This window comes from Streptomyces sp. NPDC041191, from assembly GCF_055591945.1.
Window position 1 is genome coordinate 56,759 of the sequence record NZ_JBVIZC010000007.1, and the last position, 229,741, is coordinate 286,499.

At 72.8% G+C, this 229,741-nt stretch carries 198 protein-coding genes, 5 tRNA genes and 1 riboswitch (1 of these 204 only partly in view); of the genes, 146 read left to right on the plus strand and 57 right to left on the minus strand.

The features are described from left to right. The first annotated feature begins 15 nt into the window (after positions 1-15). The 5 genes from ACZ6AQ_RS15505 to ACZ6AQ_RS15525 all read left to right on the plus strand — a co-directional run bounded on the left by ACZ6AQ_RS15505 (position 16) and on the right by ACZ6AQ_RS15525 (position 3,471). On the plus strand, positions 16-360 hold the full coding sequence (locus ACZ6AQ_RS15505) for a DUF3817 domain-containing protein (RefSeq protein WP_467385518.1): 345 nt from the start codon (positions 16-18) through the stop codon (positions 358-360). Beyond that, on the plus strand, positions 357-650 hold the full coding sequence (locus ACZ6AQ_RS15510; RefSeq protein WP_388689031.1) for an MTH1187 family thiamine-binding protein: 294 nt from the start codon (positions 357-359) through the stop codon (positions 648-650). Before ACZ6AQ_RS15505 ends, ACZ6AQ_RS15510 begins: the two co-directional genes overlap by 4 nt. Before the next feature lie 135 nt (positions 651-785). Then, positions 786-1,295 carry a MarR family winged helix-turn-helix transcriptional regulator gene (locus ACZ6AQ_RS15515; protein ID WP_468760269.1) on the plus strand — a complete coding sequence of 170 codons (510 nt, stop codon included), beginning with the start codon at positions 786-788 and terminating at the stop codon, positions 1,293-1,295. A 71-nt stretch (positions 1,296-1,366) separates the two neighbouring features. Next, a complete protein-coding gene (locus ACZ6AQ_RS15520) occupies positions 1,367-1,699 on the plus strand; it encodes a DUF3817 domain-containing protein (RefSeq protein ID WP_468760270.1) in 333 nt (110 codons plus the stop codon). Between the two features lie 71 nt (positions 1,700-1,770). Then, the gene (locus ACZ6AQ_RS15525; protein ID WP_468760271.1) at positions 1,771-3,471 is read left to right on the plus strand and encodes an acyl-CoA mutase large subunit family protein; all 1,701 of its coding nucleotides are present in this window, start codon (positions 1,771-1,773) and stop codon (positions 3,469-3,471) included. Between the two features lie 104 nt (positions 3,472-3,575). On the opposite strand, the gene ACZ6AQ_RS15530 is transcribed toward ACZ6AQ_RS15525, so the two are convergent. Further along, a complete protein-coding gene (locus tag ACZ6AQ_RS15530) occupies positions 3,576-4,208 on the minus strand; it encodes a TetR/AcrR family transcriptional regulator (RefSeq protein ID WP_468760272.1) in 633 nt (210 codons plus the stop codon). A gap of 341 nt (positions 4,209-4,549) precedes the next feature. Between ACZ6AQ_RS15530 and ACZ6AQ_RS15535 the strand changes: the two genes are divergently transcribed. The 4 genes from ACZ6AQ_RS15535 to ACZ6AQ_RS15550 all read left to right on the plus strand — a co-directional run bounded on the left by ACZ6AQ_RS15535 (position 4,550) and on the right by ACZ6AQ_RS15550 (position 8,770). Then, positions 4,550-5,518: a tetratricopeptide repeat protein gene (locus ACZ6AQ_RS15535; protein ID WP_468760273.1), complete on the plus strand. Its 969-nt coding sequence runs from the start codon at positions 4,550-4,552 to the stop codon at positions 5,516-5,518. A 600-nt stretch (positions 5,519-6,118) separates the two neighbouring features. After that, on the plus strand, positions 6,119-6,775 hold the full coding sequence (locus ACZ6AQ_RS15540) for a DUF6230 family protein (protein WP_468760274.1): 657 nt from the start codon (positions 6,119-6,121) through the stop codon (positions 6,773-6,775). A gap of 107 nt (positions 6,776-6,882) precedes the next feature. Next, positions 6,883-7,446: a DUF6114 domain-containing protein gene (locus ACZ6AQ_RS15545; protein WP_468760275.1), complete on the plus strand. Its 564-nt coding sequence runs from the start codon at positions 6,883-6,885 to the stop codon at positions 7,444-7,446. Then, on the plus strand, positions 7,436-8,770 hold the full coding sequence (locus ACZ6AQ_RS15550; protein WP_468760276.1) for a hypothetical protein: 1,335 nt from the start codon (positions 7,436-7,438) through the stop codon (positions 8,768-8,770). Before ACZ6AQ_RS15545 ends, ACZ6AQ_RS15550 begins: the two co-directional genes overlap by 11 nt. An 81-nt stretch (positions 8,771-8,851) precedes the next feature. Here ACZ6AQ_RS15550 and pyk read toward each other — a convergent pair whose 3' ends face one another. From pyk to pta, 3 genes are all read right to left on the minus strand, one after another. Further along, a complete protein-coding gene (gene pyk / locus ACZ6AQ_RS15555; RefSeq protein WP_468760277.1) occupies positions 8,852-10,282 on the minus strand; it encodes a pyruvate kinase in 1,431 nt (476 codons plus the stop codon). Positions 10,283-10,364: 82 nt separating this feature from the next. Beyond that, a complete protein-coding gene (locus ACZ6AQ_RS15560; protein WP_468760278.1) occupies positions 10,365-11,624 on the minus strand; it encodes an acetate kinase in 1,260 nt (419 codons plus the stop codon). Further along, the gene (pta, locus tag ACZ6AQ_RS15565) at positions 11,621-13,702 is read right to left on the minus strand and encodes a phosphate acetyltransferase (RefSeq protein WP_468760279.1); all 2,082 of its coding nucleotides are present in this window, start codon (positions 13,700-13,702) and stop codon (positions 11,621-11,623) included. The genes ACZ6AQ_RS15560 and pta overlap by 4 nt, the downstream gene beginning before the upstream one ends. 420 nt (positions 13,703-14,122) lie before the next feature. Here pta and ACZ6AQ_RS15570 point away from each other — a divergent pair, with 420 nt between their 5' ends. Both ACZ6AQ_RS15570 and ACZ6AQ_RS15575 read left to right on the plus strand, forming a co-directional pair. Continuing rightward, entirely contained in the window at positions 14,123-15,148 is a 1,026-nt protein-coding gene (locus ACZ6AQ_RS15570) for an ATP-dependent 6-phosphofructokinase (protein WP_388689056.1), read from the plus strand. 320 nt (positions 15,149-15,468) lie between these two features. After that, on the plus strand, positions 15,469-16,605 hold the full coding sequence (locus ACZ6AQ_RS15575; protein ID WP_468760280.1) for a helix-turn-helix domain-containing protein: 1,137 nt from the start codon (positions 15,469-15,471) through the stop codon (positions 16,603-16,605). An 84-nt stretch (positions 16,606-16,689) separates the two neighbouring features. Here ACZ6AQ_RS15575 and ACZ6AQ_RS15580 read toward each other — a convergent pair whose 3' ends face one another. Continuing rightward, positions 16,690-17,562, minus strand: a complete 873-nt coding sequence (locus ACZ6AQ_RS15580; RefSeq protein WP_468760281.1) for a helix-turn-helix domain-containing protein — start codon at positions 17,560-17,562, stop codon at positions 16,690-16,692. 147 nt (positions 17,563-17,709) lie between these two features. Between ACZ6AQ_RS15580 and ACZ6AQ_RS15585 the strand changes: the two genes are divergently transcribed. Next, a complete protein-coding gene (locus ACZ6AQ_RS15585) occupies positions 17,710-18,597 on the plus strand; it encodes an alpha/beta hydrolase (RefSeq protein WP_468760282.1) in 888 nt (295 codons plus the stop codon). A 128-nt stretch (positions 18,598-18,725) separates the two neighbouring features. On the opposite strand, the gene ACZ6AQ_RS15590 is transcribed toward ACZ6AQ_RS15585, so the two are convergent. From ACZ6AQ_RS15590 to ACZ6AQ_RS15600, 3 genes are all read right to left on the minus strand, one after another. Then, positions 18,726-19,643, minus strand: coding sequence for a phosphatase PAP2 family protein (locus ACZ6AQ_RS15590; RefSeq protein ID WP_468760283.1), 918 nt, complete (start codon positions 19,641-19,643; stop codon positions 18,726-18,728). A 62-nt stretch (positions 19,644-19,705) separates the two neighbouring features. Then, positions 19,706-20,665 carry a hypothetical protein gene (locus ACZ6AQ_RS15595; protein ID WP_468760284.1) on the minus strand — a complete coding sequence of 320 codons (960 nt, stop codon included), beginning with the start codon at positions 20,663-20,665 and terminating at the stop codon, positions 19,706-19,708. Beyond that, complete coding sequence (locus ACZ6AQ_RS15600) at positions 20,662-21,003, minus strand: PadR family transcriptional regulator (RefSeq protein ID WP_468760285.1); 342 nt, start codon at positions 21,001-21,003, stop codon at positions 20,662-20,664. Before ACZ6AQ_RS15600 ends, ACZ6AQ_RS15595 begins: the two co-directional genes overlap by 4 nt. A gap of 362 nt (positions 21,004-21,365) precedes the next feature. Between ACZ6AQ_RS15600 and ACZ6AQ_RS15605 the strand changes: the two genes are divergently transcribed. After that, the gene (locus tag ACZ6AQ_RS15605) at positions 21,366-22,313 is read left to right on the plus strand and encodes a poly-gamma-glutamate hydrolase family protein (protein ID WP_468760286.1); all 948 of its coding nucleotides are present in this window, start codon (positions 21,366-21,368) and stop codon (positions 22,311-22,313) included. Between the two features lie 45 nt (positions 22,314-22,358). Here ACZ6AQ_RS15605 and ACZ6AQ_RS15610 read toward each other — a convergent pair whose 3' ends face one another. The 3 genes from ACZ6AQ_RS15610 to ACZ6AQ_RS15620 form a co-directional block, all read right to left on the minus strand. After that, complete coding sequence (locus tag ACZ6AQ_RS15610) at positions 22,359-23,030, minus strand: helix-turn-helix domain-containing protein (protein ID WP_468760287.1); 672 nt, start codon at positions 23,028-23,030, stop codon at positions 22,359-22,361. Between the two features lie 205 nt (positions 23,031-23,235). Continuing rightward, positions 23,236-23,940 carry a response regulator gene (locus ACZ6AQ_RS15615; protein WP_468760288.1) on the minus strand — a complete coding sequence of 235 codons (705 nt, stop codon included), beginning with the start codon at positions 23,938-23,940 and terminating at the stop codon, positions 23,236-23,238. Beyond that, the gene (locus tag ACZ6AQ_RS15620; RefSeq protein WP_468760289.1) at positions 23,937-25,733 is read right to left on the minus strand and encodes a sensor histidine kinase; all 1,797 of its coding nucleotides are present in this window, start codon (positions 25,731-25,733) and stop codon (positions 23,937-23,939) included. The genes ACZ6AQ_RS15615 and ACZ6AQ_RS15620 overlap by 4 nt, the downstream gene beginning before the upstream one ends. A 208-nt stretch (positions 25,734-25,941) precedes the next feature. Between ACZ6AQ_RS15620 and ACZ6AQ_RS15625 the strand changes: the two genes are divergently transcribed. The 4 genes from ACZ6AQ_RS15625 (at position 25,942) to ACZ6AQ_RS15640 (ending at position 30,577) form a co-directional block, all read left to right on the plus strand. Then, complete coding sequence (locus tag ACZ6AQ_RS15625) at positions 25,942-27,297, plus strand: cation:dicarboxylate symporter family transporter (protein WP_468760290.1); 1,356 nt, start codon at positions 25,942-25,944, stop codon at positions 27,295-27,297. Positions 27,298-27,416: 119 nt separating this feature from the next. Then, positions 27,417-27,821, plus strand: coding sequence for a MerR family transcriptional regulator (locus tag ACZ6AQ_RS15630; protein WP_468760291.1), 405 nt, complete (start codon positions 27,417-27,419; stop codon positions 27,819-27,821). A gap of 5 nt (positions 27,822-27,826) precedes the next feature. Continuing rightward, on the plus strand, positions 27,827-28,168 hold the full coding sequence (locus ACZ6AQ_RS15635) for a thioredoxin family protein (protein ID WP_468760292.1): 342 nt from the start codon (positions 27,827-27,829) through the stop codon (positions 28,166-28,168). 165 nt (positions 28,169-28,333) lie between these two features. Beyond that, complete coding sequence (locus ACZ6AQ_RS15640; protein ID WP_468760293.1) at positions 28,334-30,577, plus strand: HelD family protein; 2,244 nt, start codon at positions 28,334-28,336, stop codon at positions 30,575-30,577. Positions 30,578-30,595: 18 nt separating this feature from the next. On the opposite strand, the gene glgB is transcribed toward ACZ6AQ_RS15640, so the two are convergent. The 4 genes from glgB to ACZ6AQ_RS15660 all read right to left on the minus strand — a co-directional run bounded on the left by glgB (position 30,596) and on the right by ACZ6AQ_RS15660 (position 38,479). Then, positions 30,596-32,953, minus strand: coding sequence for a 1,4-alpha-glucan branching enzyme (gene glgB, locus ACZ6AQ_RS15645; protein WP_468760294.1), 2,358 nt, complete (start codon positions 32,951-32,953; stop codon positions 30,596-30,598). Positions 32,954-33,194: 241 nt separating this feature from the next. Beyond that, positions 33,195-34,544 (minus strand): maltokinase N-terminal cap-like domain-containing protein, encoded by a 1,350-nt coding sequence (locus ACZ6AQ_RS15650; RefSeq protein ID WP_468760295.1) that lies wholly within the window; start codon positions 34,542-34,544, stop codon positions 33,195-33,197. Between the two features lie 231 nt (positions 34,545-34,775). Beyond that, positions 34,776-36,488, minus strand: a complete 1,713-nt coding sequence (gene treS / locus ACZ6AQ_RS15655; protein ID WP_388689080.1) for a maltose alpha-D-glucosyltransferase — start codon at positions 36,486-36,488, stop codon at positions 34,776-34,778. After that, positions 36,485-38,479: an alpha-1,4-glucan--maltose-1-phosphate maltosyltransferase gene (locus ACZ6AQ_RS15660; RefSeq protein WP_468760296.1), complete on the minus strand. Its 1,995-nt coding sequence runs from the start codon at positions 38,477-38,479 to the stop codon at positions 36,485-36,487. Before ACZ6AQ_RS15660 ends, treS begins: the two co-directional genes overlap by 4 nt. Positions 38,480-39,264: 785 nt before the next feature. Between ACZ6AQ_RS15660 and glgP the strand changes: the two genes are divergently transcribed. Then, positions 39,265-41,820 carry an alpha-glucan family phosphorylase gene (glgP, locus tag ACZ6AQ_RS15665; RefSeq protein WP_468760297.1) on the plus strand — a complete coding sequence of 852 codons (2,556 nt, stop codon included), beginning with the start codon at positions 39,265-39,267 and terminating at the stop codon, positions 41,818-41,820. A gap of 190 nt (positions 41,821-42,010) precedes the next feature. Then, positions 42,011-43,273 (plus strand): MFS transporter, encoded by a 1,263-nt coding sequence (locus tag ACZ6AQ_RS15670; protein WP_468760298.1) that lies wholly within the window; start codon positions 42,011-42,013, stop codon positions 43,271-43,273. A 186-nt stretch (positions 43,274-43,459) separates the two neighbouring features. Here ACZ6AQ_RS15670 and ACZ6AQ_RS15675 read toward each other — a convergent pair whose 3' ends face one another. From ACZ6AQ_RS15675 to ACZ6AQ_RS15685, 3 genes are all read right to left on the minus strand, one after another. Continuing rightward, on the minus strand, positions 43,460-45,487 hold the full coding sequence (locus ACZ6AQ_RS15675; RefSeq protein ID WP_468760299.1) for a M4 family metallopeptidase: 2,028 nt from the start codon (positions 45,485-45,487) through the stop codon (positions 43,460-43,462). Positions 45,488-45,978: 491 nt separating this feature from the next. Then, positions 45,979-47,820, minus strand: coding sequence for an ABC transporter ATP-binding protein (locus ACZ6AQ_RS15680; RefSeq protein WP_468760300.1), 1,842 nt, complete (start codon positions 47,818-47,820; stop codon positions 45,979-45,981). After that, the gene (locus tag ACZ6AQ_RS15685) at positions 47,817-49,628 is read right to left on the minus strand and encodes an ABC transporter ATP-binding protein (RefSeq protein WP_468760301.1); all 1,812 of its coding nucleotides are present in this window, start codon (positions 49,626-49,628) and stop codon (positions 47,817-47,819) included. The genes ACZ6AQ_RS15680 and ACZ6AQ_RS15685 overlap by 4 nt, the downstream gene beginning before the upstream one ends. Before the next feature lie 157 nt (positions 49,629-49,785). On the opposite strand from ACZ6AQ_RS15685, the gene ACZ6AQ_RS15690 reads away from it, so the two are divergent. From ACZ6AQ_RS15690 to ACZ6AQ_RS15705, 4 genes are all read left to right on the plus strand, one after another. Next, positions 49,786-50,697, plus strand: coding sequence for an ABC transporter ATP-binding protein (locus tag ACZ6AQ_RS15690; RefSeq protein WP_388689091.1), 912 nt, complete (start codon positions 49,786-49,788; stop codon positions 50,695-50,697). Beyond that, positions 50,694-51,467 (plus strand): ABC transporter permease, encoded by a 774-nt coding sequence (locus ACZ6AQ_RS15695; protein ID WP_468760302.1) that lies wholly within the window; start codon positions 50,694-50,696, stop codon positions 51,465-51,467. The genes ACZ6AQ_RS15690 and ACZ6AQ_RS15695 overlap by 4 nt, the downstream gene beginning before the upstream one ends. A 68-nt stretch (positions 51,468-51,535) precedes the next feature. Continuing rightward, positions 51,536-52,834: a sensor histidine kinase gene (locus tag ACZ6AQ_RS15700; RefSeq protein ID WP_468760303.1), complete on the plus strand. Its 1,299-nt coding sequence runs from the start codon at positions 51,536-51,538 to the stop codon at positions 52,832-52,834. After that, the gene (locus ACZ6AQ_RS15705) at positions 52,831-53,478 is read left to right on the plus strand and encodes a response regulator (protein WP_388689097.1); all 648 of its coding nucleotides are present in this window, start codon (positions 52,831-52,833) and stop codon (positions 53,476-53,478) included. The genes ACZ6AQ_RS15700 and ACZ6AQ_RS15705 overlap by 4 nt, the downstream gene beginning before the upstream one ends. Before the next feature lie 24 nt (positions 53,479-53,502). On the opposite strand, the gene glgX is transcribed toward ACZ6AQ_RS15705, so the two are convergent. Continuing rightward, positions 53,503-55,704, minus strand: coding sequence for a glycogen debranching protein GlgX (glgX, locus tag ACZ6AQ_RS15710; protein WP_468760304.1), 2,202 nt, complete (start codon positions 55,702-55,704; stop codon positions 53,503-53,505). Positions 55,705-55,867: 163 nt separating this feature from the next. Here glgX and ACZ6AQ_RS15715 point away from each other — a divergent pair, with 163 nt between their 5' ends. From ACZ6AQ_RS15715 to ACZ6AQ_RS15735, 5 genes are all read left to right on the plus strand, one after another. Beyond that, positions 55,868-57,085 (plus strand): L,D-transpeptidase, encoded by a 1,218-nt coding sequence (locus ACZ6AQ_RS15715; protein ID WP_468760305.1) that lies wholly within the window; start codon positions 55,868-55,870, stop codon positions 57,083-57,085. Between the two features lie 238 nt (positions 57,086-57,323). After that, complete coding sequence (locus ACZ6AQ_RS15720) at positions 57,324-58,586, plus strand: L,D-transpeptidase (protein WP_468760306.1); 1,263 nt, start codon at positions 57,324-57,326, stop codon at positions 58,584-58,586. Between the two features lie 85 nt (positions 58,587-58,671). After that, positions 58,672-59,439, plus strand: a complete 768-nt coding sequence (locus ACZ6AQ_RS15725) for an enoyl-CoA hydratase/isomerase family protein (RefSeq protein ID WP_468760307.1) — start codon at positions 58,672-58,674, stop codon at positions 59,437-59,439. Between the two features lie 83 nt (positions 59,440-59,522). Continuing rightward, positions 59,523-60,026 carry an ATP-binding protein gene (locus ACZ6AQ_RS15730; RefSeq protein WP_468760308.1) on the plus strand — a complete coding sequence of 168 codons (504 nt, stop codon included), beginning with the start codon at positions 59,523-59,525 and terminating at the stop codon, positions 60,024-60,026. A 526-nt stretch (positions 60,027-60,552) separates the two neighbouring features. Further along, the gene (locus ACZ6AQ_RS15735; protein ID WP_030218607.1) at positions 60,553-60,768 is read left to right on the plus strand and encodes an EF-hand domain-containing protein; all 216 of its coding nucleotides are present in this window, start codon (positions 60,553-60,555) and stop codon (positions 60,766-60,768) included. A gap of 114 nt (positions 60,769-60,882) precedes the next feature. On the opposite strand, the gene ACZ6AQ_RS15740 is transcribed toward ACZ6AQ_RS15735, so the two are convergent. The 4 genes from ACZ6AQ_RS15740 to gcvT form a co-directional block, all read right to left on the minus strand. Next, complete coding sequence (locus ACZ6AQ_RS15740; protein WP_468760309.1) at positions 60,883-62,268, minus strand: L-serine ammonia-lyase; 1,386 nt, start codon at positions 62,266-62,268, stop codon at positions 60,883-60,885. A gap of 157 nt (positions 62,269-62,425) precedes the next feature. Further along, complete coding sequence (locus tag ACZ6AQ_RS15745) at positions 62,426-63,694, minus strand: serine hydroxymethyltransferase (protein WP_468760310.1); 1,269 nt, start codon at positions 63,692-63,694, stop codon at positions 62,426-62,428. A gap of 32 nt (positions 63,695-63,726) precedes the next feature. After that, positions 63,727-64,107, minus strand: a complete 381-nt coding sequence (gene gcvH, locus ACZ6AQ_RS15750) for a glycine cleavage system protein GcvH (RefSeq protein ID WP_388689109.1) — start codon at positions 64,105-64,107, stop codon at positions 63,727-63,729. A gap of 77 nt (positions 64,108-64,184) precedes the next feature. Beyond that, positions 64,185-65,309 (minus strand): glycine cleavage system aminomethyltransferase GcvT, encoded by a 1,125-nt coding sequence (gene gcvT, locus ACZ6AQ_RS15755; RefSeq protein WP_468760311.1) that lies wholly within the window; start codon positions 65,307-65,309, stop codon positions 64,185-64,187. A gap of 155 nt (positions 65,310-65,464) precedes the next feature. After that, positions 65,465-65,564, minus strand: a riboswitch (glycine riboswitch). Positions 65,565-65,731: 167 nt separating this feature from the next. Between gcvT and ACZ6AQ_RS15760 the strand changes: the two genes are divergently transcribed. From ACZ6AQ_RS15760 to ACZ6AQ_RS15810, 11 genes are all read left to right on the plus strand, one after another. After that, a complete protein-coding gene (locus ACZ6AQ_RS15760; RefSeq protein ID WP_468760312.1) occupies positions 65,732-66,394 on the plus strand; it encodes an AAA family ATPase in 663 nt (220 codons plus the stop codon). Positions 66,395-66,649: 255 nt separating this feature from the next. Next, complete coding sequence (locus ACZ6AQ_RS15765) at positions 66,650-67,390, plus strand: enhanced serine sensitivity protein SseB (RefSeq protein WP_388689114.1); 741 nt, start codon at positions 66,650-66,652, stop codon at positions 67,388-67,390. A gap of 90 nt (positions 67,391-67,480) precedes the next feature. Further along, complete coding sequence (locus ACZ6AQ_RS15770) at positions 67,481-68,308, plus strand: enhanced serine sensitivity protein SseB C-terminal domain-containing protein (RefSeq protein WP_388689115.1); 828 nt, start codon at positions 67,481-67,483, stop codon at positions 68,306-68,308. 350 nt (positions 68,309-68,658) lie between these two features. Further along, a complete protein-coding gene (locus tag ACZ6AQ_RS15775) occupies positions 68,659-69,678 on the plus strand; it encodes an ABC transporter permease (protein ID WP_468760313.1) in 1,020 nt (339 codons plus the stop codon). 110 nt (positions 69,679-69,788) lie between these two features. Further along, positions 69,789-71,555 carry an ABC transporter substrate-binding protein gene (locus ACZ6AQ_RS15780; protein ID WP_468760314.1) on the plus strand — a complete coding sequence of 589 codons (1,767 nt, stop codon included), beginning with the start codon at positions 69,789-69,791 and terminating at the stop codon, positions 71,553-71,555. A gap of 114 nt (positions 71,556-71,669) precedes the next feature. After that, on the plus strand, positions 71,670-72,668 hold the full coding sequence (locus ACZ6AQ_RS15785; RefSeq protein WP_468760315.1) for an ABC transporter permease: 999 nt from the start codon (positions 71,670-71,672) through the stop codon (positions 72,666-72,668). Beyond that, a complete protein-coding gene (locus ACZ6AQ_RS15790; RefSeq protein ID WP_468760316.1) occupies positions 72,665-73,771 on the plus strand; it encodes an ABC transporter ATP-binding protein in 1,107 nt (368 codons plus the stop codon). Before ACZ6AQ_RS15785 ends, ACZ6AQ_RS15790 begins: the two co-directional genes overlap by 4 nt. A gap of 8 nt (positions 73,772-73,779) precedes the next feature. Beyond that, entirely contained in the window at positions 73,780-74,958 is a 1,179-nt protein-coding gene (locus ACZ6AQ_RS15795; protein ID WP_468760463.1) for an ABC transporter ATP-binding protein, read from the plus strand. 117 nt (positions 74,959-75,075) lie between these two features. After that, entirely contained in the window at positions 75,076-75,753 is a 678-nt protein-coding gene (locus ACZ6AQ_RS15800) for a trimeric intracellular cation channel family protein (protein ID WP_388689122.1), read from the plus strand. Positions 75,754-75,776: 23 nt separating this feature from the next. Further along, positions 75,777-76,640, plus strand: a complete 864-nt coding sequence (locus ACZ6AQ_RS15805) for a thioesterase family protein (RefSeq protein ID WP_468760317.1) — start codon at positions 75,777-75,779, stop codon at positions 76,638-76,640. Between the two features lie 94 nt (positions 76,641-76,734). Further along, positions 76,735-77,898: a cysteine desulfurase family protein gene (locus ACZ6AQ_RS15810; protein ID WP_468760318.1), complete on the plus strand. Its 1,164-nt coding sequence runs from the start codon at positions 76,735-76,737 to the stop codon at positions 77,896-77,898. A 31-nt stretch (positions 77,899-77,929) separates the two neighbouring features. On the opposite strand, the gene ACZ6AQ_RS15815 is transcribed toward ACZ6AQ_RS15810, so the two are convergent. Continuing rightward, positions 77,930-78,616, minus strand: a complete 687-nt coding sequence (locus ACZ6AQ_RS15815) for an N-acetylmuramoyl-L-alanine amidase (RefSeq protein ID WP_468760464.1) — start codon at positions 78,614-78,616, stop codon at positions 77,930-77,932. A 61-nt stretch (positions 78,617-78,677) separates the two neighbouring features. Here ACZ6AQ_RS15815 and mnmA point away from each other — a divergent pair, with 61 nt between their 5' ends. Next, the gene (mnmA, locus tag ACZ6AQ_RS15820; RefSeq protein WP_468760319.1) at positions 78,678-79,820 is read left to right on the plus strand and encodes a tRNA 2-thiouridine(34) synthase MnmA; all 1,143 of its coding nucleotides are present in this window, start codon (positions 78,678-78,680) and stop codon (positions 79,818-79,820) included. Positions 79,821-79,868: 48 nt separating this feature from the next. Here mnmA and ACZ6AQ_RS15825 read toward each other — a convergent pair whose 3' ends face one another. Continuing rightward, positions 79,869-80,576: an alpha/beta fold hydrolase gene (locus tag ACZ6AQ_RS15825; RefSeq protein ID WP_468760320.1), complete on the minus strand. Its 708-nt coding sequence runs from the start codon at positions 80,574-80,576 to the stop codon at positions 79,869-79,871. 97 nt (positions 80,577-80,673) lie between these two features. Here ACZ6AQ_RS15825 and ACZ6AQ_RS15830 point away from each other — a divergent pair, with 97 nt between their 5' ends. The 15 genes from ACZ6AQ_RS15830 to ACZ6AQ_RS15900 all read left to right on the plus strand — a co-directional run bounded on the left by ACZ6AQ_RS15830 (position 80,674) and on the right by ACZ6AQ_RS15900 (position 99,634). Then, positions 80,674-81,207 carry an LOG family protein gene (locus ACZ6AQ_RS15830; protein ID WP_468760321.1) on the plus strand — a complete coding sequence of 178 codons (534 nt, stop codon included), beginning with the start codon at positions 80,674-80,676 and terminating at the stop codon, positions 81,205-81,207. Between the two features lie 189 nt (positions 81,208-81,396). After that, positions 81,397-81,828, plus strand: a complete 432-nt coding sequence (locus ACZ6AQ_RS15835; protein WP_468760322.1) for a hypothetical protein — start codon at positions 81,397-81,399, stop codon at positions 81,826-81,828. After that, positions 81,825-83,633 carry an alpha/beta hydrolase gene (locus tag ACZ6AQ_RS15840; protein WP_468760323.1) on the plus strand — a complete coding sequence of 603 codons (1,809 nt, stop codon included), beginning with the start codon at positions 81,825-81,827 and terminating at the stop codon, positions 83,631-83,633. The genes ACZ6AQ_RS15835 and ACZ6AQ_RS15840 overlap by 4 nt, the downstream gene beginning before the upstream one ends. A 101-nt stretch (positions 83,634-83,734) precedes the next feature. Beyond that, a complete protein-coding gene (locus ACZ6AQ_RS15845; RefSeq protein WP_468760324.1) occupies positions 83,735-84,205 on the plus strand; it encodes a hypothetical protein in 471 nt (156 codons plus the stop codon). A gap of 14 nt (positions 84,206-84,219) precedes the next feature. Next, positions 84,220-84,924, plus strand: coding sequence for an SDR family oxidoreductase (locus ACZ6AQ_RS15850; protein ID WP_468760325.1), 705 nt, complete (start codon positions 84,220-84,222; stop codon positions 84,922-84,924). Further along, entirely contained in the window at positions 84,921-85,922 is a 1,002-nt protein-coding gene (locus tag ACZ6AQ_RS15855; protein WP_468760326.1) for a methionine synthase, read from the plus strand. Before ACZ6AQ_RS15850 ends, ACZ6AQ_RS15855 begins: the two co-directional genes overlap by 4 nt. A gap of 32 nt (positions 85,923-85,954) precedes the next feature. Then, complete coding sequence (gene ligA / locus ACZ6AQ_RS15860; protein ID WP_468760327.1) at positions 85,955-88,135, plus strand: NAD-dependent DNA ligase LigA; 2,181 nt, start codon at positions 85,955-85,957, stop codon at positions 88,133-88,135. Positions 88,136-88,425: 290 nt separating this feature from the next. Further along, complete coding sequence (locus tag ACZ6AQ_RS15865; protein WP_468760328.1) at positions 88,426-90,594, plus strand: putative bifunctional diguanylate cyclase/phosphodiesterase; 2,169 nt, start codon at positions 88,426-88,428, stop codon at positions 90,592-90,594. Positions 90,595-90,681: 87 nt separating this feature from the next. Next, entirely contained in the window at positions 90,682-90,978 is a 297-nt protein-coding gene (gene gatC / locus ACZ6AQ_RS15870) for an Asp-tRNA(Asn)/Glu-tRNA(Gln) amidotransferase subunit GatC (RefSeq protein WP_030218541.1), read from the plus strand. Between the two features lie 6 nt (positions 90,979-90,984). Continuing rightward, complete coding sequence (gene gatA / locus ACZ6AQ_RS15875; RefSeq protein ID WP_468760329.1) at positions 90,985-92,484, plus strand: Asp-tRNA(Asn)/Glu-tRNA(Gln) amidotransferase subunit GatA; 1,500 nt, start codon at positions 90,985-90,987, stop codon at positions 92,482-92,484. 5 nt (positions 92,485-92,489) lie between these two features. After that, positions 92,490-92,723, plus strand: a complete 234-nt coding sequence (locus ACZ6AQ_RS15880) for a hypothetical protein (protein ID WP_388689367.1) — start codon at positions 92,490-92,492, stop codon at positions 92,721-92,723. A 16-nt stretch (positions 92,724-92,739) separates the two neighbouring features. Then, positions 92,740-94,251: an Asp-tRNA(Asn)/Glu-tRNA(Gln) amidotransferase subunit GatB gene (gene gatB / locus ACZ6AQ_RS15885; protein ID WP_468760330.1), complete on the plus strand. Its 1,512-nt coding sequence runs from the start codon at positions 92,740-92,742 to the stop codon at positions 94,249-94,251. A gap of 322 nt (positions 94,252-94,573) precedes the next feature. Next, on the plus strand, positions 94,574-96,664 hold the full coding sequence (locus ACZ6AQ_RS15890) for a phosphocholine-specific phospholipase C (protein WP_468760331.1): 2,091 nt from the start codon (positions 94,574-94,576) through the stop codon (positions 96,662-96,664). 185 nt (positions 96,665-96,849) lie between these two features. Further along, positions 96,850-99,087, plus strand: coding sequence for an MMPL family transporter (locus ACZ6AQ_RS15895; RefSeq protein WP_468760332.1), 2,238 nt, complete (start codon positions 96,850-96,852; stop codon positions 99,085-99,087). After that, positions 99,065-99,634 carry a GNAT family N-acetyltransferase gene (locus ACZ6AQ_RS15900; RefSeq protein ID WP_468760333.1) on the plus strand — a complete coding sequence of 190 codons (570 nt, stop codon included), beginning with the start codon at positions 99,065-99,067 and terminating at the stop codon, positions 99,632-99,634. Before ACZ6AQ_RS15895 ends, ACZ6AQ_RS15900 begins: the two co-directional genes overlap by 23 nt. A gap of 157 nt (positions 99,635-99,791) precedes the next feature. Here the strand turns inward: ACZ6AQ_RS15900 and ACZ6AQ_RS15905 are convergent, their stop codons facing one another. The 3 genes from ACZ6AQ_RS15905 to ACZ6AQ_RS15915 all read right to left on the minus strand — a co-directional run bounded on the left by ACZ6AQ_RS15905 (position 99,792) and on the right by ACZ6AQ_RS15915 (position 102,365). Next, entirely contained in the window at positions 99,792-100,091 is a 300-nt protein-coding gene (locus ACZ6AQ_RS15905) for a DUF6191 domain-containing protein (RefSeq protein WP_468760334.1), read from the minus strand. Between the two features lie 8 nt (positions 100,092-100,099). Further along, positions 100,100-101,233, minus strand: a complete 1,134-nt coding sequence (locus tag ACZ6AQ_RS15910; protein ID WP_468760335.1) for a PQQ-dependent sugar dehydrogenase — start codon at positions 101,231-101,233, stop codon at positions 100,100-100,102. Between the two features lie 121 nt (positions 101,234-101,354). Then, complete coding sequence (locus ACZ6AQ_RS15915; RefSeq protein WP_468760336.1) at positions 101,355-102,365, minus strand: aldo/keto reductase; 1,011 nt, start codon at positions 102,363-102,365, stop codon at positions 101,355-101,357. Between the two features lie 74 nt (positions 102,366-102,439). On the opposite strand from ACZ6AQ_RS15915, the gene ACZ6AQ_RS15920 reads away from it, so the two are divergent. The 6 genes from ACZ6AQ_RS15920 (at position 102,440) to serA (ending at position 112,489) form a co-directional block, all read left to right on the plus strand. Next, the gene (locus tag ACZ6AQ_RS15920; RefSeq protein ID WP_468760337.1) at positions 102,440-103,402 is read left to right on the plus strand and encodes a 2-hydroxyacid dehydrogenase; all 963 of its coding nucleotides are present in this window, start codon (positions 102,440-102,442) and stop codon (positions 103,400-103,402) included. Between the two features lie 619 nt (positions 103,403-104,021). Next, positions 104,022-106,889, plus strand: a complete 2,868-nt coding sequence (locus ACZ6AQ_RS15925) for a putative bifunctional diguanylate cyclase/phosphodiesterase (protein ID WP_468760465.1) — start codon at positions 104,022-104,024, stop codon at positions 106,887-106,889. Between the two features lie 227 nt (positions 106,890-107,116). Beyond that, positions 107,117-108,979, plus strand: coding sequence for an acetolactate synthase large subunit (locus ACZ6AQ_RS15930; RefSeq protein ID WP_468760338.1), 1,863 nt, complete (start codon positions 107,117-107,119; stop codon positions 108,977-108,979). A gap of 38 nt (positions 108,980-109,017) precedes the next feature. Continuing rightward, on the plus strand, positions 109,018-109,545 hold the full coding sequence (gene ilvN / locus ACZ6AQ_RS15935) for an acetolactate synthase small subunit (RefSeq protein ID WP_388689154.1): 528 nt from the start codon (positions 109,018-109,020) through the stop codon (positions 109,543-109,545). Between the two features lie 116 nt (positions 109,546-109,661). After that, positions 109,662-110,663 carry a ketol-acid reductoisomerase gene (ilvC, locus tag ACZ6AQ_RS15940; RefSeq protein WP_388689155.1) on the plus strand — a complete coding sequence of 334 codons (1,002 nt, stop codon included), beginning with the start codon at positions 109,662-109,664 and terminating at the stop codon, positions 110,661-110,663. A gap of 236 nt (positions 110,664-110,899) precedes the next feature. Continuing rightward, positions 110,900-112,489, plus strand: coding sequence for a phosphoglycerate dehydrogenase (gene serA / locus ACZ6AQ_RS15945; RefSeq protein ID WP_468760339.1), 1,590 nt, complete (start codon positions 110,900-110,902; stop codon positions 112,487-112,489). 30 nt (positions 112,490-112,519) lie between these two features. Here the strand turns inward: serA and ACZ6AQ_RS15950 are convergent, their stop codons facing one another. Beyond that, positions 112,520-113,632 (minus strand): PucR family transcriptional regulator, encoded by a 1,113-nt coding sequence (locus ACZ6AQ_RS15950; RefSeq protein WP_468760340.1) that lies wholly within the window; start codon positions 113,630-113,632, stop codon positions 112,520-112,522. Positions 113,633-113,815: 183 nt separating this feature from the next. On the opposite strand from ACZ6AQ_RS15950, the gene ACZ6AQ_RS15955 reads away from it, so the two are divergent. Continuing rightward, positions 113,816-114,742, plus strand: coding sequence for a proline dehydrogenase family protein (locus ACZ6AQ_RS15955; protein WP_388689160.1), 927 nt, complete (start codon positions 113,816-113,818; stop codon positions 114,740-114,742). 32 nt (positions 114,743-114,774) lie between these two features. Continuing rightward, positions 114,775-116,406, plus strand: a complete 1,632-nt coding sequence (gene pruA, locus ACZ6AQ_RS15960; protein ID WP_468760341.1) for an L-glutamate gamma-semialdehyde dehydrogenase — start codon at positions 114,775-114,777, stop codon at positions 116,404-116,406. Between the two features lie 115 nt (positions 116,407-116,521). On the opposite strand, the gene ACZ6AQ_RS15965 is transcribed toward pruA, so the two are convergent. Beyond that, on the minus strand, positions 116,522-117,409 hold the full coding sequence (locus ACZ6AQ_RS15965; protein ID WP_468760342.1) for an alpha/beta fold hydrolase: 888 nt from the start codon (positions 117,407-117,409) through the stop codon (positions 116,522-116,524). A 154-nt stretch (positions 117,410-117,563) separates the two neighbouring features. On the opposite strand from ACZ6AQ_RS15965, the gene ACZ6AQ_RS15970 reads away from it, so the two are divergent. The 11 genes from ACZ6AQ_RS15970 to ACZ6AQ_RS16020 all read left to right on the plus strand — a co-directional run bounded on the left by ACZ6AQ_RS15970 (position 117,564) and on the right by ACZ6AQ_RS16020 (position 130,159). Continuing rightward, on the plus strand, positions 117,564-118,100 hold the full coding sequence (locus tag ACZ6AQ_RS15970) for a GNAT family N-acetyltransferase (protein ID WP_468760343.1): 537 nt from the start codon (positions 117,564-117,566) through the stop codon (positions 118,098-118,100). Between the two features lie 435 nt (positions 118,101-118,535). After that, entirely contained in the window at positions 118,536-118,667 is a 132-nt protein-coding gene (locus ACZ6AQ_RS15975; RefSeq protein WP_388689164.1) for a hypothetical protein, read from the plus strand. 79 nt (positions 118,668-118,746) lie between these two features. Continuing rightward, the gene (locus tag ACZ6AQ_RS15980) at positions 118,747-119,787 is read left to right on the plus strand and encodes a 3-isopropylmalate dehydrogenase (protein WP_468760344.1); all 1,041 of its coding nucleotides are present in this window, start codon (positions 118,747-118,749) and stop codon (positions 119,785-119,787) included. 257 nt (positions 119,788-120,044) lie between these two features. Further along, positions 120,045-121,151, plus strand: coding sequence for a branched-chain amino acid aminotransferase (locus ACZ6AQ_RS15985; RefSeq protein ID WP_468760345.1), 1,107 nt, complete (start codon positions 120,045-120,047; stop codon positions 121,149-121,151). Positions 121,152-121,344: 193 nt separating this feature from the next. Then, complete coding sequence (gene ureA / locus ACZ6AQ_RS15990; protein WP_388689168.1) at positions 121,345-122,076, plus strand: urease subunit gamma; 732 nt, start codon at positions 121,345-121,347, stop codon at positions 122,074-122,076. Beyond that, positions 122,076-123,758, plus strand: coding sequence for an urease subunit alpha (locus ACZ6AQ_RS15995; RefSeq protein WP_468760346.1), 1,683 nt, complete (start codon positions 122,076-122,078; stop codon positions 123,756-123,758). The genes ureA and ACZ6AQ_RS15995 overlap by 1 nt, the downstream gene beginning before the upstream one ends. Before the next feature lie 11 nt (positions 123,759-123,769). Then, positions 123,770-124,786, plus strand: coding sequence for an agmatine deiminase family protein (locus tag ACZ6AQ_RS16000; protein ID WP_468760347.1), 1,017 nt, complete (start codon positions 123,770-123,772; stop codon positions 124,784-124,786). A 127-nt stretch (positions 124,787-124,913) separates the two neighbouring features. Beyond that, on the plus strand, positions 124,914-125,459 hold the full coding sequence (locus ACZ6AQ_RS16005; RefSeq protein WP_468760466.1) for a TetR/AcrR family transcriptional regulator: 546 nt from the start codon (positions 124,914-124,916) through the stop codon (positions 125,457-125,459). A gap of 75 nt (positions 125,460-125,534) precedes the next feature. Further along, the gene (locus ACZ6AQ_RS16010; RefSeq protein ID WP_468760348.1) at positions 125,535-126,863 is read left to right on the plus strand and encodes an MFS transporter; all 1,329 of its coding nucleotides are present in this window, start codon (positions 125,535-125,537) and stop codon (positions 126,861-126,863) included. A 280-nt stretch (positions 126,864-127,143) separates the two neighbouring features. Next, positions 127,144-128,760 carry a citramalate synthase gene (cimA, locus tag ACZ6AQ_RS16015; protein ID WP_388689373.1) on the plus strand — a complete coding sequence of 539 codons (1,617 nt, stop codon included), beginning with the start codon at positions 127,144-127,146 and terminating at the stop codon, positions 128,758-128,760. Between the two features lie 52 nt (positions 128,761-128,812). Then, positions 128,813-130,159: a hypothetical protein gene (locus ACZ6AQ_RS16020; protein WP_468760349.1), complete on the plus strand. Its 1,347-nt coding sequence runs from the start codon at positions 128,813-128,815 to the stop codon at positions 130,157-130,159. A 108-nt stretch (positions 130,160-130,267) separates the two neighbouring features. Here ACZ6AQ_RS16020 and ACZ6AQ_RS16025 read toward each other — a convergent pair whose 3' ends face one another. Beyond that, positions 130,268-130,879, minus strand: coding sequence for a YceI family protein (locus ACZ6AQ_RS16025; protein WP_468760350.1), 612 nt, complete (start codon positions 130,877-130,879; stop codon positions 130,268-130,270). A gap of 225 nt (positions 130,880-131,104) precedes the next feature. On the opposite strand from ACZ6AQ_RS16025, the gene ACZ6AQ_RS16030 reads away from it, so the two are divergent. The 4 genes from ACZ6AQ_RS16030 (at position 131,105) to ACZ6AQ_RS16045 (ending at position 137,752) form a co-directional block, all read left to right on the plus strand. Beyond that, positions 131,105-131,614 carry a hypothetical protein gene (locus ACZ6AQ_RS16030; protein ID WP_388689176.1) on the plus strand — a complete coding sequence of 170 codons (510 nt, stop codon included), beginning with the start codon at positions 131,105-131,107 and terminating at the stop codon, positions 131,612-131,614. 130 nt (positions 131,615-131,744) lie between these two features. Beyond that, positions 131,745-135,620, plus strand: coding sequence for an endo-alpha-N-acetylgalactosaminidase family protein (locus ACZ6AQ_RS16035; RefSeq protein ID WP_468760351.1), 3,876 nt, complete (start codon positions 131,745-131,747; stop codon positions 135,618-135,620). A 282-nt stretch (positions 135,621-135,902) separates the two neighbouring features. Further along, entirely contained in the window at positions 135,903-137,486 is a 1,584-nt protein-coding gene (locus ACZ6AQ_RS16040) for an acyl-CoA carboxylase subunit beta (protein WP_468760352.1), read from the plus strand. A 68-nt stretch (positions 137,487-137,554) separates the two neighbouring features. Next, positions 137,555-137,752: an acyl-CoA carboxylase subunit epsilon gene (locus ACZ6AQ_RS16045; protein ID WP_388689182.1), complete on the plus strand. Its 198-nt coding sequence runs from the start codon at positions 137,555-137,557 to the stop codon at positions 137,750-137,752. 165 nt (positions 137,753-137,917) lie between these two features. Here ACZ6AQ_RS16045 and ACZ6AQ_RS16050 read toward each other — a convergent pair whose 3' ends face one another. The 8 genes from ACZ6AQ_RS16050 to ACZ6AQ_RS16085 form a co-directional block, all read right to left on the minus strand. Then, on the minus strand, positions 137,918-138,499 hold the full coding sequence (locus ACZ6AQ_RS16050) for a GTP-binding protein (RefSeq protein ID WP_015036414.1): 582 nt from the start codon (positions 138,497-138,499) through the stop codon (positions 137,918-137,920). Continuing rightward, positions 138,480-139,031, minus strand: a complete 552-nt coding sequence (locus ACZ6AQ_RS16055; RefSeq protein WP_388689183.1) for a DUF742 domain-containing protein — start codon at positions 139,029-139,031, stop codon at positions 138,480-138,482. The genes ACZ6AQ_RS16050 and ACZ6AQ_RS16055 overlap by 20 nt, the downstream gene beginning before the upstream one ends. Positions 139,032-139,161: 130 nt before the next feature. Beyond that, complete coding sequence (locus ACZ6AQ_RS16060) at positions 139,162-139,575, minus strand: roadblock/LC7 domain-containing protein (protein ID WP_026057603.1); 414 nt, start codon at positions 139,573-139,575, stop codon at positions 139,162-139,164. Positions 139,576-139,582: 7 nt separating this feature from the next. Further along, on the minus strand, positions 139,583-142,900 hold the full coding sequence (locus tag ACZ6AQ_RS16065; protein WP_468760353.1) for a nitrate- and nitrite sensing domain-containing protein: 3,318 nt from the start codon (positions 142,898-142,900) through the stop codon (positions 139,583-139,585). Positions 142,901-143,238: 338 nt separating this feature from the next. Continuing rightward, positions 143,239-143,820 carry a GTP-binding protein gene (locus ACZ6AQ_RS16070; protein WP_116158662.1) on the minus strand — a complete coding sequence of 194 codons (582 nt, stop codon included), beginning with the start codon at positions 143,818-143,820 and terminating at the stop codon, positions 143,239-143,241. Beyond that, positions 143,801-144,205: a DUF742 domain-containing protein gene (locus ACZ6AQ_RS16075; protein ID WP_121834079.1), complete on the minus strand. Its 405-nt coding sequence runs from the start codon at positions 144,203-144,205 to the stop codon at positions 143,801-143,803. The genes ACZ6AQ_RS16070 and ACZ6AQ_RS16075 overlap by 20 nt, the downstream gene beginning before the upstream one ends. A 161-nt stretch (positions 144,206-144,366) precedes the next feature. Beyond that, positions 144,367-144,780: a roadblock/LC7 domain-containing protein gene (locus tag ACZ6AQ_RS16080; protein ID WP_030496942.1), complete on the minus strand. Its 414-nt coding sequence runs from the start codon at positions 144,778-144,780 to the stop codon at positions 144,367-144,369. A 9-nt stretch (positions 144,781-144,789) separates the two neighbouring features. Beyond that, positions 144,790-148,575 carry a sensor histidine kinase gene (locus tag ACZ6AQ_RS16085; protein WP_468760354.1) on the minus strand — a complete coding sequence of 1,262 codons (3,786 nt, stop codon included), beginning with the start codon at positions 148,573-148,575 and terminating at the stop codon, positions 144,790-144,792. Positions 148,576-149,144: 569 nt separating this feature from the next. On the opposite strand from ACZ6AQ_RS16085, the gene ACZ6AQ_RS16090 reads away from it, so the two are divergent. The 9 genes from ACZ6AQ_RS16090 (at position 149,145) to ACZ6AQ_RS16130 (ending at position 153,180) form a co-directional block, all read left to right on the plus strand. Further along, on the plus strand, positions 149,145-149,348 hold the full coding sequence (locus tag ACZ6AQ_RS16090; protein WP_468760355.1) for a hypothetical protein: 204 nt from the start codon (positions 149,145-149,147) through the stop codon (positions 149,346-149,348). A gap of 118 nt (positions 149,349-149,466) precedes the next feature. Beyond that, positions 149,467-150,261, plus strand: a complete 795-nt coding sequence (locus ACZ6AQ_RS16095; protein WP_468760356.1) for a fumarylacetoacetate hydrolase family protein — start codon at positions 149,467-149,469, stop codon at positions 150,259-150,261. Continuing rightward, entirely contained in the window at positions 150,254-151,729 is a 1,476-nt protein-coding gene (gene gltX / locus ACZ6AQ_RS16100; RefSeq protein WP_468760357.1) for a glutamate--tRNA ligase, read from the plus strand. The genes ACZ6AQ_RS16095 and gltX overlap by 8 nt, the downstream gene beginning before the upstream one ends. An 87-nt stretch (positions 151,730-151,816) precedes the next feature. Further along, entirely contained in the window at positions 151,817-152,539 is a 723-nt protein-coding gene (locus ACZ6AQ_RS16105; protein WP_468760358.1) for an HAD family hydrolase, read from the plus strand. Between the two features lie 91 nt (positions 152,540-152,630). Next, positions 152,631-152,702 (plus strand) — tRNA-Gln (locus ACZ6AQ_RS16110). Between the two features lie 39 nt (positions 152,703-152,741). Next, positions 152,742-152,814 (plus strand) — tRNA-Glu (locus tag ACZ6AQ_RS16115). An 84-nt stretch (positions 152,815-152,898) separates the two neighbouring features. Then, a tRNA-Glu gene (locus ACZ6AQ_RS16120) sits at positions 152,899-152,974 on the plus strand. 19 nt (positions 152,975-152,993) lie between these two features. After that, a tRNA-Gln gene (locus ACZ6AQ_RS16125) sits at positions 152,994-153,065 on the plus strand. A 42-nt stretch (positions 153,066-153,107) separates the two neighbouring features. Beyond that, positions 153,108-153,180: transfer RNA gene (locus tag ACZ6AQ_RS16130), tRNA-Glu, on the plus strand. 129 nt (positions 153,181-153,309) lie between these two features. Here ACZ6AQ_RS16130 and ndgR read toward each other — a convergent pair. Beyond that, positions 153,310-154,026 carry an IclR family transcriptional regulator NdgR gene (gene ndgR, locus ACZ6AQ_RS16135; RefSeq protein ID WP_189981172.1) on the minus strand — a complete coding sequence of 239 codons (717 nt, stop codon included), beginning with the start codon at positions 154,024-154,026 and terminating at the stop codon, positions 153,310-153,312. A gap of 140 nt (positions 154,027-154,166) precedes the next feature. Here ndgR and leuC point away from each other — a divergent pair, with 140 nt between their 5' ends. The 4 genes from leuC (at position 154,167) to ACZ6AQ_RS16155 (ending at position 157,364) form a co-directional block, all read left to right on the plus strand. Next, complete coding sequence (leuC, locus tag ACZ6AQ_RS16140; RefSeq protein ID WP_468760359.1) at positions 154,167-155,591, plus strand: 3-isopropylmalate dehydratase large subunit; 1,425 nt, start codon at positions 154,167-154,169, stop codon at positions 155,589-155,591. 5 nt (positions 155,592-155,596) lie between these two features. Next, positions 155,597-156,190 carry a 3-isopropylmalate dehydratase small subunit gene (gene leuD, locus ACZ6AQ_RS16145; RefSeq protein WP_468760360.1) on the plus strand — a complete coding sequence of 198 codons (594 nt, stop codon included), beginning with the start codon at positions 155,597-155,599 and terminating at the stop codon, positions 156,188-156,190. Between the two features lie 104 nt (positions 156,191-156,294). After that, positions 156,295-156,522, plus strand: a complete 228-nt coding sequence (locus ACZ6AQ_RS16150; protein WP_388689200.1) for an SCO5555 family protein — start codon at positions 156,295-156,297, stop codon at positions 156,520-156,522. Positions 156,523-156,665: 143 nt separating this feature from the next. Beyond that, a complete protein-coding gene (locus ACZ6AQ_RS16155; RefSeq protein WP_468760361.1) occupies positions 156,666-157,364 on the plus strand; it encodes an HU family DNA-binding protein in 699 nt (232 codons plus the stop codon). Positions 157,365-157,542: 178 nt separating this feature from the next. Here the strand turns inward: ACZ6AQ_RS16155 and ACZ6AQ_RS16160 are convergent, their stop codons facing one another. Together ACZ6AQ_RS16160 and cofC are read right to left on the minus strand one after the other, a co-directional pair. Further along, the gene (locus ACZ6AQ_RS16160; protein WP_388689203.1) at positions 157,543-157,752 is read right to left on the minus strand and encodes a hypothetical protein; all 210 of its coding nucleotides are present in this window, start codon (positions 157,750-157,752) and stop codon (positions 157,543-157,545) included. A 10-nt stretch (positions 157,753-157,762) separates the two neighbouring features. After that, the gene (cofC, locus tag ACZ6AQ_RS16165; RefSeq protein ID WP_468760362.1) at positions 157,763-158,410 is read right to left on the minus strand and encodes a 2-phospho-L-lactate guanylyltransferase; all 648 of its coding nucleotides are present in this window, start codon (positions 158,408-158,410) and stop codon (positions 157,763-157,765) included. A 125-nt stretch (positions 158,411-158,535) separates the two neighbouring features. On the opposite strand from cofC, the gene ACZ6AQ_RS16170 reads away from it, so the two are divergent. The 3 genes from ACZ6AQ_RS16170 (at position 158,536) to ACZ6AQ_RS16180 (ending at position 161,503) form a co-directional block, all read left to right on the plus strand. After that, a complete protein-coding gene (locus ACZ6AQ_RS16170) occupies positions 158,536-159,288 on the plus strand; it encodes a lysophospholipid acyltransferase family protein (protein WP_468760363.1) in 753 nt (250 codons plus the stop codon). After that, complete coding sequence (locus tag ACZ6AQ_RS16175; RefSeq protein WP_468760364.1) at positions 159,285-160,286, plus strand: NAD(P)H-dependent glycerol-3-phosphate dehydrogenase; 1,002 nt, start codon at positions 159,285-159,287, stop codon at positions 160,284-160,286. The genes ACZ6AQ_RS16170 and ACZ6AQ_RS16175 overlap by 4 nt, the downstream gene beginning before the upstream one ends. A 77-nt stretch (positions 160,287-160,363) precedes the next feature. Beyond that, the gene (locus tag ACZ6AQ_RS16180) at positions 160,364-161,503 is read left to right on the plus strand and encodes a D-alanine--D-alanine ligase family protein (protein WP_468760365.1); all 1,140 of its coding nucleotides are present in this window, start codon (positions 160,364-160,366) and stop codon (positions 161,501-161,503) included. Between the two features lie 130 nt (positions 161,504-161,633). Here ACZ6AQ_RS16180 and ACZ6AQ_RS16185 read toward each other — a convergent pair whose 3' ends face one another. Together ACZ6AQ_RS16185 and ACZ6AQ_RS16190 are read right to left on the minus strand one after the other, a co-directional pair. Then, positions 161,634-162,131, minus strand: coding sequence for a DUF3515 domain-containing protein (locus ACZ6AQ_RS16185; RefSeq protein WP_468760366.1), 498 nt, complete (start codon positions 162,129-162,131; stop codon positions 161,634-161,636). 20 nt (positions 162,132-162,151) lie between these two features. Further along, positions 162,152-162,385 (minus strand): Lrp/AsnC family transcriptional regulator, encoded by a 234-nt coding sequence (locus ACZ6AQ_RS16190; RefSeq protein ID WP_388689213.1) that lies wholly within the window; start codon positions 162,383-162,385, stop codon positions 162,152-162,154. A 233-nt stretch (positions 162,386-162,618) separates the two neighbouring features. Here ACZ6AQ_RS16190 and ACZ6AQ_RS16195 point away from each other — a divergent pair, with 233 nt between their 5' ends. Both ACZ6AQ_RS16195 and thiD read left to right on the plus strand, forming a co-directional pair. Next, positions 162,619-163,581 carry a thiamine-phosphate kinase gene (locus ACZ6AQ_RS16195; protein ID WP_388689215.1) on the plus strand — a complete coding sequence of 321 codons (963 nt, stop codon included), beginning with the start codon at positions 162,619-162,621 and terminating at the stop codon, positions 163,579-163,581. Beyond that, positions 163,578-164,372, plus strand: a complete 795-nt coding sequence (gene thiD, locus ACZ6AQ_RS16200; RefSeq protein ID WP_468760367.1) for a bifunctional hydroxymethylpyrimidine kinase/phosphomethylpyrimidine kinase — start codon at positions 163,578-163,580, stop codon at positions 164,370-164,372. The genes ACZ6AQ_RS16195 and thiD overlap by 4 nt, the downstream gene beginning before the upstream one ends. A 141-nt stretch (positions 164,373-164,513) precedes the next feature. On the opposite strand, the gene rpmB is transcribed toward thiD, so the two are convergent. Then, complete coding sequence (gene rpmB, locus ACZ6AQ_RS16205) at positions 164,514-164,699, minus strand: 50S ribosomal protein L28 (protein ID WP_003957616.1); 186 nt, start codon at positions 164,697-164,699, stop codon at positions 164,514-164,516. Between the two features lie 235 nt (positions 164,700-164,934). Between rpmB and ACZ6AQ_RS16210 the strand changes: the two genes are divergently transcribed. From ACZ6AQ_RS16210 to mutM, 9 genes are all read left to right on the plus strand, one after another. Then, positions 164,935-166,545 (plus strand): DAK2 domain-containing protein, encoded by a 1,611-nt coding sequence (locus tag ACZ6AQ_RS16210; RefSeq protein WP_468760368.1) that lies wholly within the window; start codon positions 164,935-164,937, stop codon positions 166,543-166,545. 60 nt (positions 166,546-166,605) lie between these two features. Next, the gene (gene recG / locus ACZ6AQ_RS16215) at positions 166,606-168,798 is read left to right on the plus strand and encodes an ATP-dependent DNA helicase RecG (RefSeq protein WP_468760369.1); all 2,193 of its coding nucleotides are present in this window, start codon (positions 166,606-166,608) and stop codon (positions 168,796-168,798) included. A 67-nt stretch (positions 168,799-168,865) separates the two neighbouring features. Continuing rightward, entirely contained in the window at positions 168,866-169,450 is a 585-nt protein-coding gene (gene rsmD / locus ACZ6AQ_RS16220) for a 16S rRNA (guanine(966)-N(2))-methyltransferase RsmD (RefSeq protein WP_468760370.1), read from the plus strand. Between the two features lie 26 nt (positions 169,451-169,476). Then, positions 169,477-169,956, plus strand: coding sequence for a pantetheine-phosphate adenylyltransferase (coaD, locus tag ACZ6AQ_RS16225; RefSeq protein ID WP_468760467.1), 480 nt, complete (start codon positions 169,477-169,479; stop codon positions 169,954-169,956). Between the two features lie 111 nt (positions 169,957-170,067). Further along, on the plus strand, positions 170,068-171,129 hold the full coding sequence (locus ACZ6AQ_RS16230) for an ATP synthase F0 subunit B (protein ID WP_468760371.1): 1,062 nt from the start codon (positions 170,068-170,070) through the stop codon (positions 171,127-171,129). A gap of 137 nt (positions 171,130-171,266) precedes the next feature. Next, complete coding sequence (locus ACZ6AQ_RS16235; RefSeq protein ID WP_388689377.1) at positions 171,267-171,920, plus strand: YceD family protein; 654 nt, start codon at positions 171,267-171,269, stop codon at positions 171,918-171,920. Between the two features lie 2 nt (positions 171,921-171,922). After that, positions 171,923-172,096 carry a 50S ribosomal protein L32 gene (rpmF, locus tag ACZ6AQ_RS16240; RefSeq protein WP_015036448.1) on the plus strand — a complete coding sequence of 58 codons (174 nt, stop codon included), beginning with the start codon at positions 171,923-171,925 and terminating at the stop codon, positions 172,094-172,096. Positions 172,097-172,116: 20 nt separating this feature from the next. Next, positions 172,117-172,923 carry a ribonuclease III gene (gene rnc / locus ACZ6AQ_RS16245; RefSeq protein ID WP_388689224.1) on the plus strand — a complete coding sequence of 269 codons (807 nt, stop codon included), beginning with the start codon at positions 172,117-172,119 and terminating at the stop codon, positions 172,921-172,923. A 150-nt stretch (positions 172,924-173,073) separates the two neighbouring features. Continuing rightward, a complete protein-coding gene (gene mutM / locus ACZ6AQ_RS16250; protein WP_468760372.1) occupies positions 173,074-173,961 on the plus strand; it encodes a bifunctional DNA-formamidopyrimidine glycosylase/DNA-(apurinic or apyrimidinic site) lyase in 888 nt (295 codons plus the stop codon). A 78-nt stretch (positions 173,962-174,039) separates the two neighbouring features. On the opposite strand, the gene ACZ6AQ_RS16255 is transcribed toward mutM, so the two are convergent. Both ACZ6AQ_RS16255 and ACZ6AQ_RS16260 read right to left on the minus strand, forming a co-directional pair. Next, the gene (locus tag ACZ6AQ_RS16255) at positions 174,040-174,732 is read right to left on the minus strand and encodes an HAD family hydrolase (protein WP_468760373.1); all 693 of its coding nucleotides are present in this window, start codon (positions 174,730-174,732) and stop codon (positions 174,040-174,042) included. 258 nt (positions 174,733-174,990) lie between these two features. Beyond that, the gene (locus ACZ6AQ_RS16260; RefSeq protein WP_468760374.1) at positions 174,991-175,971 is read right to left on the minus strand and encodes a CAP domain-containing protein; all 981 of its coding nucleotides are present in this window, start codon (positions 175,969-175,971) and stop codon (positions 174,991-174,993) included. A gap of 169 nt (positions 175,972-176,140) precedes the next feature. On the opposite strand from ACZ6AQ_RS16260, the gene ACZ6AQ_RS16265 reads away from it, so the two are divergent. The 5 genes from ACZ6AQ_RS16265 to ftsY all read left to right on the plus strand — a co-directional run bounded on the left by ACZ6AQ_RS16265 (position 176,141) and on the right by ftsY (position 183,867). Further along, positions 176,141-176,422 (plus strand): acylphosphatase, encoded by a 282-nt coding sequence (locus tag ACZ6AQ_RS16265; protein ID WP_388689231.1) that lies wholly within the window; start codon positions 176,141-176,143, stop codon positions 176,420-176,422. Between the two features lie 388 nt (positions 176,423-176,810). After that, positions 176,811-177,029 (plus strand): hypothetical protein, encoded by a 219-nt coding sequence (locus tag ACZ6AQ_RS16270; RefSeq protein WP_388689233.1) that lies wholly within the window; start codon positions 176,811-176,813, stop codon positions 177,027-177,029. A 227-nt stretch (positions 177,030-177,256) separates the two neighbouring features. After that, positions 177,257-180,832 carry a chromosome segregation protein SMC gene (smc, locus tag ACZ6AQ_RS16275; RefSeq protein WP_468760375.1) on the plus strand — a complete coding sequence of 1,192 codons (3,576 nt, stop codon included), beginning with the start codon at positions 177,257-177,259 and terminating at the stop codon, positions 180,830-180,832. Between the two features lie 179 nt (positions 180,833-181,011). Beyond that, positions 181,012-182,445: a sugar porter family MFS transporter gene (locus ACZ6AQ_RS16280; RefSeq protein WP_468760376.1), complete on the plus strand. Its 1,434-nt coding sequence runs from the start codon at positions 181,012-181,014 to the stop codon at positions 182,443-182,445. Between the two features lie 195 nt (positions 182,446-182,640). Beyond that, positions 182,641-183,867 (plus strand): signal recognition particle-docking protein FtsY, encoded by a 1,227-nt coding sequence (ftsY, locus tag ACZ6AQ_RS16285; protein WP_388689238.1) that lies wholly within the window; start codon positions 182,641-182,643, stop codon positions 183,865-183,867. Positions 183,868-183,944: 77 nt separating this feature from the next. Here ftsY and ACZ6AQ_RS16290 read toward each other — a convergent pair whose 3' ends face one another. Further along, positions 183,945-184,598 carry a bifunctional DNA primase/polymerase gene (locus ACZ6AQ_RS16290; RefSeq protein ID WP_468760377.1) on the minus strand — a complete coding sequence of 218 codons (654 nt, stop codon included), beginning with the start codon at positions 184,596-184,598 and terminating at the stop codon, positions 183,945-183,947. A 424-nt stretch (positions 184,599-185,022) separates the two neighbouring features. Between ACZ6AQ_RS16290 and nsdA the strand changes: the two genes are divergently transcribed. The 6 genes from nsdA (at position 185,023) to ftsH (ending at position 194,841) form a co-directional block, all read left to right on the plus strand. Next, on the plus strand, positions 185,023-186,492 hold the full coding sequence (gene nsdA, locus ACZ6AQ_RS16295) for a transcriptional repressor NsdA (RefSeq protein WP_468760378.1): 1,470 nt from the start codon (positions 185,023-185,025) through the stop codon (positions 186,490-186,492). Between the two features lie 357 nt (positions 186,493-186,849). Continuing rightward, positions 186,850-188,196 (plus strand): ammonium transporter, encoded by a 1,347-nt coding sequence (locus ACZ6AQ_RS16300; RefSeq protein WP_468760379.1) that lies wholly within the window; start codon positions 186,850-186,852, stop codon positions 188,194-188,196. After that, a complete protein-coding gene (locus ACZ6AQ_RS16305; protein ID WP_116158629.1) occupies positions 188,193-188,531 on the plus strand; it encodes a P-II family nitrogen regulator in 339 nt (112 codons plus the stop codon). The genes ACZ6AQ_RS16300 and ACZ6AQ_RS16305 overlap by 4 nt, the downstream gene beginning before the upstream one ends. A gap of 21 nt (positions 188,532-188,552) precedes the next feature. After that, complete coding sequence (locus tag ACZ6AQ_RS16310; protein WP_468760380.1) at positions 188,553-191,030, plus strand: [protein-PII] uridylyltransferase; 2,478 nt, start codon at positions 188,553-188,555, stop codon at positions 191,028-191,030. Positions 191,031-191,178: 148 nt separating this feature from the next. Next, positions 191,179-192,732, plus strand: coding sequence for a signal recognition particle protein (gene ffh, locus ACZ6AQ_RS16315; RefSeq protein ID WP_388689249.1), 1,554 nt, complete (start codon positions 191,179-191,181; stop codon positions 192,730-192,732). Positions 192,733-192,882: 150 nt separating this feature from the next. Then, positions 192,883-194,841, plus strand: coding sequence for an ATP-dependent zinc metalloprotease FtsH (gene ftsH / locus ACZ6AQ_RS16320; protein ID WP_468760381.1), 1,959 nt, complete (start codon positions 192,883-192,885; stop codon positions 194,839-194,841). Positions 194,842-194,937: 96 nt separating this feature from the next. Here ftsH and ACZ6AQ_RS16325 read toward each other — a convergent pair whose 3' ends face one another. Beyond that, positions 194,938-195,663 (minus strand): class I SAM-dependent methyltransferase, encoded by a 726-nt coding sequence (locus ACZ6AQ_RS16325; RefSeq protein ID WP_468760382.1) that lies wholly within the window; start codon positions 195,661-195,663, stop codon positions 194,938-194,940. Positions 195,664-196,035: 372 nt separating this feature from the next. Between ACZ6AQ_RS16325 and ACZ6AQ_RS16330 the strand changes: the two genes are divergently transcribed. The 17 genes from ACZ6AQ_RS16330 (at position 196,036) to ACZ6AQ_RS16410 (ending at position 209,179) form a co-directional block, all read left to right on the plus strand. Further along, complete coding sequence (locus tag ACZ6AQ_RS16330) at positions 196,036-196,629, plus strand: hypothetical protein (RefSeq protein WP_388689253.1); 594 nt, start codon at positions 196,036-196,038, stop codon at positions 196,627-196,629. A 154-nt stretch (positions 196,630-196,783) separates the two neighbouring features. Then, positions 196,784-197,227: a 30S ribosomal protein S16 gene (gene rpsP / locus ACZ6AQ_RS16335; protein ID WP_053644511.1), complete on the plus strand. Its 444-nt coding sequence runs from the start codon at positions 196,784-196,786 to the stop codon at positions 197,225-197,227. A gap of 2 nt (positions 197,228-197,229) precedes the next feature. Further along, entirely contained in the window at positions 197,230-197,469 is a 240-nt protein-coding gene (locus tag ACZ6AQ_RS16340; RefSeq protein WP_383447305.1) for an RNA-binding protein, read from the plus strand. Between the two features lie 108 nt (positions 197,470-197,577). After that, positions 197,578-198,147, plus strand: a complete 570-nt coding sequence (gene rimM / locus ACZ6AQ_RS16345; protein ID WP_468760383.1) for a ribosome maturation factor RimM — start codon at positions 197,578-197,580, stop codon at positions 198,145-198,147. Then, positions 198,144-198,965, plus strand: a complete 822-nt coding sequence (trmD, locus tag ACZ6AQ_RS16350; protein ID WP_468760384.1) for a tRNA (guanosine(37)-N1)-methyltransferase TrmD — start codon at positions 198,144-198,146, stop codon at positions 198,963-198,965. Before rimM ends, trmD begins: the two co-directional genes overlap by 4 nt. A gap of 129 nt (positions 198,966-199,094) precedes the next feature. Then, positions 199,095-199,445 (plus strand): 50S ribosomal protein L19, encoded by a 351-nt coding sequence (rplS, locus tag ACZ6AQ_RS16355; RefSeq protein WP_043229374.1) that lies wholly within the window; start codon positions 199,095-199,097, stop codon positions 199,443-199,445. Positions 199,446-199,514: 69 nt separating this feature from the next. Further along, positions 199,515-200,447, plus strand: a complete 933-nt coding sequence (gene lepB, locus ACZ6AQ_RS16360; RefSeq protein WP_468760385.1) for a signal peptidase I — start codon at positions 199,515-199,517, stop codon at positions 200,445-200,447. Next, complete coding sequence (gene lepB, locus ACZ6AQ_RS16365; RefSeq protein ID WP_468760386.1) at positions 200,440-201,423, plus strand: signal peptidase I; 984 nt, start codon at positions 200,440-200,442, stop codon at positions 201,421-201,423. The genes lepB (ACZ6AQ_RS16360) and lepB (ACZ6AQ_RS16365) overlap by 8 nt, the downstream gene beginning before the upstream one ends. Beyond that, entirely contained in the window at positions 201,392-202,336 is a 945-nt protein-coding gene (gene lepB / locus ACZ6AQ_RS16370) for a signal peptidase I (protein ID WP_468760468.1), read from the plus strand. The genes lepB (ACZ6AQ_RS16365) and lepB (ACZ6AQ_RS16370) overlap by 32 nt, the downstream gene beginning before the upstream one ends. A 53-nt stretch (positions 202,337-202,389) precedes the next feature. Next, a complete protein-coding gene (gene lepB / locus ACZ6AQ_RS16375; protein ID WP_468760387.1) occupies positions 202,390-203,154 on the plus strand; it encodes a signal peptidase I in 765 nt (254 codons plus the stop codon). Positions 203,155-203,327: 173 nt separating this feature from the next. Then, entirely contained in the window at positions 203,328-203,828 is a 501-nt protein-coding gene (locus tag ACZ6AQ_RS16380; protein ID WP_468760388.1) for an NUDIX hydrolase, read from the plus strand. A 29-nt stretch (positions 203,829-203,857) separates the two neighbouring features. Continuing rightward, positions 203,858-204,166 carry a DUF2469 domain-containing protein gene (locus ACZ6AQ_RS16385; protein WP_005311352.1) on the plus strand — a complete coding sequence of 103 codons (309 nt, stop codon included), beginning with the start codon at positions 203,858-203,860 and terminating at the stop codon, positions 204,164-204,166. A gap of 107 nt (positions 204,167-204,273) precedes the next feature. Beyond that, positions 204,274-204,657, plus strand: coding sequence for a YraN family protein (locus tag ACZ6AQ_RS16390; protein ID WP_468760389.1), 384 nt, complete (start codon positions 204,274-204,276; stop codon positions 204,655-204,657). After that, positions 204,657-206,270 (plus strand): YifB family Mg chelatase-like AAA ATPase, encoded by a 1,614-nt coding sequence (locus ACZ6AQ_RS16395; RefSeq protein ID WP_468760390.1) that lies wholly within the window; start codon positions 204,657-204,659, stop codon positions 206,268-206,270. Before ACZ6AQ_RS16390 ends, ACZ6AQ_RS16395 begins: the two co-directional genes overlap by 1 nt. Beyond that, positions 206,267-207,484: a DNA-processing protein DprA gene (gene dprA / locus ACZ6AQ_RS16400; protein ID WP_468760391.1), complete on the plus strand. Its 1,218-nt coding sequence runs from the start codon at positions 206,267-206,269 to the stop codon at positions 207,482-207,484. The genes ACZ6AQ_RS16395 and dprA overlap by 4 nt, the downstream gene beginning before the upstream one ends. Before the next feature lie 239 nt (positions 207,485-207,723). Continuing rightward, complete coding sequence (gene whiG / locus ACZ6AQ_RS16405) at positions 207,724-208,560, plus strand: RNA polymerase sigma factor WhiG (RefSeq protein WP_468760392.1); 837 nt, start codon at positions 207,724-207,726, stop codon at positions 208,558-208,560. Positions 208,561-208,612: 52 nt separating this feature from the next. Further along, positions 208,613-209,179, plus strand: a complete 567-nt coding sequence (locus ACZ6AQ_RS16410) for a TetR/AcrR family transcriptional regulator (protein WP_388689381.1) — start codon at positions 208,613-208,615, stop codon at positions 209,177-209,179. Between the two features lie 176 nt (positions 209,180-209,355). Here the strand turns inward: ACZ6AQ_RS16410 and ACZ6AQ_RS16415 are convergent, their stop codons facing one another. Further along, positions 209,356-209,799 carry a murein hydrolase activator EnvC family protein gene (locus tag ACZ6AQ_RS16415; RefSeq protein WP_468760393.1) on the minus strand — a complete coding sequence of 148 codons (444 nt, stop codon included), beginning with the start codon at positions 209,797-209,799 and terminating at the stop codon, positions 209,356-209,358. Positions 209,800-210,054: 255 nt separating this feature from the next. Between ACZ6AQ_RS16415 and rpsB the strand changes: the two genes are divergently transcribed. The 10 genes from rpsB to ACZ6AQ_RS16465 all read left to right on the plus strand — a co-directional run bounded on the left by rpsB (position 210,055) and on the right by ACZ6AQ_RS16465 (position 220,625). Further along, on the plus strand, positions 210,055-210,978 hold the full coding sequence (rpsB, locus tag ACZ6AQ_RS16420) for a 30S ribosomal protein S2 (RefSeq protein WP_388689275.1): 924 nt from the start codon (positions 210,055-210,057) through the stop codon (positions 210,976-210,978). A 108-nt stretch (positions 210,979-211,086) separates the two neighbouring features. Beyond that, complete coding sequence (tsf, locus tag ACZ6AQ_RS16425) at positions 211,087-211,923, plus strand: translation elongation factor Ts (RefSeq protein ID WP_388689277.1); 837 nt, start codon at positions 211,087-211,089, stop codon at positions 211,921-211,923. 164 nt (positions 211,924-212,087) lie between these two features. Then, complete coding sequence (gene pyrH, locus ACZ6AQ_RS16430; protein ID WP_388689278.1) at positions 212,088-212,852, plus strand: UMP kinase; 765 nt, start codon at positions 212,088-212,090, stop codon at positions 212,850-212,852. Positions 212,853-212,946: 94 nt separating this feature from the next. Then, complete coding sequence (gene frr / locus ACZ6AQ_RS16435; protein WP_053646719.1) at positions 212,947-213,504, plus strand: ribosome recycling factor; 558 nt, start codon at positions 212,947-212,949, stop codon at positions 213,502-213,504. Continuing rightward, the gene (locus ACZ6AQ_RS16440) at positions 213,504-214,619 is read left to right on the plus strand and encodes a phosphatidate cytidylyltransferase (RefSeq protein WP_468760394.1); all 1,116 of its coding nucleotides are present in this window, start codon (positions 213,504-213,506) and stop codon (positions 214,617-214,619) included. Before frr ends, ACZ6AQ_RS16440 begins: the two co-directional genes overlap by 1 nt. Before the next feature lie 114 nt (positions 214,620-214,733). Further along, positions 214,734-215,840, plus strand: a complete 1,107-nt coding sequence (rlmN, locus tag ACZ6AQ_RS16445) for a dual-specificity RNA methyltransferase RlmN (RefSeq protein ID WP_468760395.1) — start codon at positions 214,734-214,736, stop codon at positions 215,838-215,840. 241 nt (positions 215,841-216,081) lie between these two features. Then, the gene (locus tag ACZ6AQ_RS16450; RefSeq protein ID WP_468760396.1) at positions 216,082-217,173 is read left to right on the plus strand and encodes a thiamine ABC transporter substrate-binding protein; all 1,092 of its coding nucleotides are present in this window, start codon (positions 216,082-216,084) and stop codon (positions 217,171-217,173) included. Positions 217,174-217,229: 56 nt separating this feature from the next. Continuing rightward, positions 217,230-218,843: an ABC transporter permease gene (locus tag ACZ6AQ_RS16455; RefSeq protein ID WP_468760469.1), complete on the plus strand. Its 1,614-nt coding sequence runs from the start codon at positions 217,230-217,232 to the stop codon at positions 218,841-218,843. Beyond that, entirely contained in the window at positions 218,843-219,871 is a 1,029-nt protein-coding gene (locus ACZ6AQ_RS16460) for an ABC transporter ATP-binding protein (RefSeq protein WP_468760397.1), read from the plus strand. The genes ACZ6AQ_RS16455 and ACZ6AQ_RS16460 overlap by 1 nt, the downstream gene beginning before the upstream one ends. A gap of 106 nt (positions 219,872-219,977) precedes the next feature. Further along, positions 219,978-220,625, plus strand: a complete 648-nt coding sequence (locus tag ACZ6AQ_RS16465) for a dihydrofolate reductase family protein (protein ID WP_468760398.1) — start codon at positions 219,978-219,980, stop codon at positions 220,623-220,625. A 40-nt stretch (positions 220,626-220,665) separates the two neighbouring features. Here the strand turns inward: ACZ6AQ_RS16465 and ACZ6AQ_RS16470 are convergent, their stop codons facing one another. The 4 genes from ACZ6AQ_RS16470 to ACZ6AQ_RS16485 form a co-directional block, all read right to left on the minus strand. Beyond that, positions 220,666-221,817, minus strand: coding sequence for a hypothetical protein (locus ACZ6AQ_RS16470; RefSeq protein ID WP_468760399.1), 1,152 nt, complete (start codon positions 221,815-221,817; stop codon positions 220,666-220,668). Further along, positions 221,799-222,527 (minus strand): ABC transporter ATP-binding protein, encoded by a 729-nt coding sequence (locus ACZ6AQ_RS16475; protein WP_468760400.1) that lies wholly within the window; start codon positions 222,525-222,527, stop codon positions 221,799-221,801. Before ACZ6AQ_RS16475 ends, ACZ6AQ_RS16470 begins: the two co-directional genes overlap by 19 nt. 232 nt (positions 222,528-222,759) lie before the next feature. Continuing rightward, complete coding sequence (locus ACZ6AQ_RS16480; RefSeq protein WP_468760401.1) at positions 222,760-224,139, minus strand: aspartate aminotransferase family protein; 1,380 nt, start codon at positions 224,137-224,139, stop codon at positions 222,760-222,762. Then, a complete protein-coding gene (locus ACZ6AQ_RS16485) occupies positions 224,124-224,630 on the minus strand; it encodes an Lrp/AsnC family transcriptional regulator (RefSeq protein WP_468760402.1) in 507 nt (168 codons plus the stop codon). Before ACZ6AQ_RS16485 ends, ACZ6AQ_RS16480 begins: the two co-directional genes overlap by 16 nt. 191 nt (positions 224,631-224,821) lie before the next feature. Here ACZ6AQ_RS16485 and ACZ6AQ_RS16490 point away from each other — a divergent pair, with 191 nt between their 5' ends. Further along, on the plus strand, positions 224,822-226,258 hold the full coding sequence (locus ACZ6AQ_RS16490) for a gamma-aminobutyraldehyde dehydrogenase (protein WP_468760403.1): 1,437 nt from the start codon (positions 224,822-224,824) through the stop codon (positions 226,256-226,258). A gap of 117 nt (positions 226,259-226,375) precedes the next feature. Further along, entirely contained in the window at positions 226,376-227,566 is a 1,191-nt protein-coding gene (locus tag ACZ6AQ_RS16495) for an ABC transporter substrate-binding protein (protein ID WP_468760404.1), read from the plus strand. Between the two features lie 63 nt (positions 227,567-227,629). Here the strand turns inward: ACZ6AQ_RS16495 and ACZ6AQ_RS16500 are convergent, their stop codons facing one another. Together ACZ6AQ_RS16500 and ACZ6AQ_RS16505 are read right to left on the minus strand one after the other, a co-directional pair. After that, positions 227,630-228,121, minus strand: coding sequence for a hypothetical protein (locus ACZ6AQ_RS16500; protein ID WP_468760405.1), 492 nt, complete (start codon positions 228,119-228,121; stop codon positions 227,630-227,632). Between the two features lie 16 nt (positions 228,122-228,137). After that, the gene (locus ACZ6AQ_RS16505; RefSeq protein ID WP_468760406.1) at positions 228,138-228,791 is read right to left on the minus strand and encodes a DNA/RNA non-specific endonuclease; all 654 of its coding nucleotides are present in this window, start codon (positions 228,789-228,791) and stop codon (positions 228,138-228,140) included. A 145-nt stretch (positions 228,792-228,936) separates the two neighbouring features. Here ACZ6AQ_RS16505 and ACZ6AQ_RS16510 point away from each other — a divergent pair, with 145 nt between their 5' ends. Beyond that, positions 228,937-229,482 carry a hypothetical protein gene (locus tag ACZ6AQ_RS16510; RefSeq protein ID WP_468760407.1) on the plus strand — a complete coding sequence of 182 codons (546 nt, stop codon included), beginning with the start codon at positions 228,937-228,939 and terminating at the stop codon, positions 229,480-229,482. A gap of 30 nt (positions 229,483-229,512) precedes the next feature. On the opposite strand, the gene ACZ6AQ_RS16515 is transcribed toward ACZ6AQ_RS16510, so the two are convergent. Next, a protein-coding gene (locus tag ACZ6AQ_RS16515; RefSeq protein ID WP_468760408.1) for a serine hydrolase domain-containing protein crosses the window boundary here: on the minus strand, positions 229,513-229,741 show its final stretch. 947 nt of this gene lie beyond the right edge of the window; the window shows 229 of its 1,176 coding nt (coding positions 948-1,176); its start codon lies beyond the right edge, outside the window; the stop codon is at positions 229,513-229,515.

Here is a 229,741-nt window from a genome sequence, read left to right on the forward strand (position 1 = left end):
AAGGTGACCCCCTCCGTGGACATCAAGACCGCATCCTCCCTCCACCGGCTCCGGCTCGTCTCCGCGCCCGAGGCCGTCTCGTTCCTCCTCCTGCTGGTCTGCTCGGTGCTCAAGCGGACGACGGAGTTCAACGCGGTGCCCGTCATGGGCGCGGTCCACGGCCTCCTCTTCGTCCTCTACGTCCTCTTCTGGCTGGACGCCTGGAACCGGACCAGGTGGAGCTTCGGCACCGCCGCCCTGTACTTCGTCCTCTCGGTCCTGCCCCTGGGCGGCTTCTACGCCGAGCGGCGGCTGAAGCGCGAGGCCGAGGACGCGGTCATCGCGTCCCGCGCCCGCCGCGAGGGCACGGTGAACGCGTGATCGTCGCCTTCTCGGTGACCCCGCTGGGCGTGGGGGAGGAGGTCGGCGCGTACGTCGCCGACGCCGTCCGGGTCGTCCGGGAGTCCGGCCTGCCGAACCGCACCGACGCCATGTTCACCTCGATCGAGGGCGAGTGGGACGAGGTGATGGACGTCGTCAAGCGGGCCGTCGCCGCCGTCGAGGCCCGCGCGCCCCGCGTCTCCGTCGTCCTCAAGGCCGACATCCGCCCCGGCGTGACGGACGGCCTGCACGCCAAGGTCGCCACCGTCGAACGGCACCTGGAGGGCTGAGCGCCCTTCGCGGGAGGAGCCCCGGAACCGGTCCGCCGTTCCGGGGCCTCCTTCCGCCCGCACGGGGAACCCGCCGGTTCGACCGAAGGACGAGACGGGACCGTCCGCCATGTTCCCCATGGGTAAGGTCGTCGCGTGCCGAAGCCGCTCAGTCTCCCCTTCGACCCCATCGCCCGCGCCGACGAACTCTGGCAGAAGCGCTGGGGCCCGGTCCCCTCGATGGCCGCGATCACCTCGATCATGCGTGCCCACCAGATCCTCCTCGCGGAGGTCGACGCCGTCGTCAAGCCGTACGGCCTGACCTTCGCGCGGTACGAGGCCCTGGTCCTGCTCACCTTCTCCAAGGCGGGCGAGCTGCCGATGTCCAAGATCGGCGAGCGGCTGATGGTCCACCCCACCTCGGTGACGAACACGGTGGACCGGCTCGTGAGGTCCGGCCTCGTCGCCAAGCGCCCCAACCCCAACGACGGCCGCGGCACCCTCGCCACCATCACCGACAAGGGGCGCGAGGTGGTCGAGGCCGCCACCCGCGACCTGATGGGGATGGACTTCGGACTCGGCGCGTACGACGCCGAGGAGTGCGCCGAGATCTTCGCGATGCTCCGCCCGCTCCGGGTCGCGGCACACGACTTCGACGAGGCGTGACCCGCGCGAGGACCGCGACGCGGCCCGACCCGCGCGAAGATCGCCCGGAACGTACGTCTACGCTCGTAGCCATGAAATCCAGCGTGCTGACCCGCTACCGCGTCATGGCGTACGTGACCGCGGTCATGCTCCTCATCCTCTGCGCGTGCATGGTGGCCAAGTACGGCTTCCACACGGGCGAGGACCTGACCTTCGCGGTCTCCCAGCTCCACGGCGTCCTCTACATCGTCTACCTGGTCTTCGCCTTCGACCTGGGCTCCAAGGCCAAGTGGCCGTTCGGCAAGCTCCTCTGGGTGCTGCTCTCCGGGACGATTCCCTTCGCCGCCTTCTTCGTCGAGCGCAAGATCGTCCGCGAGACGCTTCCGCTGGTCAGCGGCGCGCAGCCGGTTCCCGCCAAGGCGTAACCCCGCCCCGCGCCACACCGGCGCGGGGTCTCCCGTCGACATTTACTAGGACGTCCTAGTAAATTCGGAGCATGGACGCTGACGCCATCGAGGAGGGCCGCCGTCGCTGGCAGGCCCGTTACGACAAGGCCCGCAAGCGGGACGCCGACTTCACCACGCTCTCCGGCGACGCCGTCGAGCCCGTCTACGGGCCCCGGCCCGGCGACACCTACGAGGGCTTCGAGCGCATCGGCTGGCCGGGCGAGTACCCCTTCACCCGGGGACTCCACCCGACCGGCTACCGGGGCCGGACCTGGACCATCCGCCAGTTCGCCGGCTTCGGCAACGCCGAGCAGACCAACGAGCGGTACAAGATGATCCTGGCCGCCGGCGGCGGCGGCCTCTCCGTCGCCTTCGACATGCCCACCCTCATGGGCCGCGACTCCGACGACCCGCGCTCGCTCGGCGAGGTCGGCCACTGCGGCGTCGCCATCGACTCCGCCGCCGACATGGAGGTCCTCTTCAAGGACATCCCGCTCGGCGACGTCACCACCTCGATGACGATCTCCGGCCCCGCCGTGCCGGTCTTCTGCATGTACCTGGTCGCCGCCGAGCGCCAGGGCGTCGACCCGGGCGTGCTCAACGGCACGCTCCAGACCGACATCTTCAAGGAGTACATCGCGCAGAAGGAGTGGCTCTTCGAGCCCGAGCCCCACCTGCGCCTCATCGGGGACCTCATGGAGCACTGCGCGGCGGAGATCCCCGCGTACAAGCCGCTCTCCGTCTCCGGCTACCACATCCGCGAGGCCGGGGCGACGGCCGCGCAGGAGCTGGCGTACACCCTCGCGGACGGCTTCGGCTACGTGGAGCTGGGCCTCTCCCGGGGCCTGGACGTCGACGTCTTCGCCCCCGGCCTCTCCTTCTTCTTCGACGCCCACCTCGACTTCTTCGAGGAGATCGCCAAGTTCCGCGCCGCCCGCCGGATCTGGGCCCGCTGGATGAAGGAGGTGTACGGCGCGAAGACCGACAAGGCCCAGTGGCTCCGCTTCCACACCCAGACGGCCGGCGTCTCCCTCACCGCCCAGCAGCCCTACAACAACGTCGTGCGGACCGCCGTCGAAGCCCTCTCGGCCGTCCTCGGCGGCACCAACTCCCTCCACACCAACGCCCTCGACGAGACCCTCGCGCTCCCCAGCGAGCAGGCCGCCGAGATCGCGCTCCGCACCCAGCAGGTCCTCATGGAGGAGACCGGCGTCGCCAACGTCGCGGACCCCCTCGGCGGTTCCTGGTACGTCGAGCAGCTCACCGACCGCATCGAGGCCGACGCCGAGAAGATCTTCGACCGGATCAAGGAGCGCGGCCGTCTCGTCCACCCGGACGGGCGGCACCCGATCGGCCCGATGACCTCCGGCATCCTGCGCGGCATCGAGGACGGCTGGTTCACCGGCGAGATCGCCGAGTCCGCCTTCCAGTACCAGCGCTCCCTGGAGAAGGGCGACAAGCGGGTCGTCGGCGTCAACGTCCACCACGGCTCCGTCACCGGGGACCTGGAGATCCTGCGGGTCAGCCACGAGGTCGAGCGGGACCAGGTCCGCGTCCTCGGCGAGCGCAGGGCGCGCCGGGACGACGCCGGGGTCCGCGCCTCGCTCGACGCGATGCTGGCCGCGGCCCGCGACGGCTCGAACATGATCGCCCCCATGCTGGAGGCCGTCCGCGCCGAGGCCACCCTCGGGGAGATCTGCGACGCCCTGCGCGACGAGTGGGGCGTCTACACGGAGCCCCCGGGCTTCTGAGACCGCTCGCCACGGGGCGGGGGCGGTACGGGGCGGGGGCGGTACGGATCTCCCCGTACCGCCCCCGCCCCCGTCCGCGCCGTACGCCCCGGCGGCCGTGCGCCTCAGCCGCCGGACGCCGCCGCGCCCAGGCCGCCCACCAGGAGGGCCGAGAGGCGGGTCACCCAGGGCGCGTCCACCGGCTCGGCGCTCACCAGGGCGCGGTGCACGACCGCGCCCGCGATCACGTCGAAGATCAGGTCGTCCGTGGTGCCCATGGCCCGCAACTCGCGGTCCGGCGGGAGTTCACCGCGCCGCTGCGCCCGCATCCGCCCCTCCTGGACCAGCCGTTTCTGGCGGTCCACGATGGAGGCGCGGATGCGCTCGCGCAGCGGCTCGTCCCGGGTCGACTCGGCCACCACCGCCATCAGGGCCGTCTTGGTCTCGGGGCGTTCGAGGAGCGCCGCGAACTGGAGCACCACGTGCTCGATGTCGGCCCGCAGGGAGCCCAGATCGGGGAGTTCGAGCTCGTCGAAGAGGACGGCGACCGCGTCCACCACGAGTTCGCTCTTGCTCGTCCAGCGGCGGTAGAGGGTCGTCTTCGCGACCCCGGCGCGGCCCGCGACGTCCCCCATCGTGAGCTTGGACCAACCCAGTTCGACCAGTGCCGCGCGGGTCGCCTCCAGGATGGCCGCGTCGGCCTCGGTGGAGCGGGGGCGCCCGGTACGGCCGGTGCGGGGGTCGGTGCGGCTGCGCATGAACGCCGACCATACCCGCCAGTAGCCAAGGTGCCAGGGCCCGGCGGTGTGAGGCAGTTCACCGTACGGATCGTTCCCCCGCCCTCCCGTCGCCTCCGCCCCGGCAGTTACGCTACGACGCGTAGCGAAAGGCTTTGAGCGGCCCGAGCGACGACCACGGTGCCGGGTGGGGACCCGGCACGAACCGAGCAGTACGAAGAAACACGAAGAAAAACGAAGAAACACGAAGAGGGCGGACGGACCGTGCCGCAGGGCGTCCCGCACACCGGCGGGGGGCGCGCGGACGGCGCTGTTCGGCCACCGCTTACCGCTTACGCGCGCGGAGGGGGGAGGATGGTGCCATGCAGCCCCGAAACATGTCCATGAGCGGCGTCGTCGACCTCGCCGCGGTGAAGGCGGCCGGAGAGGCCAAGGCGAAGGCGGAGCAGGCGCGCGCCGAAGCCGCCCGGCAGGGCGGTTCCGCCGCCGTGCCCCCGTCCGCCCTGGTGATCGACGTCGACGAGGCGGGCTTCGAGCGCGATGTGCTCCAGCGTTCCGCCGAGGTCCCGGTCGTCCTCGACTTCTGGGCCGAGTGGTGCGAGCCCTGCAAGCAGCTCGGCCCCCTCCTGGAGCGGCTCGCCGTCGAGTACCGCGGCCGCTTCCTGCTCGCGAAGATCGACGTCGACGCCAACCAGATGCTGATGCAGCAGTTCGGCATCCAGGGAATTCCGGCCGTTTTCGCGGTGGTCGCCGGCCAGGCGCTGCCGCTCTTCCAGGGCGCGGTGCCCGAGGCCCAGATCCGCGAGACCCTCGACCAGCTGATCGCGGTCGGCGAGGAGCGCTTCGGACTCACCGGCATCGCCGTGGACGCCGACGCGGACACCGGCTCCGCGGCCCCCGCCCGCCCGGCCGGCCCGTACGACTCCCTCCTCGAAGCGGCCATGGCCGCGCTCGACGCGGGCGACCTGGCGGGCGCCGTCCAGGCGTACAAGAACGTGCTCGCCGACGCCCCGGCCCACCCGGAGGCCAAGCTCGGCCTCGCGCAGGCCGAACTCCTCACCCGCGTACAGGATCTGGACCCGGCCGCCGTCCGCAGGAACGCCGCCGAGAACCCGGCCGACGTCGCCGCGCAGTGCGCCGCCGCCGACCTGGACCTGGCGGGCGGTCACGTCCAGGACGCCTTCGGGCGGCTCGTGGAGACCGTGCGCCGCACGTCGGGCGAGGACAGGGACGCGGCGCGGGTGCGGCTGCTCGACCTGTTCGAGGTCATCGGCGCCGAGGACCCCCGTGTGACGGCGGCCCGACAGGCCCTCGCCCGCGTGCTCTTCTGAGGACTCTCCGGGGTTTGCCCGGAGCGCCGGATCGCCCGGCGATTTGGCAGCGGAGTGACAAAAGGCGGCCGCGCTTTACCAAAACTTGGTAATCGCGGCCGCTGTTACTTGCAGTAAATCAAGTCGGGCGTTCTGTCCGCATTCCTATGGCGATCCGCCGATATCCTCCGCCGTTCGAACGTACCGAGCGTGCCCGTTCGATCCCGTCCCGCCACGGGGCGGTCACTCCCGCGTTACCAGCCAGTAATGACCCCCCTTGTGCGGGCGCCCGGAATGGACAACGATCGGCCACGCTCGGTCCGAACCGCACCGCCCGGCAACCAACCGGGGCGCGGCGAAGGTCCCCACCGGGCGGACCGGTGCTCCGGCGCCGGTCGTGGACAGGGGGGTTCCCGCTCACACCGAACGGGGCCTGTCCAAGTCGGGCCACGCGCACCGCGCGGCCCGTGGTTGTCGCTCGGGGGTGATCGCCGGTGACCGGGATGCGCTTCGCGCCGCCCGCCGTCCCGGCGCTCCCCTTCCCGAGGACGTAGCTCTTCTCCCATCGCAGATCGGGCCCACGCCCCTTCTGGAGATGTACGTCCGAGAAGGAGGATTCTCATGCAGTCCCAGGTTCGTGGTGGCACCAGATGGAAGCGGTTCGCCGTCGTCATGGTCCCGAGCGTGATGGCTACGGCCGCGATCGGTGTCGGCCTCGCGCAGGGCGCGCTGGCGGCGTCGTTCGCGATCTCCGGCCAGGAGTTCAAGGTCAAGGCGGAGCAGCTCGAGGGCTGGGACTTCGTCCAGTACGGCAGCTACATCAACGGCAAGGATCTCGAGGGCAAGGACATCGCGGCGCCGGTCGCCGTCTCGGGCTTCTCCGAGGCGTACATCACCGCCATGTGTCAGTCCGTCGTGACGCCCAAGGTGCCGTTCGTCGGCCCGGTCACCCTCCAGCTCACGGCCGGTACCGACAAGGAGAAGGTCTACGCGAAGGGCATCTACCTGGATGTCTCGGACCTGAAGGCGGACGCCCAGTTCGACCAGATCGACATCGGCGTCGCCGCCGGCGCGCTCGCGAAGGGGAAGGGCAAGCCGGGCATCCAGCCCGGTACCGAGGAGAAGGTGTACCCGACCGGATTCGGCCAGCGCGCCGACCACGCGGTGCTGTCGAACGTGGAGCAGAAGGCCTGGGCGACCACCGCCGCCACCTTCAAGCTTCCCGGCCTGAAGCTGTCCCTGCACCGGGGCACCGACAAGGAGTGCTTCAAGAGCTGATCCGGCCCTGGAGGTGCGGGCCGCTCCGGTGGCCCGCACCTCCCCGGGGTACATCCCCGCTCCTCTTCACCTCTTCTCAGCAAGACCGCTTCCAGGGAGCTGTTTCCATGAGCGCCGAATCCACTGCTTCCCGCGGAGTCACGACCCGACAGCGTTTCCGCGCCTGGCGGGGCAACCGTCCTTTCTGGGCCGGTCTGCTCACCATGTTGGGCGGCGTACCGATCGCCTACCTCCCGTACGGTGACCTGCGGCTCGGGAACATGACCCTCGCGATGGCCACGACCGCCGGAGCGGGTGCGTTGATCATCGGCGTCCTGCTCATCACCCTCGGCCTGACCATGTGGTTCCAGCCCGTCGTCCGGGTGTTCGCGGGCGTGGCGGCGATCGTTCTGGCGCTCGTCTCTCTCCCGGTCTCGAACTTCGGTGGTTTCGTCATCGGGTTCCTGCTCTCCATGATCGGAGGCGCCATGTCCACCGCCTGGGCGCCCGCGCCCCCGGTCGGCAAGGACACGGGAGTCGAGGCGGACGACCCGTCCGGGATTCCGGACGAGACCGATGCCGAGACCCGGACCGTGCCGGTCACGGCCGGCGTCCCGGAACAGCGCGAGGCGGAGCACCACGCCACCGAAACGACGATCGACGCCAAGGGCGGGAGGAACAGTGCGGGGTGACGAGTCCCAGCCGGCGCTCGTGAAGGGGGGCCCGCGACACGCGGCCCCGCGCAAGACGCTGCTGAACCGCATACAGGGCCCCGCGGGCAAGGCGATGGCGCTGGCCGCCATGCCGACCGCGGTGTTCGTGGGCATGGGCCTCACGCCCAAGCTCGCCCTCGCCGACGACGAGGCCCCCTTCGCGTCCGCCCCGTGCGTGTCGCGCTCGGACGAGCCCACGCCGGAGGCGACGGAGAAGCCGAAGCCCACGAAGAGCGCCCAGCCGACGGCCACCCCCTCGGCGAGCGCGACCACCGCTCCCACAGGCGCCCCGTCCGCCCCCGCGACGCCGGCGCCGACCGCGACGGACGCCGCGACGGCGGCCGGACGGACGACCGGGCAGCGTGCGCAGGAGGAGGCGAAGGCCACCGCCGCGCCCACCGCGACACCGACGCCCACGGCGACCCCCTCCCCGGCCAGGTCCAGGAACCCGCTGGACCCGCTGGGCGTGGGCGACGCCCTGAAGGACCTCTTCGGCGTGCTGGACCCGTCGAAGCCGAAGGCCACGCCGACCACGGCGGCGCCCGCGACGACGGCCCCGGCCACCCGGACCCCGGCCGCGCCGGCCACGGCCGACGAGAAGCCGCCCGCGTCCGTCGCACCGGAGGCGACCACCGCGCCGAAGACCGCCACGGATCCGAGGCCGACCGCCGACCCGGCCGCCGAGAAGACGAAGGCCGCGATCCGCGAGGCCGCCGAGAAGGCGGGCGTCGGGGTCGCGGAGCTGCCGGAGGACGTCAAGGGCCTCGACGCCAAGAAGGACGAGGACATACCCGAGGGCGCCAAGCCCCGCTACCCGTGCCCGGAACACGACGCGAAGGCGCTCGCGGACGCCGACCTGGAGCCCGGCATCCCGCTGCTCCCGGACGATCCGTGGCGCCTGGAGAGCTCGCTGCTCACGCTCTCGGGCCTGAAGTACCACGGCATCGTCGAGGTGAGGACCTACGGCGGCAAGACCAAGAAGGTCCTGAAGTTCACCGCCACCAAGGTGCAGATCGAGGACCTGCACCAGCTGACGGTCCACTCCGAGGGCCGTACGGGCCACGTCCGTTCCAGGAAGGGCTCGGAGTCGACCATCACCGACGGCAAGGTCACGATGTACACGGAGGAGCTGAAGGGCAAGATCTTCGGCATCCCCTTCCTCCCGATCACCTTCAGCCCGGAGACCCCGCCCCCGCTGGACGTCTCGTACGTCTGGTTCACCGACGTCAAGCTCAAGCAGGCCGGCCAGTTCGGCGGCACCCTCAGGGTCCCGGGCCTCCGCAACACGATCGAGCCCGACTGACCCCCGTACCGCTCCGGGAGCCGCACGCGGCGAGGCCCCCGTCCTGAACAGGACGGGGGCCTCGCCGCGTGCGGGGGCGCGTCAGTCGCGCTCGCCGCCGCCCAGGTGGTGGACCCGGACCATGTTCGTGGTGCCCGGGACGCCGGGGGGCGAGCCGGCCGTGATGACCATGAGGTCGCCCTCGTTGTAGCGCTGGAGCTTGAGGAGTTCGGCGTCCACCAGGTCGACCATCGCGTCCGTGGTGTCCACGTGCGGGACGACGTAGGACTCGACGCCCCAGCTCAGGGTGAGCTGGTTGCGGGTGTTCTCGTCCGTCGTGAAGGCGAGGATGGGCTGCTGGACGCGATAGCGGGAGAGGCGGCGGGCCGTGTCGCCGGACTGGGTGAAGGCGACGAGCGCCTCGCCGCCCAGGAAGTCCGCGATCTCACAGGCCGCGCGGGCGACCGAACCGCCCTGGGTGCGGGGCTTCTTGCCCGGGACCAGGGGCTGGAGGCCCTTGGAGAGCAGCTCCTCCTCGGCCGCCGCGACGATCTTCGACATCGTCTTGACGGTCTCGATCGGGTACGCGCCGACCGAGGACTCGGCCGACAGCATGACCGCGTCCGCGCCGTCCAGGATCGCGTTGGCGACGTCGCTCGCCTCGGCGCGGGTCGGGCGCGAGTTGGTGATCATCGACTCCATCATCTGGGTGGCGACGATGACCGGCTTGGCGTTCCGGCGGCAGAGTTCCACCAGGCGCTTCTGCACCATCGGGACCTTCTCCAGCGGGTACTCCACGGCGAGGTCGCCGCGGGCCACCATGACCGCGTCGAAGGCCGCGACGACGGCCTCCATGTTCTCGACGGCCTGCGGCTTCTCCACCTTGGCGATGACGGGGACCCGGCGGCCCTCCTCGTCCATCACCTTGTGGACGTCCTTGACGTCGTTGGCGTCGCGCACGAACGACAGGGCGACCATGTCGCAGCCCATCCGCAGGGCGAAGCGGAGGTCGTCCACGTCCTTCTCGGACAGGGCGGGGACGTTGACGGCCGCGCCCGGCAGGTTGATGCCCTTGTGGTCGGAGACGACGCCGCCCTCGATGACGATGGTCCGGACCCGGGGCCCCTCGACCTCGGTCACCCGCAGCTCGACGTTGCCGTCGTTGATGAGGATCTGGTCGCCCTTGGAGACGTCGCCGGGCAGCCCCTTGTACGTGGTGCCGCAGATCGACTTGTCGCCCGGGACGTCCTCGGTGGTGATGGTGAACTCGTCACCGCGCACCAGCTCGACCGGTCCCTCGGCGAAGGTCTCCAGGCGGATTTTCGGGCCCTGGAGGTCGGCCAGGACGCCGACGGCGCGCCCGGTGTCCGCGGCGACCTGCCGGACGCGGTCGTACCGCTCCTGGTGTTCTGCCTGGGAGCCGTGGCTGAAGTTGAATCGGGCCACGTTCATGCCGGCCTCGATGAGAGCCTTCAGCTGCTCATACGAGTCGACGGCGGGGCCCAGCGTGCAGACGATTTTGGAACGGCGCATGAGGCGAATCCTATCGGTTTGTTTCGCTGCGGAATATTCCGGTTGGCGGAAAGTACATATGGGCGGAGGAGCGCTCAGGCGATCACTCGTTCGAGCCCTCCGGGCCTCCGTCGAGCGGGTTCCGCACCAGCGCGTAGCTCTGGCGCGCGATCTCCAGCTCCTCGTCCGTCGGCACCACGGCGACCGCCACCCGCGCGTACTCCGGCGAGATGATCCGCGCCCCACCGGAACGCGCGGCGTTGAGGTCCGCGTCCACCGCGAGGCCCAGCTCCTCCAGACCCGCGATCGCCGCCTGCCGCACCGGGGCCGCGTTCTCCCCGACCCCCGCCGTGAACACCACCGCGTCCACCCGGCCGAGCACCGCGTAGTACGCGCCGATGTACTTCTTCAGGCGGTGGACGTAGACGTCGAAGGCGAGCGCCGCCCGCTCGTCTCCCGCGTCGATCCGGCGGCGGATCTCCCGCATGTCGTTGTCGCCGCAGAGCCCGACCAGACCGGACCTCTTGTTCAGCAGGACGTCGATCTCGTCCGCCGACATCCCCGCCACCCGCCGCAGGTGGAAGGTGACCGCCGGGTCGATGTCGCCCGAACGGGTGCCCATGACCAGGCCCTCCAGGGGCGTCAGCCCCATCGAGGTGTCCACGCACCGGCCGCCCCGCACCGCCGAGGCGGAGGCCCCGTTGCCCAGGTGCAGCACGATCACGTTCACCTCCTCCGGCTCCTTGCCCAGCAGCTCCGCCGCCTTCCGCGAGACGTACGCGTGCGAGGTGCCGTGGAAGCCGTACCGCCGGATGCGGTGCGCGTCCGCGGTCTCCACGTCGATCGCGTACCGCGCCGCCGACTCCGGCATCGTGCGGTGGAAGGCGGTGTCGAAGACCGCCACCTGCGGAAGGTCGGGGCGCAGCGCCATCGCCGTACGGATGCCGACCAGGTTCGCCGGGTTGTGCAGCGGCGCCACCGGGACGAGCCGCTCGATCTCCGCCAGCACCTCGCCGTCGATCACCGTCGGCTCGGTGAACCGCAGCCCGCCGTGCACCACCCGGTGCCCGATCACCGCCAGTTCGGGGGAGTCCAGGCCCAGCCCGTCCGCCGCCAGCTCCTCGGCGACCGCCTTCAGCGCGGCCGAGTGGTCCGGGATCGGGCCGTTGCGCTCGCGCCTCTCCCCGTCCCCGCCGGGCGGCGTGTGCACGAACCGCGAGGTCTCCTCGCCGATCCGCTCCACGAGGCCCTGCGCCGGGCGGCTCTCGTCGCGCATGTCGAGGAGCTGGTACTTCAGCGACGAGGAACCGGAGTTGAGCACCAGCACACGGGTGGGGGCGGCGGAGGACGGACGGGAGGTCATGCGGGAAGCTCCTGACCCTGGGACTGGATCGCCGTGATGGCGACCGTGTTGACGATGTCGCTGACGAGGGCGCCGCGCGAGAGGTCGTTCACCGGCTTGCGCAGCCCCTGGAGGACCGGCCCGACGGCCACGGCGCCGGCCGAGCGCTGCACGGCCTTGTACGTGTTGTTGCCGGTGTTCAGGTCGGGGAAGACGAGTACGGTCGCCTGCCCCGCCACCTCCGAGCCCGGCAGCTTCGTCGCCGCGACCGAGGGCTCCACGGCCGCGTCGTACTGGATGGGCCCCTCGATCCGCAGCTCCGGACGCGCCTTCCGGACGCGCGCGGTCGCCTCCCGCACCTTGTCGACGTCGGCGCCGGAGCCCGAGGTGCCCGTGGAGTACGAGAGCATCGCGATCCTCGGCTCCACGCCGAAGCGGGCCGCCGTGGCCGCCGACTGGACGGCGATGTCCGCGAGCTGCGCGGCGTCCGGGTCCGGGTTGACCGCGCAGTCGCCGTACACCAGGACCCTGTCCGCGAGGCACATGAAGAAGACCGACGAGACGATCGACGCCTCCGGCTTCGTCTTGATGATCTCGAAGGCGGGCCGGATCGTCGCGGCCGTGGAGTGCACCGAGCCGGACACCATGCCGTCGGCCAGGCCCTCCTCGACCATCAGGGTGCCGAAGTAGTTCACGTCCGACACCACGTCGTACGCCAGCTCCGCGGTGACGCCCTTGTGGGCGCGCAGCGCCGCGTACCGCTCCGCGAACGCGTCCCGCAGCTCCGAGGTCCGCGGGTCGATCAGCTGGGTCCCGCCCAGCGCGATGCCCAGGTCCGCGGCCTTCTTGCGGATGGCGTCGACGTCGCCGAGCAGGGTCAGTTCGCACACGTCCCGGCGCAGCAGCACGTCGGCGGCGCGCAGCACCCGCTCCTCGGTCCCCTCCGGGAGCACCACCCGGCGCCGGTCGGCCCGCGCCTGCTCCAGCAGTTCGTGCTCGAACATCATCGGGGTGACCCGGCCGCTGCGGGCCACCGAGACCCGCTTGAGCAGGTCGGCGGTGTCCACGTGCCGTTCGAACAGACCCACGGCGGTCTCCGCCTTGCGAGGGGTGGCGGCGTTCAGCTTGCCCTCCAGCGCGAAGAGTTCGGCGGCGGTCGGGAAGCTGTTCCCGGTGACCGAGACGACCGGGGTGCCCGGCGCGAGGCGGGCCGCCAGGGTCAGGATCTCCTCGCCGGGCCGCTCGTTCAGGGTGAGCAGCACGCCGGCTATCGGCGGGGTGCCGGCCGAGTGCGCGGCGAGCGCGCCCACGACCAGGTCGGCCCGGTCCCCGGGGGTGACGACCAGGCAGCCCGGGGTCAGCGCCTTGAGGAAGTTCGGCAGCATCGCCCCGCCGAAGACGAAGTCCAGGGCGTCCCGGGCGAGCCCGGCGTCGTCCCCGAGGACGACGGTGCCGCCGAGGGCGTGGGTGATCTGGGCGACGGTGGGCGCCGCCAGGGCCGGCTCGTCCGGCAGGACGTAGCAGGGCACGGGCAGCCGGGCGGACAGCCGCTCCGCGATCGCCTCCCGGTCCTCGGCCGCCACCCGGTTGACCACCATCGCGAGCACGTCGCAGCCGAGTCCGTCGTACGCCCGGAAGGCGTTGCGGGCCTCGGACCGCACGGACTCCGCCGTCTGGCCCTTGCCGCCGACCACCGGGATGACGGAGGCGCCGAACTCGTTGGCGAGCCGGGCGTTGAGGGCCAGTTCGTCGGGGAGCTGGGTGGCGGCGTAGTCGGTGCCCAGGACGAGGACGACCTCGTAGTCGCGGGCGACGGCGTGGAACCGGTCGACCAGCTCGGAGACCAGCTCGTCGGTGCCCCGCTCGGCCTGGAGCGCGGACGCCTCCCGGTAGTCCATGCCGTGGACCGTCGAGGCGTCCTGGGAGAGCCGGTAGCGGACGCGCAGCAGGTCGAAGAGCCGGTCGGGTCCGTCGTGCACCAGCGGGCGGAACACCCCCACCCTGTCCACCTGGCGGGTGAGGAGTTCCATGACTCCCAGCTCGACGACCTGGCGGCCGTCACCGCGGTCGATCCCGGTCACGTACACGCTGCGCGTCACGCCGTGGTCTCCTGTCCAGTCCTGCGGAAGGGGCCGGGCGGTGTCCTCGCGCCGCCTTCTCGGCCCGTGCGTCGATCCGTGCGTCGGTCCGTCGGTCGGTCCGTCGGTCCTCCGGTCCTCCGGTCCTCCGGTCCTTGGGTCTTCCGGTCCTCCCGCCTTTCCACCGGTCTCCGCGTCCACACCTCGCGTCAACCGGATGTGACCGGAAAGCCTCCGACAGAGCGTTGTCACCCCCTTGACAATACCCCCGGGACTGGTTAAGCCGCCCGCCGGACGAAAGGGCCGGAAACCCGGGCCCGAGGGCCTTCGCGGAGGTGCCGGAAGGGACGCGCGGAACGGCGGCGAGCACGCCCGTCAGGCGTGGCGTGGGAGAATCGACGTGGCTCACAAGGACCGCGACCGAGCAGGAGACACAGCACGATGCGCATCGGAGTTCTCACCGCAGGCGGCGACTGCCCCGGCCTGAACGCAGTGATCCGGTCGGTCGTGCACCGGGCGCTGACCGGCCACGGCGACGAGGTCATCGGCTTCGAGGACGGGTTCAAGGGACTCCTCGACGGCCACTTCCGCCCCCTCGACCTGAACGCCGTCAGCGGCATCCTGGCCCGTGGCGGCACCATTCTCGGCTCGGCGCGCCTGGAGCGCAACCGCCTGCGCGAGGCCGCCGAGACCGCCCCCGACCTGGCCCGCCAGTACGGCATCGACGTCCTCATCCCGATCGGCGGCGAGGGCACCCTGACCGCCGCCCGGATGCTCTCCGACGCCGGCATGCCGGTCGTCGGCGTCCCGAAGACGATCGACAACGACATCTCCTCCACGGACCGCACCTTCGGCTTCGACACCGCCGTCGGCGTCGCCACCGAGGCCATGGACCGCCTCAAGACCACCGCCGAGTCCCACCAGCGGGTGATGGTCGTCGAGGTGATGGGCCGCCACGCCGGGTGGATCGCCCTGGAGTCCGGCATGGCCGGCGGCGCGCACGGCATCTGCCTGCCCGAGCGGCCCTTCCAGGTCGACGACCTCGTCAAGATGGTCGAGGAGCGCTTCGCGCGCGGCAAGAAGTTCGCCGTCATCTGCGTCGCCGAGGGCGCGCACCCGGCCGAGGGGTCGATGGACTACGCGAAGGGCGAGATCGACCAGTTCGGCCACGAGCGCTTCCAGGGCATCGGCAACCAGCTCGCCGTCGAGCTGGAGCGGCGCCTCGGCAAGGAGGCCCGCCCCGTCATCCTCGGCCACGTCCAGCGCGGCGGCACGCCGACCCCGTACGACCGGGTGCTCGCGACCCGCTTCGGCTGGCACGCCGTGGAGGCGGCGCACCGCGGCGACTTCGGACGGATGACGGCGCTGCGCGGCACGGACATCGAGATGGTGCCGCTGGCGGAGGCCGTGACCCAGCTCAAGCGGGTCCCGGCGGACCGCATGCGGGAGGCGGAGTCGGTCTTCTAGACCGGAACCAGAACCGGAGCGCGGTCCCGGGCCCGGAACCGGAACGCGGTCCCGGGCCCGGAACCGGAACGCGGCCCCGGGCCCGGAACCGGAACGCGGCCCCGGGCCCGGAACCGGAACGCGGCCCCGGGCCCGGGGCCCGGAACCGTACGGCCGAGCGGCCCCGACCGTCCCCCCGTGGACGGTCGGGGCCGCTTCCCCGTGTCCGGCACCTTCCTGGAAATGCCGGGTTCCACTCTTGAGCCCCGGCGCGCGATCAACAAGGCTTGGGGTCTGTCCCGGACATGTCCCCAACCTGTCCGGCGGAAGGGGAGGCACGGATGACGCCGGGGGAGCACGCCCCTGACCCGCGGGGGGCCCGGACCCCCGCCGAATTCCTCGCGCGGCTCCAGGAGCTCAAGGACTGGTCCGGCCTGACCTACCGCGAGCTCTCGGCGCGCGCGGAGGCGGTCGGTGACGTCCTGCCCCGCTCCACGGTGGCGAACATGCTGGCCCGCACGAGCCTGCCCCGCGAAGAACTCCTGGTCGCCTTCGTCCGCGCGTGCGGGGCCGGGCCGACCGCGCCGGAGGAGTGGCGGGCGGCGCGGAGGGGCCTCGCGGAGCGGAAGGGGTACGGGCCGCCGGACGCCGACGCGGGTACGGATTCGGTTCCGGTGACGGGCCCGGGGGTGACGGGCCCGGTCCGGCCGGACGCGGCCCCGGAGGAGCCCGACCCGACCGCACACGCCGCCCCGGGAAGGCCCGGCCCCTTCGTGTCCGCCGCGGACCGCCCCGTCCCGGCCCCTCCCGCCGGCGGCGTCTCCGCCGTCGCCCCTCCCGCCCCTCCGCCCCGCCGGTCCGCTCCCGCCGCCGAGGCCCTCGCCGGCGGGCCGGAAGCCCGGTCGTGGTCGCGGCGTCTCTTCGTCCCGGCGGTCGCGGTCACCGCCCTCGTGCTCGCCGGCGTCAGCGTCGTCGCCTTCCTGCGGGACGGCCGCACGGAGTCGCCCCGCACCCCCACCGCCCCCGCCGCGGGCGACGTGCGCGTCCGGGTGGTCGGCACCGGCTTCTGCCTCGGCGAGCGGCGCGGCGTCCGCACCGGCCAGGTCCACCAGGTGCCGTGCGAGGCCGCGAACGTGCCGCTCTACTCGCTCGCGCCGACCGGTGGCGGCCGGTGGCGGATCGTCACCCACCACCCCGACTACGGTCCCGGCTGTTCCGGCATACCCTCCGGCGGTCGCGTGCCCGGCGCGGCCTACGAGGACTCCGAGTGCGGCGACCCCACCCGGGTCGAGGAGTTCGCCCTGGAGCCGTACGGCACCCCCGTCGAGGGCTACCGGATCGTCCCGGCCGGCTCCGCGCCCCCCGGAAGCTGCGTCACCGTCGTCGGCGATCGTGCGGCGGCCTGGGCCCGTCTCGCCCAGGCCCCCTGCGCACCGGACGCCGCCGGCCAGCTCTTCGACTTCGCCCGGCGGGACTGATCTCCCGGGTCGGGAACTCCGTTCGGGCGCTCGGGCTCGGCCCGTGGTGCGTACGGGGCGGCCGGAGGCCGGGTTGATCCGTGCTCACGAAGGTCGCGGGCTCCGGGCCGTGCCGCGGGCCAGATCGGCCAGTCGTTCCGCGTCCGGGGTGCCGGGTTCGGCCGACCAGAGCACGAGTTGCTGTTCCGGTGCGCCGGCGTAGCGGAAGGTGTCCCAGTCGAGGGTGAGATCGCCGACGACGGAGTGTCTGATGCGTTTGCTGCCGAAGTCCTGGTGCGCGACGCGGTGCTCGGCCCACCAGACCCGGAACTGCCGATCGGCGACGGCCAGCTCGCCCACGAGGGCGGTGAGGGCCGGATCGGTCGGATTCGTTCCGGCTTCCATCCGCAGGACTTCGACGCACGTGCGGGCCACGTCTTCCCACTCCGGGTAGATGTCGCGCATCACCGGGTCGGTGAAGACCATGCGGACGTAGTTGCGCCCGGACTCGGGCACGGCCGCGAAGTCGCGCAGCAGCTCCGCCGCCAGTGGGTTCCACGCGAGGATGTCGAGGCGCGGGCCGAAGACGATGGCGGGCGTACCGGTGAGCTGGCCGAGCAGCCGGGTCAGGTGCGGGTGGACCCCGGGGCGGACGGACCGGCGCGGCGCCCTGCGGTGTCCGGCCCGCGCGGCCTGGTCGACCAGACCTTCCGCGTACGTCCTCTGGTCGCCGTCCAGCCGCAGCTCCCGCACGAGGGAGTCGAGCACCGGCGGCGACGGTGCCAGCCGGCCCTGCTCGATGCGTACGTAGTAGTCGGTGCTGATCGCGGCGAGCTCGGCCACCTCCTCGCGGCGCAGTCCCCGCACACGGCGCTGGGTGTGCGTTCGCTCGGGAAGCCCGACCTGCGCCGGCGTGAGCTCACCACGGCGGTGCCTGAGGAACTCACCGAGCTCACGGAGATGCGCGGAACCATTCATTCCTCCAGCATGGCACCGGGGCAGGGCCCCTGCCTGGGAAGGATCCTTCCTAGGAAGCGACACGACCTTCCCGGGCCCCGGCCACCGGCCGGACAGTGGACACAGGCCCGCAGATCGCCGGCCGGTCACGACCCCCAGGAGCAGAAAATGAGGACTGACGTCCGCTTCCCGACCAACGGCCTGCAGCTCGCCGGCCACCTCTACCTTCCCGAGGACGGTGACGGCCCGTTCGCCGCGGTCGTCGTCGGCCACCCCACGACCGGCGTCAAGGAGCAGGCGCCGGCGGCGTACGCCACGCGCCTGGTCCAGGAGGGGTTCGCCGTCCTGACCTTCGACGCCGCCTTCCAGGGCGAGTCCGAGGGCATGCCCCGCGGTCTGGAGGACCCCTTCCAGCGCGCCGAGGACTTCCGCGCGGCGGTCTCCTACCTCACCACCCGCCCCGAGATCGACTCCGAGCGCATCGGTGTGATGGGCGTGTGCGGCTCGGGCGCCTACGTGCCCTACGCCGCCCAGACCGACCACCGGATGAAGGCCGTGGCCGGCGTCTCCGGGACCGATGTCCCCAGCTTCTTCCGCGGCGCCGACCCCGAGGGCTGGCAGCGGATGGTGGCGAACTCCGGAAACCTCCGCAGCGCCGAAGCCGCCGGCGAGCCCGCGGCGACCTTCGCCGTGCTGCCGGAGACGGCCGATGCCGACACCCCCGCCCCGACGGCCGAGTTCGTCGACTACTACAAGACGCCCCGCGGCAAGCACCCGCGCTCCACCGGAGACATGGTCGTGCGCAGCGCGGACCTCCTCGACCAGTTCGACTCCTTCGCCGACGTCGCCAAGATCGCGCCCCGCCCGCTGCTCATGATCGCCGGCACCGAGGCGGTGACCCGCGGGTTCTCCGAGAAGGCCGTCGCCGACAGCCCCGGCAACGCCGAGCTGTTCCTCGTCGAGGGCGCCACCCACGTCGACCTGTACGACCGCGACCAGTACGTGACCCCCGCCGTCGCCAAGCTGGCCGAGTTCTTCGGCAAGCACCTCGCCTGAGTCGGCGAGCGCGAGCGGCCGTCCGGCGGACGCCCCGTTCTTCCGTGAAGTGCCGGTGCCGGTGCCGGGGACGCGGAACGCCCGGCCGGGAGGGGTCCGGCCGGGCGTTCCGCGGGTGCGGGTGCGAGTCACGCGGTGTGCGGGGGAGTCCGGTCGCCGGCGGCGGACGCGAGGCCCCGCGTCGCGGCGAACCGGAGCAGGAGCACGCACAGGAAGGCCGACGCGGCGAAGGACAGCGACTGTACGAGGGAGTCGTCGCGCGCTCCGGCGAGGAGCGCGCCGACCGCCGACAGGGCCACGGCGACCGCCGGCAGGACGCGCGCGTACGGCACGGGGACCGCTGCCTCGGCCGGGGGCAGCAGACGGGTCGCGAGGGCGTACCAGGCGCAGGCGAGGAGGGTGGAGCCGAGGACGTCGCCGGGCCGGTGGTGGTACGTGGCCTGGACGGCGGCGGCGGTCACGGCGAACCAGAGGGAGCCGACGGCGAGGACGTGGGGGCGGACGCGGGGGGAGGCGACGAGGAGGACGCCGAGGACCAGTGCGGCGGGGACGGCCGCGTGGCCGCTGGGGAAGCTCGGCTCGACGAGGAGGTCGTCCGCGCCGATCAGGTCGGGGCGGGGCAGGACGCGGCAGGCGAGTTCCTTGGTGAGGATCGTGGCCGCGACGGCGCCGACCGCCACGCATCCCTGCCGCCGGCGCCCGCGCAGTGCGGCGACGGCCGCGATGACGACGAGTCCGGCGATCAGGGTGGGGACGGCGGTGTGTTCGAGGGGCGGCAGGGCCGCCGAGCCGTAGGCCGCTCCCGACAGGTCGTAGATCCAGGCGGGGGCGGCGCCGTCGTCGCCGGTGAGCAGGGCGTTCTCGACGCGCTGGCCGAACGGGGTGCAGACCGCGAGGAGGTAGACGGTCAGGAACGCCAGGAGGTACAGCGGGAACGGGAGCCATGACCGGACCGCCCGCCCGGTTCGCCCGGCGGGGGCGGTCCGCTCCTGGGGGTCGGCCGGGGCCGGGGGCGTGGACAGGGCCGAGGGGTCGTGCGGGGACATCGTTCTCTCTGTCTGCGGGAGGAGTCGCGGTCGGTGGTGGTGAGGGGTGCGGCCGGATGTCCTCAGCCGAGGAGTGCCCGGTCCCGACGGCGCCGGGCGGCGATGGCCAGGGCCGGGAGGGGAGCGACGAGGAGGACGAGGACGAGCAGGTCGGGCAGGGACCGCATGAAGCCGTCCGGCCGGAGGACGATCGCCTGGACGCGGACGAACGCGAACGCCGCCACGGGGACCAGCCAGCGGTGGTCGCCGGTGGCGGCCGTCGCGGCCCACGCGGCGAGCAGCCCGGCGATCTCCAGGACGAACATGCCGCGCTGGAAGAGGGGGCTGATGGCGATGACGTGCAGTCCGCCGGCGACGAAGAGGGCGAACGCGAGGGGGACCAGCCGGCGGTACGAGTGGCGGCGCAGCCGGCCGGGGCGGCAGACGGCCAGGACGGCGCAGGCGGCGCAGAGCGCCGCGGACAGGACCGGGTCGTGGGCGGTGATCGGCGCGCCGAGCCCGTAGTAGCCCAGTCCCACCTTGCCCTCGGTGCCGAAGAGCGTGCCGCCGGGGAAGACGGAGCCGGCGAGGATCATCGTCGCCGCGGCGGGCAGGGCGATCCACGGCCTGCCGCGCAGCAGGGCGATCAGGGCGGTCAGCGGGAGCAGCCCGTAGGGCAGCAGCCGGGTCCGGCCGCCCTCGCCCCGCGCCCAGGGGAACCAGCCGGAGTGGCGGAAGGCGATGGCGTGGGTGCCGGGGTCGATGCGCAGGGCCCAGTGCCACACGTCCTGGAGGTACGGGACCAGGGCCAGCGCGGCGAGGACGAGGGCGGCCAGGTGGATGCCGTCCAGCCACCAGGGGCGGGCCGTGTCGTCGGCGACGGCGCGGGCGCGGGCCCGGACGCCGGCGCGCGCGAGGGCGACGGCCTCGCGCGGCGGGGGCCAGGAGCGGCCGGGGTACGCCTCGGAGAGGCAGGCCAGCAGCTCCGCCCCGTGCCGGGAGCGGTAGGACTTGGGGTGGGCGGCGAGGAGCAGGCGGTTCATGCCGGGGCCGCCCCGGCGCCCCGGGCGCGGCCGAGGACGACGGACGCCGCCTGCCGCATGCGCAGTGCCTCCTGGTCGAGCGCGTCGGTGCCCTCGTCGGTGAGGTGGTAGTAGCGCCGTGCGCGTCCGTCGACGATCTCCTCCGCGCCGGCGGCGACGAGACCGGCGCGTTCCAGCCGTTCCAGTGCGCCGTAGAGGGTGCCGACGGCGATCCGGAGCCGTCCGCCGGTGGCCTGTTCGGCGGCCTTGATGATGCCGTAACCGTGCAGGGGCCCGTCCAGGAGCGCGGCGAGGATGAAGTACTGCGATTCCGTCAGGGACGGGTTCTGTCGTGCCATGGGCCGATCATATATCGGCGCGCGAAGTATCTTTACCGGCCAAGAGCCAAGAGCCAAGAGCCAAGAGCCAAGAGCCAAGAGAGGGCTGGGCGAGGGCGGGCGGGGTCCGGGGGCTTCCTCGCCGTTCCGGCCCGGGCGGGACGTCCCGGACGCGCCCCGGCACTCCCTCGGGCCGGTGGCGGGGATCGGACGCGTCCTCACCGTCCCCGCCGGGACGCTCCCCCAGGGCTCGCCCTTCGTCCTGAACTCCACCCGGTACCGGATCTCGCCGCTCGCGCTCCTCCCCCAGCGCCGGAAAAGGGTCTCGGGGCCGCTCCCGCCGCGCGTCAAGGGGGAGTTGTCCCCGTGGGGGTGATCGTTCCATGACTCTCCCCAGCAGACGCGCTCTCCTGACGACCGTCGCCGCCGCGGCCGCCCTGCCCCTCGTCAACGACCTCGCGGGGAACGGCGGCACCGCCGCCGCGGCCGGGTCCACCGAGTTCGCCTCGAACGCCGCGCTCTACAGCAGCGACGTCTACGAGGAGGGCGTCCACTGGATGCGCCGCTTCCGCTGCGGCGCCCCGGTGACCCTGAACGACTACGCGAAGGACCCCGCGCCGGCCGCCCCGCTCGGCGTGCTCACGAGCGCCCCCGTCCGCAGCACGGCGATCATCGCCCCGCACGGCGGCGGCCTGGAGGCGGGCACCACCGAACTGTGCCTCACCCTCGCCGGCTACGACCGTGCGGAGCCCGGGACCGAGCCGAAGCCGGACACGAGCACCCCGGGCGCGGTGCAGCGCGACTCCTGGATGTTCGAGACGCTGACCGCGTCCCTCCCGGCCCCCGCCAAGCCCCTCCACGTCGCCTCGGCCCACTGCGACGACCCCGCCGCCCTGGCGGTCTGCGGCAACAACCTCTACGCGGTCTCCCTCCACGGCTACCTGCCGGACGACGCCCCGTCGGCCAAGCGGATCCTCATCGGCGGCCGGGACCAGCGGCTGGTCCGCAACCTGGCGAGGGCCTTCGACCGCCACGGGCTCGACTCCTCCCTGGGCGTCGAGGTGGTCGTCGCGGGCGGCGACGCCGAGCTGAACGGCGACGATCCGGCCAACATCGTCAACCGCACGCGCACCGGGGCCGGCGCTCAGCTGGAGACGTCCACCGAACCGCGCAGGGCGATGTTCGGCACGTTCGGCAGCGGTTCCGGCCGCCGGGGGACCGCCGGCGTGGCGTCCGCCACCGCGCCCCGGGCCCCCGCGTACCGGAACGGCTTCGTCGACACCGTGCGCGAGGCCGTCGACCGGCACGAGCGCGGCCTCGACTCCCTGTAACCGCCGGGGCGGAGGGGCCGGGCCCGGGAGGTTCCGGCGCCCGTCTCAGGGCCCGACGGCCGCCCAGAAGTGGGAGACGACGTCGTCCAGGTACGCCCGGCCCCCGTCGCCGGTGGACCCCGACGCGCCCCAGCCGCCGGTCGCCGCCATCCGGGCGTGGTAGTCCGCGTGCAGCCGCTGGAGCGCCGCCTCCAGGGTCCGCCGGGGCAGCGGCACCATCCGCACCGCCGGTTTCACGTACGCCTGCCAGCGAGTGGTGGCCGCGTCGCGCAGCAGCCCGGCGAGGCGCTCGTCGCCGCCGGTCGCGGTGATCAGCGCGCGCGGGCCGAGGCCGAGCGCGTCCGCGAGGGCGGCCGTCTGGCGGTCGGTGCCGCGCCAGCGCCCCTCCTCCTCCATCCGCCGGTACGCGGAGGCCGCGAGCCCCACCCGCCGGGCCAGGTCCTCGGGGGACAGCCCGCGCGCCGTCCGGTGCTCGCGCAGGGTGGAGGCGGCGGTGAGCAGTTCGGCGGGCGAGCACCACAGGACGCCCGCGAGGGCGGCGAGTTCCCGCTCGTTCGGCACGGCCCGGCCGCGCTCCCAGTCGAGGACGGTGTCGGGCGTGACGGAGATGTCGTACTGCGCCCGCAGGCCGTACGCGACGTGGCCGTGGGCCATGCCGAGACCTTCGCGCAGGCGGCGCGCGGCCAGGGCGTCGAAGGGAGGGGAGGCTGGGTGCACGCCGCCACCGTAGGGGTGGGGGTGACGGATGGCTACGGTGCGTTCACCCAAACATGCGGTACGGCGGAAACGGTGAACCGGCCGGGGTGGCCGGAAGCCGCCCGGCCACCCCGGCCCCCGAGGGGGCCGTCCGGTGCCCGCTCCCGTGCCCCGGAGATCGTCCGGCGGCCGGCCCCGCGCTCCGGGGATCGGCCGGCGGCCGGCCTCAGTGGCCCCGTGCCGGGCGCGCCGGGCCGTCGAGCCAGCGGTACTGGAGTTCGGGGCGCCCGACCTGCCCGTACCGCGGCACGCGCACGGCCCGGCCTCCGGCCACGAGGTGCTCCAGATAGCGGCGCGCGGTGATCCGGGAGATTCCCACGGCCTCCCCCGCCTCGGCGGCGGTGAGCCCGCCCGGGGCGGACCTGAGGGTACGGGTGACCGCCTCCAGGGTGGGCGCGCTCAGGCCCTTGGGGAGCGCGGCCGGGTGCGGGGCGCGGAGGACGGCGAGCGCCCGGTCCACCTCGTCCTGCCCGGACGCCTCCCCGGCGGACGCGCGGAACTCGGCGTACCGGACGAGCCGGTCCCGGAGGGTCGCGAAGGCGAACGGCTTCAGGACGTACTGGACGACCCCCAGGGACACGCCCTCCCTGACCACCGCCAGGTCCCGGGCGGAGGTCACCGCGATGACGTCGGCGGTGTGCCCGGCGGCGCGCAGGGCGCGCAGGAGCTGGAGGCCGTGGCCGTCCGGCAGGTACAGGTCGAGCAGGATCAGGTCGACCGGCGTCCGGTCGAGCACCCGCGCGGCGGCGGCCCGCGAGTGGGCGACCCCGACGACGGCGAACCCCTCGACGCGCCCGGCGTAGAGCGCGTGGGCGTCCGCCGCCACCGGATCGTCCTCGACGACCAGGACCCGCAGGGGAGCCGTACTCACCCCGTCACCTCCGAGCCGGAGGGACCGTCCGCCGAACCGGGGGAGCCGCCCTCCGCCCCGGCGGAACCGTCCGTACGGGGGCCGCCGTCGCCGTCCTCCCGGGGCGCGGGCACCCGGCCAGGCCCGGACGGCCGGTCCCGTTCCGGCCCGGACGGGGATTCCCGGCCCGGTCCCGCCTTTCCCAGCGGCAGCCGTACGGTGAACTCCGCCCCGCCCTCCTCCCCGTCCGCGAGGTCCAGCGTGCCCGCGGCGCGGGAGACCGTCTGGCGCACCAGGGCCAGGCCGAGGCCGCGCCCGGGGCCCCGGGTGGACCAGCCGCGGCCCAGGACCGCGTCGCGGTCGGCGGACCGGACGCCGGGCCCGTTGTCCCCGACGCGGAGCAGCAGCTCCCCGTCGCCCGCGCGGGCCGCGACCGTGACGGTCACGCGCGCATGCGGGGTTCCGCTCACCGCCTCCACCGCGTTGTCGATCAGGTTGCCCAGGATCGTCACCAGGTCCCGGGCGGGCAGGGCCGCCGGCACCCGGCCGTCGTCGATGCGGCTGTCCTCGGTGAGGACCAGCTCCACGCCCCGCTCGTTGGCCCGCGCCGTCTTCCCGAGCAGCAGCGCGGCGAGGACGGGCTCGCCCACCGCGTCCACGACCCGGTCGGTGAGCGCCTGCGCCAGCTCCAGCTCCGCCGTCGCGAACTCCACCGCCTCGGACACCCGGCCCAGTTCGATGAGCGACACGACGGTGTGGAGCCGGTTCGCCGCCTCGTGCGCCTGGGAGCGCAGGGCCTCGGTGAAGTCCCGTTCGGAGTCCAGCTCGCCGGAGAGCGCCTGGAGTTCCGTGCGGTCCCGGAGCGTCACGACGGTTCCGTGCCGTTCCCCGCCCACCACCGGGCGGGTGTTGACGACGAGGACCCGGTCCGCCGTCAGGTGCGTCTCGTCCACGCGCGGCTCCGAGGAGAGCAGCGCCCCCGTCAGCGGCGCGGGCAGGCCGAGTTCCGCCGCCGGGCGGCCCACGACCCCCTCGTCCAGGCCCAGCAGCTCCCGCGCCCCGTCGTTGATCAGGGCGATCCGACGCCGTCCGTCGAGCATCACGAGCCCTTCCCGGACCGCGTGCAGGGCGGCCTCGTGGTAGTCGTGCATCCGGCTCAGCTCCGTGGCGTTCATGCCGTGCGTGTGGCGGCGCAGGCGCGCGTTGACGACGTACGTCCCCGCCCCGCCGAGCGCGAGCGCCGCGCCGGCCGTGCCGAGCAGGGCGGTCACCTGTTCCCGCACCTGCTCGCTGATCCGCTCGATCGTGATGCCCGCGCTGACCAGGGCGACGACCCGTCCGTCACGGTCGAAGACGGGCGCCACGGTCCGCACGGAGGGCCCGAGGACCCCCAGGTGGGTCTCGGAGTGGACCCGTCCCCGCCGGGCCTGCTCGATGTGGCCGAGGTACGTACGGCCGATCTGGTCCGGCTCCGGATGCGTCCAGCGGGTGCCGTCCGGGGCCATGATCACCACGAAGGCGACGTCCGCGTGGCGGCGCAGCGCCTCCGCGTACGGCTGGAGCGCCGCCGACGGGTCGGCGGAACGCGCCGCCGCCACCACGGACGGGGAGTCGGCGACGGCCGCGGCGGTCGCCGTCGCCTGGCGCCGCGCGGTCTCCTCGGCCTGGGCCCGGTCCGTGAGGTACGCGAAGACCGCGCACCCCGCCACGACGGCGGCCACGAGCACGATCTGCATCGCGAAGAGCTGGCCGGCCAGGCTGCGGGGCCGGGGGAGCCGGGGGAGCCGGGAGAGCCGGGAGAGGGGGTCGCGCATGCCGGTAAGTGTGCACGGCCCGTTCCGGGCGCCGGAGCCGCGGTCCGGCCCGCGCGCCCGGCCGGTCCGGCCCCGGCCCGTACCCCACCGGCCCCGCCGTGAACGAAACGCACGCAACGGTGACCCCGGTCGGGGGCTGGTGGATAGTCGCGGAGATCCACCGGGACGCGGACGCCCGACGGACACCCATCAGCACGAGGAGGTACCCGTGGCCGCACGCCGGGACCGCACCCATTATCTGTATCTGGCCGTCATCGGGGCCGTCCTGCTCGGCATCGCGGTCGGGTTCCTGGCACCGGGCGTCGCCGTCGAGCTGAAGCCGCTCGGCACCGGCTTCGTCAACCTGATCAAGATGATGATCTCCCCGATCATCTTCTGCACGATCGTGCTCGGTGTCGGTTCGGTCCGGAAGGCCGCGAAGGTCGGCGCCGTCGGCGGTCTCGCCCTCGGCTACTTCCTGGTCATGTCGACCGTCGCCCTCGCGATCGGCCTGCTCGTCGGCAACCTCCTGGAGCCCGGCTCCGGACTCCACCTCACCAAGGAGGTCGCGGAGGCCGGCGCCAAGCAGGCGGAGGGCGCGAGCGAGTCCACGGCGGACTTCCTCCTCGGGATCATCCCCACCACCCTCGTCTCCGCCTTCACCGAGGGCGAGGTGCTCCAGACCCTCCTGGTCGCCCTGCTCGCGGGCTTCGCGCTCCAGGCGATGGGCGCCGCCGGGGAGCCGGTGCTGCGCGGGATCGGACACATCCAGCGGCTCGTCTTCCGCGTCCTCGCCATGATCATGTGGGTCGCCCCGGTCGGCGCGTTCGGCGCGATCGCGGCCGTGGTGGGCGCGACCGGCCTGGACGCCCTCAAGTCCCTCGCCGTCCTCATGGTCGGCTTCTACCTGACCTGCGGGCTCTTCGTCTTCGTCGTGCTCGGCGCGATCCTGCGGCTGGTCGCCGGCATCCACATCTGGGCCCTCCTCAAGTACCTGGGCCGTGAGTTCCTGCTGATCCTCTCCACCTCCTCCTCCGAGTCGGCGCTGCCCCGCCTCATCGCGAAGATGGAGCACCTGGGCGTCTCCAAGCCGGTCGTCGGCATCACCGTGCCGACCGGCTACTCCTTCAACCTCGACGGCACCGCCATCTACCTCACGATGGCCTCGCTCTTCGTCGCGGAGGCGATGGGCGACCCGCTCTCGCTCGGCGAACAGGTCTCGCTCCTCGTCTTCATGATCATCGCCTCGAAGGGGGCGGCCGGCGTCACCGGCGCGGGCCTCGCCACCCTCGCGGGCGGCCTCCAGTCGCACCGTCCCGAACTGGTCGACGGAGTGGGCCTGATCGTCGGCATCGACCGCTTCATGAGCGAAGCGCGCGCCCTCACCAACTTCGCGGGCAACGCGGTGGCCACGGTGCTCGTCGGCACGTGGACCAAGGAGATCGACAAGGAGCGGGTGGCCGAGGTCCTCGCCGGCCGCGTCCCCTTCGACGAGAAGACCCTCCTCGACGACCACGCCCCGACGACCCCGGTCCCGGACCAGCGCGCCGAGGAGGGCGGGGAGAAGAGCCCGGCGGGCGTCTGAGCCGGCCGGCCGGGACGCCCGGCACCGCGGAGTCCGCCTCCCGCCGCCGACGGCGGGAGGCGGACTTCCGGGCGTACGCCCTTGCCCTGACGCCGACGTCAGGACCTACCGTCGGGGGCATGCGCATCGGAGAGCTGGCCGAGCGGGCCGGGACCACCCCGCGGACGCTGCGGTACTACGAGTCGCGCGGTCTCCTGACCGCGCGGCGCACGGACCGGGGGCACCGCACCTACGACGAGGACGACCTGCGGCTCCTCCGGCAGATCAGGACCCTTCAGGACTTCGGGTTCGAGCTGGAGGAGACGCGGCCGTTCCTGGAGTGCCTGCGCGCGGGGCACCCGGCGGGGGACGCGTGCCCCGCGTCGATCGCCGTCTACCGGCGGAAGCTCGCCGAGCTGGACGGCCTGATCGAACAGCTCCGTACGGTACGCGCCCAGGTGGGCGCCCAGCTCCTCCGGGCCGAGGCGGAACTGCCGCACGGCCCGGAGCCCCGGTGCGAACTGGCCACGGAGACGGAGGAATGACGGACATGACGACGAACACGCCGGACGTGACCGAGGTGACGGACGCGGACTTCGCCACGGAGGTGCTGGAGTCGGGGCCGCCGGTCCTGGTGAAGTTCACCGCCACCTGGTGCGGCCCCTGCCGCCAGCTCAAGCCGGTGCTCGCCGCGATCGCCCGGGAGCGGGCCGGACGCCTCCGGGTGGTGGAGATGGACGTGGACCGCAACCCCGGCACCGCGACCCGCTACGGGGTCCTCGCCACCCCGACCCTCATGGTCTTCGCGGGAGGTGAACCGGTGAGGTCGATCGTCGGCGCCCGCCCGAAGCGCCGTCTCCTGGAGGAACTGGAGGACGTCCTCGGCTCCTGAACCGCCGGGGGAAGAACGGAAAAACCCCGACCGGAATTGACAGTCGGGGCGTCGCGGAGCGTATATTGATGGATTCCGTGTCTGCGCACAAAAAAGGCGCACCCAAGTGCGCCTACAATTCACGGAGAAGCTCAATAAACGTACTGTACCGCGCCGGGAGTCGAATTGTCAACCGAGGAATTTCGGAATGAACAACAATTCATCACCGATCTCTACACACGACTCGACGCCCTGAGGGACCAGGCCGAGGACGCCGTCGGGCAGGCCCTGCGCACCCCCGGCGTCGGCAACAACCAGAGCCGGCTCGAACGGGACGTGATGGTCGCCGAGCAGTCCGGGCTGCTCGCCGCGCTCAACGCCGGGGAGAGCGGGCTCTGCTTCGGCCGCCTCGTCTTCCGCGACGGACGGGACCACCACATCGGCCGGCTCGGCATCCGCGAGGACGACCCGAACCGCACCCCCCTCGTCGTGGACTGGCGCGCCGAGGTCGCCCGCCCCTTCTACCTCGCCACCGGGTACGAGCCCATGGGCCTCTCCCGCCGCCGGCACATCGGCACCGCCGGCCGCACGGTCACGGCCCTCCACGACGAGGTGCTCGACCTCGCCGACGCCACCCGCACCGGACACGAGGGCCGGGACGCCGACGAGGTGCTGCTCGCCTCGCTCGACGCCGCCCGCACCGGCCGCATGCACGACATCGTGCAGACCATCCAGGCCGAGCAGGACGCCATCATCCGCTCCCCGCACCGGGGCGTCCTCGTCGTGGAGGGCGGCCCCGGCACCGGCAAGACCGCCGTCGCCCTGCACCGCGCCGCGTACCTCCTCTACGCCCACCGCGAGCAGCTGGCCAAGCGGGCCGTCCTCATCGTCGGACCCAATCCCGCCTTCCTCGGGTACATCGGCAACGTGCTGCCCTCCCTCGGCGAGACCGGCGTCCTCCTGGCCACCCCCGCCGAACTCTTCCCCGGGGTCCGCGCCACCGGCACCGACACGCCGCGCGCCGCCGCCGTCAAGGGCTCCGCCGCCATGGCCGGCGCCCTCGCCGCCGCCGTGCGCGACCGCCAGCGGGTCCCCGGACACGACGAGCCCCTCGTCGTCCCCCACGAGGACGGGGACCTGGTCATCGACCGGGGCATGGCCCTGGAGGCCCGTCACCGTGCCCGCGAGACCGCCCTCCCGCACAACCTCGCCCGCCCGTACTTCGTCTTCCGGGTCCTGGACGACCTCGCGCGGCAGCTCGCGGACCGGATCGGCGCCGACCCCTACGGCGGCCCCAACTTCCTCGGCCCCGACGACATCGCCCTGCTCGCCAAGGGCGTCGCCGCCAACCCCGGGGTCCACGCCGCCCTCGACACCCTCTGGCCCGCCCTCACCCCGCGGGACTTCCTCGCGGACTACCTCGCCGACCCCACCCACCTGCCCGACGCCGACGCCGACGCGATCCGCCGCGGGGAGCACGACGAGGGCGGGTGGACCCCCGCCGACGTGCCCCTGCTCGACGAGGCCGCCGAACTCCTCGGGGAGGACGACTCGGCCGCCCGCGCCGCCGAGGAGGCCGAGCGGCAGAAGCGGATCCAGTACGCGCAGGGCGTCCTCGACGTCTCCTACGCCTCCCGCACCTACGAGTTCGAGGACAAGGAGGAACAGGACAAGGACGCCTCCGAGGTCCTCTCCGCCCACGACATCATCGACGCCGAGCGGTTCGCCGAGCGGCACGAGGAGGCCGACCACCGCAGCGCCGCCGAGCGGGCCGCCGCCGACCGCACCTGGGCCTTCGGGCACATCATCGTGGACGAGGCCCAGGAACTCTCCGCGATGGCCTGGCGGCTCCTCATGCGCCGCAGCCCCGGCCGCTCCATGACCCTGGTCGGCGACCCCGCCCAGACCGGCGACCCGGCCGGCGTCGGCGCCTGGGAGGACATCCTCGCCCCGTACGTGGAGGACCGCTGGGAACTGGTCCGGCTCGGCGTCAACTACCGGACGCCCGCCGAGATCATGGCCGTCGCCGCCGGGGTCCGCCGGGAGACCGACCCCGGTTTCGAACCGCCGGGCTCGGTGCGCTCCACCGGCGTCGAGCCCTGGGACCGGACCGTCCCGGACCCGGTGCGGGAGACCGCCGACGCGGTCGCCGCCGAACTCCGCCCCGACGGGCGGCTCGCCGTGATCGCCCCGGCGGGGCTGCATCCCGCCCTGCTGGCCGCCCTGCCGGACGCCGCCCACGGGACCGCCCCCGACCTCACCCGCCCGGTGGTCCTGCTCGACCCCCGGCAGGCCAAGGGCCTGGAGTTCGACACGGTCCTCGTGGTCGACCCGGACGGCATCCGGGCCGGCGCCCCGCACGGCGTGAACGACCTGTACGTGGCGCTGACCCGGGCCACCCAGCGCCTGGGCGTGATCAGGCCCGCGTGATCACGCCCGCCGTGCCCTTCAAGCCGGCCTGAGCCACACGGTCGCCAGCGGCGGCAGCGTCATCCGCACGCTGGACGACCGCCCGTGCCACGGCACCGACTCGGTCTTCACCGGGTCGGTGCCGACCACGCCCGAGCCCCCGTACCGGGCCGCGTCCGTGTTCAGCACCTCCGTCCAGGCCGCGAAGGCGTCCGGCACGCCGAGCCGGTAGCCGTCCCGGACCACCGGCGAGAAGTTCGACACGGCGAGCAGCGGCGAGCCGAGGCCGTCGAAGCGCAGGAACGCGAAGACGTTGTCGTCGGCCGCGTCCCCCACCACCCACGCGAACCCCTCCGGGGAGGTGTCCCGCTCCCACAGCGACGGCGTCGCCGTGTACACCGCGTTCAGGTCGCGGACCAGGTCCCGCACGCCCCGGTGGTCGGCCTCCGCCCCGTACGCCGGGTCGAGCAGCCACCAGTCCGGTCCCTGGTCCGCCGACCACTCGCCGCCCTGCGCGAACTCCTGCCCCATGTAGAGGAGCTGCTTGCCGGGGTGGGCCCACATGTAGCCCAGGTAGGCGCGGTGGTTGGCCCGCTGCTGCCACCAGTCGCCCGGCATCTTCGACACCAGCGACCGCTTGCCGTGCACCACCTCGTCGTGCGAGATCGGCAGGATGTAGTTCTCGCTGTACGCGTACACCATCGAGAACGTCATCTCGTCGTGGTGGTACTTCCGGTGCACCGGCTCCTTCTGCACGTACTCCAGGGAGTCGTGCATCCAGCCCATGTTCCACTTCATGCCGAAGCCCAGGCCGCCGAAGCCGCCCGGCCCCACCTGGTCCGTGGGGCGCGTCACGCCGTCCCAGGCCGTGGACTCCTCCGCGAAGGTCACGATCCCCGGGCAGCGCCGGTACACCGTCGCGTTCATCTCCTGGAGGAACGCCACCGCGTCCGGGTTCTCCCGGCCGCCGAACTCGTTCGGCACCCACTCGCCGTGCTCGCGCGAGTAGTCCAGGTAGAGCATCGAGGCCACCGCGTCCACCCGCAGGCCGTCGATGTGGAACTCCTGGCACCAGTACACGGCGTTGGCGACCAGGAAGTTGCGCACCTCCTTGCGCCCGTAGTCGAACTCCAGCGTCCCCCAGTCGGGGTGGTGCGAACGGCGCGGGTCCTCGTGCTCGTACAGCGGCCGCCCGTCGAACTCCGCGAGCGCCCAGTCGTCCTTCGGGAAGTGCGCGGGGACCCAGTCCATCAGGACCCCGATCCCGGCCCGGTGCAACGCGTCCACCAGGTACTTGAAGTCGTCCGGCGTGCCCATCCGGGCCGTCGGCGCGTAGAACCCGGTCACCTGGTAGCCCCACGAGCCGCCGAAGGGGTGCTCGGACACCGGCATGAACTCCACGTGCGTGAAGCCGAGGTCCCGCACGTACGCGGGCAGCTGCTCGGCCAGCTCGCGGTAGCCGAGGCCCGGCCGCCAGGACGGCAGGTGCACCTCGTACACCGAGAGCGGGGACTCGTGGGCCGGGCGGTCGCCCCGCCGCTCCATCCACTCCCGGTCGCCCCACGCGTAGTGCGACTCGGTGACGATCGACGCGGTGTTCGGCGGGCACTCGGTCCGGCGGGCCATCGGGTCCGCCCGCAGGGTGTGCGAACCGTCCGGCCGGGTGATGTCGTACTTGTAGACGGCGCCCTCGCCGATCCCCGGCACGAACAGCTCCCACACGCCCGTCGAGCCGAGCGAGCGCATCGGCAGCCCCGTGCCGTCCCAGCAGGTGAACTCGCCCGTGACCCGCACCCCGCGCGCGTTGGGCGCCCAGACCGCGAAACGGGTGCCGGTCACGCCCTCGTGCGTCATCACCCGGGAGCCGAGGGCCTTCCACAGCTCCTCGTGGCGGCCCTCCCCGATCAGATGGAGGTCCAGCTCGCCGAGCGAGGGGAGGAAGCGGTACGGGTCCCGCACCTCCAGCTCGGGCCCTTCGGCGTAACGCACCCGCAGCTCGTACGCGGGCACCTTGCGGAGCAGCGGCAGCAGGCCCGAGAAGAGGCCGTCCCCGTCGTCGTGGAGCGTGATCCGGCGGCCCTTGACGAGGACGGCGACCTCACGGGCGAACGGGCGCAGCACCCGCACCACCACCCCGCCGCGCACCGGATGCGCGCCGAGCACCCCGTGCGGATCGTGGTGCTCGCCGGCGAGCAGCCGTGCCCGGTCGCCCGGGTCGAGCGGCGGCGCCTTCCGCACGGCCGGCCGGTCCGGAGCGGACGCCTTCGGCACGGCGGGGCGGTCCGGCACGGGCGCCTTCCGTACGGCGGGCCGGTCCGGCACGGGAACCTTCCCGGCAGTGTCCGACGCGAGCGCCTTCCTGGCTGTGGACGTCTTTCCTGCGGATCGGGCGGTCACGGCGAAGCCTCCTGGAGGACGGGAGAAGAGGGGGAGGGGAACGGGGGGTACACGCATACGGAACGGTCCGCCGGCCGTCCGGGACACTCGGCCGAACGGGGCGGGTCGGGCTTCCGGCGGGCGGGCGGGGGCACGGCGGCCCGGAGCACCGCTCCGGACGGGGGAGAGGCCGTCCGGACGGGGGTTCCGGACCGGACAGAGACGCCGGACCGGACAGAGACGCCGGACCGGTACGGGCAGCTCACGGGAGCGCCGCCAGACGTTCGACGGCGGCCATCGGGACCGGGAGCCAGTCCGGGCGGTGGCGGGCCTCGTAGACGACCTCGTAGACCGCCTTGTCGGTTTCGTAGGCCCGCAGGAGCGCCGGGTCCGAGCGGGGATCGGCGCCCGCCGTCTCCGCGTAGCCGGCGCAGAAGGCGGCGCGGCAGCGGGCCGCCCAGTCGGCGTTCCAGGGGCGGTGGGTGCGGGCCGCGTAGTCGAAGGAGCGGAGCATTCCGGCGATGTCGCGGACCGTGGGCTGGGGGCTGCGCCGTTCGTCCAGCGGCTTCGCGGGCTCCCCCTCGAAGTCGATGACCGCCCAGGCCCCGTCGGCGCCCCGCAGGGTCTGCCCGAGGTGCAGGTCGCCGTGGATGCGCTGGAGCGCCCCCGCCCCCGGGGCGCCGCTCGCCGCCGCGAAGACGGCCCGGAGCCCCGGCACGTACGGCAGCAGCGCGGGCACGGCCTGCGCCGCCGCGTGGAGCCGCCGGTCCATCGCGCCGGCGAGCCGCTCCGCCTCCTCCTTCCCCAGCCGCCGCGTGGGCAGCGTGGCGGCGAGCGCCAGGTGCACCTCGGCCGTGGCGCGGCCGAGCGCCCGCGCCTCGGTGGTGAACTCCCGCCCGGCGGCCAGCGCGTCGAGCGCGAGCCGCCAGCCGTCCCGGGAGTCCCGGAGATAGGGCTGGAGCACCCCGAGGGTCGAGGCCCCCGACTCGAACCAGGCGACCGGCGCGGGCACCCGGCCGCAGCCGGCCCGGCCGAGCGCGAGCGGCAGCTCCAGGTCGGGGTTGGCGCCGGGACTCACCCGGCGGAAGATCTTGAGGATGTACGCGTCCCCGTAGACGAGCGAGGAGTTGGACTGCTCGGCGTCGAGCACGCGGGGCGCGAGCGCGGCCGGCAGGGTGCTGGTGGCGTGGAAGCGCAGGGGGCCGGTCCGGCCCGGGGTGCGCAGCCGCTCGTAGAGGAGGCCGGCGAGCCGCGGGTCGCGCAGCCCTTCGTAGACGGCCCGTCCGGCGAGCGGTCCCTGCCGGACGCGTCCGATCAGGGCGGGAGCGAGGCGGGGCGGGAGCTGCGCCCGTACGCCCAGGAGCAACTGGTAGCAGTCGGGGGGCGAACCGGTCGGGCGGCCCGGTTGTTCGACCCGTACGAGCAGATGGAGGAGGCCGGGCCCCGGGCCGTCCAGCGGCAGCAGCTCGGTGGCCGCGTCCAGGGTGAATCCGGTGACCCGCCGGCCCTTGCCCGCGAACCAGCGCTGCCGTGGCAGCCAGTCGTGGAGCAGGGGGGCGAGGGACGGAAGGAGGGCGTCCGGCGCCCGGGTGGTGGATGCGGTCTCCGGCATGGCGTCGCGTCCTTTCCCCGGGGCGCGCAAATGGCGTTCGTATACGTTCAAATGCGCAGAGTGTCCCGGATGGCGGCTTGGGCTGTCCGGAAGTGCGGGACGTGTCGGAAGGGGAAGATCCGTATGGGCCCGGGAAGAAGGCCCGTATGGACCTGAATCGTGTGGGTTCACGTGCCCCCGGTGGGACGGGCGAAACCGCCCCACCGTGGACGTGGCCGAACCGGTGCGGTGTCAGGCCCTCCTGAGGCGGAACCAGTAGAACCCGTGGCCCGCGAGGGTCAGGAGGTACGGGAGTTGCCCGATGGCCGGGAACTCCACCCCGCCGATCAGCTCCACCGGGTGACAGCCGGCGAAGCGGCGCAGATCCAGCTCGGTCGGCTGTGCGAACCGCGAGAAGTTGTTCACGCAGAGGACGAGGTCGGCGTCCATTCCCTCTTCGGGAGCGGTCTCGCGCAGGAAGGCGAGCACGGCCGGGTTCGACGCCGGGAGCTCGGTGTACGTCCCCGTCCCGAACGCCCGGTTCTGCTTGCGGATCTCGATCATCCGCTTCGTCCAGTGCAGCAGCGACGACGGGGAGGCCATCCCCGCCTCGACGTTGGTCACCTGGTAGCCGTGGACCGGGTCCATGATGGCCGGAAGGTACAGCCTGCCCGGGTCGCAGGAGGAGAACCCGGCGTTCCGGTCGGGGGTCCACTGCATCGGGGTGCGCACCCCGTCCCGGTCGCCCAGCCAGATGTTGTCGCCCATGCCGATCTCGTCGCCGTAGTACAGCACCGGCGAACCGGGCAGCGAGAAGAGCAGCGCGGTGAACAGCTCCATCTGGTTGCGGTCGTTGTCCAGGAGCGGGGCGAGCCGGCGCCGGATGCCGATGTTGGCCCGCATGCGCGGGTCCTTGGCGTACTCGGCGTACATGTAGTCGCGCTCTTCGTCCGTGACCATTTCGAGGGTCAGCTCGTCGTGGTTGCGCAGGAAGATGCCCCACTGGCAGCCCGACGGGATCGCCGGGGTCTTCGCCAGGATCTCGGAGACCGGGTAGCGGGACTCGCGCCGCACGGCCATGAAGATCCGCGGCATGACCGGGAAGTGGAAGGCCATGTGGCACTCGTCGCCGCCCGACCGGAAGTCGCCGAAGTAGTCCACGACGTCCTCGGGCCACTGGTTCGCCTCCGCGAGCAGCACCGTGTCCGGGTAGTGGTCGTCGATCTCCTTGCGGACCCGCTTCAGGAAGGCGTGGGTGGCCGGGAGGTTCTCGCAGTTGGTGCCCTCCTGCTGGTACAGGTACGGCACCGCGTCGAGCCGGAAGCCGTCGATCCCCAGGTCCAGCCAGAACTTCAGCGCGGACAGGATCTCCTTCTGCACCGCCGGGTTCTCGTAGTTGAGGTCCGGCTGGTGCGAGAAGAACCGGTGCCAGTAGTACTGCTTGCGGACCGGGTCGAAGGTCCAGTTGGAGGTCTCCGTGTCGACGAAGATGATCCGGGCGTCCGCGTACTGCTTGTCGTCGTCGGCCCAGACGTAGTAGTCGCCGTACGGCCCGTCCGGATCGCGCCGCGACTCCTGGAACCACATGTGCTGGTCGCTGGTGTGGTTCATGACGAAGTCGATGATCACGCGCATGCCGCGCTGGTGGGCCGCGTCCACGAACTCCACGAAGTCGGCCAGGTCGCCGAACTCGGGGAGCACCGACGTGTAGTCGGCCACGTCGTAGCCGCCGTCCCGCAGGGGGGACTTGAAGAACGGCGGCAGCCAGAGGCAGTCCACGCCCAGCCACTGGAGGTAGTCCAGCCGGGACGTGATGCCCTTCAGGTCGCCGACGCCGTCGCCGTTGCTGTCCTGGAAGGAGCGGACGAGGACCTCGTAGAAGACGGCCCGCTTGAACCAGTCGGGATCGCGGTCCTTGGCGGGGGTGTCCTCGAAGGTGTCGGGGACGGGCTCGTTGACAGTCATGAGGTGGGTGACCCTCCGGTCTGCGGGGACGGTCGCAGGACCAGCACGTGCGCGGGCGTGACGCCCGGTTCCAGGCGCACGTAGTTGGCCCTGCCCCAGTGATAGGTCTCGCCGGTGAGCTCGTCGCGCACTGGCACGGTCTCGTGCCGGTCGAGGCCGAGTTCCGGCATGTTCAACGAGACCGTCGCCTCCTGGGTGTGGTGCGGGTCGAGGTTGACGACCACCAGAACGGTGTTCGAACCCGCGCGCTTGCTGTACGCGATCACCTGCGGGTTGTCGGCGTGGTGGAAGACCAGGTTCCGCAGCCGGTGGAGCGCCGGGTTCCGGCGCCTGATCCGGTTCAGCGCGGTGATCAGGGGGGTGATCGTGGCCCCCGACCGCTCCGCCGCCTCCCAGTCGCGCGGCCGCAGTTCGTACTTCTCCGAGTCGAGGTACTCCTCGCTGCCCTCGCGCAGCGGGGTGTTCTCGCACAGCTCGTACCCGGCGTACATGCCCCAGGACGGGGACAGCGTCGCCGCGAGCACCGCCCGCACCTCGAACGCGGGCCGGCCGCCCTCCTGGAGGTAGGCGTGCAGGATGTCGGGGGTGTTCACCCAGAGGTTCGGCCGCATCTGCGCCGCCGTCTCCCGGGACAGCTCCGTCAGGTACTCCGTCAGCTCCTCCTTGGTGTTGCGCCAGGTGAAGTACGTGTACGACTGCTGGAAGCCGATCGCGCCCAGGGCCCGCATCATCGCGGGCCGGGTGAACGCCTCCGCCAGGAAGATCACGTCCGGGTCGGCCCGGTTGATCTCCCCGATCACCCGCTCCCAGAAGACCACCGGCTTGGTGTGCGGGTTGTCGACGCGGAAGATCCGGACGCCGTGGTCCATCCAGTGCCGCAGCACCCGGACGGTCTCCGCGACGATCCCGTCCATGCCGTCGCCGGCCTCGTCGAACGCGAGGGGGTAGATGTCCTGGTACTTCTTCGGCGGGTTCTCCGCGTACGCGATCGAGCCGTCCGGCCGCCGGCGGAACCACTCCGGGTGCTTCTCCACCCACGGGTGGTCCGGCGAGCACTGGAGCGCGAAGTCCAGCGCGACCTCCAGGCGCAGCTCCCGGGCCCGCGCCACGAAGGCGTCGAAGTCCTCGAAGGTGCCCAGGTCCGGGTGGAGCGCGTCGTGCCCGCCCTCCGGCGAACCGATCGCCCACGGCACGCCCACGTCGCTCGGCGACGCCGACAGGGAGTTGTTGGGGCCCTTGCGGTGGGTCTCGCCGATGGGGTGCACCGGCGGCAGGTACACCACGTCGAAGCCCATCGCCGCCACCGCGGGCAGCCGCTCGGCGGCCGTGCGGAAGTTCCCCGGGACCGTCCGGCCGTCGACCGTGCGCGCCCCTTCGGAGCGGGGGAAGAACTCGTACCACGCGCCGTACAGGGCCCGCTCCCGCTCCACCCGGAGGGGGAACTTCGGCGAGGAGGTGAGCAGTTCGCGCAGCGGGTGACGGTCCAGGATCTCCACCACCCGGGGCGCGAGCGCCGCCGCGAGCCGGACGGCGGCGGGCCGGGACGGGTCGCGCAGCGTATCCGCGACGGCGAGCACGGTCTCCCGGCCGCCGCCCTTCTTCGGCACGTTCTTCGCGGCCCGCTCGTGCAGCTCGGCCCCCTCGGCGAGGACCAGTTCGGAGTCGATGCCCGCCGGGATCTTGATCCCGGCGACGTGGCGCCAGGTCGCGATCGGGTCGCTCCACGCCTCGACGGCGTACGTCCACGAGCCCTCGGCGTCCGGGGTGACCTCGGCGCCCCACCGGTCGGTTCCCGGGGCCAGCTCCCGCATCGGGATCCAGGGGCCGGGACGGCCCGAAGGACCGCGCAGCACGACGTTGGCGGCGACCGCGTCGTGCCCCTCGCGGAAGACGGTCGCCGTCACCTCGAAGGTCTCTCCGGCCACCGCCTTCGCGGGGCGCCGGCCGCAGTCGACCAGTGGGCGGACGTCCAGTACGGGAATGCGTCCCATGAGCGGATTCACAGCATCACCTGACGGTTTACGGGGGTGCGGGTGGTGGTGCGCTCTTTCTAGCTCCGCCGGCGGCCGGGGGGTCGCGGGCGGGGCCGCTCCCGTTCGCGTTCACCCGGACGGTCGATCCACGAGGGTGAAAGGGGGTCAGGAACGGACGGGTGCCTGGCGTTACCGGAGGAGCCTTCCCATGGTGCACCCTCGGGCAATCCGGCGCTTTGTCGACTACTGGGTCATAGCAGAACCGGCAAGGCCGGGAGTCGGACAGGAAAAGGGGCCCGACCTCGCGGGGAGGGGCCCGACGGAGCACGTCGGAGGGGCCGGAACCGCCTGAAGTCACCTCCGAAGACGGCCGGATCTGTTCCCTCGCGCCTTCCTTCCGGCCGGGACCGGGCCCCCGTTCGGCCGGGGGCCGGACGGGTGAGGAGACGGGTGCCCCGGACGCGATGTGCCCATGGGGGCGGACGGGGCCGGACGGGTGAGGGGCGGGTGAGGGGCGGACGGGACGGGTGGGGGTGGGGGATCGACGGGGACGGGCGGGGCGAGTCCCGGCGGGGCGAACACGGGTCCCGGCGGCGCGGGCGCGCCGCCGGGAACCCGTCCCCGCCCGGGAACCCGTCCCCGCCCGGGAACCCGTCCCCGCCCGGGAACCCGTCCCCGCCACGCCGACGCCGCCCGCGCACCGCCGCCCGGCCGGGCGGCGTGCCCTAACGTCGGAGCGGCACGCCGGACGCACAGCGTGGTGCGTCCGCTCCGCTCCGTACTCGCCTGCGAAGGTGGAACACGTGAAGGCAATCCGTCGATTCACCGTGCGTCCCGTCCTCCCCGACACCCTTCGACCCCTCGCCGACCTCGCGAGCAACCTGCGCTGGTCCTGGCACGAGCCCACCCGGGCCCTCTTCGACTCCCTCGGCGCCCCGGCCGGCACCGACCCCGTCCGGGTCCTCGGCGCCCTCGAAACCTCCCGGCTGGCCGCCCTCGCCGCCGACGAGGACTTCCTGGCCCGGCTGCGCGCCGCCGCCGAGGACCTCGACGGCTACCTCCGCGCCCCCCGCTGGTACCAGCACCGGCCCGGAGACCTGCCGGCCGCCGTCGCCTACTTCTCGCCCGAGTTCGGCGTCGCCGCCGCGCTGCCCCAGTACTCCGGCGGCCTGGGCATCCTCGCCGGCGACCACCTCAAGTCCGCCAGCGACCTCGGCGTCCCCCTGATCGGCGTCGGCCTGCTCTACCGGCACGGCTACTTCCGCCAGTCCCTCGGACGGGACGGCTGGCAGCAGGAGCAGTACCCCGTGCTCGACCCCGGCGAGCTGCCGGTGACCCTGCTCCGCGAGGACGACGGCACCCCCGCCCGCGTCACCCTCGCCCTGCCCGGCGGGCGCAGCCTGCACGCCCACGTCTGGACCGCCCGGGTCGGCCGCGTCCCCCTGCTCATGCTCGACTCCGACGTCGAGGAGAACGCCCCCGGCGAGCGGGGCGTCACCGACCGCCTGTACGGCGGCGGCAGCGAGCACCGTCTCCTCCAGGAGATGCTGCTCGGCATCGGCGGCGTCCGCGCCGTCCGCGCGTACATCCGGCTCACCGGCCACCCCGCCCCCGAGGTCTTCCACACCAACGAGGGCCACGCCGGCTTCCTCGGTCTCGAACGCATCCGCGAACTGCAGGGCGAGGGGCTCGACTTCGACAGCGCCCTGGAGACCGTCCGGGCCGGGACCGTCTTCACCACCCACACCCCCGTGGCGGCCGGCATCGACCGCTTCGACCGCGCCCTGGTCGCCCGCCACCTCGGCCAGGACGGCGCCCTCCCCGGCGTCGACACCGCCCGCGTCCTCGCCCTCGGCGACGAGACCCCGCTCGGCGGCGACCCCGGCGTCTTCAACATGGCCGCCATGGGCCTGCGCCTCGCCCAGCGCGCCAACGGCGTCTCCACCCTCCACGGCGCCGTCAGCCGCGCCATGTTCGCCGGGCTCTGGCCGGGCTTCGACGCCGACGAGGTGCCGATCACCTCCATCACCAACGGCGTCCACGCCCCCACCTGGGTCGCCCCCGAGGTCGGCCCGCTCGGCCCCGACGCGGGCGACCGGGAGCTGTGGGAGCTGCGCCGCGCCCTGCGCGAACGGCTCGTCACCGACGTGCGGGAACGGCTGCGCGCCTCCTGGCGGCAGCGCGGCGCGGCCGCCGCCGAACTCGGCTGGACCGACTCCGTCCTCGACCCCGACGTCCTCACCATCGGCTTCGCCCGCCGCGTCCCCTCGTACAAGCGGCTCACCCTGATGCTGCGGGACAAGGACCGGCTGCGGTCGCTGCTGCTCCACCCCGAGCGGCCCGTGCAGCTCGTCGTCGCGGGCAAGGCCCACCCCGCCGACGACGGCGGGAAGCGGCTCGTGCAGGAACTGGTCAGGTTCGCCGACGACCCCCGGGTCCGGCACCGGATCGTCTTCCTGCCCGACTACGGCATGGAGATGGCCCGCCGCCTCTACCCCGGCTGCGACGTCTGGCTCAACAACCCCCTCCGTCCCCTGGAGGCGTGCGGCACCAGCGGCATGAAGGCGGCCCTCAACGGCTGCCTCAACCTCTCCGTCCTCGACGGCTGGTGGGACGAGTGGTTCGAGCCGGACTTCGGCTGGGCCATCCCCACCGCCGACGGCGCGGTCGCCGCCGACGAGGAGCGCCGCGACGACCTGGAGGCGGCCGCCCTCTACGAGCTGATCGAGCGCCGGGTCGCCCCCCGCTTCTACGACCGGGGCCCCGACGGGGTGCCGGCCGGCTGGGTGGCGATGGTCCGGCGCACGCTCGCCGACCTCGGCCCCAAGGTCCTCGCCGACCGGATGGTCCGCGAGTACGTCGAGCGGTTGTACGCCCCCGCCGCCGGCGCCCGCCGGGCGCTCACCCCGGCCCGCGCCCGGGACCTCGCCGCCTGGAAGGCCCGGGTCCGGGAGGCGTGGCCCCGGGTGGCCGTCGACCGCGTCGAGGTCGGCGACGGCTTCGCGGACGACACGGCCGACGCGGAGCTGGGCGCGACCCCGGTCGTCCGGGTGCGGGTGGCGCTCGGCGCGCTCGGTCCCGACGACGTCGAGGTCCAGGCCGTCACCGGCCGGGCCGACGCCGACGACACCCTCACCGCCGTCCGCACCGTCACCCTCAAGCCGGCGGGCGGCCCGGACCTGGAGGGCCGCCTCCCGTACGCGGGCACCCTGGAGCTCGACCGCACCGGCTCCTTCGGCTGCACGGTCCGCGTCCTGCCCTCCCACCCCCTCCTCGCCCACCCGTCCGAACTCGGCCTGGTGGCCCTGCCGGAGGAGACGAAGGGGACGGGGGCGGGCGCGGGGCTGCTGATGCGGTAGCGGCCGGTCCGGTTCGGGGCGCCCCGGTCCGGTCCGTCCGGTTCGAGGCGCCCCGAACCGGACGGACCGGTTCGGGGCGCCGACGCGAGGCGACACGCTTGCACGACGAGGAGGGCCCCGTGCCACGCCCGGGGCACGCGGTCCCGGTGCGCTCGGGGCGGGCTCCACGGCTGCTGTTAGCCTGCCGCTCATGACCAAGGGCGGCCCGGCGGGCCGAATACGCCGAATGGGCCGGATGGCGGGGGACAGCGGACCGGAGCGCGTGCTGATCGCCGCCAGTTTCGTCAACCGGGTCGGCAACGGCTTGTTCAACGCGGCGTCGGCGCTTTACTTCACCTTGGTCGTGGGCCTGCCCGCCGTACAGGTCGGCGCCGCGCTCACCCTCGCCGGAGTGATCGGCCTGTGCGCGGGGATACCCGGCGGGCACCTCGCCGACCGGCGCGGCGCGCGCACCGTCATGATGCTGGCCCTCGTGGTCCAGGCGGTGTCGATGGCGGCCCTCGTGCTCGTCGAGAGCTGGACCGTGCTCACGGTCGTCGCGACGGTCGACCAGATCGCCGCGGCGGCCGGCGGGGCGGCCTGGGGTGCTCTGGTGGTCAGGGTCGGGGGAGAGCGCCCGGCCCTGTTCCGGGCCAGGCTGCGCACCTTCGTCAACCTGGGCGTCGTCCTGGGAACGGTGGGCGCCGGGCTGGCGCTGGCCGCGAACACCCGCGGTGCCTACGTCACGCTGATCCTCGGCAACGCGGCGAGCTTCGCCCTGTGCGCGGCGCTCCTGCTTCTGCTGCCCCGTTACCCGGTGCCGGCCGAACCGCCGCGACAGCATCGTCGGCTCGTCTTCAGGGACCGTCCGTTCCTGACGTTCACCGCCCTCTACGGCGCCATGGGACTGCAGTACCCGGTGGTCTCCCTGCTCCTGCCGATCTGGATCTCCGAGCACACCGAAGCGCCGCGCTGGACGGTGGCCGCGCTGTTCGCCGTCAACTCCGCTTTCTGCGTGCTGACGCAGACCAGGATCGGTTCCCGTGTCGAGACCCCGCACGACGGCGGCAGGGCGTTTCGCACCGCGGGGCTCTTCTTCCTCGTCAGCTGCCCGACGATGGCACTGGCGGCGCACACCCCGGTCTGGGCCGCGGTGGGGCTGGTCCTGGCAGCGGTCTTCTTCCACAGCCTGGGAGAGGTGTGGGAATCCTCGGCGTGCTTCGCCCTGGGCTTCGGGCTCGCCCCCGACCATGCCCAGGGCCAGTACCAGGGCGTCCTCGGCCTCGGTTTCGGCGCGGGCCAGGCTCTCGCCCCCGTGATCCTCACCACGGTGGTGCTCGGCCTCGGTACGGCGGGCTGGCTGCTGCTGGCGTTGTTCTTCGCGGCGCTGGGCGCCGCCGGACCGCCCCTCGCCCGCTGGGGCACGCGTACCCGGCCACGGGCCGGTGGGGCCGTGGCGGAGGCGACGGGATGACCGGCCGCCTCTCGCCGGAAGCGTTGCGGTGCCGTCCCGGTGGGAGGCCCGGTGTCTTCCCCGCCCGTCGGCGTCGACCGCCCTCGGAAGGGCCCGGACCCGGGAGACGCGGAGACACGGGGACGCCCCGGGGATGTTCCCCGGGGCGTCCGTCGTGTCGGGTCGCTTCCGCGTTCTCCTCCCGGATTACGGGAAGGTCAGCTTGAAGCCGTTGATGTAGCCGGTGTCGGCGGACGCCTTGTCCTGGACGCGGAGCTTCCAGACGCCGTTGGCGACCTCGGTGGAGGCGTTCACGGTGTAGGTCTGGACGATGTTGTCCGCGCTGCCGCCGGAGCGGTTGCTGAGGCTGTAGACCGAGCCGTCGGGGGCGATGAGGTCCACGATCAGGTCGCCGCGGTAGGTGTGGACGATGTCCACGCCGACGGCGAGGTTGCTGGGGGCGTTGCCGGTGACGCCGGTGACGGTCACCGAGGAGGTCACCGCGGCGCCGTTGTCCGGGATGGAGACGTCGGCGGTGTTCTCGAAGACCTTGCCGCCGGGGGTGCCGCCGCCGGGACGGGCGCCGACGTTGATCGCGGCCCAGGCGTTCTCGACGGCCGTGACCTCGGGGCTGGTGGCGCCGTAGAGCGCCTTGGCCACGTCGACCGTGCCGGTGCGGGCGCCGGCGTAGTTGGTCGAGGAGCCGAACTTGGTGGTGAGCGCCTTGAACCAGATCAGCGCGGCCTTGTCCCGGCCGATGCCCGTGACGGGCAGGCCGTCCGAGGTCGGCGAGTCGTAGTTCACGCCGTTGACGGTCTTGGCGCCGCTGCCCTCGGAGAGCAGGTAGAACCAGTGGTTCGCCGGGCCCGAGGAGTAGTGGACATCGACGTTGCCGATGCCCGAGTACCAGGCGTCCTTGGACGAGCCGTCCTTGCTCGGCTTGTCCATGTAGCGCAGCGGGGTGCCGTTGCCGTTGATGTCGATCTTCTCGCCGACGAGGTAGTCGCCCTTGTCGTTGGCGTTGTTGGCGTAGAACTCGACGGCCGCGGCGAAGATGTCGGAGGTGGCCTCGTTGAGGCCGCCGGACTCGCCGCTGTACGTCAGGTTGGCGGTGGCGGCGGTGACGCCGTGGGTCATCTCGTGGGCGGCCACGTCGATGGACGTGAGCGGCTTGGCGTTGCCCGAGCCGTCGCCGTACGTCATGCAGAAGCAGGAGTCCTGCCAGAACGCGTTGACGTAGGCGTTGCCGTAGTGGACCCGGGAGTACGCGCCGACGCCGTCGCCGCGGATGCCGGTGCGGCCGTGCACGTTCTTGTAGTAGTCCCAGGTGAGCGCGGCGCCGTAGTGCGCGTCGGCGCCGGCCGTCTCCTTGTTGGAGGGGAGGCCGTTGCCCCACACGTCGGTGGTGTTGGTGAACAGCGTCCCCGTGCCGGACGAGCCGCCGTTCAGGTTGTACGTCTTGTGGTTGCCGCGGGTGGTGTCGGTCAGCGTGTACGAGGGCGCGGTGCCGAGGGTCACCTGGCCGCTGTACTGCGTGTTGCCGGTGCCGTTCTCGACGCCCTGCCACTCGAAGAGCTTCGCGCCCGTCTTGGCGTCGGTGACGACGTGCAGCTCGTTCGGGGTGCCGTCGTGCTGGAGGCCGCCGACGACGGTCTCGTACGCGAGGACGGGGGTGCCCTGGGCGGCCCAGACGACCTTGCGCGGGGCGCGGTCGGCCTCGGCCTTGTCGGAGCCGTCCGCGCGGGCGAGGCCGACGGCCTGCTTCTCGGCGGCGGCCGGGGACACCGTGGCGGTGGTGTCGACGTTCTTCAGCTCCGCGCGTGAGGACTTGGTGACGCCGCGGGTGGCGCCCGCCGCGGTCTCCTCGACGATCAGGTCGCCGCCGAGGACGGGCAGACCCGCGTAGGTGCGCTCGTAGCGCGTGTGGGTCGTGCCGTCGCGGTCCTTCACGACGTCGCGGACGACCAGCTTCTCCTCGGCGTTGAGGCCGAGGGACTTGGCCGTGGCGGTCTTGTCGGCGTCCGCCGCCTTGATGAGCGCGGTGCGCTCGGCCGGGGTGAGGTCGGCCGGGAGCTTGCCGGGGTTGGCCGACGTGCCCTGCTGGGCCTGGGGAGCGGCCCCGAACGGGGAGTCCGCCGCGGTGGCGGCGCCCGTCTGGACGCTCACGGCGATCATGGCGGCGGCAGCGATCAAAGCACCGGTCGCGGTGGCGCGACGGCTGGGCGTGGATCTCACGCAGACTCCTTATGCGAGGGGGGTACCGGCGGGCTTGGGTGAGTCCGCCGGGCGGAGCAAGGAGAGCTGTGGAGCACGTTCGGATGAAGCGGCGAACGTTGGTGCGAAGAACCTGGGAGAGAGTCGCAGGAATGACGGGGACCTGTCAGGACCGCGACGGCAAGTTGGCCGGAAATCGTCCGCTGCCGGTACGCGCGCGTTCGTTAAGCGGACGTTTCATCGATCATGAACGGTTCGTCATCCGCCGTTCTTCGCAAGGGAGTCCACCGGCCACCCGGCACGCGGACCCCGGCCTTCCGCCCCGCCCGCCGGATACGGGCCGCCGGCACCCGGGAGATGGCCGAAAAGCGCGGTGAGAGTCCCGTCTTCAGCCTGCGGGGCGCGTCCGGGGAGACCGCCGTCCGCCGCCGTCCGGCCCCGGAAGCCGTGCTTCCGGGGCCGTTCCGGCGAGCGGCCCCGGCGACCGGGCCCCGGCGGCCGGCCCCGGCGGGTCAGCCCACCAGGCTGTCCCGCCAGGCCCGGTGCAGCCCCGCGTAGTGGCCGTCGCCCGTGACCAGGTCGGACGGGGAGCCGTCCTCGACGATCCGGCCCGACTCCATCACCAGGACCCGGTCCGCCACCTCGACCGTGGACAGGCGGTGCGCGACGATCACGGCCGTACGGCCCGCCAGGACCGTGTCCATCGCCCGCTGCACCGCCCGCTCGCCCGGCACGTCCAGCGAACTCGTCGCCTCGTCCAGGATCAGGACCGCCGGATCCGCGAGCAGGGCCCGCGCGAAGGCGACCAGCTGGCGCTGGCCCGCCGAGATCCGGCCACCGCGCTTGCGCACGTCCGTGTCGTAGCCGTCGGGGAGGGCGGCGATGAAGTCGTGCGCCCCGATCGCCTTCGCCGCCGCCTCGATCTCCTCGCGGGTCGCGTCCGGGCGGCCGATCGCGATGTTCTCCGCCACCGTCCCCGAGAACAGGAACGCCTCCTGCGTCACCATGACGATCCCGCGCCGGAGGTCCGGGACGGTCAGGTCGCGGAGGTCCACCCCGTCGAGCAGGACGCGGCCGCCCGTCGGGTCGTAGAAGCGGGCCAGGAGCTTCACGAGGGTCGACTTGCCCGCGCCCGTCGCCCCCACCACCGCCACCGTCTGGCCCGCCGGGATCGTCAGGTCGAAGCGGGGGAGGACCTCGCCCCCGGTGCGGTACGCGAACCGCACCCCGTCGAAGACCACCTCCCGGCCGGGAGCGCCCGGACGGTGCGGGAGTTCGCGCGGGGCGGTCGTCTCCGGGATGCCCGGTTCCTGGGCGAGGAGGCCGGCGATCTTGGTGAGGGAGGCCACCGCCGACTCGTACGAGTTGAGGAACATGGCCAGCCGGTCGATCGGGTCGTACAGGCGCCGCACGTAGAGCACGGCCGCCGCCAGGACGCCCAGTTCGAGCGAGCCCTCCGCGACCCGGTACGCACCCCAGAGGCACATTCCGGCCACCGCCGTGTTCGCCACCAGGCGCGAGCCGACGACGTAGCGGGCCATCTCCAGGAGCGCGTCGCCGTTGCTCCGCTCGTGCCGGTGGTTGAGCGCGGCGAACTCGGCGTCGTTGGCCCGCTCGCGGCGGAACGCCCTGACCGGACGGATGCCGTTCATCGTCTCCGCGAACTTCACGATCACGCCCGCCATGGCCGTGGACCGCTCGCCGTACGCCCGGCCCGCGCGCCGGCGGTAGAGCCGTACGAGCAGGTACAGGGGGACGAAGGAGGCCGTCGCCACCGCCCCGATCCCCAGGTCCAGCCAGAGCAGGATCAGCGTGATCGAGACGAAGGAGAGGACCACGCCGATCAGTTCCTGGAGGCCCTCCGAGAGCAATTCCCGCAGCGACTCGACGTCCGTGGTGGAGCGGGAGATCAGCCGGCCCGAGGTGTAGCGCTCGTGGAAGTCGACGCTCAGCAGCTGCGCGTGCCGGAAGATCCGGCCGCGCAGGTCGAGCAGGACGTCCTGGTTGATCCGGGCCGCCCCCCGGACGAAGGCGTACTGGAGGAGGCTCCCGAGGGCCGCGCAGAGGAGGTAGCCGACCGCCACGGCGATCACGGGGCCGCGGTCGCCGGCCCGGAAGGCCGGGACGCCCCGGTCGATGGCGTACGCGACGAGCAGCGGGCCCGCCTGCACCGCCGCCTCCTTGACGAGGAGGACCAGCGAGGCGACCACGACCCGTGTCCGGTGCGCGGACAGGAGCGAGCGGAGCAGGGCGCCCGTCGCCCCCCGGGGAGCCGGCAGGTCGTCGCGGTCGAAGCGGTCCGTCTCCTCCGGCGGGGCGACGGCGGGGGGCCCCGTGAGCGTGGTGTCCGTCATCGCCGTTCCTTCCCGCCCGACATCAGCCAGGCGTACTCCTCGCTGTCACGCAGCAGTTCCTGATGGGTGCCCACGGCCGCGATCCGGCCCCCGGACAGCAGGGCGACCCGGTCGGCCAGCATCACCGTCGACGGGCGGTGTGCCACCACCAGGGCCGTCGTCTCCCGCAGCACCTCCCGCAGGGCCGCCTCCACCCGTGCCTCCGTGTGCACGTCGAGGGCGGAGAGGGGGTCGTCCAGGATCAGGAAGCGCGGCCTGCCGACCACCGCGCGCGCCAGGGCGAGCCGCTGCCGCTGGCCCCCCGACAGGCTCAGGCCCTGCTCGCCGACCCGGGTCGCCGCGCCCTCGGGCAGCCGGTCCACGAAGCCGTCCGCCTGCGCCACGGCGAGGGCGCGCCGCAGCTCCGGCTCGCCGGCTCCCTCCCCGGCCCCCATCAGGACGTTCTCGCCGACACCGGCGGAGAACAGGGTGGGCTCCTCGAAGGCCACCGACACCAGGGACCGCAGCCGCTCCCGCCCCATCAGCGCGATGTCCTCGCCGTCGAGGAGGATGCGTCCGCCGGTCACCTCGTGCAGGCGGGGCACGAGGGAGGTGAGGGTGGTCTTGCCCGAACCCGTCCCGCCGACCAGGGCCAGCGTCTCGCCGGGGCGGATGTGCAGGTCGACGCCGTCCAGGACCGGGGGCGCGTCCTCCGGGGCGTCCGGGTGGCGGAACGACACGTTCTCGAAGCGCACCCCGTCCGGGCCCCCGGCCGGCCCGTCCTTCGGCCCCCCGGCCGGCACGGCGTCCGCCGGGGCCGGGTCCGACTCCTCCTCGGCGTCCATCACCTCGAAGTACCGCTCGGTGGCGGTCACCGCCTCCTGGCTCATCGCGAGGAGGAAACCGATCGACTCCACCGGCCAGCGCAGCGCGAGCGCCGTCGTCAGGAACGCGACCAGCGTGCCCGCCGACAGCTCCCCGTCCGCGACCCGCACCGTGCCGAGGACGAGCGCCGCCCCGATGGCCAGCTCCGGCACGACGGTGATGACCGCCCAGATCGTGGCGAGCAGCCGGGCCTTGACCAGCTCGGTGCCCCGCAGGCGCTCGGAGAGCTCCCGGAACGCCCGCGCCTGGCTGCGGTGCCGGCCGAAGCCCTTGATGATCCGGATGCCGAGGACGCTCTCCTCCACGACCGTCGTCAGGTCGCCCACCTGGTCCTGCGCCGTGCGCGCCGCGACCCCGTACCGGCTCTCGAAGAGCGAGCAGAGGACCACCAGCGGCAGCACCGGCGTCAGGAGCACCAGGCCGAGCGTCCAGTCCTGGGCGAGCAGCAGGACGTACCCCGCGAGGATCGTCACGCCGTTGACGAGGAGGAAGGTCAGCGGGAAGGCGAGGAACATCCGCACCAGCATCAGGTCGGTGGTCCCGCGCGAGAGGAGCTGGCCCGACGCCCACCGGTCGTGGAAGGCGATCGGCAGCCGCTGGAGCCTGGCGTACAGCTCCGACCGCATCCGCGCCTCCACCCCGGCGAGCGGCCGCGCGACCAGCCAGCGGCGGAAGCCGAACAGCGCGGCTTCCGCGACCCCGAGCAGCAGCAGGTACAGCGCGCCCAGCCACACGCCCCCGGGGTCCCGGTCCGCGACCGGCCCGTCCACCATCCACTTCAGGACGAGCGGGATGACGAGCGACAGGCAGGAGGCGACCACGGCGACGAGGGCGGCCGTGATCCACCGCTTCCGCACGGGGCGCACGTACGGCCACAGGCGGAGCAGGACGCGCACCGCCGAACGGTCGGGGGACTTCGCTGGGGGGAAGGGTTTCTCGGGCATCAGGTCCGACCTTACGGTTCACCACTGACACGGCTCACCCGGTTTTCCGGCCCTTCCGCCGCCCCGGAGTCGTACCCGCGGTCAACCGATCGGTTGACCGCGGGTACGGGCGGATCGGCCGATGCCGGCGGGCGGCCCGGTCCGGGACCCTCGGGGCATGACGACGACAGCGATCGACGTGCGGGGACTGCGCAAGACCTACGGCGGCCGGAAGGTCGTCGACGGGGTCTCCTTCGAGGTCGGCGAGGGGGAGGTCTTCGGGATCCTCGGCCCCAACGGCGCCGGCAAGACCACCACCGCGGAGTGCGTCGCGGGGCTGCGGTCCCCCGACGAGGGAAGTGTGCGCGTCTGCGGGTACGACCCCGCCGTCCGGCGCGCCGAGGTCACCCGGCTCCTCGGGGTCCAGCTCCAGGAGAGCGAACTCCAGCCCAAGCTGACCGTCCGTGAGGCGCTCGCCCTGTACGCCTCCTTCCACGAGCGGCCCGCCGACCCGCGCGGGCTGGCCGAACGGCTCGGACTCCTGCCGCACCTCGGAGTCCGCTTCGGGAAGCTGTCCGGCGGGCAGAAGCAGCGGCTGTTCGTCGCCCTCGCGCTGATCGGACGTCCCCGGGTCGTCGTCCTGGACGAACTCACCACCGGCCTCGACCCGCGCGCCCGGCGCGACGTGTGGGCGCTCGTGGAGACGGTCAGGGACACCGGGGCGACCGTCCTGCTCGTCACCCACTTCATGGAGGAGGCCCAGCGCCTCTGCGACCGGATCGCCGTCCTCGACCGGGGCCGGATCACCGCCCTCGACACCCCCGACGGGCTGATCGGGCGCACCGCCACCGCCAAGGAGATCTCCTTCGCCGCCGACACCCCCCTCGACCCGGCGGAGCTGCGGGCCCTGCCGGGAGCCGCCTCCGTCACGACGGCCGACGGCCGGACGGCCGTCGGCGGCACCGACGAGACCGTCGCCGCCTTCGTCTCCCTCCTCGCCCGCCACGGCGTCACGGCCCGCGGGCTCCGGGTCGCCGACGCCACCCTCGACGACGCCTACCTCGACCTGACGGGAACCGACCACCGATGAGCACGCCCCTCCCCGCGCGCCCCTTCGGCGCCACCGCCACCGCCACCGTCCTGAGGACCGAGGCGCGCCTCTTCGCCCGCGAACCCGGCTCCCTGTTCTGGGTGGTGCTCTCGCCGACCGTCCTGTTCGTGGTCCTCGGCCTGATCCCCTCCTTCCGGGAGGCGTCCGAGGACCTCGGGGGGCGCCGCGTCATCGACCTCTACGTCCCCGTCTCCGTCCTCTTCGCGCTCATCATGGCCGGGCTCCAGGCCATGCCCCCGGTCCTGTCCGGCTACCGCGAGCGCGGCATCCTGCGCCGGATGTCCACCACCCCCGTACGGCCCGCCTCCCTGCTCACCGCCCAGCTCGCGCTGCACGCCGTCGCCGCGCTGGTCTCCTCGCTCCTCGTGATCACGGTCGGCCGCCTCGCCTTCGGCGTCGCCCTGCCGGAGAACCCGGCCGGGTACCTGATCGCCCTGTTGCTCGCCGTCGCCGGCGGCCTCGCGCTCGGCGCGGCCGTGTGCGCCGTCTCCCGTACGCAGAAGGCCGCCACCGCCGTCGGCTCCGTCGTCTTCTTCCCCACCATGTTCACCGCCGGGGTCTGGGTGCCGGTCCAGGCCATGCCCGATACCCTGCAGCGGATCGTCGGCCTCACCCCGTTCGGCGCCGCGTCCCGGGCCCTCGACGCGGCCGCCTCGGGCGGGTGGCCCGGCTGGACCGCGCTCGGGACGATGCTCCTGTGGACGGCCGTGCTGACCGGCGCCTCGGTGCGCTGGTTCCGCTGGGAATGACCGCCGGCCACGCATGACGGCCGCCGGCCGCCGGCCGCGAACGACCGCGAAGGGGAAGGGGAGGAGCGATGCCGACCACCGTCGAGGAGCGCTGGCGCCAGTTCTTCCGCTGGGGACCGTACGCCCTGCTCGGCGTCGGCACCGCGATCGCGGGGGCGTCGGGCGACGCGCTGATGGACCGCGCGGAGAAGGCGGCGGCCGGGGTCCTGGTGGTGGCGGCGCTCCTCCTCCACGCGGTCTGGGACCGCCGCTGCGCCCGGCTGGTCGCGACCGCCGGGTGGGGACCCGAGCGGCCCTGCGCCGGGCCCGTGCTCGTGCCCGGGGCCCCGGGCCCCGCCTCCACCGCCCACTTCGTGCTCCGCACCGCCCTGGCCTTCGCGCTGACCTGGCTCAACCCCTTCTTCGCGATCTACGCCTGCGTCGGCTACTTCGACGCCGTCCACCTGCTGCCCCGCCGCCTCGCGCACGCCGGGCTCCTCCTGGTGGCCGTCACCATGGCCGGCTCCCAGTCCGGCGGCCTGCCGCCCGCCACCCCGGTGCACTGGCTCGCCTTCGGGGGCCTGTTCGCCCTGAACGCCTGCCTGGCCGTGGGCTTCTCCCACCTCGGCACGAAGGAGACCGAGAAGGCCGCCGAGCGCGCCGCCACCATCGCGGAACTCGGCCGCGCCAACAGCCGCCTCGAACAGGCCCTCGCCGAGAACGCCGCCCTCCAGGCCCAGCTCCTCCTCCAGGCACGGGAGGCCGGGATCGCCGACGAGCGGCGCCGGCTCGCCGCCGAGATCCACGACACCATCGCCCAGGGCCTCACCGGGGTCGTCACCCAGCTCCAGGCCGCCTCCGCCGCCCCCGACCGGGAAAGCGCCGAGACCCATCTGAGGCGCGCCGCCGGCCTCGCCCGGCACAGCCTCGGCGAGGCCCGCCGCTCCGTGCGGAACCTGAGCCCCGTCGCCCTGGAGCACGACACCCTCCCCGGGGCGCTGCGCAGGACCGTCGAGGAGTGGGCCGAACGCACCGGCGTCGACGCCCGCTTCACCGTCACCGGCACCGAGGCACCGCTCCACGACGAGGTCGCCGCCACCCTCCTGCGGATCGCCCAGGAGGCCCTGTCCAACACCGCCCGCCACTCCGGTGCCGCCCGCGCCGGCGTCACCCTCTCCTACATGGGCGACGAGATCACCCTGGACGTGCGGGACGACGGCCGCGGCTTCGACCCGCTCGCCCGTCCCGGACGGGGCACCGGCGAGGGCGGGTTCGGGCTCGACGGCATGCGGGCCCGCGCCGAACGCCTCACCGGCACCGTCACCGTCGAGACCGCCCCCGGCGAGGGCACGGCGGTCTCCGCCCGCGTACCGTTGGCCACACCATGACCGACATCACCCTGCTGATCGTCGACGACCACCCCGTCGTACGGGACGGCCTGCGCGGCATGTTCGCCGCCGGGGACTCCGGATTCCGCGTCCTCGGCGAGGCCCCCGACGGCGTGCGGGGCGTCGAACTCGCCCTGGAACTCGACCCCGACGTGGTCCTCATGGACCTGCGGATGCCGGGCGGCGGCGGCGTCGACGCCATCGCCGCGCTCACCCGGCACGGCGCCCGCTCCCGGGTCCTCGTCCTCACCACGTACGACACGGACACCGACACCCTCCCGGCCATCGAGGCCGGGGCCACCGGCTACCTGCTCAAGGACGCCCCGCGCGAGGAACTGTTCGCGGCCGTGCGGGCCGCCGCCGAGGGCCGCACCGTCCTCTCCCCGGCCGTCGCCTCCCGGCTCGTCACCGCCGTCCGCGCCCCCGCCGCCCCGCCCGCCGACACCACCCTCTCCGCCCGCGAGACCGAGGTCCTCGCCCTCGTCGCCAGGGGCACCGGCAACCGGGCCGTCGCCGCCGAGCTCTTCATCAGCGAGGCCACCGTCAAGACCCACCTCACCCACATCTACGCCAAACTGGGCGTCAAGGACCGGGCGGCCGCCGTCGCCGCCGGCTACGACCGGGGCATCCTGGGCCGCTCCTGAGCGCCCGGGGCCCCTCGTGGTCCCCTACCGCGCCACCCGCAGCAGCACCACCGACCGGGCCCCCACCGCGAGCGTCTCCCCGCCCCGGTGGACCGTGCCCGGCGCCCCGGACTGGTCCTCCCGGGCCGTGTCCACGACGAGTTCGTACGACTCCGCCCACGGCGGTCCCGGCAGCCGGAAGTCCAGCGGCCGGTGGCCGGCGTGCAGGACGGCGAGGAAGCTGTCGTCGGCGATCCGCTCGCCCCGCGCGTCCCGGCCCGGGATGTCCCGGCCCGACAGGTAGAGGCCGAGCGTGGCGGTGGGCGCGTACCAGTCCTCCTCCGTCATCTCGGTGCCCCCGGCGGTGAACCAGGCCAGGTCCCGCAGCCCGTCCGCACGCTGCGGGCGGCCGGAGAAGAAGGCCCGGCGGCGCAGCACCGGATGGCGGTGGCGCAGCGCGAGCAGCCGCCGGGACAGGGCGAGGAGCTGACCGCGCCCGGGGTCCTCGGGCAGCGACCAGTCGAGCCACCCGGTCTCGTTGTCCTGGCAGTAGGCGTTGTTGTTGCCGCCCTGGGTGCGGCCCATCTCGTCCCCGGCGACCAGCATCGGGACCCCGGTTGACAGGAGCAGGGTGGTGAGCAGGTTGCGCTGCTGGCGCAGCCGCAGCGCCCCGATCTCCGGGTCGTCGGTCTCGCCCTCGGCGCCGCAGTTCCAGGAACGGTTGTCGTGGGTGCCGTCCCGGTTCCCCTCGCCGTTGGCCTCGTTGTGCTTGCGCTCGTACGTGACGAGGTCCCGCAGGGTGAAGCCGTCGTGGGCGGTGACGAAGTTGACGGAGGCGTACGGCCGCCGCCCGCCCCAGGCGTACAGGTCGCTGGAGCCGGAGAGCCGGTAGCCGAGGTCCCGGACGTCGGGCAGCGCGCCCCGCCAGAAGTCCCGCACCGTGTCCCGGTAGTGGTCGTTCCACTCGGTCCACAGCGGCGGGAACGCCCCGACCTGGTAGCCGCCGTTGCCCACGTCCCACGGCTCCGCGATCAGCTTGACCCGCCGCAGCACCGGGTCCTGGGCGATGACCGCCAGGAAGGGCGAGAGCATGTCCACGTCGTGGAAGGACCGGGCGAGCGCCGCCGCCAGGTCGAAGCGGAAGCCGTCCACCCCCATCTCGGTCACCCAGTAGCGCAGGCTGTCGGTGATGAGCCGCAGCACCTGCGGCCGCACGACGTGCAGGGTGTTGCCGCAGCCCGTGTAGTCGGCGTACCGGCGTGCGTCGGACTGGAGCCGGTAGTAGGCCCGGTTGTCGATGCCCTTCAGGGAGAGGGTCGGGCCCAGCTCGCCCGCCTCCGCCGTGTGGTTGTAGACCACGTCGAGGATCACCTCGATCCCGGCCGCGTGCAGCGCCCGCACCATCCGCTTGAACTCGCCGACCTGCTGCCCGGCCGTCCCCGAGGAGGAGTAGCCCGCGTGCGGCGCGAAGTAGCCGACGGAGTTGTACCCCCAGTAGTTGCGCAGCCCCCGGCGCAGCAGGTGGTCCTCGTGCGCGAACTGGTGCACCGGCAGCAGCTCGACCGCCGTCACCCCGAGCCGCACGAGGTGGTCGACCGCGGCCGGGTGCGCCAGGCCCGCGTACGTGCCGCGCAGGTGCTCGGGGACGCCCGGGTGCAGCTGGGTGAAGCCCTTGACGTGCACCTCGTAGATGACCGAGTCCTGCCAGGGCGTCTTGGGCCTGCGGTCGTCGGACCAGTCGTCGTCGTCGTGGACGACGACCCCCTTCGGCACGTACGGGGCGGAGTCCCGCTCGTCGCGCACGGTGTCGGCCACGTGCTGCTGCGGCCAGTCCCGGACGTGCCCGTACACCTCGGGGGGAAGGGCGAACTCGCCGTCGACGGCCCGCGCGTACGGGTCGAGGAGCAGCTTCGCCGGGTTCCAGCGGGCACCCGTCCACGGGTCCCAGCGGCCGTGCACCCGGTAGCCGTAGCGCTGTCCCGGACCGGCCCCGGGCACGAAGCCGTGCCAGATCTCGTGGGTCAGCTCGGTCAGCGGCAGCCGCCGCTCCGTGCCGTCCGCGTCGAACAGGCACAGCTCGACGGCCTCCGCCCCGCCCGCCCACAGGGCGAAGTTGGTGCCCTCCGTCCCGTCGGGGCCGGTCCGGCAGCGGGCGCCGAGGGGCGTCGGCGCCCCCGGCCACACGGGTGGCCCCGCCCGCTCCGGCACATGCTCCTGTACGGCCTCCTGCTCGGCTGCGCTCGCCACCGTCCGGCCTCCCGCGGCTCCGTCGGGACCGCGCCCGGGGACCGGCGGCGTCCCGGCCGCCGCTCCCCGGGTGCGGTTCTCCTCCTGTTCTGCCCGTCCGGCCGCGCTCCCAACATGACCCGCACGCACGTTTCCCCCGGCGGTGGCGGTCGTTGGGCCGGGAGTGAGATCTGTATGGAGACGGGCGGTACGCGCCCTCGCGGTGACGGGACTGGTGGCGGGCCTCGCCGGCTGCGCCGGAGCGGACGGCGGCGGGGGCACCGGCCCCTTCTCGCCGGGCAAGGGGCGGGCCCCCGGCGACGCCATCCGGGTGAGTCCGGAGGACGGCAGTCGCGCGGTCCCGGCCGGGACCGCGGTCGAGGTGCGGGTGGACGACGGACGGCTCGAACGGGTGACCGTCGCCCGGGTCGAGGACGGGCGGCGGACCGAGGTCGCCGGGGAGGTCTCCGCGGACGGGCTGCGCTGGCGGCCCCGGCCGGGAACACGGCTCGCCCCGGCCGCCAAGTACAGCGTGGACGCGGTCGCGCTCGACGCCCGCGCGCGCCGTTCGGCCCGTCACACCACCTTCACCACCGCGGTGCCCGCGTCCCGTTTCATCGGCTACTTCACACCGGAGAACCGCTCCACGGTCGGCACCGGCATGATCGTCTCCTTCTCCTTCAACCGCCCCGTGACGCACCGCGCCGCCGTCGAGCGCGCCGTCCGGATCACCTCGGAGCCGCCCGTGGAGGTCGTCGGTCACTGGTTCGGCGGGGAACGGCTCGACTTCCGCCCGGAGAAGTACTGGGCCCCCGGCACGCGGGTCACCGTCGCGCTGGACCTGCGGGACGTGGAGGGCGCCCCCGGCGTGTACGGCATCCAGCGCAAGGAGGTCGGCTTCACCGTCGGCCGTTCCCAGGTCTCCGTGGTGGACGCCGCCGCCCACACCATGGAGGTGCGCAGGGACGGCGAGCTCCTGGCCACGCTGCCCGTCACCGCCGGGGCGCCGAAGACCACCACGTACAACGGGAAGATGGTCGTCACCGAGCTGTACGACGTGACGCGGATGAACGGCGCCACGGTCGGCTTCGGCGGCGAGTACGACATCAAGGACGTGCCGCACGCGATGCGGCTCACCGAGTCCGGGACCTTCCTGCACGGCAACTACTGGGCCCCGCCCGAGACCTTCGGCGCCGCCAACGTCAGCCACGGCTGCGTGGGGCTCCGGGACGAGAAGGGCGGCAGCGAGCGGTCGCACGCCGGCTGGTTCTTCGACCGGACGCTGATCGGCGACGTGGTGGAGGTGGTCAACTCCCGCGACCGGACGGTCGGTCCCGACAACGGGCTCGGCGGCTGGAACCTGGACTGGAACCGGTGGAGGGCGGGTTCCGCCCTGCGCTGACCCGCCCGGCCCGTTCTGCACCCGCCCTGCCCCGCCCCGCCCCGCGCCGTGTCGCACCGATCCGTTTTCCGGCGTCCGGCGGCCCCGCCGTCCCCGCGCGTCGATCGGGACGGAACGGTGACATCCCCGGGAATCTTTCGTGTCCCGCGGTGTGATTATCTGGCGTTGTGTGCGCGAGTGGATGCGCACGGGGGCGGGGCCGTGATGTTGCCGGCCCGTGTGAGGGGAGACGACCACAGTGAACGGGCAGCCGATATCGGAGGCGTCGGTAGGGGCGACGGGACGGCACGGCCGGCGCGGGGGCGCCCGGCTGAAGGCGCTGGCGGCGGGGGTGCTGCTGCTCGCCCTGACCGCCTGCGGCGGGGGCGGGACGGCCTCGGGCGGCGCCGGGCAGGGGGGCCCGGCCGCCCAGGACGGCGGGAAGCAGGACAACGCGGCCTCCCGGGCGGTCGTGACGGTCCTTCCGAAGGACGGTGCCGACTCGGTCGCCACCAGCGGCGTCCTCAAGGTCACCGCCCAGCAGGGCAAGCTGACCACGGTCACGGTCGCCGACTCCAAGGGCACCCCGGTCGAGGGGAAGATCACCGCGGACGGCGCCAGCTGGCAGCCGACCGCCCACCTCGCCGCGGGCACCCAGTACAAGGTCCACGCCATCGCCAAGGACGCCGAGGGCCGCGAGTCGGCCAAGGACACCACCTTCACCACCCTCGTCCCGAAGAACACCTTCATCGGCCAGTACACGCCGGAGGACGGTTCGACCGTCGGCGTCGGCATGCCGGTCTCCATCAACTTCACCCGGGGCATCACCGACCCCGAGGCCGTCGAGAAGGCCATCAAGGTGACGGCCCGGCCGGCCGTCGAGATCAAGGGCCACTGGTTCGGCAACGACCGCCTCGACTTCCGTCCGGAGAAGTACTGGGCCGCCGGCACCAAGGTGACGGTCCACCTCAACCTGGACGGCGTCGAGGGCCGCCCCGGCGTCTACGGCAAGCAGAAGAAGACGATCACCTTCACCATCGGCCGCCGCCAGGTCTCCACGGTCGACGCCGAGGCCAAGACGATGAAGGTCGAGCGCGACGGGAAGATCGTCAAGACGCTGCCGATCACGGCGGGCGCGCCCTCCACGACCACGTACAACGGTCAGATGGTCATCAGCGAGAAGTACAAGGTGACCCGAATGAACGGCGCCACGGTCGGCTTCGGCGGCGAGTACGACATCAAGGACGTGCCGCACGCGATGCGCCTGTCCACCTCGGGCACCTTCGTGCACGGCAACTACTGGGCCCCGAAGAGCACCTTCGGCTCGCAGAACGTCAGCCACGGCTGCGTCGGCCTCTCGGACACCCGGGGCGCGGGGGACAGCTCGACCCCGGCCGCCTGGTTCTACGACAGCTCGATCATCGGTGACGTGATCGTCGTGAAGAACTCCAAGGACAAGGTGATCAAGCCGGACAACGGCCTCAACGGCTGGAACATGCCGTGGTCGGAGTGGATCGCCTAGGCGCTCCCCGACCCCTTCCGCGGGACCCGGTGCTGTGAGCAACAGCACCGGGTCCCGCGTCGTTAACGGCCACTAACCTTCTCCCATGACTGTGAACCTCGAAGTCGCCGAAGGCGTCGGAACCATCCGCCTCGACCGTCCCCCGATGAACGCCCTGGACGTCGCCACCCAGGACCGGCTGCGCGAGCTGGCCCAGGAGGCGACCGACCGCGACGACGTGCGGGCCGTGGTCCTGTACGGCGGCGAGAAGGTGTTCGCGGCCGGCGCGGACATCAAGGAGATGCAGGTCATGGACCACGTGGCCATGGTCAAGCGCTCGCGCGCCCTCCAGGACGCCTTCACCGCCGTCGCCCGCATCCCCAAGCCGGTCGTCGCCGCGATCACCGGCTACGCGCTCGGCGGCGGCTGCGAGCTGGCGCTCTGCGCCGACTACCGGATCGCCGCCGACGACGCGAAGCTCGGCCAGCCGGAGATCCTGCTCGGCCTGATCCCGGGCGCGGGCGGCACCCAGCGCCTCTCCCGCCTCGTCGGCCCCTCCCGGGCCAAGGACCTCATCTTCACCGGCCGCATGGTGAAGGCGGACGAGGCCCTCTCCCTCGGCCTGGTCGACCGGGTCGTCCCGGCCGCCGAGGTGTACGGGCAGGCGCACGCGTGGGCCGCGAAGCTGGCGCAGGGGCCGGCCGTCGCCCTGCGGGCCGCGAAGGAGGCGGTCGACCAGGGCCTGGAGGCCGACATCGACACCGGTCTCGCGATCGAACGCACCTGGTTCGCGGCCCTGTTCGCCACCGAGGACCGGGAGCGCGGGATGCGCAGCTTCGTCGAGGAGGGGCCGGGGAAGGCGAAGTTCGCCTGATCCGCCCGGAGGAGAGCACCCGTCGGGGCCGATTCCGGTGGAACGGCCCCCGGGGGCGGCCCCGTGCGGCCATGATGGGACCCATGGCGGGCCTGGAGGACAGGGAACAATCTCGGCAGCGCGCGAGCGCCGCGGCGCGGTGGTCACCGACCGCGGACGACCGGCAGGCCGCCGAAGCGGTGGAGACGTACGGCAATCCGGCGGACGAGGACGTCTGGCTGCGGTCCCGGCCCGGGTCCGCGTGGGTGGCCCGCAGACTGACGCAGCACGTCGTGATGCGCCAGTGGGGGCTGGGACCGCAGATCGCCGAGCACGCGGTCCTGCTCGTCTCGGAACTGGTGGGGAACGCCGTCCGGCACACCGGTGCGCGGGCCTTCGCCCTGCGGCTGCAGCGCCGCCGGGGCTGCATCCGGGTGGAGGTGCGCGACCCGTCGCGCGGACTGCCCTGTCTGATGCCGGTGCACGAACTGGACACGAGCGGGCGGGGGCTCTTCCTCGTGGACAAGCTCGCGGACCGGTGGGGCGCCGACCTGGCGCCGCGCGGCAAGACGACGTGGTTCGAGATGCGGGTGGTGGACCGCGTCTGACCGGCCGCTCCCGGGGCCGTCCCCGGGAGGCCGGGGCGGGGCCCGGACGCACGGAAGCCCCCGTGCGCCGTGGTGGGGCTGCTGGGGGCTTCCGTGTGGTGCGCCGTGGACGGGGGGGTGTATCCACGGCCGCTGTATCGACCTCGCCCGGGTCAATGGGGGCCGTGTCGTCGACTATGCCAGACAGGGGCCCTTCTGCCAAAAGGCCCTAGTGGGGCAAACTCTGGCAAAAGTGGACACTTTAATAGTGAATCGTTGGTGACGTGTGGCACTCACCTTGAAAACCATGAATGATTATGCGGTTCACTGGTTGTTTCCCGGAGATGTCCGCATGGTGGACGCCCGGCGAAGGGACGGGAGCGCCCGCGCCGGAGGCCCCCTCGCCCCGGACGCGGACCGCGCCCCCGGTGGCCCGCCCGGCGGAGGGCCCCGCGTACCACCGCGCCGCGCGCACCCCCCTCATCCGGCGGACCCGGGCCAGCTAATCTGGCCTCCGTCAGACAAGCACCACGAAGGGGCGGAAACAGTGGCGGACATCGAGTCGGCACGCACGGCATTCAACCGGTACGACGTGGACGGGGACGGCTTCATCACCGCCGCGGAGTACAAGAGCGTGATGGCGCAGCTGGGCGACTTCCACGTCACCGAGACGGTCGCCGAGGCGCTCATCAAGCAGCGCGACGACAACGGCGACGGCCGGCTGTCGTGGGACGAGTTCTGGGCGCACCTCAGCAAGGCCTGACCCGCCCGCCCGGACGGGCCGCGCGCCCCGCGGCCGTCGCCCGTCCGGGGCCCGGCGGGGCGGGCCCCGGCGCTGCGACGGAGGGCGGAGGACCGCCGCCCGGCGCCCGGGGCCTCAGCACTCGATGATGTTCACCGCGAGCCCGCCGCGCGCGGTCTCCTTGTACTTCACGCTCATGTCCGCACCCGTCTCCTTCATGGTCTTGATGACCTTGTCGAGGGAGACCAGGTGGCTGCCGTCGCCGCGCATCGCCATCTTCGCCGCCGTGACCGCCTTGACCGCCGCCATGCCGTTGCGCTCGATGCAGGGGATCTGGACCAGACCGCCGACCGGGTCGCAGGTCAGGCCCAGGTTGTGCTCCATGCCGATCTCGGCCGCGTTCTCCACCTGCTCCGGGGAGCCGCCCAGGACCTCGGCCAGGGCGCCCGCCGCCATCGAGCAGGCCGAGCCGACCTCGCCCTGGCAGCCGACCTCGGCGCCGGAGATCGAGGCGTTCTCCTTGAAGAGCATGCCGATCGCGCCGGCCGCGAGGAGGAAGCGGACCACGCCGTCTTCCTTTTCCTCCGGGGAGGCGCTGCCGGCCCCGAAGTTCATGTAGTAGTGCAGGACGGCGGGGATGATGCCGGCCGCGCCGTTCGTCGGGGCGGTGACCACCCGGCCGCCCGCCGCGTTCTCCTCGTTCACCGCCATCGCGTACAGGGTGGTCCACTCCATGGCGTGCGCCTCCGGGTTCCCCTCGGAGCGCAGCTTGCGGGCGGAGTTCGCGGCACGCCGGCGCACCTTCAGGCCGCCGGGCAGGATGCCCTCGCGGGACATGCCGCGCGCGACGCAGGACTGCATGACCCGCCAGATCTCCAGCAGGCCCGCCCGGATCTCCTCCTCGGTGCGCCACGCCTTCTCGTTCTCCAGCATCATCGCCGAGATCGACAGGCCGGTCTCCCGGGCGAGGCGCAGCAACTCGTCGCCGGTCCGGAACGGGTACTTCAGGACGGTGTCGTCCGGGACGATCGGGTTCTCGCCCGCGACGGCGTCCTCGTCGACGACGAAGCCGCCGCCGACCGAGTAGTACGTCTTCTCCAGGAGGAGCCCGCCCTCCGCGTCGTACGCGAAGACCGTCATGCCGTTGGCGTGGTACGGCAGGGCCTTGCGGCGGTGCAGGACCAGGTCGTCGTCGAACGAGAACGGGATCTCGTGAGCGCCCAGCAGGTTGATCCGGCCGCTCGCCCTGATCCGCTCGAACTCCTCGTCCGCGTGCTCCACGTCGACCGTGCGGGGCGAGTTCCCCTCCAGGCCGAGCAGGACCGCCTTCGGGGTGCCGTGGCCGTGGCCGGTCGCGCCCAGGGAGCCGTACAGCTCCGCCCGTACCTTCGCCGTGTGGGCGAGGAGGCCCTCGTTCTTCAGCCGGCGGGCGAACATCCGGGCCGCGCGCATCGGGCCCACCGTGTGGGAGCTCGACGGACCGATGCCGATCGAGAACAGGTCGAAGACCGAGATGGCCACGGGAGGACTCCTTGTGGGGGCTGGACGTCGTTGTCTGCCGGGGTGGTGCAGAAAGCGCGTGGACGGGGGACATGGGTCGGGGCACCGCGCCCGTGTTCCAGTGTGCGCGGTGCCCCGGATGTCCGTACGAACAAAAGCGTACGAAATTACTGCGGGATCACTTCAGGCCGGGGTACAGCGGGTGCTTGTCCGCGAGGGCGGTCACCCGGGCCTTGAGGGCCTCGGCCTTCCCGGCGTCGAAGCCCGGCTTCAGGGTCTCGGCGATGACGTCCGCCACCTCGTGGAAGTCCTCGGCCCCGAAACCGCGGGTCGCGAGCGCCGGCGTGCCGATGCGCAGGCCCGAGGTGACCATCGGGGGACGCGGGTCGTTGGGGACCGCGTTCCGGTTGACCGTGATGCCGACCTCGTGGAGCCGGTCCTCGGCCTGCTGGCCGTCCAGCTCCGAGTCGCGCAGGTCGACCAGGAGCAGGTGCACGTCCGTGCCGCCGGACAGGACCGAGACGCCGTGGGCGGTCACGTCGTCCTGGACCAGGCGCTCGGCGATGATCCGGGCGCCCTCCAGGGTGCGCTCCTGGCGCTCCTTGAACTCCTCCGAGGCCGCGACCTTGAAGGAGACGGCCTTGGCCGCGATCACGTGCTCCAGCGGGCCGCCCTGGAAACCGGGGAAGACCGAGGAGTTCAGCTTCTTCGCGAACTCCTTCTTCGCCAGGATGACGCCGCCGCGGGGGCCGCCGAGCGTCTTGTGCGTGGTGGAGGTCACCACGTCCGCGTGCTCGACCGGGTTCGGGTGCAGACCGGCGGCGACCAGGCCCGCGAAGTGGGCCATGTCGACCCACAGGTGGGCGCCGACCTCGTCCGCGATCCGGCGGAACTCGGCGAAGTCCAGCCGGCGCGGGTACGCCGACCAGCCGGCGATGATCACCTTCGGGCGGTGCTCCTTGGCGAGGCGCTCGACCTCGGCCATGTCGACCAGACCGGCCCCGTCCACGTGGTACGCGACCACGTTGAACTGCTTGCCGGAGAAGTTCAGGCGCATGCCGTGGGTGAGGTGGCCGCCGTGCGCCAGGTCCAGGCCCAGGATCGTGTCGCCCGGCTGGGCGAGCGCGAAGAGGGCGGCCTGGTTCGCGGAGGCGCCGGAGTGGGGCTGGACGTTGGCGTACTCGGCGCCGAACAGGTCCTTGATCCGGTCGATGGCGATCTGCTCGGCCACGTCGACGTGCTCGCAGCCGCCGTAGTAGCGGCGCCCCGGGTAGCCCTCGGCGTACTTGTTGGTGAGGACGGAGCCCTGGGCCTCCATGACCGCGACCGGAGCGAAGTTCTCCGAGGCGATCATTTCCAGGGTGGACTGCTGACGGCGGAGCTCGGCGTCGACGGCGGCGGCGACGTCGGGGTCCAGCTCGTGGAGGGGGGTGTTCAGAAGCGACATGAATCGATCCCTAGGGGGTCTCGGGCCCGGTCTCAGTTCCCGGCGGAGAACGCGGCGTACTCGTCGGCGGTGAGCAGGTCGTCCGGCTCACCCGCGACGCGCACCTTGAACAGCCAGCCGCCCTCGAACGGAGCCGTGTTCACCAGGGACGGGTCGTCCACCACGTCCTGGTTGGCGGCGACGACCTCACCCGAGACGGGGGAGTACAGGTCGCTCACGGACTTCGTCGACTCCAGCTCGCCGCAGGTCTCGCCCGCGGTGACGGTGGAGCCGACCTCGGGGAGCTGGGCGTAGACGACGTCACCGAGCGCGTTGGCCGCGAACTCCGTGATGCCGACCGTCGCGACGCCGTCCTCGGCGTCCGAGAGCCACTCGTGCTCCTTGGTGTAGCGCAGCTGCTGGGGGTTGCTCATGACCTGATTCTCCTGGATCGGGGGAGTGCTGAGGAACGTCGGTCTTGCGGGGTGAGACGCCGGGTGGGACGGACGCGTCACTTCCGGCGCTTGTAGAAGGGCAGCGCCACGACCTCGTACGGCTCGTGGGTGCCCCGGACGTCCACGCCCACGCCCGGCGTGCCGGGCTCCGCGTGCGCCGCGTCCACGTACGCCATCGCGATCGGCTTCCCGAGGGTCGGGGACGGGGCGCCGGAGGTGACCTCGCCGACGACCTCGCCGTCCTTGACGACGGAGAAGCCGGCGCGGGGGACCCGGCGGCCCTCGGCGACCAGGCCGACCAGCCTGCGCGGCGGGGCGGTCTCGGCGCGCTCGGCGGCGGCCTCCAGCGCCTTGCGGCCCACGAAGTCGCCCGGCTTCTCGAACTTCACGACCCGGCCGAGGCCCGCGTCGAAGGGGGTGAGACCGGTGGTCAGCTCGTGGCCGTAGAGCGGCATGCCCGCCTCCAGGCGGAGCGTGTCGCGGCAGGACAGGCCGCAGGGGATCAGGCCGACGCCCTCGCCCGCCACGGTCAGGGCCTTCCAGACGCCCTCGGCGTGCTCGGGCTTCAGGAAGAGCTCGAAGCCGTCCTCGCCGGTGTAGCCGGTGCGGGCGATCAGGGCGGGCACGCCCGCGACCGTGCCCGGCAGGCCGGCGTAGTACTTCAGGCCGTCCAGGTCGGCGTCGGTCACCGACTTCAGGACGCCGGCGGACTCCGGGCCCTGGATCGCGATCAGGGCGTACGCGTCGCGGTCGTCGCGGACCTCGGCGTCGAAGCCGGCCGCGCGCTCGGTGAGGACGTCCAGGACGGTCTGGGCGTTGGAGGCGTTGGCCACCACCATGTACTCGGGGGCCCCGGTCCCGCCCAGGCGGTAGACGATCAGGTCGTCCAGGATGCCGCCGTCCTCGCGGCAGATCATCGTGTACCGGGCGCGGCCGGCGCCCACCGTGGAGATGTTGCCGACCAGGGCGAAGTCGAGCAGGTCGACGGCCTGCGGCCCGGTGACGGTGATCTCGCCCATGTGGGAGAGGTCGAAGAGACCGGCCCGGGTGCGGACGGCGTGGTGCTCGTCGCGCTCGCTGCCGTACCGCAGGGGCATGTCCCAGCCCGCGAAGTCGGTCATGGTCGCGCCCAGGGAACGGTGCAGGGCGTCGAGGGCGGTGAGGCGGGGGGCGGTGGTCATGGGGTGGCTCCCGGGTCCCAAGGGCGTTCGGTGACGAAGACATGACGGGCGAGGACGTCCTCCCCATCTGTCATGGAACCTGAGAGGTTCACCGGGGGCATCCCCGGCTTGCACCTTGGGTGGGGACGCGACGGCGTCCCGCTTTTCAGATCTGCCTCATCCGCGCGGTACGGGGCCTGAGAGATTCAAGGGAGGGTCTTGCTCCTTCGGCGTCCGGGCGCAGACTGTGCCCCGGAACTCTCCCGCGCGGATTCGAGCGGCCGGTATGCGGTTGTAGGGCGATCGTGCCCGTGCAGGGCCTGTCCGGTCCTGGCGGGCACATCATTGCACGCGGTGTCGGCGCGGCAAATCGCTTGTGTCCCATTACCGTTTCTTTACACTTCTTGGGAAGGGCCTCCCGAGGCCCGGCAGGGGGAGACGCGATGACGATCCAGCACACCGGCGCCTGCGCGGCGGGTACCGGCATACCGTCCCGGCGAGCCCGTGCCCGGACCCGGGGGCGGGGCCGGATCCTGCGGGACCTGCGCGAGCGCGGCGGCCGGGGCCCCCGCACCCTCGCCTTCGCCCCGGGCGACCTCGTGGTCGTCTCCGGGCTCCCCGGCAGCGGCAAGTCCACCCTCATGCGGCGGGCCGCCGAAGGGCGCGGCATCGACTCCCAGGACGCCCGCGAGCGGTGGGAGGCCCGGATGCCCCGGCTCCTGCCGTACGCCGTCTACCGCCCCCTGGTCCGGCTCGCGCACTACGCCGGGCTGCGCCGCGCCCTGCGCTCCGGCGCGAGCGTGATCGTGCACGACTGCGGGACCCAGTCCTGGGTGCGCGGCTGGCTCGCCCGCGAGGCCCGCCGCCGGGGCCGGGCCCTGCACCTGCTCCTCCTGGACGTCCCCCCGGGCACCGCGAGGGCGGGCCAGGACGCCCGGGGCCGGGGCGTCTCCGGGTACGCCTTCGCCCGCCACCGCCGCGCGGTCGGCCGGTTGCTGAGGGCCGTCGAGTCGGGGCGGCTGCCGCACGGCTGCGCCTCGGCGACCCTCCTCGACCGGGACGCCGCCGACACCCTGCGGACGATCACCTTCCGGGAGGCCGCCTGACGGGGGCGCCCGCCGGCCGCCGGGGCCGTCCGTCCGGGCCGCCCGTCCGACCGCCCGTCCGGACCGACCGGACCGACCGTCCGACCGCCCGTCCGGACCGACTGCCCGCCCGCCCGTCCTGACCGACCGCCCGCCGGAAGGGGGCGGTCCCGGACGCCCGTACCCCTCCCTTCCGGCCACGGCGGTGCCGGGGCGGCGTTAGGGTGCTGCCGGGCGGCCGGAGCGGCAGGCCGGCGCGAGGAGGGGAACGGGACCGTGGACGTGACGTGGCCGGGCAACGAACTGGAAGAGGTGCTGGCCGCCTCGCTCGGCGACCCCGGGGCGGGCGGCCGCCTGATCGAGGTGCTCGGCCGCAGCCCGGTCTGGGTGCCCCTGCCCAACGGCCGCGCCCCCGACGGCACCGGCCCGGACCTCGCCACCCTGGAGCTCGACGGCGCGGCCTACACCCCCGTCTTCAGCTCCGAGCAGCAGTTCCGCGCCTGCGTCGGCGACCACATGTCCTTCGCCGTCGCCCCCGCCCGCGACTTCGCGCGCGGCCTGCCCCCGCAGCTCGGCATCGCCGTGAACCCCGGCGGCGTCGTCGGCGTCCCGCTGCTCCCGCCCGCCGTGGCCGAACTCTGCCGCGCCGGCCGGACCCCGCTCGACGGGCCCGCCTCCGGCGGCCGCGTCCGGCTCTTCGAGCCCGACTGGCAGGACGACCCGGTCGACTTCCTCGCCGCGGCCTCCGCCGAGTTCGAGGCCATCGGCATCGTCACCACCGCCCGCCGCGCCCTCGCCAGCGTCGAGGGCGCCGAACCGGCCCTCTTCGTCGGCGTCCAGCTCTCCCGCTGGGAGGGCACCGACCGCACCGAGCCCCTGGACGCCCTCGGCCGCGCCCTCGGTCGGGTCGAGGTGGCCTGGCCGGTCAACCTCATCCTGCTCGACCTGGCGCAGGACCCGGTCGCGGACTGGATGGTGGAGCGGGTGCGGCCCTTCTACCAGCGCGCCGCCGTGTGAGCGGCCCCCTGTTTAAGCTGAACTGACTCGGCGGCCGCGCGGACCTCGCGGCCGCGCACACGTGGTGGACGGAAGAGGGGCGGAACCAGGGTGAGCGCGTCAGGCACGGCCGAGGACAACGGGGCCTCCTCCGCCCGGGCGGAGCCGGGAGCCCGGGGGAAGGTCGAGCACGCGCTGAGCCAGGTGGCACCCGGACGCTACGACGCGTACGAGGGGCTGTTGCACGCCCTCGCCGACGGCGAGCTCACGATGCTGCTCTGGCAGGGCTCGCCCGGCTCGCCCGACGCCCAGTACGGGAACATGGAGGTCGACGGCTTCGGCTACGCGCCGTGCGTCACCTCGTCCCGGGAGCTCGCCGCCTCCGGCTGGAACCGCGCCCACGAACTCGTCACCGGCCGGGAGATCGCCCGCGCCCTCTACCCCGACCGCTGGGGCGTCTGGCTCAACCCGCACGCCCCCGGCGGCGGGGTCGGCATCCCCTGGGCCGACCTGCGCCGGATCGCCACCGGCCTCGACCGGATGCCCGCCGGGCCGCTGCGCGTCACCGAGCCCGCCCTGGAGATCCCCCAGTTCTACGCCCTGCTGACCCAGAACGCGCACCGCACCCCGGCCGTCCGGGCGCTGCGCCGCGGCTGGGTGCAGCCCGCGCTCGGCTCCCCGTACCTCGTCATCGGGCTCGACCTCTACGACACCTCCCCGGCGGCCGTCGACACGGTCCGGACGATGATGCGCCAGTCCATCGGCGGCGTCCCCGACGGCCTGCCCGTCTCGACGGTCGCCCTCTCCGACGCCTACGACCCGGTGGCCCTCTGGCTGCGGGCGAACGCGCGCCCCTTCTACGACCGGGAGGCGCACGCCGGCCGCGGCTCCGCCGCCCCGGGGTACGGATACCCGCCGGCGGCTCCGTCCGGATACTGAGACGCCCCTCCCGCCCCGTACGGCCCGGCGGAACCGACCCGGCTCTTCGTTCGCCCCAATTCAAGAGGTCGAAGGCCGCGTTGGGCGACATGTCCGGTTGCGGGGAAGAGGACCCGAGTTGGTCCGCTCACGTCCGCGTGCCGTCCGCATAACGGAATTCACAGCACCGCATCACGTTTGGGCAACCATTCCCCGCCAGGTCTGGCGGGTGATCACAAACGCGTTGAAGACTCCCGGAACACCGGGTACCCGGCTCCTTTCGAGCAGGTGCCCCGCAGGTTGTTCCACCGAGCCGCCACCCGCGGCGGGCAAGGGCCGGCTACCGGCGGCCGAGAGGGGTCCTCACCACGATGACGGCACCACTGCACGAGACGAGTGCGGGTGCGTCGACCGCCACCGTCGACGGCGCGCCCGCCGCCCCCGGCGTCCCCGGCCTCCCCGACAAGGAGATCCAGGGCCGTTCGCCCTGGAAGATCGCCTGGACCCGCCTCAAGCGCGACAAGCTCGCCCTCGCCGGCGCCTTCGTCGTCCTCTTCCTCGTCGTGGTCGCGGTCTTCGCGCCGCTCATCGTCGGTCTCCTCGGCCATCCGCCGGACGAGTTCCACGAGGATCGGATCGACCCGCTGTTCGGCACCCCGATCGGCTCCTGGGGCGGCATCAGCTCCGACTTCCTCCTCGGGGTGGAGCCGGTCAACGGCCGCGACGTCTTCAGCCGCATCGTCTACGGCGCCCGGATCTCGCTGCTCGTCGCCTTCCTCGCGGCGGTCTTCGCGGTCGCCCTCGGCACCGTCCTCGGCATCGTCGCGGGCTACTTCGGCGGCTGGATCGACGCGGCCCTCAGCCGGGTCATGGACGTCATGCTCGCCTTCCCGCAGCTGCTCTTCACGATCGCGCTGGTCTCGGTGCTGCCCAACGAACTCCTCGGGATCGAGGGCTCGGGCGTGCGCATCGGCGCCCTCGTCGTCGTGATCGGCTTCTTCGGCTGGCCGTACGTCGGCCGCATCGTCCGGGGCCAGACCCTCTCGCTGCGCAACCGGGAGTACGTGGAGGCCGCCCAGAGCCTGGGCGCGGGCCGCCTCTACATCCTGCGCAAGGAGCTGCTGCCCAACCTGGTGGCGCCGATCACGGTCTACGCGACCCTCATGATCCCCACCAACATCCTCACCGAGGCGGCCCTCAGCTTCCTCGGGGCCGGTGTGAAGCCCCCCACCGCCTCCTGGGGCCAGATGCTGTCCAAGGCCATCAACACCTACGAGTCGGACCCGCTGTTCATGGTGATCCCCGGCCTCGCGATCTTCATCACCGTCCTGGCGTTCAACCTCTTCGGCGACGGCGTGCGCGACGCGCTCGACCCGAAGGGCTCCCGCTGACCGTTCGCCGACGACCCGCACGAACCGCCCCTGCCGCTGGCGACAGGAGGCCCCACCCCCAACGGCGGACCGCCGCAACGGCCGCCACTATCCCGGAGGTTGCGAGACCCATGACCCTGATGAGCACTCAGAGGCGCAGGATCGCCGCGGGCGCGCTGCTCGCGGCGGCCACGATGGTCGTCACCACGGCCTGCGGCGGCGGCAACGGCGACGGCGGCGACAAGGGCAAGGGCGGCCTCGCCTTCAACGGCGGCGTCAACAAGGTCCTCAACGCCTCCGACAAGAAGGGCGGTGAGCTGAAGTTCATCGGCTCGCAGGAGGCCGACAGCTGGGACCCGCAGCGCGGCTACTACGGCTTCGTGTGGGACTTCGCCCGCTACTACACGCGCCAGCTGGTCACCTTCAAGGCGGAGCCCGGCGCGGCCTCCACCGAGCTGGTCTCCGACCTCGCCACCGACACCGGCAAGGTCTCGCCCGACGGCCTCACCTACACCTTCACCCTGAAGGACGGGGTCACCTGGGAGGACGGCAAGCCGATCACCTCCAAGGACATCAAGTACGGCATCGAGCGCATCTGGGCCCAGGACGTCATCTCCGGCGGCCCGATCTACCTCCAGCAGGTCCTGGACCCCAAGAACGAGTACAAGGGTCCCTACAAGGACACCTCGCCCGACAAGCTCGGCCTGAAGGCGATCGAGACCCCGGACGACAAGACCATCGTCTTCAAGCTGCCGGTCGCCAACGGCGACTTCCTGCAGATGCTGGCGATGCCCGCCGCCTCCCCGGTCCGCCAGGACAAGGACACCAAGTCCAAGTACGGTCTGAAGCCGTTCTCCTCCGGCCCGTACAAGTGGGAGTCCTACACCCCCAACAAGTCCATCAAGCTCGTCCGCAACGACAAGTGGGACGCCAAGACGGACACCGTCCGCAAGGCCCTGCCGGACAAGATCAGCGTCACGTTCACCACGAACTCCGACGACATGGACAACCGCCTGATCGAGGGCGAGTACGACCTCGACATCAACGCGACCGGCGTCGGCGCCGCCGCCCGCCAGAAGGTGCTCCAGCAGCACAAGGGCAACATCGACAACCCGCAGACGGGCTTCATCCGCTACGCGGTCTTCCCGCAGACGGTCACGCCCCACATCGAGTGCCGCAAGGCCATGATCTACGCGGCGGACTCCAAGTCCCTGCAGACCGCCCGCGGCGGCCCGCAGGCCGGTGGCGACATCGCCACCAACATGCTGCCGCCGGCGATCAAGGGCGCCGACCCGAAGGCCGACCCGTACGGCAAGCTCGCGGGCAAGCCGGACCTGGCGAAGGCCAAGGAGGCCCTCGCCAAGTGCGGCAAGCCGAACGGCTTCAAGACCACCATCGCGGTCCGCAACAACAAGCCGATCGAGATCGCCACCGCCGAGTCCCTCCAGCAGGCCCTGAAGGCCGTCAACATCGACGCCCAGATCGACCAGTTCGACGGCGCCCAGACCTCGGGCATCATCGGTTCGCCGAAGGTGGTCAAGGAGAAGGGCTACGGCATCATCATCATGGGCTGGGGCGCCGACTTCCCGACCGGTCAGGGCTTCCTCCAGCCGCTGGTCGACGGCCGCTTCATCCTCCAGAGCGGCAACAACAACTTCTCCGAGCTGAACGACCCGGCCGTCAACGGCCTGTTCGACCAGGCGCTGAAGGAGACCGACCCGGCCAAGGCCGGCGAGCTCTACAAGCAGATCAACACGAAGGTGTCGGAGGCCGCGGTCTACCTGCCCTTCACCCACGAGAAGAACATCATCTGGCGCAGCTCCCGGCTGACCAACGTCTACACGGCGGACGCCTACAACGGCCGCTACGACTACGCGTCGCTCGGCGTCGTCAAGTAATCCGACCCGCTCCACCGGCGCACCACCCGCCGCCAGGTCCGAAGGGCAGGTGATGGCCGTGGGCGGCGGCCGGGGGACCCGACCGGGTCCCCCGGCCGCCGACCGGCCGACCGCATGCTTGCATACATAGTCCGGCGACTCCTCGCGGTCGTCGTGATGCTGCTCGTCGTCACGCTCGTGACGCTCAGCATCTTCTTCCTCATTCCCCAGCTGACCGGCAGCGACCCTGCCGCGATGTTCGTCGGCAAGCAGGCGGACCCGGCATCCATCGAGGGCATCCGGCAGAAGCTGGGCCTGGACGAGCCGATCCTGGTGCAGTTCTGGCACTTCGTCTCCGGCATCTTCGTCGGCCGGGACTACGTCGGCGGCGGCGACAGCATCCACTGCGCAGCCCCGTGCTTCGGCTACTCCTTCAAGACCGAGCAGGACGTCTGGACCATGCTGGTCGACCGCATCCCGGTCACCCTCTCCATGGTCCTCGGCGCGGCCGTGCTCTGGCTCGTGATGGGCGTCACCACCGGTGTCGTCTCCGCGCTCAAGCGGGGCACCGTGATCGACCGGGCGGCGATGGTCACCGCGCTCGCCGGCGTCTCGCTCCCCATCTACTTCACCGCCATGCTGGCGATGTTCCTCTTCCGCACCCAGCTCGGCTGGCTGGACGCCAAGTACGTGCCGCTCACCGAGTCCCCGGGCGCGTGGTTCGTCGGCCTGCTCCTGCCCTGGGTCACCCTCGCCTTCCTCTACGCGGCGATGTACGCGCGCCTCACCCGCGCCACCATGCTGGAGGTCCTCGGCGAGGACTACATCCGCACCGCCCGCGCCAAGGGCCTGCCGGAGCCGGTCGTGCTCGGCAAGCACGCGATGCGCTCCACCATGACCCCCATCCTGACCATCTTCGGCATGGACCTCGGCGCCCTCGTCGGCGGCGCGGTCCTGACCGAGACCGCGTTCAACCTGTCGGGCCTCGGCAACGCCGCCTTCAAGGCGGTCGGCGACCGCGACCTGCCGGTGATCCTCGCGGTCACCCTCATCACGGCCGCCTGCGTGGTCATCGCCAACCTCGTGGTGGACCTCCTGTACGCGGTGATCGACCCCCGAGTGAGGCTCGCATGACGGACAACCCGACGAAGACCGGAGCGGCGGTGGGAGAGCCCGTCGCCGCCGGGAAGTCCGCCCCCTCCGACGCCTTCCTCGACGTACGCGACCTGAGGATCCACTTCCCGACCGACGACGGCCTGGTCAAGTCGGTCGACGGCCTCTCCTTCCAGCTGGAGAAGGGCAGGACCCTCGGGATCGTGGGCGAGTCCGGCTCCGGCAAGTCGGTGACCTCGCTCGGCATCATGGGCCTGCACACGGTCGGGCAGTACGGCCGGCAGAAGGCCAGGATCTCCGGCGAGATCTGGCTCAAGGGGCGCGAGCTGCTCTCGGCCGACCCGGACGAGGTCCGCCGGATGCGCGGCCGCGAGATGGCCATGATCTTCCAGGACCCGCTGTCCGCGATGCACCCGTACTACACGGTCGGCGCCCAGATCGTGGAGGCGTACCGCGTCCACCACGACACCGACAAGAAGACGGCGCGCCGGCGGGCCGTCGAACTCCTGGACCGGGTCGGCATCCCCGAGCCCGCCAAGCGGTTCGACAACTACCCGCACGAGTTCTCCGGCGGCATGCGCCAGCGCGCCATGATCGCCATGGCGCTGGTCAACAACCCCGAGCTGCTCATCGCGGACGAGCCGACCACCGCGCTCGACGTGACCGTGCAGGCGCAGATCCTCGACCTGATGCGCGACCTGCAGAAGGAGTTCGGCTCCGCGGTCGTCATCATCACCCACGACCTCGGCGTCGTCGCGGAGCTGGCCGACGACATCCTCGTCATGTACGGCGGGCGCTGCGTCGAGCGCGGCCCGGCCGAGTCCGTCTTCTACGAGCCGCAGCACCCCTACACCTGGGGCCTGCTCGGCTCGATGCCCCGCATCGACCGCGAGCAGAGCGAACGGCTCATCCCGGTCAAGGGCAACCCGCCGAGCCTCATCGACATCCCGAGCGGCTGCGCCTTCAACCCGCGCTGCCCCTACGCGGACGTCCCCAAGGGCGGCGTCACGCGCACCCAGCGGCCCGAGCTGGCTCTCGTCGGAGAGCGCCACCACTCCGCCTGCCACATGCCGCAGGAGGAGCGCACCCGCATCTGGACCGAAGAGATTGCGCCGAAGCTGTGAGCGAGACCATGGAACCCCTGCTCAAGGTCGCCGGCCTGCAGAAGCACTTCCCCATCCGGAAGGGCCTCCTCCAGCGCCGGACCGGCGCCGTCAAGGCGGTCGACGGCCTCGACTTCGAGGTCTACCCCGGCGAGACCCTGGGCATCGTCGGCGAGTCCGGCTGCGGCAAGTCGACGATGGGCCGGCTCATCACCCGCCTCCTCGAACCGACCGGCGGCACGGTCGAGTTCCAGGGCAAGGACATCTCCCACCTCGGGGTGGGCGCGATGCGTCCCTTCCGCCGGGACATCCAGATGATCTTCCAGGACCCGTACGGATCGCTGAACCCGCGCCACACGGTCGGCACGATCGTCTCGGCCCCCTTCCGGCTCCAGGGCGTCGAGCCCGAGGGCGGAGTGAAGAAGGAGGTGCAGCGCCTCCTCGGCCTGGTGGGCCTGAACCCGGAGCACTACAACCGCTACCCGCACGAGTTCTCCGGCGGCCAGCGCCAGCGCATCGGCATCGCCCGCGCGCTCGCGCTCAAGCCGAAGCTGGTCGTGGCGGACGAGCCGGTCTCGGCCCTGGACGTCTCCATCCAGGCGCAGGTGGTCAACCTCCTGGACGACCTCCAGGACGAGCTGGGCCTCACCTACGTGTTCATCGCCCACGACCTGTCGGTCGTGCGGCACGTCTCGGACCGCATCGCCGTGATGTACCTCGGCAAGATCGTCGAGCTGGCGGACCGCAAGTCCCTGTACGAGAACCCGATGCACCCGTACAGCCGGGCCCTGCTGTCCGCCGTCCCGGTGCCGGACCCGCGCCGCCGGGGCGCCGAGAGCGACCGCATCCTCCTCACCGGGGACGTCCCCTCCCCGATCGCCCCGCCCCCCGGCTGCCGCTTCCACACCCGCTGCTGGAAGGCCACGGACCTCTGCAGGACCCAGGAGCCGCCGCTCCTGGAACTCCGTCCCGGGCAGCGCGTGGCCTGCCACCACCCGGAGAACGCCGAGGGCGTGACGGTGCCGGGGGCGAGGGAGTCGGTGGAGATCACGAAGAAGGAGGCCGGGACCGGGACCGGGACGGAGCCCGGGGCGAAGGCGCCCGCCGGGGCGGACGCTCCGGCGGGGACCGGGCCCGAGGCGGACGCTCGGGCGGGGACCGACCCCGGACCGTCGGAGCCCGCCGGGGGCGACGCCCCGAAGGCGTGAACGGCGGGAGGCCCCGTCGCCGCACGGCGACGGGGCCTCCCGCGCGTGCGGGGTGCCCGCCGGGCCCGGAACGGGGCGGGCGCCGGACCCCACGGGGACGACCGGCACAATTGGGCGGTGCTCCACAATCTGTTCACCCCCTCCGTCCAGCACGCCCTCGACCTCGTGGGCATCTTCGTGTTCGCCATCTCGGGCGCGCTCCTCGCCGTCCGGAAGAACTTCGACGTCTTCGGCATAGCGGTCCTCGCCGAGGTCACCGCCCTCGGCGGCGGGCTCTTCCGCGACCTGGTCATCGGCGCCGTACCCCCCGCTGCCTTCACCGACCTCGGCTACTTCCTCATGCCCCTGGTCGCGACGGTCCTCGTCTTCTTCCTCCATCCGGTGGTGGAGCGCACCCAGGCCGCCGTCAACGTGTTCGACGCCGCCGGCCTCGGCCTCTTCTGCGTCACGGGGACGACGAAGGCGTACGACTACGGCCTCGGCCTCACCTCCTCGGCCGCCCTCGGGCTCGCCACCGCCGTGGGCGGCGGCGTCCTGCGCGACGTGCTCGCCAACGAGGTGCCCTCCCTGCTGCGCTGGGACCGGGACCTGTACGCCGTCCCGGCGATCGTGGGCGCGACGACGGTCGTGCTCTGCATCCGCTTCGACGCCCTCAACGCCTTCACGAGCGGCGCCGCCGTCCTCACGGCCTTCGCGCTCCGCCTCCTCGCGATGCGCTACCACTGGCGCGCGCCCCGTGCCTGGAACCGCCGTTCCACCGCCCGTGAGGTGCCGGAGAAAGCTACCGCTCAGTAGCGTCCTGCGGTACCGTCGCACCCATGAGCACGAGCACCGAGACGAACGCCGCCGCGCCGTCCGCCGGGACGAGCGAGTTCGACCGCGACACCGCCGTCACCCTCCGGGAACCCGGTGTCTACGACGCCGACCTCTCCGCCGGCTGGACGATCATCCACGCCGTCAACGGCGGCTACCTCCTGGCCCTGCTCGGCCGCGCCCTCGGCCACCACCTCCCGCACCCCGACCCGTTCACGATCTCGGCGCACTACCTGACGCCGTCCGTGCCCGGCCCCGCGGTGATCCGGACCGAGACCGTCCGTACCGGCCGGACCCTCTCCACCGGCCAGGCGTCGCTCGTCCAGCACGACGAGAACGGCGCCGAGGTCGAGCGCATCCGCGTCCTCGCCTCGTACGGCGACCTCGACGCCCTCTCCGACGACGTCCGCACCAGCGCGACGCCCCCGGCGATGGCCCCGGCCGAGCACTGCTTCGGCCCCTCCGACGGCCCGGCCCCGGACCTCCCCGGCTCCTCCGCCATCACCGAGCGGCTCGACATCCGCCTCGACCCCTCCTGCGTCGGCTGGGCGATCGGCGCCCCCTCCGGCAAGGGCGAGATGCGCGCCTGGTTCGGCCTCGCCGACGGCCGCGCGCCCGACGCCCTCTCCCTGCTCCTCACCGTGGACGCCCTCCCGCCGACCTCCTTCGAGCTGGGGCTGAAGGGCTGGACCCCGACCGTGGAGCTCACCACCCACGTCCGCTGCCGTCCGGCCCCCGGCCCGCTGCGGGTCTCCATCACCACCCGCAACCTGGCCGGCGGCTTCCTGGAGGAGGACGCCGAGGTCTGGGACAGCGCCGACCGCCTGGTCGCCCAGTCCCGCCAGCTGGCCCGGGCCCCGCGCGGCTGAGGCCGTCCCACCGGCCCCGCCCCCCCCACCGGGGCGGGGCGTGAACCGGCCACGCGCCGGGAGCGCCGCGGCGGGCTCGTAGAATCGACCCACCATGGCTTACCTCGACCACGCCGCGACCACGCCCATGCTGCCCGAGGCGATCGAGGCGATGACCGCCCACCTCGCCGTCACGGGCAACGCCTCCTCCCTGCACGCCGCCGGACGGCGGGCCCGGCGGACCGTCGAGGAGGGCCGCGAGACCCTCGCCGCCGCCCTCGGCGCCCGGCCGAGCGAGGTCGTCCTCACCTCGGGCGGCACCGAGGCCGACAACCTCGCCGTGAAGGGCCTCTACTGGTCCCGGCGCGACGCCGACCCCCGCCGCACCCGCGTCCTGGCCAGCCCGGTCGAGCACCACGCCGTCCTCGACGCCGTCGACTGGCTCGCCGCCCACGAGGGGGCCCGGGTCGAGTACCTGCCCGTCGACCACCACGGCCGGGTGCACCCCGAAGCGCTGCGCGAGGCGATCGCCCGCGACCCCGACTCCGTCGCCCTGGCCACCGTCATGTGGGCCAACAACGAGATCGGCACCCTCATGCCGGTCCGCGAACTCGCCGACGTCGCGGCCGAGTTCGGCGTCCCCCTGCACGCCGACGCCGTCCAGGCCGTGGGGCAGGTTCCGGTCGACTTCGCCGCCTCCGGACTCGCCGCCATGACCGTCTCCGGTCACAAGATCGGCGGCCCCTACGGCATCGGCGCCCTGCTCCTGGGGCGCGAGCACACCCCCGTGCCCGTCCTGCACGGCGGCGGCCAGGAGCGGCACGTCCGCTCCGGCACCCTCGACGTCCCCGCCGTCGCCGCCTTCGCCGTCGCCGCCCGGCTCGCCGCCGAGCGGTGCGAGGAGTTCGCCCGCGAGGTGGGCGCCCTCCGCGACGACCTCGTCACCGCCGTCCGCACGGCCGTCCCCGACGCGATCCTCGGCGGCGACCCGGTCGGCCGGCTCCCCGCCAACGCCCACTTCACCTTCCCCGGCTGCGAGGGCGACTCGCTGCTCCTGCTGCTCGACGCGGCCGGCATCGCCTGCTCCACCGGCTCCGCCTGCACGGCCGGCATCGCCCAGCCCAGCCACGTCCTGCTCGCCACCGGCGCCGACCCCGACCTGGCCCGGGGCACCCTGCGCTTCTCCCTCGGCCACACCTCCACCGGGGAGGACGTGGCGGCGGTCGCCGGGGCGATCGGCCCGGCCGTCGAGCGGGCCCGCACCGCCGGCCTCACCTGACCCCGCGCGCCCGCCCCTCCCCGGCCGGGGCTCAGGCGGGCTTCCGGGACGCCTCGCGCGCCCGCGCCGCCGCCCGCTCCTCCGACGCCCTCCGCACCAGCCGCAGGTACCGGTCCCAGTCCCAGTGCGGACCGGGATCGGTGTGGTCGGTGCCCTCCACCTCCACGTGCCCGATGATGTGCTCCCGGTCCACGGGCATCCCGTACCGGGCGCATATGTCGGCCGTCAGCCGCGCCGACCCCTCGTACATCGCCGCAGTGAAGTCCTGCGGCCGGTCCACGAAGCCCTCGTGCTCGATGCCGATGCTCCGCTCGTTCATGTTCCGGTTCCCCGCGTGGAAGGCCACGTCGAGCTCCCGGATCATCTGCGCCACGTGCCCGTCCCTGCGGACCACGTAGTGCGCGGCGGCTCCGTGCCCCGGGTTCTTGAAGACCCGCAGCGCGGACGCGTAACTGCCCTGCACGACGTGGATCACGACCCGGTCGACCGTGTAGTCGTCCGGCCGGTCCGCCCGCCGCCAGTTCGCCCGCGCCGCCGCCGTCCACTCGGCGCCCGCGTGGTCCAGCTCCCCCTCGGTCCGCTTCCTCTGCGCCCCCGGCAGCCGCGCCCAGGCGCGCGCCAGCTCCTCCCGGGCCAGCACCGCCGTACCGACCGCGGCGGCCCCGCCGCCGAGCAGCACCGCCCGCCTGCCCACCGTTCTGTTTCCCTCGCTCCCCATGCCCTGGACAACGCTCACCGCCACGACCGCGGTTCCCGTCGCCACGTACTCTGGTGGGGCTATGACTCAGACCCCGCCCCCGCGCCCCCGCACCCGCCCCCTCCGGGTCCTCGCCGCCATGTCGGGCGGAGTGGACTCCGCCGTCGCCGCCGCCCGCGCCGCCGAGGCGGGCCACGACGTCACCGGCGTCCACCTCGCCCTCTCCGCGAACCCGCAGTCGTTCCGCACCGGAGCGCGCGGCTGCTGCACGATCGAGGACTCCCGCGACGCGCGCCGGGCCGCCGACGTCATCGGCATCCCCTTCTACGTGTGGGACCTCGCCGAGCGGTTCCGCGAGGACGTCGTGGACGACTTCGTCGCCGAGTACGAGGCCGGCCGCACCCCCAATCCCTGCCTGCGCTGCAACGAGAAGATCAAGTTCGCGGCGCTCCTCGACAAGGCGCTCGCCCTCGGCTTCGACGCCGTGTGCACCGGCCACTACGCCACCGTCGTCCTCAACGAGGACGGCACCCGCGAACTGCACCGCGCCTCCGACACGGCCAAGGACCAGTCGTACGTCCTCGGCGTCCTGGACGAGAAGCAGCTCGCGCACGCGATGTTCCCGCTGGGCGACACCCTCACCACCAAGGACGAGATCCGGGCGGAGGCCGAGCGGCGGGGGCTCGCGGTCGCGAAGAAGCCCGACAGCCACGACATCTGCTTCATCGCCGACGGCGACACGCAGGGCTTCCTCGCCACCCGCCTGGGGAAGGCGGAGGGCGACATCGTGGACGAGACGGGCACGAAGGTCGGCACCCACGAGGGCGCGTACGGCTTCACCATCGGCCAGCGCAAGGGCCTGCGGATCGGCCACCCGGCCCCGGACGGCAAGCCCCGCTACGTCCTCGACATCTCGCCCGTGGACAACACCGTCACGGTCGGCCCCGCCGAGGCCCTCGACGTCACCGCCCTCACCGCGATCAGGCCCCGCTGGTGCGGCGCCGCCCCCGAGGGTCCCGGCCGCTACACCGCCCAGCTCCGCGCCCACGGCGGCGAGACGGGGGTGAGCGCGGCGATGGAGGACGGCACGCTGCGGGTCACCTTCGACGAGCCGGTCAGGGGCGTGGCCCCGGGCCAGGCGATCGTGCTGTACGACGGCACGCGCGTGGTCGGCTCGGCGACGATCGCGACGACGGCACGGCGGACGGCGCCCGTCACCGCCTGACGCCCCGGCCGTCCGGCGTCGGGCGCCCGGGGTCCCGCCGGGCAGGGCCTACGGGACCCCGGCCGTCTCCCGCTCCCCGGAGAAGAACCCCTCCAGGACCGGGGCCAGGACGTGCGGGGCCACCTCGTGCGTCTGGCCCGTCAGGGTGCGGTGCCGGGCCCGGGGGAGGGCCGCCGCCAGGGCACGGGCCGCGCGCCGCACCTCCGCGGGGCTCGCGCCCCCGTCCACCACCAGGACCCGCGCGCGGACCCCGGCGAGGCCGTACGCGGGCGCGTGCGTGGTCGGTACGACGGGCCGCGCGGCCCGCGCGGACGCACGGGGCCGCGGGCCGCCCTCCCGCGCGGACGCACGGGGCCACAGGCCGCCCTCCCGCGCGGACGGCTCGTGCGCCGGCACCGGCGGTTCGTACACCGACACCGCCTCCACCGGCAGCCCTGCCGCCGCCGCGGCGAGCGCCAGCGCGCCCCCCGTACCCGTCCCGTGCACGGCCGCGCCCGGCCCCGCCGCCGCCAGGACCGCCGCCAGGTCCTCGATCTCCCGCTCCACGGCGTACGGCCCGCGCTCCCGGCGGTCGTACACCACGACGGGGAAGTGCCGGGCGAGGAGCCCGGCGAGCGGCCGCCCGCTCTCGGCCGTCCCCCGGGCCCCGGCCACCAGGACGAGCGGCGGCCCGCCCCCGTCCCCGTACCGCTCGTACGCGACCGGCGTCCCGTCCCGCGACGTGACGCGTCCCCTGATCCTGCTCACCTCGTCCATGGCAGGGCAGACCGGACCGGCCGCCCCAACTCATCGCCGCCGCGGAACGTTTTCCCGAGCGTCCCGGAAGCCGCAGGTCAGGGCCTACCGTAGGGCCATGAACATCTGCGTCTTCCTCTCCGCGGCGAACCTGGACGAGCGGTACACGACCCCGGCCCGCGAGTTCGCGACCCTGCTCGGCAAGGCCGGCCACACCCTCGTCTGGGGCGGTTCCGACACCGGCCTGATGAAGGTCGTCGCGGACGGCGTCCAGGAGGCGGGCGGGCGGCTCGTCGGCGTCTCCGTCGACTTCCTCGCCCACAAGGCCCGCCCGAACGCCGACGAGATGGTCGTCGCCGGGGACCTCGCGCAGCGCAAGGCGCTGCTCCTCGCCAAGTGCGACGCGATCGTCGTCATGGTCGGCGGCACCGGCACCCTGGACGAGGCCACCGAGATCCTGGAGCTGAAGAAGCACGGCAAGCACCGCAAGCCGGTGGTCCTCCTCAACACGGCCGGTTTCTACGACGGGCTCAAGATCCAGTTCCGGCGCATGGAGGAAGAGGGCTTCCTGCCGATCCCCCTCGCGGACCTCGCCTTCTTCGCGGACGACGGCCGGGCGGCCCTGGCCTATCTGGAGGCGGAGCTGAGCTGATACCCGGCCGGGCGACCCGCCCTCCGCCCCGGCGAGGCGGGCGCGCGTACCCGTGGACGCGCCGCCGGAAGACGAAACGATTGCTCAGAACGGTTCACTCCGGGGTGTTCTCGCGATTGCACGCTCCGTCACTCGCTGCACTACCTTCGCCACGCAGGGAGACGGAATGCGCGGTGATCGGGGGAAGCGGTGTCGTACGCGGAGCGGTGGCAGGAACTGTTCGGGTCGCCCGGCGGCGGGACCGTCACGGGCCTCGCCCCTGCGTCTCAGGGGCCGGGGGCAGGCAGAGGCGCGAACGGCACGCTCCGGCACGGCGGAGGGCCCTGGACCAGTGCCTCCGGAACCGCCGGTGAGCTTCGCACCGGCACGGAGGCGAGCCGATCGGCGCTCGGCCCCGGCCACGAGGGCGTCGAGGCGGGAGCCCCGGGTCTCGCCTCCGTCGCGGCCCTCAAGGACGTGCTGAAGTCCTGGGAGGAACGCCTCGGGGCGGTGCGGGACGAGTGCGAGCGGCTCGAAGGCGCCCTGCTCGCGGTCGCCGGGCAGATGGGCGAGACCGAGACCGCGATCGAGAAGTCCTTCAAGGGCGTGCACGGCGGAGCCGGGACCGGTGGGCGGCGATGACCGGAACCCTCACCTGGCAGCAGCTGCGCGACCTCAGGACCTCCGGACTCACGGAGGCGGGCGACACGTGGCACGCCGTGTCGAACCGTTCGGACTCCGCTCGCGTACGGGTCGACCGGGCGATGTCCGCGAAGCTCCGCGAGACCCAGGAGAGCGAGTCGGCGGAGGCGGCCCTCGGCGGGCTCCGGCGCCTCAGCCGCAACTTCCAGTACCTGCACAGCGAGTGCGGCCTCGTCCGTACGGCGCTCAACGGCCTCGCCGCGGATCTCGCCGAACCGCAGAACCAGGTGAAGCAGGCCCTCGCGGAGGCCGCCGCGCTGAACTTCACCGTCCACGAGGACGGTTCCGTGAGCTACCCGGCGGCCCGGGTCGAGGACCTCACCGGCGCGACGAGGGAGGCCCCGGGCAGCAGCGTCCGGGGCAGCTCCCGCCTCCCGCTGGAACCACCGGGCTTCGGCGCCGGCGGGCCGTCGCCGTTGTACCCGGGCCACCGGGGCTTCACGCCGTTCAACCCGAACGCGGCCAAGGCACAGGACGTGGCGGACCGGATCGCCCGCGCGGTGCGCTCCGCCGGGGAGATCGACGCCCGGTACGCCAGGACACTGAGCGGTCTGCGGGCGGAGAAGGGCCTCGACGTCACCGAGGCCACCCTGAAGGACGTCGCCCGGGACACCGCCGACGTCCGCGGCCGGACCGGCGCGTACCTCGGCGAGGGCGTTCCCGAGGAGAGGAGCCCCGCCGAACGCAAGAAGTGGTGGGACGGCCTGACCGACGAGCAGCGCCAGGAGTACCTGGAGGTCGCGCCCGACCTGATCGGCGGCCTGGACGGCATCCCGGCGGCCGTGCGGGACGAGGCGAACCGGGCCTACCTGCCGATCCTCATCGACGACCTGGCGCGCAGGGGCGGCGACGACGCGCGGACCAGGCTCGACGCCCTCCGCATGCTCCAGGACAGGCTGAGCAAGACGAACGAACCGCCCCTGTTCCTGCTCGGCATCGGCGACGAGGGCAACGGGCGCGCGATTGTGTCCTACGGCAACCCGGACACTGCGAAGAACGTTTCGGCGTACGTGCCGGGGCTGGGCACCAAGCTCGACGGCGAGTTCGTCGAGGACACGATGAAGCGGGCCCAGGACACGGCCAGGGGTGCCCGACGCTTCGACCCGTCCAGTGCCTCGATCATTTGGCTCGGCTACGACGCCCCACAGAACGTGGATGTCATGTCGAAGGGAGATGCCGAGCGAGGTGCTCCCGCGTACAACCAGTTCATGGAGGGGCTCTCGGTGACCAACGGGAACGAGGACCCTCACCTGACCGCGATTGGGCATTCCTATGGCTCCCTCACCGTGGGCACGGCCGCCAGGCAGTCCGGTGGCATCCCGGGCGTGGACGACATCATCCTGCTCGGCAGCCCCGGAGTGGGGGTGGAGAAGGCGCAGGACCTGGGGGTGGGCAAGGAACACGTCTTCGTCGGCGCCGCCGACAACGACCCGGTCACCCACCTGCCGACGAAGGACGAGGCGGCGCTGGGCTGGGCCCTGGGAGGCCCGCTGGGCGTGCTGCCCGCCCGCGACCTCTTCGACGCCGGCGACGACGACGTGTACTTCGGCAAGGACCCGGCGAGCGAGGCGTTCGGCGCTCGCCGCTTCAAGGTCGACGACGGGCCGGGGATGGTCGTGGACGGCGGTGGCTTCGACGCCCACTCCCAGTACTTCACGCCGGAACTGGACCATGAGTCCGCGAACAACATCGGCAGGATTGTCACCGGGCGGCCCGAATTGATCACGACGGAGACACATCGATGAGGCGATCGGGCCTGATGGTCCAACTAGCCGTTGCCATCATTTTGACGAGCGCCGTCGTGACGGGTTGTGGAGGCCAAGACATCGGCGGGAAAGAGGCAAGTATGAACATGCGGGAAGCGGCAGGGCGAGCGGACGCGATGCTGGACGAGACGCTGGGCGCGATCGTCCCCGAGGTCCACTGGGCACATGACACCTGGACCAGTGGAAGCTGCACGGTGACGAGGCGCCGGACCGTGACGACCATCATCTCCGAACAGCGGCGTGGCAGTTTTTTGGGTGTGATCGAGCGGTTCTGGAAGGAGAGCGGATACGAGATCACCGGTGTGAACCGGAGTCGTGAAATGCCGTCCATCTTTGCCAGGACTCCCGACGGCTTCGAATTCGACCTCACTGTCGGCTACAAGGGCCAGGCGTTCTTCGACGTCACCACTCCCTGCGTCCAGAAGGCCGAGGTCGCCGATCCCGTCGGCGCGCCCAACGGTCCCGTCCACCCCTACGGGAAGATCCCCACCCCCCACGTCCACTCCGCCTTCTGGTCCGCCACGACTCCCGCCCCCGCCCCCTCCGCCTGACCGCAGGTGGGAGCATGGCTCCCATGGCTACACATGTGATCACCGGAGCCGGTTCCGGCATCGGCGCGGCCGTCGCCCGCCGCCTCCACGCGCGCGGGGACGAGCTCGTGCTCCACGCGCGCGACGCGGGGCGGGCCAAGGAGCTCGCGGCGCGGTTCCCCGGGGCCCGGACGCTCGTCGGGGACCTGGCCGACCCGGACCGGCTGTCCTGGGCGTTCTCGCACCAGAGCCTGCCCGAGCGGGTGGACGGCCTGCTGCACGTCGCGGGCGTCGTGGACCTCGCCCCGATCGGGGACCTCACCCCGAAGACCTGGCACCACCAGCTCAACGTCAACCTGGTCGCCCCGGCCGAGCTGACCCGTCACTTCCTGCCCCAGCTCCGGGTCTCCCAGGGCCACGTCGTCTTCGTGAACTCGGGTGCCGGGCTCAACGCGCACGCCGAATGGGGCGCCTACGCCGCCTCCAAGCACGGCCTCAAGGCCCTGGCGGACTCCCTGCGCCACGAGGAGCACGCCAACGGCGTCCGGGTCACCTCGGTCTACCCGGGCCGCACCGCGAGCCCCATGCAGGCGAAGGTGCACCAGCAGGAGGGCAAGGAGTACGACCCGTCGCGGTGGATCGACCCCGAGTCCGTCGCCACGGCGATCGTCACCGCGATCGACCTGCCGCGCGACGCGGAGATCAACGACCTCACCGTTCGCCCGGGGCGACAGGCATGAACGACGACACGAAGCTCTTCGGACCCGCCACCGGCGTCGGCTCCCTGCCCGGCGGTGACGCCCGCGAGGCCGCCAGGGCCGCCACCGGCTCCTTCGAGGACTTCCCGTTCCTCCCCGAGCTGCCCGCCCGGGGCCCCGGCGCCGACATGATCGGCCGGACGATCGGGATGCTCGTCGAGCTCTACGCACACGTGGAGCCGAGCGGCTGGCGGATCAGCGACCGCCCCGGCCGCGACACCAGGCGGGCCCGCTCCTGGCTCGGCGAGGACCTCGACGCCCTGGAGGAGTTCACCCAGGGGTACGAGGGCCCGCTCAAGGTGCAGGTCGTGGGCCCCTGGACGCTCGCCGCCGCCCTGGAACTGCGCGGCGGCGAGGCCGCCCTCGGCGACGCGGGCGCCTGCCGCGACCTGACCGGCTCGCTCGTGGAGGGGCTCCGCCACCACCTGGCGGAGCTGCGCAGGCGCGTCCCCGGCGCCCGGCCGGTCCTCCAGCTCGACGAACCCTCGCTCACGGCCGTCCTGCGCGGCGAGGTCCGCACCGCCAGCGGCTACCGCACCTACCGGGCCGTGGACCGGCAGACGGTGGAGAGCGCCCTGCGGGAGGTGATGGCCGTCCACGACGGGCCGGTGGTCGTCCACTCCTGCGCCCCCGACGTGCCCTTCGCGCTGCTGCGGCGGGCCGGCGTCGCCGGGATCTCGTTCGACTTCGGACTGCTCACCGAACGTGACGAGGAGGTGATCGGGGAGGCCGTGGAGGGCGGCACGAAGCTCCTGGCCGGTGTGGTGCCGTCCACCGACGGCCCGTTGTCGGACCCTGGCGGTAGCGTCGTGGGTGTCAGGACGCTGTGGCGCAGGCTGGGGCTGAATCCGGGGACCCTCGCGGAGTCCGTGGTCGTCACCCCCGCGTGCGGGCTGGCGGGCGCCTCGTCGGCCTACGCGCGCGCGGCGCTCGCCCACTGCGTCCGGGCGGCGAAGTCGCTCGCGGACAACCCGGAGTGACCGGGCTTCGAGACACGGGAGGACGGACGAAGGTGGCAGTCGACGAGGGGGCCCCGCCCGCCGGGGCGCGGGAGAAGCACGCCGAGCTGGCGCGGGAGATCGAGGAGCACCGCTTCCGGTACTACGTGAAGGACCAGCCGGTCGTCAGCGACGGCGAGTTCGACGGGCTCCTGCGCTCCCTGGAGGCGCTGGAGGAGGAGTACCCGGAGCTGCGGACGCCGGACTCCCCGACCCAGAAGGTCGCGGGTCAGTACGAGACCGAGTTCACCGCCGTCGAGCACCGCGAGCGGATGCTCTCCCTCGACAACGCCTTCGACGACGAGGAGCTGGCCGCCTGGGCCGAGCGGGTCGCCCGGGACGTCGGCACCCCGGACCACCACTTCCTGTGCGAGCTGAAGGTCGACGGCCTGGCCGTGAACCTCACGTACGAGCACGGGTGGCTGACCCGGGCCGCGACCCGCGGCGACGGCCGCACCGGCGAGGACATCACGCCCAACGTGCGGACGATCGCCGACATCCCGGAGCGGCTGCGCGGCGACCGGATTCCGGCGCTCGTGGAGGTCCGCGGCGAGGTCTACTTCCCGATGGAGGCGTTCCAGGGGCTCAACGCCCGCCTGGTCGAGGCCGGCGACAAGCCCTTCGCCAACCCGCGCAACGCGGCCGCCGGTTCGCTCCGCCAGAAGGACCCGAAGGTCACCGCCTCCCGCCCGCTCCACATGGTGGTGCACGGCATCGGCGCCCGCGAGGGCTTCGACATCGCCCGGCTCTCGGAGGCGTACGGACTGCTCCACGAGTGGGGCCTGCCCACCGCCCGGCACAACAGGGTGGTGAAGACGCTCGACGAGGTGCGGGAGTTCATCGCGTACTTCGGGGAGAACCGGCACTCCGTCGAGCACGAGATCGACGGCGTCGTCGTCAAGCTGGACGAGATCCCGCTCCAGGGCCGGCTCGGCTCCACGGCCCGCGCCCCGCGCTGGGCGATCGCCTGGAAGTACGCCCCGGAGGAGGTCAACACCAGGCTGGTCGACATCAAGGTCGGCGTCGGCCGGACCGGGCGCGTCACCCCGTACGCACAGGTGGAGCCGGTGACCGTGGCCGGTTCCGAGGTCGAGTTCGCCACCCTCCACAACCAGGAGGTGGTGAAGGCCAAGGGCGTCCTCATCGGCGACACGGTCGTGCTGCGCAAGGCCGGCGACGTCATCCCGGAGATCCTCGGGCCGGTCGCGGACCTGCGGGACGGCAGCGAGCGGGAGTTCGTGATGCCGTCCGAGTGCCCGGAGTGCGGGACGCCGCTGAAGCCGATGAAGGAGGGCGACATCGACCTCCGCTGCCCGAACGCCCGGACCTGCCCGGCGCAGCTGCGCGAGCGGCTGTTCTTCCTGGCCGGACGGCAGTGCCTGGACATCGAGCACTTCGGGATGGTGGCCGCGGCGGCCCTCACCCGGCCCCTGGAGCCGGCCGAGCCGCCCCTCGACGACGAGGGCGGCCTCTTCGACCTCACCATCGAGCGGCTGCTGCCGATCAAGGCGTACGTCCTCGATCCGAGCAGCGGGCTGCCCAAGCGGGACCCGAAGACCGGCGAGGAGAAGATCGTCACCGTCTTCGCCAACCAGAAGGGCGAGCCGAAGAAGAACGCCCTGGCGATGCTGAAGAACATCGAGGAGGCGAAGACCCGGCCGCTGGCCCGGTTCATCAACGGGCTCTCGATCCGGCACGTGGGGCCGGTCGCGGCCGAGGCGCTCGCCCGTGAGTTCCGCTCCCTGGAGCGGATCGAGCAGGCGAGCGAGGAGGAGCTGGCGGCCGTCGACGGGGTCGGCGGGATCATCGCGGCGGCGGTGAAGCAGTGGTTCTCCGAGGAGTGGCACCGCGAGATCGTGCGCAGGTGGCGGGCCGCCGGGGTCACCCTGGAGGACGAGGGCGCCGGGGAGGACGAGGGGCCGCGTCCGCTGGAGGGGCTGACCGTCGTGGTGACCGGCACCCTGGAGAAGTTCACCAGGGATGGCGCAAAAGAGTCGCTCCAGCGGCTCGGAGCGAAGGTGACCGGTTCCGTTTCGAAGAAGACCGGCTTCGTCGTGGTAGGCGAAAACCCTGGCTCGAAGTACGACAAGGCCATGCAGCTGAAGGTTCCGGTTCTGGACGAGGAAGGCTTCTCGGTCCTGCTCGAACAAGGGCCGGAGGCGGCGCGGGAGGCCGCGGTGCCCGCCCCCGAGTGACCCCCGGACGTCTCCCGCGGGCGCGGGAGACTTCACTCGTTCGGCGCATACCAGATCGTGACGGGTGACCGGGTCTCATTCGGGCAAGACAAGGAGAGCGCTGCCCGTCGGGGCCCTCGGCGGCCTAGTGTGGTGACCGTGCGTCTCGTCCTGCGCGGCCGCGCGAGGGCTCTGCCGGTCGTGGCGTCAGGACAACCGGGACAACACGGCCCCGTGGCACCGGGAAAGGCCGCCGGACGGCGGCCCCGCGACGGACGGCCGGACGACGGACGGCCGCCCGACGGACGGCCGTGACCCATCGCACACCGACGGCACCGCCGCCTGTGAGAGGGACGGAAATGGAACCGACCGAGAGCGCCGCCCCGGTCCCACGGCCGCACGGCCGCGCGGTCCCGCAGGGCTCCACGTCCCGGCTGCCCGCGGCCGTGGTGGGCATCGCCGCCGTCGTGCTCGCCGCGGGGCTCCAGCGGGCCCTGAGCCCCGGGCACGGACTCTTCCCCGGCGGGGTCGCCGGCTGGTCCCTCGCCCTCCTCACCGGCCTCGTCGTCGGCCACCTGGTCGCCCTCGGCCGCGACCGCTGGTGGGGCGGCACCGGCTCCGGCGCCGCCCTCACCCTCGCCGTCCTCCTGCTGTACGGCTGGGTGCCCGCCGGACTCGTCTCGCTGACCGTGGTCGTCCTCGTCGGCGCCGCCCGCCACCACCGGTGGCGCCAGAGCCTGCTGCACGCCGCCGCCGACGTCCTCGGCATCGGCGCCGCCGCCCTCGTCCTCGCCCTCTTCGGCGACGTACCGACCGTGGCGACGCCCTGGCAGCCCCTCGACTGGACGATCGGGGACCTGCCGGAAATCGTGGTCGCCGCGACCACCTACCTCGTGGTGACCCGGTCCCTCCTGTGGTACACGCTCGCCCCCCAGAAGGGCGGACTGCCCACCGTCGCCCGCACCGCCCTCCTCCGGCAGGGCCTCGTCGCCGTCGCCCTCCTCGGCATCGCCCCGCTCATCTGCGTCGTCACCGCCACCCGCCCGGTCCTGCTGCCGCTCTTCGCCGTCCCCCTCATCGCCCTCGACTCCACCCTCTGGATCGCCCGCGCCCGTGCCGAGGAGCAACTGCGCGACCCGCTGACCGGGCTGCCCAACCGCCAGTGGCTCCTGGAACGGGCCTGGACCGCCCTGGAGGACGCCGAGGGGGAGGGCGCCCGCGCCGCCCTCGTCCTCATCGACCTCGACCGCTTCCGCTCGGTCAACGACACCCTCGGGCACCTCGCCGGCGACCGGCTCCTCCTCCAGATCTCCGACCGGCTCCGGCGCGCCCTGCCCCGCGGCGCCGAGGCCGCCCGGCTCGGCGGCGACGAGTTCGCCGTCCTGCTGCCCGCCACCGACTCCACCACCAGCGCCCAGCGCGTCGCCCGCCACCTCGTCGCCGAACTCTCCTCCCCGCTCGACCTCGACGGGCTCACCCTCGTCCTGGAGGCCAGCGCCGGCGTCGCCGTCTTCCCCGACCACGCCCTCGACGCCGAGGGCCTGCTGCGCCGCGCCGACGTCGCCATGTACCAGGCCAAGCGGGACCGCACCGGCGTCGAGGTCTACGAGTCCAAGCGCGACTCCAACACCCCCGACCGGCTCGGCCTCCTCGGCGACCTGCGCCGCGCCCTCGACGCCCACGAGGTCCAGCTCCACTACCAGCCCAAGGTCCGCTTCGACGGTCAGGTCGCGGGCCTGGAGGCGCTCGTCCGCTGGGTCCACCCCGAGCGCGGAAAGGTTCCGCCGGACGAGTTCATCGCCATCGCCGAGTCCTCCGGCCTGATGCCGCACCTCACCGAGTACGTCCTGGAGACCGCCCTCGCCCAGGTCGCCCGCTGGCGCGCCCAGGGCCTCGACGTCCCGGTCGCCGTCAACGTCTCCCCGCGCGACGTCCACACCCCCGGCTTCGCGGGCGCCGTCGCCGCCCGGCTCGCCCGCCACGGCGTCCCGGCCGGCTCCCTCCAGCTGGAGATCACGGAGCACGTCCTCCTGGAGGACCCCCAGCGGGCCGCCGACACGCTCAACGCCCTCACCGGCCACGGCGTGAAGATGTCCCTCGACGACTTCGGCACCGGCTACTCCTCCCTCGTCCACCTGCGCCGGCTGCCGGTCAGCGAACTGAAGATCGACCGCTCCTTCGTCGCCCGGCTCGCGATCGACACCGAGGACGCCGAGATCGTCCGCTGCACCGTCGACCTCGCCCACTCCCTGGGCCTCCTCGTCGTCGCCGAGGGCGTCGAGGACGACGAGACCTGGGAGCGGCTGCGGGACCTGGGCTGCGACGCCGTCCAGGGCTGGCTGGTCGCCGCCGCCATGCCGCCGGACGAGGCGACCGCCTGGCTCCTGGCCCGCGGCGAGCACGGCTGGCGCCGCCCCGCCGACCTCGCGGCCCCGACCGACCTGGACCACCCTTCGGGCCAGGTCGTCCCCCGGGGCTGACGCGGCCCGGCGAAACCGTTTCACGGGCCGGGGCACCGGCCCCCTAGGATGGGCCCACACCATCAAGCTCATCCCGTGAGGAACCGCATGCCTGGCATCACGCGCGAGGAGGTCGCCCACCTCGCCCGGCTGGCGCGTCTGGAGCTGCGGAGCGAAGAACTCGATCACTTCGCCGGCCAGCTCGACGACATCATCGGCGCGGTCGCCCGCGTCTCCGAGGTCGCCGACCAAGACGTACCCCCGACCTCCCACCCGCTGCCGCTGACCAACGTCATGCGCGCGGACGAGGTCCGTCCGTCACTCACCCCCGAGCAGGCGCTCTCCGGCGCCCCGGCCCAGGAGCAGCAGCGTTTCAAGGTGCCGCAGATCCTGGGGGAGGACTAAGAAGCCATGACGGACCACACCATCATCAAGCTCACCGCGGCCGAGATCGCCGGGAAGATCGCCGCCGGCGAGCTGACCGCCGTCGAGGTCACCGAGGCCCACCTCGCCCGCATCGAGGCCGTGGACGAGAAGGTCCACGCCTTCCTGCACGTGGACCGCGAGGGCGCCCTGGCCCAGGCCCGCGCCGTGGACGAGAAGCGCGCGCGGGGCGAGAGGCTCGGCCCGCTCGCGGGCGTGCCGCTCGCGCTCAAGGACATCTTCACCACCGCCGGCATCCCGACGACCGTCGGCTCGAAGATGCTGGAGGGCTGGATCCCCCCGTACGACGCGACCCTGGTCAGGAACCTGAAGGCCGCCGACGTCGTCATCCTCGGCAAGACCAACATGGACGAGTTCGCGATGGGCTCCTCCACCGAGAACAGCGCCTACGGCCCGACCGGCAACCCCTGGGACCTCACCCGGATCCCCGGCGGCTCCGGCGGCGGTTCGTCGGCCGCCCTCGCCGCGTACGAGGCCCCCCTCGCCATCGGCACGGACACCGGCGGCTCCATCCGCCAGCCCGCCGCCGTCACCGGCACCGTCGGCGTCAAGCCGACCTACGGCGCGGTCTCCCGCTACGGCATGGTGGCCTTCTCCTCCTCCCTCGACCAGGGCGGCCCCTGCGCCCGCACGGTCCTGGACGCGGCCCTGCTGCACGAGGCGATCGCCGGGCACGACCCGCTCGACTCCACCTCCATCGACGCCCCGGTCCCGCCGGTCGTCGAGGCCGCCCGCAACGGCTCGGTCGCCGGCATGCGCGTCGGCGTCGTCAAGCAGTTCCGCGGCGAGGGCTACCAGGCCGGCGTCGTGCAGCGCTTCGACGAGTCCGTCGAGCTGCTGAAGTCGCTGGGCGCCGAGGTCGTCGAGGTGGACTGCCCGACCTTCGACCTGGCCCTCTCGGCGTACTACCTGATCGCGCCGTCCGAGTGCTCCTCCAACCTGGCCCGCTTCGACGCCATGCGCTACGGCCTGCGGGTCGGCGACGACGGCACCCGGTCCGCCGAGGACGTCACCGCCCTCACCCGCGAGGCCGGTTTCGGCGACGAGGTCAAGCGCCGGATCATCCTCGGCACGTACGCGCTCAGCTCCGGCTACTACGACGCGTACTACGGCTCCGCCCAGAAGGTCCGCACCCTCATCACCCGCGAGTTCGAGAAGGCGTTCGAGCAGGTGGACGTGATCGTCTCCCCGACGACCCCCACCACCGCCTTCGCGATCGGCGAACGTGCCGACGACCCGATGGCCATGTACCTCGCGGACCTGTGCACCATCCCGACCAACCTGGCCGGCAACGCCGCCATGTCGCTGCCCTGCGGCCTCGCGCCCGAGGACGGCCTGCCGGTCGGTCTGCAGATCATCGCCCCCGCCATGAAGGACGACCGCCTTTACAGGGTCGGCGCCGCCGTCGAGGCCGCCTTCGTGGAAAAGTGGGGACACCCGCTGCTCGAGGAGGCTCCGTCGCTGTGAGTGCCATGGCAAAGAAGGCCAAGAACTTCAAGAAGTCGAAGACCGGCGTCTACGTCTCGCTGGCGACCACCGCCTTCGGCGCCGTCAGCGTCGCCAAGCAGGCGAAGCTGGCCCGCAACGACGGCGACACCCTGCGGCTGATCGACGCCGCGGTGTCCGCCGCCGCCATCGTCACCGGCCTGGCGATCCTCTACCGGGAGCTCAAGCGCCTGGGCGACGACGACGTCCTGCTGGGCTGAGAGGGAAAGTCTCACCGTGACTGTCACTGAACTGCTGTCGTACGAAGCGGCGCTCGCCGAGTACGACCCCGTCATGGGCCTGGAGGTCCATGTCGAACTCGGCACCCGGACGAAGATGTTCTGCGGCTGCTCGACCGAGCTGGGCGCGGAGCCGAACGCGCAGACCTGCCCGACCTGCCTCGGCCTGCCCGGCTCGCTCCCGGTCGTCAACGCGATCGGCGTCGAGTCCGCGATCAAGATCGGCCTCGCGCTGAACTGCGAGATCGCCGAGTGGTGCCGCTTCGCCCGGAAGAACTACTTCTATCCGGACATGCCGAAGAACTTCCAGACCTCCCAGTACGACGAGCCGATCGCCTTCAACGGCTATCTGGACGTCCAGCTGGAGGACGGCGAGGTCTTCCGCGTGGAGATCGAGCGCGCCCACATGGAGGAGGACACCGGCAAGTCCACCCACATCGGCGGCGCGACGGGCCGCATCCACGGCGCCTCGCACTCGCTGCTCGACTACAACCGGGCCGGCATCCCGCTCATCGAGATCGTCACCAAGCCCATCGAGGGCGCGGGCGAGCGGGCCCCCGAGGTCGCCAAGGCGTACGTCGCCGAGCTGCGCGAGCTGATCCGCGCCCTGGGCGTCTCCGAGGCGCGCATGGACAAGGGCCAGATGCGCTGCGACGTGAACCTGTCGCTGCGCCCGCACGGCACGAAGACCTTCGGCACCCGCTCGGAGACGAAGAACGTCAACTCGCTCCGTTCGGTGGAGCGCGCGGCGCGCTTCGAGATCCAGCGCCACGCGGCCGTCCTGTCCTCCGGCGGGACGATCGTGCAGGAGACCCGCCACTTCCACGAGGACGACGGCACCACGACCTCCGGCCGCATCAAGGACAACGCCGAGGACTACCGCTACTTCCCCGAGCCGGACCTGGTGCCGGTGGCCCCCTCCCGCGCGTGGGTCGAGGAGCTGCGGAAGGGCCTGCCCGAGCTGCCGCGCGTGCGCCGCAACCGGCTGCGCGAGGAGTGGGGCGTCTCCGAGGTGGAGATGCAGGCCATCCTCAACGCGGGTGCGGTCGACGCGATCGTCGCCACGGCCGAGGCGGGCGCGGACGCGGCCTCGGCCCGCAAGTGGTGGATGGGCGAGCTGGCCCGCAACGCCAACGAGCGGGGCGTCTCCCTGGAGGAGCTGCCGATCACCCCGGCGGACGTGGCCCGGGTCTCGGCCCTGGTGGCCTCCGGCGACCTCAACGACAAGCTGGCCCGCCAGGTCATCGAGGGCGTCCTCGCCGGCGAGGGCACCCCGGACGAGGTCGTCGAGAAGCGCGGTCTGAAGGTCGTCTCCGACGACGGCGCGCTCGGCGCGGCGGTCGAGGAGGCCATCGCGGGCAACGCGGCGATCGCGGACAAGATCCGCGGCGGCAAGGTCGCGGCGGTCGGCGCCCTGGTCGGCGCGGTCATGAAGGCCACCCGGGGCCAGGCGGACGCGGCGAGGGTCAAGGACCTGATCCTGGAGAAGCTGGGCGTCTCCGAGGGCTGATCCCCTTCTCGTACGGCCGCGGGGCGGCGTTCCGGTGCGACGGCACCGGGGCGCCGCCCCTCGGCGTTCCGCACCCTGCCCCGTTCCGTCCCGCTCTGCCCCGTTCCGTCCCGCCCCATTCCGGCGGGCGGTCCGCCCGTTCCGCGCGGTCCGGCGGGGTCCCCGATGGCCTGAAATCGTTTGGACTTCTGTCCTGTTCCCTTGGACGTTCACGGGAAGGCCCCCGCCGGGTCTTCTCGTCGTCACCCCGTCTCACTACCGTCCCGGGCGAACCACCCAATGGCTCGAAGGAGAACCATTGGCCGTCGACTGGAGGTCGGTCTTGTCGTCCGAGATGTCCCGCAGAAGGCTCTTCGCACTGGGCGGAGGCGCCCTGGGTGCCGCCGCGGCCGGATCGCTGCTGCCGCCGTCGCTGCAGGCCGCGATGGCCGCGGAGCCCCCGTCCGGAGGGCTTTCGGCGGTCCGGCACGTCGTGATCCTGATGCAGGAGAACCGTTCCTTCGACCACTACTTCGGCACCCTCCGCGGCGTCCGCGGATTCGGCGACCGGAACGCCGTCGAACTCCCCTCCGGCAGGCCGGTCTTCGAGCAGCCCGCCGGGACCGGCAGGACCGTGCTCCCCTTCCCGATCCGGGACGCCGCCGAGACCCAGAAGAAGGACCTCCAGTACATCGGGGACCTCGACCACTCCTGGAGCGGCGGCGCCAAGGCGTGGCGCGGCGGCTGGATGGACGGCTGGGTCACCGCCAAGACCGCCGCCACCATGGCGTACTACGACCGCCGGGACATCCCCCTGCACTACGAGCTCGCCGACACCTTCACCGTCTGCGACGCCTACCACTCGTCGATCCACACCTCGACCAGCCCCAACCGCAACCACCTCTGGTCCGGCTGGACCGGCTACGAGGCCGACGGCAGCCGGGCCGTGAGCAACGCCGCCTACGCCGAGGCCACCCACCCCGGCTACGGCTGGTCCACCTACGCCGAACGGCTCGAAGCCGCCGGACGCAGCTGGAAGACGTACACCGAGTGGGAGAACTTCACCGACAACAACATCGAGTTCTTCACCACCTTCAAGAAGATCGCCCGCAAGGCACTCGCCCGCACCGGCGGCCACACCTTCATGGAGTCCTTCTACGCCGCCGTCCGCGACACGGAGGACCCCGCCGAGCGGACCCGGCTCCTCGGCCTGCTCGACGAGGGCGTCGCGGAACTCACGAAGGCCGAGCGCTCCCTCTTCGAACGCGGCCTGCGCCGCGTCGAGAGCGGCACCCTCGCCGACGCCTTCCGCGCCGACGTCGCCGCCGGGACCCTGCCCGAGGTCTCGTACCTCGTGCCCTCCGCGATCGACTCCGAGCACCCCGGCTCCTCCTCCCCGATCGCCTCCGCCACCCTCGTCTACAAGGTGCTCGATGCCCTCGGCTCCCACCCCGACGTCTGGCGCCACACCGTCGTCCTGATCAACTACGACGAGAACGACGGCTTCTTCGACCACGTCCCGCCGCCCGTCCCGCCCGCCGACGACCCGGACGAGCGCTGGAAGGGACAGCCCACCGGCCTCGGCATCCGCGTCCCGCTGCTCGTCGTCTCCCCCTGGTCGGTCGGCGGCTACGTCTGCTCCGAGACCTTCGACCACACCTCCGTGATCCGCTTCCTGGAGAAGCTCACCGGCGTCCGCGAGCCCAACATCACCCCCTGGCGCCGGACCGTCACCGGCGACCTCACCTCCGCCTTCGACTTCCGGCGGAGCCGCCGGCAGCCCGAGGTCGAGCGGCCCGGCCCGGTTCCGCCGTTCACCGGCCGCTGGCGGCCCCAGCCCCCGGCCGTGCAGCGGATGCCCGTCCAGGAGCCCGGTGTCCGTCCCGCCCGCCCCCTGCCGTACCAGCCGGACGCCGACGCCACCGTCCGCGCCGGTTCCGTACGGGTCGCGCTCAGCAACGGGGGCAGGGCGAGCGCGCACTTCGCCCTCTATCCGTACGCGGGCGAGTTCGACGTCCCGCAGCACCGGGACGTCCGGGGCACGGGGGAGTGGACCGTCCCCGTACCCGGCGACCGCTACCGCTTCACGATCACCGGCCCCAACGGCTTCCGCCGGGAGTTCGAGGGGCCCGCGACGGGCGGCGCCGAGCTGGCCACCCGGATCGACCACCGCGACCGCGACCTGCACCTCACCGTGCGGAACACCGGCTCCGCGCCGCTCTCCTTCACGGTCCGGCCGCTCGGGTACGTGGACGAGGAGGACCTCGCGGACTGGACCCGCACCGTCACCGTGAAGCCCGGGAAGACCCGCACCGTCGTCCACTCGGCCGCCGACGCGCACGGCTGGTACGACGTCGAGGTGACCGCCCCCGGAGGCTTCCGCCGCCGGGTCATGGGCCACATCGAGAACGGCCGCGCCAGCGTCTCCGGCTGAGCGCGCGGCGAACCGGGGCGCGGGGCGCGGGCCCCCGCGTCCCGGTGGACGCCACACCCCTGTGACCATCGACACGAAAGGGACAAACGATCACGTTTGGCTGCGAGAGTGAGCGCACGTAGGTCACGCGTTCTTTTCGGGCCGTTCCCGGGAAAGATCCACGAACCACCCAGGGAGCACGTCCTTTGGCAGCCATCGCCCGGTGGTGCGTCCGGCACCGCCTCCTCGCCGTCCTCCTCTGGCTCCTCGCCCTCGGCGGGACCGGCACCGGGGCGCTCCTCGCGGGAAACGCCTACTCCAACGACTACGAGGCCGCCGGCACCGAGTCCGGCCGCGCCACCGCCCTCCTCGACCGGGGCTTCCACGGCCTCGGCGGCGACAGCGACACCATCGTCTGGCACAGCGACCGGGGCAGCGTCCGCGCCGACGCCGTCCGGGAGCGCACGACCGCCATGCTCCGCGAGGTCGCGGAGCTGCCCGGCGTCGCCGCCGTGACCTCCCCCTACGAGGACGCGGCGGGACGGATCAGCGAGGACGGGCGCACCGCCTACGCCACCGTCACCTTCGCCGAACAGGCGGACGACATCCCCGAGGCGCAGGCAGAGGCCCTCGTCGACACCGCCAGGGTCGCCGCGACCGACGGCCTCCGGGTCGAGCTGGGCGGCTCCGCCGTCGCCCTCACCGAAGCCCCCGGCGGCCACGTCGCCGAGGTCGTCGGCGTCGCCGTCGCGGCCGTCGTCCTCTTCCTCGCCTTCGGCTCGCTCGCCGCCTCCGCGCTCCCCATCGCCACCGCGCTCGTCGGCGTCGGCATCGCGTACTCCGGGATCGTGCTGCTCGGCCACCTGATGACCGTCGCGGACTTCGCCCCCATGCTCGGCATGCTCGTGGGCCTCGGCGTCGGCATCGACTACGCGCTCTTCATCGTCACCCGGCACCGCAAGGGCCTCAAACGCGGCCTGTCCGTCGCCGAGGCCGCCGAGACCGCCGTCGCCACCACCGGCCGCGCCGTCGTCTTCGCCGGGGCCACCGTCTGCATCGCCCTGCTCGGCATGCTGATCCTGCGGCTGGACTTCCTCAACGGCGTCGCCGTCGCCGCCTCCCTCACCGTCGTCCTCACGGTCGCCGCCTCCGTCACCCTCCTCCCGGCCCTGCTCTCCCTGATCGGCCCGCGCGCGCTGTCCCGGCGCGAACGCCGCACGCTCGCCGAACACGGACCGCGGCCCGAACTCCCCACCGGGTTCGCCGCCCGCTGGTCCGCCTTCGTCGAGCGGCACCCCAAGCGCCTCGGAGCCGCCGCCGTCGTCGTCATGGCGGTCCTGGCGCTGCCCGCGCTCTCGCTCCACCTGGGCACCTCCGACCAGGGCAACGGCCCGGCGAGTGCGACCACCCGCAAGGCGTACGACCTGCTCGCCGACGGCTTCGGGCCCGGCGTCAACGGCCCCCTCACCCTCGTCGCCGCCCTCGACGGCGCCGACGACCGGGTCGCCCTCGACCAGTTGCCGGCCGCGCTCCGCGCGACCCGGGGCGTCGCGGACGTCTCCCCGATCGCCTACAACGGCCCCGGCGACACCGCCGTCCTCACCGTCGTCCCCGACTCCTCGCCGCAGTCGAGGGCGACCAGCGAACTGGTCGACCGGCTGCGCCGGGACGTCCTGCCGAGGGCGGAGGCGGGCACCTCCCTCGACGTGAACGTGGGCGGAGTCACCGCCTCCTACGACGACTTCGCCGAGATCATCGTCGGCAAGCTGCCGCTCTTCGTCGGCGTCGTCATCGCCCTCGGCTGCCTGCTGCTCCTGCTCGCCTTCCGCTCGGTCGGCATCCCGCTCAAGGCGGCCGTCATGAACGTCATGGCCGTCGCCGGGGCCTTCGGCGTCGTCGTGACGGTCTTCCAGTGGGGCTGGGGCAGCGAACTCCTCGGCCTCGGCAGCGCAGGACCGATCGAACCCTTCCTCCCCGTGATCATGGTCTCCGTCCTCTTCGGACTCTCCATGGACTACCAGGTCTTCCTGGTCAGCCGGATGTACGAGGAGTGGCTGGAGACCGGCGACAACCGGCGGGCGGTCCGGGTCGGCCTCGCCGAGACCAGCCGGGTGATCAACTCCGCCGCCGTCATCATGATCTCCGTCTTCCTGGCGTTCGTCCTCAGCGGCGACCGGGTGGTCGCGATGTTCGGCATCGCGCTCGCCGCCGCCGTCGCCCTCGACGCCTTCGTGCTCCGCACCCTCCTCGTCCCCGCCCTCATGCACCTGCTCGGCGGCGCCAACTGGTGGCTGCCGAAGCGGCTCGACCGCCTGCTGCCCCGGATCAGCGTCGAACCGCCGGAGTGCCGGGCCGCCGCCGGCGCGCGTGCGAAGATCCCGGTGCGGCACATGACGGTCCCGGACACGGAGGAGAACGAGGATGTTCGCGATATCGCTGGGTGACGACGGCGCCGAGCTGCGGCCCCTGGAACCCTGGCGGGCCGAGGAGTTCCTGGCCCACATGGACCGGGGCCGGGAGTACATCGGGCAGCACGTCGGGCTGCCGGACGTCGTCACGGACCTGGACTCCGCCCGCTCCTTCCTCCGCGCGTACGCCGAGAAGGCCGCGAACGACGCGGGCCGGATCTACGGCATCTGGACCGGGGGCACCCTCGTCGGCGGCGTCATGTTCCGGACCATGGACGTGACGCACGGCACCGCCGAGGCGGGCTGCTGGCTGGAGCCCGCCGCCGCCGGGAAGGGCCTGGTCACCCGGGCCTGCCGGGTGATCATCGACTGGGCGGTGGAGGAGCGCGGCATCCACCGCGTCGAGTGGTACGCCTCCACGAAGAACGGGCCGAGCACCGCCGTCGCCCGCCGCCTCGGGATGACGAGGGAGGGCGTCCTGCGCGAGAACTACCCGTACCGGGGCACGCGCACGGACACGGAGATCTGGTCGGTCCTGGCCCCGGAGTGGCGCGCGGCGAAGGCGGAGCGGGCGGGGGAGTAGCCCGGCGGGCACCCGCCGCCCGGCCCGGGGCGGGGAGTGGCCCGGCGGCACCCACCGGCCGGTTCCCCACGGGACGGTCCGGCGCGCACCGGCCCGCAGCCCCCTCGCGGGGCCGGGCGCGCCCGGCCCGGCCGTACGACGCGGCTCCGCCCGCTCCTCATCCGCCGGCCCTCCCGTCACCGTCCCCGTGCGCCTCTTCCGGCTGCCCGGTGCCGTCCCCGCCCCCCGGCCGCTCCGCGCCGTCCCCGCGGCCGTGCTCCGGCCGTCCGTCGGCGTCCCCCCGCGTCCCCGCCCGGGGCACCCGTATCGTCACCCGCCCCGACCGCAGGTCTATCGGGCCCCGGCCCGGGTCCGCGTCCCCCGCGTCCTCCCGGGTCAGGGCGAGCCTCCGCCGCTCCTCCTCGGTGTGCTGCCGGCCGGGTGCGAACAGCTCCGCCATGGGACCGAACACGGCCACCGCCCTTCTCACTCCACCCGGAGGCGGAGAATCCTGTCGTCACCGGGCCCGGGCGTCCCCCGGGTGTCGGTCTCGCCGGTCACCAGCCAGAGCCGGTCGCCGCCCGCCGCGAGGACGGTCCGCAGGCGGCCGTACTCACCCTCCAGGAACGCCCGGGGCTCCCCGGAACGTTCCTCGCCGGAGAGCGGGACCCGCCACAGCCGCTCGCCCCTGAGCCCGGCCAGCCAGATCGCGCCCCGCGCGTACGCGATCCCGCTCGGGGACGCCTCCGAGGTCGGCCACTGGGCCACCGGGTCCACGAACCCCTTCCTCCCGGCCCGTCCCTCGGCCTCCGGCCAGCCGTAGTTCCGCCCGGCCCCGATCAGGTTCAGCTCGTCCCAGGCGTTCTGGCCGAACTCGGCCGCCCACAGCCGCCCGTCCGCGTCCCAGGCCAGGCCCTGCACGTTGCGGTGCCCGTAGGAGTAGACGACCGAGCCCGGGAAGGGATTGCCCGGCGCCGGAGCGCCCTCCGGCGTCATCCGCAGGATCTTCCCGCCCAGCGACCCCCGGTCCTGCGCCAGACCGGTCCGCCCGGTCTCGCCCGTCCCCGCGTACAGCATCCCGTCCGGCCCGAACGCGATCCGCCCGCCGTTGTGCGTGAACCCCTTGGGGATGCCGGTCAGGACCGGCTCCGGCGGGCCGAGCCGGTCGCCGGACGCGCCCCCGTACCGCATGCGCACGATCCGGTTGTCCGAGGCGGCCGTCAGGTACGCGTACACCCGGCCGTCCCGGACGGCCAGGCCCAGCAGCCCGCCCTCGCCGCCCGGCACGACCCCCGGCACCTCGCCGAGGGACGTCTTCCCGCCGGTCCGCCCGTCGATCCGGGTCACCGTCCCCCCGTCCCGCGACGAGACCAGCAGATCGCCCCCGGGCAGCGCGGCGAGCCCCCAGGGCGACTCCAGGCCCTCGGTGAGCGTCCCCGCCACCGTCACCCGGCCGGCCGGGGGCGCGGCGGTGCCGGGGGAGACGGGGGCGGAGGAGGGGGCCCGCGTCGGCGGGGCCGCGCCCGGCCGCTCCTCCGCGCCTCCCGGGGAGCAGCCCGCTGCCAGGACCAGCACGGTGGCGGCGGAGGCCAGGGCCTTCACGACAGCAGGACGGTTCATCGGCACGGTCCCTTCGACGGGTCGGACGGCGGCACCACCGCTCCGCGGCGGCGCCCCACCCGACGGCGGCGTCCCCACCCGTGTGAACACCGCCCGCCCCGGAGTGGTTCCCGCCGGGCGCTCAGTCCCAGGATCCCCGGGCGGCCGGGAGCGCCGCGATCTCCGCCAGGTCCTCCGGCGTCAGCCGCAGCGAGGCCGCCCCCGCGTTCTCCACCGCCCACCGTTCCCGCTTCGTCCCCGGCACCGGCACGACGTGCGGACCCCGGCCGAGGACCCAGGCGAGCGCCACCTGGGCCGGGGTGACGTCCGGCCCGTGCCGCGCGGCCACCCGCCGCAGCCCCGCCACGAGCGGCTGGTTCGCCGCCATCATCTCCGCCGTGAACCGGGGGTGCCGGGCGCGCGGATCGTCCGGTTCGAAACCGCCGCCCGGGGTCAGCGTCCCGGTCAGGAAACCGCTCCCCAGCGGCATCGCCGCCAGGAAGCCGACGCCCCGGGCGGCGCACCAGGGCAGGAGCCGGACCAGGGCCTCCTGCGACCACACCGACAGCTCGGCCTCCACCGCCGCCACCGGGAAGACCTGCTGGACGCGCTCCAGTTGCCGGATCGTTCCCTCGTAGCCCTCGCGGTCCGCGCCGGCCGCGCCCCGGCGCGCGGTCCGGGCACCGACGGCGCACAGGCCGAGCGCCCGCACCTTGCCCGCCGACACCAGCTCGGCCATCGCGCCCCAGGTCTCCTCGACCGGCACCTCCGGGTCCGCCCGGTGCAGCTGGTACAGGTCGATGACGTCGGTCTGGAGCCGCCGCAGCGAGGCGTCGCAGGCCCGGCGCACGTACCCCGGGCGCCCGTTGGCGACCACGTGCTGGTCGCCGACGAGCAGCCCGCACTTCGTCGAGACGAAGGCGTCGGCCCGGCGCTCCTTCAACACCCGCCCCAGCAGAAGCTCGTTGGTGAACGGGCCGTACATGTCCGCGGTGTCCAGCAGGCTCGTCCCGGCGTCCAGGGCCGCGTGCACGGTCCGCAGCGCGCGGTCCCCCCGCTGCTGCGAGCGGCTGTACGCCCAGTTCATCGGCATGCACCCCAGGCCGATCGCGCCCACGTCGAGCGCCGTCGCCCCGATAGTCCTGCGCTCCACCTGCCGGTACCCCTCCCTGTGCCGCCCCCAAAGTAACCAATGACGCACGGGATTCTTCGCATAGCCTCCCGGACATGAGATGCGAAGACACGACCGCTGACGTGTGGCTTCCGATTCCCGCGGACGAGATCGAGGGTCTCCCCGCACCGGACGGGTCGGGCCTGAACTACCTTTTCTGGGACGGCGGACCGGAGTTCCCCGCCGATCCGGCGCGCTGCGCCTTCTACGTCGTCCCGTACATGAAGGGGCCGGAGATCGCCGTCCGGCCGCTGGCCGGGATGGACGCGGTCCGGGTGGTGCAGACCCTGTCGGCGGGCATCGACCACGTCACCCCCGGCATCGGGTCGCTGCGGCCGGGAGTGGCCCTGTGCAACGCGAAGGGCGTGCACGAGGCCAGCACCGCCGAACTCGCCCTCGCCCTGATCCTGGCCTCGCTGCGCGGCCTCCCCGGCTTCGTGCGCGGCCAGGACGCCGAGGAGTGGCGGGCCGGTTTCTACCCGGCGCTCGCCGACAAGTCCGTCCTGATCGTCGGGTACGGCTCGATCGGCGCCGCCGTCGAGGACCGGCTCGCCCCCTTCGAGTGCGCACGGGTGGCGCGCGTCGCACGCTCCGCGCGCACCGCGGAGCGCGGCGAGGTGCACGCCCTGGCCGACCTGCCCGCGCTCCTCCCGGAGGCGGACGTGGTCGTGCTCACCACTCCGCTCACCCCCGAGACCCGGCACCTCGCCGACGCCGGGTTCCTCGCCCGGATGAAGGACGGGGCGCTCCTCGTGAACGTCGCCCGCGGCCCGGTCGTCGACACGGCCGCCCTGCTGGCGGAGGCCGGAAGCGGCAGGATCACGGCGGCGCTCGACGTGACCGACCCGGAGCCGCTGCCGGCCGGGCACCCGCTGTGGCACGCCCCCGGCGTCCTGATCAGTCCCCACGTGGGGGGCTCCACCTCGGCCTTCATGCCCCGGGCGAAGCGGCTGATCGCGGCGCAGCTGCGGCGGTTCGCGGCCGGTGAGGAGCTCGCCAACGTCCTCCTCACCACCTGAGGACCGTCCGGCGCGCCGGGGCGCGGGGCCCGGCCCCGGCGCGCGCCCCCGGAAGCCCCGCCGGCGGTTCCTCCCCTCCGGGGATACGGCCTTCCGGGTGATCCCGCCGCACCGGACGGAACCGGCGCTCCGGGCGGAGCCGTCCTCCGGACGTGTCCCGGTCCGTACCGCACGTCACCCCCGGTAGTCACGGAGAGTACTCTGACCCTGTCCCTGCGTGACCAACCTGGTGTATCGTCCCGGACCGGGGGACTGCGTCGAGTACGGGCTGACGCCGGGGAGCGAAGTGACGGGCCATCAGATTCCGAGGGGGGCCACGGGTGGAGCACGGCCGAAAGACCGGCGATCCGGCACGGCGGCGCCGTCGTCCGGAGACCTTCAGCACCTCGCCGCCGGCCTCGTGCGCCCGGTGCCGGACCAGGCGGCGCCGCACCGCGCGCCAGACTCCCCGGAGCCGCCGCACACCGGAGGGGGCGCCGTGGCCGCCGGTCTCGCACACCCGGACCGCGTCGCCGCCGGCCCCCGCGGCCGCGACGGGCACGCCCCCGGAGGCACCGGCGAGCCGCCGGCCCGGCCGCACGGCACGGCCGACTGCGCCGGCGCGGCACCGGAGCTCCCGGTGAACGCGCCCGGGGCCGTCCTCGCCCGCCGCCCCGCCGGCGGCGACCCCGGGACCCGGGGGCCCGACCGCCCCGGCACCGGGACGATCGCCGCCCAGGTCTCCCTGGGGCTGCTCTGCGCGGGCTACACGACCGGCGCCTCCCTCGGCTGGGGCTCACCGGAACTCGCGCTCTTCATGGGTGACTTCGGGCTGAGCGCCGCCGCCCTGACCGCCGCGGTCTCCTGCTTCCTCTACGCCCGCGCCCGACGGGGCAGCACCCGTCCGGCCTGGCTGCTCTTCGCCTTCTCCTCGCTCATGGCCGCCCTCGGGAACGCGGTGTGGGGCTGGTACGAGTTCGTCCTCCGCGTCGAGGTGCCGGACTTCTCGGTCGCCAACCTCTTCTTCCTGCTCTTCGCGCCGCCCGCCGTCGTCGGCCTCCTCGTCCTCGCCAAGAGACCCGCCAACCGGGCCGGCTGGCTCTGCCTGGCGCTCGACACCTGGCTCATCGGCGGCTCCCTGCTCACGCTCTCCTGGAGCCTGGCCCTCGCCCGCACCACCCACGTCGAGGGCGAGTCCGTGGCACGGGCGGCGCTCTCGCTCGCGTACCCCCTGCTCGACATCGTCCTCGTGAGCATGGTGCTCGTCCTGCACTTCCGGCGTTCGCAGACGAACCGCTCCGCGACCAACACCGCGATCGCCGCCCTCGCCCTCACCGTCCTGTGCGACGCCCTCTTCACCTCGCCCCTGCTCCGCGAGAACTACGCCTCGGGCCAGCTCCTCGACGCCGGCTGGTTCGCCGGCTCCCTGCTGCTCGCCTACGCGCCCTGGGGCGCGCGCCGCCTCCCGGCCGGCGCGGACGCCGCGGACGGACCGGAGCTGCCCGGCCGCCCGGTCGCCGGCTCGCTCGCCGCGCTCACCCCGTACCTCGCCGCCGCCGTCTGCACCCTCGGCATCCTCTACAACGTGGTCGAGGGGCGCCGGGTCGACCGCGTCGTCGTCCTCACCGGCTGCACGGTGGTCCTCGCCCTCGTCGTGCGCCAGGGCATCATGCTCCTCGACAACATCGCCCTCACCCACGAACTGGCCCACAAGGAGAACCACTTCCGGTCCCTCGTGCAGGGCTCCAGCGACGTCATCATGATCGCCGCGCCCAACGGGACGCTCCACTACGTCAGCCCGGCCGCCTCCGGCGTGTACGGGCGGGACGCCGAGGAGCTCGTCGGCACCGAACTCGCCGCCCTCATCCACCCCGACGACCTCGGCGCCGTCGTCCACGAGGTGCGGCGGTTCCTGGCCGCCCCGCCCGCCGAGGAGCCCACCACCCGGATCGAGTGCCGCTTCCGCTCGGGCCACGGGAGCGCCTCCCGTCCGGGCGAGGCCGGGGGCGGGGAGGACTGGCTCCACGTGGAGTCGACCGTCAACCGGCACCACGGCGGCCTGATCTTCAACAGCCGGGACGTCACCGAGCGCGTACGGCTCCAGGCGCAGCTGCAGCACAACGCCGAGCACGACCCGCTCACCGACCTGCCCAACCGGGCCCTCTTCACCCGGCGGGTCCGCCAGGCGCTCGGCGGCCGGCGCTCCTCCGACCCCGGTGCCGCCGTGCTCTTCATCGACCTCGACGGCTTCAAGGCGGTCAACGACCGCCTCGGCCACCAGGCCGGGGACGACCTCCTGATCCAGGCCGCCCGCCGTCTCCAGGACTCCGTACGGGCCGGGGACACCGCCGCCCGGCTCGGCGGCGACGAGTTCGCCGCCCTCATCCTCGGCGACGGCGGCCACGACCCGTCGGCCCGCCGCGGCCAGGTCCAGGAGATCGCCGACCGGCTCCGCCTCACCCTCTCCCGGCCCTACCGCCTGGACGGGGGCCAGGAGGTGCGGGTCGCCGCCTCCATCGGGGTCGCCTTCGCCGAACCGGGCATCGAGGCCGGCGACCTCCTGCGCAACGCCGACCTCGCCATGTACCGGGCCAAGGCCGGCGGCAAGAACCGCGTCGAGCTCTACGTCCCCCAGATGCAGGACGAGGTCGTCCGGCGGACGGAGCTGGCCGCCCGGCTGCGCACGGCCCTCCACGACGGCGAGTTCGCCCTGCTCCACCAGCCGGTCGTCGATCTCGCGACCGGCCGGGTCGCGGCCGTCAGCGCCCAGGCCCGCTGGCGTTCCGCCCAGGGCATCCTCTTCACCCCCGCCGAGTACCTCCGGGTCACCGACGACGGCGAGCGCACCGCGGAGCTGGGGCGCTGGCTCCTGGAGGAGGCCGTGGAACAGGCCGCCGAACGGGCGGGAATCGGCCATCGCACCCCCGTCGCCATCCGCCTCTCCGCCCGCCGCCTCCTGGACCGCTCCCTGCCGCTCGGATCGATCGAGTCCCTGCTGACCCGGCACGGGCTGCCGTCCGGCTCGCTCATCGTCGAGCTGGCCGACAACGACCCCCGGATTCCGCTGGACGAGCTGGAACGGCGCCTGGTCGCCCTGCGCAGACTCGGCGTGCGGATCGCGCTCGACGGCTTCGGCAGCGGCCACGTGGCCGTCGACGCCCTGCGGCGGCTCCCCGCGGACATGCTGAAGCTGGACCGGGTGCTGGTCGAGGGCGTGGTCGAGTCCGCCCGGCTCCGCAAGATCACCCGCGGGGTGCTCCGCATCGCCCGCGACCTCGGGATGCGGACCGTCGCCGACGGCGTCGACGTACCGGAGCAGGTCGTCGCCCTGCGCGCCATGGGCTGCAGCCACGCCCAGGGCATGGCCTTCTCGGGCCCGCTGGACGAGTACCGGCTGCGCAGGGCGCTCGTCCGGGACGAGTACCCGCTGCCCGGGGCGATCCCCGTCCCTGTCGGAAACCGGCCCCCGATGCGCCCACATGATGAGACGCCCGTCCCACCCACTTGACAGTGAAGAGGGGTGGGGGAGAGGGTCAGTGCCATGCGCACCCGAATTCTCGTACTTGGAAAGCGCGTCGGCTGAAGCAGGGGCATCGTAGGCCCGGCTTAGAACGCACCCGACGCGCTCCCCTCGCTTGCCTCACGGCACGAGGGGTTTTTTGTTGCACCGGCTCACCCCGAAGTCGCCGCAAAACCTCGCAAAACACTCGCACAAACCCTCTGCCTCGAGAAGAGATGCTGATGACCGAGCAGGCCACCGGGCACCATCCGCAGCCGCGGCCCCGTAACGGCGCGCTGCCCACCGCCGTCGAGCACGTCACGGGCGCGCAGTCCCTCATCCGTTCTCTCGAGGAAGTGGGCGTCGACACCGTCTTCGGCATCCCCGGCGGCGCCATCCTCCCCGCCTACGACCCGATGATGGACTCGCGGAGGGTGCGCCACATCCTGGTCCGCCACGAGCAGGGCGCGGGCCACGCGGCCACCGGCTACGCCCAGGCGACCGGCAAGGTCGGCGTCTGCATGGCGACCTCGGGGCCCGGTGCGACGAACCTGGTCACCCCCATCGCGGACGCGCACATGGACTCCGTCCCGCTCGTCGCGATCACCGGTCAGGTCGCCTCCAAGGCCATCGGCACGGACGCCTTCCAGGAGGCGGACATCTGCGGCATCACGATGCCGATCACCAAGCACAACTTCCTGGTCACCAAGGCCGAGGACATCCCGCGGACGATCGCCGAGGCGTTCCACATCGCCTCCACCGGCCGTCCGGGCCCGGTCCTGGTCGACATCGCCAAGGACGCCCTCCAGGCGAAGACCACCTTCAGCTGGCCGCCCCAGGCCGACCTGCCCGGCTACCGCCCGGTCACCAAGCCGCACGCCAAGCAGATCCGCGAGGCCGCCAAGCTGATCAGCGCCGCCAAGCGGCCCGTCCTGTACGTCGGCGGCGGCGTCATCAAGGCCGGCGCCACCGCCGAGCTGAAGATCCTCGCCGAACTCACCGGCGCCCCGGTCACCACCACCCTGATGGCGCTCGGCGCCTTCCCCGACAGCCACCCGCTGCACGTGGGGATGCCGGGCATGCACGGCTCGGTCACCGCCGTCACCGCGCTGCAGAAGGCCGACCTGATCGTCGCCCTCGGCGCCCGGTTCGACGACCGCGTCACCGGCAAGCTCGACAGCTTCGCCCCGTACGCCAAGATCGTCCACGCGGACATCGACCCGGCCGAGATCGGCAAGAACCGCACCGCCGACGTGCCGATCGTCGGCGACGCCCGCGAGGTCATCGCCGACCTGGTCCAGGCCGTCCAGGCCGAGCACGGCGAGGGCAACAAGGGCGAGGCCGCCCGAACGGGATACGCGGACTGGTGGAGCGACCTGAACCGCTGGCGCGAGACCTACCCGCTCGGCTACGACCTGCCGGAGGACGGCAGCCTCTCGCCGCAGCAGGTCATCCAGCGCATCGGACAGCTCGCCCCCGAGGGCACGATCTTCGCCGCGGGCGTCGGCCAGCACCAGATGTGGGCCGCCCACTTCATCGACTACGAGCAGCCCGCCACCTGGCTCAACTCCGGCGGCGCCGGGACGATGGGGTACGCGGTCCCCGCCGCGATGGGCGCCAAGGCCGGTCTGCCCGACCGTCCGGTCTGGGCCATCGACGGCGACGGCTGCTTCCAGATGACCAATCAGGAGCTGACCACCTGCGCCCTGAACAACATCCCGATCAAGGTCGCCATCATCAACAACGGCGCCCTCGGGATGGTCCGCCAGTGGCAGACCCTCTTCTACAACCAGCGCTACTCCAACACCGTCCTGCACTCCGGTCCGGACGACCTGAAGGCGAACAGGGGCACCCGCGTCCCCGACTTCGTCAAGCTCTCCGAGGCCATGGGCTGTGTCGCCCTGCGCTGTGAGGACCCGGCCGACCTGGACAAGGTCATCGCCGAGGCCAACGCCATCAACGACCGCCCGGTCGTGGTCGACTTCATCGTCCACGAGGACGCCCAGGTCTGGCCGATGGTCGCCGCCGGCACCTCCAACGACGAGGTCATGGCGGCCCGGGGCGTCCGTCCCGACTTCGGCGACGGCGAAGACGACTGAGCACGCAGAGCGACAGCGACAAGGAAGAGACCCACGACATGTCCACCAAGCACACGCTCTCCGTCCTCGTCGAGAACACGCCCGGCATCCTCGCCCGGATCGCCGCCCTGTTCTCCCGCCGGGGCTTCAACATCGACTCGCTCGCCGTGGGCGTCACCGAGCACCCCGACATCTCCCGCATCACCATCGTGGTCAGTGTCGAGGACCTGCCCCTGGAGCAGGTGACCAAGCAGCTCAACAAGCTGGTCAACGTCCTGAAGATCGTCGAACTCGAGCCCGGCGCCGCGATCCAGCGCGAGCTCGTCCTGGTGAAGGTCCGCGCCGACAACGAGACCCGCTCCCAGATCGTCGAGATCGTGCAGCTGTTCCGCGCCAAGACCGTGGACGTCTCGCCCGAGGCGGTCACCATCGAGGCCACCGGTTCGAGCGACAAGCTCGACGCGATGCTCAAGATGCTGGAGCAGTTCGGCGTCAAGGAGCTCGTGCAGTCCGGCACGATCGCCATAGGGCGTGGCGCCCGGTCCATCACGGACCGGTCGCTGCGGGCCCTCGACCGCAGCGCCTGAGGGGCTCCATCGGGCCGCCGGGCACGCCCGGCGGTCCGATGGACGAGACCCCGCGACCTTCCCCCCGCTCCCCGCCGTACGGTGGGACGCACCACCAGCACATCAAGGAGATCCCAGTGGCCGAGCTGTTCTACGACGACGACGCCGACCTGTCCATCATCCAGGGCCGCAAGGTCGCGGTGATCGGTTACGGCAGCCAGGGCCACGCCCACGCGCTGTCGCTCCGCGACTCCGGCGTCGACGTCCGCGTCGGTCTGCAGGAGGGCTCGAAGTCCAAGGCCAAGGCCGAGGAGCAGGGCCTGCGGGTCGTCTCCGTCGCCGAGGCGGCGGCCGAGGCCGACCTCATCATGATCCTGACCCCGGACCCGATCCAGGCCCAGGTCTACGAGGAGTCCATCAAGGAGAACCTGAAGGAGGGCGACGCGCTCTTCTTCGGCCACGGCCTGAACATCCGTTACGGCTTCATCCAGGTGCCCGAGGGCATCGACGTCGCCCTGGTCGCCCCGAAGGGCCCGGGCCACCTGGTCCGCCGTCAGTACGAGGAGGGCCGCGGCGTTCCGTGCATCGCGGCCGTCGAGCAGGACGCCACCGGCAACGCCTTCGCGCTGGCGCTCTCGTACGCCAAGGGCATCGGCGGCACCCGCGCCGGCGTCATCAAGACGACCTTCACCGAGGAGACCGAGACCGACCTCTTCGGCGAGCAGGCCGTCCTCTGCGGCGGCACCGCCGCCCTGGTCAAGGCGGGCTTCGAGACCCTGACCGAGGCCGGTTACCAGCCGGAGATCGCGTACTTCGAGTGCCTGCACGAGCTGAAGCTCATCGTGGACCTCATGTACGAGGGCGGCCTGGAGAAGATGCGCTGGTCGGTCTCCGAGACCGCCGAGTGGGGCGACTACGTCACCGGCCCGCGGATCATCACCGACGCCACCAAGGCCGAGATGAAGAAGGTCCTCGCGGAGATCCAGGACGGCACCTTCGCCAAGGAGTGGATGGCCGAGTACCACGGCGGCCTGAAGAAGTACAACGAGTACAAGACCCAGGACGAGAACCACCTCCTGGAGACCACCGGCAAGGAGCTGCGCAAGCTCATGAGCTGGGTGAACGACGAGGAGGCGTAAGCCTTCCGACGAGGGGTCGGACGCGCGGTCCGGCCCCTCGTCGCATCGTTGGACACACTGTCCAACCACGGACGGGTGATCCTGCCGACGAGGCGGGTGAACCGTTCCCGCGCACCACTACACTTCTCCACAACATACGCGTCAGGCCCACAGCGTCGTGCGCTTTCACGCGGCAAGCCCCTCCACCGCCTGCGGCCGTCGGGACGGCCGTCCGCACTGGACCTGTGAGGACTCACGTGAGCTCGAAACCTGTCGTACTCATCGCTGAAGAGCTGTCGCCCGCCACCGTCGACGCGCTGGGGCCGGACTTCGAGATCCGGCACTGCAACGGCGCCGACCGCGCCGAGCTGATCCCCGCCATCGCGGACGTGGACGCGATCCTGGTCCGTTCCGCGACCAAGGTCGACGCCGAGGCCATCGCCGCCGCGAACAGGCTGCGGGTCGTCGCCCGTGCCGGCGTCGGTCTGGACAACGTGGACGTCTCCGCCGCCACCAAGGCCGGCGTGATGGTCGTCAACGCCCCGACGTCGAACATCGTCACCGCCGCCGAACTCGCGTGCGGCCTGCTCGTCGCCACCGCGCGCAACATCCCGCAGGCCAACACGGCGCTGAAGAACGGCGAGTGGAAGCGCTCCAAGTACACGGGCGTCGAGCTGAGCGAGAAGACCCTCGGCGTCGTCGGCCTCGGCCGCATCGGCGTCCTGGTCGCCCAGCGCATGTCGGCCTTCGGCATGAAGATCGTCGCCTACGACCCCTACGTGCAGCCCGCCCGCGCCGCCCAGATGGGGGTGAAGCTGCTGGCCCTGGACGAGCTCCTGGAGGTCGCGGACTTCATCACCGTCCACCTGCCGAAGACCCCGGAGACCCTCGGCCTCATCGGCGACGAGGCGCTGCGCAAGGTCAAGCCCTCCGTCCGGATCGTCAACGCCGCGCGCGGCGGGATCGTGGACGAGACGGCGCTGTACTCGGCGATCAAGGAGGGCCGGGTCGCCGGCGCGGGCCTCGACGTGTACGCCAAGGAGCCCTGCACGGACTCCCCGCTCTTCGAGCTCGACCAGGTCGTCTGCACCCCGCACCTCGGCGCCTCCACGGACGAGGCCCAGGAGAAGGCCGGCATCGCCGTCGCCAGGTCGGTGCGCCTGGCGCTCGCCGGCGAACTGGTCCCGGACGCGGTCAACGTCCAGGGCGGCGTGATCGCGGAGGACGTGAAGCCGGGGCTGCCGCTCGCGGAGAAGCTCGGCCGGATCTTCACCGCCCTCGCGGGCGAGGTCGCGGCCCGGCTCGATGTCGAGGTCTACGGCGAGATCACCCAGCACGACGTCAAGGTGCTCGAACTCTCCGCCCTCAAGGGCGTGTTCGAGGACGTGGTCGACGAGACCGTGTCGTACGTCAACGCCCCGCTGTTCGCGCAGGAGCGCGGTGTCGAGGTGCGCCTGACGACCAGCTCCGAGTCGCCCGACCACCGCAACGTGGTCACCGTGCGCGGCACCCTCGCGAACGGCGAGGAGGTCTCGGTCTCCGGCACCCTCGCCGGCCCCAAGCACCTCCAGAAGATCGTCGCGGTCGGGGAGTACGACGTGGACCTGGCGCTCGCCGACCACATGGCGGTGCTGCGCTACGAGGACCGTCCGGGCGTCGTCGGCACGGTCGGCCGCATCCTCGGCGAGGCCGGCCTGAACATCGCCGGCATGCAGGTCTCCCGCGCGGAGGAGGGCGGCGAGGCGCTCGTCGTCCTCACCGTGGACGACACGGTCCCGGCTCCGGTGCTCGCGGAGATCTCGGCGGAGATCGGCGCCACCTCGGCCCGCTCGGTCAACCTGATCTGACGCGCTTCCCTTCCCGGGGGGAGCGGGCGCTCAGAGCCGGGCCGACTTCAGGGACATGTGCAGCAGCAGCCGGTCCTCGCCGTCGTCCAGGTCCAGGCCCGTGAGCTGTTCGACCCGGGACAGCCGGTAGTACAGGGTCTGGCGGTGGATGCCCAGGGCCTGCGCCGTGCGGCCCGCCTGGCCCGCGTTGTCGAGGAACACCTCGGCGGTGCGGGCCAGTTCGGCGTGGGCGGGGGCCAGCAGCGGGGCGACGACGGGGTCGACCTCGGGGTGGTAGAGCGCCGCGAGCAGGCGGTACGGGCCGATCCCGGTCCACTCGGCGACGGGCCCGAGAGCCGGCTGGGCCGTGGCGGCGCGGGCCGCCGTGCTGGCCTCGCGCCAGGCCGCCGCGAGCTCCGTGAGACCCCGGCGGGGGGACGCGATGCCGGCCGGGGCGTCGGCGCGCAGCCGCTCGGCCGCCGTGCGGGCGGGGGAGAGGTCCTCGGCCGTGCGCAGCCGTACGAGGACGGCGAGGGACGCGCCCTCGGGGAGCGCGGCGACCGCGGCCACGCCGGGAATCGCCCGGACCGGAGGGGCCTCGCCCCGCCACGGCGTCACGCAGACGACGGTGTGCAGGCCGTCCGCGCCGGGGCCGAAGGCCGCGCGGAGCGCCGCGACGGCCATGTCGCCCTGCCAGCCGCGGCCGGCGGTCAGGACCGCGGCGAAATCGCGCGAGAGGTCGGCGTCCGCGCGCTCCTCGTCGGCGAGGAGGTCACCGATCCGGGTGGCGACCTCCATCGCGGCGGCGAGCCGGGAGGGGGCGGGGCCGGGGTCGGTGTCGAGCAGCCAGACGTACCCGAGGACGACGCCCCGGTGGCGTACGGGCAGGCAGAGGCGGTCGCGGAACACCCCGGCGTCCGGGGCGGCCGGGATGCGGACCGGGCCCTCCGCCCGGGTGATGCCGAAGCCCTCGAACCAGGCGCGGACCGCCGGGGTCGACTTCCGGGTCAGGATCGACCGCGTCCGGACGGGGTCCGTCGTGGTGTCGTCGTCGCTGTCGTGGGCACCGAAGGCGATCAGGCCGAAGTCGCGGTTCTCCAGCGTCGCCGGGGCGCCGAGCAGCGCGGAGATCTCGTCCACCAGGTCCTGGTAATCGTCCTTCACCGGCCCATTCTCGCACCCTTTCAGACAGGTGTATGAGAGGCGGGCCACGGATGCGTGACAGCTGTAGGTGGCGGACGATCGGAGCGATCCATAGGTTTCACGGTGGTTCTTCGTGCTGTTCCCGGTTCTTCATGAAAGACCGGGTAAGGCACCCTTCGTCACCCTGCCCTTCTGGAGGTCCCCGTGCTGGGTCCCGTGATCCTCGCCGCGTCGCGCAGCGACAAGATGCGCCGTTTCGTGTCGGCCGCGCCCGGGACCAAGCAGGTCGTGGCGCGCTTCATCGCCGGCGAGACGGTCGACGACGTCGTCCCGATCGTGCGGGAGCTGGGCGAGCGCGGCCTGGAGGTCACCCTCGACGTCGTGGGTGAGGACATCACCACCGTCGAGCAGTCGTACGCCGCCCGGGACGCCTACCTGGAGCTCGTCGGCCGGCTCGGGGAGCTGGGACTCGGCGAGCGCGCCGAGATGTCCGTGAAGCTGTCGATGTTCGGCCAGTCCCTGGAGGACGGCCACGAGCTCGCGCTGGCGAACGTCCGGCCCGTCGTCGAGGCCGCCGCCGCGATCGGCACCACCGTCACCCTGGACGCCGAGGACCACACCACCCTCGACTCGATGTTCGCCATCCACGAAGAGCTGCGGAAGGACTTCCCGCAGACCGGCTGCGTCATCCAGGCGTACCTCTTCCGCACCGAGGACGACGCCCGCCGCCTCGCCGCGAACGGCTCCCGCGTCCGGATCGTGAAGGGCGCCTACAAGGAGCCCGCCTCCGTCGCCCTCCAGGACAAGCCGGAGATCGACAAGGCGTACGTCCGGATCATGAAGATCCTGATGGAGGGCTCCGGCTACCCGATGATCGGGTCCCACGACCCGCGCCTGATCTCCATCGGCCAGGAGCTGGCCCGCCGCGCCGGGCGCAAACTGGACGAGTACGAGTTCCAGATGCTGTACGGCATCCGCGGCGAGGAGCAGCACCGCCTCGCCGCCGAGGGACACCGCATGCGCGTGTACACCGCGTACGGCACGGACTGGTACGGGTACTTCATGCGCCGCCTGGCGGAGAAGCCGGCCAACCTCCTCTTCTTCGCCCGCTCCATCCTCACCAAGGGCTGAGCCCCCACCCCTCAGAAGGAGTATCGAGACTCATGGACGCTGTGACCCAGGTCCCCACTCCCGTCAACGAGCCGGTGCACGGCTACGCCCCCGGTTCCCCCGAGCGCGCCCGTCTGGAGGCCAAGCTCAAGGAGCTGGCCGACAACCCGCGCGAGCTGCCGATGACCATCGGCGGCGTGAAGCGCATGGGCGGCGGCGAGGAGTTCAAGGTCGTCCAGCCGCACCACCACCAGGCCGTCCTCGGCACCTTCCGGGGCGCCACCGAGCAGGACGCCCAGGACGCGATCGACGCGGCCCTGGCCGCCGCCCCGGCCTGGCGCGCGATGTCCTTCGACGACCGCGCCGCGATCATCCTGCGCGCCGCCGAGCTGCTCGCGGGCCCCTGGCGCGAGACGCTGGCCGCGTCCACCATGCTCGGCCAGTCCAAGACCGCCCAGCAGGCCGAGATCGACACCCCGTGCGAGCTCGTCGACTTCTGGCGCTTCAACGTGGCGTACGCCCGCCAGATCCTGGCCGAGCAGCCGCCGGCCAACTCGCCGGGCGTCTGGAACCGTCTGGACCACCGCCCGCTCGAGGGCTTCGTCTACGCGATCACGCCGTTCAACTTCACCGCCATCGCGGGCAACCTGCCCACCGCCCCCGCCCTCATGGGCAACGTGGTGGTCTGGAAGCCGTCCCCGACGCAGACCCACGCCGCCGTGCTCCTCATGGAGCTCCTGGAGGAGGCCGGCCTGCCGAAGGGCGTCATCAACCTGGTGACCGGCGACGGCATCGCCGTCTCCGAGGTGGCCCTGAACCACCGCGACCTGGCCGGCATCCACTTCACCGGCTCGACCAGGACCTTCCAGCACCTGTGGAAGACGGTCGGCAACAACATCGAGAAGTACCGCTCGTACCCGCGGATCGTCGGTGAGACCGGCGGCAAGGACTTCGTCGTCGCCCACCCCAGCGCCGACCGCGCGATCCTGAAGACCGCCCTGACCCGCGGCTCCTTCGAGTACCAGGGCCAGAAGTGCTCCGCGTCCTCGCGCGCCTACGTCCCGGCCTCGATCTGGAACGACGGCTTCAAGGAGGAGTTCGCGGCCGAGGTCGACGGCATCCGCATGGGTGACGTCACCGACCTGTCGAACTTCATCGGCGCCGTCATCGACGACCGCTCGTTCGCCAAGAACAAGGCCGCCATCGACCGCGCCGCCTCCGACCCGAGCTGCACGATCGTCGCCGGCGGCACCTACGACGACTCGGTGGGCTACTTCGTCCGCCCGACCGTCATCGAGTGCACCGACCCGGAGAACGAGGTCTTCACGACCGAGTACTTCGGCCCGATCCTCGCCGTGTACGTGTACGACGACGAGAAGTACGACGAGATGCTGACCCAGATGGAGTCGGTCTCGGACTACGCGCTCACCGGTTCGGTCATCGCGAACGACCGCGCCGCCGCCGCGTACACGATGGAGAAGCTCCGCTTCGCCGCGGGCAACTTCTACATCAACGACAAGTCGACCGGCGCCGTCGTCGGCCAGCAGCCCTTCGGCGGCGGCCGCGCCTCCGGCACCAACGACAAGGCGGGCGCCCCGCAGAACCTGACGCGCTGGACGCTGACCCGCGCGATCAAGGAGACGCTGGTCCCGCCGACCGAGTACGGCTACCCGCACATGGGCTGACGCCCCCCGCCGCGCGAGCGGCCCCGCCCTCCCGGGCGGACACGCCCGCCCCTCGTGGGCGGGCCCCCGACACCGCCCCCTTCCCCGGTCCCCCAACCGAGGTCGGGGGCGGTTCTCATTCCCCCTCCGCCACCCGCCGGGTCAGGAAGTCGTCGATCAGCGCCGCGATCGCCGGTGCGTGGGTCTCCAGGGCGAAGTGCCCGGTGGGCAGGAGGTGGACCTCGGCGTCCGGGAGGTCGCGGCGGAACGCCTCGGCGCCCGCCGGGACGAAGACCTGGTCGCCCTCGCCCCAGACGGCGAGGAGGGGGACCCGGGAGGTGCGGAAGTACTCCTGGAAGGCGGGGTAGAGGGCGAAGTTGGAGCCGTAGTCGGCGATCAGGGCCAGTTGGACGCCGTCCTGGCCCTCCCGCGCCATCAGGCAGGCGTCGTGGTGCCAGGCGTCGGGGCTGAGGAGGTCGCGGTGCTCGGCGGGGACGCCCGTCTCGTACTGCCACCGGATGCCGTCGAGGGAGCGGATGGCGCGGACCGGCTCCTCGGTCTCCGGGGTGCGTTCCTCGATCAGGGCGAGGACCGGGGCCCAGGCCTCGGCTCCGAGGCCCTCCTCGTAGGCGTTGCCGTTCTGGGTGACGATCGCGGTGATCCGCTCGGGGTGGGCGAGGGCCAGCCGGAGGCCGATGGGGGCGCCGTAGTCCTGGACGTAGAGCGCGAACCGGTCCAGTCCGACGGCCTCGGTGAATCCGGCTGTGAGGGCGGCCAGTCCGCCGAAGGTGTAGGGGAATTCGTCGGCCGGGGGCGCGGCGCTGCGGCCGAAGCCGAGGTGGTCGGGGGCGACCAGGCGGTACCGGTCGGCCAGGAGCGGGATCAGGTCGCGGAACATGTGCGAGCTGGTGGGGAAACCGTGCAGCAGGAGCAGGGCGGGGGCGTCGGCCGGGCCGGCCTCCCGGTAGGCGATCTCGTGGCCGCGGACGGCGACGGTGCGATGGCGGGTCGGTGACACGGACATTCTCTAACCCCTTTAGGTCATGTGAACGGTTAGATGTCGACGCGGCGATTCCAACAGACCGGGGAGGGCCTGTCAATGCGACGGGGCGGCCGGGCGGGGCGGCCGGGCGGGGCGGCCGGGCGGGGCGGTCGGGCGGGGTGGGAGGATGGGCCGCGTGATCGTGAGGACCGCTCCCACCCATGAGCTCGGCGCCGCCCGGCTCCGCTCCGTGCGCGCGATGCTCGACACCGCCTTCGGGGGCGACTTCTCCGACGACGACTGGGACCACACCCTCGGCGGCGTCCACGCCTGGGCCGAGGACGAGCGGGGGATCGCCGCCCACGGCGCCGTCGTCCCGCGCCGGGCGCTCCACCGGGGCCGCTCGCACCCCGTCGGGTACGTGGAGGGGGTCGCCGTCCGGGCGGACCTGCGCCGCCGGGGGCTCGGCGGGGCGGTCATGGCCGCACTGGAGCGGGTGATCGACGGGACGTACGCCTTCGGGGCGCTCGGCGCCTCGGAGGAGGGGGCCGCCCTCTACCGGGCGCGCGGCTGGCGGGTCTGGGAGGGGCGTCTCGAAGCGCTCTCGCCCGGAGGGACCGTCCGCCTCGCGGAGGAGGAGGGGAACATCCTCCTGCGCCCGGTGCCGGGCCGGGACCTGCCGGACCCCGCCGCCCCGCTGGTCTTCGACTGGCGGGACGGCGACGTGATGTGAGGGCCGCCGTCCCGGCTCTTGCGCCGGGACGGCGGCGTGACGCGGGCCGCCCGGCCCCCGTGGGCCGCGGGCCGACCCGCGGCCCACGCCCCCGTGCGGGAGCGGCGGGCCGCCGCCGGACGACCCCCGGTGACCCGCCGTCTCAGATAGTAGGAAGTCCGAGTAATTGTGGAGACAGGCGCGGCTTCCTGTCCTAGCTTTGTAGGAGCCGAACGTCTCGCTCCATCAGCGAACGGCGGTCGAGAGCGCGACGCCCCGTGCAGGCAACCCCTGCGGCGGCGCTCCCCGCCCCTCCGGCACCTTCACGCATCGCGGATCCCCGCGCGCCATCGGCCGCCGCCGGCCGGCACGGCCCGAGGCCGCCGGCCGTCACCGGTCCCGGGCGCCGCGGATCCCGCGCACCGGATCACCACCGATCTCGAGGAGTCGATCCCCATGGCCGTCCAGACCGCCCGCCGCGTCCGCCACTCCGCCTCCCGCCCCGCCGACGAAGCCCGCCGGAACGCCGCCGCCGCCCTCCAGCGCGCCCTCGACCGCCGGGACAACGGCGGCTCCACCGGCCACTGAGGCCCCGTCCCGCCCGGACCGTTCGTCCACATGGTGGACGCGATGTGTCAGAGGGTGGGACGAGAAGTAGGGTGCCGACATGTCTCACAGCATCGATCTCGCAGTCATTCCCGGCGACGGCATCGGCCGGGAAGTCGTGGCCCAGGGCCTCAAGGTCCTCGCGGCCGCGCTCCCCCAGGACGTGAAGCTGGAGACCGAGGAGTACGACTTCGGCGCCCAGCGCTACCACGCCACCGGTGAGACCCTCACCGACGCCGACCTCGACTCCCTCAAGAAGCACGACGCCATCCTGCTCGGCGCCATCGGCGACCCGTCGGTGCCGTCCGGCGTCCTGGAGCGCGGCTTCCTCCTGAAGCTCCGCTTCGCCTTCGACCACCACGTGAACCTGCGTCCCTCGAAGCTGCTCCCCGGCGTGGCGACCCCGCTCGCCGGGCAGCCCGAGATCGACTTCGTCGTGGTCCGCGAGGGCACCGAGGGCCCGTACACGGGCAACGGCGGCACCATCCGCAAGGGCACCCCGCACGAGGTCGCCACCGAGGTCTCGGTCAACACCGCCTTCGGCGTCGAGCGCGTGGTCCGGGACGCCTTCGCCCGCGCCCAGGCCCGCCCGCGCAAGAAGCTCACGCTGGTCCACAAGAACAACGTGCTGACCTTCGCCGGCCACCTGTGGACGGACACGTTCCACCGCGTGGCCACCGAGTTCCCCGAGGTCACCACCGACTATCTGCACGTCGACGCCGCGACGATCTTCCTCGTCACCGACCCGGCCCGCTTCGACGTGATCGTCACCGACAACCTCTTCGGCGACATCATCACCGACCTCGCCGCGGCCGTCTCCGGCGGCATCGGCGTCGCCGCCTCGGGCAACATCAACCCGAGCGGCGACTTCCCGTCCATGTTCGAGCCGGTGCACGGCTCCGCGCCGGACATCGCGGGCCAGGGCAAGGCCGACCCCACGGCCACCGTCCTCTCCGTCGCCCTCCTCCTGCGCCACCTCGGCCACGAGGCCGAGGCCGTCCGCGTCGAGGAGGCCGTCGCCGCCGACCTCACCGAGCGCGGCGACGCGTTCCGCACCACGGACGAGATCGGCGACGCGCTCGCCGCGCGAGTAGCGAGCTGACCCGCGCCGACCGTCACCGGACGGCCGCCGGGTCACGCAGCGCCCGGCGGCCGTCATCCGCGCGGCCACCGGGAGCGCACCCCATTCCTCCCGGACCGCGCGCACCCGTTTCCCGCACCGGTCCCCGCGAGCGATAATCGAACGCGGGGCCGCGGCATGCGGGCATGCCCGGGCGTCCGCTCCGTCGGGGACAGCAGTCTCCGGCGGCGGCGTACGCGCGCGGTCCTCCCCACACGACCGGTGAAGGACACGCACTCATGACGACGCCCACGATCGAGCTCAAGCCCTCCTCCAGCCCGCTGTCCGACGCGGAGCGCGAGGCCATCCTGGCCAACCCGGGATTCGGCCGCCACTTCACCGACCACATGGTCACCATCCGGTGGACCGAGGGTCGCGGCTGGCACGACGCCCAGCTCGTCCCCTACGGCCCGCTCGCGCTCGACCCGGCCACCAACGTCCTGCACTACGCGCAGGAGATCTTCGAGGGCCTGAAGGCGTACCGCCGCCCGGACGGCTCGGTCGCCAGCTTCCGCCCCGACGCCAACGCCCGCCGCTTCCAGGCGTCCGCCCGCCGCCTGGCCATGCCGGAGCTGCCCGTCGAGACCTTCGTCGAGGCGTGCGACGTCCTCGTCCGGCACGACAAGGCGTGGGTCCCGGAGCACGGCGGCGAGGCGTCGCTCTACCTGCGCCCCTTCATGATCGCGACCGAGGTCGGCCTCGGTGTCCGCCCGGCCAACGAATACCTCTTCGTCGTCATCGCCTCCCCGGCCGGCCCGTACTTCCCCGGCGGCGTCAAGCCCGTCTCCATCTGGCTCTCCGAGAACCGCGTCCGCGCCGTCCCCGGCGGCGTGGGCGACGCCAAGACCGGCGGCAACTACGCGGCCTCCCTGCTCGCGCAGGCCGAGGCGGCGGAGAAGGGCTGCGACCAGGTCGCCTACCTCGACGCCGTGGAGCACAAGTGGGTCGAGGAGCTGGGCGGCATGAACCTGTACTTCGTGTACGGGGGAGGGGCCGGCGAGAAGGCCAGGCTGGTCACCCCGGCCCTCACCGGCTCGCTGCTCGCCGGCGTCACCCGTGACTCGCTGCTCAAGCTGGCCGCCGACCTCGGTCTGGAGGCCGAGGAGGGCCGCGTCTCCATCGACCAGTGGCAGGCCGACAGCGAGAACGGCACCCTCACCGAGGTCTTCGCCTGTGGCACCGCCGCCGTCATCACGCCGGTCGGCACGGTCAAGTCCGAGCGCGGCGAGTGGCGGCAGTCGGACGGCGAGCCCGGCGAGATCACGATGAAGCTGCGGGAGGCGCTGCTCGACCTCCAGACCGGCAGGACCGAGGACACCCGCGGCTGGATGCACGAGCTGGGCTGAGAGCCGCCCCGCACCTCCCGCGCCCGGGTCCCCGGAACCACCACGGTTCCGGGGACCCGGGCGCGTTCCGTGTCCCCGTCCGTCCGTCGTTTAGAGTGCCGGTCAAGGCGTCCTGGGCTTCGCTCTCGCGCACGTCCTTGGAACCTGCGGGTTCACCCTTTAGAGTGGCGCTCAAACAGGAGGTGTTGGGGACGTGCGACTGACCCCCACGGAACGCGACCGGCTGCTGCTCTTCGGCGCCGCCGAACTCGCCCGGGCCCGCCGCGCCCGCGGCCTGCGGCTCAACGTGCCCGAGGCGACCGCGCTCATCGCGGACACGGTCTGCGAGGCGGCCCGCGACGGCAGACGGCTCGCCGAGGCGATCGAGGCCGCCCGCTCCGTCCTCGGACCCGACGACGTCCTTCCCGGCGTCGCCGACGTGGTCACCGAGATCCACGTCGAGGCCGTCTTCGACGACGGCTCCCGCCTCGCGGTCGTCTCGGACCCGATCGGCGGGGGCGGACTCGGCCCGGAAGCGCCCGGCGCCCTCCTGCCCGGCCCCGGCCACCCCGAGTCCGGACCCGCCCTCACCCTCCACGTGCGGAACACCGCGACCGTCCCGGTCAGCGTCACCTCCCACTTCCACTTCTTCGAGGTCAACCCGCGCCTCGACTTCGACCGGGCCGCCGCCTACGGCATGCGGCTCGCCATTCCGGCCGGCGCCTCCTTCCGCTTCGACCCGGGCGGCGAGGCCGAGGTCGGCCTGGTGCCCATCGGCGGCGCCCGCGTCGCCGTGGGCTTCGCGGGCCTGGTCGACGGCCCGCTGGACGCGCCCGGCGCGAAGGAGGAGGCCCTGCGGCGCGCGGCCGCCTGCGGCTACCTGGGGATCGAGGACGGGGCCCGGGGCGGGGACGCCGGCGGGGCCGAGAGCGGAGACGAGAACTGATGGACCCCTACGAGTACGCCTCCGTGCACGGCCCCCGCGCCGGCGACCGGGTCGTCCTGGGCGACTCCGGCCTCGTCGTCCGGGTCGAGTCGGACTCCCAGAAGCCGGGCGACGAGTTCCTGGCCGGCTTCGGCAAGACCGCCCGCGACGGCCTGCACCTGAAGGCCGCCGCCGTCCGCGACACCTGCGACGTCGTCATCAGCAACGTCCTGGTCGTCGACGCGGTCCAGGGCGTCCGCAAGGTCTCGATCGGCATCCGCGAGGGCCGCATCCACGCCATCGGCCGGGCCGGCAACCCCGACACCCTCGACGGCGTCGACGTCGTCGTCGGCACCGGCACCTCGATCGTCTCCGGCGAGGGCCTCATCGCCACCGCCGGAGCCGTCGACACCCACGTCCACCTCCTCTCGCCCCGGATCATGGAGGCGTCGCTCGCCAGCGGCGTCACCACCGTCATCGGCCAGGAGTTCGGTCCCGTCTGGGGCGTCGGCGTCAACTCGCCGTGGGCGCTGCGCCACGCCTTCAACGCCTTCGACGCCTGGCCCGTCAACATCGGCTTCCTCGCCCGCGGCTCGTCCTCCGACCCCGCCCCCCTGGTCGAGGCGCTGGCCGAGGGCGGCGCGTCCGGCTTCAAGGTCCACGAGGACATGGGCGCCCATACCCGCGCCCTCGACACCGCCCTGCGCGTCGCCGAGGAGCACGACGTCCAGGTCGCCCTGCACAGCGACGGCCTCAACGAGTGCCTGTCGGTCGAGGACACCCTGCGGGTCCTCGAAGGACGCACGATCCACGCCTTCCACATCGAGGGCTGCGGCGGCGGGCACGTGCCCAACGTCCTGAAGATGGCGGGCGTGCCGAACGTCATCGGCTCCTCCACCAACCCCACCCTGCCCTTCGGCCGCGACGCGGTCGCCGAGCACTACGGGATGATCGTCTCCGTCCACGACCTGAAGACCGACCTGCCCGGCGACGCCGCCATGGCGCGCGACCGGATCAGGGCCGGGACCATGGGCGCGGAGGACGTCCTGCACGACCTCGGGGCGATCGGGATCACCTCCTCCGACGCGCAGGGCATGGGAAGGGCGGGCGAGACCGTGCGCCGGACCTTCGCCATGGCCGGGAAGATGAAGGCCGAGCTGGGCCCCCTGGAGGGCGACGGCCCGCACGACGACAACGCGCGCGTGCTGCGCTACGTGGCCAAGCTGACCATCAACCCGGCGATCGCCCACGGCCTCGCCCACGAGATCGGCTCGATCGAGCCCGGCAAGCTCGCGGACATCGTGCTGTGGCGCCCCGAGTTCTTCGGCGCCAAGCCGCAGCTCGTCCTCAAGGCGGGCTTCCCCGCGTACGGGGTCGTGGGCGACCCGAACGCCGCCACCGACACCTGCGAACCGCTCGTCCTCGGGCCGCAGTTCGGCGCGCACGGCGCCACCGCCGCCGACATCTCCGTGGCGTTCGTCGCGGGGGCCGCCGTCGACCTCGGCGCCGACCGCATGCCGACCCGCCGCCGGCGCGTCGCCGTGCGCGGCACGCGCGGCATCGGCCCGGCCGACCTGCGGCTCAACTCCCGCGTCGGGGACGTCCAGGTGGACGACCGGACGGGTCTCGTCTCGCTCGACGGCTCCCCGATCCGCTCCGAGGCGGTCGAATCCGTCTCCCTCAACCGCCTCTACTTCCTCTAGGACCCGTGATCATGACGTACCGCATGCCCGCCGAGTGGACGCCGCACGAGCGCACCTGGATGGCCTGGCCCAGCCCCAACCCCACCTTCGGCGACGGGGAGGCGCTGGCCGGGGCCCGTGCCGCCTGGGCCGCGGTGGCCCGCGCCGTGCGCCGCTTCGAACCGGTGACGATGGTCGTCGCCCCCGGGGACGCGGAGGGCGCCCGCGCGCTCCTCGGCGACGACGTCGAGCTGGTCGAGCGCGACCTCGACGACGCCTGGATGCGGGACATCGGTCCGACCTTCGTCACGGACGGCACGGGCCTCGCCGCCGTGGACTGGGTGTTCAACGGCTGGGGCGCCCAGGACTGGGCCCGCTGGGAGCACGACTCCCAGGTCGCCCGCCACGTGGCGGACGTCGCGGGAGTCCCCGTCGTGTCCTCCCCGCTCGTCAACGAGGGCGGCGCGATCCACGTCGACGGCGAGGGAACGGTTCTGCTGACCGACACCGTCCAGCTCGGCGCCGGCCGCAACGCCGGATGGACCCGCGAGCAGGTCGAGGCCGAGATCCACGCCAGGCTCGGCACCGGCAAGGCGGTCTGGCTCCCGCACGGCCTCACCGCCGACTACGGCACGTACGGCACCCAGGGCCACGTGGACATCGTCGCCGCCTTCGCCCGCCCCGGCACGGTCCTCGTCCACAGCCAGCGGGATCCCGCCCACCCCGACCACGAGCGCTCCCGGACGCACGCGGACGTCCTGCGCGCGGCCACCGACGCCCGGGGCCGCTCCCTGGAGGTCGTCGAGATCCCGGCCCCCACCGTCCTCAAGGACGAGGACGGCGACTGGGTCGACTACTCCTACATCAACCACTACCTCTGCAACGGCGCCGTGATCCTGTGCGCCTTCGACGACCCCCACGACGAACTCGCCGCCGAGATCTTCCGCCGCCTCTTCCCGGAGCGCGAGGTCGTCCTGGTCGACGCGCGCGCGATCTTCGCGGCCGGGGGCGGCATCCACTGCATCACCCAGCAGCAGCCGGCGGTGTGAGCGGCCGGAGCTGCGCGGGTCCGCCATCGGGTAGAACGTACGAGTGAGTCAGAGCAGCAGGCCGCCGACCCCTCCCCGCCGCCGCCACCAGGCCGCCCCGCCCCGCGAGGAGGTGCTCGCCGCCGCCATGGGGACCATCGCCGAGCGCGGGCTCGACGGACTCACCATGGCCGGGCTCGGGCGGCAGGTCGGCATGAGCAGCGGGCACCTGCTCTACTACTTCCGCAGCAAGGACGAGCTGCTGCTCCAGGCCCTGGAGTGGAGCGAGGGGCGGCTCGGGGCCCGGCGCGGCGCCCTGCTCTCCCGGCCCGGGACCGCGCGCGAACGGCTCGACGGGTACGTGGACGTGTACGTGCCCACCGGGCCGCGCGACCCCCACTGGACGCTCTGGCTGGAGGTCTGGAACCGCTCCCAGAACGCCGACGCCGACGCCCGCGCCCGCCAGGCCGCCATCGAGGGGGCCTGGCACCGGGACCTGGTCGCGATCCTGGCCGAGGGGGTCTCGCGCGGGGAGTTCCGGCCGGTCGACCCGGACCGGTTCGCCACCCGGACGCGCGCCCTGCTCGACGGCTTCAGCGTGCACGTCGCCGTCGGCCTCCCGGGCACGGGGCGGGAGCACGTGCTCGACCACGTACGGGAGTTCGTCGAACAGGAACTGCTCGCGCGACCGTAACGCACGCAAGTCCACAGGATCGTTGCCGGATGCGCCCTTGTCGGCGGGGTGGGCGTTCCGGCACGGTTCCTCTCCATGGGACGAGAGCAGTGGAAGAAGATCTGGGTCGGTTCCGCCGGCAACATGGTCGAGTGGTTCGACTGGTTCGTGTACGCGAGCTTCGCCACCTACTTCGCGGGTGCCTTCTTTCCCGAGGGCGACGACACCGCCAAGCTCATGAACACCGCCGGCATCTTCGCCGTCGGCTTCTTCATGCGCCCGGTCGGCGGCTGGCTCCTCGGCCGCGTCGGCGACCGCAAGGGACGCAAGGCGGCCCTCACCCTCACCGTCACCCTGATGTCCGCCTCCGCCGTCCTGATCGCCGTCGCCCCCACCTACGCCGTCGCCGGGTACGGCGGCGCCGCCGTCCTCCTGGTCGCCCGGCTCCTCCAGGGCCTCTCCGTGGGCGGCGAGTACGCGGCCAGCGCCACCTACCTCACCGAGGCGTCCGCCCCGGAGCACCGGGGCTTCGCCTCCAGCTTCCAGTACGTGTCGATGACCGCGGGCCAGGTCCTCGGCCTCGGCCTGCTCCTGGTCCTCCAGCAGACCCTGTCCGACGCGGACCTGCACGCCTGGGGCTGGCGCATCCCCTTCGTCGTCGGGGCCCTCGGCGCGGCCGTCGTCTTCTACCTGCGCCGCACCATGCTGGAGACCGAGGTCTACGAGGAGAGCGCGGACGACGGCGTCGGGCGGGGGCAGCAGGGCACGCTCAGGGCCCTCTGGGCGCACCGCCGCGAGGCGTTCCTCGTCGTCGCGCTCACCATGGGCGGGACCGTGGCGTACTACACGTACACCACCTACCTCACCAAGTACCTCTCCCACTCCGCCGGCCTCCCCAAGAGGACCGCCACCCTGGTCTCCTTCTGCGCCCTGATCGTCTTCGCCTGCCTCCAGCCGCTCGCCGGCCGGCTCTCCGACCGGATCGGGCGCCGTCCCCTCCTCATCACCTTCGCCCTGGGCTCCACCCTCCTGACCGTGCCGATCATGGCGATGCTCAAGCACGCGGGATCGTTCTGGCCCGCCCTCGGCCTCTCCCTCCTCGCGCTCGTCGTCGTCACCGGCTACACCTCGATCAACGCCTGCGTGAAGGCCGAGCTCTTCCCGACCGGCATCCGCGCCCTCGGCGTCGCGCTCCCGTACGCCCTCGCCAACGCGCTCTTCGGCGGCACCGCCGAGTACGTGGCCCTCTGGTTCAAGAACGCGGGCATCGAGTCGGGCTTCTCCTGGTACGTGGCCGGCTGCGCGGCCGTCTCGCTGGTCGTCTACCTGTCGATGCGCGAGACCCGGGACGTCGACCTGGGCCGGGCCGGCGCGCGCGACACCGCCGCGTCCGGACCGAAACGAGACGGCCTGCCCGTATCCTGAGATCCCGCACCATCGCGCCGTCGGCTGTGACAGACTTCCGGCGTGCTCGCTACCACGATGATTATCGGCAGCGGCGCGCCGGTCCGCAGTGACCGCTGACGCGTGGAACGACCCCCACGCAGGCGGACGCCGTGCCCCAGACCCGCGCGCAGACCTCTCGCACCCGCGAGGGGTTTTTTCGTTTTCCGGCCCACCCGTGCCGGAGGCGGACACCGCGTGGGGACGGGGGCAAGTGGATCCAGACAGTCCGGAGCCACATCCGACAGGAGCCATGACAGCCATGACCACGGAGAACGCCGAGGGTTCGCGCCCCGACGACAGTTTCCACGTCTTCGACACGACGCTGCGCGACGGGGCGCAGCGCGAGGGCATCAACCTCACCGTCGCGGACAAGCTGACCATCGCCCGGCACCTCGACGACTTCGGGGTGGGCTTCATCGAGGGCGGCTGGCCCGGTGCCAACCCGCGCGACACGGAGTTCTTCGCCCGCGCCCGCCAGGAGATCGCGTTCAAGAACGCGCAGCTGGTCGCCTTCGGTGCCACCCGCAGGCCCGGCGGCACCGCCGCCGAGGACCCGCAGGTCAAAGCGCTCCTCGACTCCGGCGCCCCGGTCGTCACCCTCGTCGCCAAGTCGCACGACCGGCATGTCGAACTGGCCCTGCGCACCACCCTCGAAGAGAACCTGGAGATGGTCCGCGACACCGTCTCCCACCTGCGCGCGCACGGCCGCCGCGTCTTCGTCGACTGCGAGCACTTCTTCGACGGCTACAAGGCCGACCCGGACTACGCCAAGGCCGTCGTCCGCGCCGCCCACGAGGCCGGCGCCGACGTCGTCGTCCTCTGCGACACCAACGGCGGCATGCTGCCCGCCCAGGTCCAGGCCGTCGTCGCCACGGTCCTCGCCGACACCGGCGCGCGCCTCGGCATCCACGCCCAGGACGACACCGGCTGCGCCGTCGCCAACACCCTCGCCGCCGTCGACGCGGGCGCCACCCACGTCCAGTGCACCGCCAACGGCTACGGCGAACGCGTCGGCAACTCCAACCTCTTCCCCGTCGTCGCCGCCCTGGAGCTCAAGTACGGCAAGCGGGTCCTGCCCGAGGGCGCCCTCGCCGAGACGACCCGCATCTCGCACGCCATCGCCGAGGTCGTCAACCTCACCCCCTCCACCCACCAGCCGTACGTGGGCGTCTCCGCCTTCGCCCACAAGGCCGGACTCCACGCCTCCGCGATCAAGGTCGACCCCGACCTGTACCAGCACATCGACCCCGAGCTGGTCGGCAACACCATGCGGATGCTCGTCTCCGACATGGCCGGCCGCGCCTCCATCGAGCTCAAGGGCAAGGAGCTGGGCGTCGACCTGGGCGACGACCGCGCGCTCGTCGGCCGGGTCGTGGAGCGGGTCAAGGAGCGCGAACTCCGGGGCTACACGTACGAGGCCGCCGACGCCTCCTTCGAGCTGCTCCTGCGCGAGGAGGCCGAGGGACGGGCCCGCCGCTACTTCCGCACGGAGTCCTGGCGGGCGATCGTCGAGAACCGCCCCGACGGCACCCACGCCAACGAGGCCACCGTGAAGCTCTGGGCCAAGGGCGAGCGGATCGTCGCCACCGCCGAGGGGAACGGCCCGGTCAACGCCCTGGACCGGGCCATGCGGGTGGCCCTGGAGCGGATCTACCCGCAGCTCGCCAAGTTCGAGCTGACCGACTACAAGGTCCGCATCCTGGAGGGCCGCCACGGCACCGAGTCCACGACCCGGGTCCTGGTCACCACCAGCGACGGCGACGGCGAGTGGTCCACGGTCGGCGTCGGCGAGAACGTCATCGCCGCCTCCTGGCAGGCCCTGGAGGACGCCTTCACCTACGGCCTGCTGCGCGCGGGGCTCGACCCCGCCGAGTAGCCGCGTTCGGCCTGCTATGTCCTGTTCGGCGCCGTTCGGGTAGCGTCGATGTATGAGGACCAGGCCGCTCGCCCGCCCGGCGGCCCTCGGCGGGCTGATACTGCTGCTGCTCCTGGTCCTGGTGCCCGCCGCGGGCGCCGGGACCACCGGCGTGTCCGACGCGGCCGCCGCCCTGCGCCGGGGCCCGGTCTACGTGGACCCCGGCGCCGCCGGTCAGCTTCCGAAGGCCGAGGCGGACGCCCTCGCGCGGAAGATCGAGGACGCGGACAAGCCGCTCTTCGTGGCCGTGCTGCCCGCGAACGCGCAGTTCCCCCCGCGCGGGCTCATCGCCGATCTGCGGGCCCGGACCGGCGCCACCGGCCTGTACGCCGTACGCCTCGGCGACCGCTTCGACGCCGGGGTCGACCCCTCCGTGATGTCCCCGGCGGCCGTCCGGAGCCTCGTCGCCTCCGTCCGCGCGCCGGACGTGGACGCGGCCACGGAGCTGAACGCCTTCGTGGACCGGGCCCTGCCCGCCCTGCGCGGCTCCGCCCCCTCCTCCTGGGGCGCCGCCGGCTCCGGCTCCGGGGTGCCGCTCGCCGGGCTCGCCGTCCTCGGCGGCGTCGTCGTCGCGGGCGGCGCGGGCGCCTACGCCGTCGTCCGCCGCAACCGGCTCCGCAAGGAGGCCGAGGAACGGGCCGCCCTGGAGAGGCTCCGGGTCGTCGTCGACGAGGACATCACCGCCTTCGGCGAGGAGCTCGACCGCCTCGACTTCCACCCCGCCGAGGCCGGTGCCGACGACGCCATGCGCGGCGACTACGAACGCGCCCTCGACGCGTACGACCGGGCCAAGTCCCTCATGGCCTCCGCCGTCCGCCCGCACGACGTGCGCGGGGTGACGGAGGCCCTGGAGGAGGGCCGCTTCTCCCTCGCCGTCCTGGCCGCCCGCCGTGAGCACCGCCCGCTGCCCGAGCGGCGCGCCCCCTGCTTCTTCGACCCGCGCCACGGCCCCTCCACCGAGGACCGGCTCTGGACCCCGGCCGGCGGCACCGCCCGCGAGGTCCCGGTCTGCGCCGCCGACGCGGCCCGCCTGGACGACGGCCTCGACCCCGCCGCCCGCACGGTCGACACCGCTTCCGGCCGCCGTCCCTACTGGGAGGCGGGGCCCGCCTACGGCCCCTGGGCGGGCGGCTACTTCGGCGGCGGCCTCCTGCCCGGCCTCCTCGTGGGCACCCTCCTCGGCTCCGTGCTCTCCACCCCGGCCTACGCCTCCGAGTACGGCGGGGACGGCTTCCAGGGCGGCGACTTCTCCTCCGGCGACTTCGGGACGGGTGACGGCGGTGGATTCGGCGGTGACGGGTTCGGCGGCGGCGGGGACTTCGGCGGGGGCGGCGGCTTCGACGGCGGAGGCGGCTTCTAGAGCGGGGCCCGCCGACGGCGGCGGGGAGAGGCCGGGAACGCCGAGCGCCCGCCGTCCGCCGTGATGCGGCGGAGGGCGGGCGCGCTCGTACGGCCTCGCGGCCGGGGGTCAGGCGGTGTTCTTGATCGCGGAGATGTCGAAGGTCAGCCGGACCTTGTCGCTGACCATGACCCCGCCGGTCTCCAGGGCCGCGTTCCAGGTCAGGCCCCACTCGGAGCGCAGGATCTCGGCGGAGCCCTCGAAGCCGACGCGCTCGTTGCCGTAGACGTCGGTGGCGGAGCCGTTGAACTCCAGGTCGACGGAGAGCGGCCGGGTGACGTCCTTGATGGTCAGGTCGCCGGTGATCCGGTACGCGTCGCCGCCCAGCTGCTCGGCCTTCGTGGAGCGGAAGGTCATCAGCGGGAACCGCTCGGCGTCGAAGAAGTCGGCGCCGCGCAGGTGGTTGTCGCGGTCGGCGATGCCGGTGTCGACGGAGGCGATCCTCACGTCGATCGAGGCGGTGGAGGAGCCCGGGTCCGTCCCGTCCAGCCGCAGCGCGCCCTCGTGCTCGGCGAAGGTGCCGCGGACGTTGGTGACCATGGCGTGGCGGACGGTGAAGCCGATGCTGCTGTGGGCGGGGTCGATGGTGTAGTCGCCGGTCAGGGCGGCCAGGGCCGGGTCGACCGGGAGGGTGGCGACGGCGGTGGCGGACTCGGTGTTCTTGCGGCCGAAGAGACCCATGACTGCTCCTTGCTCGGATTTGGTTGAACCTTCAACGAGAACGACTGTAGCCCCGTCCTGTTCAACATTCAACATCTGCGGAGAACGTTCACCCGGAAGACGCCGGGAAAGGGTCGAGGCCCTCTTCCGGACGCGCGTAGAACTGCGGCACCATCTCCCTGCGCGCTCCGCACCACCTGCACCGCCGTCCCCACCCCCTCACGGTCACCAGCAGGAGGAAACCCGATGAAGCTCCGCTCCGTCCTGACCGCCCTCGCCCTCGTCCTCGGCGCCCTCTTCGCGCCCGGCGTCGGCGTCCTCGTCTCCGCCGGCGAGGCCCACGCGGTCACCAAGATCAGCCACGCCACCGCGACCTCGATGTTCCGGTCCTCCGGGATCACCTGGTCCTCGTCCGGCGGCTGCTCCGACCGCAACAACTCCACCTGTACGTCCTTCGAGCAGCTCAACCTCGCCACCGCCCAGGGCGCCCAGACGCTCCGGAGCGCCAGCGGCTGCGCCCTCAACATCACGGGCGGCACCGAGACCGGGCACGCGAGCGGCACGTACTCCCACTGGAACGGCTACAAGCTGGACTTCAGCAAGTACACCTGCCTCGGCAGCTACATCAAGAACACGTTCACCTACATCGGCGTGCGCGGCGACGGGGCCCCGCAGTGGAAGTCCGGCGCGGGCAACGTCTACGCCGACGAGGGCAACCACTGGGACGTGACCTTCTACAACTGCGGCGGCTGCTGACCCCGGGAAGCCGCCGGGAGAGCCCCCTCCGGGGTCCACTTGGACTAACCGGAGGGGGTTCTTGGACTGGAGGGCCCCCCGCGGTGCGATCCCGTTGACGGTGCCGCCGGGCCGGGGCCAACTGGTGCGCATGCCCCTCCCTCACCCCCGAAGGACCCGTGCGGCCTGCGCGCTCGCCGTGGCCTCGTCCACCGTCCTCGCCCTGGCGCCACCGGCCCTGGCCGACGTCCGGAGCCCGTCCGCCGCCGGAGCCGTGTCCTCCGCCGGAGTCGCGGCGGACACCGCCGAGAGCGCCGTCCTCACCTCCGGCCCGCTCGCCGTGGCCGTCGCGAAGGACTTCCCCCGCGTCCTCTCGTACACCGACCGCGCGAGCGGCGCCCGCCTCCTCGGAAGTACGGCCCCGGTCACCCAGGTGGTCCTCAACGGCACCGCCCGCGCCGTCCGGGCCAAGGGCGCCCCCGTCCTGTCCCGCACCTCCGCCGCCTACACCCTCGTCTTCCCCGACCTGCCCGGCGTCGAGATCGACGCGCGGCTGAGCGTGGACGGCCGGACCACCGCCTTCCGGGTCACCGCCGTCCGCGACACCGGGGCGTTCCGCGTCGGAACCCTCGACATACCCGGCCACGACCTGGTCTCCGTGGGCTCGTCGGACGCCGATGCCGCGACCGCCTTCACCCGGCTCGACCCGGACTCCACCCGCACCGCCGACGTCTTCGCGCGGATCACGGACGCCACCCCGGCCGAGGCGAACCCGGTCGGCGCCTCCTACGCGATCGTCAGCGCCGGCGGCCTCGCCGCCGCCGTCGAGTCCAACTCCAGCTACGACAAGCCCTCCGGCGCCTCCGCCCGCGACGGCGCCCGCTTCTGGCACCAGGCCCGCAGGAACGGCGCCGAGACCCGCGTCGGCGTCTGGTCGGGACAGTGGACCCATCGCGGCGAGGGCGCCCCGGAGCCCGAGAAGGGGGACGCCCTGCCCTGGGCCAAGGTCGTCGTCACCCCCGACGCCAACGGCGACGGGACCACCGACTGGCAGGACGGCGCCGTCGCCTTCCGCACGATCGGGATCAAGGCCCCCGGCAGCGAGCGGACGCCCGACCGGGTCGTCGCCCACATCCCGTTCAACTTCGCCTCCCAGGCCACCCACCCCTTCCTGCGCACCCTGGACGACGTCAAGCGGATCTCGCTCGCCACCGACGGCCTCGGCCAGTTCGCCCTGCTCAAGGGGTACGGCTCCGAGGGCCACGACTCCGCCCACCCCGACTACGGCGGCAACTACAACAAGCGGGCCGGCGGCCTCGCCGACCTCAACACCCTCCTCCGGGAGGGCAAGAAGTGGAACGCCGGCTTCGGCGTCCACGTGAACGCCACCGAGGCGTACCCCGAGGCGAAGAACTTCAGCGAGACCCTGGTCGACAAGACCAGGCCCGGCTGGAACTGGCTCAACCAGAGCTACTACATCGACCAGCGCCGGGACATCAACAGCGGCGACCTCGCCCGCCGCTTCCAGCAGCTCCGCGACGAGACCGACCCCAACCTCTCCACGCTCTACATCGACGTCTACTACACGCACGGCTGGATCGCCGACAAGACGATGCGGGCGGTGCGGGCGCAGGGCTGGAACGTCGCCACCGAGTGGGCGGACAAGTTCGAGCGCTCCTCCCTCTGGTCCCACTGGGCCAACGACCTCGACTACGGCGGCGCCACCAACAAGGGCCTCAACTCGCGGATCATCCGCTTCATCCGCAACGGCGAGAAGGACGTCTGGAACGACGACCCGGTCCTCGGCCAGACCGCCCTGGTCGACTTCGAGGGCTGGACCGGCGAGACCGACTGGAACGCCTTCACCGCCAACATCTGGCAGCGCAACCTGCCCGCCAAGTACCTCCAGCGGCAGCGGATCACCCGCTGGGACGGCGACGACGTCACCTTCACCGGCGGCGTCCGCGGCACCGTCGAGAACGGCCGCCGCACCTTCTACGAGAACGGCCGCAAGGTCCTCGACGGCAAGAGCTACCTCCTTCCCTGGGACGGCGGGAAGAAGCTCTACCACTACAACGAGACCGGCGGCACGACCAGTTGGCAGGTCCCGCCCGGGGCCCGCTCGTACACCGTGTACAGGCTCACCGACAACGGGCGCGTGAAGACCGCCACCGTGCGGCCCGCCGGCGGGCGGATCACCCTGGAGGCCGCCGCCGGACAGGCGTACGTCCTCCACCCCGACCGGGCCCCCGAGCCGGCCGACCCCCAGTGGGGCCGGGGCACCCCGGTGAAGGACCCCGGCTTCAACGACGCGAAGCTCGCCGGCTGGACGAAGACCGGCACCGTCGCCCGTGACACCGACGAGCGGGGCCGCAACAGCGCGAAGCTCACCGGCGCCGCCACCGCCGAACTCCGGCAGCGGCTCACCGGACTCGTCCCCGGCGAGCGGTACACCGCCTCCGCCCTGATCGAGGTCGAGCCGGGGAAGACCCGTCCGACCACCCTCTCCGCCGGCGGCGCGTCCGTCACCGTCGAGCGCTCCCCGCTCCAGGACCGGGTCGCCGCCTCCGACTGGAACGGCACCCGCTTCCAGCGCGCCAAGGTCACCTTCACCGCGCCCGCCCGCGGCACCGTCCTGACGGTCCGCGCGGCGGCCGGCAGCGCGGCGGCCGTCCGCGTGGACGACGTCAGGGTCGTCGCCAACGCCCCCGCCACCAGGGCCGGGACCACGGCGTACGAGGACTTCGAGGCCGTCGACCAGGGCTGGGGCCCCTTCCTCAAGGGCGACTCCGGCGGCACGACCGACCCGCGCACCCACATCGCCCAGTCGCACGCGCCCTACACCGGGGCCGGCTGGAACGGGAAGCCGGTCGACGACGTCATCGGCGGCGCCGAGTCCCTCAAGTCCCACGACGAGAACAGCGGCCTCGTCTACCGGACCGCGCCCTGGACCGTCCCGATGAAGGACGGCCACCGCTACCGCGTGGAGTACGACCACCAGTCCAGCCACGCGGGCGCCTACGAGTGGGTCACCGGCTACGACCGCCCGAACGGCACCGGGGCGGTCGAGACCCGGCGCACCCCGATCGGGCAACAGCGCACCACCGGGCACTTCGCCGAGACCGTCACGGCGGGCTGCGGCGACACCTGGACCGGCCTGCGCAAGCGCGCCGACGCCCCCGACGGCGCCGACTTCGTCCTCGACGGCTTCACCGTCACCGACCTCGGCCCGGCCCCCGAGCGCGCCGCCTGCGGTTCGCTCGCCGTCGCCGCGCCCGAGACCCTGGAGCCCGGCCGCCCGAACCGGGTCACCGTCACCTTCGCCAACGACGAGGCGACCGGGGTCACCGGCGCGCGGGCCGCCCTCGCCCTGCCCGCGGGCTGGACCGCCGAACCGGCCGCGCCCGTCGTCCTCGACGCGGTCGCGGCGGGCGGCAGGGCCACCGCCACCTGGCAGGTCACCCCGCCGGTGGACGCGCCCTACCGGTCGTACCCGCTGGACGCCTCCCTCACCTACGACGTCGGCGGGAGCGAGCGGAGGCTGGCCGCCGCCACCACCGTCCGCACCCTGCCCCCGCCGCCCACCGCCGACACCTGGGCCAGCGACCACGACTGGACCTCGGCCACCAACGGCTGGGGCCCCGTCGAGCGCGACCTCTCCAACGGCGAGACCGGTACCGGGGACGGCTCCCCGCTGCGGATCGGGGGAGTGGCCCACGCCAAGGGCCTGGGCACCCACGCCCCCTCCACCGTCCGCTACTATCTCGGCGGCCGGTGCGCCTCCTTCACCGCCGAGGTCGGCGTGGACGACGTCCAGACCGGCCGGGGCAGCGTCCGCTTCGCCGTCCTCGCGGACGGCGCGGAGAAGGTGAAGTCCCCGGTCCTCGGGGCCGCGGACCCCGCCTGGCCGCTCACCGCCGACGTCACCGGCGCGGCCTACGTCGACCTGGTGGTCGACGACGGCGGCGACGGCAACGGCAACGACCACGCGGACTGGGGCAGCGCCCGCTTCCACTGCGGCGGCTGACCCGCGCGAGCACCGTACGGGAACGGCCGGGCGGCGCCCGGGGAGGGTGTCTCCCCGGGCGCCGCCCGCGTTCCGCCGGGCCTCCCGGAGAGGGGGCGCACCGCCCGTGGCCGGGGTGCCTCCGAGCGGGCTTGTGTGAGAACCCTACAAACAAGAGGGGTGTCCGGCTGTCGACTCGGTCTTCACGCGTCACGGTTCTGTCCGGCCTCACCAGGAATCGACACGCGAGACTGTACGGAGTGGACGGCGCAGTTTTCTTGTCCGACTTCGTAGGGTCGGTACATGACCGTTGTGGACCAGATTCCGAGCGAGCCCGCTGACGCCCGCGGCCGAGTGGCCGAGCTGCACGTCCTGCGCGAGCAGGCGCTGCGGGGCCCCAGTGAGAAGGCGACCGAGGCGCAGCACGCGAAGGGCAAGCTGACGGCGCGCGAGCGCATCGAGCTGCTGCTCGACCCTGGTTCCTTCAACGAGGTCGAACAGCTGCGCCGGCACCGCGCGCAGGGCTTCGGCCTGGAGGCGAAGAAGCCCTACACCGACGGTGTGATCACCGGCTGGGGCACCGTCGAGGGCCGCACGGTCTTCGTCTACGCGCACGACTTCCGGATCTTCGGCGGCGCGCTCGGCGAGGCCCACGCGACCAAGATCCACAAGATCATGGACATGGCCATCGCGGCCGGCGCCCCGCTGGTCTCCCTGAACGACGGCGCGGGCGCCCGCATCCAGGAGGGCGTCTCCGCCCTCGCCGGCTACGGCGGCATCTTCCAGCGCAACACCCGTGCGAGCGGTGTCATCCCGCAGATCTCGGTCATGCTCGGCCCCTGCGCCGGCGGCGCGGCCTACAGCCCGGCGCTGACCGACTTCGTCTTCATGGTCCGCGAGACCTCGCAGATGTTCATCACCGGTCCGGACGTCGTCAAGGCGGTCACCGGCGAGGAGATCACCCAGAACGGCCTCGGCGGTGCCGACGTGCACGCCGAGACCTCCGGCGTCGCGCACTTCGCGTACGACGACGAGGAGACCTGCATCGCGGAGGTCCGCTACCTCCTGTCGATGCTCCCGCAGAACAACCGCGAGAACCCGCCGACCGTGCCCTCCGAGGACCCGGCGGACCGCCGCTCCGAGGTCCTCCTCGACCTGGTCCCGGCCGACGGCAACCGCCCGTACGACATGCACAAGGTCATCGAGGAGCTCGTCGACGACGGCGACTTCCTGGAGGTCCACGAGCGCTGGGCCCGCAACATCGTCTGCGCCCTGGCCCGCCTGGACGGCCAGGTCGTCGGCATCGTCGCCAACCAGCCCCAGTCGCTGGCCGGCGTCCTGGACATCGAGGCGTCCGAGAAGGCCGCCCGCTTCGTGCAGATGTGCGACGCCTTCAACATCCCGATCATCACCCTTCTGGACGTCCCCGGCTTCCTCCCGGGCGTCGACCAGGAGCACGGTGGAATCATCCGGCACGGCGCCAAGCTGCTGTACGCCTACTGCAACGCGACCGTGCCCCGGATCAGCCTGATCCTGCGCAAGGCGTACGGCGGCGCCTACATCGTCATGGACAGCCAGTCCATCGGCGCCGACCTGACGTACGCCTGGCCCACCAACGAAATCGCGGTCATGGGCGCCGAGGGAGCCGCCAACGTGATCTTCCGCAAGCAGATCGCGGAGGCGGAGGACCCCGACGCCATGCGCACCCGCATGGTCAAGGAGTACAAGGCCGAGCTGATGCACCCGTACTACGCGGCCGAGCGCGGCCTGGTCGACGACGTCATCGACCCCGCCGACACCCGCCGGGTGCTCATCAGGTCCCTCGCGATGCTCCGCACCAAGCACGCCGACCTGCCGTCCCGCAAGCACGGCAACCCGCCCCAGTAGGACTTCGCCCTCCGCACGCTCCCCGGGCCCCGCCGGGCCCCGGAGCCCCAGCAAGAGGAGTCATCCCCATGACCACTCCCGCCAACCTCCTCCGCGTCGAGAAGGGCCACGCCGACCCCGAGGAGCTGGCCGCCATCACCGCGGTCCTGCTCGCCCGCGCGGCCGCCCGGCCCGACGACACCACCGCCCGCCACGGCCGCACGGCGGCCGGCTGGCGCCGTCTGGAGCGCGAGCACGGCTTCCGCGCCCCGCACAGCTGGCGCTGAGACCCGCCGCGGCCCGTGGGCGACCGCGGGAGGGCGTACGACGGACCGAGGGCCGGAACCCCGATGACACCGGGTTCCGGCCCTCCGTCGTACCCCCGGAGCGACGCCGAAGGCCGCGTCCCCGGGAAGGGGGACGCGGCCTTCGGCACGGACGCGGGGGTACGGCTACCGCAGCCGTGCCATGAGGGCGTGCTCGACGAGGGTGATGAGCGCGCTCTTGGCGTCGGCGCGGTGGCGGGCGTCGGTGGTGATGATGGGGGTGTCGGGGCCGATCTGCAAAGCCTCGCGCACTTCTTCGGGCTGGTAGGGCTGGTTGCCGTCGAAGCCGTTGAGGGCGATGACGAAGGGGAGGCCCGAGTTCTCGAAGTAGTCCACCGCCGGGAAGCAGTCGGCGAGGCGGCGGGTGTCCACGAGGACGACGGCGCCGATGGCGCCGCGTACCAGGTCGTCCCACATGAACCAGAACCGGTCCTGTCCGGGCGTGCCGAAGAGGTACAGGATCAGGTCCTGGTCGAGGGTGATGCGGCCGAAGTCCATGGCGACGGTCGTCGTCGTCTTGTCGCCGGTGTGGGTGAGGTCGTCGATCCCCGCCGAGGCGGAGGTCATGACGGCTTCGGTACGCAGCGGGTTGATCTCCGAGACGGCGCCGACGAACGTGGTCTTGCCCACGCCGAAGCCACCCGCCACCACGATCTTCGCGCTGGTGGTTGAACGGGCCGCGCCGCCGCTAGAGCTTGCGAAGTCCACTGAGCACCCTTTCGAGCAGTGTCACGTCTGGCTGACCGCCGGCGGCCTCGTCGCCGCCGGGCTGGTGGATGGCGACGAGCCCGGCCTCCGCCAGGTCGGCGACGAGGATTCGGGCGACGCCGAGGGGGATGGAGAGGAGCGCCGAGATCTCCGCGACCGACTTGATCTCGAAGCAGAGCCGGCAGATCCGCTGGTGCTCGGGCAACTGCCCCTGCAGCCGGGACGGATCGGCCGTGGTGCTGACCAGCGCCTCGATGGCGAGCTGGTAACGCGGCCGGGTCCGGCCGCCGGTCATCGCGTACGGACGCACCAGGGGGTTGTGCCCGCCGGAGCCGCTCGCGGCGGACGAGCCGCGCGAGGAGCTCGGCGAACCGGCGGCGGTCGGCGGGGCCTGGGGGTGCCCGTAGTGCTGCGGCGCACCCTGCCTGTTCGGGGCGGAGGGAAAGTCGTACCGGTTCCGGGCGGGGTCGCCCAGCGGTGCCTGGTGCGGGTCGTAACCGTTGTAAGGGCTCGCGCCCGGGGGTGTTCCCACGTTTCCTCCTCCGACTGCCTCGCGGTCCATGTCCCTTGGAGCCGCGCCACCGCACCCTACGGGGCGGTGGCGCGAAACGCACGGTCTGTCTGTTGGTTGAGAAGACTTCCCTCGGCCGGGAAGAGTTCACTCAGTTGAGAAGGCTGCCCTGGAGCTCCGCGCGGAGGTCGGGGGTCAGCACGGTGCCGGCCCGGTCGACCAGCAGCGCCATCTCGTAGCCCACGAGGCCGATGTCCGCCTCGGGGTGGGCGAGCACGGCCAGCGAGGAGCCGTCCGAGATCGACATGATGAAGAGGAAGCCGCGCTCCATCTCCACCACCGTCTGGTTGACCGCACCGCCCTCGAAGATCCGGGACGCGCCCGCGGTCAGCGAGGTCAGTCCGGAGGCGACGGCCGCCAGCTGGTCGGCGCGGTCGCGGGGGAAGCCCTCGGACATCGCCAGCAGGAGTCCGTCGGCGGAGACCACCACCGTGTGGGACACCCCGGGGGTGTTGTCCACGAAGTTGGTGATCAACCAGTTCAGATTCTGCGCCGCCTGGCTCATGCTCACACTAACGCTCCTGGTTGTAGGTACTGCCCGGGCCGAGGCCCGATCCGTTCGTGTCCGTCCCCGCGTTGCGTCCCTGCTGGACGCCCCGGCGCAGGTTGCTCAACCTGCCCCGGACGTCCTCGGGCGCGCGGGAGACCTGGGGGCCGCCCTGCGGGGTCTGTTCGGCCGTGCCCTCGACCAGGTTGGCCTTCGGGACCCGCCGGGGGAGACCGGACGAGGTGACCCCGCCCGCCTTCGGCTCCTTGAGCTTTCCGGCCCGCTGCCAGCGCTCGTCGTTGGTCGAGCGCCAGTCGTCGGAACCACCGGCTTCGTTCTGCGGCTGCTCCGGCCGGGGGGCCTCGGCCCGCTGCGCCGCCGGGGCGGCGCCGCCGCGGCGCGGCAGTCCGGCATCGGTCAGCGCGTGGCCGGCGTCCGGGGCGGAACTCGGGGTCGGACCCGGACGGTCGAAGCCTACGCGGTCGGCGGGCTGTTCGGGAGCGGCCGGAGCAGATTCCGGTTCCGCTCCGTACTCCTGTGCGTAGTCGTTCCGGTAGGTGTTCTGATCCGGCCACTCCGCCTGGTGGGAATGGGAATCGAACGTGTTTCCGTACGTCTGGTGTTCGGTGCCCTGGGTGTCGTACGGGGCTTCCGCATAGCCGGGCTGGGAGTACCCCTCGTAGGCCGGCTGCGGCGTCCCGTAGCCGCCCTCGGCGTAGCCGTCCTGCCGCGGGTACCCGGCCGCGTACTCCTGGCCGTATCCCTGGGGTCCCGGCTGCCCGTACTCCTGCGCCGGAGCGTACTCCTGGCCCTGGGGGGCCTGCTCCCCGGTCTGGGCGTAACCCTGGTCCCGGTCCTGGCCGTAACCCTGCTCCCCGGCCTGGCCGTAACCCTGCTCCTGGCCGTAGCCCCGGTCCTGGGGGACCTGCTGCTCCTGGCCCCGGTCGTACTCCTCCGTCCGCCCGGCCTCGTCGCGGAAGAGCGGACCCCCGTCCTCCCGGGTCCGGCCGCCGAGCGCGGCACGCCGGCTCTCCAGCCGCGGCGAACGGTCGGCCGGGGCGGAGGGACGCTCCTCCCCGGACGGCTGCTGCTCGTAGCGCGAGTCGTCGAAGCCGAGGTCGGCCGCGGTCAGCACCGGCTGCGCCGAGCCGCCCTCGAAGGCGTTCTGCTGCTGCTGTTCCGGGATGATCTGGGAGACGGTGAAGTCGTCGTGGGCCGGCTGCTCGCCGCCACCGCCGTGCGTGATCGCGTCCGGCAGCATGACCAGCGAGGTCGTCCCGGCCTGCTCGCCCGAGGGGCGGAGCTGGACCCGGATGCCGTGCCGGTCGGCGAGCCGGCCGACCACGAAGAGGCCCATGCGCTGCGAGATGGCGGCGTCCACGGTCGGCGGGTTGGCCAGCTTGTGGTTGATGTCCGCGAAGTCCTCGGCGGTGAGGCCGATGCCCTTGTCGTGGATCTCCACCATCACGCGGCCGTCGGGGAGACGGGTCGCGGTGACGCGGACCTTGGTCTGCGGGGAGGAGAACGTGGTGGCGTTCTCCAGGAGCTCGGCGAGCAGGTGCACGAGGTCGGTCACGGCCCGGCCGTGGATCTCGGCCTCCGGGACGCCCGCCAGCTCGATGCGCTCGTACTGCTCCACCTCGGAGGAGGCGGCGCGCAGGACGTCCACCAGGGGGACCGGCTGGTCCCAGCGGCGGCCCGGCTCCTCGCCGGCGAGGACGAGGAGGTTCTCGCCGTTGCGGCGCATGCGGGTCGCCAGGTGGTCCAGCTTGAAGAGGTTCTCCAGCTGGTCCGGGTCGGCCTCGTTGTTCTCCAGGGTGGTGATGAGGGTCAGCTGGCCCTCGATCAGCGACTGGTTGCGGCGCGAGAGGTTGGTGAAGATCGCGTTGACGTTGCCGCGGAGCATGGCCTGCTCGGCGGCGAGCCGGACGGCCTCGCGGTGGACCTGGTCGAAGGCGCGGGCGACCTCGCCGATCTCGTCCCGGGAGTCGATCGGGATCGGCTGCACCCGGGTGTCGACCCGGCCCGGCTCGGTGCGGGAGAGCTGGTCGACCAGCATCGGCAGGCGCTGCTCGGCGATGCCGAAGGCGGCGGTCCGCAGCGTGCGCATCGAGCGGCTCATCTGGCGGGCCATCATCCCCGCCAGGACGAACGCGGCGAGCAGGGCGACGACCACGACGGCGCCGTCCAGCCAGGCGTCCGTCTTGGCGTCGTCGGAGATCTGGGCGGCCTCGGCCACGGCCTTGTCGACGAGGGACTTCTCGACCTCGCTGTAGCCCGTGAACTTGGCGGTGGCGACCGCCATCCACGTCTCCTGCGTGATGCCCCTGGCCTTCAGGGCGGCGATGCCGTCCGGGCCCTTGGCGGTGCCGATCGCGGAGGCCATGCCGGAGTAGAGGGTGCCGTCCTTGCCCTTGGGCGGCACGGCGTCGCCGCTCGGGGTCTGCCTGGCGCCCTCGGCGGCCTTGGCGGCCATGACCTTCTTGAGGAGTTCGACGTCCTCGGGCATGCCGCCGGAGCTGAACTCGCCGAGGGCGATCTGCTCCAGGTAGTTGTACGAGTTGAACGCCACGGACTGCTGGGCGAAGACCGCCTCGTTCTGGCTGGGCCGGACGAGGAGCTGGGTGCCGATGGACCGCTGGAGGGACTCGGCGCCCTTGGCGAGCTGGATCGCGTAGACGCTGCGGCCGTAGCTGGTGACGTTGCCGGTGCCCAGGCCGAGCTCGTTGGAGAACTCGGTGAGGTAGTGCTGGACGCCGGTGTACGCGAGCTGGGTGTTCACCGGGTCGTAGGAGCGGGCGTACGCGTCCTTGCGCAGCGCGTCGAGCTTCGGCTCCTCGTCCTTGAACAGACGCAGCCGGCGCTCCAGGCCCTGGCCCGAGGGCAGGTTCCCGGCGGCCTCGGCGAACCGGGCGCGGGCCGCGTCGGTCCTGGCGTACGCCTGCTGGACCTCGCTGCTCCTGCGGTCCTCCGGGGTCCTCGCGGCCAGCAGCGGGGCGGCGGTGAGGTCCCGCTCGTCGAGCAGGGCGGTGCTGTACTCCGAGGCGGCGCGCACGATGAGCGCCGTCTTCTCGGCGTCCTGGGCCTCCTGCCAGGTGTCGATCGACCCCTTGACCTGGAAACCGCCCATGACGAGGCCGACGAGCACGGGTATGAGGAGGATCGCGTTCAGACGGGTGGGAACCCGCCAGTTGCGGGGCGACAGCTTGCTGGAACTTCCCTCGGCCGCCTCCGCGGGCGGCGGCGTCACGGGCACGCCCGCGGACGGCACCGCTGTGCGTGACGGCGGCGTGAAGTTGCCCCGCGTCTCCTGCTCCGCGGAGCTTTCCTTGCTTCGCCTCACTCGACCAACAACCTCTCGGCGTCGGCACCTACGTTGTGCCGGTGTTTCGTTCAGGGCCGTACTACTCGGGAGTTCATGAATTGCAGCACGTGAAGGGGGTCCCTTCCAAACACCGGGAGACGACCGCCCCCGTCGGCCCGAACGAAGAATAAAACGGGCATAAAGAGCGAGCCCCGTCAAATGACGGGGCTCAGGTGAGCACAGCGGCACCGACCGGATGCGTCGGGTGTCCGAGGCGCTCCAATTCTCTGTCGAAACGTTATGAACATGAGGACGGCCGTGTCGAACGACACAGGCCGCCCCCGGCGGGGCACGGGACAACCGCCCGGCCCGTTCCCCTACTTGAGCCGTGCCATGAGGGCGTGCTCGACGAGGGTGATGAGCGCGCTCTTGGCGTCGGCGCGGTGGCGGGCGTCGGTGGTGATGATGGGGGTGTCGGGGCCGATCTGCAAAGCCTCGCGCACTTCTTCGGGCTGGTAGGGCTGGTTGCCGTCGAAGCCGTTGAGGGCGATGACGAAGGGGAGGCCCGAGTTCTCGAAGTAGTCCACCGCCGGGAAGCAGTCGGCGAGGCGGCGGGTGTCCACGAGGACGACGGCGCCGATGGCGCCGCGTACCAGGTCGTCCCACATGAACCAGAACCGGTCCTGTCCGGGCGTGCCGAAGAGGTACAGGATCAGGTCCTGGTCGAGGGTGATGCGGCCGAAGTCCATGGCGACGGTCGTCGTCGTCTTGCCACCGGTGTGCGTGAGGTCGTCGATCCCCGCCGAGGCGGAGGTCATCACGGCCTCGGTACGCAGCGGGTTGATCTCCGAGACGGCGCCGACGAACGTGGTCTTGCCCACGCCGAAGCCACCCGCCACCACGATCTTCGCGCTGGTGGTCGACCGGGCCGCACCGCCGCTAGAGCTTGCGAAGTCCACTGAGCACCCTTTCGAGCAGAGTCACGTCCGGCGTGCCGCCGGTCTCTCCGTTGCCCGGCTGGTGGATCGCCACCATGCCGGCCTCCGCCAGGTCGGCGACGAGGATCCGGGCGACGCCGAGCGGCATCGACAGGAGGGCCGACACCTCGGCCACCGACTTGACCTCGCGGCACAGGTGGCAGATCCGCTGGTGCTCGGGGAGCAGCGTGGCGAGGTGCGCCGGGTCGGCCGTGGTGCTGACCAGCGCCTCGATGGCGAGCTGGTAACGCGGCCGGGTCCGGCCGCCGGTCATCGCGTACGGACGCACCAGCGGCTGGTCGCCCTCGTGTCCGTACTCGTCGACTGAGGAGCCGTACGGATCGTGAGAGGCGGGGGGCGGGGTCATGAATCCTCCGGGCGTGACAGCAAGGCTTCTGCCGTCTGATGGGGCCGGTGGGGGGCCGGATGGGGCGGCCGGACGGTGAACGGTGCCCAGGGCGGTACGGAGGGGCGTACCGCCCTGTCGGTCATTCGGGCGGGGTCAGGGGTGTCCGGGTACGGACACCGCTAGTGGAGCAGACTGCCCTGGAGCTCCGCGCGGAGGTCCGGGGTGAGCACGCTGCCGGCCCGGTCGACCAGCAGCGCCATCTCGTAGCCCACGAGGCCGATGTCGCACTCGGGGTGGGCGAGCACGGCCAGCGAGGAGCCGTCCGAGACGGACATGAGGAAGAGGAAGCCGCGCTCCATCTCCACCACGGTCTGCGCGACGGGGCCCCCCTCGAAGATCCGGGACGCGCCCGCGGTCAGCGAGGTCAGTCCGGACGCGACCGCCGCCAGCTGGTCGGCGCGGTCGCGGGGGAATCCTTCCGACATGGCCAGCAGGAGTCCGTCGGCGGAGACCACCACCGTGTGGGACACCCCGGGGGTGTTGTCCACGAAGTTGGTGATCAACCAGTTCAGATTCTGCGCCGCCTGGCTCATCGCGTTCAACTAACGCTCCTGCTGATGGTTCGGACCGAGGTGGAAGCTACCCGTGGTCGAGTTGCCCGCCTGTCGGCCCTGCTGGATGCCGCGGCGCAGATTGGTCAGCCGGCCGCGGACGTCGTCGGGTGCACGCGAGACCTGGGGGCCGGCCGTGTGGGCCTGCTCCTGTGCGGTCCCGGGTACGAGGTTGGCCTTCGGCACGCGCCGGGGGAGGCCGGAGGTGGTGACGCCGCCGGCCGCGGGCTTGCGCACCCGCTCGGCCTGACGCACCAGCTCGTCGTTGGGCGAGGACCGCCACGCGGCCCCGCCGGTCTGGCGACCGCCGTCGGCGGCCTGCTGGTCACCGGCCGGCCGGGGGGCCGGGGCGGACGGCTGCGGCACGACCGGGATCTGCGCCGTCTGCGTCGGGTCGGGCACCTGGCCTGCCGCCGACGCCTGCTGCCGGGCCTGCTCCTGGTGGAACCAGTTGGTCTCCAGCGTGTCGTACAGCGGCGTCCGGCCGTCGCCCGCGCCGCCCGCCGGCGGCAGCGCCTCCGGACGGCGCGGCTGCTGGAGCTGCGGCTGCTGCGGTTCCTGCCCGCGGACCGGCTCGGCCGGGCGCGGGGTGCCGAAGTCGTCGCCGCCGGGCCGCCGGAGCGGCGCCGGAGCCTGCTGCTGGGCCTGCTGCGGCACGAAGGGCTGCCGGCCGAACTGCTGCGCGCCGTCCTGGTACCCCTGCGGGGCCTGCGGCTGCTGCGGCGCCTGGGGCTGCTGCTGCGCGCCGAAGTCGGGGCGGGCGAACTGCCCCGTGGAGCCGGGACCCTGCGGAACGCCGAAGTCCGGGCGCGGGAACTGCGCCGTCGACGCCGGGTCCTGCGCGCCGTCCTGGTACCCCTGCGGCTGCTGCGGGGCCTGGGCCTGCTGCGCGCCGAAGTCGGGGCGGGCGAACTGCCCCGTGGAGCCGGGACCCTGCGGAACCGCGAACCGGCCCGTGGTCTCCGGGTCCTCGTGGCCGCGCGGGGCGTCCTGCGGAAGCGTCTCCTGCTGCGGGTACCGCGCCTGCTGCTGGGCCTGCTGCTCGTTGCCCCAGCTCGTGGCCTGCGGGCGCTGCGGCTGGGGGGTGCCGCCGGGCAGCTCGGCGCGCGGGAAGTCGTACCCGCCCTGCCGGCCGTCCTGCGGCGCCTGCGGCTGCTGCGGGCCGGGACCGGCCTGCGGGGCGCTCCGGTTGCCCCACACGTCCGTGCGGGACGGGATGGCGCTCGCGGCGCCGCCGATGAAGCCGCCTCCGCCGGGGCCCGGACGCAGGGCGTCGGGAGACTGGGGGGCCTGCGACAGCGGACCGGTCTGCTCCGGCCGCGCGTTCTGCGGCTGCGGGGCGCGGGACCGCTGCGGGTCCTGCGGACCACCGGCGAGCGGCGCGCCGTCGCGGGCGGGCAGCGCGGCCCGGGGGCCGCCCGCACCGACCTGACCGCGCGCGGCGCCGGCGCCGAGCCGTCCGGCCGCCGGGGACGGCGCGCCGCCCTGACCCGGACGTCCGCCGGGCAGCCGCCCGCCCGGGGCGGAGGCACCCGGAGGCATCGCGCCCTGACCGCCCGCGCCCGGCTTGGGCATGGGCTTCTTGCCGCCCTGGGCGACGTCGACGGGGAGCATGACGAGCGCGGTGGTGCCGCCGGAGTCGGAGGGACGCAGCTGGATGCGGATGCCGTGCCGCAGGGACAGGCGGCCGACCACGAACAGACCCATGCGGCGGGAGACCGAGACGTCCACGGTGGGCGGCGAGGCCAGCCGCTCGTTGATCGCCGCCAGGTCCTCGGGGGAGAGGCCGATGCCGGTGTCGTGGATCTCGACGAGCACGCGCCCGTCGGGCAGCGCGTGGCCGGTGACCCGGACCTTCGTCTGCGGGGAGGAGAACGAGGTGGCGTTCTCCAGCAGCTCGGCGAGGAGGTGCACGAGGTCGTTGACGACCCGGCCGGCGACCTCGGTGGCCGGGACCGCGGCCAGTTCGATGCGCTCGTACTGCTCCACCTCGGAGGCGGCGGCGCGGAGCACGTCGACCAGCGGGACCGGACGGGTCCAGCGGCGGCCCGGCTCCTCGCCGGCGAGGACGAGGAGGTTCTCGCCGTTCCGGCGCATGCGGGTGGCGAGGTGGTCGAGCTTGAAGAGCGAGGAGAGCTGGTCCGGGTCGGCCTCGCGGGACTCCAGCTCGGAGATGAGCGAGAGCTGGCGCTGGATGAGGCCCTGGGAACGGCGCGAGAGGTTGGTGAACATCGCGTTGACGTTGCCCCGGAGGAGGGCCTGCTCGGCGGCGAGGCGCACGGCCTCGCGGTGCACGTCGTCGAAGGCCGCGGCCACCTTGCCGATCTCGTCCCGGGAGTGCACGCCGACGGACTCCACGGAGGTGTCGACGTCCTGCGGGTCGGACTCGGAGAGCTGCTTGACGAGCTCGGGCAGGCGTTCCTGGGCGACCTTCGTCGCGGTGTCCTGGAGCCGGCGCAGCGAGCGGATCATGGACCGGGCCACGACGAAGGCGCCGATGAGGGAGACGCCGAGGACGAGCAGGATCAGCGCACCGTTGATGATGGCCTCGCGCTGCGACTCCTGGCGCAGCTCGCGGGCCATGCCCTCCATGTCGCCGAGGAGACCGCTCTCGATGCGGTTCATCGCGGTGATCTTGGTGCCGTACTCGTCGGTGAAGTTCAGGTGGCCGCGCTTGACGCCCTCCGGCATCGCGGTGTCGGTGTTCAGCACGCGCTCGGCGTACTTGTCGGCGGCGATGATCGACGGGTTGCCCCGGTTCAGGGGCGCGGTCAGCTCGTCGGCGTCGCCGCCGGTCGACTCGTAGATCGCCTGGAAGGTCTTGAGCTCGACGCCCTCACTGTTGAGCGCGGCCTCGCCGTAGAGGCGGTCGCCCTGGACGATCCGCCCGGCGGTCTTGTCGCTCGGGGGCAGCGCCGCCGCGATGATCGCCTGCTGGATGGAGGCGTACTCCTTGGCGGACGAGAACGCGGCGAGCGCGCGGGTCCGCTTGATCATCTCGGGGTTGCTGGTCGCCTGCGCCATGTCCTGGGACAGGCTCAGGAGCGAGCGGATGAGGCGGCTGTACGCCTCGACCGTCACCGAGTGGGAGACGCCCTTCTCGTACGCGCTGCTCCGGATGGAGTGGAGTTCGGTGACCTGCGAGGCGATCTGGCTGACGTTCTGCCGGATGCTGCGCAGCGCCTCGTCGCCGTCGGCGGCCGGGATCTCCTCGGTGGCGGTGAGGAACGCCTTGTACTCGAGGTCGGTCTTCCGGCGCGGGTTGGAGACCTGGTAGTCGCTGCTGGGACGGCCGTTGGCCAGCGGGCCGGCGGACAGGTCGCGCTCGGTCTGGAGGGCCTGCGCGAGGTCCGTCGCCTCACGGGTCAGCTTGGTGAGCAGCTGCATGTGGTCGAGCTGCTCCATGTCCTGGAGCGACTCGTTGATGCGGATGCCGCCCAGGGTGGTCGCCGCGACCACGGGCAGGGTGAGGAGCGCGACCAGACGCGTGGAGATGCGCCAGTTGCGGAGGGCTATTCGGGGGCCGACCCCGTTGTCGGGGTTCCCGGCCCGGGGGTCGGGGGAAGCGGCGGACGGGTCGGCGGAAGCGGTCGCGGCGCCCGCGCGACGGCCGCCGTCACCGCCTTCGCCGGACGGTCCCTGACCCTGGTTCGGGGTGTGCGGGGCCGAGGGACCGCGGTCGGTCCCGGCGCGCGGTTCCTGCTCCGCCGGAGCATCCGCTCGGCCCTGGCGGGCCTGGGGAGACCCCGAGCCATCCCTCTTGAAACGTCCCTGCACTAGCGTCGCAACCTCTGGACCAGGCGCCCTTCCGGATGAACGGAGAGGACGGTGTCGGCGTCGTCGGGGGGCGTGGAGCACCCCAGGTGGTCGTCGGTGACCGGCGCAGTTCCCCCTTCTTCCCGCCACGCGGCCGGCGCTGCGTTGCGCCCCCTGCGCGCCGGCTTGAAACCCGCGGCGGTGCGTGGAATTCCAGCACAGTGGAGGATCTCCAACAAGGGCCGCGTGTCGCGCCGGGAGGGGTATGACAACGCGTGCGCAAAGGGTCACCCCTTGTAGAAAACGATCACGGATGATTCGGACTTTTCCGTCCCAACGACCTGGCGCCCCCGTGTGTCCCAGTCGGCATGATCGGGAGCGGAATAGATCGTTCAGTGGCGGAATGTACCTTTCGGGGTCGATCGGAAGCCGTCCGTAATGCCCGGAAACTCCCCTCATAAGTGAGCAAACTCACAAGGAAATCGATGACTTGGGCATGCATCTCGAGGGAAACGGGTGTTTAGCCTGACGTTTTACGTCCCACGCGCCCGCCCGGGCGCCCGTCCCGGAACAAGGTCCGAGTCACCGCCATGAAGAAGACGACGCCCCCCACCACGGCCAACCCCCGCCGCTCCACCCTCGTCCACCTCACGGACGCCGCGCAGCTCGGCCGGGGCGCCCGGCCGGAGTACACGGTGGAACTGCCCGGCCGGACGGCCAACCCGCGCCGCACCGTCCTCATGAAGGCCCCGGCCCCGCACGAGCCCGCCCCCTACGCCCCGGCCTCCCGCTAGGTGTATTGACCCGCCCCCACCGGCCCGTACGCCCCCGCGGGGCCTTCCGGCGGCCCCCCGCCGCGTTAGCCTGGAGCGTCAGACTCCAGCCAGTACCAAGTGAGGGGCGACAGCACTCGTGCGCATCGCCAGATTCTCCATCGACGGCAACGTGGCCTTCGGCGCGGTCGAGGGCGAGGGACCTGCCGAGTCCGCCGCGTCCGGCGACCTCGTCCTCGACATCATCAAGGGCATCCCTTACACCGACTTCGAGCTCAGCGGCACCAAGGTCCCGCTGAGCAAGGTGCGGCTCCTGCCGCCGGTGCTCCCCAACAAGGTCGTGGCCATCGGCCGCAACTACGCCGAGCACGCCGCCGAACTCGGCAACGAGGTCCCCGAGGTGCCCGTCGCCTTCTTCAAGCCCACCACCTCGGTGATCGGCTCCGGCGACGCCATCGAGTACCCCTCCTTCTCCAGCGAGCTGCACCACGAGGCCGAACTGGCCGTGGTGATCGGCCGCATGTGCCGCGAGGTCCCCCGGGAGCGCGTCAAGGACGTGATCTTCGGCTACACCTGCGCCAACGACGTCACCGCCCGCGACGCGCAGCGGCGCGAGAAGCAGTGGGCCCGCGCCAAGGGCTTCGACACCTCCTGCCCCCTGGGGCCCTGGGTGGAGACCGACCTGGACCCGGGCGACCTGGCCGTGCGGGCCACGGTCAACGGCGAACAGCGCCAGCTCGGCCGTACGAGCGACATGGTCCGCTCCGTCGAGGACCTGGTCGTCCACATCACCGAGGCCATGACGCTGCTCCCCGGCGACGTCATCCTCACCGGTACCCCCGCCGGAGTCGGACCGCTCAACGTCGGCGACGAGGTCGCCGTCACCATCGAAGGCATCGGCACTCTCACCAATAAGGTGATCAAGCGTGGCTAACGCTCCCCTCCGCGTCCGTTTCTGTCCCTCGCCGACCGGCAACCCCCACGTGGGCCTGGTCCGCACCGCCCTCTTCAACTGGGCCTTCGCCCGGCACAACCAGGGCACCATGGTCTTCCGCATCGAGGACACCGACGCGGCGCGCGACTCCGAGGAGTCGTACCACCAGCTGCTCGACTCGCTGCGCTGGCTCGGCCTCGACTGGGACGAGGGCCCGGAGGTCGGCGGCCCGCACGCGCCGTACCGCCAGTCGCAGCGGATGGACATCTACAAGGACGTCGCGGACAAGCTGCTCGCCGGCGGCTACGCGTACCCCTGCTACTGCACCACCGAGGAGCTCGACGAGCGCCGCGAGGCCGCCCGTGCCGCCGGCCGCCCCTCCGGCTACGACGGCCACTGCCGCGACCTCACCGACGAGCGGAAGGCCGCGTACGAGGCCGAGGGCCGCACCCCGATCGTGCGCTTCCGGATGCCGGACGAGCCGATCACCTTCACCGACCTGGTCCGCGGCGAGCTCACCTTCACCCCGGAGAACGTGCCGGACTACGGCATCCTCCGGGCCAACGGCGCCCCGCTCTACACCCTGGTCAACCCGGTCGACGACGCCCTGATGGAGATCACCCACGTCCTGCGCGGCGAGGACCTGCTCTCCTCCACCCCGCGCCAGATCGCGCTCTACAAGGCGCTGATCGAGCTGGGCGTCGCCCAGGAGATCCCCGCCTTCGGCCACCTGCCCTACGTGATGGGCGAGGGCAACAAGAAACTCTCCAAGCGCGACCCGCAGGCGTCCCTCAACCTCTACCGGGAGCGCGGCTTCCTCCCCGAGGGCCTGCTGAACTACCTCTCCCTGCTCGGCTGGTCCTTCTCGGCCGACCAGGACATCTTCACCGTTCCCGAGATGGTGGCGAAGTTCGACATCGCCGACGTCAACGCCAACCCGGCCCGCTTCGACCTCAAGAAGGCCGAGTCGATCAACGCCGACCACATCCGCATGCTGGACGTGAAGGCGTTCGCCGAGGCGTGCGAGCCCTGGCTGCGCGCCCCGCACGCCCCCTGGGCGCCCGAGGACTTCGACCGGGCCGCCTGGGAGGCCATCGCGCCGTACGCCCAGACCCGCCTGACCGTCCTCTCGGACATCACGGCCAACGTCGACTTCCTCTTCCTGGACGAGCCGGTCTTCGACCAGGCGTCGTGGGACAAGGCGATGAAGGGCGAGCCCGCCGCGCTCCTCACCACCGCCCGGGAGAAGCTCGCGGACGCCGACTGGAGCGACCCCGAGTCCCTCAAGGCCGCCGTCCTGGCCGCCGGCGAGGCCCACGGCCTCAAGCTCGGCAAGGCCCAGGCCCCCGTCCGCGTCGCGGTCACCGGCCGCACGGTCGGCCTCCCGCTCTTCGAGTCCCTGCAGATCCTCGGCAGGGAGAAGACGCTGGCCCGCGTCGACGCGGCGCTGGCGAAGCTCACCGCGTAGGCGTCACCCCGGCATACGGGACGGAGGGCGGCGACCGGAACGGGTCGCCGCCCTCCGGCGCGTCCCCGCCGTCGGTACCGTGGCCCCATGACCATCCGGGCGGTCCTCTGGGACATCGACGACACGATCTTCGACTACGCCACCGCCGACACGGCCGGGATGCGCGGCCACCTCGCGGCCGAGGGGCTCCTGGAGGGCTTCGGCACGGTGGAGGCGGCCCTCGACCGGTGGCGGGAGCTCACCGCCCTCCACTGGCGCCGCTTCGAGCGGGAGGGCGGCGACTTCCTGGACCAGCGGCGCGACCGGGTCCGGGACTTCCTCGGCAGGCCGGAACTCACCGCCGCCGAGGCCGACGCCTGGTTCGGCCGGTACGTCGTCCACTACGAGGCGGCCTGGGCGCTCTTCCCCGACACCGTGCCCGTGCTCGACCTCCTCGCCCGTGACTACCGTCACGCCGTCCTGTCGAACTCCAGCGTCCACAACCAGGAGCGCAAGCTCCGCGTCCTGGGCGTCCGGGACCGCTTCGAGGCCGTCCTGTGCGCCGCCGAGCTGGGCGTGGCGAAGCCGGCCCCGGAGGCGTTCCACGCGGCCTGTGCCGCCCTGGGCCTGCCCCCGCACCAGGTGGCGTACGTCGGCGACCAGCCGGACATCGACGCCCGGGGCGCGGTGGAGGCGGGGCTGCGGGGCGTCTGGCTGGACCGCGCGGGCCTCGGCGGCCGGCCCGAGCTGCACCGGATCACGGACCTCCACCAGCTCCCGGACCTGCTCCGCCCGGATACCCGTTTTGGAGCGCGGTCCACCTTCGGGTAATGTTCTTCCTGCGCCGAGGGGAGCAAGCCGAAAGGCAAGAACCCGGAAAGCGCAAGCCGAGCAGGATCCCCGGCTGGGGAAGTTGTTCCGGTGGCCTATGGTGTAATTGGCAGCACGACTGATTCTGGTTCAGTTAGTCTTGGTTCGAGTCCAGGTAGGCCAGCTCGCAGAGCTCATCTGCATCGTGGATCTCATCCACAAAGCCCCCGTTGTGTAGCGGCCTAGCACGCCGCCCTCTCAAGGCGGTAGCGCCGGTTCGAATCCGGTCGGGGGTACGGATCCATCCTGTGGAACACCTGGGTAGCTCCCGGTGCGTCCGCGGTGACATCACCCGGCTCCGGCCGGGTGGGATCGCTAGGGCCCCCGTTGTGTAGCGGCCTAGCACGCCGCCCTCTCAAGGCGGTAGCGCCGGTTCGAATCCGGTCGGGGGTACCAACTGGTTCTAAACCACCAGTGGCCTATGGTGTAATTGGCAGCACGACTGATTCTGGTTCAGTTAGTCTTGGTTCGAGTCCAGGTAGGCCAGCGCAGTGATACCGCGCGACTCCGTCGCGTGACTCCAGATCTTGCCCCCGTTGTGTAGCGGCCTAGCACGCCGCCCTCTCAAGGCGGTAGCGCCGGTTCGAATCCGGTCGGGGGTACGCAGGAGGAAGCCCTTCCCTTCGGGGGAGGGCTTCTTCGTCGTTCGGTGCCGTACGGCCCCGCGCGCAATTCCGGCCCACCGCTGCGGCGTTGGAGCGGTGGGCCGGGAGGGACGGGGGAGGCGGGGGTCAGCCGTTGCGGCGCAGCGCCTCGGAGAGGCGGGCGGCGGCGTCGATGACCGCCTGGGCGTGCATGCGGCCCGGGTGGCGCGTCAGGCGCTCGATGGGGCCGGAGACCGACACGGCGGCCACCACGCGGTTCGAGGGGCCGCGCACGGGCGCGGAGACGGACGCGACGCCCGGCTCCCGCTCGCCGATCGACTGGGCCCAGCCCCTGCGCCGCACGCCCGACAGGGCCGTCGCGGTGAAACGGGCGCCCTGGAGGCCGCGGTGCAGCCGCTCGGGCTCCTCCCAGGCCATCAGGATCTGCGCCGACGAGCCGGCCTTCATCGTCAGCGTCGAACCGACCGGAACGGTGTCCCGGAGGCCCGAGAGCCGCTCGGCCGCCGCCACGCAGATGCGCATGTCGCCCTGGCGGCGGTAGAGCTGGGCGCTCTCGCCGGTGACGTCGCGCAGATGCGTGAGCACCGGGCCCGCGGTCGCGAGCAGCCGGTCCTCGCCGGCCGCGGCGGCGAGCTCCGCGAGGCGCGGTCCGAGGATGAACCGGCCCTGCATGTCGCGCGCCACCATCCGGTGGTGTTCCAGTGCCACGGCGAGACGGTGTGCCGTGGGTCGTGCGAGTCCCGTCGCCGCGACCAGTCCTGCGAGGGTGGCCGGACCGGACTCCAGGGCGCCCAGGACAAGGGCTGCCTTGTCGAGAACACCTACGCCGCTAGAGTTGTCCATGCAACGATATTCGCGTCTCACTCTGTGAAACGCAAGTTCAATTTCCCCGGGAACTTGTCACTCTGGTGGGGCGGCCGCACAACGGCCCGCGAAACGGGTTTCTAGTTGTGCCGACGCAGACGTCGGCCGGAGGGAAAGCGATGGGTAGGACACTCGCGGAGAAGGTCTGGGACGACCACGTCGTCCGGCGCGCCGAGGGCGAGCCCGACCTCCTCTTCATCGATCTGCACCTGCTGCACGAGGTGACCAGCCCCCAGGCGTTCGACGGGCTGCGCCAGAACGGCCGGCAGGTGCGGCGCCTCGACCTCACCATCGCCACCGAGGACCACAACACCCCCACCCTCGACATCGACAAGCCGATCGCGGACCCCGTCTCCCGCGTCCAGCTGGAGACCCTGCGCAAGAACTGCGCCGAGTTCGGTGTCCGGCTGCACCCGCTGGGCGACGTCGAGCAGGGCGTCGTCCACGTGGTGGGACCGCAGCTGGGCCTGACCCAGCCCGGCACCACCGTGGTCTGCGGCGACTCGCACACCTCCACGCACGGCGCCTTCGGCGCGCTGGCGTTCGGCATCGGCACCAGCCAGGTCGAGCACGTCCTCGCCACCCAGACGCTCCCGCTCGCCCGTCCCAAGACCATGGCCGTCACCGTGGACGGCGAACTGCCCGAGGACGTCACCGCCAAGGACCTGATCCTGGCGATCATCACGAAGATCGGCACCGGCGGCGGCCAGGGCTACATCCTGGAGTACCGGGGCTCCGCCATCGAGAAGCTCTCGATGGAGGCCCGGATGACCATCTGCAACATGTCCATCGAGGCCGGCGCCCGCGCGGGCATGATCGCCCCCGACGAGACCACCTTCGCCTACCTGAAGGGCCGCGCCCACGCCCCCGAGGGCGAGGACTGGGACGCCGCCGTCGCGTACTGGAAGACCCTGAGGTCCGACGAGGACGCGGTCTTCGACGCCGAGGTCGTCGTCGACGCCGCCTCGCTGGCCCCGTTCGTCACCTGGGGCACCAACCCCGGCCAGGGCGCGCCGCTTTCGGCGAACGTCCCCGACCCGGCCTCGTTCGAGGACGCCTCGGAGCGCCACGCCGCGGAAAAGGCCCTGGAGTACATGGGGTTGACCGCGGGGCAGCCGCTGCGCGACATCCGGGTCGACACCGTCTTCGTGGGCTCCTGCACCAACGGCCGCATCGAGGACCTGCGCAACGCCGCCGGCCTGCTCCGGGGCCGCAAGGTCGCCGACGGCGTCCGCATGCTGGTCGTCCCCGGCTCGGTCCGGGTCGCCCTCCAGGCCGTCGAGGAGGGCCTGGACGAGGTCTTCAAGGAGGCCGGCGCCGAATGGCGGCACGCGGGCTGCTCGATGTGCCTGGGCATGAACCCCGACCAACTGGCTCCCGGCGAGCGCTCCGCGTCCACCTCCAACCGCAACTTCGAGGGCCGGCAGGGCAAGGGGGGCCGGACCCACCTGGTCTCGCCCCAGGTCGCCGCCGCCACCGCCGTACTGGGCCATCTGGCCTCCCCGGCCGACCTGTCCGACGTCGTCACTCCCGCGGGGGTCTAGGAACCATGGAAGCTTTCACCACCCACACCGGCCGCGCCGTCCCGCTGCGCCGCAGCAACGTCGACACCGACCAGATCATCCCCGCCCACTGGCTGAAGAAGGTCACCCGCGACGGCTTCGAGGACGGTCTCTTCGAGGCGTGGCGCAAGGACCCCGGCTTCGTCCTCAACCGTCCCGAGCGGCAGGGCGCCACGGTCCTGGTCGCGGGCTCCGACTTCGGCACCGGCTCCTCCCGCGAGCACGCCGTCTGGGCGCTCCAGAACTACGGCTTCCAGGCCGTGATCTCCTCCCGCTTCGCCGACATCTTCCGGGGCAACTCGCTGAAGAACGGCCTGCTGACGGTCGTCCTCCCGCAGGAGACGGTGGACGCCCTCTGGGAGCTGACCGAGGCCGACCCGACCGCCGAGGTCACCGTCGACCTGGAGCGCCGCAAGGTCCTGGCCGCCGGGATCGACGCCGACTTCGAGCTGGACGAGAACGCCCGCTGGCGTCTGCTGAACGGGCTCGACGACATCAGCCTCACCCTTCAGAACGAAGCGGACATCGCGGCCTACGAGGCGGCGAGGCCGGCCTTCAAGCCCCGTACCATTACGGCCTGAGCAGCGCTTTTCCACGACTGCGCCCCCCACCTCCCGGTGGGGGGCGCAGTCGCTTGTTGAGACCCCGTCGGGCGACAACTCGCCCCAGATGGCACAATCGGCGCATGGAACGCGACAGCCAACTCGAGCTCTACGAGGCAGTCGCCGCCCGATTGAAGGAAGCGCACGCGACCGTGCGCTCACTGCAAGTCCCGGAGGGCGTAAGGATGGCGCTGTCCCGGAAGCTGCTGGTCGTGACGGCCGCGGCGAAGCACGATCTCAAGGACGCGGCGAAGCGTCTGGACCGGTTGATGAAGGACCTCGACGAGGGCCGATTCCCAGAGGACGACTGACACCAGGAACTCCGCAACGGCTCTTCCGCGTTGCGGCACTAGGGTGATTAGACCGTTTCGTGTTTGATTTGCGGTATATACATGCCTAACGTGCGAAAAAGCTTGAACACTTTCGTTCTGGCAATGTCTCCGAAGGGGAAGACGTGAACAAGGCGCAGCTCGTAGAAGCGATTGCCGACAAGATGGGCGGTCGCCAGCAGGCCGCCGAAGCCGTCGACCACGTGCTCGACGCCATCGTGCGTGCCGTGGTCGCCGGCGACCGGGTCTCCGTCACGGGTTTCGGCTCGTTCGAGAAGGTCGACCGGCCGGCCCGTTACGCCCGCAACCCGCAGACGGGCGAGCGGGTCCGCGTGAAGAAGACCTCCGTCCCCCGCTTCCGCGCCGGGCAGGGCTTCAAGGACCTGGTCAGCGGCTCGAAGAAGCTCCCCAAGGGCGGCGAGGTCTCCGTCAAGAAGGCTCCCAAGGGCAGCCTCACCGGTGGCGCCTCCGCGACCGTGAAGAAGGCCGCCGCGAAGAAGGCCACCACGGCCAAGAAGGCCGCCGCGAAGAAGGCGACCCCGGCGAAGAAGACCGCGACCACCGCCGCCGCGAAGAAGACGGCCCCGGCGAAGAAGACCGCGACCACCGCCGCCGCGAAGAAGGCGACTCCGGCGAAGAAGACCGCGACCACCGCCGCCGCGAAGAAGAGCCCGGCCGCCAAGAAGACCACCACCGCCGCGGCCAAGAAGACCACCGCCAAGAAGACCGCCCCGGCCGCGAAGAAGACCACGGCGACGACGGCGCCCGCCAAGAAGACGACGGCGCGCAAGACCACCGCCAAGAAGACCGCCGCCAAGAAGTAGGACCTGCGGGAACGATCCGCCGGGCCGGACTCCCCACGGGGAGGCCGGCCCGCGGCGCGTCACCCGCCCGGGGTCCGGGCCCGCGGCGCGTCATCCGTCACCGCCCGCGCCTTCGCCCCGCGGCGCGTTCCTCCCGGCGTCTCCGCTCCGGGCCCCGCCGCCCCCGGCGCCTCCCGGATCAGAACGTCTGGAGGGTCACCAGCGTGATGCGCGGACCGGCCCCCGGGCCGCCCGGTTCCGTCTCGATCCGTACGCGCTGCCCCGGACGCAGCAACCGCAGCCCGCCCGCCTCGAAGGCCGCCGCCCCGAACTCCACGGGGGTGCCGTCGTCGAGCAGCACACTGCCGCTGCGGGTCTCGGGGTCGTACGTGAACGCGGTCGCCTGCATGGACCGCAGCCTATCCGGCCGCCGTCAGCCACCGGGCGGCCGTCCGCCGCCCGAGCCCCAGCTCCGCGGCCGCCGCCAGATCCTCCCCGGTGTCCACGTCCCGGCGTACGGAATCCACCCCCGCGAGCCCGATTTCCACCGCCCCCGACGACAAATGCCGCAGCCGCGACGCGCCCCCGAATGCCGGTTCCAATTCCACCCCCGGGGCCGCCGAGAGGAATGTCGTGCCCATTTCGGCGGCATCCGCGAGAAATGCCCTCGGAAATGACCGGGCCGCGTCCAGGACCCGGGCCAGCTCCGCCGGGCGCAGCGCCGGGAGGTCCGCGCTGAGCGCCGCCACGCGCGCGTGCGGCCGCCGCGCCCGCACCGCCCGCGCCCCGTGCGCGAGCGCCGCGTTGAGCCCCGCCGCCGGGGCGTCCGGCACGATCCGCGCGCCCAGCGCCGCCAGTGCCGCGCCCGCCGCCGGGTCGTCGGTGACGACCAGCGCGTCCCGTACCCGCACGCACTCCAGCACCGCCCCCACGGTGTCCTCGGCGAACGCCAGCGCCAGCCGGGGGCGCAGCCGCGCGCCCGCCGCCGCGGCCAGCCTGCTCTTCGCCAGGGCGAGGGGCTTCAGGGGCACGACGAGGGACCAGCGGTCATCGGCGTCGGTGTTCATCGCGGACCATTCTGTCCCGCCCGTGCGGCTCGCCGGAGAGGCCGGGGCGTACCGTGTCCTCGACAGACCAGGAGCATGGGGCGACACTGACCCCCTGCCAGCCAGTCCCGGAGAAAGGTGTCCGCGTGCCCCGCCGCAGAATCGGCTTCTGGTACCGCCTCGCGGCGGTCATCGTCAAACCCCCCCTGGTGGTTCTGTTCAAGCGGGACTGGCGCGGCACCGAACACATTCCCGCCGAGGGCGGATTCATCACCGCCGTGAACCACAACTCCTACCTGGACCCGCTCTCCTACGCGCACTACCAGTACAACACCGGCCGCGTTCCCCGCTTCCTCGCCAAGGCGGCCCTCTTCAAGGGCTCCTTCGTCGGCATGATGCTGCGCGGCACCGGCCAGATCCCCGTCTACCGCGAGACGACCGACGCGCTGGACGCCTTCCGCGCCGCCGTCGCGGCCATCGAGAGCGGCGAGTGCGTCGCCTTCTACCCCGAGGGCACCCTGACCCGCGACCCCGCGATGTGGCCCATGGCGGGCAAGACCGGCGCCGCCCGCGTGGCGCTGCTCACCAGGGCCCCCGTCATCCCGGTGGCCCAGTGGGGCGCCAACCTCGCCATGCCGCCGTACGCGAAGGAGAACAGGCTCCGGCTGTTCCCCCGCAAGACGCTGGTCGTGCAGGCCGGTCCGCCGGTCGACCTCTCCCGCTTCCACGGCCTGGAGCCCACGCCCGAGGTGCTCCGCGAGGCGACCGAGACCATCATGGCCGCCATCACCGCCCTCCTGGAGGAGATCCGCGGCGAGAAGGCGCCCGCCGAACCCTACGACCACCGCAGGGCCCGCCTCGCGCAGCGCCGCAAGGCCGCCGAGGGAGGCGCCAAGTGACCAGGGCCGCCGTCTTCGGCAACGGGTCGTGGGGCACCGCCTTCGCCATGGTGCTCGCGGACGCGGGCTGCGAGGTGAGCCTCTGGGGCCGCCGCGCGCAACTCGCGGAGGAGATCAACGCCACCCGGACCAACCCCGACTACCTGCCGGGGGTCGAACTCCCCCGGGGGATCACGGCCACCGCCGACCCGGCCGAGGCCGCCGCCGGCGCCGACTTCACCGTCCTGGTCGTCCCCTCGCAGACCCTCCGGGGCAACCTCGCCGCCTGGACGCCGCTCCTCGCCCCCGACACGGTCCTCGTCTCCCTCATGAAGGGCGTCGAACTCGGCACCGCCAAGCGGATGAGCGAGGTCATCACCGAGGTCGCGGACGTGCCCGCCGAGCGCGTCGCCGTCCTGACCGGCCCGAACCTGGCCAAGGAGATCGCCGCCCGGCAGCCCGCCGCCGCCGTCGCCGCCTGCGTCGACGAGACGGTCGCCCAGCGGCTCCAGAGCGCCTGCCTGACCCCGTACTTCCGCCCGTACACCAACACCGACGTGGTCGGCTGCGAGCTGGGCGGCGCCGTCAAGAACGTCATCGGCCTCGCCGTGGGCATCGCCAACGGCATGGGACTCGGCGACAACTCCAAGGCCACGCTCATCACCCGCGGCCTCGCCGAGACCACCCGCCTCGGCCTCGCCATGGGCGCCGACCCGCTCACCTTCTCCGGCCTCGCCGGCCTCGGCGACCTCGTCGCCACCTGCTCCTCGCCGCTCTCCCGGAACAACACCTTCGGCACCAACCTCGGCCGGGGGATGACGCTCCAGGAGACCATCGCGGCCACCAGGCAGACCGCCGAGGGCGTCAAGTCCTGCGAGTCGGTGCTCGATCTGGGCCGCCGCCACGGCGTCGACATGCCCATCACCGAGACGGTCGTCTCGATCGTCCACGAGGGCAAGCCGCCGGTCGTCGCCCTCAAGGAGCTGATGTCGCGCTCGGCGAAGCCCGAACGCCGCTGAGCCGGACGGGCCGGGCGGCCGGGCCGCCCGGCGGGGCGCTCAGGAGTTCGGGTGCCGCAAGGTACTCTCGTCGCGATATGAGCGAGAACACCCAGAGCCCCCGCAAGCCGCGCGTGGCCGTCGTCTTCGGCGGACGCAGCTCCGAGCACGCCATCTCCGTCGTCACGGCCGGCGCCGTCCTGGGCGCCATCGACCGGGACAAGTACGACGTGCTGCCCATCGGCATCACGACGGACGGGCGCTGGGCGCTCACCGCCGACGCCCCGGAGCGGATGGCCATCACCGACCGGGCCCTGCCGAACGTCGCCGAACTGGCCGAGAGCGAGCGGGGCGGCGTCGTCCTCTCCGTGGACCCCGCCAACCGCGAGGTCGTCCTCGCCGAGCCCGGCGCCGTGCCGCGCGTCCTCGGCGAGGTCGACGTGGTCTTCCCGGTGCTCCACGGCCCGTACGGCGAGGACGGCACCCTCCAGGGCCTGCTGGAACTCTCCGGCGTCCCCTACGTCGGCGCGGGCGTCCTCGCCTCCGCCGTCGGCCAGGACAAGGAGTACATGAAGCGGGTCTTCGTCTCCTTCGGCCTCCCCGTCGGCCCGTACGAGGTCGTCCGGCCGCGCGAGTGGGAGCAGAACCCGGCCGCCGCCCGCAAGAAGATCGTGGAGTTCGCCGCCGAACACGGCTGGCCGCTCTTCGTGAAGCCCGCCCGCGGCGGCTCCTCCGTGGGCATCACCAAGGTCGACGACCTCTCCGGCCTGGACGAGGCCGTCGAGGAGGCCCGCCGCCACGACCCCAAGATCGTCGTGGAGGCGCTGGTCCGGGGCCGCGAGATCGAGTGCGGCGTCCTGGAGTTCGAGGACGGACCGCGCGCCAGCGTGCCCGCCGAGATCCCGCCCGTCACCGACCACGACTTCTACGACTTCGAGGCGAAGTACATCGACTCGGCCTCCGGCATCGTGCCCGCCCCCCTCGGGGACGAGGCCACCGCCGAGATCCAGCGGCTCGCCGTCGCCGCCTACGAGGCCGTCTCCTGCGAGGGCCTGGTCCGCGCCGACTTCTTCCTCACCGAGGACGGCGACTTCGTCATCAACGAGATCAACACCATGCCGGGCTTCACGCCCATCTCCATGTACCCGCGCATGTGGCAGGAGAGCGGCGTGAGCTACCCCGAGCTGGTCGACCGGCTCGTCCAGGCCGCGCTGAACCGCTCCACCGGCCTGCGCTAGAACGCGTCCGGGACGTGGCGCCGCCCGCCTTCCGGGCGGGCGGCGCCACTTTCGGCACACACCCCGGACGGTCCGCCCCCGGGAGCCGGCCGTGCACGCGCGGCCGGCTCCCGGGGGCGTCCGGACGGCGTCAGGAGCACTCGGGTTCCAGCGCGCACGGGATCGTCCCGGCCACGGACCCGGCGAGAGCGGTGAGCGGTCCCGCGTCGTGCTCGTAGCGCCGGTCGAGGCTCACCTCGACGTACGTCCTCCGGTACACCGAGGTGAACCGGGGCCCGGAGCCCTCCGGCCGTTCCAGCATCCAGCGCACGCCGTTCGCGGAGACGCCCTGCGCCTTCGGATCGCTCATCTTTTCGGGCCGGGGGACTCCGCAGCGCAGTACGATCGCACCGTCACCCCACCCGGCGGTCAACTCGGAGCCGGGCTCCGGGTCACTCCGTTCCAACCCCGCCACCGTGTCGGGCAGCTCCTTCGCCAGGGCCTGGCAGAGGACGGCCTCCTCCGGCGGAGGGCTGGGGACCGCGACGGACGACGGACCGTCCGCCGGGGAACAGCCGGCGGACGCCAGCAGCAGCACGGCGGCCGAGACGGCGACGGGCAGGCCGAAGGGCCGGTGGGAAGAGGTCACCGGCCAAGCGTAGACGGGGGCTACAGATGAACGACCGGGCAGGTGAGGGTGCGCGTGATGCCGTCCACTTGCTGGACCCTGGCGACCACCATGCGGCCCAGTTCGTCGACCGTCTCCGCCTGCGCGCGCACGATGACGTCGTACGGACCGGTCACGTCCTCCGCCTGGATGACTCCCGGAATCCCGGAGATGGCGGCGGCGACGCTCGACGCCTTGCCCACCTCGGTCTGAATGAGGATGTACGCCTGTACCACGGAGCCTCCAGGGCGACCACGAGGATCTTGTGGGAGAAAGGGACGCCACGGTACCGCGTCACCACGGGCCGCGGGGAGACCCGCGCGCTCCGGGGCGTCCGGGGCGTGGCCCGCACAGGACAGAAGTTGACGGTCTACATGACGGTACCCAGCACGGTGACGGCCCGCGACCCGCGGCGCGCCCAGACGCGCCCCCGCCCGCCGGCCGGCACGAACACACGAGGTGAGACGCGGTGAAGGGCACAGTCGGAGAGCTGGGCGAGTTCGGGCTCATCAGAGAGCTCACGTCCCGGCTCACCTCCACCCCGGCGGTACGGATCGGACCCGGCGACGACGCCGCGGTCGTCTCCGCCCCCGACCGGCGCGTGGTGGCCAGCACGGACATCCTCCTCGAAGGACGTCACTTCCGCCGCGACTGGTCGACGGCGTACGACGTCGGCCGCAAGGCCGCCGCGCAGAACCTCGCCGACATCGCCGCCATGGGCGCGGTCCCCACCGCCCTCCTCCTCGGCCTCGTCGTCCCCGCCGAACTCCCCGTGACCTGGCCCACCGAACTCATGGACGGCCTGCGCGACGAATGCCAGGTCGCGGGCGCGGCCGTGGTCGGCGGCGACGTCGTCCGGGGCGACACGATCATGGTCTCCATCACCGCCCTGGGCGACCTGCGCAACCACGACCCGGTCACCCGGGGCGGCGCCCAGCCCGGCGACGTCGTCGCCTACACCGGCTGGCTCGGCTGGTCCGCCGCCGGATACGCGGTCCTCTCCCGCGGCTTCCGCTCCCCCCGCGCCTTCGTCGAGGCCCACCGCAGGCCCGAACCCCCGTACCACGCGGGCCCGGCCGCCGCCGGGCTCGGCGCCACCGCCATGTGCGACGTCAGCGACGGCCTCATCGCGGACCTCGGCCACATCGCGGAGGCCAGCAAGGTCCGCATCGACCTGCGCTCCGGCCTCATCGACATCCCCACCCAGATGCACGACATCGGCCAGGCCGTCGGCGTCGACCCCATGCAGTGGGTGCTCACCGGGGGAGAGGACCACGCCATCGTCGCCACCTTCCCGCCGGACGTGAAGCTCCCCGCCCGCTGGAAGGTCATCGGGGAGGTCCTCCACCCCTCCGCGCTGCCCCAGGTCACCGTGGACGGGGCACCCTGGCAGGCGGCCGGCGGCTGGGACCACTTCGGGGAGACGGAGTGAGGCCGCCCCTGGTCCTCACCGTCGCCGGCTCCGACTCCGGCGGCGGCGCCGGCATCCAGGCCGACCTGAAGACGATGCTGGCGCTCGGCGTCCACGGCATGAGCGTCCTCACCGCCGTCACCGCACAGAACTCCCTGGGCGTCCAGGGCGTCTGGGAACTGCCCGCGGAGGCCGTGCGCGCCCAGTACCGGTCCGTCGTCGACGACATCGGCGTCCAGGCCGTCAAGACCGGCATGCTGGCCACCGCCCCGCTGGTGGAGACCGTGGCGGAACTCCTCGCGGGCACCGACGCCCCCGTCGTCGTCGACCCGGTCGGGGTCTCCAAGCACGGGGACCCGCTCCTCGCCGCGTCCGCGCTCGACGCCGTACGGAAGGAACTGCTGCCCCGCGCCACCGTCGCCACGCCCAACCTGGACGAGGTGGCGCAGCTCACGGGGGTGCGCGTCGTGCACGAGAGCGACATGAGGACCGCCGCCGAGGCCGTCCTGTCGTACGGGCCGGAGTGGGTCCTGATCAAGGGCGGGCACCTGCCCACGGGCCGGGAGGCCGTGGACCTGCTCACCGACGGCGAGGAGGAGCACTGGCTGCGCGCCCCGCGCCACGACAACCGGCACACCCACGGCACGGGCTGCACGCTCGCCTCCGCCATCGCCTCCGGACTCGCCGGGGGCCTGACGGTGCCGGAGGCCGTACGGGAGGCCAAGGAGTACGTGACCGGGGCCATCGGCGCCGGATTCGCCCTGGGCTCCGGCATAGGCCCGGTCGGCCACGGCTGGCGGCTCGGGGGCTGAGCCGGTGCGGGCCCGGGAGGCGTCACGCGCCCCCGGCCCTGCTTCCGGACCCGTTTCCGGGCACGGCAAAAGGCCGGCCCACCGAGGTGGACCGGCCTTTCAAGGCAACCGCAGGGGCTGCGCTACGACAGAACGTCGCGGTTAGCGCGAGACCTTGCCGGCCTTGATGCACGAGGTGCAGACGTTGAGCCGCTTCGGCGTCCGACCGACCACGGCACGCACGCGCTGGATGTTCGGGTTCCAGCGACGGGACGTACGGCGGTGCGAGTGCGAAATGTTGTTGCCGAAGCCCGGCCCCTTGCCGCAGACGTCGCAGTTGGCAGCCACGGGTCACTCCAAAGACTTCAGATTTACAGTGAAATCCGGCGCACCGGAATCAGGAGTCTGAAGTGGCTTGCCGGGGAACGGCCCGGTGTGGACCGGGCAACCGAAGCAGCATACAACGGCTGCTTCGGTACAACGAAACTACCATGGTCTGCGCCCGCCCCGCCCCGGGCCCCGGTCACCCGCGGGACACCCCGGGTCTACCCTGCGGTGATCCCACCGCCGAAGGAGGCCCCCGTTGTCGCGAGCCCTTCAGCCCGACGAGGAGCTCGTCGAGCTCGACGCCGAAGCGGTCCGGAGCTGGTGCGCGCGGGCCCTCGACGCCCTCGGCCGGGAGCGCGAGGAGATCGACGCGATCAACGTCTACCCCGTCGCGGACGGGGACACCGGCACCAACCTCTACCTGACGGCGGAGGCCGCCCACCGGGCCGTCGAAGCGGTCTTCGCCGCCTCCGCCCCGGACACCGCCGAGACCGTACGGGCCATGGCCCACGGCGCCCTCCTCGGCGCCCGCGGCAACTCCGGGACCATCTTCTCCCAGCTTCTGCGCGGCATGGCGGCCGTCCTCGCGCGGGGCCGCGACGGCGACCACCTCGCCCGCGCCCTCGCCGAGGCCGCGCGAGCGGCCCGGGAGGCCGTCGCCCACCCCGTGGAGGGCACCATCCTCACGGTGGCGAGCGCCGCCGCCGGAGCCTGCGCGGCGGGCGGCGGGCTCGTGCAGGTGGCCCGCGACGCCCACGAGGGCGCCAGGACCGCCCTCGCGGCCACCCCGGGCCAGCTGGACGTCCTCGGACGCGCCGGGGTCGTGGACGCCGGCGGCCGGGGGCTGGTGACCGTCCTCGGCGCCCTGCTGGAGACCGTCACCGGCCGGACCCCGCCCGACCCCGGGACCGCGCCGCTCCCGCCGGCCGCCCCCCGGGAGGAGTGCGCCGGCGACGGCGGGCCCGCCTACGAGGTGATCTACCTCCTGGAGGCCGGCGACGCGGCCGTCGAACTGCTGCGCTCCCGCCTCGACGCCCTGGGCGAGTCCCTGGTCGTCGTCGGCGGCGACGGGCTCTGGAACGTCCACGTGCACGTGGACGACGCCGGCGCCGCCGTCGAGGCCGGCGTCGAGGCCGGCCGGCCGCACCGCATCCGGATCACCCACTTCGCGACCGCCGCGCACGCCCCGGCCCCCGGGGAACGCGCCCGGCGCGCGGTCGTCGCCGTCGTCCCCGGCGAGGGCCTGGCCGGACTCTGCGCCGGGGCGGGCGCGACCACGGTACGGACCCGCCCCGGCGAACCGCCCACCGAGGACGAACTCGCCGAGGCCGTACGGCGGGCGCACGCCCGCGAGGTCGTCCTCCTGCCCAACGACGCCGACCTGCGCAAGACCGCCGCGGCGGCGGCCGAACGCGTCAGGGCCGAGGGCGTCCGCGTCGCCCTCATCCCCACCCGCGCCGCCGTCCAGGGCATCGCCGCCCTCGCCGTCCACGAACCCGGCCGGAGCTTCGACGAGGACGTCGTCGCCATGACGGCCGCCGCCGGGGCCACCCGCTACGCCGAACTCGCCGTCGCCGAACACCGCTCCTTCACCTCGGCCGGCGTCTGCCAGGCAGGCGACGTCCTCGGCCTCATCGAGGGCGACGTCGCCGTCATCGGCCAGGACCTCACCGAGACCGCCCGCACCGTCCTGGACCGGATGCTCTCGGCCGGCGGCGAACTCGTCACGCTCGTCGTCGCCGACGACACCCCGCCCGGCCTCGCCGCCGACCTCGAACGCCACGTCCGCCACGGCCACCTGGCCGTCGACACCACCACGTACCACGCGGGCGCGGGGGCCCCGCCGCTGCTCATCGGGGTGGAATAGGCCCCCCGGCCGGGCGGCCGTGCACGGCCCCCGCCCCGGCTGTCGGTCCCGTGGTGTGCAATGGAACGCGTGCCCGCGCTCGACGAACCACTCAAGAAGGCCCTCGGCCCCGCCACCGCCAAGGTCATGGCCGAGGCGCTCGACCTGCACACGGTCGGGGACCTGCTCCACCACTACCCCCGCCGGTACGCCGAGCGCGGGGAGCTGACCACCCTCTCCGACCTGCCGCTCGACGAGCACGTCACGGTGGTCGCGCAGGTCGCCGACGCCCGTGTCCTGACCTTCAACGGCGCCAAGGGGCGCGGTCAGCGGCTGGAGGTGACCATCACCGACGGCAGCGGCCGCGTCCAGCTCGTCTTCTTCGGCAAGGGCGTCCACAAACCGCACAAGGACCTGCTGCCCGGCACCCGCGCGATGTTCGCCGGCAAGGTCTCGCTCTTCAACCGGCGCCTCCAGCTCGCCCACCCGTCGTACGAACTGCTCCGCGGCGACCGCGAGGAGGCCGTGGACACCTGGGCCGGGGCCCTCATCCCGATCTACCCGGCCAGCACCAAACTGGAGTCCTGGAAGATCGCCAAGGCCGTCGACGCGGTCCTGCCGAGCGCCGTCGACGCCGTCGACCCGCTCCCCGGCGCCCTGCGCGAGGGCCGCGGCCTCGCCGAACTGCCCGAGGCCCTGCGGATGATCCACCGGCCCCGCACCAAGGCCGACATCGCCGCCGCCCGGGAACGGCTCAAGTGGGACGAGGCGTTCGTCCTCCAGGTCGCCCTCGCCCGCCGCCGGCACGCCGACACCCAGCTGCCCGCCGTCCCCCGCGGCCCCGTCCCCGGCGGCATCCTCGACGCCTTCGACGCCAAGCTCCCCTTCACCCTCACCGAAGGCCAGGAGAAGGTCTCCGCGGAGATCTTCGGCGACCTCGCCACCGACCACCCCATGCACCGCCTCCTCCAGGGCGAGGTCGGAAGCGGAAAGACCCTGGTCGCCCTGCGCGCCATGCTCGCCGTCGTGGACGCCGGGGGGCAGGCCGCGATGCTCGCGCCCACCGAGGTCCTCGCCCAGCAGCACCACCGTTCCGTCACCGAGATGATGGGCGAGCTGGCCGAGGGCGGGATGCTCGGCGGGGCCGAGCGCGCCACCAAGGTCGTCCTGCTCACCGGCTCCATGGGCACCGCCGCCCGCCGCCGGGCCCTCCTCGACCTGGTCACCGGCGAGGCCGGGATCGTCATCGGCACGCACGCGCTGATCGAGGACAAGGTGCGGTTCCACGACCTCGGCCTGGTGGTCGTCGACGAGCAGCACCGCTTCGGCGTCGAGCAGCGCGACGCCCTGCGCGGCAAGGGGAAGCAGCCCCCGCACCTCCTCGTCATGACGGCCACCCCCATCCCCCGCACGGTCGCCATGACCGTCTTCGGGGACCTGGAGACCTCCGTCCTCGACCAGCTCCCCGCCGGCCGCTCCCCGATCGCCAGCCACGTCGTCCCCGCCGCGGACAAGCCGCACTTCCTGGCGCGCGCGTGGGAACGCGTCCGCGAGGAGGTCGGGAACGGCCACCAGGCGTACGTGGTCTGCCCCCGCATCGGGGACGAGGAGGACCGGAAGACGAAGGCGAAGGCCCCCGCCGGGGACGAGGCGGAGAAGCGGCCCCCGCTCGCCGTCCTCGACGTCGCCGAGAAGCTGGGCGCGGGCCCCCTCGCGGGCCTGCGGATCGCGGTCCTGCACGGCCGCATGCACCCCGACGACAAGGACGACGTCATGCGCCGCTTCGCCGCCGGCGACCTCGACGTCCTCGTCGCCACCACCGTCATCGAGGTCGGCGTCAACGTCCCCAACGCCACCGCGATGGTGATCATGGACGCCGACCGCTTCGGCGTCTCCCAGCTCCACCAGCTCCGCGGCCGCGTCGGCCGTGGCTCCGCCCCGGGTCTCTGCCTCCTCGTCACGGAGATGCCCGAGGCGAGCCCCGCCCGGCAGCGCCTCGGCGCCGTCGCCTCCACCCTCGACGGCTTCGAGCTCTCCCGCATCGACCTCGAACAGCGGCGCGAGGGGGACGTCCTCGGCCAGGCCCAGTCCGGCGTCCGTTCCTCCCTGCGGGTCCTCGCCGTCATCGAGGACGAGGAGGTCATCGCCGCCGCCCGCGAGGAGGCCACCGCCCTCGTCCTCGCCGATCCGGACCTCACCGCCCATCCGGGTCTGCGCACCGCCCTCGACGCCCTCCTCGACAAGGACCGGGAGGAGTACCTGGAGAAGGGCTGACAGCGCTGCGGGGAGGGCACCCATAAGGTATTGCGTACGCAATGTCTTATGGGATACGAGGACACCAATGACCCGCGTGATCGCCGGTACGGCCGGCGGGCGGCGCCTGGCCGTACCGCCCGGAAACGGCACCCGCCCCACCTCCGACCGGGCGCGCGAGGGCCTCTTCTCGACCTGGGAGGCGTTCCTCGGCACCCTCGGCGGGGCCAGGGTCGCCGACCTGTACGCGGGTTCCGGGGCCGTCGGCCTGGAGGCGCTCTCCCGGGGTGCCGCCCACGCCCTCCTCGTCGAGGCCGACCCCCGCGCCGCGAAGACGATCCGGGACAACATCCGCTCGATCGGCCTGGCCGGCGCCGAGCTCCGCACCGGCAGGGCCGAGCAGATCGTGACCGGACCCGCCCCCGCCGATCCGTACGACCTGGTCTTCCTCGACCCGCCGTACGCCGTCGAGGACGACGCTCTCCGCGAGATCCTCCTCACACTGCGCTCGGGGGGCTGGCTGCGCGAGGATGCCCTCGTCACCGTGGAGCGCAGTACCAGGGGCGGGGAATTCGGCTGGCCGGCCGGTTTCGAGCCACTGCGGGCCCGTCGTTACGGCGAGGGAACGTTTTGGTACGGTCGCGCCGCCTCTACGTGCGAAGACGCACGATGACCGGACCGGAGAGCGAGGGACCCACGTTGCGCCGCGCCGTCTGTCCGGGGTCGTTCGACCCCATCACCAACGGACATCTCGACATCATCGCCCGCGCCTCCAAGCTGTACGACGTCGTACACGTGGCCGTGATGATCAACCAGTCGAAGAAAGGTCTCTTCACGGTCGACGAGCGGATCGAGCTGATCCGCGAGGTCACCGCCGACCTCGGCAACGTCGTGGTCGAGTCCTTCCGCGGCCTGCTCGTCGACTTCTGCAAGCAGCGCGACATCCCCGCCATCGTCAAGGGGCTGCGCGCGGTCAGCGACTTCGACTACGAGCTGCAGATGGCCCAGATGAACAACGGGCTCTCGGGCGTGGAGACCCTGTTCGTCCCCACCAACCCGACGTACAGCTTCCTCTCCTCCTCCCTGGTCAAGGAGGTCGCCGCCTGGGGCGGCGACGTCTCCCACCTGGTCCCGCCGCTGGTCCTCGGCCGGCTGACCGAGCGGCTGGCGGAGAAGTGACGCGCGGCCACCGCCGCTGACGCTCCGTCACCCGGTGTCGGACGGGCGCCGACTGGCCGTACAGTCGGACCCGTCCGTCTCCAACCGGCTGTAGAGAGTGGCGAGCACCAGGTGGACGTGCAGAAGAAGCTCGATGAGATCGTGGCGACCGTACGGAGCGCCCGCTCCATGCCCATGTCGGCGTCCTGCGTGGTCAACCGCGCCGAGCTGCTCGCCCTCCTCGAAGAGGTGCGGGAGGCCCTGCCCGGCTCCCTGGCCCAGGCCCGGGAGCTGATCGGCGACCGGGAGCAGATGGTCGAGCAGGCCCGCCGCGAGGCCGAGCGGATCATCGAGGCCGCCCATGCCGAACGCGGCTCGATCGTCTCCGACACCCAGGTCGCCCGGGAGTCGCAGGAGGAGGCCGACCGGATCCTCTCCGAGGCCCGCCGCGAGGCCGAGGAGATCCGGGCCGAGGCCGACGACTACGTCGACTCCAAGCTCGCCAACTTCGAGGTCGTCCTCAACAAGACCATCGGCTCCGTCGAGCGGGGCCGCGAGAAGCTCCTCGGCCGCGGCCCGGGGGCCGGCCCGGACGGGTACGCCGACCAGGACGCCCCCGAGTACGGCGCCGACCCGCGGACGCCGGACCGGCGGACGGCCGAGGCCGACGAGTTCATCACCGCCAAGCTGGGCGCCTTCGAGGCGGTCCTCGGCAAGACCTTGGAGGCCGTCGGGCGGGGCCGGCAGAAGCTGCACGGCCGGATCGCCACCGACGACCTCGGCGAGCACATGGCCGCCCAGGACGGACTCTCCGGCGCGGTGCACACCAGCGACGCCGACTACCTGGCCGGGCTCGCGGAGCTCTCCGGGCCCGCGCCGGCGCAGCCCCCGGCCCCGCAGCGGCCCGACCCCTACGGGTACCCGCAGCAGCCGCAGCACCAGCCGGACGCCTACGCGGCCTACCAGCAGCCCCAGCAGGCCCAGCAGCCCGACCCGTACGCGTACCAGCAGCCCCAGCAGGCCGACCCGTACGGGTACCAGCAGCAGGACCCCTACGCGTACCAGCAGCCCGCCCCGCCGGCCCACGATCCCCAGCGGGACGCCTCGCTCGAAGAGACGAGCTTCTTCGACACGAGCATGATCGACCTGGAGCAGCTGCGCCGGTACGAGCAGCAGTACGAACAGGGCCGGTAAGGTCCGGACGGCCCGGATTGGGCCCTGGGCGAAGCGTCCAGTATCCTGGCTCTTCGGTCGCGCGTATCCCGCGATCCCCGCTGCCCACGGTCGGCAGCCTCCCCACGACGCAGAACGAATCGAAAGCAGGAAGAGCCCTGAGTACGCGCCTCGACCACCGCGACCCCCTCGTGTTCGACACGCACGAGCTGGGGCGGCGTCCTGGTGCCCTGCAGCGGATCTCGCGATCGGTCGAGGCCCCCGCGGCCCTGGGCGTCGAAGGAGTGATCGGAGTGCCCGAGGGCTCTCCGGTCGACATCGATCTCCGTCTTGAGTCGGTCATGGAAGGGGTGCTCGTCACAGGCACCGCCCGTGCATCGGCCGAGGGGGAGTGCGTAAGGTGTCTGGAGCCCGTCGAGCTGGAGCTCGACGTGGACTTCCAGGAGATGTTCTCGTACCCCGACTCCGACGACCGGGGCCGCTCCAAGGCGGCCGCGGACGACGAGGCCGAGGAAGACGAGGACGTGATCCCCCTCGAGGACGGCATGTTCGACCTCGAACCCGTGCTGCGTGATGCGGTGGTGCTCGCACTGCCGATGCAGCCGGTGTGCCGGGAGGACTGTGCGGGTCTGTGTTCCGAATGCGGGACCAACCTGAACGAGAACCCGGACCACCACCACGACGCCGTCGACATCCGTTGGGCGGCACTGCAGGGACTCGCCGGTTCGCTGGGAACCGATGAGAAGGACAACATGAGCGGCAAAGCCTCTGACGGGGACGTCCGAAGCGCCGCCGAGAAGCAGGAGAAGTAGCCGTGGCTGTTCCGAAGCGGAAGATGTCGCGCAGCAACACGCGCCACCGCCGGTCGCAGTGGAAGGCTGCGGTCCCCACCCTGGTTTCGTGTGAGCGTTGCCAGGAGCCGAAGCTGCAGCACATCGCGTGCCCGAGCTGCGGCACCTACAACAAGCGCCAGGTCCTCTCGGTCTGACGGGGCTGGTGAGAGGCGCAATGTCTGAGTCCCGCAAGACGGACGACACGACGGACCATGCCTCGTCCCACACGCTTCTGGAAGGGCGGCTCGGCTATCGGCTCGAGTCCGCCCTTCTGGTGCGTGCGCTGACCCACCGTTCGTACGCGTACGAGAACGGCGGTCTGCCCACCAACGAGCGGCTGGAGTTCCTCGGGGACTCCGTGCTCGGCCTGGTGGTCACCGACACGCTGTACCGCACCCACCCCGACCTGCCGGAAGGCCAGCTGGCCAAACTGCGGGCCGCGGTGGTCAACTCTCGTGCGCTGGCGGACGTGGGGCGCGGCCTCGAACTCGGCTCCTTCGTCCGGCTCGGCCGGGGCGAAGAGGGCACGGGCGGCCGGGACAAGGCGTCCATCCTCGCCGACACCCTCGAAGCGGTGATCGGCGCGGTCTATCTCGACCAGGGCCTCGAAGCGGCGTCCGAGCTGGTGCACCGGCTCTTCGACCCGCTGATCGAGAAGTCCTCGAACCTCGGTGCCGGACTGGACTGGAAGACCAGCCTCCAGGAGCTCACCGCGGCCGAGGGCCTGGGCGTCCCGGAGTACCTCGTCTCCGAGGAGGGCCCGGACCACGAGAAGACCTTCACCGCTGCCGCCCGCGTCGGTGGTGTCTCGTACGGCACCGGCACCGGCCGCAGCAAGAAGGAAGCGGAACAGCAGGCGGCGGAATCCGCGTGGCGCGCGATCCGCGCGGCCGCGGACGAGCGCGTGGCGGCGGCGAAGGCCGCGGCCGGGGCGGGAGCGGTCGCCGACTCCTCTCCTGCCGGGGACCGGGCTCCGGCCTGATCCCGTCGCACCCTTCGCTTCCCCGCTTTCCGGGAACCCCGCCCACGGGCGGGGTTCCCGTCTTTTCCCGTGCCGTCCGCACGGCAGTAGGGTTGACTCGGCCGTCGACGGAACAGCGAGGGAACGGCCGAGAAGCCCGGAGGAGCACCCGTGCCCGAACTGCCCGAGGTCGAGGTCGTACGGCGCGGTCTGGAGCGCTGGATCGCCGGACGGACCGTGGCCGGGGTCGAGGTCCTGCACCCCCGGGCCGTACGCCGCCACGTGGCGGGCGGCGAGGACTTCGCGGCCCGGCTCGAAGGTCAGCGGTTCGAGGGCGCGCGGCGGCGCGGCAAGTACCTCTGGCTGCCGCTGGCCGGAACCGGCACGGCCGTCCTCGGGCACCTGGGCATGAGCGGTCAGCTGCTCGTCCGGCCGCACGACGCCGCCGACGAGAAGCACCTGCGGATCCGCGTCCGCTTCGCGCCGTCGGACGGCGACTCCGCCTCCGGGACGGCCGGCACCGAACTCCGCTTCGTCGACCAGCGCACCTTCGGCGGCCTCTCCCTCCACGACCAGAGCCCCGACGGGCTCCCCGACGTCATCGCGCACATCGCCCGCGACCCGCTGGACCCGGCGTTCGACGACGCCGCCTTCCAGAGCGCCCTGCGCCTGCGCCGTACGACGATCAAGCGGGCGCTCCTGGACCAGTCGCTGATCAGCGGCGTCGGCAACATCTACGCGGACGAGGCGCTCTGGCGCGCCCGGCTGCACTACGACCGGCCGACCGCCGGCCTGACCCGGCCGCGCTCGGCCGAACTCCTCGGACACGTCCGCGACGTGATGAACGCGGCGCTCGCCGCCGGCGGCACCAGTTTCGACAGCCTGTACGTCAACGTCAACGGCGAGTCCGGCTACTTCGACCGCTCGCTCGACGCCTACGGACGCGAGGACGAACCCTGCCGGCGCTGCGGCACCCCGATGCGGCGGCGGCCCTGGATGAACAGGTCCAGCTACTTCTGCCCGCGCTGCCAGCGCCCGCCGCGCGTGCTCACGGCCTGACCCGGGCCCTTCCCCCCGCGTGCTCACGGCGCGGCCGTGGCGGTGCCGCGCTCCGGGCCCGCGCCGCCGCTCCGTCGGCTACTCCGCCGTCAGCGCGTCGGCGACGGTCCCCATGTCCGCCACGACGGTGTCGGCCCCCGCCTCGGTGAGGAGTTCCGCCTCGCGGGGCCCGTCGGCGTAGCCGATCACCGTCGTGCCCGCCCGGTGGGCGGCCCGGACGGCGTCGGGCGAGCCGCCGACCAGGACGCAGTTGGTGACGTCCATGTGCGTCTCCTCGGCCGCGGTGATGAGCGGGAACGGATTGGGCCGCATCAGGTGGGGCTTCCCGTCCGGGCGGCCGACGACCGCGGTGACGTACTCCTCCAGGCCGTGCGCCTCCAGGAAGCGCCGGACGCACTCGGCCGAGTTGTCGCTCACCACCGCGACCGCGCGGCCCGAGGAGTTCGCCGCCCGGAGGGCCGCCACCGCCCCCGGCTTCGGCGGCCCGGCCACCGCGACGGCCTCGGTCTCCGCCGCCGTCAGGGCCGTCTCCACCTCCTGGCCCAGCCCGTCGTCCGTCTCGTACGCGATGCGCAGGACCTCGAACGGGTCGCCGGTCCCGGCGGCCCTCGCGCCCGCCTCCGCGTCCCCGGCAGCGACGAGCGCGGCGAGCCGTCCGGCGACCTCGGGGGAGGGGAGCCCGGCGAACACGTCGCACAGGGGCCCGTCGAAGTCGAGGAAGAGCACGCGCGCGTTGGCCAGGAGTTCGATGAGTCGGTCGTCGTGCGTCAAGGTCGCAGTCCTTTCGGGGTGTCTCCCGGGCGCCGTGTTCCGGCTCGGCCCGCCCCGGGCGACGGCTTTGTCGTGCCGGATCGGCTGCTACCCCCGGAACGCCGCCTTATGGGCCCCCGCGCCCGGCGCGCGGAACGCCGGAGGTGTCTCCGCACCGCCGCGGGCCGCGTCCCGGACGCGGCGCGGGCCGCCCCGGAGGCCGTTCACGGCCCGGGACGGCCCACGCCGGGACCGGGAGAGAACCGGCCCCAGGAACGCTCAGTAGCCGAAGTCCTCGGTCCACCAGGGGCCGCCGTCACCGAAGTGGACGCCGACGCCCATGGCCTTGAAGTCGCAGTTCAGGATGTTGGCGCGGTGACCGTCGCTGTTCATCCAGGACTCCATCACCGCCGCCGCGTCCACCTGGCCGCGGGCGATGTTCTCGCCGGCCAGGGTCGAAACACCCGCCTTCTGCGCCCGCGCCCACGGGGTGTCCCCGTCCGGGTCCGTGTGGTCGAAGAAGCCGCGGGCGGCCATGTCCGCGCTGAACGCGCCCGCCAGCGACGCGAGCCGCGCGTCCGCGCGCACCGGGACGCAGCCCACCCGGGCGCGCTCGGCGTTGACCAGACGCAGGACCTCCGCCTCGGCCGCGTCGGCCCGGCCGGCGGTGGAGGCGGTCCGCAGCGGTGCCTCGGCGGTCGGGTCCGGCTTCGGCGCGGGTGCCTTCGTGGAGGGAGCGGCCTTCGGGGCGGGCTTCGCGCCCACCGTCCGCGCGGGCTTCGGCTTCACGGGCTTCGGCTCTGCGGTCTTCGGCTTCACGGGCTTCGGCGCGGGCGCCGGGGCCGAGGTCCTGGCCGGTTCGGGGGAGGTCGTGGCCGGAGCCGGTTTCCCGGACGGGGCGGCCGACGGGGTCGCGGGGGAGGCGGACGTACCGCTCGTGCCCGTTCCCGTCCGCGCGCCCGGAGAGCCGTCCGTGCCTGCCGGGGTCTCGGTGGCCCCGCCCTGCGTCGTCAGCTGCGGGGCCTGCCGGGACCGCACCTGGTGCTCGGCCGCCGTCCCGGGGCCGCCGACCGTGAACGTGTCCCCACCGGGCAGGAGGCCCGAGGCGACGGCGACGGCGCCGACCGCGACCGCCGCGGAGGCGCCGAGCAGACCGGTGCGCACGGACCGCTCCCGGCGGGCACCCCGGTGCCGGCGGTCCGTACCGGCCGACAGGTCCTCCGCGGCGGGTGCGGCGCCGGAGCGACGGTGGCGTCCCATCTCCTCTGCCCTCCTGCTGGTCTTTGCTGATCTTTGCTGCCGGTACCGTGGTGGTCCGGCGCCCGAACGGCGCGCCCCCGAACGGGTGAGGCGCGTTCGTCGGGACTGTACGCGATGGGACGCCGGGGGCGATGTGCTGATCCGGTGCGCTCCCCGCTACCGTGCAGCCATGAGCGACGACGTACGGATGACCGCCTGGGTGCGCGGCCGGGTACAGGGAGTGGGCTTCCGCTGGTTCACCAGGGCAAACGCACTGGAGATCGGCGGCCTGGTGGGCTTCGCCCTCAACCTCGACGACGGCCGGGTCCAGATCGTGGCCGAGGGGCCGCGTGAGAATTGCCACCGTCTGCTCGACTGGCTCCACTCCGACGACACACCCGGGCGCGTGGACGGTGTCACCGAGATCTGGGACACCCCGCGCGGGGGTTACGACGGCTTCGCCATCCGCTGACGATCACTCTCCGGCACCGTCTCCCGTGACCGGGAGGAGCCTCGGACGGACGTGCGGTAACAGGTGTGCGAAGGGGAAAGGGCCTGGTGGTTGCCAAGGAGCGCCGGCCGTGGAAGGCTGCCGGAAGAGAATGATCGCGACGCCCCGGGGCGCCGGGTCGAGAGGCACCGCCGCTCCCGCAGCGGCCGTGAACTCCCCGGTCGTCCCCCGGCAGGGGCGTGATCGTGTTGACCGTCAAACTTTTTGGTGAGACTCTGGAAGCCCCGCGCACCTTGGCTGTTCGGCAGTGGAACCGGCACGACACGCAGTACTGCCGTACACCGCGGGTGCGAATCCCTCACGACCCACACCGCTTCGGTCGGTCACTCATTGTGGAGGACCATCCATCATGGCAAAGGCGCTTCTCGGATACGTCGGCGGCTCCGACCCGCGACTCCTCGCCGAGATGCGACGGCTTCAGCAGCGCGTCCAGGACCTCGAGTCCGAGCTGGTACGAATCCAGTCGGAGAACGACGCGCTCGCCTCTGCCGCCGCTCAGCACCAGGGAGAGTCGCTGCTGGACAGCATCGACCTCGACGTACCCCAGGCGGAGCCTGCGCTCACCTGACGGCCCAGCCCCGAGGGGCCGGGTGACAACCGCTCGGACCGGCACCACACCGGCCACGACAGAGCCAGCCGCGAAGCACGACACGCGTCGGCCGGCCACACAAGGGACGCTCCGGCGTCCCTTCTTGTCTTCACCCGCCCCTTCCCCCGCGTCCGCCCCCACCTCACCCGGGGATCTGCCCCGCCCGTTCACGGGCGAAACGCGCGGGCCCCGGTAGAGTCCCCGACGTGCACCTCAAGGCCCTGACGCTCCGCGGATTCAAGTCCTTCGCCTCGGCCACCACACTGAGGTTCGAGCCGGGGATCACCTGCGTCGTGGGCCCCAACGGTTCCGGCAAGTCCAACGTCGTGGACGCCCTCTCCTGGGTGATGGGAGAGCAGGGCGCCAAGTCGCTGCGCGGCGGCAAGATGGAGGACGTCATCTTCGCCGGCACGACCGGGCGCCCCCCGCTGGGCCGCGCCGAGGTCTCGCTGACCATCGACAACTCCGACGGCGCCCTGCCCATCGACTACACCGAGGTCACCCTCGCCCGGATCATGTTCCGCGGCGGCAGCAGCGAGTACCGGATCAACGGCGACCCCTGCCGGCTGCTCGACTTCCAGGAGCTGCTCTCCGACTCCGGCATCGGGCGGGAGATGCACGTCATCGTCGGGCAGGGGCAGCTCGACTCCGTGCTGCACGCCGACCCGATGGGGCGCCGCGCCTTCATCGAGGAGGCCGCGGGCGTCCTCAAGCACCGCAAGCGGAAAGAGAAGGCGCTGCGGAAGCTGGACGCGATGCAGGCCAACCTCGCGCGCGTGCAGGACCTCACCGACGAATTGCGCCGCCGGCTCAAACCGCTCGGCCGGCAGGCCGCCGTCGCCCGCCGGGCCGCCGTCATCCAGGCCGACCTGCGCGACGCGCGCCTGCGCCTCCTCGCCGACGACCTCGTGCGGCTCCGGGCCGCCCTCGCCGCCGAGGTCGCCGACGAGACGGCGCTGCTCGCGCGCAAGGAGGCCACCGAGAAGGAACTGCGCGCCGCCCTCGCGGAGGAGGCCGGCCTGGAGGCGGAGGTCCGCGCCCTCGTGCCCCGCCTGGAGCGCGCCCAGCAGAGCCGGTACGACCTCTCCCGGCTCGCCGAACGCGTCCGCGGCACCGTCTCCCTGGCCGACGCGCGCGTGAAGAGCGCCACCGCACCCGCCGAGGAACGGCGCGGCAGGGACCCCGAGGACCTGGAGCGCGAGGCGGCCCGCGTCCGCGAGGAGGAGGCCGGACTCGAAGCGGCCCTGGAGGAGGCCGAACACGCCCTGGAGGAGGCCGTCGCCCGCCGCGCCGGCCTCGAACGGGAGCTGGCGGACGAGGAGCGCCGCCTCAAGGACGCCGCCCGCGCCCTCGCCGACCGGCGCGAGGGCCTCGCCCGGCTCCACGGCCGGGTCGACGCGGCCCGCTCGCGCGCCGCCGCCGCACGGGCCGAGATCGACCGGCTCGTCGCCGCCCGGGACGAGGCCGCGGACCGGGCCGCCGCCGCCCGGGAGGAGTACGAAAAGCTCAGGACCGAGGTCGACGGACTCGACGCGGAGGACACCGAGTACGCCGAGCGGTACGAGGCCGCCCGTCGCGAACTGGCCGACGCCGAGGCCGCGCTGGGAGCCGCCCGGGAAGCCGCCGCCGCCGCCGAACACCGCCGCGCCGCGACCCGGGCCCGCCACGACACCCTCGCCCTCGGACTGCGCCGCAAGGACGGCACGGGCGCGCTCCTCGCCGCCGGAATCGCCGGAATCCTCGGCCCGGCGGCCGACCTCCTCACCGTCGCCCCGGGGTACGAGGTCCCCGTCGCCGCCGCCCTCGGCGCCGCCGCCGACGCGGTCGCCGCCGGGCCCGCCGCCGCAGCCGAGGCCCTCCGCCTGCTGCGCAAGCAGGACGCGGGCCGCGCCGCCCTGCTCCTGACCGGGGTGCGGGACCCGGAACCCGGGCCGGACCCCGCGCCCGGAGGACGTCCGTACGCCGCCGACCTGGTCCGGGGGCCCGCCGACCTCATGGGCGCCGTCCGCCGGCTGCTCGCCGGTGTCGTCGTCGTGGGCGACCTGGACGAGGCCGCCGAACTGGTCAGGACCCGGCCCGGACTGACCGCCGTCACCGCCGAGGGGGACCTGCTCGGGGCGCACTTCGCGCACGGCGGCTCCGCCGGCGCCCCCAGCCTCCTCGAAGTACAGGCGTCGGTGGCCGAGGCCGCCGCCGAACTCGACGCGCTGGGCGCCCTTTGCGAGGAGCTGGCGGCCGCGCGGCGGGAGGCCGACGAACGGCGCCGGGCCGCCGCCGCGCTCGTCGAGGAGCTCGACGCCCGCCGCCGCACCGCCGAGCGCGAGAAGTCCGGCGTCGCCCAGCGGCTCGGACGGCTCGCCGGACAGGCCGGGGGAGCGGCGGAGGAGGCCGAACGGGCCGCGACGGCGACCGCCCGCGCCCAGGAGGCGCTGGAGAAGGCCACCGCCGACGCCGAGGAGCTGGCCGAACGGCTGCTGGTGGCCCAGGAGACGGCCGGGGAGGACGGGGACGAGGAGCCGGACACCTCCGTGCGCGACCGGCTCGCGGTGGACGGTTCCCTCGCGCGCCAGGCCGAGATGGAGGCGCGGCTCCAGGTCCGCACCCACGAGGAGCGGGTCAGGGGGCTCGCCGGACGGGCCGACTCCCTCGACCGGGCCGCCCGCGCCGAACGGGAGGCACGCGCGCGTGCCGAGCGGCACCGCGCCCGGCTCCGCCACGAGGCACGGGTCGCGGGCGCGGTCGCCGCCGGGGCCCGGACGCTCCTGGCCCACGTCGAGGTCTCGCTCGCCCGCGCCGAACGGGAACGGGAGTCCGCCGAGGCGGCCAGGGCCGACCGGGAACGGGGGCTCGCGGCGGCCCGCGCCCGGGGCCGGGAGCTCAAGGCCGACCTGGACCGGCTGACCGACTCCGTCCACCGGGGCGAGGTCCTCGGCGCCGAGAAGCGGCTGCGGATCGAGCAGCTCGAGGCCAGGGCCCTGGAGGAGTTCGGCGTGGAGGGGGCCGTCCTGGTCGCCGAGTACGGTCCCGACCAGCCCGTCCCGCCGTCGCCCGCCGCCGAGGGGGAGGAGGACGATCCGGCCGCCCGGCCGCGGCCGTTCGTCCGTTCGGAGCAGGAGAAGCGGCTGAAGGCGGCCGAACGGGCGTACCACCAGCTCGGCAAGGTGAATCCGCTGGCCCTGGAGGAGTTCGCGGCCCTGGAGGAGCGGCACGGGTTCCTCTCGGAGCAACTGGAGGACCTGAGGAAGACCCGGACCGACCTGCTTCAGGTCGTGAAGGAGGTGGACCTGCGCGTCGAGCAGGTCTTCACCGAGGCGTACCGGGACACGGCCCGCGAGTTCGAGGGCGTCTTCTCGCGGCTCTTCCCGGGCGGCGAGGGCCGGCTGGTCCTCACGGACCCGGACTCCATGCTCACCACCGGCGTCGAGGTGGAGGCCCGCCCCCCGGGCAAGAAGGTCAAGCGGCTCTCGCTGCTCTCGGGCGGCGAGCGCTCCCTGACGGCCGTGGCGCTCCTCGTCGCCATCTTCAAGGCCCGGCCCAGTCCGTTCTACGTCATGGACGAGGTGGAGGCGGCGCTCGACGACACCAACCTCCAGCGGCTGATCGGACTCATGCGGGAGCTCCAGGAGACCTCGCAGCTGATCGTGATCACCCATCAGAAGCGGACGATGGAGATCGCGGACGCGCTGTACGGCGTTTCCATGCAGGGCGACGGGGTATCCAAGGTCATCAGCCAGAGGCTGCGTCAGGGATCCGCTCAGGGATCGCCTTCAAGACCTGAATAGAAGAGCCACTGCTTCGGCTCCTCGCTTCACGAGGGGGGATTTTTGACTTCAAAAGTTGAATGCATAGTCTCTGCAACATTGTCTCCCCCTTCCGGTGGTGGCCCCCGCGAAGTTGTGCCCCACTGGAAGGGCTCGTCCCCTCTGCCCCGACGACGCCGCCGGAGCCCCCAGGAGCCCATGTGACCAGCACCGATCCGGCGCACACGCCGCCGTCCTCCGAAGGCCGGGCCGCCCATCCGGACCACCTCGGACACGTCATCTTCATCACGGCCTCCGCCGCCATGGGCGGCTTCCTCTTCGGATACGACAGCTCCGTCATCAACGGCGCCGTCGAGGCGATCCGCCATCGCTACGACATCGGCTCCGGCACCCTGGCCCAGGTCATCGCCATCGCCCTCATCGGCTGCGCCATCGGCGCCGCCACCGCGGGCCGGATCGCGGACCGCATCGGCCGTATCCGCTGCATGCGGATCGCCGCCGCCCTCTTCACCGTCAGCGCCGTCGGCTCGGCACTGCCCTTCGCCCTCTGGGACCTGGCCTTCTGGCGGATCATCGGCGGCTTCGCCATCGGCATGGCCTCCGTCATCGGCCCCGCCTACATCGCGGAGGTCGCCCCCGCCGCCTACCGCGGCCGCCTCGGCTCCTTCCAGCAGGCCGCCATCGTCATCGGCATCGCCATCTCCCAGCTGGTCAACTACGGCATCCTCCAGCTCGCCGACGGCGACCAGCGCGGCAAGATCGGCGGCCTGGAGGCGTGGCAGTGGATGCTCGGCGTGATGGTCGTCCCCGCGCTCCTCTACGGCCTGCTCTCCTTCGCGATCCCCGAGTCCCCCCGCTTCCTCATCTCCGTCGGCAGGACCGACAAGGCCAAGGAGGTCCTCTCCGAGGTCGAGGGCGAGGACGTGGACCTGGACCACCGCGTGGCCGAGATCCAGCAGGCCATGCGCCGCGAACACAAGTCCACCTTCTGGGACCTGTTCGTCCCCGGCAGCCGCTCCAGGCTGCTGCCCATCGTCTGGGTCGGCATCGGCCTCTCGGTCTTCCAGCAGCTCGTCGGCATCAACGTCGCGTTCTACTACTCCGCGACCCTCTGGCAGTCCGTCGGCATCGACCCGTCCAGCTCGTTCCTCTACTCGTTCACCACGTCGATCATCAACATCGTCGGCACCGTGATCGCGATGGTCCTGGTCGACCGGGTCGGCCGCCGGCCCCTCGCCCTCGTCGGCTCCGCCGGCATGGCGATCGCCCTCGCCTTCGAGGCGTGGGCCTTCTCCGCCGACCTCGTCGACGGCAAGCTCCCCACCACCCAGGGCGTCGTGGCCCTCGTCGCCGCCCACGTCTTCGTGCTCTTCTTCGCCCTCTCGTGGGGCGTGGTGGTCTGGGTCTTCCTCGGCGAGATGTTCCCCAACCGCATCCGCGCCGCCGCCCTCGGCGTCGCCGCCTCCGCGCAGTGGATCGCCAACTGGGCCATCACCGCCAGCTTCCCGTCCCTCGCGGACTGGAACCTCTCCGGCACCTACATCATCTACACCGTCTTCGCCGTGCTCTCGATCCCCTTCGTGCTCCGGTACGTCAAGGAGACCAAGGGCAAGGCGCTGGAGGAGATGGGCTGACCCCCCGCCGCCCCGCCCCTCGCCCACGGAGACCGCCCCGGCCCGGCAGCGCCCCCGCGCCCGGCCCGGGGCGGTCGCCCGCCCCGGGCCCCGGCCGGCCACACCGCCGAACGGCGGACCGCCCCGGCACCCGGGAGCGCGCCCCCGCCGGGAGGACGGGGGACGCGCACGCGGTGACGCCATACTGGACCCGTTATGGAACTCATCCTTGCTGTAGTCATCGCTCTGGTCGTCGCGGTCGCCGTGACGAGCGGGCTCGTGATCAGCGGCCGCAAGAAGAAGCAGCTGCCGCCCGCCGAGCCGCCGTCCACCCCGCCGACCATCACCGCTCCGCCCGCCGAGCCGCGCGTCGGCGAGGAGGCGGAGACGCCGCGGGAAGAACCACGCCGCACGGTCGAGGAGGTCCCCCTCCCCACGGCCGAGGAGGCCACCGGGACGCCGACCGCCGTCGAGGACCCCGTCGTCGCCGAACCCCCGGCCCCCGAGATCGAGGTCCCCGAACCCACCGCCGGCCGTCTCGTACGGCTCCGGGCCCGTCTCGCCCGCTCCCAGAACTCGCTGGGCAAGGGGCTGCTCACGCTCCTGTCCCGCGAGCACCTCGACGAGGACACCTGGGAGGAGATCGAGGAGACCCTCCTCACCGCCGACGTCGGCGTCGCCCCCACCCAGGAACTGGTCGAGCGGCTGCGCGAGCGGGTCCGGGTGCTCGGCACCCGCACCCCCGAGGAGCTGCGCGGCCTGCTCCGCGAGGAGCTGATCGCCCTCCTCGGCCCCGACCTCGACCGCGCGGTCAGGACCGAGAGCCCCACGGACGTCCCCGGCGTCGTGATGGTCGTCGGCGTCAACGGCACCGGCAAGACCACCACCACCGGCAAGCTGGCCCGCGTTCTCGTCGCCGACGGCAAGTCCGTCGTCCTCGGCGCGGCCGACACCTTCCGCGCCGCCGCCGCCGACCAGCTCCAGACCTGGGGCGAGCGCGTCGGCGCCCGCACCGTCCGGGGCCCGGAGGGCGGCGACCCGGCGTCGATCGCCTTCGACGCGGTCAAGGAGGGCATCGCGGAGAAGGCCGACGTCGTCCTCATCGACACCGCCGGCCGGCTCCACACCAAGACCGGCCTCATGGACGAGCTGGGCAAGGTCAAGCGCGTCGTGGAGAAGCACGGCCCGCTGGACGAGGTCCTGCTCGTCCTCGACGCCACCACCGGCCAGAACGGCCTGATCCAGGCCCGCGTCTTCGCCGAGGTCGTCGACATCACCGGCATCGTCCTGACCAAGCTCGACGGCACCGCCAAGGGCGGCATCGTCGTCGCCGTCCAGCGCGAGCTGGGCGTCCCCGTGAAGCTGATCGGCCTGGGCGAGGGCCCGGACGACCTGGCCCCCTTCGAGCCGGGCGCCTTCGTGGACGCCCTGATCGGCGACTGACACCACCGCCCGCGCACACGCGTGAAGGGCCCCGCCACTCCCGTGGCCGGGGCCCTCCGCGTACGTACCGCCGGACGTCAGAAGCGCGTGCGGTGGCAGATGTACGCCAGGGTGCCGAGCAGCAACCGCGCCTGCGGCGGCGCGCCCGCCGTGTCGAGCGTCGGGGGCCGCAGCCAGCGGACCGGTCCGAGGCCCCCCAGGTCGGACGGGGGAGCGGTGACGTACGCACCGGGCCCCAGCCCGCGCAGGTCCAGGCCGGCGTCGTCCCAGCCCATCCGGTACAGCAGCCGCGGCAGTTCGGCCGCGGCCCCCGGCGCGACGAAGAACCGCGCCCGCCCCGTCGGCGTCACGCACACCGGGCCCAGCGGCAGCCCCATGCGCTCCAGCCGGACCAGGGCCCGCCGGCCCGCCGCCTCCGCCACCTCGATCACGTCGAAGGCGCGGCCCACCGGCAGCAGCAGCGCCGCGCCCGGGTACTCCGACCACGCCTTCACGGCGTCGTCCAGGGCGGCGCCCGCCGGAACCGGTTCCGCGAAGGAGAGGGGATGCGCCCCGGGGGCCGCGCACGCCGGGTCCCCGCAGGAGCACCGGCCGGACACGGCCCGCGCGCCCGGGACCACGTCCCACCCCCACAGCCCCGTGTACTCCGCCACCGCTGTGCACTCCGTGGTGCGTACGCGGCGGCGTGCGCCGGACCGCATCTCACGAATGCCGCCGATCGTGAAACCCATGTCCCCTCCAACGGGTCGAGCGCGCCGGTGGTTACGACCCGGAGTTCACTCGTCACCGTTCGTCACGCCCGGCGCCGGGGTGGCGCGCTGCCGTACGAGGGGTGGTGCGGACCGGAACACGCGCCTCCGCGCGCATCCGTCCGGCGACTCGGGTCGTCGCACGTCAAGTGAAGCGCGTTCCACGGAAAGCGAGTTCATCCGAAGGGGTGGCGAATGGTGGCGTTTCTTGAATTCCCCTCGTAGAGGGGCGATCGTGGGGTTACTTTCGGTACTCGAAACCGCAGGGGCGCGGCGCACGCGTGAGTATGCCGGAGGCAACCCGGTTTTCCGTTCGAAGGAGGGCGAACGCCGGACGGGAGCCGTGGGAGACGGCATCCTGTCAGGGGTTCGCACGACAGACGATCAGGTGGATGGGGGCGTTCCAGTGGGCGGCAACGGCGCAGACGGTACGACTGCCGGGAAGCGCCCGAACGAGCGACTGGGCTCGTGGTTCGTGCGCAGCGGCTGGTCCAAGGGGGAGCTGGCGCGCCAGGTGAACCGCAGGGCGCGCCAGATGGGCGCGCACCACATCTCCACCGACACCTCGCGCGTGCGCCGCTGGCTCGACGGAGAGCAGCCCCGCGAACCCATCCCGCGCATCCTCTCCGAACTCTTCTCCGAGCGGTTCGGCTCCGTCGTCGCCGTCGAGGACCTCGGCCTGCGCACGGCCCACCAGGCGCCCTCCGTCGCCGGCGTCGACCTCCCCTGGGCGGGCCCCCAGACCGTCGCCCTGCTCAGCGAGTTCTCCCGCAGCGACCTCATGCTCGCCCGCCGGGGTTTCCTCGGCTCCTCGCTCTCCCTCGCCGCCGGCCCCGCCCTCGTCGAGCCGATGCAGCGCTGGCTCGTCCCCACCCCCGCCGGCGAGCGGCCCGCCGCCCCCCCCGACGCCCACCGCCCCCACCGGCTCTCCGAGGTCGAGCTCAACCTCCTGGAGTCCACCACCTCGATGTTCCGCAAGTGGGACGCCCAGTGCGGCGGCGGACTGCGCCGCAAGGCCGTCGTCGGACAGCTCCACGAGGTCACCGACCTTCTCCAGGAGCACCACCCCGCCGCCGTCTCCAAGCGCCTCTTCACCTGCGCCGCCGAACTCGCCGAACTCGCGGGCTGGATGAGCTACGACGTGGGCCTCCAGCCCACCGCCCAGAAGTACTTCGTGCTCGCCCTGCACGCGGCCAAGGAGGCCGGGAACAAGCCCCTCGGCTCGTACATCCTCTCCTCCATGAGCCGCCAGATGATCCACCTCGGCCGGCCCGACGACGCCCTCGAACTCATCCACCTCGCCCAGTACGGCAGCCGGGACTGCGCCACCGCCCGCACCCAGGCCATGCTGTATGCGATGGAGGCCCGCGCCTACGCCAACATGGGCCAGCCCTCCAAGTGCAAGCGGGCCGTCCGGATGGCCGAGGACACCTTCGCCGACGCCGGTCTCGACGGCGAGCCCGAGCCCGACTGGATCCGCTTCTTCTCCGAGGCCGAACTCAACGGCGAGAACTCCCACTCCTACCGGGACCTCGCCTATGTCGCCGGACGCTCGCCGACGTACGCCTCGCTCGCCGAACCCCTCATGGAGCGGGCCGTCGACCTCTTCGGGAAGGACGCCGACCACCAGCGGTCGTACGCCCTCAACCTGATCGGCCTGGCCACCGTCCACCTCCTCAAGCGCGAGCCCGAGCAGTCCGTCGTCCTCGCCGAGAAGGCCCTGGGCGTCGCCCGCAGCATCCGCTCCGAGCGGGTCAACACCCGGCTCCGCAAGACCGTCGACCACGCCGCCCGTCACTACAGCGACATCGCCGAGGTCGTCCAGCTCACCGACCGCCTCACCCAGCTCCTGCCCGAGGCCGCCGAAGCGGTCTGACCCCTCCGCCGGGCCCCGCGGGGCCCGCACCGACCCCGGCCGCGCCGGGCGTCCCGTACCACCCGACTCGGCTCCCCCGCCGCAAGGTCGCACGGACGCCCGACGCGGCCGGTCCGCGTCCCCGTGCCTTCCGGCCGCCCGTGTGCCGCCGCGCGCGGAGAGTACACCGCGCCCCGCCCGTGACCCGCGTGTTCACGTTCGCGTAACACGGCCCACACCTTCGTCACCGCCCCGAAACACCGGGCGGCACCGGCGGAAACCGTGCCGGGGGAATCTCTGGCTCATCACCGGCCCCCCACGGAGCCGGCCACTCCCCGGCCCCGCCCCGCACAGGCCGCATCCGACGAGGAGACGCCGATGGCACCAGCCGTCACGACCCTGGCCGCAGACGCTCCCGAGCTGTCCGCCGCCAACACCGGGTTCATGCTCATCTGCTCCGCCCTGGTCATGCTGATGACCCCGGCACTCGCCTTCTTCTACGGAGGCATGGTCCGCGTCAAGTCCACCCTCAACATGCTGATGATGAGCTTCGTCAGCCTCGGGATCGTCACGATCCTGTGGGTGCTCTACGGCTTCAGCCTCGCCTTCGGCACCGACAAGGGCTCGATCGTCGGCTGGTCCTCCGACTACGCCGGCCTCAGCGGCATCGGCATCACCGAACTGTGGGACGGCTACACCATCCCCGTCTACGTCTTCGCCGTCTTCCAGCTCATGTTCGCGGTCATCACCCCCGCCCTCATCAGCGGCGCCCTCGCCGACCGCGTCAAGTTCACCGCCTGGGTCCTCTTCGTCACCCTCTGGGCCACGGTCGTGTACTTCCCCGTCGCCCACTGGGTCTGGGGCTCCGGCGGCTGGCTCTTCGAGATGGGCGTCATCGACTTCGCCGGCGGCACCGCCGTCCACATCAACGCCGGCGCCGCCGCCCTCGGCGTCATCCTCGTCATCGGCAAGCGGGTCGGCTTCAAGAAGGACCCGATGCGCCCGCACAGCCTCCCGCTGGTCATGCTCGGCGCCGGACTCCTCTGGTTCGGCTGGTTCGGCTTCAACGCCGGCTCCTGGCTCGGCAACGACGACGGCGTCGGCGCCGTGATGTTCGTCAACACCCAGGTCGCCACCGCCGCCGCCATGCTCGCCTGGCTCGCGTACGAGAAGGTCCGCCACGGCTCCTTCACCACCCTCGGCGCCGCCTCCGGAGCCGTCGCCGGACTCGTCGCCATCACCCCCTCCGGCGGCGCCGTCAGCCCCCTCGGCGCGATCGCGGTCGGCGCCGTCGCCGGCCTGCTGTGCGCCATGGCCGTCGGCCTCAAGTACAGGTTCGGCTACGACGACTCCCTCGACGTCGTCGGCGTCCACCTCGTCGGCGGTGTCGTCGGCTCCCTCCTCGTCGGCCTCTTCGCCACCGGCGGCGTCCAGTCCGACGCCAAGGGCCTCTTCTACGGCGGCGGCCTCGAACAGCTGGGCAAGCAGGCGATCGGCGTCCTCGCGGTCCTCGCCTACTCCCTGATCGTCTCCGCGCTCCTCGCCCTGGCCATCGACAGGACCATGGGCATGCGGGTCGCCGAGGACGTCGAGGTCTCCGGCATCGACCAGGTCGAGCACGCCGAGACCGCCTACGACTTCAGCGGCGCCGGCGGCGGCACCTCCTCCCGCTCCGCCGCCCCGGCCGCCCCGACCGTCCCGCAGAACAAGAAGGTGGACGCATGAAGCTCATCACCGCGGTCGTGAAGCCGCACCGGCTCGACGAGATCAAGGAGGCCCTCCAGGCGTTCGGCGTCCACGGCCTCACCGTCACCGAAGCCAGCGGCTACGGCCGCCAGCGCGGCCACACCGAGGTCTACCGGGGCGCCGAGTACACCGTCGACCTCGTCCCCAAGATCCGCGTCGAGGTCCTGGTGGAGGACGAGGACGCCGAACAGCTCATCGACGTCGTCGTCAAGGCCGCCCGGACCGGCAAGATCGGAGACGGCAAGGTGTGGAGCGTGCCGGTCGAGACCGCCGTACGGGTCCGCACCGGCGAACGCGGCCCGGACGCGCTGTAGGCACACATGAGGAGCCGCCGGATGACGAGCCCCGGAACCAGCGAACGGAACGAGAACCCGGCACCCGGCGGTCACGCGGCGGCCCGGCTGCTCCTCCTCCGGGAGGAAGGGCGGTCCGGGCCGCCGCGCCGCGCCGCCCTCGCCCGCCTCACCGACGACTGGCTCACCGGCCTCTTCGCCGCCGCCGCGCCGCCCCCCGGCACCGCCCTCGTCGCCGTCGGCGGCTACGGCCGCTCCGAACTCTCCCCCCGCAGCGACCTCGACCTCCTCCTGCTCCACGACGGCAGCGCCCGCGCCGCCGCGATCGCCGCCCTCGCCGACCGGATCTGGTACCCGGTGTGGGACGCCGGCCTCGCCCTCGACCACTCCGTCCGCACCCCCGCCGAAGCCCGCGCCACCGCCGCCGGGGACCTCAGGGTCCACCTCGGCCTCCTCGACGCCCGGCCCCTCGCCGGAGACGCCGGACTCGCCACCGCCCTGCGCGCCACCGCCCTCGCCGACTGGCGCCGCCGGGCGCCCGAGCGCCTTCCCGGACTCGGCGCCCTCTGCCGCGAACGCGCCGAACGCGCGGGGGAGCTGCGGTTCCTCCTCGAACCCGACCTCAAGGAGGCCCGCGGCGGACTGCGCGACGCCCAGGCCCTCCGGGCCGTCGCCGCCTCCTGGATCGCCGACGCCCCCCGCGCGGGACTCGACCGCGCCCGCCGGTGCCTCCTCGACGTCCGCGACGCCCTCCACCTGACCACCGGCCGCGCCACCGACCGGCTCGCCCTCCAGGAACAGGACGCCGTCGCCGCCGCGCTGGGCCTCCCCGACGCCGACGCCCTGCTCCGCGAGGTGTACGAGGCCGCCCGGGCCCTCTCGTACGCCGCCGACGTCACCTGGCGCGAGGTCGACCGCGTCCTCGGGGCCCGCTCGGCACGGCCCCGGCTCCGGTCCCTCCTGGGCGGCCGGTCGGTGACCGGACGGACGGGCGGCGGGAAGCCGCCGATCGAACGCACCCCGCTCGCCGAGGGCGTCGTGGAGATGGACGGCGAGGTCGTCCTCGCCCACACCGCCAAACCCGAACGCGACCCCGTCCTCACCCTGCGCGCCGCCGCCGCGGCCGCCCAGTCCGGACTCCCGCTCTCCCCGCACGCCGTGCGCCGGCTCGCCGCCACCGCCAAACCCCTCCCGGTGCCCTGGCCCGCCGAGGCACGCGAGGAGCTCGTCACCCTCCTCGGCGCCGGGACGGCCACCGTCCCCGTCTGGGAGGCCCTGGAGGCCGAGGGGATCGTCACCCGACTCCTCCCCGGCTGGGAACGCGTCCGCTGCCGGCCCCAGCGCAACCCGGTCCACACCTGGACCGTCGACCGCCACCTCGTGGAGACCGCCGTACGGGCCGCCTCGCTCACCCGCCGCGTCGGCCGCCCCGACCTCCTCCTCGTCGCCGCCCTCCTCCACGACATCGGCAAGGGCGGACCCGGCGACCACTCCGTCGCCGGCGAGGCCGTCGCCCGCGACCTCGCCGCCCGCATCGGCTTCGACCGCGCCGACACCGCCACCGTCGCCACCGCCGTCCGCCACCACCTGCTCCTCGTCGAGACCGCCACCCGGCGCGACCTCGACGACCCCGCCACCGTCCAGACCGTCGCCACCGCCGTCGGCACCCTCGGCACCCTGGAGCTCCTGCACGCCCTCACCGAGGCCGACGCCCTCGCCACCGGCCCCGCCGCCTGGTCCTCCTGGCGCGCCTCGCTCGTCGCCGACCTGGTCGAACGGGTCGCGGGCGTCCTCGCCGGGGAACCCCCGCCCGACCCCGGGACCGCCGCACCCGACGCCGCGCAGGAACGCCTCGCCGTCGAGGCCCTGCGCACCGGCGGACCCGTCCTCACCCTCCGCACCCGGGCCGAACGGCGGACGGAGGGCGACGCGGACGACACGGCCCCCGAGCCCGTCGGCGTCGAACTCGCCATCGCCCTGCCCGACCGGCCCGGCGTCCTGCCCGCCGTCGCCGGCGTCCTCGCCCTGCACCGCCTCACCGTCCGTGCCGCCGACCTGCGGGCCGTGGACCTCCCCGCCGGGCTCGGCTCCGGCTCCGTCCTCCTCCTCGACTGGCGCGTCGCCGCCGAGTACGGCTCCCTGCCCGAGGCCGCCCGGCTCCGCGCCGACCTCGTCCGCGCCCTCGACGGCTCCCTCGACATCCCCGCCCGCCTCGCCGAACGCGAGGCGGCCCACCCCCGGCGCCGGGGCCTCACCGCCCCGCCGCCCCGCGTCACCGTCGCCGCCGCCGGCTCCCGCCTCGCCACCGTCATCGAGGTCCGCGCCCAGGACGCCCCCGGCCTCCTCCACCGCATCGGCCGCGCCCTGGAAGGAGCGGCGGTACGGGTCAGGAGCGCCCACGTCTCCACCCTGGGCGCCAACGCCGTCGACACCCTGTACGTGACCCGGCCGGACGGCTCCCCGCTGCCCCCGGGGGAGGCGGCGGACCTGGCGGGGACGCTGGAGGCGGCGCTGGGATGACCCGGGTGCGCGCCGGCCGCCGGGCGCGAGGCCGCTTCCCGCGCGTGCGGGGACCACGGACTCCCGGTGGGCGGGGAGGATTCCCCGGCCGGGCCGGATACCCTGGAGGGCGATTCCCCGCCCCCGACCTCAAGGACCGACGAGCGCCGTGTTCGATACTCTCTCCGACCGCCTGAGCGCGACCTTCAAGAACCTCCGGGGCAAGGGTCGCCTTTCCGAGCAGGACATCGACAGCGCGGCCCGGGAAATCCGTATCGCCCTCCTCGAGGCCGACGTCGCCCTGCCGGTCGTGCGCGAGTTCATCCGGAACGTCAAGGAGCGGTCCCTCGGGGCCGAGGTCTCCAAGGCCCTGAACCCGAGCCAGCAGGTCGTCAAGATCGTCAACGACGAGCTGGTCTCGATCCTCGGCGGCGAGACCCGCCGCCTCCGGTTCGCCAAGTCCGGCCCGACCGTGATCATGCTCGCCGGTCTCCAGGGCGCAGGCAAGACCACCCTCGCCGGAAAGCTCGGCCTCTGGCTCAAGGGCCAGGGCCACTCCCCGCTGCTCGTCGCCTGCGACCTCCAGCGCCCCAACGCCGTCAACCAGCTCTCCGTCGTCGCCGACCGCGCGGGCGTCGCCTTCTACGGCCCCCAGCCGGGCAACGGCGTCGGCGACCCGGTCCAGGTCGCCAAGGACTCGATCGAGCACGCGCGCACCAAGCTCTACGACGTCGTCATCGTCGACACCGCCGGCCGCCTCGGCATCGACCAGGAACTGATGCGGCAGGCCGCGGACATCAGGGACGCGGTCTCCCCCGACGAGATCCTCTTCGTCGTCGACGCCATGATCGGCCAGGACGCGGTCAACACCGCCGAGGCGTTCCGCGACGGCGTCGGCTTCGACGGGGTCGTGCTCTCCAAGCTCGACGGCGACGCCCGCGGTGGTGCCGCGCTCTCCATCGCGCACGTCACCGGCAAGCAGATCATGTTCGCCTCCAACGGCGAGAAGCTGGACGACTTCGACGCGTTCCACCCGGACCGCATGGCGTCCCGCATCCTCGGCATGGGCGACATGCTCTCCCTCATCGAGAAGGCCCAGCAGACCTTCGACGAGGAAGAGGCCGCCAAGATGGCCTCGAAGCTCGCCTCGAAGAAGGGGCAGGAGTTCACGCTCGACGACTTCCTGGCCCAGATGGAGCAGGTCCGCAAGATGGGCAGCATCAGCAAGCTGCTCGGGATGCTGCCCGGCATGGCCCAGATGAAGGAGCAGATCAACAACATCGACGAGAAGGACGTCGACCGCACGGCCGCCATCATCAAGTCGATGACCCCGGCCGAGCGCCAGGACCCGACCCTCATCAACGGCTCCCGCCGCGCCCGCATCGCCAAGGGCTCCGGCGTCGAGGTCAGCGCGGTCAAGGGCCTGGTCGAGCGGTTCTTCGAGGCCCGCAAGATGATGTCCCGCATGGCCCAGGGCGGCGGCCTGCCGGGCATGCCCGGCATCCCCGGCATGGGCGGCGGCCCCGGCCGCCAGAAGAAGCAGGTCAAGCAGGCCAAGGGCAAGCGCAAGAGCGGCAACCCGATGAAGCGGAAGGCCGAGGAGCAGGCCGCCGCCGAGCGCCGCGAGCAGGCCCAGCAGGGCGGCGCCTTCGGTCTGCCCGGGGCGGGCCAGAGCCCGAAGGACTTCGAGCTGCCGGACGAGTTCAAGAAGTTCATGGGCTGACGCGTACGCGTACGTGAGGAAGAGGGGCCCGGGGCGGTGCGACACCGCCCCGGGCCCCTCCCCGTACCCCTCACTCCTCCGCACCGCCCGCGATGCCCGGTTCCTCCCGCTCTTCGATACTGGGGCCACCGCCGCCCCGAGGAGAGTCACGTGGCCGACCCCGCACCCCCGCGCGACCGGACCGACCAGCCCTGGCGCTCGGAGGGGGCCCCGCCGCCCCCGTCGCCGAAGAAGCGGATGCCGGGCGGCTGGGGCGGACTGATCCTCACCGCGCTCGTCGTGTACCTGCTGACCAACATCGTCCTGTCGTTCTTCAACGACGGCGACGGGCCGACGATCTCGTACACCGAGTTCGACAAGCAGGTCGCCGCCGGGAACGTCACCAAGATCTACTCCAAGGGCGACGCGATCCAGGGGCAGCTCAAGAACAAGCGGCCCGTCCCCGGCGGCAAGGGCGACTACACCACGTTCACCACCCAGCGGCCCGCCTTCGCCGACGACGACCTGTGGGCGCAGCTGACCGGGCGGAACGTCGTCGTCACCGCCGAACCGGTCGTCCAGGAGCGCAGCTTCCTCGCCAACCTCCTCCTCTCGCTCGCCCCGATGCTGCTGCTCGTCCTGCTCTGGGTGTTCATCGCCCGCCGGATGAGCGCGGGCATGGGCGGCGCCGGCGGCATGCTGGGCCGCAAACAGCCGCCCAAGCCGGTGGAGCCGGAGACCGGCAAGCGCACCACCTTCGCCGACGTCGCCGGCATCGACGAGGTCGAGGGCGAGCTCAACGACGTCGTCGACTTCCTCAAGAACCCGGACGCCTACCGGGCCATGGGCGCCAAGATGCCCCGCGGCGTCCTCCTCGCCGGACCCCCCGGTACGGGCAAGACCCTCCTCGCGCGGGCCGTCGCGGGCGAGGCCGGGGTGCCGTTCTTCTCGGCCTCCGCCTCCGGGTTCATCGAGATGATCGTGGGCGTGGGCGCCTCCCGGGTGCGGGAACTGTTCGCCGAGGCCCGCAAGGTCGCCCCGGCGATCGTCTTCATCGACGAGATCGACACCATCGGCCGGGTCCGGGGCGGCGGTTCCGGGACGGGCGGCCACGACGAGCGCGAGCAGACCCTCAACCAGATCCTCACGGAGATGGACGGCTTCACCGGATCCGAGGGGGTCGTCGTCCTCGCCGCCACCAACCGCGCCGACGTCCTGGACCCCGCCCTCACCCGGCCCGGCCGCTTCGACCGGATCGTCCACGTCAACCCGCCGGACCGGGGCGGCCGCGCGGCCATCCTCCGCATCCACACCCGGCAGATCCCGCTCGCCGGGGACGTCGATCTGGAGCAGGTGGCCCGTACGACCCCCGGCATGACCGGCGCCGAACTCGCCAACCTCGCCAACGAGGCCGCGCTCCTGGCCGTCAAGCGCGGCCAGAAGGCCGTCACGCGGTCCGATCTGTCCGACGCCCTGGAGAAGGTCCAGCTCGGCGCGGAGCGGCCCCTGGTGATGCCGGAGGAGGAGCGGCGCCGGACCGCGTACCACGAGAGCGGCCACGCCCTGCTCGGCATGCTCCAGCCCGGCGCCGACCCGGTCCGCAAGATCACCATCGTGCCGCGCGGCCGGGCGCTGGGCGTCACCCTGTCCACCCCCGACGCCGACAAGTACGCCTACACCGAGGAGTACCTGCGCGGCCGGATCATCGGCGCCCTCGGCGGGATGGCGGCCGAGCAGGTCGTCTTCGGGACGATCACCACCGGCGCCGAGAGCGACCTGGAGCAGGTCACCGGCATCGCCCGGGGCATGGCGGGCCGCTGGGGCATGAGCGAGCGGGTCGGCCGCCTCACCGCCGTCCCGGGCGACGCCCAGCAGCCGTACGGCCTGTCGGCGGCCCCCGCGACCCTCGACACCGTCGACCGGGAGATGCGCCGGATCGTCGACGAGTGCTACGAGGCCGCCCTGCGGCAGCTCGGCGACCACCGGGACAAGCTGGACGCCCTGGCCGAGGCCCTCCTGGCGAACGAGACCCTGGAGGAGGACGCGGCCTACCGCGCGGCGGGCATCGCCCGCCCGGCCCCGGGCCCCGAGCCGGGCGTGGGCCCGAACCCCGAGCCGCCGGGGGCGTGACGGGGAGCGCGGGCGGTACGGGTGCCGGCGGCCGGGCAGCGCCGAGGACTCGCGGCGCGGGCGGCCGGGGGAGCGGGCGGTGCGGGTGCCGACCGGTCAGGGAGTGCGGGCGACCACGTACCGGAAGACGTTCGGCATCCACACCGTCCCGTCCGGGCGGACGTACGGGGCGAGCGCCTCTTCGATCTCCTTCTCCACCTGCGGGAGGTCCGTCGCGCGGACCGCCTCGTCGAAGGCGCCCGTCGAAAGGAGTCCCCGCACCGCGCTGCCCTCGTCCGCGTACCCGAAGGGGCAGGCGACCCGGCCCGCGCCCTCCCGCCGCAGCCCCGCTCCGGCCACCAGCGCGTCCGGGTCCGGCGCCGGGCCCGGACGGCGGTCCGAGAGCCGGGCCGCGACCCGCAGCACCGGTTCCGTGGCGCACCGCTCCGGCGGCCCCCATCCGGCGACGACGACCGCCGTGCCGGAAGGGGCCGTACGGGTGAGCGCGGGCAGCTCCGGAAGAAGGGCGTCCGTCGGGTGGAAGGCCGTGATCACGTCGTACGGGGCGTACTCCGGCGGTCCGTGCGTGACCGCGACGCCCTCCGGAAGCCGCTCCCGGGCCAGCTCCGCGCGCGCGTGGTCCCGGTCCGCGCCGGCCACCCGCGCGCCCCGCGCGGCCGCCATGAGGAGGGCCAGACCCGAGCCGCAGCCGAGGCCGAGGACCCGGGTGCCCGGGCCCACGCCGAGACGGTCGTACACCGCCTCGTACAGCGGGACGAGCATCCGCTCCTGGATCTCGGCCCAGTCGCGCGCGGGGTGGTGCGGAACGAGCGTGGGTGTCATGAAAAGCGCCCCAATCCGTGGTCGGACGACGGCCCCCCGTAGTCAGGGAACTCCCCTTCCGGGGCCGCGTCCAGTGGTCGGGCCGCACCGATTCGCCCGGGGGAGGGGCGGTGTGCGCCCGCGCGCGCGGACCCTGTAATGTCCCCGCAACACTCCACGGCCGCCCCGGCCCCCGGCGGGTGCGCGCACCCGGTCCACGCGCCGGGGCGTATGCGCCGCTCCGTACGGGCATGGGGCCGCCCGGGCGGCTTCTCCGCAGATCGGCGTACTGGCCCTCGTCCGGACGCATCGGAGCCAACTGACGGGTAAGTGCAAAATATTTGGGATGCCCCGGAATGGAACCCGGGAGCGCTCCGGCTCGTTGTACCCGACGTGAGCACGACACCACCTGTTCTCGCCGCAGAGCTGGCACAGGCGTGGGCCGACATTCAGCGGCACCACCCCGAGCTGCCCGACCTTGCCGCGCCCGAATCCCTCATCGGAGAGTCCTCGTCCGCCTGCGGCGCCGAACTCTCCTTCGAACGACTCCTCCACGAGGCGGTCCACGGCATCGCCGCGGCCCGGGGGGTCCGCGACACCTCCCGCGCCGGGCGGTACCACAACCGCCGCTTCCTCGCGATCGCCGAGGAGATGGGTCTCGACCACTCCGAGGAGCCGCACGCCAGCAGCGGCTTCTCCCTGGTCACGCTCAACGCGGAGGCCAGGCGGCGCTACCGCCCCACCATCGAACGGCTCCAGCGCGCCCTCAAGGCCCACACGGTCGCCACCGCCGCCGACACCAAGCGCTCCTTCCGCGGACCGGCCGCCCGGCACGGTTCCTCGGGCGGCGGCGTCCGGGTCAAGGCCGTCTGCGACTGCGGGCGCAACGTGCGCGTGGTCCCCTCGGTGCTCGCCCAGGCCCCGATCGTCTGCGGCGGCTGCGGCAAACCCTTCCGCATCCCGGAGACGGTGGGCGCCGCCAACTGAGGCTCCGGCGTGTGGCACAATGGCTAGCTGTACTCGACAGTCGCACAGGACCCCTCTCTCCTCCGGCTGACGCGTCCATCGGGCATCCGAGTACCGCAACCCCACGTGGCATCTCAAGTGCCCAACCACGTCAAGACCAGGAGACACCACTCCAGTGGCAGTCAAGATCAAGCTCAAGCGCCTCGGCAAGATCCGCCAGCCGCACTACCGCATCGTCGTCGCCGACTCCCGCACCCGTCGTGACGGTCGCGCGATCGAGGAGATCGGCCTCTACCACCCGACGTACAACCCGTCGCGTATCGAGGTCGACTCCGAGCGTGCGCAGTACTGGCTGTCCGTCGGCGCCCAGCCGACCGAGCCGGTCCTCGCCATCCTGAAGCTCACCGGCGACTGGCAGAAGCACAAGGGCCTCCCGGCCCCCGAGAAGGCCCTGCTCGTCCCGGCCACCAAGGAGGCGAAGCGCGCCTCGTTCGACGAGTTCGCGAAGACCCTCGAGAGCGGCGACGACAAGGGTGAGGCCATCACCCCCAAGGCCAAGAAGGCCGACAAGAAGGCTGACGAGGCCGAGGCCGCGTCCACCGAGTCGACCGAGGCCTGATCATGCTCGAGGAGGCTCTCGAGCACCTCGTGAAGGGCATCGTCGACAACCCCGACGAGGTGCAGGTCGCCTCGCGCAACCTGCGCCGGGGCCGCGTGCTGGAGGTCCGGGTCCATCCCGAGGACCTCGGCAAGGTGATCGGCCGCAACGGCCGCACCGCGCGTGCGCTGCGCACCGTCGTGGGCGCCATCGGCGGCCGCGGCATCCGCGTCGACCTCGTCGACGTGGACCAGGTCCGCTGAGCGGACCGACAGCATCGTCTTGAGCAGTGCCGGCACGGGCCGGGGAGGGCTTACGGGCCCGCCCCGGCCCGTTGTCGTACGAGCCGTGTGACAGGAGAGTGGCAAGCAGTGCAGTTGGTAGTCGGGCGGATCGGTCGCGCCCACGGCATCAAGGGCGAGGTCACCGTCGAGGTGCGGACGGACGAGCCCGAACTCAGGCTCGGCCCCGGTGCCGTACTGCTCACCGACCCCGCCCCCACCGGACCGCTGACCATCGAGAGCGGCCGGGTCCACAGCGGCAGGCTGTTGCTGCGCTTCGAGGGCGTCCGCGACCGCAACGCCGCCGAGGCCCTGCGCAACACCCTCCTCATCGCCGAGGTCGACCCCGAGGAGATGCCCGAGGAGGAGGACGAGTACTACGACCACCAGCTGATCGACCTCGACGTCGTCCTCACCGACGGCACCGAGGTCGGCCGGATCACCGAGATCTCCCACCTGCCGTCCCAGGACCTCTTCATCGTCGAACGCCCCGACGGCACCGAGCTGATGATCCCCTTCGTCGGGGAGATCGTCACCGAGATCGACCTGGAGGAGCAGCGGGCCGTGATCGATCCGCCGCCCGGCCTGATCGACGACCGTGCCGAGATCGCCTCCGCCCGCGAGGAGTCGGACGACGAGTCCCGCGAGGAGGACGCGTGAGGCTCGACGTCGTCACGATCTTCCCCGAGTACCTCGAACCGCTGAACGTCTCCCTCGTCGGCAAGGCACGCGCGCGCGGACAGCTCGACGTCCACGTCCACGACCTGCGCGACTGGACGTACGACCGGCACAACACCGTCGACGACACCCCGTACGGCGGCGGCCCCGGCATGGTCATGAAGACCGGCCCCTGGGGCGACGCGCTCGACCAGACGCTCGCCGACGGGTACGAGGGCGGCGCCCACGGGCCGGTCCTCGTCGTCCCCACCCCCAGCGGCCGGCCCTTCACCCAGGAACTCGCCGTCGAACTCTCCGAACGGCCCTGGCTGATCTTCACCCCGGCCCGCTACGAGGGCATCGACCGCCGCGTCGTGGACGAGTACGCGGCCCGGATGCCGGTCTACGAGGTCTCCATCGGCGACTACGTCCTCGCCGGCGGCGAGGCGGCGGTCCTGGTCGTCACCGAGGCCGTCGCCCGCCTCCTGCCCGGCGTCCTCGGCAACGCCGAGTCCCACCGGGACGACTCCTTCGCCCCCGGGGCCATGGCCAACCTCCTGGAGGGCCCCGTCTACACCAAGCCCCCCGAGTGGCGCGGCCGGGGCATCCCCGACGTCCTCCTCAGCGGCCACCACGGGAAGATCGCCCGCTGGCGGCGCGACGAGGCGTTCCGGCGCACCGCCGCCCACCGGCCCGACCTCATCGAGCGCTGCGATCCCGCCGCCTTCGACAAGAAGGACCGGGAGGTCCTCTCGATGATGGGATGGGCCCCCGGACCCGACGGCCGATTTTGGCGCAGGGTCGAGGACGTGGAAGAATAGGCCGCTGCCGTCCGTCCGGCGCGCGCCCCTGCCACAGGGGGAACGACGCCGCCAGGAGCGAACGGCCTCTGCGACCACCTTCGAACGTACCGCTGATGACCTGTGGCATCAGCGAGGAAAGAGACCTCCATGGCCTCCCTGCTCGACCAGGTCAACGCGGCTTCCCTCCGCTCCGACCTCCCCGCCTTCCGTCCCGGCGACACGGTGAACGTCCACGTGCGCGTCATCGAGGGCAACCGCTCCCGCATCCAGCAGTTCAAGGGCGTCGTCATCCGCCGCCAGGGTTCGGGCGTCAGCGAGACCTTCACGGTCCGCAAGGTCTCGTTCTCCGTCGGCGTCGAGCGCACCTTCCCGGTCAACAGCCCGATCTTCGAGAAGATCGAGGTCGTGACCCGCGGTGACGTCCGTCGCGCCAAGCTCTACTACCTCCGCGAGCTGCGCGGCAAGGCCGCCAAGATCAAGGAGAAGCGCGACCGCTGAGCCCCGGCTCCCGGAACGCGCGACGCTTCCGGTTCCCCGCAGGAGCGGGCCGGATAGGCTTTGCCGGCGATGGACACCGAAGCACAGCACACGGAGCGCGACCCCTCCTCCCGCACGGAATCCCGTACGCATCCCCGTACGGACTCCGGCACGGAGGAGGAGTCGCGCTCCGTACGCGTTTCCGAGGACCCCCGGCCCGGACCGCCGCACCGGACCGCGCCCTCCTGGCGCCGCACCGTCCTCACGGGCGGCGCCTGCGTGCTCTTCCTGCTGCTCCTGAGCCACTTCGTGCTGCAGCCGTTCCTCATCCCCAGCCGCTCCATGGAGCCCACGCTCCGGGTCGGCGACCGGATCCTGGTGAACAAACTGGCCTACCGCTCCGGTGACGGGCCGCGCCGCGGCGACGTCGTCGTCTTCGACGGCACCGGCTCCTTCGTGCGGGAGGAGCCCCGGAGCAACCCCGTCGCGGGCCTCCTGCACGACGCGGCGGCCGCCCTCGGCCTCGCGGAGCCCGACGAGACCGACTTCGTGAAGAGGGTCGTCGGCACCGGCGGCGACCGGGTGGTCTGCTGCGACAAGGACGGCCGGCTCACCGTCAACGGCGCCACCGTCACGGAGCGGTACCTGATGCCCGGCGACCGGCCCTCCGGCGTGCCCTTCGACATCGTGGTCCCCCCGGACAGGCTCTGGGTCATGGGCGACCACCGCAGCCAGTCCAGCGACTCCCGCGACCACCTGGGAGACCCCGGCGGCGGCATGGTCCCCGTCGACCGGGTCGTCGGCCGCGCCGGCTGGATCGTCTGGCCCTTCGGACGCTGGTCCGCCGTACCGGGCACCGACGCCTTCGCCGCCGTACCGGCCCCGCCGGCCGGCGGACACGGCACGGCACCGGCCGGGCGGACGGCGCCGGCCGGGCCCGTGGCACCGGCCGGGCGCGAGGAGCGGTCCGGCGGGGAAACCGCCGGCGAGCGGGCCGCCGACGGGGCGGGGAGCCGTGGGTAGCCGGGGCCGGTCGTCCGGCGGGCCCCGTCACGCCCCGGACCGGGGCGCCGCGCCCCCCGGCCGGGCCGAACGGCGCAGACTCGCCCGCAAGGTCAAGCGACGGCGGCAGCGCTCCGCGATCCGGGAGATCCCGATCCTGGTCGCGGTGGCCGTGCTCATCGCCCTCGTCCTCAAGACCTTCCTCGTCCAGGCGTTCGTCATCCCCTCCGGCTCCATGGAACAGACGATCCGCGTCCACGACCGGGTCCTCGTCGACAAGCTCACCCCCTGGTTCGGCTCCCGGCCCCGGCGCGGCGACGTCGTCGTCTTCAAGGACCCCGGCAACTGGCTCCGGCACGAGGACGCGCCGCCCGCCGACGACCCCGTCGGCGTCAAGCAGGTCAAGCAGGCCCTCACCTTCATCGGACTGCTGCCCTCCGCCGACGACCAGGACCTCATCAAACGGGTCGTCGCCGTCGGCGGGGACACCGTCCGCTGCTGCGGCGAGGACGGACGGCTCACCGTCAACGGCGTACCGCTGGACGAGCCGTACCTGCACCCCGGGAACCCGCCGTCCGCCATCCCCTTCGAGGTGAGGGTCCCCGAAGGGCGGATCTTCGTCCTCGGCGACCACCGCTCCGACTCGGCCGACTCCCGCTTCCACCTCGACGAGAAGGACCACGGCACCGTCGCGGAGGAACAGGTCGTCGGGCGTGCCGTGGTGATCGCCTGGCCCGTCGGTCACTGGCGGCGCCTGGAGGAGCGGAAGACCTTCGACGGCGTACCGGACGCCCGTACGGAGGACGACAAGGCGTCCGGCCCGTCGCATAGTGTGTCCCAGCGGAATCTGAACGGATTGCCCGGGCTCCCGACCCCTGCGGAACTTCTGCTCGTTATGGGAGTGGTGGGCCCGTCCCTTTCCCGGGGCGGGCGTTCTCACGGACTGAGGAGTGGATGTGGGGGATTTGGCCCTCGGCGCACGATCCGGACACGATGAGCCCGAGAAGAGGGCCGAAGAGGCCAGGGGCGACGAGGTGACGGGTGACGACGTGACGGACGACGGGGTGTCGCGCGGCGACGGGACGGCCGGTTCCGGCGACGGGGCGGACGGGTTCGAGGTCGGGGAGGCCCGGTCCGGCAAGGCTCCCAGGAAGCAGCGCTCCTTCTGGAAGGAGCTGCCCCTCCTCATCGGCGTCGCCCTGGTGCTCGCCCTGCTGATCAAGACCTTCCTGGTGCAGGCGTTCTCGATCCCCTCGGAATCGATGATGAACACCCTCAAGAAGGGCGACCGGGTCCTCGTCGACAAGCTGACCCCCTGGTTCGGCTCCGAGCCCGAGCGCGGCGAGGTCGTCGTCTTCCACGACCCGGGCGGCTGGCTGGAGACCGCGGAGACCCCCAAGCCGAACGTCGTGCAGAAGTTCCTCAGCTTCATCGGCCTCATGCCGTCCGCCGAGGAGAAGGACCTCATCAAGCGCGTCATCGCCGTCGGCGGCGACACCGTCTCCTGCAAGGAGGGCGGCAAGGTCGTCCTCAACGGCGTGGCGCTCGACGAGACCTCCTACCTCTACCCCGGCTCCGTGCCCTGCCAGGACTCCTTCGGCCCGATCAAGGTCCCCGAGGGCCGCATCTGGGTCATGGGCGACAACCGCCAGAACTCCCTGGACTCCCGCTTCCACCAGGAGCTCCCCGGCGGCGGCACCGTCGCCGCCGACCAGGTCGTGGGCCGCGCCGTCGTCGTCGCCTGGCCCGTCACCCGCTGGGCCACGCTCCCCGTGCCCGGCATCTTCGACCAGCCCGCCCTCAACAAGGCCATGGGCGCCGCCCCGCTCGGCGCGGCGAGCCTCGCCGGGGCGCTCCCGCTGGTCCTGTGGCGCCGGAAGAAGCAGCTCGAACGGCATACCGCCGAGTAGAACCCCGCGGGTAGTGTGCCGTCCCGGACCGTCGACAGACCTCTGGGGTGCACATGAGCGGAACCATACGGACCAAGGGCGGCCACGGCCGTCTCGGCAGCGCGCTGTCGGGACTGGCCGTGGCCGTCGGCTGTGTGCTCTTCCTCGGCGGGTTCGTCTGGGGCGCCCTGCTCTACCGGCCGTACACCGTCCCCACCGACTCCATGACCCCCACCCTCGACGTCGGCTCCAAGGTGCTCGCCGAACGCGTCGGCGGCGACGAGGTGAAGCGCGGTGACGTCATCGTCTTCACCGACCCCCTGTGGGGCTCCTCGCCCATGGTCAAGCGGGTCGTGGCCGTGGGCGGCGACACCGTCGCCTGCTGCGACGCGACCGGCCGCCTCACCGTCGACGGCAGGGGCGTCGACGAGCCGTACCTCAGGCCCGGACCCGGCGGCCGGACGGTCGCCTCCGGCCAGGATTTCTCCGTGACCGTCCCCGCGGGCAACCTCTTCCTCCTCGGCGACGACCGGCACACCTCCCTCGACTCCCGCAGCCACCTCGAGGACGCCGGCCGGGGCACCGTGCCCCGTTCCGCGGTCACCGCCCGGGTCGACGCCGTCGTCTGGCCCGCCAGGGGCCTCCTGCAACCCCAGCCGGGCTTCGCCGCCCTTCCGGGCGGAGTCTCGCGGCCCGGCCCGTTCCACGCGCTCCTCACGGCGATCGTGGCCGGGGCCGTACTGGTCCTCGCGGGCGCGGCGTACGGACCGGTGGCACGGCTCCTGACGCGGGGCACGGGCGGGCAGCGGTCCGGGACGCGCGAGAGGGTGGGGGGATGACGGGAGACGCGCGGGACGCGGGAGCGGGCCGGGACGGAACGGAGAGGGAGACGGGGGAGACGGGGGAGCGTGGGGCAGGAGCAGGAGCAGGAGCAGGAGCAGGAGCAGTAGCAGGAGCGCGGGGAGCGGAGACGGAGGCGCCGGGGACGGAAGCCGGGGCCGTACGCCGGAAGGTGGCCCGGGTCCTCCTGCTCGACGCCGACGACCGCGTCCTGCTCCTGCACGGACACGAGCCGGGGAACCCCGACGACTCCTGGTGGTTCACCCCCGGGGGCGGCCTGGAGGGCGACGAGACCCCCGAGGAGGCGGCACTGCGCGAACTCGCGGAGGAGACCGGCATCACCGAGGTCGATCTCGGACCCGCGATCTGGAGCCGGTACTGCTCCTTCCCCTTCGCCGGACGCCGCTGGGACCAGGACGAGACGTACTACCTCGCCCGCACCCGCCGGACCGGGGCCGCACCCGGACCGCGGTCCCTCACGGAGCTGGAGACCCGCAGCATCGCGGGCCTGAGATGGTGGACCTCCGCCGAACTGTCGGCGGCCCGTGAGACGGTGTACCCGACCAGGCTCGCCGAGCTGCTGCGCACGCTGCTCGACGAGGGACCTCCGCGTGCACCGGTCGCCCTCGCCCCGGACATCGTCCCGGGGACGCGTGCGGCTGACGCACAATAGGGGGACGCACGGCTGAAGGGGAACATGCCATGAGCGCCGAGGACCTCGAGAAGTACGAGACCGAGATGGAGCTGAAGCTCTACCGGGAGTACCGCGATGTCGTCGGGCTGTTCAAATACGTGATCGAGACCGAGCGGCGCTTCTACCTCACCAACGACTACGAGATGCAGGTGCACTCGGTGCAGGGCGAGGTCTTCTTCGAGGTCAGCATGGCCGACGCCTGGGTCTGGGACATGTACAGGCCGGCCAGGTTCGTCAAGCAGGTCCGTGTCCTCACCTTCAAGGACGTGAACATCGAGGAGCTCAACAAGAGCGACCTCGAACTCCCCGGCAGCTAGGAGAACCACCCTCGCGGGTGAGCGGGTTTTCCACAGCCCCACCGCCGTCCACAGCGCCGCACACGGAACGCCCCACCACGTCACAGTCGGTGACGGAGGTGGTCCGTATGAACACGACCGACAGGACCGGTGCCACCCGCGCACTCGGACGGTACGGAGAAGAGCTGGCGACCCGCCGGCTCACCGCGACCGGCATGCACATCCTCGCCCGCAACTGGCGCTGCGGCCGGACCGGCGAGATCGACATCGTCGCCCGGGACGGCGACACCCTCGTCATCTGCGAGGTCAAGACCCGGCGCCACGGCGCCTACGAACACCCCATGGCAGCCGTCACGCCCCGCAAGGCCGAACGGCTCCGCCGCCTCGCCGACTGCTGGCTCGACCGCAGCGACACCCCGGCACCCGCCGGCGGCGTCCGCATCGACCTCGTCGGCATCGTCCTGCCCCGCCGCGGCGCCCCCGTCCTCACCCACGCCCGGGGCGTGGCCTGATGGGATTCGCCCGCACCTGCTCCGTGGCCCTCGTCGGCGTCGAAGGCGTCGTCGTCGAAGTACAGGCCGACCTCGAACCCGGCGTCGCCGCCTTCACCCTCGTCGGCCTCCCCGACAAGAGCCTCACCGAGAGCCGCGACCGCGTCCGCGCCGCCATCGTCAACTCCGGAGCCGAATGGCCCCAGAAGAAACTCACCGTCGGCCTCAGCCCGGCATCCGTCCCCAAGGGCGGCAGCGGATTCGACCTGGCCGTGGCGGCGGCCGTCCTCGGCGCCGCCGAGCGCGTCGACCCGCGCGCCATCGCCGACCTCGTCCTCATCGGCGAACTCGGACTCGACGGGCGCGTCCGCCCCGTCCGCGGAGTCCTGCCCGCCGTCCTCGCCGCCGCCGAGGCCGGATACCGGCAGGTCGTCGTCCCCGAACAGACCGCGGGCGAGGCCTCCCTCGTCCCCGGCGTCTCCGTCCTGGGCGTCCGCAGCCTCCGCCAGCTGATCGCCGTCCTCGCCGACGAACCCGTCCCCGACGAGGAACCCACCGAAGAGGGCCGGCCCGACGCCATGCTCTCCGGACTCCTCGTCCCCGGCGCCGGCATCGGCACCGGACTCGCCGCCGACCCCGCCGAAGGACCCGACCTCGCCGACGTCGCGGGCCAGCACCGCGCCCGCCGCGCCCTGGAGATCGCCGCCGCCGGCGGCCACCACCTCCTGCTCTCCGGCCCACCCGGCGCCGGGAAGACCATGCTGGCCGAACGCCTCCCCGGCATCCTCCCGCCCCTCACCCGGCAGGAATCCCTGGAGGTGACCGCCGTCCACTCCGTCGCCGGCATCCTCCCGCCCGGCGAACCCCTGGTCCGCCGCGCCCCCTACTGCGCACCCCACCACTCCGCCACCATGCAGTCCCTCGTCGGCGGCGGCAACGGCCACCCCAGGCCCGGTGCCGTCTCCCTCGCCCACCGCGGCATCCTCTTCCTCGACGAAGCCCCGGAATTCTCCGGAAAGGCCCTCGACGCGCTCCGTCAGCCCCTCGAATCCGGACATGTCGTCATCGCCCGCGCCGCCGGCGTCGTCCGCCTCCCCGCCCGCTTCCTCCTCGCCCTCGCCGCCAACCCCTGCCCCTGCGGCCGGCACACCCTGTACGGCGCCGGCTGCGAATGCCCGCCCTCCCTCGTCCGCCGCTACCAGGCGCGCCTCTCCGGACCCCTGCTCGACCGGGTCGACCTCCGCGTCGAGGCCGAACCGGTCACCCGTGCCGACCTCCTCGGCCGGGGCGACCGGGGGGAAGCCACCGCCGTCGTCGCCGCGCGCGTCCGCGAAGCCCGCGCCCGTGCCGCCGCGCGCCTCGCCGACACCCCCTGGAGGGTGAACAGCGAGATCCCCGGCCACGAACTCCGCACCCGCCACCACGCGGCCCCCGGAGCCCTCGCCGAAGCCGAACGGGACATCGAGCGCGGCCTGCTCACTGCACGCGGTCTCGACCGCGTCCTGCGCGTCGCCTGGACCGTCGCCGACCTCGCCGGACACGACCGGCCCGACCACCAGGACATCGCCCTCGCCCTCGAAATGCGCACCGGCGTGGCCCGTGGCGTACCCGCCGGAACGGGGAACCGCACATGACCACCCGACCCGACCCGCCCGCCCCTATGGACGAACGGCTGGCCCGCGCCGCCCTCACCCGCACCGTCGAACCCGGCGACGAACACGCCGGCCGGTGGCTCCGCCACTACGGAGCCACCGGCTTCCTCCGGGAACTCCTCCACCCCGGCACCGCCCGACCCGCCCCCTCCGGCCCCGGCACCTCCCGCTCCGGCGGCGACCCCTTCCCCGGCACCGGCCCCCGGCGCGTCGCCTCCTGGCGACTGCGCGCCGCCACCGCCGAACCCACCCGCGACCTCGACGCCGTCTACGCCCTCGGCGGCCGCTTCCTCATCCCCGGCGACACCGAATGGCCCAGCCAGCTCGACGACCTCGGAGACGCCCGCCCCCTCGGCCTCTGGGTCCGGGGCCCCGCCGACCTGCGCACCTGGGCCCTGCGCTCCGTCGCCCTCGTCGGCGCCCGCGCCTGCACCCCGTACGGCGCCCACACCGCCACCGGTCTCGCCACCGACCTGGCGCGAAAGGGCTGGGTCGTCGTCTCCGGAGCCGCCTACGGCATCGACGGCGCCGCCCACCGGGGAGCCCTCGCCGCCGACGGCGCCACCGTCGCCGTCCTCGCCTGCGGCGTCGACACCCCGTACCCCCGCGGCCACGACCGGCTCATCCGGCGCATCGCCGAACAAGGACTCGTCATCGGCGAACTGCCGCCGCGCAGCCACCCCACCCCCAGCCGCTTCATCCTCCGCAACCGCCTCATCGCCGCCCTCACCCGCGGCACCGTCGTCGTCGAGGCACAACACCGCAGCGGCTCCCTCGTCACCGCCCGCGCCGCCGCACGACTCGGCCGCCACACCATGGGCGTACCCGGCCCCGTCGCCAGCGCCCTCTCCGCCGGCGTCCACGAACTCCTGCGCGGCGACGCCACCCTCGTCACCGACGCCGACGAGATCGTCGAACTGGTCGGGGACATGGGCCAGCTCGCCCCGCCGCGCCGGGGGCCCGTCCTCCCCCGCGACCTCCTCGCCCCCGCCACGGCCCACGTCCTGGAAGCCGTACCCGCCCGCGGTCCCACCCCCACCACGGCCATCGCCCGCCGCGCCGGAACCACCCCCGACGCCACCCTCGCCAAGCTGTACGAACTCCACTCCCTCGGTTTCGTCGAACGCCACGGAGAGGGCTGGCGGTTGACGAACACGGCCACCCGGGCGTCGAACGCGCGGCGAGGCGGTACTTGACCCGGAGCAATCGGGTGAAAAGGTGAAGCCGATGAACGACCGAGTCCTTCCGGCCACGACCGAGGGGCCGACACGCGCCACGGCCCCCGTTCGAAGACGTGGTCGACGGTGTCCCCCCGGAGCGGCGCGATGCGCCGATGTTCGCTCACCGCGACGGCGCACTCACGCTACGCTCACCGGGATTCCCCCCGCGACACCCGCACCGAGACACCCGACAGTAGAACGGCTCAAGGCGACGCATGCCCCAGCACACCTCCGGGTCTGACCGCGCCGCGGTGCCCCCAGCAGCCCGGGGCACCGTGCGTCCGTCCGCACCGACCTCCCTCGACGAACTGTGGCGTTCGTACAAGGACACGGGCGACGAGCGGCTGCGGGAACAGCTGATCCTGCACTACTCGCCCCTCGTCAAGTACGTCGCCGGACGGGTCAGCGTCGGGCTGCCGTCCAACGTGGAGCAGGCGGACTTCGTCTCCTCCGGCGTCTTCGGCCTCATCGACGCCATCGAGAAGTTCGACGTCGAGCGCGCCATCAAGTTCGAGACGTACGCCATCACCCGCATCCGCGGCGCCATGATCGACGAACTCCGCGCCCTCGACTGGATCCCGCGCTCCGTCCGCCAGAAGGCGCGCAACGTCGAACGCGCCTACGCCACCCTGGAGGCCCGGCTCCGCCGCACCCCCTCCGAGAGCGAGGTCGCCGCGGAGATGGAGATCACGCTGGAGGAACTGCACGCGGTCTTCAGCCAGTTGTCCCTGGCGAACGTGGTCGCCCTGGAGGAGTTGCTGCACGTCGGAGGCGAGGGCGGGGACCGCCTCTCCCTGATGGACACCCTCGAGGACACGGCCGCCGACAACCCCGTCGAGGTCGCCGAGGACCGTGAGCTGCGCCGGCTCCTCGCCCGCGCCATCAACACGCTCCCCGAACGCGAGAAGACGGTCGTCACCCTCTACTACTACGAGGGCCTCACCCTCGCCGAGATCGGTCACGTCCTCGGCGTCACCGAGAGCCGCGTCAGCCAGATCCACACCAAGTCCGTCCTCCAGCTCCGGGCGAAGCTGGCCGACGCCGGACGCTGAGCTCCGGGGCCGGTCGTACAGTGGAGCCGTGCCCAGGATTCGAGCGGCCTCGGTGGCCGAGCACCGGACGATGCAGCGCGGCGCCCTCCTGGACGCCGCGCGTTCCCTGTTGTCCGAGGGCGGGACGGAGGCGCTGACCTTCCCCGCACTCGCCGAACGCACGGGCCTCGCCCGCTCGTCGGTCTACGAGTACTTCCGGTCGCGCGCCGCCGTCGTCGAAGAGCTGTGCGCCGTCGACTTCCCTGTCTGGGCCGCCGAGGTCGAGACGGCCATGGCCGACGCCGGGACGCCCCGGGGCAAGGTCGAGGCGTACGTGCGCAAGCAGCTGGAACTGGTCGGGGACCGGCGCCACCGCGCGGTCGTCGCCATCTCCGCGAGCGAACTGGACGACGGCGCCCGCGAGAAGATCCGCGCGGCCCACGGTGGACTGGTCGCCATGATCGTCGAGGCGCTCGCCGCCCTGGGACAGCCCCGGCCCCGCCTGGGCGCCATGCTCCTCCAGGGCGTCGTCGACGCCGCCGTCCGCCGCATCGAGCTCGGCGCGGCCGAGGACCCGGCGGAGATCGCCGAAGCGGCGGTCACGATGGCCCTCCACGGCGTCGGCGGCTCTCCGGCCTGAGCCGGGGGAGTGCCTGGACGGCGTTCTCCGGGGCACTCGTCCGGGAGCGGTTCCCCGGCCCGGCCTGCACAGTGGCTTTCCCCTTCCCCCGCCCCCTCTCCTCCCCCTCCCCCCCCGCCCCTCCCTCCCCCTCCCCCCCCGCACTCCCTCCCTCCCCCGCCCCACCCCCGGTTCCCTCACCCTCCCCACGGCAGCAGGCGTGACGGTGCCCGTTCGATCAGGCGCAGGGGGTTCAGGTACCGGTCGCCCCGGAGGAGACCCCAGTGGAGGCAGTTTCGCGCGCAGTGGGTGCCGGGGGCGGCGCGGGCGATCGGTGTGCCCGCCCGGACCGGGGTCCCGGCCGGGACCAGGGGGGTCACGGGGGAGAAGGTCGTGCGGAGCGGGGGAGTGCCCGTGCCGGGAAGGGTGAGGGTGAGGACGCCTCGGCCGCCGACCGGGCCGGCGAAGGTGACGGTGCCGGCCGCGGGGGCCAGGACCGGGGTGCCGGGCGGTGCGGCGAGGTCGACGCCGCGGTGGCCCGCGGCGTACGGGCCGGGCGGCGGCTGCCAGCCGCGGAGGAGCTCGGGCGGGTCCACCGGCCAGAGGAGGCCGAGGGCGAGGATCAGCGTCGTGAGGTGCATGGGGAAAGGTTCTCCGGGGCGCCCGGTTCGCAGGGGTCACGGGCGGTTTCTGTGGACCGGGCGCCGGTTGTGGACAACGCCGTCACCCGCCGCCCCCGGGGTCCCGTACACTTCCTATGGCGACTCGGGACACCGGGTCGACTTCGCACGCCCCGCCACGGTCCTCACCGGCGGTGGCAGCGCCTTTCGGTCCCTCGCGGGCATGGCGCGCCGGGGCGTCAGGAACACAACCGAGAAACCCAAGGAGATACGGCCATGGCCGTCGTCACGATGCGGGAGCTGCTGGAGAGCGGCGTCCACTTCGGTCACCAGACCCGTCGCTGGAACCCGAAGATGAAGCGCTTCATCTTCACCGAGCGCAACGGCATCTACATCATCGACCTGCTCCAGTCGCTGTCGTACATCGACCGCGCCTACGAGTTCGTCAAGGAGACCGTCGCGCACGGCGGCTCCATCATGTTCGTCGGTACGAAGAAGCAGGCCCAGGAGGCCATCGCCGAGCAGGCGACGCGCGTCGGCATGCCGTACGTCAACCAGCGTTGGCTCGGTGGCATGCTCACCAATTTCTCCACCGTCTACAAGCGTCTGCAGCGCCTCAAGGAGCTCGAGCAGATCGACTTCGAGGACGTCGCCGCCTCGGGTCTCACCAAGAAGGAGCTCCTGGTCCTCTCCCGCGAGAAGGCCAAGCTGGAGAAGACCCTCGGTGGTATCCGCGAGATGCAGAAGGTGCCGAGCGCCGTCTGGATCGTCGACACCAAGAAGGAGCACATCGCCGTCGGTGAGGCGCGCAAGCTCCACATCCCGGTCGTCGCGATCCTCGACACCAACTGCGACCCCGACGAGGTCGACTACAAGATCCCGGGCAACGACGACGCGATCCGCTCCGTCACCCTGCTCACCCGCGTGATCGCCGACGCCGTCGCCGAGGGCCTCATCGCCCGTTCCGGTGCCGCGACCGGTGACTCGAAGCCGGGCGAGAAGGCCCAGGGCGAGCCGCTCGCCGAGTGGGAGCGCGACCTGCTCGAGGGCGAGAAGAAGGCCGACTCCGCCGAGGCCGAGGCTCCGGCCGCCGCCGAGGCCGAGACCGCCGAGGTCCAGACCTCCGCCGAGACCGAGAAGGTCGCGGACGCCGAGGCCGCCGACGCTCCGGCCGAGGCCGAGGCCGCCGAGCAGGCCTGACCCTCCAGGACCAGGACCTTCGGGTGACGACGGCGGGGGCCCGCGAAGCCCCCGCCGTCCACCCGTGGACCCGCCCGATCTTTCAGACTTCGAGAGAGAAACAGACTCATGGCGAACTACACCGCCGCTGACGTCAAGAAGCTCCGCGAGCTCACCGGCGCCGGCATGATGGACTGCAAGAAGGCCCTGGACGAGGCCGACGGCGATGTCGACAAGGCCGTCGAGGCCCTGCGCATCAAGGGCCAGAAGGGTGTCGCCAAGCGTGAGGGCCGCTCCGCCGAGAACGGCGCCGTGGTCTCCCTCATCGCCGACGACCACACCTCCGGTGTCCTCGTCGAGCTGAAGTGCGAGACGGACTTCGTCGCCAAGGGCGACAAGTTCCAGGCCGTCGCCGACCAGCTCGCCGCCCACGTCGCCGCCACCTCCCCGGCCGACCTGGAGGCGCTGCTCGCCTCCGAGATCGAGCCCGGCAAGACCGTGCAGGCGTTCGTGGACGAGGCCAACGCCAACCTCGGCGAGAAGATCGTCCTGGACCGCTTCGCGCAGTACGCCGACGGCTTCGTCTACGCGTACATGCACCGCACGATGCCGGACCTCCCGCCGCAGATCGGTGTCCTCGTCGAGTTCGACAAGGCCGACGCCGCCGTCGCCAAGGGCGTCGCGCAGCACATCGCCGCCTTCGCGCCGAAGTACCTCACCCGTGAGGACGTCCCGGCCGAGGTCGTCGAGTCCGAGCGTCGCATCGCCGAGGAGACCACCCGCGCCGAGGGCAAGCCCGAGGCCGCGATCGCCAAGATCGTCGAGGGTCGCGTGAACGGCTTCTTCAAGGACGCCACGCTGCTCGGCCAGCCGTACGCGCTGGACAACAAGAAGTCCGTCCAGCAGATCCTGGACGAGGCCGGTGTCACCCTGAAGCGCTTCACCCGCATCAAGGTCGGCATCTGAAGCCTGTCCGCGAAAGCGACGGACACCGGACCCCGGTAGGGTCTGAAGCAGTCGCCCGCCCCCGCGCAGGACGACCGCAGATCTGACGAGGAGGCCATTGCCGTACGGGAAACCGCGAGGACCCAAGGCAATGGCCTCCTTCGTATGTGCACGAGGAGATCTCCATGAACCAGGGCGCCGTACAGGGCGACGACAACAACGGCAAAAAGGCCGGCCGCTACATGCTGAAGCTGTCCGGAGAGGCTTTCTCCGGCGGTACCGGCCTGGGCGTCGACCCCGATGTCGTGCACGCCATCGCGCGTGAGATCGCGGCCGTCGTCCGCGACGGCGCGGAGATCGCGATCGTGATCGGCGGCGGAAACTTCTTCCGCGGCGCCGAACTCCAGCAGCGCGGCATGGACCGGGCCCGCTCCGACTACATGGGCATGCTCGGCACCGTGATGAACTGCCTCGCCCTCCAGGACTTCCTGGAGAAGGAGGGCATCGACTCCCGCGTCCAGACCGCCATCACCATGGGTCAGGTCGCCGAGCCGTACATCCCGCTGCGCGCCGTGCGCCACCTGGAGAAGGGCCGCGTCGTCATCTTCGGCGCGGGCATGGGCATGCCGTACTTCTCCACGGACACCACGGCGGCCCAGCGCGCCCTCGAGATCGACGCCGAGGCGCTGCTCATGGGCAAGAACGGCGTCGACGGGGTCTACGACTCCGACCCCAAGCGCAACCCCGACGCGGTCAAGTTCGACGCCCTCGAGTACGGCGAGGTGATCGCCCGCGACCTCAAGGTCGCCGACGCCACCGCCGTCACCCTGTGCCGTGACAACGACCTCCCGATCCTCGTCTTCGAACTGCTCACCGAGGGCAATATCGCGCGCGCGGTGAAGGGTGAGAAGATCGGCACGCTCGTGAGCGACCAGGGCACCCGGGCCTGACCCGAACCGGGAACCGCCCCGCGAGGGGCTGGACGACAGCCCTGCCGGTCGTACACCGTGCAGGACACAACGCGACGACACGCAGGAGCAAGTGGTGATCGAAGAGACCCTCCTCGAGGCCGAGGAGAAGATGGAGAAGGCCGTCGTGGTCGCCAAGGAGGACTTCGCCGCGATCCGCACCGGCCGTGCGCACCCGGCGATGTTCAACAAGATCGTGGCGGACTACTACGGCGCCATCACCCCCATCAACCAGCTGGCCTCCTTCTCCGTCCCGGAGCCGCGGATGGCCGTGGTGACCCCGTTCGACAAGAGCGCGCTGCGCAACATCGAGCAGGCGATCCGCGACTCGGACCTCGGCGTCAACCCGAGCAACGACGGCAACATCATCCGGGTGGTGTTCCCCGAGCTGACGGAGGAGCGCCGCCGCGAGTACATCAAGGTCGCCAAGGGCAAGGCCGAGGACTCGAAGATCTCGATCCGCTCGGTGCGCCGCAAGGCCAAGGAGTCCATCGACAAGCTCGTCAAGGACGGCGAGGTCGGCGAGGACGAGGGCCGCCGCGCGGAGAAGGAGCTCGACGACACCACCGCGAAGTACGTCACGCAGGTGGACGAGCTGCTCAAGCACAAGGAAGCCGAGCTGCTCGAGGTCTGATGAACGACTCTTCCTGGGGTGCCCCGGCCGGTCCTCCCGGCCGCGGGGGGCCCGACCAGGGGCCCGCCCCGGCGGGTCCCGCACACGAGGGGCATCCGGCGTCGCAGACTCGCCCCATGCCCCTCGTGCCCGACGTCCCCGCCGGCGGATTCCAGGACGGACACGGCCGGGGGGCCGCTCACCCGAGCGGCCCCCTGTTCCGTGACGGGACGCCGTACGAGCACCCGCACGAGCACCCGCAGGAGCCCATGTCCAGCCCCGCCCCGCCTCCGTCGTCCGCGCCCCCGCCGCGGCAGAAGAAGAGCGCGGGCCGGGACCTGGGCGCGGCCATAGGGGTCGGAGTCGGACTCGGCGCCGTCATCATCGCGTCGCTGTTCATCTGGAAGGCCGCGTTCGTCGGGGTCGTGGCGGTCGCCGTGGTGGTCGGGCTGTGGGAGCTGACCTCCCGCCTCCGGGAGCGCAAGCAGATCGGGGCACCGCTGGTGCCGCTCGCGGTCGGCGGCGCGGCGATGGTCGTCGCCGGGTACGCGCGCGGTCCCGAGGGCGCCTGGGTCGCGACGGCCCTGACGGCGCTCGCGGTCCTGGTGTGGCGGATGGCGAAGCCCCCCGAGGGCTATCTGAAGGACGTCACGGCGGGCGTGTTCGCCGCGTTCTACGTGCCGTTCCTGGCGACGTTCGTGGCCCTGCTGCTGACCGCGGACGACGGCCCGTGGCGGGTGCTGACCTTCCTGCTCCTGACGGTGGTCAGCGACACCGGGGCGTACGCGGTCGGCTGGCGCTTCGGCAAGCACAAGCTGGCGCCGCGCATCAGCCCCGGCAAGACCCGCGAGGGCCTGGCCGGCGCGGTGGCGTTCGCGATGGCCGCGGGCGCGCTGTGCATGCAGTTCATGATCGACGACGGGATCTGGTGGCAGGGCCTGGTCCTCGGTCTCGCGGTGGCGGCGAGCGCGACGCTCGGCGACCTCGGCGAGTCGATGATCAAGCGCGACCTGGGCATCAAGGACATGGGCACGCTGCTGCCCGGTCACGGCGGCATCATGGACCGGCTCGACTCCCTGCTGCCGACGGCGCCGGTGGTGTGGCTGCTGCTCGCCCTGTTCGTCGGCACCGGCTGACCCGCGGTCCCGCCGCGGGAAGAGCGGCCGTCCCCGGGGCGTTCCTCCGGGAGGGGCCCACCGTCCACGAGGGCGGCGGGCCCTTCCTCGTATCTCTGCGACACTGGTAGGACCATGCCCAAGCCCGGAGAACTCACTTTCGTCGCCCCCCGCGGAGCCAAGAAGCCGCCGCGGCACCTCGCCGACCTCACGCCCGCCGAGCGGAAGGAGGCCGTCGCCGCGATCGGCGAGAAGCCCTTCCGCGCCAAGCAGCTGTCCACGCACTACTTCGCGCGGTACGCGCACGACCCCGCCGAGTGGACCGACATCCCCGCCGCCTCGCGGGAGAAGCTGGCCGGGGAGCTGCTGCCCGACCTGATGTCCGTGGTGCGGCACATCTCGTGCGACGACGACACCACCCGCAAGACCCTGTGGCGGCTGCACGACGGCACGCTCGTGGAGTCGGTGCTCATGCGCTACCCGGACCGGGTCACCATGTGCATCTCCTCGCAGGCCGGCTGCGGCATGAACTGCCCGTTCTGCGCGACCGGACAGGCCGGGCTCGACCGGAACCTGTCGACCGCCGAGATCGTGCACCAGATCGTCGACGGCATGCGGGCCCTGCGGGACGGCGAGGTGCCCGGCGGGCCGGCGCGGCTGTCCAACATCGTCTTCATGGGCATGGGCGAGCCGCTCGCCAACTACAAGCGGGTCGTCGGCGCCATCCGCCGCCTCACCGACCCCGAGCCCGACGGCCTGGGCCTGTCCCAGCGCGGCATCACCGTCTCCACCGTCGGGCTCGTGCCCGCGATGCTGCGCTTCGCCGACGAGGGCTTCAAGTGCCGGCTCGCGGTCTCCCTGCACGCCCCCGACGACGAGCTGCGCGACACCCTCGTGCCCGTCAACACGCGCTGGAAGGTGCGGGAGGTCCTCGACGCGGCCTGGGAGTACGCGGAGAAGTCCGGGCGCCGGATCTCCGTCGAGTACGCCCTCATCCGGGACATCAACGACCAGGCGTGGCGCGGCGACCTGCTCGGCCGGCTCCTCAAGGGCAGGCGGGTGCACGTCAACCTGATCCCGCTGAACCCGACGCCCGGCTCGAAGTGGACCGCCTCCCGGCCCGAGGACGAGAAGGCGTTCGTCGAGGCCATCGCCCGCCACGGCGTGCCGGTGACCGTCCGCGACACCCGGGGCCAGGAGATCGACGGGGCCTGCGGACAGCTCGCGGCCGCCGAACGCTGACCTTGTACCCTGAGGTCGAACACACATCTTCATAGTCACTCCGACAGATTCATTCCGACAGGGGAGCGCCACAGCGCTGAGAGTGCGGTGCCGTCAGACCGCAGACCCTCTGAACCTCGCCCAGGTCATTCTGGGTAGGGAGTTCGGTCGTTAACTCAAGCTGTTGCGCCCTGCCCGCGTCCGGTCCGCCGGCCGCGGGCAGGGCCGCGTCTCTTCCTGGTCCCACCCAGGAGGAAAATCAGTGAGCATCAGGAAGCAGGCCGCCGCCGCGCTCCTCGCGGCGCTCGGCGTCACCGCCCTCGCCGCCTGCGGCACCGGCGACGCCCGTGAGGCCGCGGGCAGGACCGGCACGCCCGCGCCGAAGACCGTGACCCTCGTGAGCCACGACTCGTTCAACGCCTCCAAGGAGGTCCTGGCCGAGTTCACGAAGCGGACCGGTTTCACCGTCAAGGTCCTCAAGGCCGGGGACGCGGGCGAGGCCGTCAACAAGGAGATCCTGACCAAGGGCTCCCCGCAGGGCGACGTCTTCTTCGGCGTCGACAACACCCTGCTCTCCCGCGCCCTCGACAACGGCATCTTCGTGCCGTACGAGGCGAAGGGCCTGGACCGGGTCCCGGCGGAGTACCGGCTCGACAAGGAGAACCGGGTCACGCCGGTCGACTCCGGCGACATCTGCGTCAACTACGACAAGAAGTACTTCGCCGACAGGAAGCTGGCGCCGCCGGTGACCTTCGACGACCTGGCGAAGCCGGAGTACAGGGACCTGCTCGTGGTCGAGAACCCCGAGCGGTCCTCCCCGGGCCTCGGCTTCCTCCTCGGCACGGCCGCGAAGTACGGCGACGACGGCTGGCAGGGCTACTGGAAGAAGCTCAGGGCCAACGGCGTGAAGACCGTCGACAGCTGGGAGCTCGCCTACAACCAGGAGTTCTCCGGCTCGGCCGGCGGCAGGAAGGCCAAGGGCGACCGGCCGCTGGTCGTCTCGTACGCCTCCAGCCCGCCGGTCGAGGTGCTGTACGCCGAGCCCCGGCCGAAGGAGGCTCCCACCGGGGTCTCCACCGGCACCTGCTTCCGGCAGACCGAGTTCGCGGGCCTGCTGAACGGGGCGAAGAACCCCGAGGGCGGCAAGGCGCTGATCGACTTCCTGATCTCCAAGACGTTCCAGGAGGACATGCCGCTCCAGATGTTCGTCAACCCCGTGGCGAAGGACGCGGCCCTGCCGGAGCTGTTCACCGAGCACGGCGTGGTCGTGGAGAAGCCGGAGACCATGGCGCCCGGGAAGATCGCCGAGAAGCGCGACGCGTGGATCCAGCAGTGGTCCTCGACCGTCCGGTAACCAGGCCCCCGGTGACCAGGAAGGACGTACGCGGGAACGTGACGCGGCTCGGGCTCATGGCCCTGCCCGTCGCGTTCTTCGCGGTCTTCTTCGCGTGGCCCGTCGCGTCCATCGTGGACCGGGGGCTGCGGCCCGGCGGGACCTGGCGGTTCGGCCGGATCGGCGAGACGCTGACCCGGCCGGACATCCTCGACGTCCTCGGTTTCACCGTCTGGCAGGCCCTCGCCTCCACCGGCCTCACCCTGCTCGTCGCCCTGCCCGGCGCGTACGTCTTCGCCCGCCTCGACTTCCCCGGCAAGAACGTCCTGCGGGCCGTGGTCACGGTGCCGTTCGTGCTGCCCACCGTCCTGGTCGGCACGGCGTTCCTGGCCCTGGCCGGCCGGAACGGGCTCACGGACGAACTGTGGGGGCTGCGGCTCGACACCGGCGTGTGGGCGATCCTCCTCGCCCACGTCTTCTTCAACTACGCGGTCGTCGTCCGGACCGTCGGCGGTCTCTGGGCCCAGCTCGACCCGCGCCAGGAGGAGGCCGCCCGGGTCCTCGGCGCCTCCCGCTCCACGGCCTGGCGGACGGTGACGCTGCCCGCGCTCGTCCCGGCCGTGTCGGCCGCCGCCCTGATGGTCTTCCTCTTCACCTTCACCTCCTTCGGCGTCGTGCAGATCCTCGGCGGGGACGCGTACACGACCCTGGAGGCGGAGATCTACCGGCAGACCGCCCGGCTGCTCGACCTGCCGACGGCCGCCGTCCTCACCCTCGTGCAGTTTGCGGCGGTCGGCGCGATCCTCGCCCTGCACGCCCGGACGGCCCGGCGGCGGGAGACCGCGCTGCGGCTCGTGCCGCCGGAGCGGACCGCGCGCAGGCCGCGCGGCGCCGGGCAGTGGGCGCTGCTCGGCGGCGTCCTCGTCTCGGTGGCCCTGCTGATCCTGCTGCCGCTCGGCGTCCTCGTGGAGCGGTCGTTCGCCGGCCCCGGAGGATACGGGCTCGGCTACTACCGGGCGCTCGGCTCGCTCGACGAGAACGGGACCTTCCTGGTGCCGCCGCTGGAGGCGATCGGGAACTCGCTGCGGTACGCGGCGGCCGCCACCGCCCTCGCCGTGGTGATCGGCGGCCTCGCGGCGGCGGCGCTCACCCGACGGGCGGGCGGACTCGTCCGGGGCTTCGACGCGCTGCTCATGCTGCCGCTCGGGGTCTCCGCCGTCACCGTCGGCTTCGGCTTCCTCATCACCCTCGACGAGCCGCCGTTCGACCTGCGGGCGAGCTGGATCCTCGTGCCCCTCGCGCAGGCCCTCGTCGGCGTCCCCTTCGTCGTCCGGACGATGCTGCCGGTCCTGCGCGCGGTCGACGAACGGCTGCGGGAGGCGGCGGCCGTGCTCGGCGCCCCGCCGTGGCGGGCCTGGCGGGAGGTGGACCTGCCGCTGGTGCGCCGGGCGCTGCTCGTCGCGGCCGGGTTCGCGTTCGCGGTGTCCCTCGGCGAGTTCGGCGCGACCGTGTTCATCGCCCGGCCCGACAGCCCGACGCTGCCGGTCGCGGTGGCCCGGCTGCTCGGCCGGCCCGGCGAGCTCAACTACGGCCAGGCCATGGCCCTCTCGACGATCCTGATGGTGGTGTGCGCGGTGTCCCTGCTGCTGCTCGAACGGCTCCGTACCGACCGGACCTCCGGGGAGTTCTGATGCTGCGACTCGACGGGGCGACCGTACGGTTCGGGGCGCGGGCCGTCCTGGACGCCGTGGACCTGGAGGTCGCCGACCACGAGACCGTGTGCGTGCTCGGCCCCAGCGGCAGCGGCAAGTCCACCCTGCTGCGGGCCGTCGCGGGCCTCCAGCCGCTCGACGCCGGCCGGGTGCTCCTCGACGGCGCCGACCAGAGCGGGGTGCCCACGCACCGGCGGGGCGTCGGGCTCATGTTCCAGGACCACCAGCTCTTCCCGCAGCGGGACGTGGCCGGGAACGTCGCCTTCGGCCTCCGGATGCGCGGCACGGGGAAGGCCGAGCGGGCCGAGCGGGTGGGGGAGCTGCTCGACCTCGTCGGCCTGCCGGGCGCCGGGCGGCGGTCCGTCGCCGCGCTCTCCGGCGGCGAACAGCAGCGGGTCGCGCTGGCCCGGGCCCTCGCGCCCCGGCCCCGGCTGCTCATGCTCGACGAACCCCTCGGCCAGCTCGACCGGGGCCTGCGGGAACGGCTCGTCGTGGAGCTGCGGCAGCTCTTCGGGCGGCTCGGGACGACGGTCCTCGCCGTCACCCACGACCAGGGCGAGGCGTTCGCGCTCGCCGACCGGGTCGTGGTCATGCGGGACGGGCGGATCGCCCAGTCCGGGGCGCCCGTCGAGGTGTGGAGCCGCCCGGCCTCCGAGTTCGTCGCCCGTTTCCTCGGCTTCGACAACGTGGTGCCGGCCCGGGTGACCGGGGCGGTCGCGGACACCGCCTGGGGGAGGATCCCCGTGCCGGGCGGCTCCCCGCAGGGCGAACGGCGGCTCCTCGTCCGCCCCGGCGGGGTGCGGCTGGTCCCCGCCGGGGCGGCGCCGGACTGGACGGTGGAGTCCCGTACCTTCCGGGGCAGCCAGGTCGTCGTACGGCTCCGGCCGGCGGACGGCCCGGTCCTGGAGGCCGAGCTCCCGCTGCGGGACGCGCCGGAGGCGGGAACGGGGACCGGGATCGCCTTCCGGCCGGAGGACGTGGTGGTGCTCGGCGACGACACGACGTGACGAGCACCGGGGGCGCGATGAGTTCCGCCCGCCGGCGGAGTCTCCCGTACGTACGACCGCGTACGGTCACGTACGGCGTCTCCGCCGTCCGCACGGGAGGAACCCCATGGCCCAGCTGCTCAGAGTCCAGAACTTCAACGTCTCGTCCGACGGATACGGCGCCGGAGAGGGACAGAGCCTCGAACGGCCCTTCGGGCACGCCGATCCGGAGGCGATGTTCGCCTGGGCGGGTGCCACGGCGAGCTGGCCCCGGCGCACCGACCCCGGCGGCAGCCGGGGCCTCGACGACTACCTGACGCGGGACTACGGGCGGAACATCGGCGCCGAGATCATGGGCCGCAACAAGTTCGGCCCCCAGCGCGGGCCCTGGCGGGACCACGAGTGGCGCGGCTGGTGGGGCGACGAGCCGCCGTTCCGCACGCCGGTGTTCGTCCTGACCCACCACCCGCGCCCCTCGTTCACGCTCGGCGCCACCACGTTCCACTTCCTCGACGCCGATCCGGCCACCGCCCTCGCGACGGCGCGGGAGGCGGCGGACGGCAAGGACGTGCGGCTCGGCGGCGGGGCCGCCACCGTCCGCGAGTTCCTCGACGCCGGCCTCGTCGACACCCTGCACGTCGCGGTCTCGCCGGTGGAACTCGGAGCCGGATCACGGCTCTGGGAATCGCCCGACGAACTCCTCGACCGCTACCACCGCGATGTCGTGCCCAGCCCCGGCGGCACGGTCACGCACCACCTGTTCTGGCGGAAGTGACCCGGACGCCCGCGCCCGGGGCCCCGGCGGAGCCGTCGGGTCACCCCTTCAGGGGCAGGACCGCCAGCTCCGCCACCGCCCACGTCAGCGGCAGGAAGACGGCGAGCAGGGCGCCCGCGCGCAGGAGGGCCGTCGTGCGCAGGGCCCCGGGCGGGGCACCGGCGCGGAGGAGGGCCTCGGCGACGGGGGCGCGGTGCTGCCGGGACTCCAGGGCCGCCGTCAGGAGCGTGGCGAAGGTGCAGGCCAGGACCAGGGTGGCGCCCAGGCCCGTGAGCGGCCCGAAGGCGCCGGAACCCTCGTCCGGCCCGTACAGCGTGGCCGCCGCGAGCAGCCCGGAGAGCACCGCGCAGACCACGCCGAGCGGCCGGCCGACGCGGTGGGCCTCCTCCATGAGGACGCGCCCCGCGAGCAGCCGGACGGCGCCGGGCCGGACCGCCTGGAGGAGGCGGCCGCAGCAGTGGACGAGGCCGGGGCCCGCCGTCGCGAGGCCGATCGCGGTGAGGACCCAGCCGGCCAGGACGCCCGCCGGGCTGCCGTCGAAGCGGCCCGGCAGGGGAAGGGCTTCCCCGCCGCCGCTCCGGCCCGCGTACGTCTCGACGGCGAGGCCGATCGCGACCAGGGCGACGCCCCACGGCAGTCCGGACGGGACCGGCCGTTCCGTGCCCTCCGGCCGCGCGGGCGCGGTCCGGGGGCGCAGGGCCAGGGCGGTGGCCGCGCCGGCGGCGACCGGGAGGACCGCGAGGAGGGTGAGGGCGGCGGCGAGCGGGACCGGCCGGTCGGCGGCGAGCAGGCCGGCGGCGGCCCCGTCGAGGGGCAGCCCCGTCAGGCCGCCGCGCAGGTGCAGATAGGCGAGGAGCGCGACGGCGGAGCCCAGCGCGCAGGCGAGGGCGGTCGAGACGGCGGCGAGCGCGGCGAGCCGGGCCGGTCCGAGGCCGATCGCCGAGAGGCCGGGACGCGGCCGGGTGCCGGGATCGGCGCGGGCCACGGCGACGGCGAACTGGACGGCGGCGGCGAGCGGCAGGGCGCACCACAGCAGCCGGACCGTCGAGGCCGGGGCCAGGTCCGGGTGGCCGACGGCGTGTCCGAGGGTGCAGAGCAGGAGGAGACCCACCCCGGCGGAGGCGGCGACGACGAGGAGCCGGCGGGCCAGGACGAGGGGGTGGGCCCCGCGGGCTAGACGGAGAGCGAGCACGTGGTGACGCCCTCCGCCCCTGATTCCGGGGGTACGGTGCCGGTCCTGCGCCCGTCGAGGAGCGCGACCGCGCGGTCCGCGAGCGCCGCGACCTCCTCGTCGTGGGTGGCGAGGAGCACGGTGATGCCGTGGGAGCGGGCGGCGGCCGTCAGGGTGCGCAGGACCTGGGCGCCGTCGGCGCGGTGCAGGGCGGCGGTGGGCTCGTCGGCGAAGAGGACCGGGGGAGCGGCGGCGAGGGCGCGGGCGACCGCGATCCGCTGGCGCTGGGACCGGGTGAGGGCTCCCGGGCGCCTGCGGGCGCAGGCCCCGGCGTCGAGCCGGTCCAGCCATTCCAGCGCGGCGGTCTTCGCGGCCCGGCGGGGGGTGCCGCGCAGCAGCAGCGGCAGGGCGGCGTTCTCCCACCCGGTGAGTTCGGGGACGAGACCGGCCTCCGGGCCGATCCAGCCGAAGCTCTCGCGGCGGAGCCGTTCGCGCCGGGCGGGGCTCAGGGTGTGCACGGGGCCGCCGTTGAACCAGACCTCGCCCCGCTGGGCGACGAGCCGGCCGGAGAGGCAGCACAGGAGGGTGGTCTTGCCGCTGCCGCGTGGACCGGTCAGGGCCAGGATCTCGCCCTCGCGGACACCGAGGGAGACGCCGCTGAGCACCTCGGTGCCGTCCAGGTCGCAGTGCAGGGAACGCGCCCAGAGCACGTCGTCGTCCGGTGGGGCCATCGCGTACACCTCGATGTCGAATCCGGTCTGTGTCCACCGTCCGGGGGAGGCTCCCCCGGACGGAGGAACGAAGGACGGGCCTGTCGGTCACTCGGCACCGTAATTATTTCCGACCGGTTCGTACGGACAGCACACGGCCCGGGTCGCCTCCATCCACTCGGATGGAGGCGACCCGGGCCGTGGTGTCACGCCGTGAGGGCGGCGTGAGGCTCCGCGGGGGGCGCCGGCTCGGTCAGAGCTTGGTCCACGCCTCGGTGAGCACCGAGCGCAGGATGCCCTCGATCTCGTCGAAGGTGTCCTGGTCGGCGATGAGCGGCGGGGCCAGCTGGATGACCGGGTCGCCGCGGTCGTCGGCACGGCAGTACAGGCCGTTGTCGAACAGCGCCTTGGAGAGGAAGCCGTACAGGACGCGCTCGGTCTCCTCGTCCGTGAAGGACTCCTTGGTGGCCTTGTCCTTGACGAGTTCGATGCCGTAGAAGAAGCCGTTGCCGCGCACGTCGCCGACGATCGGCAGGTCGTGCAGCTTCTTCAGCGTCGAGAAGAAGGCGTCCTCGTTGTCCAGGACGTGCTGGTTGAGGCCCTCCTTGTCGAAGATGTCGAGGTTGGCGATGGCCACCGCCGACGACACCGGGTGGCCACCGAAGGTGTAGCCGTGGAGGAAGGTGTTGTCGCCCTTGTAGAACGGCTCGGCGATGCGGTCGGAGACGATGCAGGCGCCGATCGGGGAGTAGCCCGAGGTCATGCCCTTGGCGCAGGTGATCATGTCCGGGACGTAGCCGAACTTGTCACAGGCGAACATGGTGCCCAGGCGGCCGAAGGCGCAGATCGTCTCGTCGGAGACGAGCAGCACGTCGTACTGGTCGCAGATCTCGCGGACCCGCTGGAAGTAGCCGGGCGGCGGCGGGAAGCAGCCGCCGGCGTTCTGCACCGGCTCCAGGAAGACGGCGGCGACGGTGTCGGGGCCCTCGAAGAGGATCTGCTGCTCGATCTGGTCGGCGGCCCAGCGGCCGAACGCCTCGGGGTCGTCGCCGTGGATCGGGGCGCGGTAGATGTTGGTGTTCGCCACCTTGTGCGCGCCGGGGACCAGCGGCTCGAAGGGGGCCTTCAGGGCCGGCAGGCCGGTGATGGACAGGGCGCCCTGCGGGGTGCCGTGGTAGGCGACCGCGCGCGAGATGACCTTGTACTTGGTGTGCTTGCCCTGGAGCTTGAAGTACTGCTTGGCGAGCTTCCAGGCGGTCTCGACGGCCTCTCCGCCACCGGTGGTGAAGAAGACCTTGTTCAGGTCGCCCGGGGCGTAGTCCGCGAGGCGCTCGGCCAGCTCGACGGCCTTGGGGTGCGCGTACGACCACACGGGGAAGAACGCGAGCTCCTGGGCCTGCTTGTAGGCGACCTCGGCCAGCTCCTTGCGGCCGTGTCCGGCGTTGACCACGAAGAGGCCCGCGAGACCGTCGAGGTAGCGCTTGCCCTTGTCGTCGAAGATGTAGGTGCCCTCACCACGCACGATGGTGGGAACGGGCGAGTTCTCGTACGAGGACATGCGGGTGAAGTGCATCCACAGGTGGTCGTACGCGGTCTTGGAGAGGTCCTTGCTCACGGCTATCGGGTTCCCCACATATAGGTCTGCTTCTTGAGCTTGAGGTAGACGAAGCTCTCGGTGGAGCGCACGCCGGGGAGGGTGCGGATGCGCTTGTTGATCACATCCAGCAGGTGGTCGTCGTCCTCGCAGACGACCTCCACCATCAGGTCGAAGGAGCCCGCGGTCATCACCACGTACTCGCATTCGGCCATGGCCGTCAGCGCTTCCGCAACCGGATCGAGGTCACCCTCGACGTTGATGCCGACCATCGCCTGCCGTCGGAAACCCACGGTGAGCGGGTCGGTGACGGCGACGATCTGCATGACGCCCTGGTCGAGCAGCTTCTGGACGCGCTGTCGCACGGCCGCCTCGGAGAGGCCGACGGCCTTGCCGATCGCCGCGTAGGGACGGCGGCCGTCCTCCTGGAGCTGTTCGATGATCGCCAGGGAGACGGCGTCGATCGTCGGGGACGAACCGGTTCCGGTTCTGGAGTCTGCGCTTCGACTGGCCACACCTTCACTGTGCACCGAGACTGTCGGTCTTGCAACCCCGGAGCGATGTAATTCGTTGTCCGAGGGCTCCGATGGTGCTGAATCCGAAGTTGTGGAGGGTCGGGCCTGTTGAAAGCGTCGGTCGACCGATTAGGCTGGGGTGTCTCACCCATCGGGACGGCCGCACAGGGACGTGCGACGTCAGAACGTGACAGGAGGGGTGGCAAGTGACCACCGAGCTGCGCCGGCTGCGTAACTACATCAACGGGGAGTTCCGCGACGCGGCCGACGGCCGCACGATCGACGTGATCAACCCGGCCACCGGCGAGGTGTACGCCACCTCCCCGCTCTCCGGCCAGGCCGACGTCGACGCCGCCATGGAGGCCGCCGCGGCCGCCTTCCCCGCGTGGCGCGACAGCACCCCCGCCGAACGCCAGAGGGTGCTCCTGAAGATCGCGGACGCCTTCGAGGAGCGCGCCGAGGACCTGATCGCCGCCGAGGTCGAGAACACCGGCAAGCCCACCGCCCTCGTCGCGAGCGAGGAGATCCCGCCGATGGTGGACCAGATCCGCTTCTTCGCGGGTGCCGCCCGCCTCCTGGAGGGCCGCTCGGCCGGCGAGTACATGGAGGGCCTGACCTCCATCGTCCGCCGCGAGCCCGTCGGCGTCTGCGCCCAGGTCGCGCCGTGGAACTACCCGATGATGATGGCCGTCTGGAAGTTCGCCCCGGCTCTCGCCGCGGGCAACACCGTCGTCCTCAAGCCCTCGGACACGACCCCCGCGTCGACCGTCCTGATGGCCGAGATCATCGGGCGGATCGTCCCCAAGGGCGTCTTCAACGTCGTCTGCGGCGACCGCGACACCGGCCGCGCGATGGTCGAGCACCCCACCCCCGCCATGGCCTCCATCACCGGCTCCGTGCGCGCCGGCATGCAGGTCGCCGAGTCGGCCGCCAAGGACGTCAAGCGCGTCCACCTGGAGCTGGGCGGCAAGGCCCCCGTCGTCGTCTTCGAGGACACCGACATCGAGAAGGCCGTCGAGGACATCTCCATGGCCGGCTTCTTCAACGCCGGCCAGGACTGCACGGCCGCCACCCGCGTCCTGGTCCACGAGTCCATCCACGACGAGTTCGTGGCCGCCCTCGCCAAGGCCGCGAGCGAGACGAAGACCGGGCAGCCGGACGACGAGGACGTGCTGTACGGCCCGCTGAACAACGCCAACCAGCTCCAGCAGGTCTCCGGCTTCGTCGACCGCCTCCCGGCCCACGCCAAGGTCGAGGCCGGCGGCCACCGCGTCGGCGACAAGGGCTACTTCTACGCCCCGACCGTCGTCTCTGGGCTCAAGCAGGACGACGAGATCATCCAGAACGAGGTCTTCGGCCCGGTCATCACCGTCCAGCCCTTCACGGACGAGGCGCAGGCCCTGGAGTACGCCAACGGCGTCGAGTACGCCCTCGCCTCCTCCGTCTGGACCAAGGACCACGCCCGCGCGATGCGCATGTCCAAGGCCCTCGACTTCGGCTGCGTGTGGATCAACACCCACATCCCGCTGGTCGCCGAGATGCCCCACGGCGGCTTCAAGAAGTCCGGCTACGGCAAGGACCTCTCCGCGTACGGCTTCGAGGACTACACGCGCATCAAGCACGTCATGACCTCCCTGGGCTGATTCCGCCCCGGCCCCCGCGGCCCCGGCACCCCGCTCGACAGGGTGTCGGGGCCGCGCCGTGCCGTCCGGACGCTGCGTCCATTGCCGGAGGAGGCGACCGGCCGGGATGCTGCCCGGATGAGAGCGACAGCCAGGAAGAACACGTCCCGCCGGTCCCTGCTGCGCGGCGTCGGAGGTGCCGGGGCCGCCGCCCTGCTCGCCGGGTGCGGGGTGCCCGCCGCCTTCGTGGAGGAGGGGGACCGGGCCGCCGCCCGGGACCTCTCGGCCCGCGACCGGGTCCTCGACTTCGCCAACTGGCCGCTCTACATCGACACCGACGAGGACGACCCGTCCCGCCGCCCCACCCTGGACGCCTTCCGCGAGCGGACCGGGACGTCCGTCCGCTACACCGAGGAGATCAACGACAACGACGAGTTCTTCGGCCGGATCGGCCCCTCCCTGATGAACCACCAGGAGACCGGCCGCGACCTGATCGTCCTCAGCGACTGGATGGCCGCCCGCTTCGTCCGTCTCGGCTGGGTCCAGAAGATGGACCGCGCCGCCCAGCCGAACGTCACGGCCCACCTCGACCCGCAGCTGCGCTCGCCCGCCTTCGACCCCGGCCGACTGCACACCGTCCCCTGGCAGTCCGGCATCACCGGCATCGCGTACAACCGCCGGAAGCTGGGCCGGGAGCTGCGCTCGGTGAAGGAGCTGTGGGCCGACGACCTGCGCGGGAAGGTCACCCTGCTGTCCGGCCTCGACGAGTCCTTCGCCCTGCTCATGATGGGCGAGGGCGTCGACGTGACCCGGTGGACCGGCGACGACTTCCACGCCCTGTGCGAGCGGGTCGAACGGCTCGTCCGCGCCAAGCACATCCGCCGCTTCACCGGCAACGACTACATCAAGGACCTCTCCTCCGGCGACGTCCTGGCCTGCCAGGCGTACTCCGGGGACACCGTCCAGCTCCGGGCCGACAACCCGGACATCGAGTTCGTCGTCCCGGAGGAGGGCGCCGAACTCTGGTCCGAGTCCCTCATGGTGCCCAACCTCGCCCGGCACAAGACCAACGCGGAGAAGCTGGTCGACCACTACTACGAGCCCGAGGTCGCCGCCGCCCTCGCCGCCTGGGTCAACTACGTCTGCCCGGTTCCGGCCGCGCGGGACGTCCTCGCGGACTCCGACGACGAGGAACTCGCGGCGCTCGCCGAGGACCCGCTGATCTTCCCGGACGCCGACATGCGCGGCCGGCTCGCGATCGCCCGGGACGTCACGGCCGAGGAGCGCCAGGAGTTCGCGAAGCGGTGGAACTCGATCGTGGGGCTGTGAGCCGGGCGAGATACGGTGCGGGCCACCGCATCTCGCCCGGTTCCGTGTCAGCGCTCGGACGCGTCAGTGCTCGAACGTGTGCCGAGCGGGCCACTCGGGCAGCCAGTCGGTCTCGATCTCGCCACGGAAAACGCCGGTGAGCCAGGAGACGACGTCGAGATCGGTCACATGCCAATCCGCCCACCCACGCCGGAACGCGGAGACGGTCCACGCCCCGCCACCGTCGGAACCCGGCACCAGGAACAGCTGGTCGCCCTCCACGGTGTGGCCCCAGTAGAGCATGCCTCCCGCGGACGGGAGCACGGGATCCACGATCGTCCGAGAGTTCTTCTCGCTGACGTACCGACTCATCCACTCCCCCTTCTCCCTCATCGTGCGCGGGCCGTAGACGAACAGGAAGTCGTCGATCAGGGTGTCTCCGTAGAGGCCCGCCACCGCCTTCAGGTCGCCGGGGAGCTCGACGTGCCAATCGTGCTCCACCTGGCTCAGGTTCAGTTCCTCCGGCCAGGGGGACGGGCCCAGGGCGTCGCGCAGTGCGCGCGTGTCCGGTTGCATTTCTGTCGCCTTTCCGTCACCAGCGCTTATCCCCTGCGGCAGCAGTGTTCTCGGACGCGCATCTGACGTTCATCGTGCCCCACGACATGACCCTCACCTTGGTCGGGATCACCGAGTTCCTGTTCCCGTGGATCGGTGTCACCTCGACGAATTGCGTGCCGCCCTTCTTGATCGACTCCACGATGGGTGCCTCGCCGTGGTCGTCCATCGCCTGGTTGGCGGTCCGGTACATCGGGACGAGGTTTCGCGTCTCCCGGTTCGAACCGCCCGTCGCGTAACCGATGAGGTGCCCTCGTGCTCGATTGTCCGACGGCAGAGTCCTCAGTCCGGGGAGCGCGAAGCCCAGCGAAGGCCGCGGGGGCGGCGTGCAGTCGGTCGCCGTCGGGCTCGCGTAAGCACCTGACGCGACGTACTCGCCGGCCTGCTCCCTCCGCGGAAGGCAGACCCTGTGGGGACCGTCGAAGGCGGTACCGGTGCCGCACCTGTTGCTCCTGGAGCGGTCGTCGCTCCCGTCGCCACCGTCCGAGGGGCCTCCGGCGGCCTGCTGGACGACGGGCTGTACGTCGGTCGGAGTGAGCGCCGCAGCGATGGCCACAGTGGTCTGGTCAAGGGAACCCCGCACCCGTGTCGCATGGTTGACGGGCTGCCGGAGGATTCTCGCGATGTCCACCTGCGGCTTCGGGCCGTCACGGGGCATCGCCGGTGAACTGCGCGAAATCGACCGGGCCGAGAGCCTGCGGCCTGTGCGTCGATCCGACGGGCGTGCCCTCAATCCCGGTTTCTGAACGCGTTCAAGAGTGGCGTACGCTGTGCCCATGAGCGACACGAACGGGCCGAGAGCCCTTCTCACGCACATCCGCGCCTGGCTGATCGTCTTCGTCGTCTGCCTGGTCCTGAGCGGGGCCACCGCCTTCCCGCTCGTCACCGAACTGCGGCTCCTCGACTCCGCCCTGACCGGCTGGGCCTCGCCCGTGGCCGACCTGTTCCCCGGTCTCGCCGAGTGGATCCACCGGGTCCGCGAGGGGCTCGCGACCGCCGACGCACAGGCGCCGTACCTGCTCTACGGCACCGACTGGCTCGCCTTCGCGCACCTCGTCATCGCGGTCGCCTTCCACGGCCCGTACCGCGACCCCGTCCGCAACGTCTGGGTCGTCGAGTTCGGCATGATCGCCTGCGTCGGCATCATCCCGCTCGCCCTGATCTGCGGGCCGATCCGGGACATCCCCTTCTGGTGGTCGGTCATCGACATGTCGTTCGGCGTCGTCGGCATCCTGCCGCTGCTCCACGTACGCCGGATGATCAAGCGGCTGGAGGCCGCCACGGCGGAGGCGGCGGTCCCCGGGGCCGTACCCGCCGTCTGACGACGGGCACGACCCGGGCGGGTGCCGGGGTCAGTCCGGCAGGCCGTACGCCGCCACCATCACGTTCAGCGCCGTCCGGTTCGCGTCCTGGCCCTTGGCGTCCGTGGAGTTGACGCTGTAGACGAGGGTCCGGGAGCCGTCCCGGGTCGAGGCGATCGCCGCGTTGTACCCCCAGCGGCCCCCGGTCTTGCCCCACACCTCGCGCCCCCCGAGCCGCTTCACCGACAGGCCCGCCGAGTGCGCCGCCGGGGCGCCGGTC

Bases quoted from the DNA above. Each gene is read 5' to 3' on its own strand.
- ACZ6AQ_RS15520 (WP_468760270.1), top strand. From the start codon at position 1,367: ATGAAATCCAGCGTGCTGACCCGCTACCGCGTCATGGCGTACGTGACC.
- ACZ6AQ_RS15525 (WP_468760271.1), top strand. From the start codon at position 1,771: ATGGACGCTGACGCCATCGAGGAGGGCCGCCGTCGCTGGCAGGCCCGT.
- ACZ6AQ_RS15530 (WP_468760272.1), bottom strand. From the start codon at position 4,208: ATGCGCAGCCGCACCGACCCCCGCACCGGCCGTACCGGGCGCCCCCGC.
- ACZ6AQ_RS15535 (WP_468760273.1), top strand. From the start codon at position 4,550: ATGCAGCCCCGAAACATGTCCATGAGCGGCGTCGTCGACCTCGCCGCG.
- ACZ6AQ_RS15540 (WP_468760274.1), top strand. From the start codon at position 6,119: ATGCAGTCCCAGGTTCGTGGTGGCACCAGATGGAAGCGGTTCGCCGTC.
- ACZ6AQ_RS15545 (WP_468760275.1), top strand. From the start codon at position 6,883: ATGAGCGCCGAATCCACTGCTTCCCGCGGAGTCACGACCCGACAGCGT.
- pyk (WP_468760277.1), bottom strand. From the start codon at position 10,282: ATGCGCCGTTCCAAAATCGTCTGCACGCTGGGCCCCGCCGTCGACTCG.
- ACZ6AQ_RS15560 (WP_468760278.1), bottom strand. From the start codon at position 11,624: ATGACCTCCCGTCCGTCCTCCGCCGCCCCCACCCGTGTGCTGGTGCTC.
- ACZ6AQ_RS15570 (WP_388689056.1), top strand. From the start codon at position 14,123: ATGCGCATCGGAGTTCTCACCGCAGGCGGCGACTGCCCCGGCCTGAAC.
- ACZ6AQ_RS15575 (WP_468760280.1), top strand. From the start codon at position 15,469: ATGACGCCGGGGGAGCACGCCCCTGACCCGCGGGGGGCCCGGACCCCC.
- ACZ6AQ_RS15580 (WP_468760281.1), bottom strand. From the start codon at position 17,562: ATGAATGGTTCCGCGCATCTCCGTGAGCTCGGTGAGTTCCTCAGGCAC.
- ACZ6AQ_RS15585 (WP_468760282.1), top strand. From the start codon at position 17,710: ATGAGGACTGACGTCCGCTTCCCGACCAACGGCCTGCAGCTCGCCGGC.
- ACZ6AQ_RS15590 (WP_468760283.1), bottom strand. From the start codon at position 19,643: ATGTCCCCGCACGACCCCTCGGCCCTGTCCACGCCCCCGGCCCCGGCC.
- ACZ6AQ_RS15595 (WP_468760284.1), bottom strand. From the start codon at position 20,665: ATGAACCGCCTGCTCCTCGCCGCCCACCCCAAGTCCTACCGCTCCCGG.
- ACZ6AQ_RS15600 (WP_468760285.1), bottom strand. From the start codon at position 21,003: ATGGCACGACAGAACCCGTCCCTGACGGAATCGCAGTACTTCATCCTC.
- ACZ6AQ_RS15605 (WP_468760286.1), top strand. From the start codon at position 21,366: ATGACTCTCCCCAGCAGACGCGCTCTCCTGACGACCGTCGCCGCCGCG.
- ACZ6AQ_RS15620 (WP_468760289.1), bottom strand. From the start codon at position 25,733: ATGCGCGACCCCCTCTCCCGGCTCTCCCGGCTCCCCCGGCTCCCCCGG.
- ACZ6AQ_RS15630 (WP_468760291.1), top strand. From the start codon at position 27,417: ATGCGCATCGGAGAGCTGGCCGAGCGGGCCGGGACCACCCCGCGGACG.
- ACZ6AQ_RS15635 (WP_468760292.1), top strand. From the start codon at position 27,827: ATGACGACGAACACGCCGGACGTGACCGAGGTGACGGACGCGGACTTC.
- ACZ6AQ_RS15650 (WP_468760295.1), bottom strand. From the start codon at position 34,544: ATGCCGGAGACCGCATCCACCACCCGGGCGCCGGACGCCCTCCTTCCG.
- treS (WP_388689080.1), bottom strand. From the start codon at position 36,488: ATGACTGTCAACGAGCCCGTCCCCGACACCTTCGAGGACACCCCCGCC.
- ACZ6AQ_RS15660 (WP_468760296.1), bottom strand. From the start codon at position 38,479: ATGGGACGCATTCCCGTACTGGACGTCCGCCCACTGGTCGACTGCGGC.
- ACZ6AQ_RS15670 (WP_468760298.1), top strand. From the start codon at position 42,011: ATGACCAAGGGCGGCCCGGCGGGCCGAATACGCCGAATGGGCCGGATG.
- ACZ6AQ_RS15680 (WP_468760300.1), bottom strand. From the start codon at position 47,820: ATGACGGACACCACGCTCACGGGGCCCCCCGCCGTCGCCCCGCCGGAG.
- ACZ6AQ_RS15685 (WP_468760301.1), bottom strand. From the start codon at position 49,628: ATGCCCGAGAAACCCTTCCCCCCAGCGAAGTCCCCCGACCGTTCGGCG.
- ACZ6AQ_RS15690 (WP_388689091.1), top strand. From the start codon at position 49,786: ATGACGACGACAGCGATCGACGTGCGGGGACTGCGCAAGACCTACGGC.
- ACZ6AQ_RS15695 (WP_468760302.1), top strand. From the start codon at position 50,694: ATGAGCACGCCCCTCCCCGCGCGCCCCTTCGGCGCCACCGCCACCGCC.
- ACZ6AQ_RS15700 (WP_468760303.1), top strand. From the start codon at position 51,536: ATGCCGACCACCGTCGAGGAGCGCTGGCGCCAGTTCTTCCGCTGGGGA.
- ACZ6AQ_RS15705 (WP_388689097.1), top strand. From the start codon at position 52,831: ATGACCGACATCACCCTGCTGATCGTCGACGACCACCCCGTCGTACGG.
- ACZ6AQ_RS15725 (WP_468760307.1), top strand. From the start codon at position 58,672: ATGACTGTGAACCTCGAAGTCGCCGAAGGCGTCGGAACCATCCGCCTC.
- ACZ6AQ_RS15730 (WP_468760308.1), top strand. From the start codon at position 59,523: ATGGCGGGCCTGGAGGACAGGGAACAATCTCGGCAGCGCGCGAGCGCC.
- ACZ6AQ_RS15745 (WP_468760310.1), bottom strand. From the start codon at position 63,694: ATGTCGCTTCTGAACACCCCCCTCCACGAGCTGGACCCCGACGTCGCC.
- gcvH (WP_388689109.1), bottom strand. From the start codon at position 64,107: ATGAGCAACCCCCAGCAGCTGCGCTACACCAAGGAGCACGAGTGGCTC.
- gcvT (WP_468760311.1), bottom strand. From the start codon at position 65,309: ATGACCACCGCCCCCCGCCTCACCGCCCTCGACGCCCTGCACCGTTCC.
- ACZ6AQ_RS15760 (WP_468760312.1), top strand. From the start codon at position 65,732: ATGACGATCCAGCACACCGGCGCCTGCGCGGCGGGTACCGGCATACCG.
- ACZ6AQ_RS15775 (WP_468760313.1), top strand. From the start codon at position 68,659: ATGACGGCACCACTGCACGAGACGAGTGCGGGTGCGTCGACCGCCACC.
- ACZ6AQ_RS15780 (WP_468760314.1), top strand. From the start codon at position 69,789: ATGACCCTGATGAGCACTCAGAGGCGCAGGATCGCCGCGGGCGCGCTG.
- ACZ6AQ_RS15785 (WP_468760315.1), top strand. From the start codon at position 71,670: ATGCTTGCATACATAGTCCGGCGACTCCTCGCGGTCGTCGTGATGCTG.
- ACZ6AQ_RS15790 (WP_468760316.1), top strand. From the start codon at position 72,665: ATGACGGACAACCCGACGAAGACCGGAGCGGCGGTGGGAGAGCCCGTC.
- ACZ6AQ_RS15795 (WP_468760463.1), top strand. From the start codon at position 73,780: ATGGAACCCCTGCTCAAGGTCGCCGGCCTGCAGAAGCACTTCCCCATC.
- ACZ6AQ_RS15805 (WP_468760317.1), top strand. From the start codon at position 75,777: ATGAGCACGAGCACCGAGACGAACGCCGCCGCGCCGTCCGCCGGGACG.
- ACZ6AQ_RS15810 (WP_468760318.1), top strand. From the start codon at position 76,735: ATGGCTTACCTCGACCACGCCGCGACCACGCCCATGCTGCCCGAGGCG.
- ACZ6AQ_RS15815 (WP_468760464.1), bottom strand. From the start codon at position 78,616: ATGGGGAGCGAGGGAAACAGAACGGTGGGCAGGCGGGCGGTGCTGCTC.
- mnmA (WP_468760319.1), top strand. From the start codon at position 78,678: ATGACTCAGACCCCGCCCCCGCGCCCCCGCACCCGCCCCCTCCGGGTC.
- ACZ6AQ_RS15825 (WP_468760320.1), bottom strand. From the start codon at position 80,576: ATGGACGAGGTGAGCAGGATCAGGGGACGCGTCACGTCGCGGGACGGG.
- ACZ6AQ_RS15830 (WP_468760321.1), top strand. From the start codon at position 80,674: ATGAACATCTGCGTCTTCCTCTCCGCGGCGAACCTGGACGAGCGGTAC.
- ACZ6AQ_RS15840 (WP_468760323.1), top strand. From the start codon at position 81,825: ATGACCGGAACCCTCACCTGGCAGCAGCTGCGCGACCTCAGGACCTCC.
- ACZ6AQ_RS15845 (WP_468760324.1), top strand. From the start codon at position 83,735: ATGAACATGCGGGAAGCGGCAGGGCGAGCGGACGCGATGCTGGACGAG.
- ACZ6AQ_RS15850 (WP_468760325.1), top strand. From the start codon at position 84,220: ATGGCTCCCATGGCTACACATGTGATCACCGGAGCCGGTTCCGGCATC.
- ACZ6AQ_RS15855 (WP_468760326.1), top strand. From the start codon at position 84,921: ATGAACGACGACACGAAGCTCTTCGGACCCGCCACCGGCGTCGGCTCC.
- gatC (WP_030218541.1), top strand. From the start codon at position 90,682: ATGCCTGGCATCACGCGCGAGGAGGTCGCCCACCTCGCCCGGCTGGCG.
- gatA (WP_468760329.1), top strand. From the start codon at position 90,985: ATGACGGACCACACCATCATCAAGCTCACCGCGGCCGAGATCGCCGGG.
- ACZ6AQ_RS15880 (WP_388689367.1), top strand. From the start codon at position 92,490: ATGGCAAAGAAGGCCAAGAACTTCAAGAAGTCGAAGACCGGCGTCTAC.
- ACZ6AQ_RS15900 (WP_468760333.1), top strand. From the start codon at position 99,065: ATGTTCGCGATATCGCTGGGTGACGACGGCGCCGAGCTGCGGCCCCTG.
- ACZ6AQ_RS15910 (WP_468760335.1), bottom strand. From the start codon at position 101,233: ATGAACCGTCCTGCTGTCGTGAAGGCCCTGGCCTCCGCCGCCACCGTG.
- ACZ6AQ_RS15920 (WP_468760337.1), top strand. From the start codon at position 102,440: ATGAGATGCGAAGACACGACCGCTGACGTGTGGCTTCCGATTCCCGCG.
- ACZ6AQ_RS15930 (WP_468760338.1), top strand. From the start codon at position 107,117: ATGCTGATGACCGAGCAGGCCACCGGGCACCATCCGCAGCCGCGGCCC.
- ilvN (WP_388689154.1), top strand. From the start codon at position 109,018: ATGTCCACCAAGCACACGCTCTCCGTCCTCGTCGAGAACACGCCCGGC.
- pruA (WP_468760341.1), top strand. From the start codon at position 114,775: ATGGACGCTGTGACCCAGGTCCCCACTCCCGTCAACGAGCCGGTGCAC.
- ACZ6AQ_RS15965 (WP_468760342.1), bottom strand. From the start codon at position 117,409: ATGTCCGTGTCACCGACCCGCCATCGCACCGTCGCCGTCCGCGGCCAC.
- ACZ6AQ_RS15975 (WP_388689164.1), top strand. From the start codon at position 118,536: ATGGCCGTCCAGACCGCCCGCCGCGTCCGCCACTCCGCCTCCCGCCCC.
- ACZ6AQ_RS15980 (WP_468760344.1), top strand. From the start codon at position 118,747: ATGTCTCACAGCATCGATCTCGCAGTCATTCCCGGCGACGGCATCGGC.
- ACZ6AQ_RS15985 (WP_468760345.1), top strand. From the start codon at position 120,045: ATGACGACGCCCACGATCGAGCTCAAGCCCTCCTCCAGCCCGCTGTCC.
- ACZ6AQ_RS15995 (WP_468760346.1), top strand. From the start codon at position 122,076: ATGGACCCCTACGAGTACGCCTCCGTGCACGGCCCCCGCGCCGGCGAC.
- ACZ6AQ_RS16000 (WP_468760347.1), top strand. From the start codon at position 123,770: ATGACGTACCGCATGCCCGCCGAGTGGACGCCGCACGAGCGCACCTGG.
- ACZ6AQ_RS16005 (WP_468760466.1), top strand. From the start codon at position 124,914: ATGGGGACCATCGCCGAGCGCGGGCTCGACGGACTCACCATGGCCGGG.
- ACZ6AQ_RS16010 (WP_468760348.1), top strand. From the start codon at position 125,535: ATGGGACGAGAGCAGTGGAAGAAGATCTGGGTCGGTTCCGCCGGCAAC.
- cimA (WP_388689373.1), top strand. From the start codon at position 127,144: ATGACCACGGAGAACGCCGAGGGTTCGCGCCCCGACGACAGTTTCCAC.
- ACZ6AQ_RS16020 (WP_468760349.1), top strand. From the start codon at position 128,813: ATGAGGACCAGGCCGCTCGCCCGCCCGGCGGCCCTCGGCGGGCTGATA.
- ACZ6AQ_RS16025 (WP_468760350.1), bottom strand. From the start codon at position 130,879: ATGGGTCTCTTCGGCCGCAAGAACACCGAGTCCGCCACCGCCGTCGCC.
- ACZ6AQ_RS16030 (WP_388689176.1), top strand. From the start codon at position 131,105: ATGAAGCTCCGCTCCGTCCTGACCGCCCTCGCCCTCGTCCTCGGCGCC.
- ACZ6AQ_RS16035 (WP_468760351.1), top strand. From the start codon at position 131,745: ATGCCCCTCCCTCACCCCCGAAGGACCCGTGCGGCCTGCGCGCTCGCC.
- ACZ6AQ_RS16040 (WP_468760352.1), top strand. From the start codon at position 135,903: ATGACCGTTGTGGACCAGATTCCGAGCGAGCCCGCTGACGCCCGCGGC.
- ACZ6AQ_RS16045 (WP_388689182.1), top strand. From the start codon at position 137,555: ATGACCACTCCCGCCAACCTCCTCCGCGTCGAGAAGGGCCACGCCGAC.
- ACZ6AQ_RS16060 (WP_026057603.1), bottom strand. From the start codon at position 139,575: ATGAGCCAGGCGGCGCAGAATCTGAACTGGTTGATCACCAACTTCGTG.
- ACZ6AQ_RS16075 (WP_121834079.1), bottom strand. From the start codon at position 144,205: ATGACCCCGCCCCCCGCCTCTCACGATCCGTACGGCTCCTCAGTCGAC.
- ACZ6AQ_RS16080 (WP_030496942.1), bottom strand. From the start codon at position 144,780: ATGAGCCAGGCGGCGCAGAATCTGAACTGGTTGATCACCAACTTCGTG.
- ACZ6AQ_RS16090 (WP_468760355.1), top strand. From the start codon at position 149,145: ATGAAGAAGACGACGCCCCCCACCACGGCCAACCCCCGCCGCTCCACC.
- ACZ6AQ_RS16105 (WP_468760358.1), top strand. From the start codon at position 151,817: ATGACCATCCGGGCGGTCCTCTGGGACATCGACGACACGATCTTCGAC.
- ndgR (WP_189981172.1), bottom strand. From the start codon at position 154,026: ATGGACAACTCTAGCGGCGTAGGTGTTCTCGACAAGGCAGCCCTTGTC.
- leuC (WP_468760359.1), top strand. From the start codon at position 154,167: ATGGGTAGGACACTCGCGGAGAAGGTCTGGGACGACCACGTCGTCCGG.
- leuD (WP_468760360.1), top strand. From the start codon at position 155,597: ATGGAAGCTTTCACCACCCACACCGGCCGCGCCGTCCCGCTGCGCCGC.
- ACZ6AQ_RS16150 (WP_388689200.1), top strand. From the start codon at position 156,295: ATGGAACGCGACAGCCAACTCGAGCTCTACGAGGCAGTCGCCGCCCGA.
- ACZ6AQ_RS16160 (WP_388689203.1), bottom strand. From the start codon at position 157,752: ATGCAGGCGACCGCGTTCACGTACGACCCCGAGACCCGCAGCGGCAGT.
- cofC (WP_468760362.1), bottom strand. From the start codon at position 158,410: ATGAACACCGACGCCGATGACCGCTGGTCCCTCGTCGTGCCCCTGAAG.
- ACZ6AQ_RS16180 (WP_468760365.1), top strand. From the start codon at position 160,364: ATGAGCGAGAACACCCAGAGCCCCCGCAAGCCGCGCGTGGCCGTCGTC.
- recG (WP_468760369.1), top strand. From the start codon at position 166,606: ATGGAACGCGTGCCCGCGCTCGACGAACCACTCAAGAAGGCCCTCGGC.
- rsmD (WP_468760370.1), top strand. From the start codon at position 168,866: ATGACCCGCGTGATCGCCGGTACGGCCGGCGGGCGGCGCCTGGCCGTA.
- rnc (WP_388689224.1), top strand. From the start codon at position 172,117: ATGTCTGAGTCCCGCAAGACGGACGACACGACGGACCATGCCTCGTCC.
- ACZ6AQ_RS16260 (WP_468760374.1), bottom strand. From the start codon at position 175,971: ATGGGACGCCACCGTCGCTCCGGCGCCGCACCCGCCGCGGAGGACCTG.
- ACZ6AQ_RS16265 (WP_388689231.1), top strand. From the start codon at position 176,141: ATGAGCGACGACGTACGGATGACCGCCTGGGTGCGCGGCCGGGTACAG.
- ACZ6AQ_RS16270 (WP_388689233.1), top strand. From the start codon at position 176,811: ATGGCAAAGGCGCTTCTCGGATACGTCGGCGGCTCCGACCCGCGACTC.
- ftsY (WP_388689238.1), top strand. From the start codon at position 182,641: ATGGAACTCATCCTTGCTGTAGTCATCGCTCTGGTCGTCGCGGTCGCC.
- ACZ6AQ_RS16290 (WP_468760377.1), bottom strand. From the start codon at position 184,598: ATGGGTTTCACGATCGGCGGCATTCGTGAGATGCGGTCCGGCGCACGC.
- ACZ6AQ_RS16300 (WP_468760379.1), top strand. From the start codon at position 186,850: ATGGCACCAGCCGTCACGACCCTGGCCGCAGACGCTCCCGAGCTGTCC.
- ACZ6AQ_RS16305 (WP_116158629.1), top strand. From the start codon at position 188,193: ATGAAGCTCATCACCGCGGTCGTGAAGCCGCACCGGCTCGACGAGATC.
- ACZ6AQ_RS16310 (WP_468760380.1), top strand. From the start codon at position 188,553: ATGACGAGCCCCGGAACCAGCGAACGGAACGAGAACCCGGCACCCGGC.
- ACZ6AQ_RS16325 (WP_468760382.1), bottom strand. From the start codon at position 195,663: ATGACACCCACGCTCGTTCCGCACCACCCCGCGCGCGACTGGGCCGAG.
- ACZ6AQ_RS16340 (WP_383447305.1), top strand. From the start codon at position 197,230: ATGCTCGAGGAGGCTCTCGAGCACCTCGTGAAGGGCATCGTCGACAAC.
- rplS (WP_043229374.1), top strand. From the start codon at position 199,095: ATGGCCTCCCTGCTCGACCAGGTCAACGCGGCTTCCCTCCGCTCCGAC.
- lepB (WP_468760385.1), top strand. From the start codon at position 199,515: ATGGACACCGAAGCACAGCACACGGAGCGCGACCCCTCCTCCCGCACG.
- lepB (WP_468760387.1), top strand. From the start codon at position 202,390: ATGAGCGGAACCATACGGACCAAGGGCGGCCACGGCCGTCTCGGCAGC.
- ACZ6AQ_RS16385 (WP_005311352.1), top strand. From the start codon at position 203,858: ATGAGCGCCGAGGACCTCGAGAAGTACGAGACCGAGATGGAGCTGAAG.
- ACZ6AQ_RS16390 (WP_468760389.1), top strand. From the start codon at position 204,274: ATGAACACGACCGACAGGACCGGTGCCACCCGCGCACTCGGACGGTAC.
- ACZ6AQ_RS16395 (WP_468760390.1), top strand. From the start codon at position 204,657: ATGGGATTCGCCCGCACCTGCTCCGTGGCCCTCGTCGGCGTCGAAGGC.
- dprA (WP_468760391.1), top strand. From the start codon at position 206,267: ATGACCACCCGACCCGACCCGCCCGCCCCTATGGACGAACGGCTGGCC.
- whiG (WP_468760392.1), top strand. From the start codon at position 207,724: ATGCCCCAGCACACCTCCGGGTCTGACCGCGCCGCGGTGCCCCCAGCA.
- ACZ6AQ_RS16415 (WP_468760393.1), bottom strand. From the start codon at position 209,799: ATGCACCTCACGACGCTGATCCTCGCCCTCGGCCTCCTCTGGCCGGTG.
- rpsB (WP_388689275.1), top strand. From the start codon at position 210,055: ATGGCCGTCGTCACGATGCGGGAGCTGCTGGAGAGCGGCGTCCACTTC.
- tsf (WP_388689277.1), top strand. From the start codon at position 211,087: ATGGCGAACTACACCGCCGCTGACGTCAAGAAGCTCCGCGAGCTCACC.
- pyrH (WP_388689278.1), top strand. From the start codon at position 212,088: ATGAACCAGGGCGCCGTACAGGGCGACGACAACAACGGCAAAAAGGCC.
- ACZ6AQ_RS16440 (WP_468760394.1), top strand. From the start codon at position 213,504: ATGAACGACTCTTCCTGGGGTGCCCCGGCCGGTCCTCCCGGCCGCGGG.
- rlmN (WP_468760395.1), top strand. From the start codon at position 214,734: ATGCCCAAGCCCGGAGAACTCACTTTCGTCGCCCCCCGCGGAGCCAAG.
- ACZ6AQ_RS16455 (WP_468760469.1), top strand. From the start codon at position 217,230: ATGGCCCTGCCCGTCGCGTTCTTCGCGGTCTTCTTCGCGTGGCCCGTC.
- ACZ6AQ_RS16460 (WP_468760397.1), top strand. From the start codon at position 218,843: ATGCTGCGACTCGACGGGGCGACCGTACGGTTCGGGGCGCGGGCCGTC.
- ACZ6AQ_RS16465 (WP_468760398.1), top strand. From the start codon at position 219,978: ATGGCCCAGCTGCTCAGAGTCCAGAACTTCAACGTCTCGTCCGACGGA.
- ACZ6AQ_RS16475 (WP_468760400.1), bottom strand. From the start codon at position 222,527: ATGGCCCCACCGGACGACGACGTGCTCTGGGCGCGTTCCCTGCACTGC.
- ACZ6AQ_RS16495 (WP_468760404.1), top strand. From the start codon at position 226,376: ATGAGAGCGACAGCCAGGAAGAACACGTCCCGCCGGTCCCTGCTGCGC.
- ACZ6AQ_RS16500 (WP_468760405.1), bottom strand. From the start codon at position 228,121: ATGCAACCGGACACGCGCGCACTGCGCGACGCCCTGGGCCCGTCCCCC.
- ACZ6AQ_RS16510 (WP_468760407.1), top strand. From the start codon at position 228,937: ATGAGCGACACGAACGGGCCGAGAGCCCTTCTCACGCACATCCGCGCC.